We start from the raw sequence: 230,686 nt of genomic DNA, 5'->3' as shown, positions 1-230,686 counted from the left end.
GGCCTGGCGCGAGGGCGCTGGCGCGAGGGCGCCGGCGCTCCACGCCGGGTCCTCTCATGGCGGGGCGCACACCGGAGGCCCCGTATGGATGGCCGGCGCGGGCTCGTCGCGAGCACAACGTCGGCGACGGCGGGTTGGCGGGTCGCGAGCAGCACGCGGTCAGCGCGCGCGTGGACTGGCCGCGGAGCAGGGCGCTTCGCTCACGGATCGTCGCGCCCGAGGCGAGATGGTCGCACGAGCTTCAGGTGCGTCGGCTTGCCGCGGTGGGAGTCCTTGCGCCGCTGTTCATCCGCCGAGGAGGTGTCCTTCGCCCGGTCGAGGCCGAGCAGGAACCTGGGGCGTACCCCGGAGGGCGGCGCGAGCTCTTCCACCGCCTCACCGCGGGCGGTGCGCCCGGCCATGCACTGCTCGCAACACCGCTCCGGGTCCCAGTCGATGTCCTCGAGGCCAAACTCCCGTACCCAGGCCCGCTCCCACTTTCCCATCTGGCTGAGACAGGGGCGCACGCGAGAGGGAGGGCTCTCATCTCGGCGGGATTTCCGGCGCATCGGCGAGTGTACTCCTTGGCAGCGGATATCGCTGATTCTGCCAATCAAGGAGGAGCTCGCCAAGCGCTTTCTAGCGGCCCGTCTAGCGAGCGTCGCGCCGCCTTCACACCTTACGTCTACCAGAGTCAGATTATCACCAAATCATCGGAGCCCTCGCTGTCCGCAACGTGCGACGCCGCACGCGCGTGCGGCGGTGGCGCTGCCCCCGGCGCGCGCCAGCACGCATGTCACGAGCTGGGGTTCGCCGCTCTCCCGGGCGCAGTCCGTCAGCAGACTCGCGGCGAGGCGCAGATCACGATGGGCGGCGAGGATCCCTGCCATGCGGTGCTCCGGGACAGCACGCCAGAGCTCCTCCGAGCACACGAGGAAGAGATCACCTGGCGCGGTGCTTTCGATCTGGGTCTTCATCCCCACGGCGGCCTCGCAGCCGAGCGCACGCGCCGCCGTTGTCGCATGCTGCGCGAACGCGGCCTGCGCATCCGCCGAGCAGCCTCGGGCGCGCGCGAGCTCGTCGAGCGGCCCGACGTCCCGCGCTCGTCGCTCCAGCTTTCCGCCTCGCAACCTGTACACGCGCCAACCGGCAGCGTACGCGACGTAGACCGCGCCGGGCGCGAGCAGCACGCCAGCGAAGCTCGGAGATCCGCTGGGGTGTCCTGCACCTCTGGCGACCCCGTCGTGGCGGCCAGGGTCCGCCCGCCGTACGCTCGTGAGCAGCCGTACCTCATCATGGCCTCGCGGCGGAGGCGCTTGGTCAGGTCGCCCGTCCCTTGCATTCACCACGTCGATGCACGCGGACACCGTCTCGATGGCCGTGCGGCACGCGGCCTCTCCGGCGACACCACAGGTCACCAGGAACAGCCCCAGACAAGGCAACGGACCAAAGCTCTCCTCGCTGCACGTACGACGCCTCGACACAGGCGCTTCCGCTCCTGCCTCGATGGCGAGCGTTGGCCAAACCATCATCCACCTCGCGCGCTCGTCCCAGGGACGAGCCGAGTCAGGGCGCACCACGCCGGCGGTGCGCCGAATCCCAATTCGTGGCCCAGCGCACGGCGCGGCCGCCGTGCTTGCTCAGCGCGCCTGGGCCGCCGACGTCTGCTCGCTCGATCCGGCCCCGTCGAGACGGGTCCTTCCGCTCAAGGATGCTCGTGCTCGGGGCACGGCGAGCGCACGATCTTCCGCGACGTCAGCTTGCCGCCTTCCGCAACGTCAGCTTGCCGCCTTCCGCAACGTCAGCTTGCCGCCTTCCGCAACGTCAGCTTGCCGCCTTCCGCAACGTCAGCTTGCCGCGGCGCTTGGTCCACCCGCCCTCGGCGGGGTCTTCGCCCAGCCAGGGCTCAGCGTCGGTAACCCACGACGGACCGAGCTCCTCGCACCACGCAGCTCGCGCTGGGGTGCGGAGGAGAAGAGAGAGCAATACAAGGCTGCCCACCCCCGGCCCGTGCTCGGCCCTGCGGGCCTGCGCGCGGTCTGCCCCTCCCAAGTCCCGCGCTACGCGCGGGACGGGAGGGGTCCCCGGGGCGCCGGTGGCTATCGAGCCAGCGAGGCCGCGTATCCGCGCGTTCGCGGCCACCGCTCGCCGGCTCCTCGCCGCGTAAAAGCGATCTGCTGCCGGGCTGCCTTCAGCAACCGTCGGATGACATCCGTGCTCGCGGCCCGACGCAGAAGGGTGCAGCAGATCTCCGGTCCGTCCGCCCGCGCTCTGGGCATGCCACTCGGTGGTGGCAAAGTTGTAAGCGCCGGGCCGCCCACCGTGCCGCGTCTCCGCGACAAAGGAGTCCCTACCACCCCGGCGCGGGGTGCGTCCAACCATTTCTTGTCTTCTCCTTCAGCTCAGCTGCTCGCGGAGCACTGCATACGTCAGTTGCTCATGCGCGTTGTGCTCAGCTCACGAAAATTCTCAATCATCCTCAACGCGCTGCGCTCTTCACTCGCCGCAGCTCGCATTGCCAACGAAGTCCCAACATTCTCCGCTCACGCCTGCCTCGCCGGCGTTTCCCCCCGGCGCCGTGCCTCCCCCGTCGCCCGCTGTCCCTGCCATGAAGTTCGCCAGCGTTAACGCAGCGCCCGGTGACACCGCGTACGCGAGTCCCACAGCGTGCCCACCTCGGCCGCCTGCACCGGGACCGCCGGCCCCGCCTGCGCCACCTCTCCCGCCGTCGCAGCCACGAATCGAGGGGGAGGTTCCCGAAGCGGCTCCGCCGGCGGCACCGACGCCGCCGTCCGCACCGCTCTGCCCCGCCACTCCATCTCCTGCCTTCCCCGCCTTGCCCACCGTGACGCTCACCTCCCTCAGCACCAGCTTCGTCCCCAGGCTCACGATCCCGAAGCTCGACCCCCCGGCCTTCCCGCCTCCGCCTCCCTTGCCGCCGCAACCGCCGGCGCCACCTCCGCCGCCGCTCGCGCCAACGCCATCGACGAGAGTTGGACCGAGCGAACAGAACGTTCCCGCCTTGGCCCCACCGCCGCCACCGCCCCCCTGACCCTTCTTCCCCGCTGTGCCTGTTCCACCGTCGCCGCCCGTGACGCCGGCCAGCGTCAGCGTCGTGTCGCTGCCGGCGATTCCGGCGTCGCCTGAAGCTCCAGGCGCACCGGGCTCTCCCTGCCGGCAATTGCCACCGGTCTGTCCAATTCCTCCGATCCCGTACCCATCGGGGTTCGGCTCCGGCAACGGCGCACCGTCCTCCCCGCGCGCCCCGTTGCCCTCCCCCGTCCCCGTGATCCCCCCGGTCCCGCCGTCTCCCCCGCGCGTCTCGCCGTCCTCACATGTCGTCGTGCCTGCGGTCCCGCCGATGACCAGGTTCGGCGCCGCGCACGCATTCGACGGCCGCGTCTGCTCCGTGTCTGGTGCACTGGCTCCCGCCTGCGGCGCCTGCGTCGGTGTCTCGCCACTTGCACCGTCCATCGCATCGCCAGCCGTCACGTCCACCTGCGCAAGCTCCGCCTCGACGTCCGCCACCGCTACGCCGATTGACGACCCGCCAGGCTCCGTCGCGCTCACCGCGCGGATCGAAAAGCTCCTCAGCTTCGCCCCGCTCGCGCCTTCCGTCATCGTAAGCGCCACCGCGCCCGCCGGTCCCTCGATGGCGCTACGCGCCTCTTCGCTCCACGTCCACTCCGCCTCGCAGTCGAAGCCCCCAATCACCTCGACTCCAGCCGCGATCGTCACACTCTCCCCGAACGCCCCGCTCGCGCACGCCAGCACCCGCTTGCCGTTCGCCTCCGCAACCGCCTCCGCGAGCGACGCGTACGGCTTCGCCTTCGTACCGTCTCCCCCCGCTTCCGCCATCGCGCTCGCGAACACCGCGCACTCGTCCGTCACTGTGCTCGCGTCCTCCGTCGGATCAGCCTCGCACGAGGGGTTCGGTACATTGCCGCCTGTGCCTGACGGATAGAAATGACCGCAGGTAACCAAGAGCTCGCAGTCATCCGACAGGTGGCTCCAGAAGCTGTCGCACCCTCCTACTACCAGGAGGAATGTCAACCCGCCGAGCGCTTTGGGCATGGTCCGCACGTGGTTTACCTTTCGAGAATCCATCACCAAGCCCCCATCATGGCCAAGCCCGCGCCATCCGAGTGCACCACCGGCAGAGCAACGATCGACTCCGTCCGCTTCGACTTCGGCCAAAGCGCATACGTCGCCGCTCCAATCGCGAGCACGCCTGCCCCGATGAACGCGACCCGAGCAACGTTCCCCAGCGTGTCCGCGCGCGATGCATTGCTCCGCACCTGTTCGCATGGCCCGACCCACGACGCTTCAGGTCTCACGCACTGCGCACCCGCCTGAATGATCGCGGCGCTCTGCGTGTGGGCATCCCCGCTCGCGTTGCTTCCTGCCACCGTCATCCCGATCCCCACGCCGAGCCCCACCGCGCTCGCCGCTCCCAGCGCGATCACCGGCACCCAGCTCCTCTTCTCCGGCACCGGCTGCGGCCCCACCGGCCCCGCAGGCGGCTGCCCCGCCACCGGCCCTCCGGCCCCCGCCCCCGTCCCGCTCCCGCCCCCCACCGGCGTCCTTCCCGCCGCCGTTGGCCCCTCGCTCTTCGCCAGCGCCAGCGCCAGCTTCACCTCCACCGCCCCGCCCTTCGCCACCGTCACCTTCTGGCTCGCCGGTGCATACCCCGCCTGCCGCGCCTCCACCTCGTGCTCGCCTGGCTCCACGAACACCTCTCCTCCCAGCGGCGCCCGGCCCACCGCCTTGCCGTCCACCAGCACCTCCGCGCCAGCGACACCCACCGTCACCGCAACGGCGCCCACCTGCGCTCGCGACTCCGCGAATCGCTGCTCCGCTGTCGGCTTCAGCTTCGCCACCGTCTTCACGAGCGGCCAGTTCCTCAGCGCGAACGAGAGGTACGTCGCTGCTTCACGGTGCTTCTTCAGCTGGTACTTCGTGTTCCCAAGGTTGTACGCCACGTCGAACGTCGGGTTCAGCTCCCACGCAGACTCCAGCTCCTTCTCCGCCTCGACGTACTTCTTGTCCGAGTAGAGGCGCAGCCCTCGTCGATAGAACGCATCGGCGCGCGTCACCTCGTCGCCGGCGCTGGCGGGCGCTTCCTGCGGCGCGGCCGTCTGCGCGCTGGCGACGTCTGCGGCGGCCATCACGGTCGCGGCAGTGAACAACACAGCAAGGCTTCGGCAGTTCATCATCATGGCTCCACGCGGTTTCACTCCATCACGTCATCGGCGAGCTGATTCTGGTGGGTGGGCGCAGGCGCCGCCGGCGTCTGCGGTCGATGCGGCGCAGGGCGCACCGGCCGCGCGGGCGCCTGCGGCGCCGGGGCATGCGGCGCCGTGGCCTCGGGCGCGGGCGCGAGCGGCTCTCTCTCGGCCGCGGTGTCGTCGAGGCTTGGCTCGACCGCCTCCGGCGGCGCTGGCGCCGCTGGCGGCAACCGCTCCGAGGCCTCCGGCGGCGCCAGCGTGCTCCCTGTGGGCATCCCGCTCGACGGCGGCGCCGGCGCCGGCTCTTTCGGCGGCGTCTCTCGCCGCAGGATCGTCGACAGCACGAACGGGCTGCTCACCGCGACGAGCGCGAGCAGCACGATCAGCCACGTCGGCATCCACGGCCGGCGCCGTCCAGTCGCCGGCGTGGCTGCGGGCGCCTTCGGCACGGCGACCGGCGGCGGCGTCACGGGTAGCAACGACGAGGGCAGCAGCGATTTATCGATCGGCGGCAGCGCGCGGTCCGCCCACTGGCTCGGCACCATCGCCCCCTGCTGCACCGGCGCGCCCTGCTGCTGCACCGGCGCGCCCTGCTGCTGCACCGGCGCGCCCTGCTGCTGCACCGGCGCGCCCTGCTGCTGCACCGGCGCGCTGCGGCGCCGCCGCGCCCGCGTACACCGGCACACGCTGCGTCGCCATCGCGCCCGGATGCACCGGCGCGGCTGGATGCCGCGGCGCGCCCTGCTGCTGCACCGGCGCGCGCTGCGGCGCCGCCGCGCCCGCGTACACCGGCACACGCTGCGTCACCATCGCGCCGTGTTGCTGCGCCGCCGCCCCCGGCGGCGGCACCGCCTGCGCCGGCACCGCCGTCCCCGGAAACGGCGGCGGTCCCGTTCGCTCCTTGGCCAGCGCAGGCACCACCGGGAACTGGAACAGCGGCTGCCCCGTCGGCTTCTGCTGCTGCATCTCCGACAGCGCACGGTCCAGCTCCGGGTTGTTCTGCGCCTGCCGCAGCTTCCGCTCCGCCACCTCCGGGTCGGCCTCGCGCCGGATGCTCTCAAGGTCCGGCAGGTACTGCCGGATGTCGTCGCTGTCCTTGTTGCTGCCCATCGGAAGACCTCTCTCCTCAGCGACTAGAACGGCCTGCATCCCGCCGCAGGGCACGGCTTGGCTGGCTTCGCGGCCCCTTGTTGCGCTGGCGCTGCCGTCCTCGCCGGCGCCGCCTTCTTCCGCTCCTCGAGCACCCTCAGAAACGACGGCTTCTGCCGCTTCGGCGTCGCGTAGATATCCTCGTCGTCCTCCGCCGCGGCCGGCGCCGCCTTCACCGGCGCTGCCTTCGCCGGCGCCGCCTTCGCCGGCGCTGCCTTCGCCGCTGCCGGCGCCTTCACCGGCGCTGCCGGCGCCTTCGCCGCCTGCTCCTTCGCCGCCGCCGGTTGCTCCTTGGGAGCAGGCGCCTCGGCCTCCGCATTGGGAGCAGGCGCCTCGGCCTCCGCAGCCGCCGCCCCCTTCTCCGCTGCTCCGGCCTCCGCCGCCGCCTCGGCCGTGCCCGCCGCCGCTGCGCTCGCCGTCGTCGCCGGCGCGGGCGCCGCCGGGATCGCCTCGGGCGGCGGTGCCGGCGCGACCGCTGCCGGCACCGCGCTCGCCGCCGCGCCCTCGGCCGGCGCCGCCGTTGCTACCGGCTCTCCGCTCACCGCCGCCGGCGCCGTCTCCCGCGCCACGCGGAGCCCCAGCACCGCGCCCACGCCCCCCAGCGTCAGCGCCAGCGCCACCAGCGGCGCCAGCACATACGCTCTCGGCGCGCGCCGCGGCTGCGTCAGCAGCGCCGCCGGCGCCGGCGTCTCGTTCCGCAACGACGCCACCGGCCCGGCGCTCGGTGCCGTCACCGAGCTCGGCGCCGCTGGCCGCGCCGCGACCGGCGGCGCCGATCCCGCTGGCTGCGTTTCCATCAACGCCAGCGGCGGCGTCACGTACGGCGCCGAAACCTCCGGCCGCGTCGGCGGCGGCGCTGCTGGCGGCAGCGCCATCAACGGCCACGGCGGCGGTGCCGCTGGCCGTGGCGGCGCTTCGGCAAACGGCGGCGTCACGTAGGGCGGCTCGACCTCTGGCCGCGACGGCGCCGCGCGCTGCGCCTCTCTCCACGACGGCTGCGGCGCCGCGACGTACTGCGACTCCATCGGCCGCTCCGGCGGCGGCACCGCGTAGCTCTCCGCCCTCACCTCCGCCGGCACCGGAGGCAGCCCCGCAACCCCCTGCGCCCTCACCTCTACCGGCGGCAGTGGCCCCGCAACCCCCTGCGGCCCCGCGTACGCCCCCGCCTGCTGCATCGCCGGCGGCCCCGTCCGCTGCGCCATCTTCTCCGCCCACTTCCCCGACAGCTTCGCGGTCGACTCCAGCGGCCTCAGCGCCGGCAGCGGCTCCGTGTACCCCACCCCCCGCCCCCGCGGCACACGCGACGCCGGCGCGAACGGCAGCGCGCTCGCCGGCGCCACGAACTGCTCCAGCGGCGCCGTCTCCCCGTGCACCACCCGCCGCGCCCGCTCCTCGCCCCCCGCGCCGCCTCGCTCCATCCCGCCCTCCGGCCGCGCCTCCTCCGTCTCCTCCTCCCCCGCCACCGGCGCGCTGTCCTCCAGCTCCACCCCCGCGAACGCCGCCTGACGCTCCGCCTTCATCCGCTCCTGCGCCAGCCGCCGCGCCAGCACGTGCCCCGCTGGCACCGTGTCCCTCAGCAGCCCGCGCAGGTCCCGCGCCACATCGTCGAACCTCGGATACCGCTCCTCACGGTCGATCGCGATGCAACGCGACACAACAGGCCACACGAACTCGGGGCAATCCGGCACGATCTCGTGCACAGGCTCCGGCGCCGCAACAAGGTGCCCTGTCAGCGTCTCCTCTGCCGTCGCAGCCTCGCTGTCGTCCAGGAACAGGTGCTTCCCCGTCAGCACCTCGTAGAAGATCGCACCGAACGCGTAGATGTCCGTCCGCCCGTCCGGCCTCGCCCCCTCCGCGCGCTCCGCCTTCCTCGAGCTCGCGTACAGCATCTTCACCTGCTCCGGCGAGATGTACCGCACCGTCCCCACGGCCGGCAGATCATCGGTGTTCATCCCCCCGTCCGCGAACTTCGCTATCCCGAAGTCCAGGAGCCACACATGCCCCTTCGCGTCCGCCTTCGTCCCCACCATGATGTTCTCGGGCTTCAGGTCACGGTGCCATATCCCCTTCGAGTGCACGAACGTCATCGCGTCCGCGACCTGCAGCATCACGTGCATCGCGCTCAGGAAGTCCAGCCGATACGCCTTGTTCAAGAGCTTCCTCAGCGTCCGGCCCTCGAGGTAGTCCATCACGATGTACGCCACGTGCTCCGGCGACACTCCGGCCTTCCTCATCCTCACGATGTTCGGGTGCTTCAGCTTCGGATAGAACTTGCACTCCTGACGGAACCGCCTCGCGAAGTCCTCTCTCCTCAAATGCCGCGGCAGCATGCACTTGATCGCCACCACGTCTTCCGAGTAGTCCTCCACCGCCTTGTACACTTCCCCCATCCCACCCGCGTCGATCACCTCCGTCACGCGGTAGTCGAGGAACACGTCCCCGGCCTTCAGCGCCTCCCGCCCCATCACCACGCCCCCAGAATGAGATAGACAGAGAGAAAAAGAATAAGAGAAAGAATAAGAGACGAGAGAGGATGCCCACCCCCGGTCGGTGCTCGGCGCTTCGCGCCTGCGCGCCGCCCGCCCCTCCCAAGTCCCGCGCTACGCGCGGGACGGGAGGGGTCCCCTCGCCACAGCCTCGCGGCACTCCCGTGCTTGCGCACCGCTCCTCCTCGTGAATTTCAACCCTCAGGTGTCGCCGACACGTGCCAGGACGCACATCACGTCCTCGGTCTCGCCATGCTCATGAGCGCAGTCCATCAGCAGGCTCGCCGCGAGGCGCAGCTCCCGGTGCGCATCAAGGATGCCGGTAATACGGCTCTCGGGTACAGCACCCAAGAGGCCGCGCGAGCACACAAGAAAGATGTCGCCTGGCTCGGTGCGCTCGACCTGCGTCTTCATCTCCACCGCAGCCTCCCAGCCAAGCGCGCGCGTCGCCGCGTTCGCGTGTTGCACCACGATGGCCAGTGCATCCGGCGAGATGGATTCGTCCGACACCCCACCGTCGAGCACAGCGTCATCACGCGTCCGCTCCTCCAGCTTCCCGCCACGAAATCGGTAGACGCGCAACTCGCCGACATAGGCCACGTACGCCGCCCCCGGCGCGAGCAGCACACCGGCGAAGCTCACCTGAACGCCGTGCCTTTCCGGCGCCGAACAATCGTCCATGGGCCGGCCGTGGTTTGTTCGACGCGGGCCCATCATGAGCCGCACTTCGTCACGGCACCGCGGCGCAGTCATCTCACCTGCACGAATATCGCCCGAGCAGTCCCTATCGAGACATGCGTGCACCATCTCGATCGCTGTACGGGAGACGACCTCTCCGCCGACCCCGCCGGCGACCAGGAACAGCCCCAGACACGGCAACGCACCAAGGCTCTCCTCGTTGCTCAAACGACGCATCGATGCAGGGGCTTCCGCTCCTGCATCGATGGCGAGCGTTGGGCACACCATTATCCACCTCGCGCGCCCGTCGCAAGGACGGGCCGAGTCACGGCGCACCACGCCCGCGATGCGCCCGGTCCTAGTTTGTCGCCCAGCGCACGGCGCCGCCGCCGTGCGTCCTCAGCGCGCCCGGGCCGTCAACGTCGGCTCGCTCGAGCCGGCACCTTCGAGACGGCGCCCTCCGCTCAAGAGTCCTTGCGCTCGCGGTGCGGCGAGCGACCGAGCTTCAGCAGCGTCAGCTTGCCCCGGCGCTTGCTCCACCCTGTTCGACCACCCGCCCTGGGTGGCGTCTTCGCCCAGCCGAGCTTCGGTCGGCTCCCCGACGGCGGTGCAACCTCCTCCAGCGCCTCTCCGCGTGCCGCTCGCTTCGCGACGCAGCGCTCGCAGCACCGCTCTGGATCCCATGGAATGTCATCGAGGCCGAGCTTCCGTACCCACTTCCGCTCCCACTCACCCAGCCCACTCAGGCTCGGGCGCCGGCGAGAGGGAGGTAGGTCGTCTCGGCGGAATTTCCTTCGTGTCAGCATGGCTGCTTCTTCGGCTCGGGCAACGCAGATCCTGCCCATCTCGGAAGAGGCCGCCAAGGAGTTTCTTCCAGAAATCGATGTCCTTTCGCTGGCCGACTCACAGCCTTGTGGATTTGTTACAGAATCGTACGGTGAGTCTTCCTTTGCCGCGCTTCTCGCCGGGCTCGAAGTTCGCTCCTGCGGCCCCACGGTCGGTGCCTCGCACACACGCCTCGAGCACCCTCGGGGTGCTCCGCTTCCTCCTGCGCTCGCACCTCACGCGATCGCCAACACCTACTCCCGTCTCACTCCGCGGCGGCGCGGGGCGGCGGTCTCGACGACGCCGCCCGCGACCTCACCGCTCGCTCACGGAAACTCTTGCTCCGCCGCCATTACGCCTTCGGCCCCTGCATTCTCCTCAACGTTGCTGCTTCCGCCGGGCCCCCCCGCGCCCGCCGTGCCAGGCATCAGCATCGTCTGCCCTTGCTGCTTCACCGCATCGCCCCGGTACGCGATCGCAAACGACGGCCCGCCGAGCCCCCCTCCTCCGGGGCCGCCGTTGCCTCCCTGGCCTCCCTGCCCCCCTGCGCACGCGGCCTTGGAGCCGCCCATCCCGGTGCCTCCGACCCCACCGAGCCCACCGAGCCCGCCCGGCTGCAGGTCGCCGCCGACGCCTCCCTTGCCTCCGCTGCCCGCCTTCAGCACGCAGTCCGTCAGCGTCACCTTCGCGTCCACGCTCGCCAGCGCGATGCTCGCTCCGCCGGCTCCACCGCCCTGCCCGGGCAGCCCGCCGCAGCCGCCAGGTCCGCCGCTGCCTCCGCTCGCTCCGGCTCCTGGCACGCCGCCCTGGCAGATCGCCGCGCCGCCCTTCGCGCCTCCGCCTCCGCCTCCACCTTGCCCGGGCTTGCCCGCTCCACCGGCCCCGCCGCTCACGCCCACATAGCCGGATGAATTCAGCGCGCCGACGCCGCTCGCGGCGACGCCGGCATCGCCGGGAGCACCGTTGTCGCCGCCCTGGCCGGTACCACCAGCGGCACAGCTCCAGTCGCCCGCCGCGGGCTCTCCAGAGCCTGCTGCTCCGAGAGCGCCAGGCTCGCCGAGCTGCCCACTGCCCCCGTTGTTCACCCTGCCAGCGCCGCCCTCACCACCAATGGACAGCGCGCCGCCACACGCGTTCTCGACCTGCGCTCCTCCTGGCAGCGTCTCATCGGGCGCTCCCGATGCATCCAGATCGCTACACGCATCGGTGCCGGCGTTCCCAGGCGCCGCCTGCGCCGGCACCTCGCTCGGCGCATCCTCTCCCTCCGCGCCGTCCGCCCCGTTGCCGGCGATCAGCTCGCACCGCACCAGCTCCGCCTCCGCGCCGTCCACCAGCACCGCGATCGACGACGCTCCCGGCGCCTGCGCATCCGCCGCATGTACCGACACGTCCTCGATCCTCGCCGTCCCCTCGCCCCGCGTCACCTTCAGCGCGATCGGCTCCTCGCCCGGCGCCACGACCGTCTTCGCCGTCTCGCCGATCCAGCGCCACCCGTTCGCGCAGTCGAGCCCGCCGAAGAGCTCGATGCCGACTGGCACTTCGACCGCCTCCTTGAACGTTTCGGCGCATGCGTAGGCCCCCGTCCCCTTGTCCGCGGCGCGCCGGAGCGCCTCGGCAAGCGTCGCGACCGGCTCGGCCCGGGTACCTGCATTGTCGTCATTGCCAGTCGACGCCACGAACACGCCGCACGTGTCATCGACAGCGCCGTCGATCTCGCTCGGCACGCACCCAGAAGGCACGACCTCGCTGCCTCTTCCCCGGTATTTCTCGCACGTGAGCATGATCTCGCAGTCGTTCTCGATGTGGTACCAAAGCCCGTCGCAGCCGCTGGCGATCAACGCGACAACGACAGTTGACCCCAGCAGCATCCGCCTGAACGTTCTCATGGGTCGGTTTCCGGCTCGGCTCACCATGCGCTCACCATCACAAAGCCGACGCCGTCGACGCGCGGCTCCGGAACCACAAATACTGCTGTAGCCTTCTCCGCGTTTCTCGCTGGCCACAGGGCATACGTCAGGGCGGCCGTCGCGAGCACACCCGACGCGATGTAGCTGCCCAACGCGATGTCCCCCAGGCGCCCGGCGCGCTCCCCTGTGCGACGGAGCTCAGCGCATTGTCCTGCGAACGACGGCGACGCCAAGCACCCCCCGCCTGCGGCGAAGATCTTGCCCTTTTGAGCGCGCGCCTCCGAGTTCGCGTTGTTCGACCCAACCGTCATCCCGATCCCCACCCCGAGCCCCACCGCGCTCGCCGCCCCCAGCGCGATCACCGGCACCCAGTTCCTCTTCTCCGGCGGCGGCGGCGGCTCCACCGACCCCGCAGGCGGCCCCGCCACGGGCCCGACCACCCCCGCTCCCGTCGCGCTCCCGCCCCCCTCCGTCTTCACACCCGCCGACGCCTGCGCCTCGATCTTCGCCAGCGCGATCGCTAGCTTCACCTCCGCCGTCCCGCCCTTCGCCACGCTCACCGTCTGGCTTGCCGGCTCGTAGTCCATATGACTCGCCTCCACCCGGTGCTCGCCGGGGTCCACAAACACCTCCCCTTCCAGCGGTGCCCGGCCGACGATCTTGCCGTCCACCAGCACTTCCGCTCCCGCCACGGTGACCGACACCTTGAGCGCGCCCACCTGTGCTCGTGACTCCGCGAGCCACTGCTCGGCCCTCGGCTTCAGCTTCGCCACCGTCTTCAGCAGCGGCCAGTTTCTAAGCGCGAACGAAAGGTACTGCGCTGCTTCTCGGTGTTTCTGCAGCTTGTATTCCGTGTTCCCGAGGTTATACGCCACGTCGAACGTCGGGTTCAGCGCCCAGGCCACGAGCAGCGCCTCCTCGGCCTCTTGGTACTTGCCAGCCAAGTAGAGGGACTTTGCTTTATCGACGAGCGCTTCGGCGCGCTTCGCCGCATCGGCGGCGCTGGCGGGCGTCGTCCCCGGCGCTGCTGGCGGCGCGGCTGGCTGCGCGGCAGCAATGTCAGGGTCGGCGACCAAGGTCGCAACGGTCAGCAATACAGCAAGCGATCGGCTGGTCATCATCATGGCTCCACGCGGTCTCACTCCATCCATCCTTCGTCTTGTGGCCGCTCCGTGGGTGCTGGCGCGGCCGGAGTCTGCGGTCGATGCGGCGCGGGATGCACCGGCCGCGCGGGCGCCGGCAGCGCTGGCGGCTCGCTCGCCGTCGCGGTATCGTCGAGACTTGGCTCGATCGCCTCCGGCGGTGCCGGCGCTGCCGGTGGCAACAGCTCCGAGGCCGCCGGCGGCGCCTGCGTGCTCGGCGCCGGCGCCCCGCTCGACGGCGGCGCCGGCTCCGGCTCTTGCGGCGGCTCCTCTTGCCCCAGGAGCCTCGCCAGCACGAATGGGCTGCTCACCGCGATCACCGCGAGCAACACCATCAGCCAGGTCGGCATCCACTGCCGGCGCTTTCCCGTCGACTCCGTGGCGGCCGGCGCCTTCGGCACCGCGACCGGCGGCGGCGTCACCGGCAGCAACGACGACGGCAGCAGCGCCTTGTCGATCGGCGGCAGCGCTCGGTCCGCCCACTGGCTCTGCGCCGGCGCCCCCTGCTGCTGCACCGGCACGCCCTGCTGCTGCACCGGCGCGCGTGGCGGCGCAGCTTCGCCCCCGAACACCGGCACCCGCTGCGTCACCAGCGCGCCGTGGTGTTGTACCGGCGCGCCCTGCTGCACCGGCGCGCCGTACGCCGCCGTGCGCTGCGGCGCCGTCGCGCCTTGCTGCTGCACCGGCACGTGCTGCGTCACCAGCGCCCCGTGCTGCTGCACCGCCGCCCCGTGCTGCTGCGTCACCAGCGCCCCGTGATGCTGCGTCACCAGCGCCCCGTGATGCTGCGTCACCAGCGCCCCGTGCGGCGCTCCCTGCTGCGGCCCCGTCACCGGATACGGCGGCGGCACCGCGCGCACCGGCAGCGGCAGCGGCACCGCGGGTTGCCCCTTGCCCAGCGCAGGCACCACCGGGAACTGGAACAGCGGCTGCCCCGTCGGCTTCTGCTGCTGCATCTCCGACAGCGCGCGGTCAAGCTCCGGGTTGTTCTGCGCCTGCCGCAGCTTCTGCTCCGCCACCTCAGGATCCGCCTCGCGCCGGATGCTCTCCAGGTCGGGCAGGTACTGCCGGATGTCGTCGCTGTCCTTGTTGCTGCCCATCTCGAACGACCTCTCTCCTCAGCGACTAGAACGGCCTGCACCCCGCCGTGGTGCATGCCCCGCCTGACTGCGCCCCCTGTTGCTTCGCAGGCGTCGACGGCTTCGCGGGCGCCGACGACTTCAGGGGCGCCGCCTTCTTCCGCTCCTCGATCACCCTCAGAAACGACGGCTTCTGCCGCTTCGGCATCGAGTAGATGTCCTCGTCGTCGTCGTAGGTCTCCGCCGCGGCCTTCGCGGCCGCAGCTTTCGCCGCCTCTGCCTTCGCCGGCGGCAGCTCCTTCGCCGCCTCCGCTTGCGCCTTCGGAGAGGGTGCCTCGGCCTCCGCTGCCGCCCCCTTCGCCGCCGCGTCGGCTGCTGCCGCCTCCGCTGCGCTCGCCTCCGCCTCCGGCGCGGGCGCCGCCACAATTGCTTCGGCCGGCGGCGCCGCCACCGGCGCCACCGCGGCCGGCGGCGCCGCGCTCGTCGTCGCGCTCTCCACCGGCGCCGCCGTCGCCGCCGGCTCTCCCGTCACCGCCGCAGGCCCGGCGTTGCGCGCCGAGCGCAGCCCCAGCACCACCCCAACGCCCCCGAGCGTCAGCGCCAGCGCCACCAGAGGCGCCAGCACGTACGCTCTCGACCTGCGCCGCGGCTGCGCCAGCAGCGCCGCCGGCGCCGCCGTGGTCGGCGTCTCTCTCCGCAGCGCCTTCACCGTTCCCGCGCTCGGCGCCGTCACCGCGCTCGGCGCCGTCACCACGCTGGGCGCCGTCACCGCGCTCGGCGCCGCTGGCCGCCCCGCGACCGGCAGCGGTCCCGATACCGCTCGTTGCGTTTCCATCAGCGCCAGCGGCGGCGTCGCCACCGGCGGCTGCACCGTCACCGGATACGGCGGCGACGTCACCGGCGGCTGCACCGTCACCGGATACGGTGGCGACGTCACCGGCGGCTGCACCGTCACCGGATACGGTGGCGGCGTCACCGGCGGCTGCACCGTCACCGGATACGGTGGCGACGTCACCGGCGGCTGCACCGTCACCGGATACGGCGACGCCGCCGCCGGCTGCGGCACCGTCACCGAATATGGTGACGCCGCCACCGGCTGCGGCACCGTCACCGGATACGGCGGCGGCGCGACGTACAGCGGCGTCACGTACGGCGGCTCGACCTCCGACCGCGACGGCGCCGCCGCGCGGTGCGCTTCTCTCCACGACGGCTGCGGCGGCGGCACCGCGTAGCTCTCCGCCCGCACCTCCGCCGGCCTTCGCGGCGGCACACCACCCCCCTGCGCTCCAGCCTGCGGCAGTGACGGCGGCGCCCCCACGCGCTGCGCCATCTTCTCCGCCCACTTCCCCGACAGCTTCGCGGTCGACTCCAGCGGCTTCAGCACCGGCAGCGGCACCGTGTACCCCACACCCCGCCCCCGCGGCACACGCGACGCCGGCGCGAACGGCAGCGCGCTCGCCGGCGCCACGAACTGCTCCAGCGGCGCCGTCTCCCCGTGCACCACCCGCCGCGCCCGCTCCTCGCCCCCCGCGCCGCCTCGCTCCATCCCGCCCTCCGGCCGCGCCTCCTCCGTCTCCTCCTCCCCCGCCACCGGCGCGCTGTCCTCCAGCTCCACCCCCGCGAACGCCGCCTGACGCTCCGCCTTCATCCGCTCCTGCGCCAGCCGCCGCGCCAGCACGTGCCCCGCTGGCACCGTGTCCCTCAGCAGCCCGCGCAGGTCCCGCGCCACATCGTCGAACCTCGGATACCGCTCCTCACGGTCGATCGCGATGCAACGCGACACAACAGGCCACACGAACTCGGGGCAATCCGGCACGATCTCGTGCACAGGCTCCGGCGCCGCAACGAGGTGCCCTGTCAGCGTCTCCTCTGCCGTCGCAGCCTCGCTGTCGTCCAGGAACAGGTGCTTCCCCGTCAGCACCTCGTAGAAGATCGCACCGAACGCGTAGATGTCCGTCCGCCCGTCCGGCCTCGCCCCCTCCGCGCGCTCCGCCTTCCTCGAGCTCGCGTACAGCATCTTCACCTGCTCCGGCGAGATGTACCGCACCGTCCCCACGGCCGGCAGATCATCGGTGTTCATCCCCCCGTCCGCGAACTTCGCTATCCCGAAGTCCAGGAGCCACACATGCCCCTTCGCGTCCGCCTTCGTCCCCACCATGATGTTCTCGGGCTTCAGGTCACGGTGCCATATCCCCTTCGAGTGCACGAACGTCATCGCGTCCGCGACCTGCAGCATCACGTGCATCGCGCTCAGGAAGTCCAGCCGATACGCCTTGTTCAAGAGCTTCCTCAGCGTCCGGCCCTCGAGGTAGTCCATCACGATGTACGCCACGTGCTCCGGCGACACTCCGGCCTTCCTCATCCTCACGATGTTCGGGTGCTTCAGCTTCGGATAGAACTTGCACTCCTGACGGAACCGCCTCGCGAAGTCCTCTCTCCTCAAATGCCGCGGCAGCATGCACTTGATCGCCACCACGTCTTCCGAGTAGTCCTCCACCGCCTTGTACACTTCCCCCATCCCACCCGCGTCGATCACCTCCGTCACGCGGTAGTCGAGGAACACGTCCCCGGCCTTCAGCGCCTCCCGCCCCATCACCACGCCCCCAGCCCGCGCAGCACGAGCGCCGCGATCGCCGAGAACACCACCGTGCTCGCAAGCGTCAGCCCCGCGAACAGCCGCGCGTCCACCGGCACCGCCCCCGCCTCCGCCCTCTCGCCCCCGCCGGCCCCCGCCCCGCTGCTCCCCTCCGGCCTCGCCTCGAACCACGCCCTGCTCTGCGGCCCCCACCCCGCCTCCGTCTCCGGCACCCGCGCCGTTCCCCACGCCCCCGCGCCGCCCGGCCCTTCCGCAACCGCCAGCTCCGCCCCGATCCGCCCGAGCTCCTCCCCGAACGCCTCCGCGCTCTGGAACCGCTCCTCCGGCCGTTTCGCCAGCGCCTTCAACACCGCGCGGTCCAGCGCTGCCGGGATCCGCTGCGCCGCGCACCGCGACGGCAGGGCCGGCGTCTCCATGACGTGCGCCCGCAGCACCCCCAGCGCGTCCTCGATATGGGCGAACGGGCCGTGCCCCACGACCAGCGTATACATCAGCAGCCCCACCGCATACACATCCGCCCGCGCGTCCACCGGCTGGCACCGCGCCTGCTCCGGCGAGGCCGTCCGAGGAGTCCCGACGAGCAAGCCGGCCTCGGTCGGATACGCTGGCCCGGCCAAGGGAAGGGGCGTCGACGCCCCCGGCGCCCCCGCGGCGGCGCCGCCATCGAGCACCTTCGCGACCCCGAAGTCGAGCAGCTTCACGACGCGGCCGCCGCCCGGCGCCGCCCCCGGCGCGCACAGGAACACGTTGTCGAGCTTCACGTCGCGGTGAACGAGCCCGAGCCGGTGCGCCGCCGACAGCCCGGCCAGCACCTGCCGCACCACATCGATCGCCTCGGCCACCGGCAACGCGCCGCGCCGCCCGAGCTCCTCCCCCAGCGTCGTCCCCTCGAGCCGCTCCATCACGAAGTAGGGGCGGCCCGCCGGCGTCTGCCCCAGGTCGAGGACCGCCACCACGTGCGGCGACGACACCGCCGCCAGCGCCTGCGCCTCGACCCGCAGCCGGTCGGCGAACCGCGGATCGTGCGCGAACGCGCGGCGGACCAGCTTCACCACGACCCGCTTCCGGAGCGCGCGGTGCTCCGCCTCGACGACCTCCCCCATGCCCCCGCGCCCGAGCGCCCGGAGCGCCCGGTACGGCGTTCCTTCCAGCGCGTCCCCGGCGACGGCGGAGGGCCCTGAGCTGTCTGACGTGCGGCGTGCCACCGGCGCTGTCTCCTGAAGTGGAAATCACGAGCGCGGGGCCGGTTCGGACAGAGAAAATGCACCGGCGCTGTCGATTGTTGAAAAGCGGCGTCGATTCACGTAGTTGCCTGGCCACGAAGGCCGGGATCTCCGCCCCGGCCCGCGCCCGCGCCCGCCGACGCCGCGCCCGCCCGGGCGGCGCAGAAAACGGCGGGGGCGTCGCTTTCCCTGTCCGAACCGGTCCGCCGATGGTGATTTGAGAAGAGGAAGGACGAAGGGCGCCGCACAGCACGCGGGGCCCGCCGCGCGAGGCCCCATGACGCACGAAGCTCCCGAGCACGACGACCTGGACAGGACGGCCGACGTCGATCCCCTCGTCGATGCCTGTGTCGCCGACGCGCTGAGCCCCTACCTCGGGGCGCTCTCGCCCGAGGAGATCGAGGACTATCGCAGGCTGCTCGCGGTCTTCATCACGACGCACCCAACAGCGGCGCCGCTCCACGATCGCTTGCGGGCGAGGCCCGTTATCCTGTCCGAGAGCGGCGAGGTGGCCCGTGAGGGGGCGGGCTCGGAAGGGGCGATGGGCCCGCTGGACGCGCCGGAGCGCGGCGACGGGACCTCCGGTGGGCGCCGGTGACAGGCAGCCGGCGTCCGCCCCCACCTCCTCCGGACCACGAGCGCGTGCTCGAGGCGCTGCCCATGGCCCGCCACGTCGCGCGGACGACAGCGCGGGTCTACGGCGTGCGGACGCGGCAGGGCCTGGAGGACTGCGAGCAGGCGGCCTACCAGGCGCTCCTCGAGGCGAACCCCGGATACGACGCGGCGCGCGGCGTCCCGTTCGGCGCCTATGCCTGGAAGAGGGTCGCCGGCGCCGTCATCCGGCTGCTCACCCGCGAGGCGTCGTTCCGGCGCTCTGGACTCGACGCCGCGCTCGATGCTGCCGAGTCGATGCGCGACGCGAGCGACCCGTTCGGCGACGACGACGCCGACGCCTTGAACCAGCTCAAGGACCAGTGTCGCGCGCTCGTCTTCGCGCGCTTCGTCGCCGATACCGGCGAGCGGCTCAGAGCGCACCCCGAGGACGCGATGGCGCGCACCCAGGCCCTCGAGGCGCTGAGGACGGCGCTCCGCGGCCTCGACGAGCGGGAGGCGCGCCTCATCGAGCTCCGGTACTGGCAGGAGCTCTCCTGGGCCAAGGTCGCCGCGGCGCTCGGCGTGCACGAGAAGTACGCGCTGCGCATGGACGAGCAGCTGCGGAGGCGGCTCCGGTGCGATCTGCGGGGCAGCGATGTCGATGAGCCGCCGCCGAGCGAAGGGCCTTAGGGTGACGGCGCGACGGGCAGGCTGCACGGTCGACGCGAAACGAGGACAAGAGCCGGCCAGCGAGGCGTGGCGACGGCCGGGGGCCGCCGGTTCATGCCGGCCGAAAAACTGCCGCGGACATGGTGAAAAGGGCACATTCCCGTCGAGCGAGCCGCCTTCACAGACAGCCCTCGACCTGAGAGCCTGCCCGGTGGTGCATTCCCCGGCGACCGTCGCCGGAGGACAACCAAGGAGACACCATGGCGCTCAAAGACCTCTCTCCTCGTCAGATGGTTCAGATCACGGCCGCGTGGCTCGACCCGGAGCGCGAAAGGCCGCGCCTCGCGTCGCTGAAGCGGTGCGCCCCGCTCCTCGACGATATCGAGGCCGCGCACGACGGTATCCTGAAGTCGCACCGGAGACAGAAGAAGGCGAACGACGAGCTCTCCGAGATCCAGCAAAAGCAGGTCGCGATCGACCAGATCCACGACCGCAAGGCGCGCGGCGCCCACGCGGTGCTCACCGCGTTCGCCGATCTGGCCGACGATCCCGAGGACGCGGCGATCTACCTCGAGATCCGCGATCAGCTCTTCGCGGATGGACTCAAGTTCATCTCGGCGAGCTACAGCGATGAGGCGGGCGAGGTGAAGCTCGCGCGCGACCGGCTGACGCCGGAGTCGAAGGCGGCGCTCAAGGCGCTGCCGACGCCGGGGGGCAACCTGCTCAAGGCCGTGCAGGCATGGTTCGCCGCGGGCGACGAGCTCGGCAAGCTCGACGCGCAGCGCGTCCACCTCGAGGCGCAGGACAGGCCGGATGCCGGCGACTCGCGCGGCGGGCAGCTCCGGGCGCGCAACCGCTGGATCAAGGTGGTGCGCAGCGTCCTCCAGATGCTGGAGCTCGAGGCGGCCGACGCGGAGACGACGCGCCGGTTGCTCGCGCCGCTGCAGAGGGAGGCAGGCAAGGCCGAGCGCCGGCGCTCCAGCGGCAAGGAAGAGGCCGAGACGGAAGGCAGCGCGCCGCCGGCCGCCGGCGACGCGGGCGCCCCCGCGATCGAGGAGGAAGCGCCGGAGGTCGGCGTGGATTGACGTGACAGCCTCCGCCGCCAGGCCCTCGTGACGGACTCGATCCGTTGCCCCCTCCCCGTCGGCAGCCCTCGTGACGGACTCGATCCGTCACCCCCTCCCGCCGGCAGCCCGCGTGGCGGACTCGATCCGTTACCCCCTCCCCGCCGGCAGCCCTCGTAACGGACTCGATCCGTTACACCCCCCGTCGCCAGTCCCCCTCTCAACGGTTCGCATCCGTTACGGACCCCCGCCGCCAGCCCCCTCTCAACGGTTCGCATCCGTCACGCCCCCCCGCCGCCACCCCCCTCTCAACGGTTCGCATCCGTCACGCCCCCCCGCCGCCACCCCCCTCTCAACGGTTCGCATCCGTCACGCCCCCGCCGCCATCCCTCTCACACCAGATCCCCCCTATCCCTCCCCTCCCGCGAGCCCCCTCACAACGCCTCGCATCTATCCCAGCAGACCCGCCGCGCCCGCTTGACGCACCACGTCGGGGCTGCCATGACCGCTTCCCTCCGCCTCGGGCGTGCTATTCCAGTCGGGCTCGCCGGGCCCCCGCTTGGGTCCGCCGGCCCGTCTGTCGCGTAGCGCGCACCCGCCTGGGCGGACTACGCTCTGCGTTACCACACAGCAACAGGAGCCAGCCGAGCCGTGAAGATCCTCGTTCCGCTCAAGCGCGTCGCCGATCCGGATAACGCGAACAAGGTGAAGATCCCCGCGTCAGGGGACAAAATCGAGACGACCGGGCTCGAGTGGAAGCCGAACCCGTTCGACGAGTACGCCCTGGAAGCAGCGCTGCGGCTGACCGAGGACGGCAAGGCGCCGAAGACGCGGGCGGGCGAGGTCGTCGTGGTCACCTTCGGGCCGAAGGAGACCGAGCAGACCCTCCGCGCCGCGCTCGCGACCGGCGCCGACCGCGCGATCCGCGTCGACGTCACCGACGACAAGCTCGACGGCGACCTCGTGGCGCGCGCGCTCAAGACGCTCGTCGAGCGCGAGAAGCCGGACGTCGTGGTCATGGGCAAGCAGGCCGTCGACGGCGACTCGAACCAGGTCGGCCAGATCCTCGCCGAGCTGCTCGCGTGGCCGCTCGCCACGTTCGCCGCGACCATCAAGGAAGAGAACGGCGCGCTGCTCGTCGGCCGCGAGGTCGACGGCGGCGTCGCCACGCTCCGCGTGCGCCTGCCGGCCGTCGTCACGGTCGACCTCCGCATCGTCGCGCCGACAAGCGTCTACTCGCTGAAGACCGCGCCCACGTTCAAGTACAACGACGGCGTGCGCTTCGCGGCGCTCCCCGCGATCATGGCCGCCAAGAAGAAGCCGCTCGTCGAGGTGAAGCTCGCCGATCTCGCCGCGGACCAGGCGCTCAAGGTCCAGTACCACGCGTTCCAGCCGCCCCCGGCGCGCAAGGCGGGCATCAAGGTGAAGGACGTCGGTGAGCTCGTCACCCGCCTCAAGAACGAGGCGAAGGTCCTCTGACGGGACCGCAAGGGCAGGTCGAAAAGACATCGAGGGGCCGCGGACGCGGACCCCGACACATGTCGACAGGTTAGAGGTCCAGGAGGGATCATGGCTGACGTTCTCGTGGTGGCCGAGGCCGCCGAAGGAAAGCTGAAGAAGACGACCCACTCCGCCGTGACGTTCGCCAGGCAGGCGGCGGCGGCGCTCGGCGGGACGTACTCGATCCTCGTGATCGGCGAGGGGCTCGGCGAGGCGGCCGCCGAGGCGGCGGCGCTCGGCGCGGCCAAGGTGCTCGTCGCCGACTCGAGCGCGCTGAAGGACTACGTCGCGGAGCGCTACGTGCCGACCGTCGCCGCCGCCGCGAAGGGCTATGCGGTCGTCGTGGGCACCGCGAGCGCCTACGGCAAGGACCTGCTCCCGCGCGTCGCGGCGCGGCTCTCGGCAGGGTTCGCGAGCGACATCTCGGAGCTGATCGCCGAGGGCTCCACGCTCAAGTACAAGCGCCCGATGTACGCCGGCAACGCGTACGGGATCTGCACCGTCTCGACCCCCGTCCAGGTCGTGAGCGTCCGGCAGAGCGCGTTCGCCGCCGCGGAGCCCGCCGGCGGGAAGGCGGCGATCGAGCAGGTCGCCGTCGTGCCGCCGAGCGCCGCCGCGGAGCGCGTGGAGTTCGTCTCGTTCGACCAGGTGAAGAGCGAGCGCCCGGAGCTCGCCGAGGCGAAGGTCGTCGTCTCCGGCGGCCGCGCCCTGAAGGAGCGCTTCAACGAGATCCTCGACCCGCTCGCCGACGTCCTCGGCGCCGCCGTCGGCGCGAGCCGCGCCGCGTGCGACGCCGGCTACGCCGCCAGCGACCTGCAGGTCGGCCAGACCGGCAAGGTCGTCGCGCCGTCGCTCTACGTCGCCGTCGGCATCTCGGGCGCGATCCAGCACCTCGCCGGCATGAAGGGGTCGAAGGTCATCGTCGCCATCAACAAGGACGCCGACGCGCCGATCTTCCAGGTCGCCGACTACGGCCTGGTCGCGGACCTCTTCACGACCGTGCCCGAGCTCGTGAAGCAGATCCAGGCGGCCCGGAGCTGATCGCCCGCGATCTTCCCCCCGGGGCGCGCCCACGGCGCCCCAGGGGACGCGGGTACCCGGGCGACCCGGGGTACCCCGGCCCACTGGAAGAGTCCGTCCAACGAGAAGTCCACGTCGTTCGACGTAATTTCCGTGTCAGATCGCTCGCATAGCATCTTGTTCGCGTCCGGCGGCCGTGGGATCCCTTGAGGGCCATGCCCGAACGTTCGGACATCCCGATCGTCACGGCGCTCGCTCAGGCCCGGGCATTGCTGTACGAGGCGGCCAGCACCGCCGAGCAGCGACGGCTCATCGGCCCGGCGGTCGTCGAGATCGATCGCGTCATCGCGAGCCTCGATCCGACCGCGAGCGCCTCCTTCGAGCTCACGCCGCTCGCGGCGTCGGTGCCTCCCATCGACACCGAGGTCGAGGCGCTGCGCCGCGAGGTCGAGCGGCTGCGCGCGATCACGCGGCACGAGCGCGGGCTGCTCGACGCGCTCCTCAGCGAGAGCCCGCACGGCATCATCGTCTCCGACACCCAGGGCAAGCTGATCCTCCAGAACCGCGCGTCCGAGCGGATCTGGGCCGGCAGCTCCACCGCCGAGAACGTCGAGGGCTGGGGGCGCTACCGCGCGTTCCACCCCGACGGGCGGCCGTTCGCCGCCGAGGACTGGTCGATGGCGCGGTGCCTCACGCGCAGGGAGACCGTGCCCGCGGAGGAGCTCCACTTCCAGCGGTTCGACGGCACCCACGGGATGATGCTCGGGAGCTGCGCGCCGCTCCTCTCGCCGGAGGGCGAGCTGCTCGGCGCGGTCTCCATCTTCGCCGACATCACCCAGTTCAAGCAGCTCGAGGCGGACCTGCGGGTCAGCAGGACGAAGTTCTCCACGACGCTGAAGAGCATCGGCGACGCGGTGATCTCGACCGACGGCTCGGGGCGGATCGACTTCATGAACGCCGTGGCCGAGAAGCTGACCGGCTGGGCGCTCGAGGAGGCGCGGGACCGCCGGCTGTCGGAGGTGTTCCGGGTCATCTCCGAGCAGACGCGCGACGACCTCGACAACCCGGTCACCGAGGTGCTGCGCCACGGCGGCATCATCGGGCTCGACGACACCACGCTGCTGCTGCGCCGCGACGGCTCGGAGCTCGCGATCGACTCGAGCGGCGCTCCGATCCGGAGCGACGAGGGCGATCTCGTCGGGCTCGTGCTCGTCTTCCGCGACGTCACCGAGAAGCGGCTCGCCGACAAGCGGCGGTACTTCATCGGCGAGGCGAGCCGGCAGCTCGCGCTGTCGGGCCTCGAGTACGACACCACCCTGGCCAACGTCGCGCGCCTCGCGGTGCCGCACATCGCCGACGCGACCGTGGTGGACATCGTCGAGCCCGACGGCTCGCTGACGCGGCTCGCCGCGGTGCACGCGAGCAACGCGAAGCAGACGCTGGGGAAGGACCTGTCGGCCCGCTACCCGACCGACCCGGAGGTGCCGCGCGCGGTGCACGCGGTGCTCCGGCGCGGCGAGTCGCTCCTCGTCTCGGAGGTCGAGAGCATGGCGTGGCAGCGCGCCTCGTCGCCGGAGCCCGACAGCGAGAGCTGGTCCGGCGCGCACGACCCGGCCTACCTCGCGCTGCTGCGCGAGCTCGGCGTCCGCTCGGCCATGATCGTGCCGCTGCGCGCCCGCGGCCGGACGCGCGGCGCGATCACGCTGCTCACGACCGAGTCGGGCCGGCGCTACGGCGTCGACGATCTCGCGCTCGCCGAGGAGCTCTGCAACTTCGCCGCGCTCGCGCTCGACAACGCCCAGCTCTACCGCGAGTCGCAGCAGGTGAACCGCGCGAAGGACGAGTTCCTCGCGACGCTCTCCCACGAGCTCAGGACGCCGCTCACCGCGATCCTCGGCTGGGCGCGCATGCTCCGGCAGGGCTCGCTGAAGCCGGACACGCACGTCCGCGCGCTCGAGGCGATCGAGCGCAACGGCACGCTCCAGGCGCAGCTCGTCGAGGATCTGCTCGACGCGTCGCGCATCATCACGGGCAAGCTGCGGCTCGACGTGATGCTGATCGACCTGCCGCCGATCATCAACGCCGCGATCGACGCGGTCCGCCACGGCGCGGACGCGAAGGGGATCGAGCTCGCGGTGCAGCTCGACGCGGGCGCGGGGCCGATCTCGGGCGACCAGACGCGGCTGCAGCAGGTCGTGTGGAACCTCCTGTCGAACGCGATCAAGTTCACGCCGCGCGGCGGCAAGGTGGCGATCCAGCTCAGCCGGGTCGAGGGCGTGGCCCGCATCCAGGTGACCGACAACGGCCAGGGCATCGTGCAGGAGTTCCTGCCGTACGTGTTCGATCGCTTCCGGCAGGCCGACAGCACGAGCACGCGGCCGCACAGCGGGCTCGGGCTCGGCCTCGCGATCGCGCGCCACCTCGTCGAGCTCCACGGGGGCACGGTGAGGGCGGAGAGCGCGGGGGAGGGCAAGGGCGCGACCTTCACGGTGGACATCCCGCTGGCGCCGCGCGGCGCGATCGCGGCGCTGCGGAAGGTCGACGGGATGAGCAACCTGGCGGCCGACTCGGAGCCCACGCTGCAGGGCGTGCGCGTTCTGATGGTCGACGACGAGCCGGACGCGCGGGAGCTCGTGACGACGGTGCTGGAGCGCAAGGGGGCGACCATCACCGCGGTCGCCACGGTCGAGGAGGCGCTGTCGGCGATCGCGCGCGAGAAGCCCGACGTGATCCTGAGCGATCTCGGGATGCCCGGAGAGGACGGCTACAGCCTGATCCGGCGGCTGCGCGCGCAGAGCCCGGAGCACGGGGGGCGGATCCCGGCGGCGGCGCTGACGGCGTACGCGAGCGCGCAGGACCGGACGCGCGCGCTCCTGGCGGGGTTCCAGTCGCACGTGCCCAAGCCGATCGAGGCGTCGGAGCTCGCGGCGGTGATCGCCAACCTGGCGGGGCGCACGGGGTAATTCCCGGGCCGGCCAGGCTCGTCCCAGGTGGCGCGGGAGGCGGTGCCGAGCTGCACAGCCCCCGCGCTCGCGTGGGTCCTGCCGAGCTGCACGGTCCTCTCCGCGCGAGCGTTCCAGCGCGAATGCGTACCGGGCAGGCCACGGCGCGCCAGCGCCAGCGAGCAGGCGCCTACGCCTTGGCAGCCGGCAGTCTCCGAGCAGGTCATGGCGCGTGCGCCAGAGGCCTGCAGGGGCAGCGAGGCGGCCGTTCCTTGCGGCGCCTGTCCACGGCGTGGCGTGGCCGAGGTGTTGTTCGGGTGACCAGGAGGCCACCGAGGACGGCAGGGGCCGTCCTGCGACGGCTCGACCTGCCTGCGTGTCGAAAAAGTAGTCGGGGCGAGAGGATTTGAACCTCCGACTCCTCGGTCCCGAACCGAGTGCGCTACCAGGCTGCGCTACGCCCCGTACGCTGCTGCGAAAGCAACGCCCGCCGAACAGCGGGCGCGCAACATCGCCAAGAGTGAGCCTCTTGTCAATACGAATTTGCGAACGGTGCGCCGGGACACCCCGCGCTCGCCCCGCACCTACACGCCCTCCAGGTCACCGCACGTCGATAAACCACGGGAATTCGACGACATCTGCCCCCGGCTGACCCCGGCGCCCCGGACGTTTCACGAAGCCAAGAATCGGTGGAGCGCAAGAAAAAACTCCCGCGACTACCTTGCCCGAGCCGTGTTAAAGTGTCACTGGAATCCCGATGTTGCCGAGACATTGCAGAGAGCGAGGCCCCTGTGGCGCCGGTGAGGACCTCGCCCCCTGCTCGCGCAACGTTGAGCCAGGGACCGCCCGTGCGGCCCCTTCCAGAACGGATCAGGACGAACCGGCTTTGCCGGTCGTGAGAGGAGGAACAGGTGGCAATTGAGCTTCCCGCTGTACGCATCCTGATCGTCGACGACGACCGGGCGATCTGTGACTACATGCAGACGCTGCTCGAGCGCGACGGCTACCAGGTCAAGACGCTGGGCGACCCAACGACGGTCGAGGAGGAGGTACGCGCGGGCGGCTACCACCTCATCATCCTCGACCTGATGATGCCGAAGCTCGACGGCATCGAGGTCCTCAAGCGCATCCGCAAGGTCGACAACGACATCGCGGTCGTCATCTTCACCGGCTTCCCCAACCTCGAGAGCGCCGTCGCGTCCATGAAGCTCGACGCGGTCGACTACATCAAGAAGCCGTTCAACGTCGACGAGTTCCGCGAGGTGCTCGCCCGCGTGATGCGCAAGAAGGGCCTCGCGCGGACGCCGGAGGAGCAGCTCCACCGCGTCATCGGCGACACGATCCGGAACCTCCGCAAGGACAAGGACCTCACCCTCAAGCAGATGGCGCGCCGCACCGGGCTCAGCGTGTCGCTGCTCTCGCAGATCGAGCGCGCCGAGTCCTCGGCGTCCATCTCGTCGCTCTACAAGATCGCGGTCGCGCTCGAGTCGCGCATCCAGGATCTCTTCGGCCACTACTGACCCGATCGGCGCGTCGCTCGATCGGCGCGTCGTCCGATCGGCGCGTCGATCGAGCGCGCGAGCCGACGGGCTCAGCGGCGCGCGCCGCGCTCGATCGCCGCGTCGAGCCGCTCGGTCTCGAGGCCCGCGAACGCGTCCACCTGCGCGCCGCTCGTGTCGTAGACGATCACGTAAGGCAGCTTCGAGACCTGCTTCAGGTAACGCCGGGCGAGCGGCGTGTCCCAGTCGCCGACGTCGAGCCTGCGGTACGCGACGTCCCGCCGGGCCTCGAGCACCCCGGCCATGTGCGCGTCCATCTTGCGGCACGGCAGGCACCAGCTCGCGGCGAAATCGAGCACCGTGACCTTGCCGGGGACGACGTGCGCGCGGAGATCGGGGATGTCCGCGCCGCCCTCCGCGATCGTCCGGGCGTCCGCGCCCTCGGGGAACGTGGCCCAGCCGAGGTACTGCCCCTTGCCGCCGCCGAGCACCGCCTCGAACCCCTCGTCGGCGGCGAGCTGCTTGACCGTCCCGGTGACGTCGAACGACGGCGACGCGGTCACGGCGAGCTCGGCGCGGCGCCTGTCGAACGACGCCGCGTAGACGCCGGGGCGCTCGCGAAGATCGGTGACGAGCTCGGCGCCGCACTCCTCGCAGTCGATGTTCCGCAGCGAGATGACGGTGGTGCGCGCGCCCTCCGGGACAGGCTCGGCGCCGCCGCAGGCGGCCAGGCACAGGAGAGATGAGAGAGCGAGCGCGCTTCGCATCGTGATCTCCCGCGTACCTTGGCCTCCTTCGCCGGGGGGCGCAACGTCGTGTAGGCTGGGCCGCGATGAGCCCCCTCGTGATCCGTACCCTCCCGGCCGATCACATCACGCCGGTCCGCGCGTACGCGGCGCTCCGCGCCCAGTCGCCGGGCCGCTCGTCGTTCATGTTCGAGTCCGCCGTCTCCGGCGAGCGCTGGGGTCGCTACGCGATCCTCGGCTACCGGGCGCGCTCCGAGAGCATCCTCCCGAGCGGGTTCGACCCGTTCGCGACGCTGAACGAGGGGCTCGGGCAGCCAGCGCCGGCGGACACATCGAGAGAGCTGGCGGCCCGCGTCTGCGCGTCGTGGGTCGGCTTCCTCTCCTACGATACGGTGCACCAGCTCATGGGCATCGAGCCATGGCCCGAGGAGATGTACCTCGGGCGCGTCATGAAGGACGCGACGGTGGTCGTGTTCGACAGCGCGGCGCAGACGATGACCATCGCCGGACGGTCGCAGGGCGCCGTGAACCGCTGCGCCTGGGAGCTGTCGCACGGGCCGGAGCAGCAGAGCCTGCCCGCGCTCGATCCGGAGGCGCTGCCGGAGCACCTCGAGACGCCGGTGAGCGACGAGGACTACGCCGCGAAGGTGGCCGCGGCGCGCCAGCGCATCGCCGCCGGCGAGGCGGAGGAGGTCGTGCTCGCGCGCAGGTTCAGGGCCCCGCTGCGGGGCGCGGATCCCTTCGACGTGTACCGCGCGCTGCGGCTGCTCGCGCCGTCGACGCACCTCTACTTCCTCGACTTCGCGGAGTCGCCGTTCGCGCCGGGGCTCGCGATCGCGGGCGCGTCGGGCGAGACGCTCGTCCGCGTCGAGCAGGATCCGTCGGCAGCGCCGCGCGCCGGCGGCGCGTCGCCGGTCGAGGCGCTGCGCGCCGCCTTCTCGATCGGCAGCGCCGTCGGCGCGCCCGCGGCGCGCGCGAGCGAGATCAGCCGCGCGCTCGAGGTCGGACCGCGGCGCGTCTACGGCGGCGCTATCGGGTACTTCGGGCCGCAGGACGCGGAGATCGCGCACACGCTCGGCGCCGTGTGGATCGAGTCGGGGCACTTCGAGCTGATGACCGGCGCGCGCGTCGGGAACGGAAGCGAGCCCCACGCCGAGGCCGCACGGACGCACCGCGATGCGCGCGGCCCGCTGTCGGCGATCCGGGCGGCGCAGGAGGCGCGCAAGGCGCACGACCTCGCCGAGGAGAAGAGGGCGGCCGCCGAGAAGGCCGCCGCCGAGAAGGCCGCCGCCGAGGACGACGCGTCCCGAGGAGCGTAGAGCGGCCGGCCGCCGGGCAGGACGACGGACACGCGAGCGCGCGCCGCGCTCGATCGATCGATCGATCGAGCGAGCGATCGCGCGCGAGGAGCTCGCGCGCCGCGCCCTCTCAGTCGCGCACGAGGCCGTGGCGCACGCGGCCGCTCGCGGCGGCGGGCTCCGCGGGAGCGCCCGCGCGCACAGGACGAGGCTGCACCGCGGACCCCGGGGAGGAGCCCGGCGGCGCGGCCACCGTCGCGCGCGCGCTGCGCTGGGGAGGCGCGAGGGGCGCTCGCCGGAACGGCGCCGAGGACGCAGCGCCGGGCGCGGGCTGCGGCGCCTCGACGCGGCCGGCAACGACGGCGGCCGAGAGCACGGCCGCGCGGGCGCCGGTCGCGGCCGTCGCCGCGAGCGTCGGGCGCTCGATCCGCGAGGTCGTCACGAGCATCGCCAGGCCGAGCACCGCGAGCAGGGCGGCCGGGATGGTCCACCGCCCGCGCGCGGCCGGCGCGTCGCTCCCGGGCGGAAAGGCGGAGCTCGCCGCGCTGAGCAGCGTGTCGGGCGGCATCCTGCGGTCCGCGCCCGGCGGATCGAAGACGGGCTCGGTCGGAGGAGGAGGGCCGGCAGCCGCGGCCTTTGCGCGCGCGAACGCCGCGACCAGCGCGCGCGCCGGAGCAGCGCGCGCCACGCGCGCAGCGGCGGGCGGGCGCAGCAGACCGGACGACGGCGGCGGCGCGAGATCCGCGATGCAGACGAACGACTCGACGAGCTCCTCCACCGACCGGAAGCGCCGGGCACGATCGCGCGCGAACGCCTTCTCGAAGAAGCCGTCGAGCGCGGGCGGCAGGCTCGGCACGAGCTGCGTCGCCGCGGGGGCCGGAGCGAGCAGGATCTTCGAGGCGACGACGCTGGCGATGTCGCCAGGGAACGGGAGGTGGCCGGTCACCGCGTGGAAGAGCACCGCGGCCAGCGACCAGAGATCGGTCTGCGCATCGAGTGTCCGTTCCGACCGGATCTGCTCGGGGCTGAGGTAGTGGAGCGAGCTCGCGCTCGTCTCGGCCGTGATCTCGCAGACGAGCCGCGGCGTGACCGTCCTCGGCAGCGCGAAGTCGAGCACCTTCACGATCTCCTCGCCGCCTTCCTGCGCGAGGAAGAAGCTCTCCGGACGGAGGCACTGGTGGAGGAGGCCCGCGGCGTGGGCGCGCCGCAGCGCCTCTCCGCCGTGCGCGGCGATGCGCGCGGCTTCCTGGAGCGACAGCCGGCTGCGCCGCTGCAGGCGCGCCGCGAGATCCTCGCCGGAGAGCAGGTCCATCGCCAGGTAGACCGCGCCGTCCTCGACGCCGTGATCGCGCACGCGCACGACGTGCCGCGACGAGAGCCCGGCGGCGGCGCGGAGCCAACGCTCGATGCGGAGGAGATCCCCCGTGGCGCTCACCTGGTCGGGGCAGAAGAGCTTGAGCGCGACGCGCGCGCCGAGCTGCCGATCACGCGCGACCCAGACCGAACCTCGGTCGCGCGTGACCCGCGCGCCAGGACGCACGAGCTGCCGCTCCAGCAGATAATTCCCCCCAATGATGGTGCCCGGTGAGAGATCCATGTACCTGAGCCTCCTCCCCCATAGAAAAGTTGCACATACACCCGGGCGCGCAATTTCTCGCTGCACAGTTCGCTTGCGCGGCCGCCTTGGCCATGCTTGCGCTGTGAGCGTTCGCACGGGGGGAGCGCGCCGGACGCGCGGGGCCTGTGAGGCAGCTAGCGTCCAGGGCTCTGCGGGTCGGGCGAGAGCCGGAGCGGCACGACGATCCGCAGGTCGCCGCCCTCCGGCGCCGGGAACGTGAGCGCGCGCGCGCGCCGGAGCACGCAGCGCGTGAGCCGTTCGTCCGGGAAGCGCGACTCGACCTCGAAGGCCTCATCGACGGCGCCGGTGTCCGTCACGTGGAAGCGGATCGCGAGGCGGCCCCAGAGCGCCGGCGCGCCCGCGAGCGCCGCCTCGTAGCAGCTCCGCCACGCGGGCAACGCCTCGGCTGCAGCGGCCGCGATCGCCTCGGGCTGGAGCTCGCCGGTGCCGGGAGCGAGGACGGACGGCGGGGGCTCGACCGGGTCGTCGCCGGGATAGACCTGCAGCGTGGCCACCACCGTGGAGCCCGCCTTGGCCCTGGGCAGCGAGAGCGCTCGCGCGCGCTCGGCGAGGCACGAGACGACGTCCGGCGCGGAGAGCGTGGAGGCCGTCGCGCGCGCGCCCGTCACCTTGCCGCTGCGGCTCACCGTGAGCCGCACGGTCGTCTTGCCGTGCAGCGAGGGATCCCGGTACGCGCGCAGCCGGTAGCACGAGTACACGTGGATCCAGAGCTGCCGCCGCGCGGCGCGCTCCACCTCGCGCGCCTTGAGCGGCCCCTTCACCTTGTCGATGTCCACGATGATCCGCGGCAGCGGGTGCCCCTCGGCCGGAGGCGGCGGCGCCGGAGGATCTCCCCTGCCCCCGGCGTTCCAGCGATCGCGCTCGGCAGCCTCGGCCTGGCCGCGAGGCACGGGGTGCTGGCCGAGCTTGTAGGGCGGCTCGATCTCGATCGAGGGCCCGTCAGGCACGCCGGCCGCGGCGGGCGAGGGCTCGGCGGGCGCGTCGGGCGCGGACGCTGAAGCCGCGGCCGGTGCGCGCGGATCGAGGGGAGCGACGGCGGGCGCCGGTGCGGTCGCCGGGACGGGCGCAGGCCGGACGACGGCAGGCGCCGGGAGGCCGGACGCAGGCGGGGCCGGGCGCGGCGGGGCCGCGGCGGTGCACGCGGAGAGCGCGACGGCCGCCGCGAGGAGAGGCCGGGGATCGATCGCGAAGGGCGGCTTCATGGACGCTCTACCCGAGGGGCGCGCGCGCCGAGGAGGACGCGCGGCCGCGGGCTCAGAACCTGAGGTCGCCGCGCGGCGCCTCGACCTTGCCGTCGAGCACCTCGATCGCCTTCGCCACCTCGGGGTCGTCGACCGTCGGGACGTGCACGAGGAACTTCACGTAGAGATCCCCCGGCTCCTTTCCCTTGCGGGCGATGCCCTTGCCGCGCAGCCGGATCACCTGGCCGGTCTGGGTGCGCGGCGGGATCTTGAGCGTGACCTCGCCGTCGGGCGTGGGGATGCGGATCTTCTCCCCCCGGTACGCCTCTCCGAGGGTGACGGGCACGTCGAGGTGGAGGTCGTCGCCCTCGCGCTTGAAGAACGGGTGCGGCGTGACGTGGATGTTGAGCAGCAGATCGCCGGGCTCGCCGCCGCCCACGCCCGGTCCGCCCTGACCGCGGATGCGCAGGCGGCTCCCCTCGGCGGCGCCGGGCGGGACGCGCACCGTCACGGGCTCCGGGTCGTCGGCGCGCTGGAGCTGGAGCGTCGTGCCCCGCACCGCGGAGACGAAATCGATGGTGAGGTCCTGCTCGACGTCGCCGCCGCGGCTGCGCATCGGGTGGGCGCGGCGGCCCGCGCCGCCGCCGCCGGCGCGGGCGCGGCCGAAGAGGTCGCCGAGGATGTCGCTGAAATCGCCGCCGCCGGCGCCGGGGTTGTTGCCGAAGATCTCCTGCACATCGAAGCCGCCGGGGCCGCCGCGCCCGCCGCCCGCCGCCCGGGCGTTGGCGTAGCGGCGGTAGGCGCGGGCGCGCTCGGGATCGAAGTTCTGCGAGAGGCTCTCCTCGCCGAACTCGTCGTAGAGCGCGCGCTTCGCCTTGTCGCTCAGCACCTCGTGCGCCTGGTTGATCTCCTTGAACTTCTGCTCGTTGGCCTTCCCCGGGCTCTTGTCCGGGTGGTACTTCATCGCGAGCTTGCGGAACGCCTTCTTGATGGTGTCCTCGTCCGCATCGCGCGAGACGCCGAGCACGGAGTAGAGATCACGAGCCATGGTCGTCCGTCATCGTTCCTGGCTGCAGGAGCTGCAGGGGACGCGGGCCGCAGCCGGCCCGCATCGGGCGGAAACCTAGATCCCCCTGCCGTTTTCGTCCACTGGTGCAGAGGCCAGCGGCGGCCGGGGAGCGCGTCGCGGCAGGGCGCCTCAAACGCCCACCCGGAATGTCGTACCGGTAGGAGAGTCGGCAACCTCGATGCCGTCGCACTCGAGCTCCCGCCGGAGGGCGTCGCTCCGCGCGAAGTCCTTCGCGGCGCGCGCCTCGGCGCGCTCGGCGAGCTTCGCCTCGATCGCCTGCCGGGTCTTGCCGAGGAGCCCGAGGCGCCGCTCCTGCGTGCGGGCCTGGTAGACCGACGGCGGCGTCTGCAGCAGGCCGAGGGCGTCGAGCGACGACCGCAGCGCCGCGTGGAGGCGGCGCGCGAGCGGCGGCGCGGCGTGGGCGACGTCCTGGTCCTTCCGCCGCCGCTGCGCGATGTCGGCGAGCTCGTTGGCCGCCTTGGCGACCTCGGCGATGACCGAGAGCGCGACGGGGGTGTTGAGGTCGTCGTCCAGCGCCGCAGCGGCGCGGCCCGGGGCGCTGTCCGCGAGCGCAAGGAGCGCCGCGAAGCCCTTGGGGAGCCTCTCCGGGACTGCCGGCGGGGCGCCCTCGCCGGACGGGCCGATGAGCGCGGAGAGTCGATCGAGCGTCGCGTAGAGGTAGTCGACGCGGCGCTCGGCCTCGACCACGCCGGGGAAGACGACGCGGCCGTCGTCGCGCCGCTCGGTGTCGAACTCGATCGGGCCCCGGTAGTGGACCGTGAGCAGGAAGTAGCGGAGCGCCTCCGGGTCGTTGCGGGCGTAGACGTCGCGGAGCTTGACGAAGTTGCCGAGCGACTTCGCCATCTTCTCCTTGTCGACGTTGACGAAGCCGTTGTGGATCCAGATCGAGGCGAGCGGCGCCTCGTCCGGATGGGCGGCCTCGCTCTGGGCGATCTCGTTCTCGTGGTGGGGAAAGACGAGATCCATGCCGCCGCAGTGGACGTCGAAGCCGGCCCCGAGGTAGCGGCTCGACATGGCGGAGCACTCGATGTGCCACCCGGGCCGCCCCTTGCCCCACGGGCTGTCCCAGCCCCACCCGCCGGAGGCGACCCCCTTCCAGAGCGCGAAGTCGAGCGGGTCGCGCTTGTCCTCGCACGGCCCGACGCGGGCGCCGACCCGGAGATCATCGAGGTTGCGCTTCGAGAGCTTGCCGTACGAGGGGAAGCTGCGGACGGCGTAGTACACGTCGCGCACGTCCCCGGGCCGCTCGACCACGTAGGCCGCGCCCCGCTCGATCAGCCGCTCGATGAGCGCGACGACCTCCGGGATGTGCTCCGAGACCTTCGGCTCGACGTCGGGCTCGAGGCAGCCGAGGGCGGCGACGTCGTCGCGGTAGAGGCACGCCATGCGGGCCGACAGATCCATCGGGGGCTCGCCGGACTCGGCCGCTCGCTGGAGGATCTTGTCGTCGACGTCCGTGATATTGCGGACGTAGACGACGCGGAGGCCGCGGGCCCTCAGGTGGCGGACGAGGACGTCCGGGGTGAGCGCGGCGCGGCCGTGCCCCACGTGCGCGACGTCGTAGGTCGTCGGGCCGCAGCAGTACATGCGGACCTCGCCGGGCCGCCGCGGGACGAGCGGGGCGAGCTTCTGGGTCAGCGTGTCGTGGAGGCGCAGCTCGGACATCGCCCCGGGTCTATCAAGGCAGACGGATGCTGTCACGGGCCCGCGTGCTTAAGTAAAACGCGATGCTGCCCGTCCGAGACCAACTGCCGACCCGCAAGGTGCCGATCGTCAACTACCTGCTGATCGCGCTCAACCTCCTCGGCTTCTTCTGGATGCGGTCGATGATCTCGGCCGGGCTCTCGCCCGAGCGGGTGCTCTCCGCGTGGGGCCTCGTGCCGCTGCACCTGCTCCGGGAGCCGACCGACACGTGGTGGACGGTCTTCAGCAGCATGTTCATGCACGATCCGACGGGGTGGGCGCACCTCGGGGGGAACATGCTGTTCCTCTGGATCTTCGGCGACAACGTCGAGGACGCGCTCGGCAGCCTCCGCTACGCGGCGTTCTATGTGCTGTCGGGCATCGCCGCCGCGGGCGCGCAGATCTGGATCGACCCCGGCTCGCTGATCCCGATGGTGGGCGCCTCGGGCGCCATCTCGGGCGTGCTGGCGGCGTACGCGTCGCTGTACCCGCGCTCGCCGATCACGGTGCTGAACCCGATCTTCCTCCTGTGGTTCATCTTCGGCCTGTTCCTGGAGCTCCCGGCGTGGCTGGTCATCCTCGAGTACTTCGTGGTGAACCTGCTGAACGGGCTCGGCTCGATCGGCGTGCGCAGCGGCGGCGTGGCGTTCTTCGCGCACCTCGGGGGGTTCGTCGCCGGGCTCTTCCTCGTGCGCCTCTTCATGGTGGGGCGCACCCCGCGCCAGCACGAGCGCTGGCAGCAATGGCGCGCGACACCGCGCCGCGCCGCGCCGCGACGCGACGCGCCGTGGGACGCGCCGCGACGGCGAGATCCCTGGGGCTGGTAAGGGGCGCGCCGACACGGCGCGCGGCGGGCGCCGGACGGCCGGGCATGGGCGAGCGATCCGGAGGACCGCGCCCGGAACGGCCAGGGCGCTCGTGGTTCGCCCATGATGCAAAAGCGTGATAGCGTCGGCCCGCAGCGATGCGACGACCCCTCCGAAGGCGCCCCACCGCCGCCGGCTCTGCGACCGCGACAGCGGCCGCCGGGGCCATGCTCCTCGCGCTCGCGCTCGCCGGCTGCGGAGGCCCGTCGTTCGACGGGACGATCTACCGCGGCCCGGACGTGGCGTTCCGCGTGCCGCCGGCGCCGGCGAGCTGGCGGCAGATCTCGGTGTCGGACGCGGCGGTGGCGTACCGCGACGACGCGAACGGGGCGACGATCGCGCTGAACGGGCGCTGCAAGAACGAGGAGGACGTCCCGCTCATCTCGCTGACCAACCACCTGTTCCTGCACTTCACCGAGCGCGAGGTGCTGAAGCAGGAGCTCGTCCCGTTCGACGGGCGCGAGGCGCTGCACACCGTGATCTCGGCGAAGCTCGACGGGGTGCCGAAGGTGTTCGACGTCTGGGTGCTCAAGAAGAACGGGTGCGTGTACGACATGCTCCTCATTGCAGATCCCGCCCGCTACGCCGCCGGCGAACCTGCGTTCACGCGGATGGTCCGCGGCTTCTCGACCCTGCCCGCCGATGACGACTGAGCCCAAACGGACCACGGAGGCGCCGCCCTCCTCGATCAACCCGGCTCCCGCCAGCGTGGGCCCAAGCAGCCTGCCGCCGAACAGCCTGGCTCCGCCGCCCCTCCCTCCCCTGCTGGCCAAGATCAACGATACGGCCGTCGGGTTCGTGGAGCACCTCGGGCAGTTCGGGCGGATGACCTGGGGGGCGATCAAGGCCATCTTCGATCGGCCGCTCGAGATCCGCTCGACCATCTATCAGATGGAGTCGCTGGGCGTACGCTCGGCCGCCATCGCGTCCGTGACGGCGCTGTTCGTCGGGATGGTCATGGCGGTCCAGTTCGCCATCGGCCTCCAGAAGTTCGGCGGCATGGAGTACACGGGGCGCATCATCGGCCTGTCCTTCTCGCGCGAGCTGGCGCCGACGCTGACGGCCGTCATCGTCGGCGGCCGCATCGGCGCCGGCATCGCGGCCGAGGTCGGGTCGATGGCCGTCACCGAGCAGATCGACGCCATCCGGGCCCTCGGCGCCGACCCGCTGAAGAAGCTCGTGCTGCCCCGGCTCCTCGCGAGCATCGTGGTGATGCCCGTGCTCGGCGCGTTCGCGCTCGTGATGGGCTTCGGCGGCGCGATGCTGATCTCGGCGACCGAGTTCGGCATCCCCGCCGGGTTCTTCCTGAGGACGGCGCTCAGCTCCGTCACGTTCATGGATTACTTCAGCGGGATGTACAAGACGCCCTTCTTCGGGGCGATCATCGCGCTCGTCGGGTGCCACTTCGGGCTGATCACGCGGGGTGGGACCGAGGGCGTCGGCCACTCGACGACCCGCACGGTCGTGGTGACGTCGATCACCATCCTGATCGCCGACTTCTTCCTCACGAAAATGGCCATCATGTTCTTCCCGAGCCGCTGATCGCGGCCGGTCCGGAGGGCGCTCCCATGCCGCCGCCGACATCGCAGCGCCGACCGGGCCGGATGCTCGTGGCCGCGCTCCTCGCCGGGACCGCGGCGTGCCAGGGCGACGCGGGGAGCCAGGGCGCGGGGGCGCCGAGCAGCGATGCGGGCGCGGCGCTCGCGGCAGAAGGCACGCCCGCGCCGCGGCGGCCGACGCGGTACTACCACCTGCGGCGGACGGACGACGGGTGCGAGCTGTTCTGGATCGACGGCGACCTCGTCTCGGCCTCCCAGGCGATCGTGTGCCCGCCCGACCTCCAGGTGGGCGAGCGCGTCCGCCTGACGGGCAAGACGTGCATGCGCGAGTCGGCGCAGACGCCCGCGCGCGCCGTGCCGGTCGTGTGCCCGCTGCCGCTCATGAACATGGAGAAGGCGGACAGGACCCCGCCGGACGCCGGGGCGCCGACGGACGCCGGCAAGTGAGCTGAACCGCGGGCGCAGCTGGACAGGAGTCCTGGCGGCGCGGGGGATGGATGCCATGGCGCGCAGCCGGGATCCTCCCCGGAGCATCGGAGTCCCAGGGGGGACGCAGGATGCACGCGGATACCGTCGTGATCGGATCAGGCCCCGGCGGGCTCACCGCCGCGCTCGCGCTCGCGCGTGCGGGGCAGAAGGTGATCGTCGTCGAGCAACATTACCTCCCCGGGGGGTGGACCCACAGCTTCTCGCTGAATGGATATCTGTTCAGCCCGGGCGTGCACTACATCGGCGAGCTGGGGCCCGGAGGCGCCGTGAGGCGGCTCTACGAGGGGCTCGGCCTCTCGCGAGATCTGGAGTTCTGCGAGCTCAACCCGGACGGGCTCGATCACCTGATCATCGGCGACGAGCGGTTCGACGTGCCCAAGGGGTTCGAGCGGCTGCTCGCCCGGCTCACGGCGCGGTTCCCCCACGAGGCCGCCGGGCTGGAGAGGTACTTCCGCGTCGTCCGCGGGCTGAGCGGCGACCTCGCGCGGCTCGACACGATGCTCGAGTTCCCGAAGGCGCTGCTCCTGCCGTTCAAGGCGCCGAACCTGGTGCGCTGGGGGCTCCGCACCCAGGAGGACCTGCTGGACGCGACGATCCGCGATCCGCTGCTGCGCGCGATCCTGGCCGCGCAGGGGGGCGACCACGGCCTCGCGCCGTCGCGCGTGGCGCTGCCGATCCACGCGAGCATCGTTTGCCACTATCTCAACGGTGGGTATTACCCGCGCGGCGGCGCCAAGCGCATCCCGCTCGCGATGGTCAGGGCGCTGCGGCGGCTCGGAGGGCAGGTCCGGATGCACGCGCGGGTGAGGCGAATCCTCGTCGAGCGGGGGCGCGCGGCGGGCGTGGAGCTGGAAGGCGGCGAGATCCTCCGAGCGGCGAGCGTCGTCTCGAACGCGGACCCGGCGATCACCTACGGGGAGCTGCTCCCGCCGGAGCTGACCGCCCGAGAGCGCCGCAAGATCCGGCGGATGGAGTACTCCACCAGCCTGCTCAGCGTGTTCTGCGCCGTGGACATGGACCTCCGGGGCATGGGCTACGACTCAGGCAACTACTGGTGGTACCGCGGAAAGGACGTGGGCCGGATCTACGAGCGGATGGAGTACCAGCTCCCGCGCGGCGAGGTGGACGGCCTGTTCCTGACCATCACGACGCTGAAGGACCCGGGCCACCCGACGCGGGGAGATCACCACACGGTCGAGATGTTCACGTTCGTGCCCCACGGCCCCTTCACGCGCTGGAAGGAGACGCGCACGGGCGAGCGGGGGGCAGACTACGAGGCGCTGAAGGAGTCGCTCGGAGATCAGGTGATCGCCGCGGCGGAGAACATCATCCCCGGCATCTCCCGCGCGATCGTGTTTCGCTCGGTGGCGACGCCGCTGACGAACGACTTCTACTGCGCCTCGCATCGGGGCGCCGCCTACGGCACCGCCAAGACGCCGTGGCAGCTCGGGCCGCTGTCGTTCTCCATCGGGACGAGGATCCCGGGGCTGTACCAGTGCGGCGCGAGCACGCTGAGCCACGGGGTGGCCGGCGCCTCGATCTCTGGCCTGATGGCGGCGCAGCGGATCACGGGCGTCGCGCGCATGGACGATCTGCTCGGCCCGGCGGACGGGTCGCTGCGGGTCTACCCCGCCGACCGACCGGAAGAGTGGCTGCACGAGCGAGCGAAGGCGAGCGCCGCGGCGCAAGCAGACGTAACGGACGCGGCCGACGTGGCCGACGAGCTCAGCGAGATGGCGTGAAGCCCGCGTCCTGAACGAGCTAGCCCGCCGGGGTCCTCGATCGGAACGTGATCTGCACGAGCGGCATCACGTTGGGATCGTCCTGCGTCTCCCGTTCGAACTGGAGCATGTCGTAGTAGCCGCACCGCGGTCTGCCGGGGTAATCGCGGCAGACCTCGGGGCGCGCCTCGTAGATCGTGCAGCCACGCGTCGTGAGGTCGAGGAAACGGCAGACACGGCCGAGCAGCGGATCGGACTGCCGCCGGAGAATACGCTCATCGTTGTAGCGCTTCGTGAAGCGCTTCTCGGCGGCCTCGACCGTGAGGCCGAAATGGCGGGCGAGCCGCCGCAGGTCGCGGGGCGTCACCTCGACCCGCTCGTAGATGGAGCAGCAGTAGGCCGGGCACTTCGAGCAGTCGTAGGAGACGCGGCGCTTGGCCTTGAGGGTCGTGGTCATGGCTCGTGAGGAGTGGACAGCCGACGCTGGATGAGAGCGGCGAAGCGCTCGCTGGCGGGCGGCGGAGCATACGCGGCCAAGCGAGCCCCCGCGATGGCGAAGTGATCGCGAGACGCGCGCTCAACATAGCGCGACGGCGCCCGGCGAGGAGCGCCCGCGCCGCGTCACTCGTTGAACCCGAGATGCTCCCGCGCCTCGGCCAGGCCGTCGCTCACGGCGAAGACGATGAGGTCGCGCGCCTCGGCGTTGCGGCCGATCCAGGTGATGCGGTCCTTGCCCGCGGCGGGCGGGGCGTTCGTGTGGCCGCCCGCCCAGGCGATGCCCGTGAGCGCAATGCTGAGATCGCCCACCGCGAGGAAGGCGGCTCGGTTGCCCCAGCCGTTGATCGCCGTGTTGAGGGTCGAGGCGCGGTTGCCGATCGAGCCGATGACGTCCGCGGCGAGGATGCCCAGCTTCGGATCCGCGCCGCCCGACATCGCGCGATCGATGCGGCCCTGGTACTCGCGGAGGCGCCCGGCGTCCGCGCCCTGCGGCGACCACGACGGGGAGAAGGCCTTCAGGTAGGCCGCGAGCAGCGGCCAGAGATCGATCGGCGCCGTCCGCGAGAAGGCCGAGGCGTTGGTCTGGAGGATCTTGACCGCGCGGTGGATGAGGAAGAGCCGGACGTCCTCGCGCGGCGAGGTGACGAGCGACTGGCCGAGGACGATCCTGGGCGGGCTCGTGGACGCCGGCACGCAGACGGCGCCGAGCGCGGCCGTCATGTAGACCTGCAGGTTGGGGAGGCCGTACGCCGCCCCGACGCTGCGGGCCAGGTCGGTGATGTCGGCGTGCTGCGGCGGCAGCGGCGTCGCGCGGATCGAGTCGAGATCGAACGCCACCGCGGTGTCGAGCAGCGGGCCCGTCTTCAGCAGGAGCTCGCGGAACGCCGGGGTCATGAGCTCCGGCGCGAGGTGGGCGTCGAGGCGGGCGGCGCCGGCGGCGTTGCCCGCGCCGCCCATCGCGGCGTCGCGGCCGTCGAGCGCGGCGACCGTCGCGCGCGCGATCCGGGACGCGCCGGCGCGGCCGCGGAGCTCGGCGACCGTGGCGACCGTCGAGAACAGGTACGGCTCGAAGCGGCCGGTGTTGAGCGCGCGCCGCGCGTCGGCGAGGGCGCGGTCGAGCAGGACGTTCGCCGCGGCGGTCTGCTCGGTGCGCTGGTAGAAGCGGGCCAGCGCGCCGAGCGCGAAGTCGTCCTTCGGCCACGTCTTGCGCGCGGTGAGCAGCGTGGCCTCGGCCTTCTTCATCTCGCCCATCGACTCGTGGATCTCGGCGAGCTCCGCGGTGCGGCGGCACTTCAGCTCGGGCGCCTCCGCGGCGTTGATGAGGAGGTTCTGCTGCTCCAGCGCGCGGGCGCCGTCGCCGGCGCGCTTGTAGAGCGCGACGAGGCGCTCGCGCGCGCCCACGTCGCCCGGCGCGCGCTTCAGGATCTCCTGGTACGCGAGCTCGGCGCGCTCGGCGTTCGGGAGGTGCTCGTCGTAGAGCTCGCCGAGGCGGAGGTAGATCGCGGCCTGCTTCTCGGGATCGGGGACGAGGCGCGCGAGGCGGATCCACGCCTGCTCGGCGCCGGTCCAGTCGCCCTCGCCGGCGCAGACGTCGGCGAACGCGGACAGGGCCTCGACGTGGTCGGGGTTCGCGTCGAGCGCGGCGGCGAGCGCCCGCTTGGCGGCGGCCGCGTCGCCCACGTCGGCGAGCGCCCGGCCGCGGAGGACCTCCATCTCGACGCGCTCCGTCGGATCGGTCACCGCGTCGAGGCGGCGCTCGAGCAGCGCGGCCAGCTCGGCGCGCGCGCCCTCGGCGACGTAGATCGCCTTGAGCCGCGAGAAGACGTCGGCGTACGACGGGTCGACCGTGGCGACCGCCTCGAGGACGTCGCGAGCCCGCGCGGCGTTCTGGACCTTGTCCTGCCAGAGCACGGCCGCGGCGTAGAGCGAGTGCGCGCGCCCCTCGGAGCCGACGCTGGCGCCCGCCGCGGACTCGAGCGCCGCGGCGGCGGCCGCCGCGTCGCCGCCGCGCTCGAGCGCGTCGGCGAGATCGAGGTGCGCGACGAGGTAATGCGGGACGAGCGTGATCGCGTGCCGGAAGAAGGCGACGGCGTCCTCGATCGAGCCGGCGAGGAGCGCGTCCTTGGCGGCGCGCACCGACAGGGCGGCGGCCTCGGACGGGCGATCGGTGCGCTCGATGAGCTGGCGCTCCGCCTCGATCGCGAGGGCGTGATCCGCCTTCGCGCGGGCGTGGGCGGCCATCTGGCGCAGCGCCCAGATGCCCCGCGGCTCGTTCCGGTACGCGATCTGGACCGGCTCGAACGTCTCCTCCCACGGGAGCACGCGCATGCGCAGCCGCGCCGACAGGAGCGCGTGCGCGATCGCCTCCGGGCCGTCGAGGACGCGCGCGACCTCGAGGGCGATCGGCTCGAGCTCCTCGTCGCGCCCCTCGCCGATGAGGTAGGAGGCGACCTTGCGGAGCGTCGGGAGGTGGTGCGGCGTCTCCTCGAGGATCGAGCGGCGCCAGAGGAGCGCGCTGCCGGCGTCCCTGCGCCCGAGCTCGTCGAGCTCCGCGAGCCGCTCGTAGATCTCGAGGCGCTCGACGACGTCCGTCGCCTCGCGGGCGCGCGGGATCAACGCGTCGACGAGCTCGCCGGTGCCGTGGCCGGCGACGGCGGCGCGGTGGAGGGCGATCGGCCCGAGCGCCTCGTCGCCCGCGGTGATCGCCTGGCGGGCGCACGCGGCGGCCTGGCCGAGATCGCCGGCGCGCTCGTACTCGAGGGCGGCCTCGAGCGCGAGGCGGGCGGCCTCGATGCCGGCCGCGGCGATGTCGTCGCCGCCGGCGTGGAGCGCGCGCAGCAGCTCGGTCGCGCGCTCGGCGCGCCAGGCGGCGCGGTCGGCCGGGGGCTCCGGCGCGAGCCGCTCGAAGAGCTCGCGCAGGCCGATGTCCTGCGGGCGCGAGCGGTGTGCCGACTCGAGGAGCGACGCGGCCGACGCGGGATCCGCCTCGGCGACGAGGAGCGCCTCGCGGACGAGGTCATGAGACCGCTCCAGCGGATCGGCCGCGCTCTCGCGGCGGGTCCTGAGCCACTCGAGGAGGCCGTCGCGATCGACGCGGGCGCGCGCGCTGCGCTCGCCGAGGTGGAGCGCGATGGGGAGCTTCGCGTCGATCTGCGCGGCGCGCGAGAGCAGGCGCTCGCCCTCCTCGTTGTCGCCGCCGTCGAGCAGGCGGATCGCGGCCTCGGTGACGAGCACCGCGGCCCGCGGGCCCTCCTCGAGCGTGAGCGCGTGCTCCGCGAGGATGCGCGCCGCGCCGACGCCGCTCTCCTGCGCGGCGCGGGCGCGCGCGGCGCCCTCGTGCTGCGGATCCGCGGCGCGGGCGCGATCGAGATCGCTCATCGCGGCGCGCTGATCCCCCGCGATCTCGGCGATGACGGCGGCGGCGAGCGCGCTGTCGCGATCGGACGCGACCTCGCGGAACGCGGCCACGCTCCTGGCGACGCGGGCGCCCCGGTCGCCGTCGAGGTCGAGCTCGAGCGCGAGGGCGCGGAACAGCGGGCTCTCGGGCGCGTTGTCGCCGTAGGTGAGCACCGCGCGGGAGAAGGCGTCGCTCGCGTCGATGCCCTCGGAGGTGATCGCCTCGCGCGAGAGCGCGCGGCCGAGGATCGCGGCGGCGCGGGCGCTCGCGCCGCCGATGGCGCGCACGCCGTTCGGCGCGGGGGCGCCGTCCGCGAGCGCGCCGTCGGCCGCGGCGCCCGGGTCGCTCAGGGCGGCGCTCGCGGCGGCGCAGAGCGGCGCGAACTCGGGATCGCCGGCGAGGGCGTCGAGCCACGGCTCGATCTCGCCGGCGGATCCGCCGGCGAGCGCCGCGAGGACGACGTGATCGGCCGGCGAGAACGCGCCGCCGGCGCCGCCGTCCTCGAGCGTGGCGCCGCGGGCCGCGGCGGTGTCGCCGAGCTCGATCGCCTGCGCGGCGAGGGCGCGGCGCGCCTGGCCGCCGTGGGAGCCGGACGTGACGCTGCGGAGCGCGGCGAGCGCCGCCGGGCGGGTCTCCCTGCGCGCGGCGCCCAGCGCGGCGGTGAGCCAGGCGGCCGCGGGCGCGAGCGAGGTGTCTCCGAGGGGCTCGAGGCTCGCGAGGCCCTCGGCGAGATCGCCGGCGCGCAGCAGGGCGCGGGCGCGGAGCAGCGCCTCGTACGGGGTGGCCGGCGCGGTGCGGGCGCGGCGCGGCGCGCCCCGGTGCGCGGCGACCTGGGCGCACGCCGCGGCGAGCGGAGCGAGCTCGGGCGCGTCGGGGAGGCGGAACTTGGCGATGGTGGCGGAGGCCGCCGCGTCCGCGTCCGGCGCCGCGAGCGCCTCGCAGAAGCGCTGCACGTGCGCGCGCGGGTCGACGGGGTGGATCCGGGCCGCGAGCTCCAGGCGCTTGTGCGCGCCCTCGGGGTCGGCGAGCGAGATGCGGGAGAGCTCGGCGCCGAGCACCAGGTTGTGGCAGCGCGCGGCCGGCGTGCCGAGGATGCGGGTCTCGGCCTCGAGCGCGTCGAGCGCGCCGGGCAGATCCCCCTCGCGCATCAGGAGCCCTCGGTGCTGCCGGTGCGCGAAGACGAGGCCCGGGGAGAGATCGCGCGCCTCGGCGGCGACGGCGCGGGCGGTCGCGTCCTCGCCGGCCATCACGTAGAGCTCGGCGACGGGCAGGAGGGCGCGCGACCTGGCGGTCGGGTCCTCGATGAGCTCGGCCTCGGCGCGGAGCCACGCGGCGCGCGCCGCCCAGACGTCGCGCTGCTGCGACTGGACGAGGATGGCGCTCGCGTCCTGCTCGCCAGGGAACACGGACGCGGGCGGCGGGATGGAGGGCAGCGGCGGCAGGCTCTCGGGCTCGCGGGCAGGCGCGACCGAGCGCGGCGGCTCGAACGCCGAGCGGACCGACGGCCGCCGGTCCGCGACGCGCGTCTTCGCGAGATCGTCGTCGGCGTCGGCGTCGACATGCCCGTGGATCAGGCTCGACTCGTCGATGAGCTCGCCGGGATCGCTCTCGATCGCGGCCTTTCCCCAGAGGTCGGCGGGGGCAGACGGCTCGCCGGCGTACGGCCGGGTCGTGGGCCCGGGCTCGTCGAGGGCCTTGGTCTCCTCGTCGTCGAAGCCCGTCGTGTCCTCGTCCTCGATGCCGCCCGCGAGATCGTCCCCGAAGCCCCTCGTCGGGGCGGGGCGCCTGCTGCTGACGACGCTGGGGGGCGCGAACTCGAACGGAGGGTCGCCGCCGTCGGGGATCGGCGTCGCGCGGTCGCCCGGCTCGGCGGTGTCCTCGTCCTGCACGGGCTCCGATCGCCTGGACGGCGGAGGCAGCGGAGGCGGCGCGACGGCGGCGGACGGCGGACGCGGCGCCGTGAACCTCGCGGACGCGGCGGGCGGCGGGATCCTCGGCGTGCGATCGCTGGGCGTGAGATCGCCGCCGAGCGACGCCTTCACGTCGCCCGGCCTGCCCGAGCGGGGTGGGACCGCGGGGCGGGGCAGCGACGCGGGGCGCGGCGGCGCGGACGACGTCGGCCGCGGCGGCGTGGGCGTCGACACGGGCGGCCGCGGCGGCGCCGGCGGCGCGGGCGGCGGCGCGGCGTTGCGGCGCGCGCCGGTCAGGGCGGGCGCCGAGGTCACGACGCCGTCGTCGGCGTCGTCCACGCGCTGGTCCTCGAAGAGCATGTCGATCAGCGCGTCGCTCTCTCCGGCGCTCTGCGCGGGCCGCGCGGGCACCGGCACCGGCTCGCGGGAGAAGAGCTGCTTCAGGCCGCCCTCGCCGACGCGCTCCCCCTCCTCGGCGGCGCGGATCGACTTGATGAGCTCGTCGGGGATCTTGGCGAGGAGCGTGGCCTCCTCGACGTCGCCCTCGGACACCGCCGCGCCGTACATCGCCGGCGGCGGGACGGTGATCTTCTCCTGCGACGGGGTGCCCTCCTCGCCGCCGTTGCCAGAGGAGCTCTTGGATTGCGGATTCTTGCTCACCGGACCCCCATCCCGAGCTTCTTCCGGAGCTCGAGGTAGCTCTGCGACAGGACGAACGCGACGAGCTGGCGCGCCCGTTCGCTCTCGGCGACGACGCCGCCGAGCTGCTCGCGCGGGGTACCGAGGATGTCCGAGAGCACCAGCGAGACGTCGCCGGCGGCGATGACGGCCATGCGATCGATGCTCCTGCGGGCGGCCTGCGCCCAGCGGTGCGGGTCCTGCTGGCTCGAGACGATGCGCTGGCACACCTCGGCGATGGCCTTCCGGGTCGCGCGCGACATCTCCCTGTGGATGGCCCGCGAGACCTCGCCGAAGACGGCGTAGGGCGGGTGCGGGACCGCGAGGCCCGACTCGATGCAGGCGGCCGCGACGAGCGAGGCGACGGTGTTGTCGTCCCGGGTCCTGAGCGACGTGATGCCCCGGCGCAGCGCGAACGCCTCGCGCGCGATCGCCGAGCGCGAGGCGGCGTCGAGCGGCGTCGTGATCTCGGGGCCGAGCACGAGCGCGGGGAGCTGGCCATAGACGCCGGTGGCGCCGCGCGGGCTCGGGCCGCCGACGTAGAGCTCGAAGTCGGTCTCGAAGCTCAGCGCGCCCATCCACTCGGCGACCGCGACGCGCAGCGGATGGCCGCCGCGCGAGTCGATGCGGTCCTTCTTGCCCACGCCGAGCGACACGAGCGAGGGGCCGAGCGCCATGGTGATCGTCTCGGCCATCTTCGCGAACAGCTCGCCGACCGGCCCGGTGTCGAGCGGATCGGCGATCTCGGCCATGGCCTTGGCGTCGAGGGCGATCTGCGGGCGCGCCGGGACGCGGGCGTCGATCTTCCTGAGCTCCGCGCTGATTCCCTCGTCGACCCGGCCGAGCGCGACGAGCGCGCCCAGCGTGGCCTGCCGGAGCGCCGCGTCCTGGCCGGCGCCCGCGATCTTCGCGAGGAGCGCGACCCGGTCGGCGTCGATCGGGTCGGACGCGAGCGCGTGGATCAGCGTCGACTTGGCGCGGCCGAGCACGCGGGTGCGGAACGCGGGCTCGTAGTCCGTCGTGAGGACGAGATCGATCGCCTCGCCGTCGTCCGGCGCCTCCTCGAGGAGCTTCGCGGCCGCCTTCTCGGCGCGGCGCGGGGCGCGGAGCTGGTCGCGGTAGATCGCCATCGCGAGCCGCGCCGCCTCGACGCGGCCGGCGGGGGTGTCGCGCTCGACCATGAGCTCCTCGAGCAGGCGCGTGGCCTCGTCCCAGGAGCCGACCCGGGCGGCGACCCGGACGAGGCGCTCGCGGACGGGGAGCGTCGACAGGCCGGCCCGGTGCAGGCCGACCAGCACCTCGAGCGCCCTGTCGTGCTCGCCCAGCTTCTCGTACGCGTCGACCGCGGTGATCCCGGACATGAGGCGCTGCTCCCCCGGCGCCTTCGCGACGCGCGAGAGCTCGGCGTAGAAGGCCGCCGCCTGGCCGAGGTCGCCCTGCGCCTTGGAGATGTCGGCCGAGAGCGCCAGCGCGCCGATGTGGTCCGGCTCGAGCAGCGTCACGTTCTCGAGCGCGGCGAGCGCCTCGTCGAGCTTGCCCTTCTTGCGGAGCACGCGCGCGCGCTCCCAGAACAGCTTGCAGATCTCGAGGTCGCTCTCCGCCACGCCGAGCCGCCGCTCGATGATGTCGAGCAGCCGGTCGTCCTCGTTGCGCGCGCGGACCCGGCGGAACAGCCGGTCGAAGGCGACGCCGCGCCGCGGGTCGCGCCCGAACGCGCGATCGAACGCGATCTCCGCGTCGTCGTGGGCGTCGGTGTGCTCGAGGAGCAGGAGCCCGGCGCTCTCCCAGAACTCCGCGCCGCGCGCGTCGTCCTTGCAGAGCGCCCCGAGCTGCGCCGCGGCGAGCGCGGTCGACACGGGGTCGCGGAGCGCCTCCGACGTGGCGCGGACGCCCTCCCAGGCGGCGATGTCGTCGGGCCGCCGCTCGACCACGGTGCGGAACGCGGCGAGCGCCCGCTCGTGATCGCCGGCGGCGAAGTCCGACCAGCCCGCGAGGCCGAGCGCGGTGAGCTGCGCGTCCTCGCCGAGCGCGTCGCCGAGCCCGTGAAGCGCCGCCGCGCGGCGCCGCGGATCGCAGCCGGGGAGCGCGAGCTCGAGGTTGGCGAGCTGCGCCGGCGCGTGCTCGCCCGAGAGGAACGGCCGCGGCAGGTTCGGCTGGTCGAGCGCGCCGACGATCGCGGCCGAGGCCTCCATCGCGGCGCGGGCCTCGCCCTCCAGGTGCCGCGCGAGGGCGCTGCGCGCGGCGACCTCCGCATCGCGGTCCTCGGCGCCGAGCGCCGCGCCGAGCCACTCGAGGTCGGCGTGCGGGCTCGGGTCGGCCGCGGCCCACGCGGCGGCGCGCGACGCGGTGCGCGCGCGGTCCTGGTCGAGGGTGCGCGTCAGGCGGAAGCGCTCGGCGTGCGCGATGGACGCGGCGCCGTCGCCCCGCTCCTCGATGTAGTCGAGCGCGCGCTCGACGGCGCTCCGCTGCTCGAGGGCGGGCTGCCAGAGGAGCCTCCCGAGCGCGGCCGCCAGGGCGAGATCGTCGCTCGCCTGCGACTCCAGCGCCTCGAGCGTCGCGAGCGCCTCGTCCGGGTCGCCGCCCTCGGCGGCGCCGACCTCGAGGCCGAACCGCGAGAGCGCGAGCGCCGCCGGGTCCTCGCCCGCCTCGCCCGCCACCTCGAGGGCGCGGCGCCGGCTCTGGAGGTCGTTCGCCTCGTGGCCGCGGAGCGCCCAGGTGAGCATCGTCGCGCCCGCCCGCGCCGCCTTGCCGCGCGCCGCCTCGAGCTCGTCGACGGCGCGGCCGCGCTCGCCGGCGCGCCAGAGGAGGATGGCCGCCTCGATGTGGAGCGCCGCGGAGAGATCGGCGTCGTCGATCGCCGCGGCGCAGGTGGAGAGCGTGGCGGCCGCGGAGGTGGGGCTGCCGGCGCGCCGGTCCAGCTCGGCCAGGAACACCGCGACGACCTGGTCGTCCGCGGAGCGCTCGAAGAGCGCGCGGAGCCGGGTGCGCGCGCGATCCAGCTCGCCGTCGCGGGCGCTGCGCAGGGCCGCGACGAGCCAGAGCCCGCGCGCGGTGTCCTCGCCCTCGACCTCGGCGAGCGCCTCGATCACCGTCGGCGAGCGCCGCGGGGCGGCGCCGGCCTCGTCGCCGGGCTCGCGCCGGCTGCGCACGAGGTCGACGGCGAAGGCGCCGAGCGCCCTCCCGAGCCACGCGTTGGGGGCGGCGCCGTCGTCCGCGCCGGCGGCGGCGAGCTCGGCGAAGGCGCCCTCGGCGCCGTCCGCGTCGCCCCGGAGCAGGCGGCTCCGGCCGATCTCGAACCACAGGCTCGCCTTCTCGGCCGGGTCGACGCCGGTCGAGAGCAGCCGCTTCGTCGACTCCTCGTACCAGGCCGCGTCGCCGCGCAGCGCCGCGAACGACCGCCCGAAGCGCGCGAGCACGCCCGGGTGGACGCCGGCCATGCCGGCCTGCGACAGCGCCGCCTTCGCCGCGCCGACGTCGTCGGTCCGCACCGCCCAGACGTACGCCGCGAGGAGCAGCGCGCGCCCGCGCGCCTCGTCGCTGCCGTACGACGCCGCGGTCGCCTCGAGCGACGCGGCGAACGCGGACGGATCCTGGCCGTCGCCGAGCAGGTCGATCTCCAGCGCGCGCGCCGGGATGCACTGCGGGTCGGCCGCGAGCGCGCTCCGGAGCGCCGCGAGCGCGGCCTCGCGATCGCTCGCGAGCGCCGCCGCCTCGGCGATGCGCAGCCACAGCGCCGCGGCGCCGGGCCCGCTCGCGCCGCGCGCGATCTCCTGCTTCGCCAGGCCGGCGGCGGCCTCCGCCTCGCCGGCGGCCTCGAGCGCGGCGATGCGCGCCCGCCCGAGCAGCGCCGACTGGGGCAGCCGTTCGGCGGCGCGCTCGAGGAGCGACGCGAAGCCGCCCGTCCCCGCGCGCTGCGTCAGCTCGGCGGCGCGGAGCCACGCGTCGGCCGCGTACTCCGGCCTGCGCATGTGCCGCGGGACGCCGTTGGCCTCGCCGCTCGCCTCGTCGTCGAGCGCGTCGGCGATGAGCTCGGCCTGCCCCTCGAGGGCGCGCGCGAGCGCGCCGAGGTCCTCCTCGCGGCGCGCGATGGCCTCCAGCGCGAGCTGCGACCTGAAGCGGGCCCGGCCCTCGAGCGCCGCGGCCGCGTCGAGCAGCTCGTAGGCGCGCTCGACGTTCTCGGTCGCCGCGGCGAGGTCGGCGAGCTCGATGAAGAGCAGCCCCTTCCACGTCGGGTCGGTCGCGAGCTCGGCGCGGGCCTCGATCGCGCGCATCCGGCCGGCGAGGTCGCCCTCCTTGGCCGCGATGAGCTCGAGCTCGAGCCACGGCGTCGCGTCCTCCGGGTTGCTGAGCGCCGCCTCCTCGAGCGCCTCCTTGGCCGCCGAGAGGTTCTGCTCGTGATCCTGGAGGTACGCGGCGCGCTCCCAGAACGCGCGCGCCCGCTCCTCGGGCGTGGCCGCGGCGCGCGTGAGCGCGTCGAGCAGCTTGCCGAGGTTCTTGATCGATTTGCGCCGCGTGAGGATGCGGACGAGCGCCTCGAGCGGCTCGCGGAACTGCGGATCCGCGTTGAACGCGGCGAGGTAGTCGCGCGCCGCCGTGGGCTCCTCGCCGAGCGCCTCCTCGAGCGCGCCGAGCTCATGCAGCAGCAGCGCCTGGAGCTGTCGCTCCGGTTGGTCGCCTTGCTCCGCGCGAAGACGCGCGATCAGGGCCGTCATGCTTTCCACCTGCCCCTCGGGTGCCTGAACCGTCATCTCGCCTGCGACGCCTCCGAAGGGGGTCTCATCTGTGCGCAACGCATGACGATGGCGGAGAGTAGCGAACCGAAGCGCGCGGAGTAAAGCGCGCCGGGCAGGGGGTGGGCTCGGGCAGCGCCGCGCGGCGCTCGCGCTCCGGCGGTCAAGGCGCGGCCGGCGCGCGCGTCCTCGGAACCTTCGGAAGACGAGGAACGCGGTGCGCTGCCGCGCGCTGGTGCGCGGGGCGAACGAGGGTGGAGGTCGGTCGCTGGCGAGCGGAGGGCGTCGAGACGAGGAGGAGGGAGCGCGGGACGACGGTGCGCGGCGAGCGGCCAGGCGGCACGCCGCCGGAGACGCCGGTCGCTCGAGGCGCCCGGCGCGCCCGGTACGCGAGGCCGGCTGTCCTCGCTAGGCTTTGCCGAGGACGGCCTCGAGCTTCTCGTTGACCTTCGACTCGATCGTGCCCTTCATCGCCTTCAACAGGAACGGGAGATCGATCTCGACCTGCACCGCCGACGCCTCGACGCGCACGAGGCCCTTCGTTCCCTTGGCGGCGCCGCCCGGGGCCTCGAAGCGGATGAGATCGCCATCCCATCGCCACTGGAGGCCGAGCTTGTCCTCCATGCCCCGCGCGAGCACCTCCGCGCGCTGCCGGGCCTCTTCCTTGGTGAGCGAGTGCTGCCGGCGGATGTCGATCGTCGCCATACGGTATCTCCCCTCGTTCGCGCCTGCGGCGACGCGCCGCGCGCGGTACGCCTTCTTACTCGATCCGCCGCGTGATCCAAAAGCCGCGCGGCGTGTCGACCGGGCCGCTCACCCCCCCCTTGGGGAGGCTGAAGAGCTCGTACTCGGGCGCGGGCTCGAGCACGCCGCGCGGGATGAAGCCGAGGTCGTCGGTCGATCCCTTGTCGCCCTTGTCGACGGCGGCCTTGAAGTCCGTCTTGGCGACCTCGGCGAGCTCCCTGGCGAGCGCCAGCGCCGCGTCCTTGGAGCGCGCGTTCGGCGTCGCGCCCTGCGCGCCGCGGTACTGGACCAGCACGACGCCGAAGCGCACCTTCTTCGGGGCCTCGGTGGGCAGCCCGGGCGGAGCCTCTCCCGAGAGGAGCGTGATGCCCGCGTCGGATCGCGCCGTCTGCTCCGGACCGCTCGCCGGGGCGCCCTCGACGCCAGCGTCGGCGCCTGCGTCGCCGTCGTCCGCCGTCGGCGGCGTCGCCGTGGGCGAGCCGGCGTCGACGGTCGCGCCGGCGTCGGCGGGCGCGCTGGCCGCTCCGCGGCCCTTGGGGCCGCTCTGCGCGATGACGAACGCCACGGCGCCCGCGAAGAAGAGCGTGTAGATGACCGCCGTCGACCGCTGCATGGGCGGCAGCGCGTTAGCACAGGTGGAGGACGCTTGGCGAGGCCGCGTTGTCGGCGCGCCCCGCGTCGCCGGCTCCCCGCGCCCCCTCCGGCGTCCTCTTGTCGCGGCCGCCTCGCCGCCGCCGGCGTTCCGGCTCTGCTCCGGGCGTAGGGCGCGCGGCCTGCCGCGCGACGCGGGGCGAGGTGTGGACGAGGTGTGGACGAGGCGCGGGCGAGACGTGCGCGGGATCCGCGCGGGACGCGGACGCCGGGACCGATTTGAGGAGGGCCGGTAGAAGAGGCGATCCAAGGACCACAAGCCCTGCTAGTAAGGAGAGCGGATGTCGGGGCATCCCGGCCTGTCGCAGGCCGAACGAGCGTGACGGGGCCTGCGGAGGCAGTCGCAGCGCCCGCATCGGGTCGGGGAGCATGATCAAGGTCGAGTGCGACGGATGTAAATCGCCGTACCAGGTCGACGAGAAGCGCGTTCCCCCAGCGGGGCTCAAAATGCGCTGTCCGAAGTGCGGCACGAGCCTGCTGGTAACGAAGGGGGGCGCTGCGCCCGCGGCGACACCTGCGCCGACGCCCACGCCCGCGCCGCGGGCTGGTGCGGGGGGCCTTCAGCTCTCGGAGCGGAGCGCACCGGCGATGCACGACGACGCCGATCTGCCCGTGGCAGCGCCGGACGACGTCGCGTTCCCCGCGGTCGCGCCGCCCCGGCGCCCCGGGCCAGCGCCGGTGCCGATCCCGCCGCGCCGCGGGGCGCAGACGGCGCCCGCCGCGCCGGCGCCGATCGCCGCGGCAGCGCCCGCGCCGCGCGCCGAGCCGCCGGGACCGGAGGTCTTCGGCGAGATCGGCCTGCCCGACGTGCCGGATCGCCCGGCGCCCTCCGATCGCCGCAACGCCAAGACGGTGCCGCAGCGCCGCGGCTTCGGCGAGATCGACCTGATGGTCGAGCTCCCGAGCCCGGCGGACGTCGAGGCGCAAGGGCTCGATCCCGACGACCTGCCGGTCGTGTACGGCAACATGCCCGCCGCGCCGGCGCCGCTCTCGGCGCGATCGCGCGCGGAGTCGCGCACCGCCCCGGCGACGCCCACGGCGTTCGCCGACACCGATCTGCCAGCGCGGGTCGATCCGCTTCCCCCGAGCAGCCGGCGGACCCTCGGGTTCGGCCCGCGCGACTCGGCGTTCGGCGCGCGCGACTCGGCGCCCGGCTCCCGCGACCCGGCGTTCGGCGCGCGCGACTCGGCGCCCGGCTCCCGCGACCCGGCGCCCGGCGGGCGCGACTCGGGTCCCGGCGGCCGCGCCGGGGCCGCCACGCAGCCGCTCGGCCGCGGGCGCACCCGTGGCATGGGAGAGGCCGCGCCGCCGCGCGTGGCTCCGGAGTACGACTTCGGGGACCTCGACGACGACGTGCCCCCGGCTCCGCCGGCGCGCTCCAGCAGCGGCTCGATGTCGTTCGGCTTCGGCGAGCTCGAGCTGCCCCTCGAGGGCGACAGCGACCCCGAGCTGCCCTCGCCGGCGTCGGGCGATCTGCCGATCGTCTCCGGCGATCTGCCCAGCTCGGTCCCCGGCGTCATCGGCATGCCCGCGCCGTTCCCGGGCGCGGGCCTGCCCGTGCCGGCCTCCGCGCCGCTCCCGTCGCCGGTCCGCGCCGGGCTCCCGGCCCCGACCGCGGCAGGCCTCCCCGCCCCCGCCTCCGCGGGCTTCCCCGCCACGGCGCCCGCGGGCTACCCCGTCGCCGCGTCCGCGGGCTTCCCCGCCACCGCACCCGCAGGCTACCCCGCGCCGGCGCCCGCAGGCTTCCCCGCGCCGGCCACCGCGGGCTTCCCCGCCCATGCGCCCGTCGGCGTCCCCGCGAAGGCCACCGGCCCCGCGCTCCCCACGAAGGCCACCGGACCCGGCTTGCCCGCCGGACCGGGCACCATCGTCGGCGCCGAGCTCTTCGATGAGGCCCCGCCGGACTACGACGACTCGCGCGTCGGCGCCGCGTTCCAGGCGCCCGGGCCGCGCCCGCTCCCGCCGACGGCGCCCGAGCCCCCCAGCGGCGGCGGGATGCCGCCGGCGGACTTCGGCGACGAGATCGCGCTCGGCGAGAGCGTCGCGAGCCTCGCCACCGGCGCCGCGCCCGCCGCGTACGATCCGTCCGACCGCTCCGCGAACTTCACGCAGACCCCGGTGGACGCCGACGATCGCGGCATCGAGCTCAGCGAGCCGCACCCCAGCGTCGGCGACGAGGTCGATCTCACGGGCGCCGGCACGGAGATCGGCGACCTGAGCGCCGGGCCGGAGGCGCAGGTCGACAAGGCCGCACCCGCCCAGGAAGCCCCGCAGCAGAAGACCAAGATCAAGCGCTACGTCGTCGCGGCCCTCGCCGTCGCCGCCGTCGGCGGCGGCGCGCTCGCGCTCGTGCCGGACGTCGGCGCCTTCGGCGTGAACCTGATCAGCGACCGGCTCAACGCCTCCGCGCACGAGGCGGCGCTCGCCGACCTGAGGAAGCGCACCCAGGCCGCCCTCGCCCAGGACACCGCCTCGGCCGCGAACGGCGCGCTGAACGACGCGAAGGCCGTGCGCGGCGGCGCGCCGCGGCACCGGGCGACCATGGCCTACGCCGGGTACGTCGCCTTCGCGCGCAGCGTCCGCTTCGGGCACCGGACCGTCGACGACGCCTTCGGCAAGGAGATGGTCGCGCTCGCGAGCTCCGAGCCGAGCGACCTGCTCGCGCTCGCCGTCGCGGCGCAGGACGCGGCCACCGGGCAACTACAGCGCGCGCGGGAGGGCGCGCAGGCGCTCGGCGCCCGGCTCAAGGACGACATCGACGTCGCCGTCCTCGCCGCCGAGATCGAGATCCTCGCGGGCGACGCGCCCAGGGCCGTCGCGGCGTGGCAGCGCGCGAACGATCTCCAGAAGAGCGCGCGCACGCTGTTCGGCCTGGCGCGGGCGCAGCGCCTCGCGGGCGACGCCGCGGCCGCGGAGGCGAGCGCCAGGGCCGCGCTGGAGGCCTCGCCGAACCACGTCGGGGCCCGCACCCTGATCGCGTCGCTCCTCTGGCAGGCGCCGGGGCGCGAGCAGGAGGCGCTCGATCTGCTGGGCAAGGTCACCGGCGACGGCCCGGTCCGGGCCGCCGCGAGCGACCCCGAGATCGTCGAGGCGTACACGCTGCTCGGCACCGTCCACCTCACGAAGTCCCGCATGAGCGCGGCCGAGCAGGCGTTCGCCGCCGCGGTGAAGATCGATCCGCAGGCGGTGCGCGCGCTGATCGGCAACGGCGAGGTCCTCTACCGGTCGGGCCGCTACTCCGAGGCGCAGGCGCGCTTCGAGGCCGCGGCCCGCGCCGACGCGCAGAACATCGCCGCGCACATCGGCAAGGCGAAGACGTGGCTGGCCCAGGAGCGCATGAAGGAGGCGAAGGACCTCCTCAAGGGGCTGCAGAAGACCCACGCGGCCGACCCGCAGGTCGCCTACTGGCTCGGGCGCACCGAGCTCGCGCTCGGCAACAAGAAGGAAGCGGAGCAGGCGTACCTCGACGCCGTGAAGTCGAGCGAGAACCGCCCCGAGGTCGTCGACGCCTACGTCGCGCTGGCCTCGCTGCTCTCGAGCCTGGGCCGCAACGAGGAGGCGGCGGCGAGGCTGTCGGAGGCGACCGCGAAGTTCCCGGACCTGCCCGCGCTCCACAAGGCCAAGGCCGAGGTCGCGCTCCAGACCGGGCGGTACGACGAGGCGCGGCAGGAGCTCGAGCTGGCGCTCGCCAAGGAGGACGATCTCGGCAGCCAGTTCAAGCTGGGCGAGGCCTACCGCCGCCTGCGCCGCTTCGACGACGCGGCGAGGGTCTTCGACAAGGTCACGGCGGCCGACAAGGACTACCCGGGCCTCGCCCTGGAGCGCGGGCTCCTGTTCGAGGAGACGGGCCAGAGCGAGCGCGCGCTGGAGATGTACGCGGACGCGCTCCGCAAGGCGCCGAACGACATCGATCTGAAGCTGCGCGTCGGCTCGACGCAGGTCATGGCGGGCCACGCGAGCCAGGCCGAGCCGATGCTGCGCGACGTGCTCAAGGATCGCCCGAACTCCGCCGAGGCGCACCACTTCCTCGGCCGCGCGCTCCTCGTGCGCGGCACGAACATGGCCGAGGCGCTGCGCTTGCTGGAGCGCGCCGCGGAGCTCGACCCGAACCGCGCGGAGTACCACCTCTACGTCGGCTGGGGCGCCAACGAGACGGGCCAGACGGCGCGCGCGGAGGTGGCGTTGCGGCGCGCGCTGGAGCTCGACGCGGAGCTCGGCGACGCGTACTGGCAGCGCGGCGTGCTCCTGCAGAAGCAGGGGGCGAGCCGCGACGCGCTGGCGGATCTGCAGATCGCGCTGGAGAAGCGGCCGTCCCGCTACGAGGCCTACGCCACGATGGCGCTCTGCTACCAGGACCAGGGCAACTGGGCGGCCGCGGAGGAGGCCTGGCGCAAGGCGATCGCGTCGAACGACAAGGTCCCCGAGTGGCACTACCGCCTCGGCAAGATCTACGCGTCGCGCGGCAACCGCGCCGGGGCCGCGGCCGAGCTGGAGCAGGCGGTCGCCCTCGGCGAGGCGCCGGACCGCTCGGCGCCCCCGTGGCTGTTCGACGCGCACTTCCTCCTGGCCGAGGCGCTCCGCGCGACGAACGACCGCGAGAAGGCGATCCGCCACTACCAGCGCTTCCTGGAGACGGCGCCGACCGACAACGCCTACCGGCGCGACGCGCAGCAGGCGCTGGAGAGCCTGGGGGCGGGCAAGGGGCGGTGAGCGCCGAGGCCGAGCGCTGAGCACAGAGGCCGAGCGCGGAGCGCCGCGGCCGGGCGAGCGCCGTTCGCTCGGCTATCCTGGCGGATGACCCCCACCCTCAAGGCCCGCCCGGCGGAGCGCGCCGACATGCCCGCGGTGGCGCGCTTCGCGGCGCAGCTCGTCCGCCTGCACCACGCCCTGGATCCGCACCGCTTCCTGTGCCTGGAGCCGATCGAGCCCGGGTACGAGCGGTGGCTCACCAGCGAGCTCGCCAACCCCGACGCGGCGATCGTCGTCGTCGAGCGGGGCGGCGCCGAGCCGGCGCTGGTCGGCTACGCCTACGGGCGCCGGGAGCCGCGCGACTGGAACAGCCTGCTCGACGCATGCGGCGTGCTCCACGACGTCTATGTGGCCGAGCCCGCGCGCCGGCTCGGCGCGGGCGCCGTCCTGCTCGACGCCGTGATCGCGCGCCTCCGCGCCCTCGGGGCGCCGCGCGTCGTGCTCCACACCGCGACGCAGAACGCCGCCGCGCAGCGCCTGTTCGAGCGGTACGGCTTCCGCCGCACGATGATCGAGATGACGCGCGAGCTCTGATCCAGGCGCCTCGATATCCCTGGATCACGGCGTGCTGACGACGCGCGAGCCGTCCTCATGGACTGGCCCTCATCGAGGCGCGTTCGCGTCTTCCGCGGCCTTCCGCTCCCATACCATCGTGTCGCGCGGCTCGCCGACCGGGGTGAGCGCGTTCGCCTCGAGCGTCGTCACGTATCGATACCCGAGCCGCCGGGGCACGGCGGCGCTCGCGCTGTTCCGGGGATCGCAGCGGATCTCGACGCGGCTCAGCCCGAGATCCTCGAACGCGACCCGGGTCAGCGCCTCTGCTGCCTCCGTGGCGTACCCGCGTCGCGTCGCCGTCTCCCGGAGCCAGTATCCGATCTCGATCGCGTCCGGGCCGATCCGCGGGTGCAGCCCCGTGCCCCCGAGCACCTCGCGCTCGTCGCGCGTGAAGATGCCGTAATGAAAGTCGCGTCCTGCCGCGAAATCGTCCCGGAACCTCTCCAGCAGCGCGATCGTGGCCTCCAGCGCCAACGGCTCGTTCACGGCCCACGGCATCCAGGGGCGCAGGTGGGCAAGGCTTTCGTCGATCGCCTCCCTCATCAAAGAGGCATCCTCGGGCTGCCACGCGCGCAGAACCAGCCGAGCGGTCAAGAGCTGGGCGGGAGGGCGCTCACCCGCCATGGCCCCGCTCCATGCCTGCCGCCCTCGTGCATCGGACAACGATGTCAATCCCCTGTCGAGCGCAGCAGACCACGCGCTCGCGACGTCCGGAGCCACCGATATCTCCGCAACAGACGCGAGCGAGCAACACGCTGCCGAGCTTACGACGAACGCCTCTCCTGAACATCCTTGCTCCTCCGTCGCGATACCCTCCCGGCAGCGCTATCCCGCCGCAGATGGGTTTGCACACCCCCGATCGAGCTCATCGCCCACCCGAGGAGCGGCTTGACATGTCCACTATAACAGACTAACGTCCGCCATAGAAGAGTAAGACAGGGAACAGCGACGGTCCCCCGATGCGTCGGGAGGAGACCCGCGTGTGGACGATCCGCTCGCGCAGAGGTGCCGCTCGACGGGGTGGCGGACTGCGGCTCTGTCTGTCGCATCCGCGACCAGCAATCCACGAGGAGGAAGTCAGGATGAAGATCTGAACGACCCCATCCCGCGAGGCGCGACGTCTCCCGGGTATTTGCCTTCATTGACCGTCCCATCAGCAGCGCTCCCTCCCGGCGCCCGGCGCTCAGCGGAGCGCCGGTCGAGCAAACCGACCCCCAAACACCTCCACGACGCGCCCACCGGGCCATCCAGCGAGCCCGCGCAGCATCGCCGGCCTCCGACACGATCACCACCGCACGCCGGATTGACTGCTGCCGCAGCAGCACATCGCCAGCAATCGCTGCTCCCGCCGCAGCAAGTCCATGTCCGCCATGACGGATCGCGATCCGTTCCCGCGACAGCGCTCTGGCACGTTATCTGCTCGACCGGCGGCGCGTGAGATGACGCGAACGCGATCGACGACCGCCGCCGACGCCGGCGCGCGCTCCGAGCCTGGACCAGCGCGGCACGGCCTGGAGGGTATCCGATGGATCCGGATGCTCGTCCTTCTGCTCCGCGCGGCAGGAGAGCATCTGGCGTGGCCGGAGCCACGAAGGAGAACAGGATGACGAAGCTGCGACTCTACAGCGCGAAGGCGTGCCCCTTCGCTCACCGCACCCGGCTCGTGCTTCAGGAGAAGGCGATCGACCACGAGCTGACCGAGGTCGATCTTCAGAACAAGCCGCGGGCGTTCGTCGACGCCTCGCTCTACGGCAAGGTCCCGGCGATCGAGCACGACGGCCACCGCATCTGGGAGTCGGCGATCATCAACGAGTACCTGGAGGAGGTCTTCCCCGATCCCCCGCTCCTGCCCCGGGAGCCCGGCAGGCGCGCCCTCGCGAGGATCTGGATCGACCACGCGAACACGCGGCTCGTGCCCGCGTTCGGTCAGCTCCTCAGGGCCGAGACGCCGGAACAGGAGGCGGAGGGGCGCAAGGCGCTCGGCGACGTGCTCGCGTTCATCGAGCGCGAGGCGCTGGCGAAGTCGAGCGGGCCTTACTGGCTGGGCGCCGAGGTCAGCCTCGTCGATCTCGCCTTCTATCCGTGGTTCGAGCGGCTGCCGGCGGTGGGCCGCCTGCGCGGGTTCTCCATCCCGGCGGAGCTCACGCGGCTCCAGGCGTGGCTCGACGCCGTGCAGGCGCGCGACGCGGTCCGCGCCCACCTGAACCCGGTCGATTTCTACGTGGAGCGTTACGCGAAGTTCGTGAAGCCGGCGGCGGCGACGGCCGCCTGAGCGGCGCCGAAGACGAGGACATCATGCTGAAGCTCTGGGGTCACAAGAACTCTTCCAACGTACAGAAGGTCCTCTGGGCGCTCGACGAGCTCAGGCTCGATTTCGAGCGCGTCGACGCCGGCGGGCCGTTCGGCCGCGTCAAGGACGCGGACTATCTCACCCTCAACCCGAACGGGCTGGTCCCGACGCTCGAGGACGGGCCACTGGTGCTCTGGGAGTCGCACGCGATCGTGCGGTATCTGTTCACCCGCTACGGCTCGCCGCCCCTCCAGCCGAGCGACCTCGCGGAGAGGGCGCGCGCCGACGCCTGGACAGACTGGCAGTTCGGGACGCTGTGGCCCCCGGTGCGGACGCTCCTGGTCCAGCTCCTGCGCACGCCGGAGGAGCGCCGCGATCAGGGCGCGATCGACGGCGCGCGCAAGTCGGCGCTCGCCGCCCTGGGGATCCTCGACAAGGAGCTGTCACGGCACCCGTGGACCGCAGGGGAGTACTTCACGCTCGCCGACATCCCCCTCGGGGTGGCGGCGCAGCGGTGGTACAACCTCCCGATCGAGCGGCCCGCGCTCCAGCACGTGGACGCATGGTACGGCCGCGTCAGGCGCCGACCGGGCTTCGAGCGCTGGGTGGACCTCCCGCTGAAATGAGGCGCGCGCCCCGCGCGGGCTCATGACGGATGGCCGGTATTGCCGGCCGTCTCCTTCTCTCCGCTCGCGGTCCGCTCGCGGACGGCCCTTCAAAACATCGGCAGCTCGGTGTCCAGCCCGAGCAGCACGCGGCCCTGGACCTCGCGCGTCTGCGGGGCGACGAGGGCGTGCTGCGTGACGGCGTGAACGTCGCGGAAGCAGCGCTGAAGAGGGCTCTCCGCGTAGAGCGCCGTGGCGCCGCCCGCCGTGAAGGCCAGATCGACGGCGCGGGCCGCGCCGAGCGCGGCGTTCGTCGCGGCGAGGCGGACGCGCGCCCGCTCCCGTAGCGAGATCGGCTCGCCCGCCAGCGCGGCATCCCAGACGGCGTCGACCGCCTCGACGAGGTACGCCCTGGCCGCGCCCAGCGTGGCCTCGGCCTCGGCCACGACGAGCGCCGTCGACGGCCGCGCGGCGAGCGACGTCATCGCGCCGGCCGGCCTCTTGGTCGCCGCGAGCCGGATGAGCTCATCGAGGGCTTCACGCGCGATCCCGAGCGCGGTCGACGCGACCGCGCTCGCGAGGAAGCCGAAGAGAGGGAACATGAAGCGAGGCCCCGGATGGGTCGGCGCGGTCATCGGGAGACGGATGCACCGGCGACTCGGCACGAAGACGTCCGCGACCTCGAAATCGTGGCTCCCGGTGCCGGCGAGGCCGGACACGCGCCACGTATCCAGGATCTTGCACTCGGAGGCGCGGAACATCGGCACGACGGCCTCGGGCGCGCCCGCCGGCGACATGCGCGGGGCTGCCCCGTCGAACACCACCGCGGTGCCGCCCAGCCAGTCGCAATGCTGACAGGCGCTCGCCATCGCCCACCTCCCCGTGATGCGATACCCTCCCTCGACCTCGACGGCGCGCCCGCTCGGCGCGAAGACGCCCGCGGTGACGGCATCGGGGAGCGCATACATCTCTTGACCCCCCTCCGCGGGGAGGTACGCCTCGAACGCGCCGGTCGTACCGCAGATCATCGCACACCACCCCGCCGCGCCGTCGGCGCGCGAGAGCTCCTCGATCACGCGCAGGGTCGTGAGGGGGTCGGCCTCGAGGCCGCCGAACGCGCGTGGACGACACATGCGGAAGATCCCAGACTCCCTGAACGCCTTCGCGACGGGATCGGGCAGACGGCGCTCGCGCTCTCCCTGCTGCGCGTGCTGCTTGACGAGCGGAACGAGGCTGCGCGCCACGTCGAGGAGCGACGCGGGCTCGGCGGAGGACATCGTGGCCATGTGAACTCACCCCTTCTCGGGCGGCGGCTGCGCGTACCGCGCCTCTTCCGCGTAGTAGTCAGGGAAGCCGACGACCTCCTGGAGCGCCCCGAAGCTCATGCGAGGGTCCGGGTGCCGGCCGGCGCGCAAAGCCGCGAGCGCCTCGCGCATGGCGGCGGCGGCGACCGAGAGCAGGGTGAGCGGATAGGCCGCGATCTTGTAGCCGATCGCCTCGAGCTCCGCCGGCGGCAGCACCGGCGTCCTGCCGTGATCCACCATGTTCGCCATCGTCGGCGCGCGCACCTCGCGGCAGAACGCGCGCATCTCTTCCACGCTCTCGGGCGCCTCGAGGAACACGATGTCTGCCCCGAGGTCGGCGAACGCCCGTGCCCGCGACAGCGCCTCGTCGAAGCCGTGCGTCTGCCGGGCGTCCGTGCGGGCCATGACGAGCACGCCGGCCCCCTCGTCGCGCGCGTCCACCGCGGCGCGGACGCGGGTGAGCGCCTCGTCGCGGGGCACCACCTGCTTGCCGCGCGTGTGGCCGCAGCGCTTCGGGGCCACCTGGTCCTCGATCATCACGCAGGCGAGCCCGGCCTTCGCATAGCCGCGCACCGTGCGCTTCACGTTCATCGCGTTGCCGTAGCCGGTGTCGCCATCGCCGATCACCGGGATCGACACAGCGCCGCAGATCGCGCGCGCCTGGTCGACCATCTCTCCATACGAGATGAGACCCGTGTCCGGGGCGCCGAGGCGCGCGGCGGAGACAGCGAAGCCGCTCATGAACGTCAGCGGGAAGCCGGCCTGCTCGATCAGGCGCGCCGACAGCGCGTCGAAGCAGCAAGGCATCACCAGGAGGCCGGGCGTCGCGAGGAGCTCTCGGAGCTGCTGAGCAGAGGACACGGCCGCGACGATACCCCGACCGGCCGCCCCCCGCGCAAGCGGAAGGCGCGCAGCGCGGCGTTCGTCGCGGGCGCTCCCGCGGCCTTCCATCGGCGCGCCGGGAGGCCCCGGCAGCGCGGCGCTCCCTGGGTTTCTGTTGCCGGGTCCGGCGCTCGAGAGGCAGGATGCGGCCGCGATGGATCCGCACAGGAGAGGCGCATGAGCACGGTTTCATTGAGGGAAATCGCGATCGACGGCCAGCCCGCCAGCGTCCACGTCGGCGGCCGGGGAGAGCCGCTGCTGCTGGTGCACGGCGCCTGGGGCGGCGCGTCGATGTACTGGTCGTCCGTCTGGGAGCGGTTCGCGGAGCGCTTCCAGGTGATCGCGCCCGACCTGCCGGGCGTTGGCCGCACGGACACCCCGGCGCTCGGCTCGCTCGGCGCCTACGCGCGCTGGCTCGAGCGGCTCCTCGACGACCTCGGCGTCGCCAGCGCGTGGTGCGTCGGCAACTCGTTCGGCGCCGGGGTGGCGTCGTGCTTCGCGGCGCAGCACGCGGCCCGCTGCCGGGGGCTCGTGCTGGTCAACGGCACGCCCGTCCCCGCGCTGCCGCGGGCCGTCGGCTGGCTGCTGGCGCGGCCGCTGCCCCGGCAGATGCTGCGCGCGCTCGCGCTGAAGCACGGGTACAACCCGTCGATCCTGACCCGCGCCTTCGCCGACCCCGGCCGCGCCCCCGCCGCGCTGCGGGACGACCTGGAGCGCGGCAGCTCGCCGCAGATGGATGCGGTGCTCGACGCCGTGCTCCAAGGGGGCCCCAGGGCGCCGCTCGGCGTGACCCCGCTGATCGTCTGGGGCGAGGCGGACCGGCTCGCGGGCAGCTCCGCGCGCGCCGCGATGAAGCTCCACGCCTCGCTGCCGGGCTCGCAGCTCACGTTCATCCCGGCGACAGGGCACATGCCGCAGCTCGAGAACCCCGAGGCGTTCGTCGACGCGGTGTCGCGCTTCATCGAGGCGCGCTCGGCCGCCGCGCGCCCCCGCGGCCTCGGCGGGCGGGTCGACGCCGGCGCGTAGGCCCGAGCGCGGGCCCGGCGCGCGGCCGGATCGCTCCGCTCTCTGCCAGCCCCTCCCTGCCAGCGCGCCTGATCCCGGCGCTCACACCCCCGTCGGGTACGTCTCCGCCTCTGGCTCGCGCCGCTCGGCCGTCCACTCCAGCGGCCTCACCGCGCTCGTCTCGTCGATGTGGATGACCGCGTCGAACTGGTCGCTGAGCCGCGCGTGGAAGTAGTGGCTCGCCCGCTCGGTCTCCGGCAGGTAGAGGACGCCGATGGCGCGCTCGAGGGAGCGCTCGCGCAGCGCCTCCACGAGCTCGCGCCGCGCGCCCGCCGCCGGCCGCAGGTCGAGCCAGAAGCGCGGCAGCCCCGTGTCGTGGAAGAGCCGCTCGTAGCTGTTCGGCAGCGACGGCCGGACGCGCTTGATCTCGGCGGGACCGCCCCAGGCCGAGGCGGCCATCACCGTCCCTGTGTGCGTGGAGAAGCCGACGAGGAACGCGTCGTCGCCGAAGCGCGCGCGCATGAGCTGGCCGACGTTCCACTCGCCGCCCTCGCCCATCTGCGTCGCGCGCGCGTCGCCCAGGTGCGAGTTGTGGGCCCAGAGGACGGCCCTCGTCGGCGCGTGGAACCGGTCGAGGTGCGCGACAAGCGCCGCGACGGTATCGACCATGTACCGGTCGCGGAGGTTCCACGACGACACCGCGCCGCGGAACATCGTGCGGTAGTACTCCTCGGCGCTCTGCACGAGCCGCGCGTTCTGCTCGACCTGGAAGTACTCGTCCTCGGCGACGCGCCCGTCGCGCTTCGCGTACTCGGTCTGCTTCTTCATCAGCTCCATGAGCTGCTCGACGACCTCGCGCTCGCACGACCCGCTCAGCTCGAAGCCGGCCGCATAGCCGTACACCTGCGGGTCGTCGCTGAACCGGTCGAAGCACCCGTAGCGGCGCCGCGCCCGCCGGGCGGCCTCCGGATCGACGCGGTCGAGGTAGGCGAGGACCGCCTCCATGGAGGCGTGCAAGCTGTACAGATCCATGCCGTAGAAGCCCGCCTTCGGGCGCCCGCGCGCGACGCCGGCGTTGTGCTCGCGGAGCCACCGGACGAGCCCGAGGACGTCTTGGTTGCGCCACATCCACTGCGGGAACCGCTTGAAGCCGCCGAGCGCCTCGTCGGCGCTGCGGTCGTCGTCCGTCCCGCGGACATAGCGGTTCACGCGGTACGCGTCCGGCCAGTCGGCCTCGACGATGACGGCGGTGAAGCCCTTCTCGGCGATGAGCCGCCGCGTGATCTGGGCGCGGGCCTCGTAGAACTCGTGCGTGCCGTGCGTGGCCTCTCCGAGCAGGACGAACCGGCGGTCGCCGATGGCGTCGAGCAGGGCGTCGTGGTCGCGCGCGGCGCCCCGCAGCGGGCGGGCGGCGTCGCGGACGAGGGCTATCGCGGGTTCTCGAGAGCTCGGCATGGTGTCACTCCTTGCGACCGTCGCGGCTGCGGCCTCCTCCACGGCATTGCCACCGTGACTGGACACGTCGCGTCCGCCGGAGATCGACGCCTCTGGCGAACGGCGAACACCCTCGTTGGCCGCTGAGCTCGCTGTTCCATGGTTACGGATCGGGTCTCTGGACAGGCGCCAGGAGTTGCAAGACCCGCGCCGGAATACACCACGACCTCGGGAGCTGCCCTGTTCTCAGGGGCTCCGGATCGCGTGCTCCGGATCGCCTCGGCGCGCCCGCTGCGCGCGCCGGGCGCCGCGTCGAGCGATGTCGGGCACGGCATCACGGCATCGTGGTGACCCGCGTACGCTTGCTGAGCTGGGCCGTTGCGTAGAGGAGATAGAGCCCGGCGAGCCCGACGAGCACGTAGACGATGCGGCTGATCGCACTGTCCCGGCCAAAGATGGCGGCCACCACGTTGAACTCGAACAGCCCAACGAGCCCCCAGTTGATGGCGCCGATCACGACGAGCGCGATCGCGGCCCACGTTAGCCCTGAAATCCCACGGTTGACCTGTTCCATACCCCCCGCGGAAGCACGCGCCGCGCCGCGCGATGCGTGCACCGCGCGCCCGCTGCGGCGCACCGCCGACGCCGCCGGCCCGCGCCGGAAGAGGCCGCTCGACGGCGCGCGCTCTCTCGTTCTACGGCGCCGGTTCCGGCGCGACGTCGAGCAGCGACGGCAAGATCTCCCCCGCGCCGCCGGTGAACACGACGTCGCAGAGGCTGGTGATCGCGCTGGGTTCGACGTTGACCTCGGCGATGAGGGCGCCGTGGCGCCTCGCCATCGGGACGAAGCCGGCGGCCGGGTACACGACGGCCGAAGTGCCGACCACGAGCAGGAGATCGCAGCCGTCGACGCCGGCGGCCGCCGCGGCGAGATCGCGCTCCTGGAGCGCCTCGCCGAACCAGACCACGTGCGGGCGCTGCACGCCGCCGCAGCGGCAGTGAGGCAGCTCTGCGGCCGTGAAGCGCCGGGCGCGGGTGTCCGGATCGGGGGAGCCGCTGCCCGCGAAGGCGGGCGTGATGGGCACGTCGCGGTTCTCTGTCACGCTCCCGCACGAGAGGCAGCGCACCTGCCACAGCGAGCCGTGGAGCCGCACCGGATCCCGGGAGCCGGCCTGCTCGTGCAGCCCGTCGATGTTCTGGGTGATGAGGGTGAACGTGCGGCCGGCGCCCCGCCACCGCGCCTCCAGCCGCGCCAGCGCGCGATGGCCCGGGTTCGGCGCGCAGCCGAGGGCGCGCTCGCGGCGGTGGTTGTAGAACTCCCACACGAGGCCGGGATCGCGCTGCCACGCCTCGGGCGAGGCGAGGCTCGTCGCCTCGTAGCGCCGCCACAGCCCGCCGGCGCCGCGGAACGTGGGGATCCCCGACTCCGCCGAGACGCCGGCGCCGGTCAGGACGGCGATCTTCCTGGAGCGGCGTAGACTGGACTGGAACCGCTCGCGGCTGGCTGCGCTCATCGCGGACCTCCTGAGGAGAGAGGGAGCAGACGGCGGGAGAGCGGAGGACGGTCGTCCCTGCGCCGTCGTCCCCACCTCCTGCGCAACGTAGCGCACCGCGCAGGGCGGCGCCTGCTGCAGGCGCCCCGCGGTCCCGCATTTCGGGTGTAAGCCCGCCGCGGCGACCACGTTTCCCTGACACCTGGACGCGCCGGGCCCGCCACCGCGAGCCCCGGCCGCGAGCGTCCCATCGCCTGATCGCCGGAGGACCGGCGACATGCGGCCTTCGATCCGCGAGGGCGGCGAGGGGACGTGTCCTGTCCTGGAGATGCCCTGTGGGGCCGCGCGTGCGGCCCTCCCGAAGACCTGCCCGGGGCCCGGCGATCAGGGCCCCTCGAGAACGCACTGCGGGGATCCGCGCTCGCGATCCCCATCAAGGAGGACACCTCATGCGCACCCTGCCGTTCGCCGTCGTCGCCCCGTCTCTCGTCGCTGCGCTGCTCCTCGGCTGCGGCGCGTCGGCCCCTGCCCCCGCCGCGTCGGAACCGTCGACGTCGATGCGCGCCGCGGCCGCGCAGCCCATGCAGCCGGAGTACGACGCGTCAGAGGGCAAAGGCCACGCGTCGGCCGCGCACGAGAGAGCCGAGGACGCCGCGCCCGGGGCCTCGCCCGCCGCGCCCGAGGCGGCTGCCCCTGCCCCGCCCGCCGCGCCCCCGCCGGCGGCCGCGGTCGCGCCGTCCAGGGCCGCGCTGACGAGCAAGCCGGAAGCGCGCCGCGTCCAGGCGGGCGCCGCGCCCAAGAAAGCGCCCCCCCAGCCGGTGGTCGCGGCGCCGCGCCCCGCGCCCGCGCCGGTCGCCGTCGCCGCGCCCGAGCCCCAGGGCAGCGAGACGTACCGCGACTACGGCGTGAACCCGGTGGAGGACCCCGCGAAGGACCGGCTCTCCACGTTCGCGATCGACGTGGACACGGCCTCTTACGCCATCGCGCGCCGCAAGATCCTCGAGGGCGCGCTGCCGCCGTACCAGGCCGTCCGCGCCGAGGAGTTCCTCAACTACTTCGACTATGGCTATGCGCCCCCCGCGACGGGCCCGTTCGCCGTGCACCTCGCGGCCGCGCCCTCGCCGTTCACGGTGGGCCACCACCTCGTCCGCGTCGCCGTCCAGGGCAAGCGCGTGCCGGTCAAGGACCGGACGCCGGTGCACCTCGTGTACCTCGTCGACACGAGCGGTTCCATGCAGTCGCCGGACAAGATCGAGCTCGCGAAGAAGAGCCTCCGGATGCTCACCGAGTCGCTCAAGCCCGGGGACACCGTCGCCCTCTGCACCTACGCGGGCAGCGTGCGCGAGGTGCTCGCGCCGACCGGCGTCGAGAGCAAGGGGAAGATCCTCGCCGCCCTCGCGGACCTCGCCGCGGGCGGCTCCACCGCCATGGCGAGCGGGATCGACCTCGCCTACGAGCTGGCCGAACGGACGCTCGTGAAGGGGCACGTCAACCGCGTCGTCGTGCTCTCCGACGGCGACGCGAACGTCGGCCCGACCTCTCACGACGAGATCCTGAAGACGATCAAGCGCGCGAAGGACAAGGGCATCACGCTGTCCACCATCGGGTTCGGCCAGGGCAACTACAAGGATCTGATGATGGAGCAGCTCGCCAACCAGGGCGACGGGAACTACGCCTACATCGACAGCGAGGCGCAGGCGCGGCGCGTCTTCTCCGAGCAGGTCGGCGGGATGCTCCAGGTCATCGCCCGCGACGTGAAGATCCAGGTCGAGTTCGATCCGGAGCTCGTCAAGACCTACCGGCTCATCGGCTACGAGAACCGCAATGTCGCCGACCGGGACTTCCGGAACGACAAGGTCGACGCCGGCGAGATCGGCGCGGGGCACAGCGTGACGGCCCTCTACGACGTCGAGCTCAAGCCCTCCGCGCTGCGGGGCGGCGGCGCGACGCCGGTCGTCGTGCGCCTCCGCCACAAGGCGCCGCTCGGCGCGAACGCGGCCGAAGAGACGGTGGTCCGGATGGCCCCGGGCGCCATCGCGCCCACCTTCGACGCGGCGCCGGCCGACCTCCGCTTCGCGTCCGCCGTGGCCGGCTTCTCCGAGATCCTGCGCCACAGCCCGCACGCGCGCTCGTGGAGGCTCTCCGACGTCGAGAAGATCGCGCGGGGCGCCGCGTCCAGCAAGGGCGATCAGCAGGAGTTCATCGGCGTCGTCCGCCGCGCCGGCGCGCTCGCCGGCGGCAGGACAGACGCCGTGGTCGCGAAGGCCGCCGACTGACCCGCGCGCGCCCCCGGGTCTCCGTCGCGCGCACCGCTCCGCACACGCCGGCTCCGGCGTGCGCGGAGCAGGCGGCTCCCGCGCGACGCCCCTGTTCACGTCGACGCGTTCCAAGTCGATCCGGGATCCGCGGGACCGTGTATAAGCTCTCTCACGGCAGGTCGTCATGGACAGCCTTCGAGGAGCCACGTCAATCCCATGCACATGAAGCGCGGCCGCTGGGCCGCTTCGCTGCTCGCGCTCTCCGGCGCGCTCGCGTCCACCCCGGCGTTCGCGGCCGGCTCCGCCGTCCTCACGGGGACGGTCATCGACGCGGCGACGAACAAGCCGGCTCCGGACGTCGTGGTCACGGTCACGTCCCCCGCCCTCCAGGGGGAGCAGATCGTGGTGACCGATGCCGCCGGTCAATACCGCATCCCGAACCTCCCGCCAGGCACGTACACCCTGCGGCTCGACAAGGAGGCCTACAGGCCTTATTCGCGCGGCGGCGTCGAGCTGCGGCTCGACAGCACGATCCGGGTGAACACCCAGCTCCTCCCCGAGGCCCTGCAGGCCCAGGAGATCGTCGTCGTCGGCGCCCCGCCGACGGTCGATGTCGGCTCGAGCGCGACGGGCGTCAACGTGAGCTCCGAGTTCGTGAGCCGCGTCCCGCTCAACCGTCCGAGCGCGAAGGGGGCGGCCACCCGATCGTTCGAGTCCCTCGCCGAGGTCGCGCCGGGCGCGTTCGCCGACCGCTACGGCGTCTCGATCAGCGGGACGACCTCGCCGGAGAACCAGTTCGTGATCGACGGCCTCTCGGTGAACAACCCGGGGTTCGGCATCCTCGGGACGCCGCTCTCGGTCGAGTTCGTCGACGAGCTCAACGTGATCACCGGCGGCTACATGCCGGAATACGGCCGCTCGACAGGCGGCTACTACAACGTCGCCACCAAGTCCGGATCCAACGAGTACCACGGCTCGGTCTTCTTCAGCATCACGCCCGGCCTCTTCGAGGGGGAGCGCGCCGCCGTGGTCACGCAGGAGAGCGCGATCACCACCGACGTCACGCTGTCCTCGCTGCGCGACTTCGGCGCCGAGATCGGCGGCCCGATCCTGAAGGACAGGCTGTGGTTCTACGCCGGCCTCTCGCCCTCGTTCGCGACCTACCGCCTGGAGCGCAACCTGAACATCCTCCAGCCGGGCGACCAGCCCGGCGGCGTCGCGCGGAGCCGCCTGCCGGGGTCGACGGACGTCTACTACGCCACGCAGCAGAGCCTGCAGTACATCGGCAAGCTGACGCTGCTCATCGATCCGGACAACACCCTGGCGCTCTCCGTCTACGGCACCCCGACCCTGTCGGGCGGGGACGGCGCCTTCGGGTTGAACCCGCGCGACGGCAGGATCGAGTTCGACAACCCCTACAACGGCGGGATCATCAACGGCAGCTACGGCGCGATCGCGCACCAGTACGTGACCACCGCGACCGACGCCTCGCTCAAGTGGTCCTCTGCGTTCCAGAACAAGACCCACCTGCTCGACGTGACGCTCGGCATCCACCACGAGCTCAACGCCATCCGCGCCTCGGACGGGGAGAAGATCGGGAGCGGAAAGGGGCTGTCCGACGTCGTCCAGGTGCTCTGGCAGAGGTCCCCGCCGCGCTCCATCGGCGAGTTCGAGCCGGGGGACGCCACGCGGCGGTGCGCGCAGGAGGACGCCGCGGGCGGCGAGCCGTGCCCGGTGCCCGGCTACTACTACACGGGCGGCCCCGGCGTGCTGAGCGAGTCGGTCTTCGACCGCTACCAGGGCAAGGCCATGCTGACGAGCCTGTTCTCGGCCCTGGGCCATCACGTCGTCAAGGCCGGCGTCGATGTCGAGGTGATGCGCTACAGCAGCCAGCGCGGCGAGTCGGGCGGCACGATCCTGACCGAGTTCCCCGACGGATCGGTGGTCTACGATTACCGCCGCCACGGGTTCCTGAACGGCCCCGACGACCCGGTTCATCTCACGAACTACGAGGCGGTGTCGACGTCGCTCACGCTCGGCGGCTTCGTGCAGGACAGCTGGAGCATCGCCGACCGCGTCACCCTGAACGCCGGCGTGCGCTACGACGCGCAGCTCCTCTACGGCTACGACGGCGCGCTCGGCCTGAGCCTGCCGAACCAGTGGTCGCCGCGCGCCGGCGTCATCTACGACATCACGCAGGCCGGCAGGTCCAAGCTCTACGCGAACTATGGCCGGTACTACGAGAGCGTCCCGCTCAACATCGCCGATCGCCTGCTCCCCGGCGAGCGCATGCTCTACTCCTTCCGCGACCCGTCGACGTGCGACCCGAGGAACGAGGAGGAGACCCAGGGCGCGTGCGAGGACGACGACGGGCGCCTCACGGCCGACGGCCCCCACGCGCCGAACCAGAAATGGGGCGTCATCGGGAGCGACAAGACGCCGGTCGATCCGGACCTCGAGCCGCAGTCGTCCGACGAGATCGTCCTCGGCGGTGAGTACGAGATCGCGCCCAAGGTGCGGGTCGGCGCCGAGTACACGAAGCGCTGGCAGAACCGGATCATCGAGGACCTGAGCCGCGACGAGGCGAAGTCCTATTTCATCGCCAACCCCGGCTACGGCGCGGCCAGGGACTTCACGAAGGCGAAGCGCGATTACGACGCGTTCACCGTGTATGCAGAGAAGGTGTTCGCGGGCGGCTGGCTCGCGCAGGCGAGCTACCGCATCGCGTACCTGCGCGGCAACTGGTCCGGGCTGTTCAAGCCGGAGACGACGCAGATCGATCCCAACATGAACACGGACTTCGATCTGCAGTCGCTGCTCCCGAACCGGGAAGGCGCCTTGCCGGGGGACCACCGGCATCAGATCAAGCTCTACGGCGCGAAGGATTTCGTCTTCAAGAACGGGCTCGTGGTGAACCTCGGCGGCGCCTACCGCGCCCGCTCCGGCGCGGCGACGTCGTACCTCGGGGCCCACCTCCTCTACGGCCCCGACGAGGTCTTCATCCTGCCGCGCGGGAGCGGCGAGCGCCTGCCCTGGGTGCACGACGTCGACGTCCACGTCGGCGTCGGCGTGCAGCTCGCGAAGGACAGCGCGCTGCTCGTGGCGGTCGACTCGTTCAACCTCTTCAACTTCCAGGCCGTGACCGCGGTCGACGAGCGGTACACGTCGGCGCAGGTGCTGCCCATCTCCGGGGGCACGGAGGCGAGCCTCGCCGGGCTGCAGAACGCCGACGGGAGCGCGTTCGACCCGGTGAACAAGAACCCGAACTTCGGCAATCCGGTGGCGTACCAGGCGCCGCGCACGTTCCGGATCAGCGCCAAGGTGACCTTCTAGGGCTGCGCCGCGCGCGGCAGAGACGCCATGAAACGAACCCACGGAATGCAAGCCGGTCTGATGGTCGTCCTCGCATCGCTGGTCTCCTCCTGCGAGCAGCCGAGGATGCAGTGCATGACCGGTCACGGCGGCTTCGCCGCGACCTACACGCTGAAGCCCGGCTCGAAGCAGGGCGAAGGCGACTGCGACGCGCTGCGGGGCGAGACCATCGGCCTCGAGAAGTACAACCCCTCCCGGCCGGACAACGAGAAAGAGCAGGATCTGTCGAGGGCGCTGCTCGCCATCCGCGCGACCGAGCTCGGCGCGCTCGCCGCCGAGGCCGAGGGCGCCGGTGTCTCGATCGACGGCGGCGCGGTCACCTCGATGGGCGAGTTCGCCTCGGCGGAGCCGGACGAGAGCGACGTCTGCACGGTCGCGTCGCTCAGCGTCGCGGAGCTGGATCTCCCCGCCTTCGGCGAACGCCCCGCGACGCGGCTCCGCTACGAGTGGAGCAACGTCCGTGTCCATGTCACGCCGACGTTCCCTGGAACGCTGATGACGGCGGATCTGACCTACACGAAGGACGGTTGCACCGCGTCCTACAGCGTCGTGGGCCTGTGGCCGTCGGTCTCGTGCGCCGCGCCGGCCATGGAAGGCTCGGAGGAGATCGCGACGGACCCGGGCCTCTGCGACCCGCAGGCAGACATCGCGGCCGGCCGGCTCACCGGGTCCGGGATCAACCCCGATCTCGAGGAGCAGGTCACCTGCGATCCCGAGCTCGCGCTCTGCGTGCTCAAGGAGCCGCCGCAAGCGCTCCGCTGAGGCCGCTCAGCGGCACGCCACCCCGGCGGCCGCCGCGCTTCGTACATCCAGCGTCAACACCGCGTCACCCGGCTGGATCCCTGGTTCCACGACCACGGATGATTTCGCCGCGGCAGGAAACACCGCGCCTCGGTGCATGGATGACCCGTTCGTGACCGCATCATCACGCGGCGGACGAGCGCACAGGCGGAGAAGCTCCTGATCAAATAATCTGAAGGGCTGGTCCCCGTCGCGCCATCAAGTCCACGAGCTGCCCGGATCCGGGGGGCGAGCTGTCACGTGCGCTCTTAACCGATGTGCGAAGAGGGTCCTACCATGCTTTATAATTCTATCTTCACTGCTGCCAGGACGTCGTTTCTCCTTGTCGCCATCGCCGCGGGCGGAACCGGATGCCTCGATTCCGGTGCGTCGCAGGGCGAGGCCGATATCGGGCACAACGAATCTGCCGCGTGCGCCGGCGCTCCGGAATGGCAGGAAGGCCAATGGTACGCCGAGGGTACCATCGTGAACTACCAGGGCTCGGCCTACATCGCCGAGCACGACAATCCCGGCTACATCCCGACGGTCAGCACGTACTACTGGGAGCCTTACTCCGCCTGCGCCGATACCCCTGCTCCCCCCGGGGACGAGTGCAGCTATCCGCAGTGGCAGGAGGGCCAGTGGTACAACGAGGGCGCCGTCGTGATCTACGAGGGGTCGGCCTACGTCGCCGAGCACGACAACCCCGGCTACATCCCGACGGTCAGCACGTACTACTGGGACCCGCACCCCGGCTGCGCCGACACCCCCGAGCCCGGCCCGGTCGGCGCGCTCCCCGCGAAGGTCGTCGCCGGCTACTACCCCAACTGGACGCCGTCGCCCGTCCGCATCCGCGACATCGACAGCAATTACAACCTCATCTACCTCTTCGCCGCGCATCCCGTGGGCGGGCCGCCCGGCACCACCGGCGCGGTCACCTGGACGCCGCCTGGCGACGGCAGGGGAGCGGCGACGCACCTCAGGGAAGACATCCAGTACGCCCGGACGACCCAGGATCGCAGGATCATCCTCTCCATCGGCGGCGCCGGCCAGGGCATGAGCTTCCCGGACCGCGGGAAGTCGCAGACGTTCGTCGACAGCGTTGTCGATATCTACAACGACCTCGGCGGGTTCGACGGCATCGACTGGAACACCTTCGAGGCCAACCAGAACCCCGACACCGAGGAGATGATCTGGATCAGCCTGGAGCTGAAGCGGCGCTTCCCCGGCTTCATCATCACCGCGCCCCCGGCGCCATGGAACCCGCGCGACAAGGATTTCTGCAAGGCGATGGTGGACGCCGGCGCCATGGACTACGCCGCCCCGCAGTACTACGACGGCCCCGACCTCGACCAGCAGTCCTACATCGTGGACAACGTGGGTCAGTGGGTCGACCTGCTCGGTCCCACGCACGTCGTCCTGGGCTTCGGGATCGCGGACGACCAGTACTACATGTCGATCGACGAGGCGATCCCCACGTGGAACGAGGTCGAGGGCAAGCACCCGGCGCTCCGCGGGGTGTTCGACTGGCAGATCCATACCGACGAGAGCCAGGGGTGGCCGTTCGCCGACCGCATCGGGCCGCTGGTCACGGACTGAAGCGACGCCGCGCGGCCCTCCCCCGCGGGGGGCCGCATCGCCGCTACTGGATCGAGCCAATCGAGACGAGGAAGTCGTTGTAGGCGTCGATCTTGTCCGACGGGACCACGTCGATGCCGATGTTGATCTTGCTCACGTCGTCTTCGATCAGCGGGGTGAGGATCTCCCGGGTCGCATCGAGGCCGATGCTCTTCATGCCGTAGAGGATGTACGGCACGAGGTACCCCTCGTAATACTGCCGCTGGGTGTGCGTGGCCTTGATGCGCCCCTGGCGCATGAAGTCGACGGTCCTCGGATCGAAGTCGAACGCGACGATGGGGAGCTCCGGCATGCCCGCGGCGTCCGCGGCCAGCACCAACCGGTACGAGATGTTGAACAGGCCGAGCATCCCCACGATGGGCGGGTCCGCGGCCACCATCTGGCTTCGCATCCACTCGACGTCGAACGCCTCGTTGGTGTCGCCGAACACGGCCTGGCTCGCCAGGGGCGTGTAGCCGGCTCCCGCGAGCGCCGCCTGGGCGCCCTGCGTTCGATCGTATCCGTCGGCCCAATCTGCTGTGACGTTGCCGTGAATCAGCACCGTACCTGGCGGCGGCGGCAGCATCGCGATCAGGGTCTTCGCTGCCGTGGCGCCGGCAGGATTGTTGAGCGCTCCGACGTACAGCGAGCGCTTCGAGGCTGGCAGGTCGCTGTCGAGCGTCACCACGGGGACACCGTTCGCGACGGCATCGTCGACGGCGGCGGCGTTGCCGATGTCGAACGGCGAGACGCCGATCCCGTCGGCGCCGTCCGCGACCGCCTGCGCGATCTGTTCATTCTGCAGATCCTGCGATGTGGGGCCATCCATCGACGCGTTGCTTGGCCCGATCACGTTGCCGATGACCCCGAGCTCACCCATGGCGCGGTTCGCGCCCGTGGCGATCGGCGCGAAGAAGTCGTCGAGGTTCTTCAGTAGAACCACCACCTGCGCCTCATCGAGCGGACTCTCGTTCATCACGGCGACGAGGGCGTCGACCGTCGCCTCCAGCTGCAGGGGAGTGAACTCGTTCTGCGGGGTCTCCGCTCGCTTGATGGGCGTGACCTGCTCGCCCGACTCGGAGGTCTCGCTCGAGCCGCAGGCCGCCGTCATCAGCGTGAGCCCGAAGGCTGCCATCCAACATCGCCCCGTCCTCGTCATGAGACACCTCCTCCATGATCAGCTCGGTCGCGGGCCGTCTGCGATGGTCGAACCGGATGGCGGTCCGACGAGAGCAATGCGCGGCGGCAGGCATCCAACAGGTCCATGCTCGATCGTCCACGGTACGCGGCCGCAGATCGCGCTGTCAAGAATCGCTGAGGGGAACGATCAGAACTGGAATGGAGGACCCAGGTGCTGCTCACGCTGTATTCTGCAATGCACAGCGCAACAACCGGCGTCTGCGCTCCGTCCGCCGTGCGTCTTCTCCGTTCGCTGTTCTCTGTTACCATTTCCGCGTCGTCCCGCGTCGCTCTCGTATCGTGCCCGGGCGCCGGGATTGATGTCCGCAGATCGCGGTCTTCAGGCGGAGAAGTGGGTATCCGCGCGACAGTGGAGGCAGCCCTGCGCAGAGCGCCGCGCCGCCGACTCAACCCCAGGCGACGGCGCGATGGCGCGGCGCTAGGCGAGCGGATCCCTCGGGTTGAGCGGCAGGCCGAGCTCCATCCGCCCGAAGTTCTCGGCCGCCGCATCGAAGTTGATCCCCGCGTGCGACGCCATGGCGTGCACGTCGCGCCAGTCGCGCTGGAGCGGGTTCGACTCGTAGTTGGCGCCGCCGCCGCTCGCGGTGTAGATGCGCTCCACGGCGCGGACGCACAGCACCGCGCTGTACGCGAAGTCCCTGCGGATCCGGACGCGCTGCTCCATCGAGAGCCGCTCCGCCTGCCGGATCGTGTCGAGCGTCCGCCGGAAGAGGAGCTCCGCCGTCTCGATCTCGGCCGATATCTCGGCGAGCCGGATCTGCTGGTGCGACAGCGACGCCACCTGCTCGCGGCTGTACATCGTCGTGCGATCCCGCGTCGCCGCGCGCCACCGCCGATAAGCGCCCTGGGAAGCGCCCACGATCGTCGCGATCAGCGACGGGGCGAGCGCCGTGATGATCGGCAGCCGATAAAGGGGGTTCGCGTGGTAAGCGCCGCCCGGCGTCTGTCCGCTGCTCAGCTCCGCCATCGAGACCGTCCGGTGCTGCGGCACGAACCTGTCCTTGACGACAACGTTATGGCTGCCCGTACCGCGCTGCCCGGTGACGTGCCAGGTGTCCCGGACCTCCCAGTCCTCCCGTGGGACGAGGAACAGGCGCACGTCCGGCGGGCCGCCCTCGGCGCCGCGCGCCGGCGGGACGATCCCGGCCAGGAGCGCCCAGTCGCAATGCGTGATGCCGCTCGCGAACGGCCAGTCGCCCGAGAGCCGATAGCCGCCCTCCACCGGCGAGACCTGCCCCGCCGGGATATTCACGTTGGCGAGCCGGGCGTCGGGGCGCTCCCGCCAGACGTCCTGCTGCGCCTCCACCGGGAACGTCGCGAGCAGCCACGAGTGCACGTTGAGGAACGAGAAGCACCATCCCGCCGAGCCGTCGGCGCGCGCGATCTCGATCGTCACGTCCGCGAACGCGTCGAACGTGAGCTCGTGCCCGCCGAACACGCGCGGCGTCAGCAGACGCACGAGGCCGGCATCGACGAACCGCTGGACGGTCGCCTCCGGCATGCGCCGCAGCGCCTCGGCCTCGGCGGACCGAGACCGGATGGCGTCCGCCATGCCGCGGGCCCGCTCGACGGCCTCCGCGTGGGTGATCGTCGCCGGGCTCCGGCCCGTCGAACTCATCTCGTTCGCCTCGCTGGTCGCAGCCATCGTGCGTGCTCCCCTTTGGAAATAAGCCTTCAATAGCCCTTTCAAACTGCTGTCCGCCTGTCAAGGGCCCCTGCGAGCGCGGCGCAGGAGCGCGGCGCTCGTTTCCCCGCGTCCCGGCGCGACGTGCCGCGCGCTCACGCGACCGCCGCGGCGCCGCCCGTGGTATGCGGCGGACATGGGTTTGCTCGCGATCTGCGGCTCGATCACCGCCGATCTCATCGGCTACGGCCCGCGGCTGCCGCGCCCGGGCGAGTCGGTGCTGGGCCGCGCGTTCCTCGTCGCGCCGGGCGGCAAGGGCGCGAACCAGGCGGTCGCCGCGGCGCGCGCCGGCGCGCGCGTGCGGCTCGCGGGCGCGCGCGGCGACGACGCCCACGGCGAGCTCTGCGCCGCGGCGCTCGCCGCCGACGGGGTGGAGCTCTCCGCCGTCGTGGTCCACCGCGGCGCGACGACGGGCGTCGCCCTGATCTGCGTCGACGCCTCCGGAGAGAACCAGATCCTCGCGATCCCCGGCGCCAACGCGCTCGTCGCGCCGCCCGCGCCGTGCGGGGCCGCGGTCTGGCTCTGTCAGGGCGAGATCCCGACCGAGGCGATCGACGGCGTGCTGTCGGCCGCGCGGGCCGACGGCGCGCTGGCGATCTGCAATCCATCGCCCGTCAACGCCATCGATCCTGCGCTCGTCGGCCGGTTCGATCTCGCGGTCGTCAACGAGCTCGAGCACGAGGCGCTGCGCGGCCACCTGCCGGAGCGCGTGGTGCTCACGCGGGGCGCGCGCGGCGCGGTCCTGCTGCCCTCGGGCGAGGAGCTCCCCGCCCTGCCCGCGCGCGCCGTCGACACGACGGGCGCGGGGGACGCCCTCGCGGGCGTGCTCGCCGGGGGCCTCGCCTCCGGGATGGCGATCGAGGACGCGCTCCGGCTCGCGATCGCGGCGGCGGGCATCTCGGTCGAGCGCGAGGGGTGTCAGCCCTCGTATCCGACGCGCGCCGAGATCGAGCGCCGCCTCAGCTCGCCGCCGCCCGCGCCGGGTGCTCCGCGATCCATCGATTGAGGAACGCCGCGCTGTCGTCCCACCCCGCGCGCATCTCCTTCTCCATCATGCCCTCGAGCATCTTGCCGAAGCCGAAGATCCTCACCTCGATGGTCGCGCTGGCCACCCGCGTCACCTGCCCCGGGCCCGACGGCTCCACCCGCAGCGCCCCCGCGTTGCGCAGCCGGTCGCCCAGCAGGCTCGGCGCCATCGTGAAGCTCCATCGCCGCGTGGCCTTGTCGAAGACGCTGTCCTCGACGTAACGGAAGTTCGGCCCGAGCATCGACTGGATGGCGGCGGGGAGCGCGTGGACGCGCGGCTGAACCGACGCCTTGCGCACCCTGGTGCGCTCGTCCTCTCGCTGCTCCAGCACCTCGAACGAGGGGAACTTGAGGACGTCGCGGTAGATCTGCTCGTTGACCTCGGGGCTGAAGAAGAGCGCCCAGAAGGTGTCCTCGTCGCAGTGAATCAGGTGCCTCGCCTCGATCTGAATCATGCGCTTGCCTTCTCCTGCGCGAACCTTGCAGCGGGACGCGCCGCCTGACAACCGTCGAGGCGGCGCGGCGGTCGGATCCGCTCCGTCGCTGCTGGAGATCGGCTGCCGGGCTGAGCCGTTGTGGGCCCGCGCCCGGCGCGGAGGATGCCTATTGCGCGACGACGTCGAGGTTGTCGATTCCCCAGCTCTCGTCGCCGATCCACTGGAGCCCGCTGCCGGAGAAGCGGAGCTCGATGTCGGAGGCGCTGTGAGGGAGCTCGTACGAGAGCCGGTAGACCGCGTCGCCGTAGAAGTCGTATCCGAGCGAGTTCGACTCGGCCGCGCCGGTGCGCGGCGGGTGGCTGCCCGCGCCGCGCAGGTCGGGGAACGACTGGGGCGCCCAGGTCGTGTTCGTGAACGTCATCTGGAGCGTGCGCGGGCTCCCCGACGCGCCGAGCGAGAAGACGTCCCCATCTTCGCCGTCCCACGAGCGGATCACGTAGAGATCGAACGAGACCTTCACCCGAGAGTGGGGCGCGAGCCCGGCGAGCCGGAGCGTCACCGTCTCGTTGTTGAACTCGCCCAGGAACCGCCGCCCGCCGATCGGGGTCACGCTCGTCGTGCTCGACGACCACTCGGGGCCGACCGGCCCTTCGAAGTCGCTCCGGTAGAGCTCGCGCAGGCCTTCTGCCGGCGGCACGGCGCCCGCGGCGGAGTCGGCGAACGCCGGATCGCCCGAGTGGCCGACGTCGAGCACGCACGCCTCGAAAAGGAAAGGATCGGTGACCCCGGCCGCGGCGCACGCCGCGGAGGCCGCCGCGTGCGCTGCCTCGGAGAGATCCGAGACCGACGCCGATCGCGCGGGGAAGCCGGGGACGGTGAACGTGTCGACGCTCTCCCCGGGCGCGTAGTCGAAGAGCGACTCGGCGGCGGAGACCCGGTAGCTGTCGCCGAAGACGTCGTAGAGCGCGTCCCGCGAGAGCGGCGGCGCGAGGGCGACGCCCGCGCGCGGGGTGAAGTCGTCCTCCGTCGCGCCGTTGCCGTTCCCGAGCAGCCCGCGGAGCAGCCCCGCGCGCCCGGGCGCCGGATAGACGAGCACGTCCACGTGCGCGGCGCGCACGGAGACCTCCACGTGATCGCCGGCCGCCGAGGTGATCACATAGCGGCCCTCCGCGGCAGGCGCGTGGTAGACGGCGTACCCGCCCGGCAGATCGAGCTTGCCCGCGACCTCGACCGGCGCCCCGTCGACGCGCAAGGCGGGCGAGGCGCCCGCGTAGAACGCGAGCCGCGACGCGCCGACGCGCACCGCCACCGCGGTGTTCACCGCGATCGCGTCGCTCGCGCCGAGCGGCTGCTCGCGCACCTGGACGGCGAAGTCGCTCCCGCCGTCCACGAGCACGTACTCGCCCGCGCCCTGGAAGTCGTAGAAGACGCCGTCGAACGTCCGGAGGTGCGGATCGCCGTGCGAGCCCCCGGGCGGCGTCCCCGGCGGGGCCGGCGGCGCGGCGGCGCGGCAATCGAGGCGCACCGGCAGGCTCCTCTCGCGGACACGGTAGCGGTCCTTGAACGAGATCGTGAGGGCGCCCGTGGCCGTCGACGGCTCGGCGCCGCACCTGGCGCGCACCGCGAGCGCGACCGACTCGCTCGGCGCGAGCGCCCCCTCCGCGCCCGACTCGATCGTGAGCCACGGGACGCTCGACGCGATCGCATAGCTGATCTCGCTGCCGCGGTTGATCAGCTTGATCGCGCGCAGCACCTCCTCGCCCGCCTGCCCGCCGAGCTCCGCGCCTTCCAGCGCCGGATCGCCCGGCGGGGCCCTCGTCACCGCGAGGCAGTTCGTGCCGTACTCCTGGTAGAGCGCTGTGTCCCGGAGGTCATCGAACGCCTGCTTCAGATTGCACGGCTGCGGCTGCGGCTCGGGCTCCCCGGGGAGGGGCACTTTTCCGTCTCTCGGCGGCGCCATGCACTCCCAGTCGGTCAGGTTGAGACCTGCGAACGTCGGGTTCTGGTAAGCGAACCAGATGAGCGACTGGATACGGCAGTTGTTCTTGTCGTTGTAGGCCGCGACGTCCTGGTAGGCCTTCTGGATGAAGCCGCTCTGGTACGGCTGCTCCGCGTAATGCTCTCCCTCGTGCTCGTAGAGGTCTCCGGCGTGATTGAACTCGGTGATGTAGATCGGCAGCGCCGCCCCGCCGGCGGCGTCGACGATGTCGAGCTGCAGCTTGTAGTTCTGGAAGCCGTCACGCCGATCGTCGCTGCGCGGATCGGGGTCCCCGCCGCGCCCTCCGTAGGCGTGGAGCGCGAGGCCGTCGGCGTGGTCCTTCGTCTCGCCGACCAGGCAGTGCAGGTACTTCTTGTAGTCCATGTCGTAGGCCTCGGCGCCCGGGCAGCTCGCGGTCGTGTCGGCGTTGAGCGGGCCGACCGCGCCGACGAGCAGCTTGGCCGACACGCCCTCTTCCTTCATGCGGCGGCGGACGTCGCGGAAGCAGCTCGCGTACTGGGCGACCGTGATCCCGCCCTCCTCGTCCGGATCCTCGCGGTTCTCGAACTCCGCGTTCATCTCGTTGCCGAGGATGAACGTCGTGGAGCAAGGGCCCTTGCAGACCTCGTTGTCGACGATCCGCTTCATCGTGTCGACCACCTCCCCGGGCCAGGCGGGGTCGCAGGCGTCGCTGCTCGCCGGAGGGAGGGTCTGACCGTAGTTGTAGTCGAACCGCACGATCGGGCTGAACCCGGCGTCGATCATGCGCTTGTACCGCTGGTAGTCGATCTCGCCGCGGCTCGGCTTCGTGTAGTGGACGAAGACGGTCCAGCTGCTCCGCGCCGAGCCCTCGGGTGGCGTGATGAGGTTCGCGGCCGCCCGCTCGTCCGTCCTGTCCTCGATGCTGTGGACGCCGAAGAGGTAGCTGGCCTCGACCTGCGCGGTCGCCTCTTCCGCCGGCGGCAGCCGCGGTATCCGCATCGCGAGGTCCGCCGCCGAGGTCTCGTCCGGCGCCGGCGCGTCGGCGCCGCACCGCGGGAGAGCGAGGAGCGTCATGAGGAGGACCGAGCCGTTCACGAGTCGAGATCTCAAGGGGACTCCTTTTGCCTGAGGACCCCCGCGCTCACGCAACCTGCGTGCCCTCGCGCCGCGCCGCGATGTCGCGAGTCGCCTTGCCGGCGGCCGCGGCGAACGCGGGCTTCCAGGGCAGCGCCGTCCGGGCCCGGCAAAGCAACGATTGCCGACCCGGCAAAAGCTGCCTTCACGGGCGGGGCGGGTACGCAACCGTTGCTCGGCGGCAGCGCTGCTTGACCGACGTCGCCCGCCAGCCAATGATGGCCAGGTGAAGCTTCTTCGTGCGATCGCGGCCGGCGCGCTCGCGGCGACCGGCTGCGCCGAGCCCGCCGCGGTCCGCCCCGCGCCGGCCTCGCCGCGCGCGGCGCCGGCCGTCGCCGCCCCCGACGCGCCCTCGCCCGCCGGGATCGCGGGCGCTGGCCCGGCGGCTCCCGCGAAGCCCGCCGAGCGCCGGGCAAGCCTCCAGTTCCACGTCGGCGACCGGCCGTTCCCCTCGCCGCTCCTCGACGCCGTTGTCGCAGGCCAGCCCACCGTGCTGCTCGTCGACACAGGCGCCTCGCACCACGTCCTCGCCCGCTGGCTCGCCGACGAGCTCGCGCTTCCCCTGTCGACGGCCGGCGACGTCGCCGTCGACCACGCGGGCAGGCCGCTGCCGGTCTCCCGGATCGAGGACGCGAGCCTCGCCCTCTCCGGGTGGGGCCGCGTCGAGGCCCCCACGCTGCTCGTCGTCCCCGTGCCCGACGTCCTCCAGCGCCTCGGCATCGGCGGCGTCATCGCGCCGCAGGCGCTCGCGGCGCCGGGCCGCGCCGTCGTGCTCGACCTGCGCGACGGCCGGATGACCGAGGCGCCCAGCGGCGAGGCCGCCCGCGCGGTCCGGGCGCGGTTCGGCGACGCCGCCGTCGCGGAGCTCGCCCGCTGCGGCGGACCGAACCAGGGCAGCGAGCTCACCGCGAAGGCGAGCGTCGAGGGCATCGCCGTCACGCTGAAGATCGACTCGGGTGCGTCGCAGAGCTCGCTCTTCGCCGTCTCCCCCGCGGGGAAGCGGCTGTCGCGCCGGGCGACCGGCGACAGGAGCGCCTACGCCGCCTCAGGCAAGCACACCGTTCCCGTCCTTTCCGGCGCTCGCCTCCGGCTGGCGGGGTTCGACGCCGCCGCCGATATCGATTTCCTGCCCGGCGCGCGGCGGGCGGCCTGTCCGTCGGACGGATTTGCCGGCATGGATGTGCTCCGCACCTGTGTGCTGGTGCTCTCCGAGGACAGCGGCCTCGCCGGCTGCGCCCCGCGGTGACGCCGTCGACGCGCCGCGCGCCGCCGCGTTGAGCGGCGCGGCGCGCGGCACCGCCGAGCGGAGCGCCATGCGCCAGCGGGGGCGCGAGGCGTCGTGGTAGAAGGGGCGCACGCGTGGACGTCCCCCGTCGCCGCGCCGGGGGAGGGACCCGGTTCCCCGCGACGTCGACGCGCCCGCGTGGGGTCGGAGGCATCATGACGACAGGTTTCGAGTTCTTGACCCAGGATGACGAGCGCTTGCTGCTGGAGAAGTCGACCTGCGTCACCTACCGGCCAGGCGAGCAGATCCTCGAGGAGGGCTCGCGCCGGCAGGGCATCTTCATCGTGCGCAGCGGCCTCGTCGGCGTCGAGGTCGCCCACCTCGGGCGCGGCGTCGCGCTCCGCCAGCTCGGCCCCGGCGCCATCTTCGGCGAGATGTCGTTCCTCGAGAGCGCCGCCGCGAGCGCCTCCGTCGTCGCCCGCGAGGAGTGCACCCTCGACGTCATCGAGGGCCCCTATGTGCACTCCCTCCTTGCCTCCGTCCCCGGCCTCGCCGCGCGCTTCTACCAGTCGCTCGCGATCATGCTCGCCCAGCGCCTCCGCGAGAACACCGCGATGCTCCCGCCGCTCCTCGTCGAGGACGTGCCGCAGGTCAACCGCTTTCACGCGGCGAGGACGGGTCAAGCCGGCACCAACAACATCCCTCCCAAGCTCATCGACACCGTCGAACAGTTCAAGTTCGAGATGATGATCGCCGACAGGATGGTGAAGGAGGGCAAGCACCCCGAGGCGGAGATCCAGGAGAAGGTGAGCGCCGCGTGCCAGACCATCGTGTCCGCGCTCCGCGAGCACATCGAGCGCGAGCGCCACCTCGAGAAGGGCATCGGCGCCTACGTGTTCCGCGAGACCTTCTCGCTCTTCATGCTGAGCCGCACCGTCGACCGCTGCTACACGAAGCCGCGCGGCTACGCGGGCGATTTCTACACCATCGAGATGATGTACAACGACGAGCCCGCCGGCGACGGCCGACTCGGCCGCTTCATCGACCAGTGGGGGCTCGCGCTCGAGGCCTGCCGCGCCGTCAAGAACCGGAGAGGCGTGCTGAGCCGCGCCATCCGCGACGCCTGCCGCGTGCACTCGTCCGGCCCTGTCCTCATCACGAGCCTCGCGAGCGGCCCCGCCCGGGAGCTCTTCGACCTGTTCGCGGACGGGAGCGAGCCGCCCGACGTCAAGGCGACGTGCATCGATATCGACAACCAGGCCCTCGCCTACGCCGCCGGCATCGCCGACCAGCTCGGCGTCATGGACCGATTCAGCTTCGCCCAGGACAACGTCGTGCGGCTCGCCCACGGCCGCGGCAGGACGGTGCTCAAGCCCCAGCACATGATCTACAGCATCGGGCTCACCGACTACCTGCGCGACGACCTCGTCGTGAGCCTCCTCAACTGCATGTACGACAAGCTCCTCCCCGGGGGCATCGGGCTCATCGGGAATTTCGGGGCGAACAACCCGAGCAAGGCCTTCATGGACCACGTGCTCGAGTGGGAGTTGATCCACCGCAGCGCCGACGACCTCAGGACCCTGTTCGCCCGATCCAAGTTCGGGAGCACCCCCGTGGAGGTGCGCGCCGAGGAGGCCCAGGTCAACCTGTTCGCGTTCTGCACCAGGTCGTGACGCGCGCGCTCGACGCGGCCGCCGCCCGGGTCAGCGGAGCCAGCGCACCTCGTACTCGCACGTGGGGTGTCCCTCGAAGCGGCACCTCGTGTGCAGGCTCTGGCCGCCGCGCGCGCCCGAGAGCCGGAGCGCGTTCTCCTGCCAGGCCGGCACCGCGTCCCTGCAGGTCTGGCGCCCCGGGTCGGCCTGCGGGTCGACGCCGAGATAGAGTATCAGGCGGAAGAACCGCTCGCCCTCCGCGAAGGGGGCGAGCCGGCCTCCGTTGAAATACATGCCCCACATCACGCCGGCCTGCCGCATGACGAGCGCGGGCGTGCCGAGCTTGAGGAGCACCTTGTGCGCGAGCGTCAGGTCCTGCTCGGCCACGTAGGCCGCGAGATCACGGATGACCCCCGACCTGTTGGGCCAGCGCGAGATCTCGTCCGCGATCGCGTTCCAGATCGAGACGGGATACCAGCTATGCGCCACGAGATCGGGCGACGAGAAGACCGCGCGGACGCTGGCGGGCAGCTTCGCGTCGAGGACCGAGATCGCCTGGCTCCCCCACCGCGTCAGCAGGTAGGCCCTCGTGTGCATGAGCGCTGAGCCCCGGATCTTCATCGCGAAAGCCGCTCGTCCAGGATAGAGGCTCCCCCGCCGCCGGGGCCAGCGTCGAGCGCGGCGGCCGACCGCGGCCGCCGCGCGCGTCGAGCGCTCACCCCGGCGCCGCCGCTGCCACGCGCGCGCCGTCGCCCCCACACGAGCGCGCTCACTGCAGGCGCTCGGCGGCCGCGGCCGGCGGGGGCGCGTCGCCGGAGCCCTGCGCCCGCCGCGCCTGCGTGGACGCGTCGAGCACGGCGCGCACCGCCTGCGCGAGCTGCGTCGGCGTGTACGGCTTCGAGAGGAAGTGCACGGCGCCCTCGACGAGCTCGCCCGGCACGGCGGAGTCCTCGATGTAGCCCGAGGTGTAGAGCACGGGCAGCGCGGCGCGCGCGCGGGCGAGCGCCGCCGCGACCTCGGGGCCGCGCGCGTCCGGGAGCACCATGTCGCTCACGAGCAGGTGGATGGCGCCGGGGTAGGCGGCCGCGAGCGCGACCGCCTCCTTGCCGCTGCGCGCCGCGAGGACCGAGTAGCCGAACGAGCGCAGCGCCGCGACGCAGAGCTCGCGCACCTGCGCCTCGTCCTCCATCACGAGCACCGTCTCCGCGCCGCCGACCACGGCGGAGGTCGCGCGCGCGGGCTGCTCGCACGGCGCGCCGCGCACGCGCGGGAACCAGATCGTGAAGCGCGTCCCCTGGCCGGAGGCGCTGGAGAACCAGATGTGGCCGCCGTGCTGCTTGACGATGCCGTGGCACGTCGCGAGCCCGAGCCCCGACCCCTTGCCGGGCTCCTTCGTCGTGAAGAACGGCTCGAACACGTACTGCTGGATCGCGTCCTCCATGCCCTGCCCGGTGTCGGTGACCGTCAGCGCCACGTAGTCGCCGGGCTCGATCTCGGGCCTCTGCTCCGCGTCGTCCGGGCTGACGTGCGTGTTCGCTGTCTCGATCGTCAGCCGCCCCCCGCCGGGCATCGCGTCGCGCGCGTTCACGGCGAGGTTCATGAGGAGCTGCTCGAACTGCCCCCGATCGATGCGGATGGGCCAGATCTGGCTGCCCGGCAGCACGTCGAGCTCCACGTCCTCGCCGACGAGCGGGCGCAGGAGCGACTCCACCCCGAGGATGAGCGCGTTCGGGTCGACCACGGTCGGCTGGATGATCTGCTTGCGCGCGAAGGCGAGGAGCTGCCGCGTGAGCGCCGCGGCGCGCTCCGCGGCGGTGCCGATCTGCGCGAGGTGCTCGACGACGGGCGACGGCGGCGGCGACTTGCGCGCCGCGAGCTCCTTGTGGCCGAAGATCGCGGTGAGCATGTTGTTGAAGTCGTGCGCGACGCCCCCGGCGAGGCGGCCGATCGCCTCGAGCTTCTGGCTGTGCAGGAGCTGCTCCTCGAGGCGCCGGCGCTCGGTGATGTCGAGGCTCGTGCCGACCAGCCCGGTGATCGCCCCGGACTCGTCGGTGAGGAGCTGCGCCGCCATCTGCACGTGGCGCAGCTCGCCGGTCGACGGGCGCACGACGCGGCACTCGACGGGGCCCGCGATGCCGAGCGGCGACGCGCTCTCCGCGCCGCCGAAGACCCGGTGGCGGTCCTCGGGGTGGATGACGCTCGCGAGGAGCTCGAACGTCGGGCGCGTCGAGGGGGCGACGCCGAGGATCTGGTAGAGCTGCTCGGACCAGCGGACGGCGCGCGACGCGAGGTCGTAGGACCAGCTCCCCACGTGCGCGATGCGCTGCGCCTCGTTCAGCATGCGCTCGCTGCGGCGGAGCTCCTGCTCGGCGCGGCGGCGCTCGGTGAGATCGACGACCACGCCGAAGAAGCGGGACGGCGGGCCCGCTCCGTCGACGATGGGCAGGCTGCTCAGCAGGCACTCCCGCACCGCGCCGTCCCGGCGGAGCACGCGGAACGCCGTCGCGCCCGACCCCTCTCGGGTCTCGATCGCCCGCTGCAGGAGGGTCGTCATCCGCTCCCGGTCGTCGGGGTGGACGGCCGCGAGGAAGATCTCCGTCGACGGCGTGTCCTTCGCGGGATCGAAGCCCAGGATCCGGAAGAGCTGCCGCGACCAGGTGAGGTGGTTCTGGTCGCGGTCCCAGATCCAGTTGCCCATCTGGGCCACCTCCTCGGCCTCGTCGAGCTGCGCCTCCCATCCGGCGGTGCCGGACGTCAGCGCCGGGCCGCCCGGGCCCGACGCCGGCGCGCCCGGGCTCCGCGTGGAGGCGGGCTGCCCCGACGCGCGGACGCGGGCCAGCTCCCGCTCCAGCTCGGCGACGCGCGCGCGCAGGGCGTCCAGCTCACGGCTCGCCGCCGCGCTCATGGCCGTCCTGCTCCTCGACGTCGCGCGGCGGTGCTCATGGGGGCGCATTGTATGCTGCGGCGGCCCCCGCGGGGGCTCCTCTTCTGCGGCGCCGGCCGCGGTCGCGCCTAGCCCCGCCGGCGCACGAGCAGCGTTCGCGTGATCTCCACGACCTTTTCCTTGACCCTGCCGTCGGCCTTGCCGAGCTCCGGGGTGAACAGGTCGGCCCCCTGATCGAGCAGCGCGCGCGGCGGGGTGTTCTTCACGCCGACGACGCGGAAGGTGACGCTCCCCGCGCCCGCGCCTGCCTCCTCGCGGGCGATCACCTTCGACGCCGCGAAGAGCGTGTCGCCCGCGAGCACGCCGCTCGGGTGCGCGCCGTCGTCGAGGCCGAGGTCCCAGACGGCGCACCCGGCCGTGTCCCTGCTCGAGAGCGCGAGCACCCAGGACAGCACGAGCCCCCCGTGGACGACGCGCGTCTTCGCGAAGGAGCTCGACCGGCAGTACTGCTCGTCGAGGTGGAGCGGGTGGGAGTTGCGCAGCAGGGTCGAGAGCTGCATGTGCTCGCTGTTGCCGACGGTCCTGCCGACCTCGTGGGTGATCACGTCGCCCACCTCGAAGTCGTCCCAGAAGCAGGAGAAGCCGCCGTGGCGCGGCGCCGCCGGCAGCGGCCCCTCGAGCTCCTTCGGCAGGCGCGCCGGCGGCGCGGCGGGCTGCACGACCGCGTGCGGCGCGTCCGCGGAGCGCTCCGCGACGCTGCCGCAGGGCACGAGCGCCTTGCGCTCGAACGAGCAGACGAGGAGCCCGTCCTGGTTCACCACCTGCGTCCGGACGTGCACGACGCCCTTGTCGCCCGTGGAGACGGGCTTCTTGCCGATCACCATCGAGCTCGCGCGCAGCGTGTCGCCCGGATAGCACGCGTCCGGGAACCGCACGTCGATGTACGCGAGGTGCGCGATCGCCTGCTCGCTGACGTCGTGGACGCTGAACGAGATCCCGAGGTTGAGGAGCAGCAGCGGGTTCACCGGCCTGTCCTTGAGCCCCGCCGAGCGGGCCGCGACGCGGCTCGCGTACGTCGGGATCGCGTCCTGGAAGGAGGCCGCGAAGAGCGCGAGCATCCCCTCGTCGACGGTGACGTCCCAGGGGTGCGCGTACACCGCGCCGACCGTGAAATCATCGAGCTTGCGGCCGTAGCGAGGGGAGCGGACGCGGACCATCGGTCCGCGCGATCATGTCACAGGCGCGCTCCCCTGACGACAGCGCCCGGCGGCAGCGCCGCCCGCGCTCGCCCGCCCGCGATCGCTCAGGGGAGCGCCCCCTCGAGCAGGGCGCGCGCGACGCCCTGCGCCAGCACCTCGCGCGTGCCCAGGTGGAAGGAGAGGCTGCGGGCGTCGAGCAGGAGCCTCGCCGGGACCGACCCCTCGGCGTAGCCGTTCGCCCCGTGGATCTGCACGCAGGCGTCGGCGGCGTCCCAGGCCGCGCGGCTCGCGAACAGCATCGCCATCGCCGAGGTGACCTCGCACGGCTTGCCGCTGTCGGCCGCCTGCGCGGCGGCGCGCGCGAGCTGGCGCGCGGCCGCGACGCGGGTGATGAGCCCGCCGATCCGGTGCGCCACGCGCGGGAAGGAGAGGAGCTGCGACCCGAACTGCACGCGCGTCTTCGCCCGCTCGAGCGCGAGCTCCAGGGCGGCCTGGGCCACGCCGACGCTGCACGCGGCCGCGTAGATGCGGCCGACCACGAGCGCCCGGTGGATCTGGCTGATCCCCTCGCCCTCGCGCTCGCCGAGGAGCGCCTCGCGGCCGACGTGAAGCCCCTCGATCCGGAGCTCGTAGTGCCCCATGCCCCGCTGTCCGAGCGCCCGCACCTCGGCCCCGGCGATCCCCGCGTCCGGGAAGTCGGCGCCCGGCGCGCCGCGCCGCTTGGCGATCGCGAACAGGCTCGGCCCGAGCGGCTGCTGCCCCTGTCCGCCCGGCGTCGTCGTCCTCGCCAGCGTGAGCACGAGGTCGGCGCGCGACGCGCCGGTGACCCACGCCTTCTTGCCGGTGATGACGTAGCTCCCGTCGGTCTGGCGCTCGGCGCGCGTGGCGATGCGGGCCAGGTCCGAGCCGTAGGCGGGCTCCGAGAGCGCGAGGGCGCAGCGCGCCTCGCCGGCCGCGATGCGCGGCAGCCAGGTCCGTCGCTGCGGCTCGGTGCCGGATCGGGCGAGGAGGTCTGCGGCGATCGAGGCGGTCGTGGTGAGCACGCCGAACCCGAGCGAGCCGCGCGCGAGCTCCTCGATCGCGGCGACCATGGCGGCCACGCCGAGCCCGTCGCCCCCGTTCTCGGGCGCGATGGCCAGCCGGAACACGCCGAACTCGCCCATGCGGCGGATGATCGACTCCGGGATGAGCCCGTTGCGCCGGTGGATCTCGGGGGCGAGCGGCTCGACGAGCCGCTCGACGAAGTCGCGCATGTTGTGCCGTATCCACCCGACGCGCTCGTCCTCTGCGCCCCCGACGCCCTGGATCCCCTGCTCCGCCGCCGCGCGCGCGAGCGACGCGACGGCCGCGCCCGATCCCGCGTCGCGCGCCCACGCCGCCACGGCGGGGTGCCCGATCGCCTTCGCGACCTCGTCCTCGCGGAGCTCGAGCTCCCCGAGCGGCGCGACCTCTCCGCCGCCCAGGTCGACGCCCCCGCGCAGCGCGAGCAGCAGCGCCCCCGTGTGCGCCTCCGCGACGGCCCTCGCCTCTCCGCCGCCCACCTCGCACGCCCACCCGGCGAGCGCGCGGCACGCCTCGATCTCCGCGTAGAGGTGGGCGAGCGCGTGGGCCGCGATCTGGTGTCGATCGAGCAGCATCCGCGACACGTGCAGCGGCACGGCGCTGCTCGCCCGGGCGAGGCTCGCGCTCCTCGGCGCGCTCCGGAGCCCCGTCGTCGCCGGCCCTCCCACGTCCACGACGCGGTCCCGCAGCCGTCCTCGCGCCACCCGCGCGAGCTGCTCGACGGAGCTCAACGCCTCGCGCATCCCCCCCGGGCTATCGGCCTCGAGCTTGCGAGAAACGATGGTGGAGTGCTGCTCCCGTATCGCCCTCATCCCCAGTCCCCCCGATCGGACGAAAAGCCATTCTGGCGGATGCAGGGCATAGCACCTCTGCGCTCCACGGCGTCGCGCCCGCAGGCGCATCAAGCCCCGCCGAGGATGTCACCCTGAAGTGCGTTCGTCGAGCCAGGGCGCAGCCCCGCTGCCCCCGATTGACGCGCTTTTAAGGCCCTTCCCGAATCCCCTTCTCCGTTCCGTCCGACGACACATCAACCAGCGTGTCCCCCCGGGAACCCCCGAGTCTCGGACGGACCATCAACCCGTTCCCAGCAAACTCACCCCCACCCCCGCCCCGCGCCCCCTGCAGACCCGGAGCAGCCGCTCCCCCAGCTCGACGGCCCACGCCCGCACGTCGTCGGCCCGCGGGCATTGCGGCACCGCGTCGATCGCGTCCTGGATGAGCCGCTGCAGCAGCCGGGTCGTCCCCGAGAGCCCGAGCTCCAGCGCCGTGTTGGGCCGCCCGAGCGCCCCGTCGCGTCCCGCCGGCTTGCCCATGTCCTCCGGCTGGCCGATCAGGTCCAGCACGTCGTCCGCCACCTGGTACGCCTCGCCGATGCGCTGCCCGAGGTCGCCCCAGGCGGCCCCGTCCTGCCCCGCCGAGAGCGCGCCGAGCGCCGCCGCCGCCTCGAACAGCGCGCCCGTCTTCGCGCGCCGGTAAGTCGACAGCGGCACCTTCCCTTCCGACTCCCACGCCTGCCCGGCGATGATCCCCTGCGGCATCCCGACGCCGGCCGCGAGCACCTCGAAGAACCGCACCCCCCGCCGGGCGTCGGTCACGCCGCTCGCCACCGCGTGGAAGGCGCCGCGCGCGAGCGCCTCGAACGCGAGCACGATGAGCTGGTCGCCGGTGAGCACCGCGACCGGCTCGCCGAAGGCCCGGTGGACCGACGGCTGGCCGCGCCGGATCGGCGCGTCGTCGAAGCAGGGGAGGTCGTCGTGGACGAGCGAGGCGCAGTGGATGAGCTCCACCGCCGCCGCCGCCGCGTCGGCGACCTCCGGCGCAGGATCGCCGTACGCGGAGGCGACCGCCAGGCAGAGCCGCGGCCTCACGCGGGCGCCCCCGGGGAAGACGGCGTGGTGCGTCGCTGCCAGGAGCCCGGGCGGCGACGCAGAGGAAGAGAGCGACTCGATCGCAACGAGGAGGACCCGCTCGATCCGGCGGTCGAAATCCATGAAGAGCAGTGTTGAGGACGTCCGAGGGATTGTCAATGGTTTGCACAACACTTCAACAAAGCATGGACAAAGCGGGCGCGACGAGTACACTCCGGAGCCATGGCGGACACGAGAGATCGCGTCGTGGTGATCGGCGGGGGCATCGGCGGGCTGACCGCGGCGGCGCTCCTTGCATCGAGCGGGCTCGACGTCGTGTTACTCGAGCGGGCGGCGCGCGTCGGCGGAAAGATGCGCGAGGTGGTCCTCGAGGGCCGCCGCGTCGACGTGGGCCCCACGGTGCTCACGATGCGGTGGGTCTTCGACGAGATCTTCGCGTCGGTCGGGCTCCGCTTCGAGGACCACGTGCGGCTCCGCCCGGCCGAGACGCTCGCGCGCCACGCGTGGCCGGACGGCGCGACGCTCGACCTCTTCGCCGACGTCGAGCGCACCGCCGACGCCATCGGCGCGCTCGCGGGGCCGCGGGAGGCGGACGGCTACCGCCGGTTCTGCCGGTACGCGCGCGAGATCTTCGACGTGGTGGAGGCGCCCTTCCTGCGCGCGGAGCGGCCCACCCTGAGGACGATCCTCAGCACGGCGGGCAGCCTGGGCGTCGGCGGGCTCATGAAGATCGACGGGCACCGCACCCTCTACCGCGCGCTCTCCGACTTCTTCGCGGACGAGCGGCTGCGGCAGCTCTTCGGCCGCTACGCCACCTACTGCGGCTCGTCCCCGTACCAGGCGCCGGCGACGCTGAGCGTGATCGCGCACGTGGAGCGCGAGGGCGTGTGGTTCCCCGAGGGCGGGATGTACCAGGTGGCCGAGGCGCTCGCCGCGGCCGCGACCCGCGCCGGCGCCACCCTGCGCTGCGGCGCGCACGTCGCCGCCATCGAGGACGGCCGCGGCCGCGCCCGGGGGGTGGTGCTCGAGGGGGGCGAGCGCATCGAGGCCGACGCGGTCGTGATGAACGCCGACCCGGCGGCGCTGCGGAGCGGCCTCTTCGGCCAGCGCGCCGCCCGCAAGGCGCCCGCGAGCGCGCCGCGGTCGCTCTCGGCCGTCACCTGGGCGCTCGTGGCCGAGGCGAGCGGCTTCCCGCTCCTCCGGCACAACGTCTTCTTCTCCGGCGACTACGAGGCCGAGTTCCGCGACCTCTTCGAGCGCGGCGCCCTCCCGCGCGACGCCACCGTCTATGTCTGCGCCGAGGACCGCTGGAACGCGCCCTCGCCCGAGCTCGGCGGCGCCGGGCCCGGCGCGCCCCCGGAGGCGCCCGCGCCCGCGCCCGTCGGAGAGCGCCTGTTCTTCATCGTCAACGCCCCTGCCACCGGTGATACCCACCCCCCCTCATCCTCGGAGATCCATGCATGCGAGCAGCGCGTCTTCCATCAACTGCAGCGGTTCGGGCTCTCGCTGAAGAGCCTCGGCCCCTCTCCGGTGGTGACCACGCCGGCGGACTTCGAGCGCCTGTTCCCGGCGACCGGGGGGGCGCTCTACGGGCCGGCGTCTCACGGATGGAACTCCCCCTTCGCGCGGGCGGCCTCGCGCTCGAAGCTCCGGGGCCTGTACTTCGCGGGCGGGAGCGTGCACCCGGGGGCGGGCGTGCCGATGGCGGCGCTGAGCGGCCGGCTCGCGGCGCAGAGCGTGATGGAGGACCTCGCTTCGACCTCGAGATCCCGCACGGCGGCTATGCCTGGTGGTACCTGGATGCGGTGAGCGACGATCGCCGGTGCGCGATCACGATCATCGCGCTGCTCGGCAGCGTCTTCTCGCCGTACTACGCCCGCGCGCGCGCGCGCGGCGCCGCGGACCCGCTCATGCACTGCTCGATGAACGTCGCGCTGTACGGGCCGCGCGCCGATCGGTGGGCCCTGACCGAGCGGCCGCGGGACGCCGTCTTCCGGTCGCCGCGCTCGCTCGCCATCGGCCCGAGCCTGATGGAGTGGTCCGGGGGCGAGCTCCGCGTCGCGTTCGACGAGATCACCGCGCCGATCCCCTCGCGGCTCTCCGGGACGGTGCGCCTCCGCCCGGCCGCGCCGGCGCCGTGCGCGCGCGGCGCGCGGGCCGGGGTCGCGCTCGATCGGTCGGGGCGGCACCGGTGGGCGCCGATCGCGCCGATCGCGCGCGCCGAGGTCGAGCTCGAGCACCCGTCGCTGCGCTTCACCGGCAGCGCTTACCTCGACACGAACTCCGGCGACGAGCCGCTCGACCGCGCCTTCGAGCGCTGGACCTGGTCGCGCGCGCTCGGGGCGGACGGGGTCGCCCTCACCTACGACGTCCAGCGCCGCGACGGCACGCGGCTGCTCGTCGGGCGGGCGTTCGACGCGGCCGGCGGCGCGCGCGAGCTCCCGGCGCTCTTCCCGCGGCCGCTCGGCGGGACGCGCTGGGGCATGGAGCGGAGCATCGCGGCCGACCTGGGCTCGTCGCCGCGGGTCCTGCGCACCTACGAGGACACGCCGTTCTACGCGCGCTCGCTCGCGGCGGCGACGTTCGCCGGCAAGCCGGCGACCGTCGTCCACGAGGCGCTCTCGCTCGACCGGTTCGTCAGCCCCTGGGTGCAGTTCCTCCTGCCCTTCCGCATGCGGAGGGAGGCGTGAGCGCGCTGCTCCACGCGGCCGCCTGCCTGCCCCTCGCCTGGGCGTTCGCGGTCGCGAGCGTCTCCGCCGAGGCGATCCGGCGCGCGGCGCGGCGGCGCGCGCCGGCCGCGTCGCCCTCCGGCGAGGCGCCCGCGGCCGCGTCGCCCTCCGGCGAGGCGCCCGCGGCCGCGTCGCCCTCCGGCGAGGCGCCCGTGGCCGCGTCGCCCTCCGGCGAAACGCCCGCGGCCGCGCCGGGCGCGCCGCGCGTCCTCGTCGTCCGCCCCTGCGCCGGCCCGGAGCCGCACCTTGAACGAACCCTCGGCTCGCTCGCCGGCGCGCGCCTGTCCGCGGCGGCGCGCTGCGTCTTCGCGGTGGCGGACGCGGGCGACGGCGCGTTCCCCGTGGCGTCGGCCGCGGCCGCGGCGCTCCGCGCGGCCGGGATCCCCGCCGAGGTCGCGCTCACCGCGGCCGCCGGACCGAACCGGAAGGCGGCCCAGCTCGCCGCGGTCGTCGCCCGGGAGACCGCCCCGTTCGATGTCGTCCTCGTCGCGGACAGCGACGTCGACCTCGCCGGCGTCGACCTCGACGCCCTCGTTCATCCCCTCTGCGACGGCGCGCGCCCCGCGCCGCTCGACGCGGTGTGGGCGCCCCCCGTCGAGGTCGCGCCGGCGGCCTCGCTCGGCGACCGCGCCTCGGCCGCGGTCCTCGGCGGGTCGCTCCACGCCTTCCCGCTGCTCGCGGGGCTCGATCCGCGCGGGCTCGTCGGCAAGCTCTTCGCCGTCCGCGCCCCCTCGCTCGCCGCCGCGGGCGGGTTCGCGGCGCTCACCGCGCACCTCGGCGAGGACATGGAGCTCTCGCGCCGCCTCCTCGCGCGGCGCGGCGCGCGCGGGTCGATCGCCGCGGCGCCGTTCGTCGCCCCCTCGCTCGCCGCGGGCCGGGCGCTCCGCGACGTCATCGCCCGCTACGCGCGCTGGATCACCGTCATCCGCGCGCAGCGCCCCGCGCTCCTCGCGAGCTACCCGGCGCTCTTCTTCGCGACGCCGCTCATCGCCGCGCTCGCCCTGCTCGCCGCCCCGATCGCGCCGGCGCCGGCGGCGGCCGCGATCGCGATCGCCGTCGCGAGCCGCGTCGCGGTCGCCGCGTTCGCCGCGCGGATGGCCGGCCGGCGCGCGTCGCTCCTCGCCGCGGCCGTCGACGCGTGCCTCGCCGATCTCGTCCTCGGCGCCGCGTTCCTCCGGGCGCTGTCGACCCGCACCGTCGTCTGGCGGAGCGGCCGGTTCACGATCGATCGCCGCGGCCTCCTCCGGGAAGCCGAGGCGTGAGCGGTTCGCGGGGGCGCGTCCAGTGAGCGAGCAGCCGCTCCGCCGCCTGCCCGACGACCGAGGGCTTCGCCCGGTGGATGTACTGGAAGCCGTCGACGTCGAGGGGCAGGTCCTTCGCCCCGGCCACCTTGCGGATCGCCCGGTGGATGCGGTCGAGCTCCGCGGTGACGGCGACCTCCTGGGCCGCGCACGCCGCCTCGGTGTCGCGCGCCCCGCGCCCCGCCTCGCCCGGCCCGCGCTCCGCCTCGCCCGGCCCGCGCTCCGCCTCGCCCGGCCCGAGCGGCGCGGCCACGGGCTCGCCGATCGCCAGGTAGAGCCGCGGCCGCTCCTCGCCGGCGAACTCGTACCGCAGCGCCACGGGCAGCACCCTGGCCCGCCGCGCGACGCGCGCGATCTGGGCCGCGCCGGCGCGGAACCCGAGCGGCCGCTCGTCCGAGGGCCGCTCCCGCCCCTGGGCGAAGATCCACACGGCGCGGCCGGGGCGATCGAGCAGCCGCGCCGCGTACCGGATCGCGGCCGTGCCGTCCGAGGGCAGGTCGAGGTCGACCCCGAACGCCCCGACCAGCGCGAAGAACGGCAGCCGGCGGAGGTTGTCCGCGTCCATCATCGCGTGGCCGTCGACGCCGAGCAGGTGCTGCGACGCGTGCAGGACGACCAGCGGATCCCACCACGAGCAGTGGTTCACGACGAGCAGGAGCGGCGCCTCGGCCGCGAGGGCGCTCGCCGCGTCGACCCCCCGCGCGAGGACCGCGCCGAACGTGCCGTGGATCCGCGCGCGCGCGTGCGCCGCGAACCAGGCGTTGAACCACCGATGTTTGCGCGCTGGAATCATCCGGGCTCCCGGCGCGGAGCCTACACCGCCCCTGCCCGCGTTTTCGCTTCTTGAGGAGACCGCGCGATGACGCTTTCGCTCGCCATCTGGATCGTCACGGCCCTCGCCGCCTTCGCTGCCATGGAGGGGTGGGCCGCTTTCCTCCACGGCAAGGTCTGGCACCACGCCCTCTGGAGCGTCCACCGCTCCCACCACGCGAAGCGGCGCGGGCTGTTCGAGCGGAACGACGCGCTCTCGTTCCTCCACGCCCCGGTCGCCACCGGGCTCATCCTGTACGGCTGCATGGGCGCGCCGGGCCCGCTGCGCGAGGCCGCCTTCGGCTTCGGCCTCGGCATGACCGCCTTCGGCGTCGCCTACGTCCTCGTCCACGACGGGCTCGTCCACCGGCGGCTCCCGGTCTCGGGCCTCGCGCGCATCCCCTACCTCGCGCGCGTCCGCGACACGCACCGCGTCCACCACAGCACCGGCGGCCCGCCGTACGGCCTGTTCCTCGGCCCCCTCGTCCTCGCGCGCCGGGCAGCGGCGGGCGGGCACGCCACGCGCACTGCGAACGCTGTGGACACCACGGGCGCCAAGAGCGACATCCGGATTGGCAACGCCTGAGAAGAAGAATTCAACGCAAAGGCGCAAAGGCGCAAAGGCGCAAAGGCGCAAAGGCGCAAGGAAGAAAAGGGGAAACCTCATCCCTTTCTCTTCACGAGAAGAAAAGGAAAACCTATTTCCTTTCTCTTCTTTTTTGCGTCTTTGCGCCTTTGCACCTTTGCGTTGAGTTCCCCCTTGAACCACCTATTCGTCGCTCGAGACCGTCGCGGCCACCCCCACCTGTCACCCGGGTCAGCGGGCCCGGTAGAGCTCCCGCGCGAGCCCCGCTCCCCAGCGGCCGATGGCCCGGAGCGGCAGCGCGCTCACGACCTCGCGGTACACCTCGGGCCGCCGCGCCGCCGTCTCCCTCAGGAACCTCACGAAATCGGCCGGCTGCATCTCGTCGCGCAGCAGCGCCGCGTAGGCGTCGTTGCCCATCGCGTGGAGCACGGCGAACGCCGTGTTGAGCAGCGCGTTCATCTCCCCTGCCCTCGCCCCGCCCGCGGGCCTCGCCATGAGCGCCGCGAGCGCGCCCGTACCCGAGTGCACCGGCGCGTCGTGCGCCGCGCTCGGCGCGCCCGGGTCCTCCACCGCCCGCGCCAGGTCCGCGGCCGTCGCCGCGAGCTCGCGCACGCTCGCGCCGAAGCCGCAGAACGTCAGCGGCGAGTGCCGCGCCGCCGCGTCCCCCACGAGCCGCACCCGCCGCCCCGGCGCGCGCGGCGCCGCCGACAGCCGCGACCAGCCCGGGATGAACCCGAACGTCGGCCGGACGAGCCGCGCGTCCCCCTCCTTGTACCGCGAGAGCAGCCGGAAGAACCGCGCGTAGAGCGACAGGAGCGCGCCCGGCCCGACGTCCCCGGAGCGCGCGTAATAGAAGAGGTAGACCGTCGTCTCGCCCCGCCGCCCCGGGAACGCCTCCCAGAGGTGCTGCCTGCCCTCCTCGACGTCCTCCGTGGTCGCGAGGATCTCGCCCACGTCCGGCCGGATCTGCCGCTCGCCGTCGCCCTCCTCGAGCCCCGTGAGCACGCCGCCGACCGTGGGGCAGACGAGGTCCGCTGTCGCGTACGGGCTCGCCGCGCCCCGCGCGTCGACGAGGATCCGCGCGGACAGCGCGCGCGGCGCGGCGCCCGGCCGCGCCTCGGCCACGGCGAGCCCGACCGCGTCCGGCCCCTCCGCGTGCCCGACGAGCGCGTGCCCGTCGAGCAGCGCGACCCCGAGCGCCTCGGCCCGGGCCCGCGCCGCCGCGAGCAGCGCGCCCGCGTCGAGCGCGTGATCGAGCACGCCGCGCACCGGGTACGTCCCGCCGCCGTGCCAGCGGCACAGCCCCTCGGTATAGCGGGCGACGACGAGCCGCTCGACCTCGTCCCGCGCGAAGAGCCCCGACGCCGACAGCGCGTCCACCTCGGCCGTCCCGGCGTTCCACTCGCGGTGCGCCGCGCCGATCCGCGCCCTGTCGAGCACAGCGACCCGCAGCCCCGCCGACGCGAGCAGCGGCGCGAGCAGCAGCGACAGCCCGCCGCCCGCGATCACCACGTCGTGGTCGACGGCCGCGCCGCGATCGGGCGCCCGCGCCGCCGCGCCCTGCGGCGGCGCGCTCGGCCCGGGCGGCGCGGCCCGCGCCGCGTCGAGGTGCTCCAGCCGCGCGAGCAGCGCCTCGCCGCCCGCCTCGCGCACGCGCGCCCGCGCCGCGTCGAGCTCCCGCGCCGAGGCGGCCTGCGGGCTGACGGCCCCGGCCCTCATCGCGCCGCCTCCAGGAGGAAGCGGACCTCGTCGAGCGGCGGCGCCGCGCCGTGCTCGCGCTCCTCCGCCGGCGCCGCGGGCCTGCCGACGAGCGCTCGCAGCACGAGCCACGCCTTGCGGCCGGGCGACACCACCGCGCGCGTCGACACGGAGTCGAAGCCGCGGCGCGCGATCATGCGCCCGATGTCCGCATAGATGAGCCGCGCCGCCTGGATCGCGGCGCGGCAGTCGCGCGGCAGCATCGGGATGCCGGCGCCCGCGCGGCGGTAGAGCACCTCCGCCTCGGCGAGTAGCCGCGCCACGATCCGCCCCAGCCGGTCGTCGAACACCGGCCGCTCGAGCCAGCGGTCCGGATCGATCCCCGCCTCGCGCATCCACGCGAGCGGCAGGTAGACCCGCCCGCGCCGCGCGTCCTCCCCGATGTCGCGCGCGATGTTCGTGAGCTGCATGGCGACGCCCAGGTCGCACGCCCGCGCGAGCGCCTCGGGCCCTCGCGCGCCCATGAGCGCCGACATCGTCGCGCCCACCGCGCCCGCGACGCGCGCCGCGTAGGCGTTCAGCTCCGCGAGCGTCTCGTAGCGGCGCCCCTCTGCGTCCCACGCGAACCCCTCGAGCAGCGCCTCGATGAACGCGCGCGGCAGCGCGTGCTCCGCCATGACGTGCGCGAGCGCGCGGTCGACGGGGCTGTCGTCCGGGGTGCCCGCCGCCGCGCGCGCGAGCCGCTCGCGCAGCGCCGCGACCGCCGCCGCGGCCGCGGCCGGCGGGGCGTGCTCGCCGAGCTCGTCGACCGCGTCGTCGGCGACCCGGCAGAACGCGTAGAACGCCGACGCCGGCTCCCGCACGCGCGCCGGCAGGAGGAGCGCCGCGGCGGCGAAGCTCTTCGACCCCTTGCGCAGCAGCGCCTTGCACGCGGCGATGTCCGCCGCCGACACCTCAGAGGAACTTCGATGCATCCGGGACCACCTGATCCAGCACGCGGGCCGACGAGAGCACGCCGGGCAGACCGGCCCCCGGGTGCGTCCCGGCCCCCACGAGGTAGAGGTGCTCGACGTCCTCGCTCGCGTTGTGCGGCCGGAAGAAGGCGCTCTGCGTGAGCACCGGCTCCGGCCCGAACGCCGCGCCGCGGAACGACAGCAGCCGGTCCTGGAAGTCCTGCGGCGTGAGCAGCCGCGAGCTCGCCAGCGCGCCCTCGAGCCCCGGCAGGAGCGTCGCCTCGAGCAGCGCCGAGATCGAGCGCCGGTAGCGCTCCTGGGTCGCGGGCCAGTCCGTGCCGCTGAGCAGGTTCGGCACCGGCGACAGCACGTAGAACGCGTCGCAGCCGGGCGGCGCGAGGGCCGGATCGGTCGCGGTCGGGCGGTGCAGGTACAGGCTGAAGTCGTCCGCGAGCACGTGCCTCTGGAAGATGTCCTCGAGCAGCGCCTTGTACCGCGGGCCGAGGAGGATCGTGTGGTGCGCGACGTCCGGGTACTGACGGCGCGTCCCGAAGTACCACACGAAGAGGCTCATCGAGTAGCGCTGCCGCTCGATGCGCCTGTCGGTCCAGCGCTTGCGCGCCTCCGGCGGCACGAGGTGCCGGTACGTCCACGCCGAGTCCGCGTTCGACACGACGACGTCCGCCGCGAGCCGCTCCCCCGACGCGAGCTCCACGCCGCGGGCGCGGCCGCCCTCGACGGCGATGCGCCGCACCTCGGCGCCGCACCGGACCGATCCCCCGAGCCCCTCGATGAGCGACACGAGCCCGCGCACCAGGGCGCCCGTGCCGCCGATCGGGAAGTGCACGCCCCAGTTGCGCTCGAGGAACGCGATCAGGCTGTAGATCGAGGTGGTCGAGAACGGGTTCCCGCCCACGAGCAGCGGGTGGAAGCTCAGCACCTGGCGCAGGCGGTCGTCCTTCACGTGCTTCGCGACGAGCCCGTACACGGTCCGGTAGCTCTCGAGCCGCACCATGTCCGGCACGATGCGCGCCATGTCCGTCCACGACCCGAACGGCACGTGCGCGAGCTCCTCGAACCCCACGCGGAAGATCGCCTCGCTCGTCTTGACGAAGCGCTCGTAGCCCTCGACGTCGCCGGGTGACAGGCGCGCGACCTCGGCGCGCATCGCGGCGGCGTCCCCCGTGTAGTCGAAGGTCGCGCCGTCGTGGAAGCGGATCCGGTAGAACGGCGTCACCGGCCGCAGGTCGATGTCGTCGGCCAGGCTGCGCCCGCAGAGCTGCCAGAGCTCCTCGAAGAGGAACGGCGCCGTGATCACGGTCGGCCCCGCGTCGAAGGTGAAGCCGTCCTGGCGGTGCACGTACGCGCGCCCGCCCGGCTCATCGAGCTTCTCGACGACGGTGACCTCGTAGCCCCGCACCCCGAGCCGCACGGCCGCCGCGAGCCCCCCGAAGCCGCTGCCGATCACGACGGCGCGCGGCCTCCCCTGGCGACCGCCCGCCGCCCGCCGCGCGGGCGCGGGCAGGGAACCGGCCCCGTCGCCTCCCGCCGGAGATCCGGGCCGCTCTGGATGCGCCGAAGAAGCGCTGGTGTTCTGCATGGCGCCGAGTATAATGTTTGTCCCAGCCTTTGACAAAGGCGAAAATGTCATCCCAAGCTGGTCTACCTGGGCCTCGCTGCCCGTCGGTTCGGCGCTTCGAGCCGGCGGGGTCGGTTGGGGTTCGGCGACCTCTACCAAGGTTGTCCAGTTGAGCCGCTACAGAATCCATGCCGTCTCGAAGATGTGTGGCGTGTCGTCGGCGACGCTGCGCGCGTGGGAGCGCCGTTACGGCGTGCCGTCCCCGGCGCGCACGGCGTCGGCGTACCGCCTCTACAGCGAGGAGGACGTCGCGCTGATCAAGAAGATGCGCGACTACGTGAACGGCGGCATGGCGGCCGCCGAGGCGGCGCGCATGGTGATCGAGACGGCGGCGCCTCAGCCGCCGGTGTACACGAACGGGGGCGACGCCTTCGCGGGCGCGAGCGAGCGCATCGTCGACGCCGCGCTCCGGTTCGATCCGGACGGCCTCGAGGCCGAGGTGAACCGCGCGCTCTCGCTGGGCCCTGCGGTGACGATCTTCGAGCGCACGCTCGGCCCGGCGCTCGAGCGCATCGGCGATCTCTGGCACGAGGGGAAGATCACGGTCGCGCAGGAGCACCTCGCGTCGCAGGTGCTCGGCGCCACGCTGCTGCACCTGCTGCGGCTGGCGCAGCCGGGCGAGAGCGGGCGGCGGGTCCTGCTCGCCGCCTTCGCCGACGAGGATCACGTGCTCGGGCTGTTCGGCATCGGCCTGCGCTTCTGCGCGTGGGGTTTCCGCTCGGTCGTGCTCGGCCCGCGGACCCCGCCCGCCGCGATCGCGCGCGCGGTCGAGTCGCTCTCGCCGGACATCGTCGCGCTGACGGTGGCGATCCCGCCGTCGCCGCCGACCGCGCGCGAGCTGGTCGACGCGTACGCGGACGCGTGCCGGGACGCCGCGTGGATCGTGGGCGGCGCGGGCGCGGAGGCGCTCCGGCCGTTCATCGAGGCGCGCGGCGGCCTGGTGGCGTCCACCGACGTCTCCGAGGTGCGCGCGCAGGTCGAGTCCGCGCTGCTCTCGCGCCGGCGCCGCAAGGACGCGAGCTGAGCGAGGGCGCGCGTGGCCGCGGGCGCGCGTGGCCGCGGGCGCGTGTGGCGTCGACCGCGCGCGCCCGCGGTCACCCGCGCCCGGCGCCGTCAGGCCGCGCGCGTCGCGGTCAGCCCTCGACTTCCTTGCGGAGCAGCTCGAGCACCCGGCTCTGCGCCTCGGGCTTGAGCTTGCCCTCGGCCGCGAAGAGCACCTGGCCGTTCTTGCCGACGAGGATGACGTTGCTGATGCCGCGGCGGAGCCGGTAGGCCTGGCGGAAGGCGCCGTCCCAGTCGCAGTAGATGGTCGCGCCGACCTTCCTCGACTCCTCGCGGATGGCGTCCTTCACGAACCCCTTCACCGGCCAGAAGTCGTACGAGCTCACGTCGGCGACCGCCGCGAGGGCGATGGTCTTGCGGTAGCGGTCGCCCTTCGCGAGCTTGGCGAGCGCGTCCTTGAACGCCTGGTTCTGCGTCGCCGAGTCCTTGTCCTCGTACACGATGAGGATCGGCTTGCCCCGCAGCGTCTTGAGCTGGAGCTCGCGGCCGTCGGCGTCCTCGAGGCGCGCGTTCGGCGCCCGGTCGCCCTCGGACGGCAGCGCCAGCGCGGCCCCCGAGATCAGCGCCAGGGACAGCGCTGCGGCGGAGGCGGCCGAGAGGAGGCGGGCGGGCCACGAGCGGCCGGAGAAGGACGGACGGTTCTTCATGTCCATGGTTTGTACCATTTTTCAGAAAATCATCCCAGGGTTGTTCAATGTGGATCGTACCATCCGGCGGGCGCGGCTGTAGAGCTCGTTGGGCGCTCTCGTCGCCGGGGGTGTCGCTGGAGCTCTCGAGGTGTCCTCGGGGGTCGTCCGGATGAGGTCGTCGGGGCTTCCTTGGCGGCGTTCCGGGGGCTGTTTCCGGCCGGTCTGCCACGGGGGGGAGAGCGGCTGGCCCGGCTCTTGACACCCCGGGCGCCGTGCAAAGATTGGGCGGTGCGAAGAGACCGGCTCTCGGAGCCAAGGTCCCGTAACGCTACAACAAATCGGCCGTCGCGAGCAGGGTGACGGCGCCGTGGGCGAGGCCCCGGCGCGCGCCGCGCGCGGGGGTCACGGAGGAGTCGCCATGCTGAACCGTTACACGGATTTCGATCGCACGTTCGCCATGATGGATGAGCTTCGCCGGCGCATGGACCGGGTGTTCGAGGACTACGACGCCCCGCGCGCGTCGCTCCGCGGCGAGTTCGACCAGTCGCCCCGGTACACGCCTGGCCCGCGGATTCACCTGTACGACACGGGCAGCGCCCTTGTCGTCAAGGCCGATCTCCCTGGCCTGACGGAGAAGGATGTCCAGATCTCGCTCAACCAGGACGTCCTGACCGTGAGCGGCGAGCGCAGGTCGGACGCGCCGGAGGGTTACCTCGTTCACCGCAAGGAGCGGGGCGCGGTGCGCTTCAGCCGGAGCTTCACGTTGCCGAGCAAGGTCGACCCCGAGAAGACCTCTGCGGTCCTCAAGAATGGCGTGCTGACGCTCACGCTGAGCAAGGCCGCCGAGGCGCAGCCGCGGCAGATCACGGTGACCGCTCGCTGAGGGGTCGAGGGTTCGACGGAGTCGAAGGAGAGAAGAAGAGAAGCAGAGCGATACCGCGAGAAGCGGATCTGGAGTGTACCGAGGAAGGAGCGATGAAGATGAGCACCGATCGCAACTTGACCAACCGTGCAGAGAGCAACCCTGAGAAGATCCAGCAGCGCCCTGCGGTGCCCCCGGCGGTCGACATTTACGAGAACGCCGAGGAGCTCCTGGTCGTGGCGGATCTCCCGGGTGTGACGCAGGATCGCCTGGCGATCCGGCTGGAGAAGGGTGAGCTGAGCTTCGAGGGCCGGCGCGCCGATGCGGCCGAGCGCGAGCAGAGCGCGGACAACCTGCCTGACTTTCGTCGGAGCTTCGTTGTCCCGCAGGGCATCGACTCGGACAAGATCTCCGCGGAGCTCCAGGCCGGCGTCCTGCGGATCCACCTGCCGAAGAGCGCCTCGCTCAAGCCCCGTCAGATCCCGATCAGCGCGGGCTGATGTGGCGGGCCAAACACCGAGGCACCGCGTCGCGGGCGACCGACGGCCCTCCGGAGGGGCCCGGCGCAGCGCGCGGTGCCTGACGCGCGATCGACGAGCCCTCTGGGCTGGAGGGGGCGGCATCGGCTACCGTTGCCGCGTGCCTCTCCTGCGTCACCCACTCCGATCCATCCCATCCATCGCCATCCCTGCGCTGCTCGTCTCCGGCTGCGGCACGCTGCTCGGCCTCGACGAGTTCACCGACGCCCGGCCCACAGGCTCCGGGGGGACCGGAGGCGGCGACGCGGCCCCTTGCGAGCGGGGGGACACGCGGCCGTGTTACGAGGGCGAGAGCGAGACCGAAGGCGTCGGCCTCTGCGCGCCCGGCACGCAGACCTGCGGCGGAGACGGGACGTGGGGGGCCTGCGAGGAGCAGGTGCTCCCGGGGGAGGAGGACTGCAACGAGAGGGGCGACGAGGACTGCGACGGCGTGGGCTGCAGCGACGTTCTGTGGGCGAGGATGTCCAGCGCGGGGCCCTTCCGATTGGCGACATCGGTGGCGATCAGCCCAAGGGGCGATCGCATCGCGGTGGCAGGTCTCTACAGGGGCACGCTCAACTTCGGGCCGGACGCCACCACCGCCCTGCCGGAGCATCCTCGTGGTGGCGCGTTCCTCGCCGTGTTCGACGGCGAGGGGAACTATGTGTACAGCATCGCGCTGCCGCTCAGCGGGGACAGCGCTGCTGCCGTGGCGCTGGATGCCGAGAGCAACGTGCTATTCGCGACCAAATACACGGGAACCGTGAACCTCGGCGGCGACGATCTCCCGGCCAGCGGGACCACCGACATGCTGGTCGCCAAGCTCGACGCGAAGGGAGGACACGTGTGGAGCAGGCAGTTCGGCGATCCGGAAGGCCAGCTCACGCCGATCGACATCGCCGTGACGTCGGACGGCGACGCCGTGATTACCGGGATGTTCAGCAGGACCGTGAACTTCGGGGGCTCGACGCTCGAGAACGCGGAGGGCTCGTCCGGAGACGCCTTCCTGGTGCGATTGAGCGGTGAGGACGGCGGCCATGTCTATAGCGTCCGGATCGGGGACCGCACGGGCGACCCCGCGGGCTACCAAGGCGCGAAAGGCGTCGGGGTCGATGCGATGGGCCGTGCTGTGGTCGCCGGCACGTTCGAGAACTCGGTCGACTTCGGTACTGGTCACACCCAAGGGTCCGCCTGGATGGGACAATCCGGTTGGGTGGCCATGTTCGACGCAGAGGGGATGCTGCTATGGAATACGGTTTTCCGCCACGGCGACGGCAGCACGGTCGATATCGCCGGCGTCGACGTTGACGCTGAGGGGAACTCCGGCATTGCCGGGAGCTTCTCCGGTGCGGTCACCTTCCAGGGCACGAACGATTCGGTGCACGTGACACGCAGGACAACCGGGGCAGACGACAACGATCTGTTCGTCGTGCGCCTGTCGTCGACCGGCACCCACTCGTGGTCGAAGCAGCTCGGAGATGCGAGCTCGCAAGTAGGCGGCGAACCAATTTGGGGCGTCGCGCTCGACAGCGAGAGCGCGCTCGTCTTCGCGGGGGGGTTCCGTGGAAAGGTGGATTTCGGCGGCGGGGAGCTCACGTCCAGCGACTACGACTGGTTCGTCGCGAAGTTCGACGCTTCGGGAGCTCACCGGTGGAGTCATCGCTATGGCAGCGCCGCGGCGACCCAGACAGCGACCGCCGCAGCCGTCCATGAGCAGACGCGCGAGATCGTCGTAACGGGCATAAGCGACGGCGCGATCGACCTGGCGGATCCACCGCTGATGATGGACAATCTCAGCGTGGTGTTGGCACGGATATCACCCTGAGCACGTCGCTCAAGGCCATCCGATTTCAATCGGACGGGCTGACGTGGCCCTCCAAGGCTTAGTCGTCCCCGTCTGCGTTGCCTTCGACCTTCAGCTCCCACCTCGCGTCCTCGCCGCACGCGGTGCCCTCCACGTGACGCACCTCGAGGACGAACCAGGTGCGGTCTTCCGCACCCCCCACATCTTCCCAGATGGTCATGAACGACTCGGGTGTACCTTGCGCTCTCACACCGGACACGAAGCAGTCCGGTGCATCGACTCCGAGCATACCTCGGTAGACGATGAGGTCGAAGTTCATCCCCGGCGGGGAGGTGAGCGTTGCCCTGAAGCTCTCGGTGCCGGGGAAAAATAGTATCTGTTCGTCATCGACGACCTTGATCTTGAACCACTCCGACGTGGTTCCCGTCACCGTCCACGAATCGGCGCCCTCGTCGCCCGAGACCGAACCGAGATCCTCTGCGCCAGCGCAGGTGTTCGGCGCTGCATAGTCGCATTCGGCCACCGCTCCCCCGCCGCCGCCCTCGCCGCCAAGGCCTTCGCCGCCCCCGTCCTCGCCACCCTCACCCCCGGCGCCCCCGGCCGCGGCGGAGCTCACGCTCGAGCTGGAACTCGAGCTCGCGCTGGAGCTCGAGCTCGCCGATGCGTCCCTCCCTCCGGCGCCCCCCTCTCCCCCGCCGCCGCTTCGTCCTCCGCCGGCCTGCTCCTCGTACCCGGGCAGCAGATCGTCGGTGCCGTTGGCGCACGCAGCGAGCGTGAGCAGGAGCGCGGGAACGAGGAGGTGCCGTCCGGGCGTGTGCATTGAGAGGATTCTATCTGGTCTCGAGAGAGCGGTCCAAGGAAGCCACGTGGCCGGCGTGAGATGTCGTGGCGATCTACATCACGACCACGTAATGCCCAGGCCAGCCGAGTTTTGCCCATTACGATAAGCCTGGATTTCCGAGGCAGCGACCGGACACAGCGCTGCCCAGCGCGACCGACGGCAACGTCATCGACACACGCCTGGAACTCGGTACCTCCCCGCTCCCGGCGATCGACATGCCGTCTCGCCTCCAGGCTCACGTCAGCCCGTCCAGCGAGCACCGGCCCTGCCGCGGCCCATCCTGCACCGCGTCGCCGCCCCGCCCGCCGCGCGTCGTCTCGCCCGCCGCACCAGCCCGCTCCGGCGCTTCCGCGCCGTCCGGCATTCCGATAGGCTCGCCGTCGCTGACGCTCAAGCCCGCCCTCGACGCCCTGCTCTCGCTGCGCGCGAAGACGCTGCTGGCGATCGCCGCCACGCTGCTCGGGCTCAGCTTTGCCCTGTACGGCGTGTCCTCGCGGGCGCTCCTCGCCAACTCGATGGCCGCCGAGGCCCAGGACACGCGCCGCACCGCGCAGGTCGCGCTCAACCTCTTCCACCAGGCCAGCCGCGACTTCAACGCCCGCTGGACCGACTGGAGCCAGTGGGACGACGCGTACGCGTTCGTGCAGGACGGTAATCGGGACTTCGTCCGCTCGAACCTCGTCGCCGAGCTCTTCGACATCACCCGGCTCGACCTCGCCATCTTCGCGGACGCGGACGGAACGCCCGTCTACAGCACGGGGTACGATCACGCCCAGAAGCGCTGGGCGCCGGTCCCACGGGGTATCGCCGAGCGCCTCCGCATCGGCGATCTCCTGTTCGCCCGGGACGCGCCGACCAGCGCCGTCCGAGGCGGCATCGTCCTCCTGCCGGACGGGCCGATGCTCCTCTGCTCCCAGCCGAGCGTCGGCAGCGCCGGGCGCGGGCCGGTCGCCGGCACGGTCACGTTCGGTCGCTTCCTGACCGACGCCGAGATCCAGCGGCTCGCCGAGCCGGCCGGACTCTCGCTCGCCGTGCGCCGCCTCGACGACCCCGACCTGCCCGCCGACTTCCGCGAGGCGCGCGCCGCCCTGTCCGGCAGCGATCCCACGGTCGTCCGGCCCCTCAGCGAGGACCGGATCGCCGGCTATACCCTCCTTGACGATCTCGACGGCCAGCCGGCGTTGATCGTGCGCGTCGACAACGACCGGGCGATCCTCAGGATGGGCAACGACACGCTGCGCTATCTCGTGCTCGTGACGGTGCTCGTCGGCCTGGTCTTCGGCGGCGTCACGCTGCTGCTCCTCGAGAAGCTGGTCCTCTACCGGCTCGCCCGCCTCAGCAGGGAGGTCACGGCGATCGGCGGGGTCGGCGACCTCTCCGCGCGGGTCGCGATGCCGGGGAACGACGAGCTGTCGCGCCTCACCGGGTCGATCAACGGCATGCTCACCGCGCTCGAGGCGAACGCCCGCCGGCAGAGCCAGCAGAAGGCGGCGCTCGAGCAGGCGAAGGCGGCGGCGGAGCAGGCCCACGAGCGCTCGGACCGGCTCCTCCTCAACATCCTGCCGAGGTCGATCGCCGAGCAGCTCAAGGAGCACGAGCGGCTCATCGCCGAGCACTTCGAGGACGTCACCATCCTCTTCGCGGACATCGCGAACTTCACCCCGCTCGCCGCGCGGCTCAACCCGACGGAGCTCGTCGGCCTGCTCAACCGGATGTTCTCGTCGTTCGATCAGCTCGCGGAGCAGCACGGCCTCGAGAAGATCAAGACCATCGGAGACGCCTACATGGTCGTCGGCGGGCTGCCGGTGCAGCGCCCCGACCACGCGCGGGCGATCGCGCAGATGGCCCTCGCGATGACGGACACCGTGCGCCGGTTCCTGGCCGACGACGGCGCGCCATTCCGGCTCAGGATCGGCATCAACACCGGGCCTGTCATCGCCGGCGTGATCGGCAAGAAGAAGTTCAGCTACGATCTCTGGGGCGACGCGGTGAACGTGGCGAGCCGCATGGAGTCGAGCGGAGAGCCGGGGCGCATCCAGGTGAGCGAGGCGAGCTATGCCCTGCTCGAGCGGGACTTCGTCCTCGAGGAGCGAGGCCTCGTGGCGATCAAGGGCAAGGGCGCGATGAAGACCTATTGGCTCATCGGCGAGAAGACACCGCAGTAGCGCGGCGTCAGCGCGGCGTCAGCGCGGCGAGGCGAGGCGCCCGGCCCGCGCCCGAGGCCATGATTGACAAGGCCAGGCGGGCGTGCAATGGCTGCGCCCCCGCCCGATGTCAGACCAGGAGCGACGCGCCCTCATGGACAAGCAGGCCTCGACCGAGACGACGCTTCTTCCCGTCACCGTCCGCGAACCGGGGCCCGGAGAGGACCGCGACGAGCTCGTGCGCCTCCTGTTCGGCGACGCCGCCGCGTCCGCCAGGCGGCCCGAGGAGTACGAGGCGCGCTATCCCCGGCGCGCGCTGCCCAAGGGCGCGATGGTCACCCGGTTCGCGCCGAGCCCCACCGGGTTCATGCACATCGGCGGCGTCTTCGTGTCGCTCATCAACAAGCGGCTCTCCGTCCAGAGCGAGGGCGTCTTCTTCCTCCGCCTCGAGGACACCGACGTGAAGCGCGCCATCCCCGGCGCGATCGACACCATCGTCGACTCGCTCGCTCGCTACGACCTCTCCCCGCACGAGGGCGTGCTCCGCGCCCCGGCGAAGGGTGGAGAGCGCGGAGACGGGTCGCGGGGCGAGTTCGTGCAGCAGGGCGACTACGGCCCTTATATCCAGACGGAGCGGGTCGCCATCTACCGGGATTACGCGATCGACCTCATCCGCCGCGGCTTCGCCTACCCCTGCTTCTGCACGGTCGAGGAGCTCGACGCCATCCGGCAGGAGCAGGAGGCGCTCCAGAAGAAGGCCGTCCAGGAGCAGAAGGCGCTCCAGGAGAAGGGTGTACAGGACCAGAGGGCAGTCGCGATCAAGACCGGTTACTACGGCCGCTGGGCGAAGTGGCGCGACGCGCCGCTCGCCCGGGTGAAGGAGGCGCTCGCGGGCGGCACCCCGTTCGTGCTCCGGCTGCGCGCCCCGGACGACGTCTCCGGCCGGGTCGAGTGGAAGGACGGCGTGAAGGGCGTCATCTCGATGCCCGTCAACGATCTCGACACCATCCTCCTCAAGTCGGACGGCATCCCGACCTACCACTTCGCCCACGCCGTCGACGATCACCTGATGCGGACGACGCACGTCATCCGCGGCGACGAGTGGATCTCGTCGATGCCCCTCCACCTGCAGCTCTTCCGCGTGCTCGGCTTCAGGCCGGTCGAGTACGCCCACGTCCCGCCGATCCAGAAGATCGACCGCGTGGAGGAGGCGGACCCGGAGACGGGCGAGACGAAGGTCTCGGACGCGCGGCGCAAGCTGAGCAAGCGCAAGGACCCCGAGGCGAACATCGAGTATTACCGGGAGATCGGCGTCCCGGAGACGGCCACGATCGAGTACCTGCTCAACATCGCCAACTCCGCGTTCGAGGACTGGCGCAAGGCGAACCCCGACAAGCCCTATACCGCCTTCCCCCTCAAGCTGAACAAGCTCGCCCCCGGCGGCGCCCTGAGCGACCTGGTCAAGCTGAAGAGCGTCAGCCAGGCGGTCGTGAGCCGGATGAGCGCCGAGGACGTCTACGCCCAGGGCCTCGAGTGGGCGAGGGTGTACGACGCCGAGCTCGCCGCGCTGATGGAGCGAGATCCGGAGTACACGAAGCGCGCGCTCGGCATCGAGCGAGGCGGCAAGAAGTCGAACAAGCGCATCGTCACGTGGCCCGACCTGCGCCCCCAGCTCTTCTTCTTCTTCGACGAGCTCTACGGCCGCGTCGAGACGTTCGATTTCCCCGAGAACGTCCCCGAGGGCGACCGCAAGCCGCTGCTCCGGCAGATGCTGGACACCTTCGATCCGGCCGACGCGAAGGAGGCGTGGTTCGAGAAGATCCGGCAGGTCGCCGTGGCCTCCGGCTACGCCGGCGAGGTGAAGCAGTACAAGGCGTCTCCCGAGGCCTTCAAGGGCCATGTCGGCGACGTCTCGATGCTGCTCCGGGTCGCTGTCTGCGGGACGCGCAACAGCCCCGATCTGACCGAGGTCATGGCGGTGCTCGGTGAGCCGCGCGTGCGGGCGCGCATCGCGCGCTTCCTCTGAGCCGGGGCGCGGCGTGACGGGCCCGGGGGTCACGCGCCCACGGCGTTGGCCGCGGCGGCTTCCCGGCCCGCCGGAGCGGCGGCAGGAGGCGCGATGACCGAGGTGTGCCGGTTCGCGCCCTCGACCACGGGGCCTGCCCACCTCGGCACGCTGGCCGCGGCGCTGCTCTGCTGGCTCGACGCGCGGTCGCGCGGCGCGCGGCTCGTCCTGCGGCTGGAGGACCTCGACCCCGACCGTTGCCGGCCCGAGTTCGCGCGCGCCATCGAGGAGGATCTCGCGTGGCTGGGGCTCGATTTCGACGAGCGCGTCGAGCAGCACGCCCGGCGGGCGCACCACGAGGCGGCCATGGACCGGCTGGAGGCGCTCGGCGCGCTATACCCTTGCGCCGCGACGCGCGAGGAGGTGCGCGCGATCGGCCGGCGCGCGCCCGACGGCGGCTGGGCGTACGACAACCGCGGCCGCGGCCGCGCGCTGCCGCCCGGCGGGTGGCGCGCGAGCGTCGAGCCGATCCGGGCGCGGCTGCCCGGCGGCGTGTTCCGGCCCGTGGACGAGGGCGGGCTCGACCTCTCGCAGGATCCGGCGCTCGCGATGGGCGACCCCGTGGTGCGCCGGCGCGACGGGGCGTTCTCGTACCAGCTCGCGGTCGTGGTCGACGACGGCGCGGCCGGCGTCACGCGCGTCGTCCGGGGGCGCGACATCGCGCCGAGCACCGCGACGCAGGCGGCGCTCCAGGCGCTGCTCGGGCTGCCTGCGCCGGTCTACCGGCACCACCTGCTCCTCCTGGAAGAGCGCGGCGGCAAGCTCGCGAAGACGCACGGGGCGGCGCGCGGGGCGGCGCTCACCCGGAGCGCGGAGGCGCTCTGCGGGGCGCTCGCGTGCTGCGTCGGCCTGCGGGATCGGCCGGAGCCGTGCACGCCGCCGGAGCTGCTCCGGGAGTTCGGCTGGGCGAAGGTCGCGACGGCGGACCGGGTCGTGGGGTGGAGCGACGGGGCGCTCGCGGTGACGCCGGTCCCCTGAGCCGAGGAACCGAAGAGGAACAGCGAGGAACCGAGACGCGAGCTCCGCCCCGCGCGGGGCGCGGCTCAGGCGAGGAGCGGCGAGGTGCCGAGTCCCAGCAGCGGAAACAGCGTCACGATCGCGCTCGGCCGCGGCAGATCGTCGTCATCGTCGTCGTCGTCGCGCCGACCGTCACGCCCGCGGCGGGAGCGGGCTCCGAACATCGTCCAGGCGCGCCGCGCCTGCTCGGCGAGCTCGCGCGCTCGTCCCGGAGTGGTGTCGCTTCCAAGGGGCATCATGTGGGGCCGCCGCTTACCACGAGAGCGGGCCGGCGCGCCAGCATTCTGCGCGAGGCCGCGCAAACATCACGGCTCGGAAGCACCGGTTGCCGCGAAACGCGCTTCCCATGGATCGAAACAGTCCCACTGATTTCAAACACACCAGATGAAACTGTGTCCCTGGCGGCCCGCGCTGGAATGCGCCATGAACGGTCCCCGGACTTGTTCATGGTGAACGCCCCCAGCGCTCTGGAACCGTCGTCGCCCATCGTCGCCTTCAAGTCCCGCGACTTTCGCGTCTACGCAGCGGCCCGCCTGCTCGCCACGACGGCGTACCAGATGCAGTCGGTCGCGGTGGGGTTCCAGGTCTACGACCTCACGCGCGATCCGCTCGCGCTCGGCTACGTGGGGCTCGCGCAGTTCCTCCCGATCGCGGGGCTGTCCCTCGCCGCGGGGCACACGGCCGATCGCTTCGATCGGCGCGGGATCCTCGCCATTTGCTATCTCACCTCGTCCCTCGCGGCGCTGGCGCTCTTCCTCCTCGCGCGCTCGCCGACCCCGGACCTGACGGCCATCTATGCCGTCCTCGTGCTCCTCGGCACGGTGCGCGCCTTCCAGGGGCCCGCGGGCTCGTCGCTCCTGCCCGCGCTCGTGCCGGCGGCGCACTTCCAGAACGCGGCGACGTGGCAGTCGACGCTCTGGCAGGTCGGGGCGATCGGCGGGCCGAGCCTGGGCGGGCTGCTCTACGGCGTCTGGCGGGCGCCCGCGCCCGTCTACCTGGCCGCGAGCCTCGCGCTCGCCGCCGCGTGCGCCAGCCTCCTGGCCGTGCAGGCGCGCACCGGCCGCATGGAGAAGCGGCCGCCGTCGCTCTCCACGGCGCTCGCCGGGCTGCGCTACGTCTACCGGAAGAAGATCCTCCTCGCGTCCATCTCGCTCGATTTCGTGGCCGTCTTCCTGGGCGGCGCGGTCGCCCTGCTGCCCGTCTACGCGACCGACGTGCTGCGCGTCGGCCCGCAGGGGTTCGGCCTGCTGCGCGCCGCGCCCGCCGCGGGGGCGGGGCTCATGGCCGTGCTCCTCGCGTTCCGGCCGATCCGGCGCCGCGCCGGGCGGAAGATGCTCTTCTGCGTCGGGCTGTTCGGGCTCGCCACGGTCGTGTTCGGCCTCTCCCACAGCTTCCCGCTCTCGCTCATCGCGCTCACCGTCATCGGCGCGACCGACATGGTGAGCGTCGTCGTGCGAATGACCCTGGAGCAGCTCGCCACCCCGCCCGAGATGCGCGGCCGCGTGAGCGCCGTCAACATGGTCTTCGTCGGCGCCTCGAACGAGCTCGGAGAGCTCGAGTCAGGCACCCTCGCAAGGCTCGTCGGGACGGTCCCTACCGTGGTCATCGGCGGCCTGGGGACGATGGCCGTCGTGCTGCTCTGGGGGTGGCTGTTCCCCGAGCTGCGCGAGGTGGACCGGCTCGAGGACACGCGCGCGACCACCGAGGAAGACGCCGCCGAGAAGGCGTGATGAGCGCGGCGCCGGGGCGGCCCGCCCGCCCGGAGCGCGCAGCGACCTCCGCCCCGGGCTCGATGACCGCGAGTCGCCCCGGGAGCCCCGAGGCAATGAATCCATGTGCGATCCCTCGCAAAGAGCGCGCGAGACGACTCGAGCGCGAACTCGAGTGCGAAAATGATTGCGCACCGCGTACCATCGTCCGCACGATTGGCAGTTTGACGAGGACGTTATAATGCACGCTGGGCGTGCGCACATCGCACAATGCACGACGATAATCCAGTCAAGCTGTCTGAATCGCTTGACGCAGGGAGAGACCGGGACCTTCCATAAGCCATGGATTCACTCATCGCGTGGGCTGTCGGCATCATGGTTACATGGGCCCCGCCCGGAACGAGCCTAATCAAGGACGCGATCGAGACGCCCGAAGCCGGCCGCGCGCGCTATCAGGAGATCGCGAGCGCGGCGGCGAAGGTGGCGTATGATCCCGAGTCGAAGCCGCTCTTCGGCGGCCCGCGCGGGCGAGCAGAGACGATGGCGCTGCTCCTGTCGATCGCCTATTACGAGAGCGGCTACCGGCGCGACGTCGATCTCGGCCTCGGCAAGCTCTCGCGCGGCTCGGGGGTCGACTCCTGCCTGCTCCAGGTGCGCGTCGGCGCCGGCAAGACCCGGGAGGGGTGGTCGCACGAGGATCTCGTCGGGGACCGCGAGAAATGCTTCCGCGCCGGGCTCGCGCTGATCAGGAGATCGTTCGGGGCGTGCCGCAAGCAGGACGCGCGCGACCGGCTCAGCGCCTACACGCGCGGCAGGTGTATCGTCAACGACAAGCACTCGAGAGCACGCATCGGACGCGCGCTGAACGTCCCCCGCGCGCCGATGACGGACGAGGAGGTGCTCGCCTCGATGGTCAAGCGCGCCCCCGCCCCCGCCGCTCCGCAGCGCGCGCCCTCGCCAGCAGGAAACGACAGCTAGGGCATCAGACAGGCTGAAACCCCGAGAAGACGAACCACAGAGGCACAGAGGGCACAGAGTTTTTTGTTGTTCCTCTGTGCCCTCTGTGCCTCTGTGGTTCAAATCTCTTCATTCCTGGGTGTTTCAAGCTGGTCGGCGCTCTAGCACTGCTGCGGGAAGTCGCCCCGGAACAGCAGAAGAACCGCCAACGCGCCAGGTCCGCCAGGAGGATCGTCGGTTGGACATGGAGGCGAGTTGCTGTAGAGTCCGCGCGACCACCGGAGGACGAGGATGAAGCTCATCTACTTTGCAGTGCGCGGGAGAGCGGAGATCGCCAGGCTCATGATGGAGCTCTGCGGCGTGCCCTACGAGGACGAGCGCGTGGCTCTGGAGAGCTGGGTTCGGCCGGACACCCAGGAGCGCTTCCTGCACTGTACGCCGTTCGGGCAGCTCCCCGTGCTGCATGACGGGAAGTTCACCCTCTGCCAGTCGCAGGCGATCAACCGCTACCTGGCGCGCAAGCTGAAGCTCGACGGCGACACGCCCGAGGAGGCCGCGCGCATCGACGAGGTCGTCGAGACCGCGTCCGAGCTGATCATGGATGTCGGCGCGCTCTTCTGGAACCCGCGTTTCCACGAGATCCGCGCCGACCACCGCGCCGCCAGCGTGAAGAAGCTGGACCGGCTGGAGGCCTATTTCGTCCGGACGCGCGCCGACGCCGAGCACTGGATCGCCCCGGGACGCTACACCCTGGCCGACGTCGCCATGGCCTTCGCCCTCGAGACCCTCCTGCCCGTGCACACCGGCCTCGTGAAGGAGTACCCGGAGCTCCACCGCGCGATGACGGCGTTCTTCGGGGCCGGCGGCGTGCGCGAGTACGCGCGCAGCGCCCGGCGCCCCCCCACGTGGACCATCGCCATGGCCACGTTCGGCGGGAAGCCGGAAGAGACGCACCAGTGGACCGACTGACGACCGGCGAGCCGCCGCGCAGGAGAGCGCGCAGGAGAGCCCCCGGGCGCGTGCCCGGGGCTCACCGCCTGCCCGACAGACCGGCTGGCGAAGGGGCGTGGCTCAGCCGCGGATGAGGTTCATGGCCGCCTCGGCGGTGAGATAGCTCTTGCTCTTCATCCCGAGGCGGATGGATGAAAGGCTCACCTCGCTCTCGCCCTGGATCGCGGCGATCGTCAGCGCGTTGTGGCAGAAGATGTTGATGCGCTTCGGGCTACCGCCGCTCCTCGCGTGCAGGAGCTGCTGTGACGCGATGTCGAGGTTGATCCCCCGCCCGCTCCCCCCGACCGAACGCATCCTGAAGTCGATGTACTCGATCATCTCCTGCTGCGTCATGCCGGGGAGCAGGAGAGATTGCGCGCCCGAGTAGAGCTCGCGCGGCACGCCGTTCGACGCGAGCGTCGCCGGGAGATCGGGGGCGCCCACCAGGATCATCGACAGCCTGCCCGGGGGGGCGGTGCGCAGGATGTCATGGAGCTCCATCAGGAGATCGTGGTCGTCCGGATCGACGCCGTCGACGACGAGGACGGCGATCGCGTCCAGCCCGGCGCGCTGGAGCACCTGCCCGAGGAACGTGTCGAGGAGCTGCTGCTGGGTCATGGTGGGCGACACGTTCCCCACCCCGAGCTGCCGGCACAGCGCCACGAGCGGCCGCGTCCCGAAGAGGAGCTGCGGCTCGATCGAGGAGACCTGGATGCGAGGCACCTTGTTCTTGATCATCTCGCAAACGAACGTCCGGCCGCTCCCCGGCTCGCCCACGAGGATCGCCGGGCGCTGCCCGGCCACGATCTGCGACGCCAGCGTCCGGAGCACCCAGGCATACGGGCCCGCGTCCCAGAAGAAGCTCGGCTGCCGGATGTCGCTGAACGGATACCCGGTCAGCCCGAAGTGGTTGCGGTAGCTGTACTGGCCGGTGAAGTGCCCGATCGCGGTCGAGCTGCTCACCAGGATCGTGCCCGTCGGCGTGGCGGCCGCGCTCCGGGTCGGCAGCGAGACGTGGCTTATCCGCGTCTCGGAGAGATCCATCGTGGAGGAGCCCAGGCTCGGTCGGTGCGCCTCCGGCAGCTCCCGCGGCCGGACGCTGCTGCGCCGGAGCATGAGCATGTCCTCGAGGAACGCCACGATGTGGGCGGCGGACGGCCGCTCCTGGGGCCGCTTCGACATGCAGCGGCGCAGGAGCTCCGCGAGGAGCGGATCGATGTCCGGCATCGCCAGCTTCGGATCCGGGACGGGCGAGTGGCAGTGCGCCTGGAAGCAGCCGGCGAGGTCCCTCGCCGAGAACGGCGTCCTGCCCACGAGCAGGTGGTAGAAGGTGCAGCCGAGGCTGTAGATGTCGGACGGGGGCGCGATCTCCTGCCCGGTCCACTGCTCCGGGCTCATGTAGAACGGGGTGCCCTCCAGCGTGCGGGCGGCGGCGCTGCTCCCGAGCGGGCCGCTCCCCGTCCCCGGGTGGGACGCCAGGCCGAAGTCGGCGATCTTGAGCGTCCCCGAGGCGTTGAGCAGGAGGTTCGCGGGCTTGATGTCGCGGTGGGAGATGCCGAACGACGCCGCGAGCTCCAGCGCCGCCGCGGCCTCGCGCATCTTCTCGATCCCGAACTGCTCCGGCAGGCGGCCGCCGTGCTGCTTGGCCGCCTGGGCCATGGTCAGGCCGTGGACGTACTCCATGGCGATGTAGCGGACGTCCTCGTCCTCGCCGACCTGGAAGATCTGCACCACGTTCGGGTGGAGCAGGCGCGCCGCCGCGCGCGCCTCGCGCAGAAAGCGGTCGCGCCGCTCGGGGTCGGTGTCCGCGCTCCCCTTCGCGATCAGCTTCACGGCGACGTCGCGCTGGAGGACGCTGTCCCTGGCGAGGTACACGGCGCCCATCGCGCCGATCCCGAGCAGCTGCACGAGCTGGAATGGTCCCAGCCACTGTCCCGCCAGGTGGGTCAGGGTCGGCGCAGGATCCGCGATCATCGGACTTTCATTCCCATGGTGCCATCAAACCCTTGCGCTCGCCGGGCGCATCTGTCCACCCGAGGTCACGTCACGCGCGTCACCCGCGTCACCGCATTCCGCCGTCGCCCCGCGCCCGACCCCGCCCCAGGATGTGGCCCATGGTGAAGGCGGAGAGGACGAGGACCGTGACGATGATCGGCACGGCGTAGGTGGCGAGGGACGCGACGTCGCGCGAGGCCCTGTCCGCCGCGGCGCCTGCCCCGGCCGCGGCGCGGTCCGGCCCGCCCACCGTGAGCAGGATGGCCGTGGCCATCGAGGCGGCGATGGAGAGCAGGGCGATCGCGAGCCCCGCGACGAGGCCGCTCGGCCCGGTCGGCTCCGTCGCCGCCGGCGCGGCGAGCGCCGGGGCGGCGGGCGCCGCGGCCGGGACCGTCACGAGCGGGCCGTCCAGCTTGACGTGCACGTTGACGACCATGTCCTGCCCCGCCCACGGGATGACGATCCCTTGCGGGCTCGCCGCCGGCGCCGGGGCGCCGGCCGCGGGCCGGGGCGCGTCGAGGCTCGATCCGCTGACCTCATGCGCCGGGTTCGTCTGGTAGTGCAGCGTGTCGGCGTCCTCGTCGAGCGGGCTCTTCTGCCGCTTCTTCGGCGGCATCACCTCCGTGACGCTCTGAGGCGCCGGCGCCCGCGGCTCGGACATGGGCGGCCGGTGCGGGCGCTCGCGCGCGGGCGGCGGTGCGTCGGCCGCGGGGCCCCCGCGGCCGACGTGCTCGGCGGCCGCCTTCTTCATGACGTCGGCGACGAGCCCGTAGACCTCTTTCCACGCGGTCTCCACGTCGCGCGTGAAGCCGTCGCCCAGCCCTTCGCGCAGCGTCCAGAGCAGCGCCTCGCCCACCACGTCGTAGTGGCGATCCTCGACCATGTAGCCGTGGTGGCGCACGCCGAGCGCCTGGAGCACGGGCACGAGCTTCTGCAGGTTGCTCAGCCCGTCGACGGCCACGGAGAGCGTCTGCATGAGCTTCCGCTTCTGCTCGTTCATGTCGTTCTTGAAGAGCGGCCGCGTCGACGGATCGATCTCGAAGAGGCGGTCGTAGAAGAGCGCCGACGCGGCGTCCGAGATGGGCATCACCTTCGCCCACGAGCGCTGCACGAGCTCGATGGTGCGCGGGCTGATCGGCGCGCCCGCGTTCGCGGGCGCCGGCGGCGGAGGCGGCTCGTTCTGCTGCCAGGGGGGAACGACCCCGACGAGCGTCCGCGCGGCGACCTGGTGGGCGGAGGACGGGGGCGGCACCGACTTGGGCCGCTCGGCGGCGCCCGGCCGCGCGGCGGGGCCATGCGCCGGCTGCGGGGGGCTCGACCGGGCGCCGAGCGCCGGCTGCATCGCGGCCGGGGGGAGCGCCTGCGTGGTGCCCACGGCCGCGTGCGACGCGGCGGCCTTCTTCATCACGTCGGCGATGACGCCGTAGACCTCTTTCCACGCGGCCTCGACGTCGCTCGAGAACGCGTCGCCGAGCCCCTCGCGCAGCGTCCAGAGCAGCGCCTCGCCCACGAGATCGTAATGGTGCTCGGCCACCATATAGCCCTGGTGTCGCACGCCCAGCGACTGGAGCACGGGCACGAGCTTGGGCAGGTTGCTCAGCCCGTCGACGGCGACGGAGAGCGTCTGCATGAGCTTCTTCTTCTGCTCGGTGATATCGTTCTTGAAGAGCGGCCGCACCGACGGGTCGAGCGTGAACAGCCGCTCATAGAACAGCGCCGACGCGGCGTCCGAGATGGGCATCACCTTGGCCCAGGACGACTGGACGAGCTCGATCGTCCGCGGGCTCACGAGGTCGGACGGCTGCGCGCGCGCGGCCTTGCTCAGGAAGTCGGGCGCGCCGTACGCCCCCGGCCCCCGCTGGGTGGCGGGCCCCGCCGTGGCCGGCACCGCGCGCGCGGGCGCAGGCGCGCTGACGCCGCGTTGCGGCCGCGCCCCGTCCCCCGGGGTCGCGGAGCTGCGCGTATTGGTGGGGGGCGCAAAGGGATCGTTCGGTTTGGCCATCGTGGGTTGTCCGCTGGAGGTTTCCGGGATTGCTTCGGTGAGGTGCGCGCCGTGAGGCGCGTGTTCAGAGCACAGGAGCCGCCGCTACATCCATCCTACATCAGGGAGCCGGCGTCTGCCTACGGCACGGCGAGAGGGTCGCGGCGGCACGACGCCCGGCGGAAGCGAGCACACCGCGGCGGACCTGACCGGTGCGCGGCGGCAGGGCGAGCGTCGGCGCGCCAGGGATGTCGTGCGTCCCGAAGCGGCCCGGCGCGCGCTCCCGGGCGGCGCTGCCCTGGCAGCCTCACTTATGCAACCGTCACCGGCGCGGCGGCTCCGACCGCGGAGCCCGCGGCGGCGGGTGGCACGTCCGCCGAGGGTTCCGTGGGGCTGGATTCCCGGGGGTCCCCGGCGCGACGCCGCTCCAGAGAGCGCGAGCCACGACCCCTATCGAGGCGAGCCGCCGCATTCCCGTCGCGGTGATTGGCCTGCTCTGCAGCGAGCTCGCCCTCACCCAGGTGAGCGCGCCACGCCCACGCAGCAGGCGTGTTCAATGACAGAGAGGGGGTGACCTCTCCTCTTCTTCCTATCTCCGCAGAGGATGACTTCCCGCGCGGAGGCCCCCGGCGGCTCGCCCGCTCGTGGGTGAGGATACCGACGGAGGAGCAGCGGCCGGCGCCGCGCTCGAGCATCCCTGCACAGGACCTCGCGCCCGCTGCCATGGTGGAGCAACAGGCCGGTTTCCTTGACCATGCCCCCGGCGCCGGCGCCTGGTCCACCCTCGTGGACCATGGCCCACGGAAGCGTCATCGAGGCCAGAGGTGCTCCGAGCTCACGATACCTGCCGGCGCAGCCCGGCAAGGTCAGCCTTCCGCACCGTGGTCCGCAGCTCCGGAGCCCTCGTGCGCCGGCCAGGAGACCAGAGACCAGAGACCAGAGACCAGGGACCAGAGACCAGAGACCAGAAACGAAAAACGCGAGGTGGCCAGATTCGGCCAATCCTCGCGTCCTCATTGCTGCTTGTTGCTTGGGTCGTGGTTGCGCGGGCGGGATTTGAACCCACGACCTTCGGGTTATGAGCCCGACGAGCTACCAGGCTGCTCCACCGCGCGAGAGGGAATCTACTCACGGCCCCCCGTTGGTCAAGGATTCTCTCACGGCCCCCTGTCGATTGTGTCCATCTCCCCTGCCGAGCGCCGCGGGCCTCGGTTCAGCCCGGCCGCCGCCCTCCCCCGGAGCCTTCAGCCCAGCCAGTCCGGCACGAGCGGCGACGGCGCCGACGTGGAGATCACCCAGAGCTGGTGCGCGGCGCGCGTCGCGCCGATGTGCAGCAGGTGCCGCGACTCGTCGTCCGCCGAGTAGGTCGACGCGTTCACATCGACGAGCACCACGTAGTCGTACTCCAGGCCCTTCACCTGCCGGATCTCCGTCACCTCGACGCCGGGGCGGAACGCGAACTCGTAGGCGCGGATGCGCCGGAGGTTCGGGATCTCCGCCATCTTCAGGGCGTCGTAGTACACGTCCGCCTGCTCGGGGTGGCGCGCCAGGATCGCCAGCGTGGCGCGGGGCTCGCGGGCGAACAGCGGGCGGATCGCGTCGGCCAGGAACGCGACCGCGGCGCCGGCGCTCGGGAAATGGTGGTGCTCGACCGGCGCGCCGCTGCGCGGCGCGAGCGGCGGCGTCGGATCGGCCAGCGGACCCAGCACCGCGCGGGCGAACGCGAGCACCTCGCGCGTCGAGCGGTACGCGATGCGCAGCGGCTCGACGTCGACCCGCGACAGGCCGAGGTCGTCGAGCGTCGCGCGCCAGTCGCGGAAGCCGGAGTCCATGAAGAGCCGCTGCGCCGTGTCGCCCGCCAGCGTCACGCTGCGCGGCTCGGCCACCACGCCGAGCAGCACCGCGAGGTCGATCGGCGCGAGATCCTGCGCCTCGTCCACGAAGAGGTGCTCGTAGACGAGCACGTTCTTCCCCTTGCGGAGCTCGCCCCGGAGGAGCTGGTACGCCCGCAGGAGGAGCGCGTCGTCCTCGGGGTCGAGCACGGCGCGGTCGTCGTTCGAGACCTCGCCCCTGTCCGCGCCGCGCTCGTCGTCGTCCGTGGGCTCGTCGCCCATCGCCGCCCTGCGCTCGGCGCGATCGCCCGGGTCGAGATCGAGCACCGCCGGGCAGCGGTCCGCGCACCAGCGCCACGCCCGCTTCACCTGCTCGGGGCCGAACTCGGGGTCGCCCGCGGCCTCGAAGGCGGCCGTCACCCGGTCGAGGTCGGTGAGCACGTCGGCCCAGAAGGCGAGCGTGCCGCGCGAGTCGCGCCGCGCCCGCGCGTCGTCCTTGAGCTCCGCCGCGCGCTGCTCGAGCAGGTGGAGCATCGCCGGGTGGGTCTTGTAGCGGGTCACCACCGAGGGCGTGTTCTCCTCGACCGGCGCCTCGAGCCACGGGAACGCGCGCTTGCGGGCCGCGCGCGCCCACTCGGAGAACGTCTCCACCGCGATGCCGGCCAGGCCGAGCGCGGGCAGCGCCTCGCTGATGTACGCGCGGAGCGCGGGGCTGCCGACGATGACGAGCATCTTGTCGGCCGTGAAGCGGCGGCCGCCGTTGTAGGCGAGGAAGGCGAGCCGGTGGACGCCGATCGTCGTCTTGCCGCTGCCGGCGCCGCCCTGGATGACCACGATGCCCGAGTCCGGCTTCGAGATCAGCTCGAACTGCCGCGGGTCGAGCAGCGCGGCGATCTCGGGCAGGTGCCGGTCCTCGCGCGCGTGGAACGTCGCCCCGGTCCCGAGCCCGCCGCGCGCGGCCGCCGCGCCGGCGAGCGCGATGTCGCGCATGTCCTCGGGGCGGACGGCGCTTCCCTGGCCTCCGGAGAGCTCGGTCGCCCGCGTCGCGATCTCGCGGAAGCTCCCCGAGGGCGCGCGCACGAACGTCCCCTGCGGCGCCGAGATGCGGTAGAGCTCGGCGTTGTCGATGGTGACGGTGCGCCGCACGAGCACAGTGCCCTCGACCTCGCGCTCGCCGAAGGTCTCCTCGTACTCCGCGCCTTCCTCGTAGCGGTAGTAGATCTGGCTGACGGGCGCGTGGCGCCAGTCGACGATGCGCACGCCGGCGCTCGCGTCGACGAGCGTCGTGCGGCCGATGAGCACGTCGCGCTCTGGACGGCCCTTCTCCCGCAGGCGCAGGTGGCCGAAGTAGGGCGACTTCGGATCGACGGGCTCGACGACGTTCTCGTTCCGGCGCGCTGCGATCCCCTGCAGGCGCTCCATCTGCTGCACCAGCGCCGGCACGTCCTCGAGCCGCGCCGCCGCGATCTGATCGCGCAGCGAGAGGAGCTGCTCCTCGTAGTTCTCGACGGGCGGCGGCCGCGACGGCTTGTTCGCCGAGGCGGCGAGGTGCGCGGACACGCGGGCGAGCACGGCCTCCTCCTCGCGCACGATCGCCTCGCCTCGCTCGCTCAGCCCGGCGCCGGGCGCGCCGTCCTTGGGCGCAGGGGGGCTGACCTGGCTGATCGCGGCGGCGCTCGCGACGGTGGCCGAGGTCGGCTCGGTGGACTGCTCTTCGGTGGGCGTGGGGCTCGTGGGACGATTCGCGGTCACGGGAATGCCGATGCGATGATCAGGTGACAGGCCGATCGGGGAGCGCCGGCGCGCGCGACATCCGTCGCGGCCCGCCGGCGCAGGAGGGTCGGACCTATTGACCGATCCCGCACAGCTCCGCAACCGTCGCGTGGGGTCCCCCACCTCGCCGGCGCCTCGGCGGGGCGAGGCGCCACGCCCGCGCCCTCGATGCGTAACGCACCCCGCGCTCGCCGGTCGATCCGCCGCGGGCGGTGGCGTTCTGGATTGAGGTCCCGTGGGGGAACGCCGTAAAAGGCGGCGATGCAAAATTGCGCGACCCGGTCCGACCGGCTCCTCGAGCTGATCCTCTTCTCGCTGCGTGATCGCGGGGCGCTCTGCGCGCTGGTGCTCGCGACCTACCGCGTGGAGCTCACCAGCCTGCTCGACCGCGTCTCTTCGGGATCGATCGGCGACGGTGACGACGAGCGCGAGGTCGCCGCGCTCGTCCGTGAGGACGGCGCGGGCGGCTCCCCGGCGCGCGCCGGGTCGCGCCGCGCGCGCCGCGCGGAGCCCCGGATCAGCGAGGAGGACGCGTTCCTCGTCTACGATCTCGCCGGGTGCATCGCCGAGGCGGCGGCCGCCGCCCGGCTCCCGGTCGTCCGCCGCGACGCGCTCACCCTGCGCGAGAAGGCGGCCGAGGTGCACGCGGGGGGCGAGCGCGCCGAGCGGGAGATGCTCGCGGCCGGGCTCAGGGTGATCGACAGGATCCTCGACGCGGCGCGCGCGCAGCCCGCGCCGCGGAACGAGCCGGCGAGCAAGGACCTGAACTGAGCGCGGCCCGCGGGCGGCGCGGAGCGCGCGGCGGGCGCGAGCGCGTGATCTCCGTCCGCAACTCAATTGCAAGGAAGGACGCGCGGCGCGCGTGCACCTGCGGAGAACGGCGCTGCGGAGCCGCGGAGGGGGCGCTGTTCGGGGGGCGGGCGTGCGTGCACGCCGGGCGCTCCATGACTGGCTCGCTCCCTGCACGAGGTGCCGCCGCGGGCGCTCCGCGTCGATCCCTGGGACTCCTCCTGTGCCGGCGGGTCGCGCCCGCGCGGAAGCGCTGAGGCGTTGAAGACGACATGAGCACCCCCTGCGCCGGCTCCCTCCTCGCGTCGCGGACGCTGCGAAGCCCGCTCTGGCGCGCGGCCGCGAGCGCCCCGATGCGCGTCTCCTTCGCCGGAGGAGGCAGCGACCTGCCCGGCGTCGCCCGGCAGGACGGCGGGCGCGTCGTGGGCGCGGCGATCGATCTGCGCGTCCGCGTGGTCGTGGAGCCGTTCGATCGGGGCTGGGTGCGGCTGGAGCTCGCCTCGCGCGGGCGCGGTCGGGAGCAGCCGGGCGGGAGCGCCGAGGCCACCGAGGTCAGCGCGCCGCGCGTGCTCACGCGGCGCCGCGGGGATCCGCCGCGCGACGACCTCGCGTTCCGGCTGCTCGAGGCGACGCTCGCCGCGGCGGGCGTGGGCGACGGGGTCGCGCTCCGGGTCGAGGCCGAGACGTCGCCCGGCGCTGGCCTCGGCGGCAGCGCGTCGGCGGCGGTGGCGGCGCTGTTCGCGCTGCGCGCCTCGGTGGGCGAGGTCGCGTCGCCGGAGGAGCTCTCGCGCGAGGCGGTCGCGATCGAGCGCGAGCGCCTGGGCAACGCGTGCGGCGCGCAGGATCAGGTGTTCGCGGCGTTCGGCGGGCTGCTCGATCTCGCCTTCGACGCCCGCGGCTGCTCGGGGGTGCGGCCGCTCGCGATCGGCAGCCCGGAGCTCGTGCCGGCGCTCTCGGCGGGGCTCTTGCTGGTGGACACGGCGGTGCGGCGCGTGTCCGGCGACGTGCTGGACCGGGTGGACGCCGGCGCGGCACGCGAGGCGAAGGGCGAGCTCGTGGCGGCGGCCGGCGACGTGGCGCGCGGGTTCGAGATCGGCTCGCTCGCGCTGGTGCTCTCGGGCATGCGCCGCGGGGCGGCCGCCAAGGTGCGGCTCTCGGAGGCGGCGAGCGCGATCGCTGTCTCCATGGAGCAGCGGCTCGACGGGCTCGGGGTCGAGGTGCTCCGGATGTGCGGCGCGGGCGGGGGCGGGCACATCCTCGTGTGGGCGCCTCCCGAGCGCCACGCGCGCCTCCTCGACGCGCTCGGCCCCTGCGTCGTGCGGCGGCCACCGCTCGGCGCTCCCGGGGTGCGGCGCGAGCCCGCGTGAGGGCGGAAGGGGCCTGCCTCGCCGCGTGAGCCGTACCGGGCGCGACGGCCCCGGGGTGGCGGCTCTCGCGCCGCCTGGCGGCCGCCAGGTCTCGGAGCGCGGGGAGGGTCATAAAACCCGGCAGAAACGCCGCGGCACACCGCTCGCAAAGCGTGCCCACCGGAGCGCCGCGAGGTCCGACCTCGCGCTGGCCTCGCCGTTGCGGGGCAGCGCGGGGACCCGGACGCGGCGCGCTAGCTCGAGCCGGCGCCGCGCGCCGCGCTCGGATGGAGGCACCTATGTTGGCTCATCATTCCATGTCCATGCTCCTCCCTGTCCTCGCGCTCGCCTGCTCTGCCGCGCAAGGCGCCGCCTCGGAGCGACCGGAGAGCGCCGCTCCGCAGCACGACGACGCAGCGGCCCCGGTCGGCTCGGCCAGCGCCAGGAGCTTCGTCGACGCCGGGTCGTACTTCACGGGCTCGGACGCGATCGACGCCTGGTACGGGCTGCTTCGCGCGCTGGACGACGACTTCGACGCCGTGTGCGGCGACACGTTCTGCGAAGGCGATTACAGCAACTACGAGCCGCTTCGATTCCGTTGCTCCGTCGAGGAGCACACCGGGACGATAGGCCGCTGCGTCTGGGTCTTCGCCGCGAGCAGCGAGGAGATCCTGCCCTCCACGGGCGCCGTGGAGGTGGACGCCAGGACCTTCGTTTGCGAGATGCCGATCGCTCCGGGCACCGCCGTGGTCGACCTCGTCGAGGCGCTCTCGGCGCCGGCAGATCGGGCGATCGACGCCGCGCTCCCCGGAACGGACAGATCGCTCTACGACGGCCTCGTCGATTGCTTATGAGAGCCCGCCGGCCCTGACCCGCAGGCTCGTCGCGCCGCGCTGGCGCCAGTAGACCCCGCTGCGCGCCGGCGCGGAGGACGAGGCCGGCGACGTGCGCGCGGCGCGGGTCGCCCCTGGACGACGCGGCGCTAGGCGCTGGTCCGGAGGCGGGCCTTCCGCGCGCCCCGCTCGAGCGCGAGATCGAGCAGCCGCGCGATGAGCTCGCGCGCGGGGATGCCGCTCGCCTCCCAGAGCTTCGGGTACATCGAGATCGCGGTGAAGCCCGGGATGGTGTTGATCTCGTTCACGTAGAGCGAGCGGTCCGGGGCGAGGAAGAGGTCGACGCGGGACATCCCCGACGCCTCCAGCGCGCGGAAGGTGCGGAGGGCGAGGAGCTGCACGGCGTTCGCCTCGGCCGGGGAGAGGTCGGCCGGGATGCGGATCGTGGCGCCGTCTGCGTCGATGTACTTCGCGGCGTAGGAGTAGAAGCCGTCGGCGTGCCCGACCACGATCTCGCCGGGAACGGAGGCGATGGGGTCGTCGTCGCCGAGCACGGAACACTCGATCTCGCGCACGCCCTCGATGCCCTGCTCACAGACGATCTTCAGGTCGAACTCGAACGCGTGCTCGACGGCCGCCTCGATCTCGGAGCGCGCCGCCACGCGCCGGACGCCGACGGACGATCCGAGGTTCGCGGGCTTGACGAAGATCGGGCCGAAGCCGCTCCCTGCGGGGGACAGGGCGGCGATCTGCTCGAGGCACGCGCCGCGGTCGCGATCCCACGCGGCCCGGCGGAGCGAGACGTGGGGCACGATGGGGATCTCCGCCTCGCGGAGCAGGCGCTTCATGACGTCCTTGTCCATCCCCACGGCGGAGCCGAGGACGCCGGAGCCGACGTACGGGACGCCGGCGAGCTCGAGCAGGCCCTGGACGCACCCGTCCTCGCCCGTGGGCCCGTGCAGGACGGGGAAGACGACATCGATCGGGGAGCGCGCGCCGCCGGGCACGGTCAGCGTGGCCTCGCCGGCGAGGCCCGGGTGGGCGTTGAGCGCGATCTCCGGCATCGCGTCGTTGAGCCGGGCGAGGCGGGGGTCGCGGGCGGCGCCGAGGAGCAGCGCCTCGTCCTGGAGCAGCCAGCGGCCGGACTTGTCGATGCCGATGAGCACCGGCTCGAAGCGATCGCGGTCGAGCGCCTCGACGACGAAGCGCGCGGAGAGGAGGGAGATCTCGTGCTCGGCCGAGCGCCCGCCGAACAGCACGGCGACGCGCACCTTCGCGGAGTTCCGCATGGGGCGGTACCGTAGTCGCGATCGGGCGCGGGGGCGAAGAAGCGGCGATCGGCGATCGTGCGCGGGGGCGAGGAAGCGGCGTTCGGCTATTCGGAGAGGACGCGGAACGACGCGCGGACGGTCGCCATGGCCACGCGCGCGATGTGGCCGTCGGCGAGCTCGACGTCGACGGCGGTGACCCGGCCCTGCCGCTCGATGACCCTGGCGACGCTCACCGTGGAGCCCCGGGCGAGCTCGGCCCGCGCGACCTTGACGTCCGCGACCGCCTCCAGCCGAACGCCGACGGCGATGTCGGTCGCCACCTTGGCGGGCGCCTCGTCGGACGCCGGCGTCTCGTCGGCCGCCTCCGCCGCTCCGCCGGGGACGACGGCGGCGAGGGCCGCGACGACCGCAACGATGAGGCTGCCAGCCATGCTCCTTCGACAGCGGATGAGCATCGGGGGGTGATTCTACGCGGAATGTGGGCGCTGTCACCCGCGTTGTCGCGCGATCCGGCGCTCCGTCCAGGAGGCGCGTCGGGACGACATCGAGCGCGGCTGTCCGCAGAGGGGCGCGTCGCTCCCCTCCACGGAGCGGGCAGAGCGGGGCCTCGACGCGGGAGGCTGGAGAGGGGCGATCCGATCGCAGCGACCACGCAGGCGCGCGCCGGGCTCCGTCATCGAGGTCAGCGAAAGAGGCCCAATGCGCGGTCCTCGTACGTGTCCGATGAATGCTAGGAGGCTTGATGAAATCGCGATCGCTCTTCTCGGCCAAAGCCGCGCTGCTGGTCCTCTGCGTCTCGATCCCGGAGGCCGCTGCGCAGGACAGGACCTCGACCAAGGACGAGAATTACAGCTATACCTTCGTGGACGACCTCCTCGATGCGTCGAATCGCGACGCCGGGGGCGCCGTGCTCCAGGTCCGTCAGCCCGGGCGTCGCGACAGGCTGCTCCGGCCGAGGCTCCACTTCGTCCCGGAAATGCTCAAGTCGGTCGAATCGATGTGACGGGCCGTCTCGCCCCCTTGGTGCCCGTGCAAGCCGCGTCCCTTTCGACGCCGGGCATCCTTCACAACCTGAGGAATCCCCCTCATTTAGCAGCCATTCTCAGCTGAGAAATTGAACAGGGAGGCAGGGACACAGGAAGTAACTGAAGATTTCCTCCCCGCCTCACTGTGAATTTCCCGAAGAAGTTGAGGCGACTCCTCAGCTTCACAGCGGAACGACCCCCTGCATGGAGTGGCGCTGCGAGCCCGAACACAACCGTGGCGCGACGGACGCCCCCGACGCGCTCTGGACTGTGGTGTCGCTCGTCAAGCGCAGCGTTGACAATCTCACCATATTTTGAGAATGTAGCCTATCGTGAGCGACACGAGCTCCACGGACAGGCCCGCCCATGCACATCGCATCTACGCTGCTCGTTATCCTGGTTGCCATCGAGCACGTCTACTTCCTCATCCTCGAGATGTTCCTCTGGACCACGCCGCGCGGCCTGCGTACCTTCGGAATGACGCCGGAACTCGCCGACGCCACGGCGACGCTGGCGAAGAACCAGGGGCTCTATAACGGCTTCCTCGCCGCCGGGCTCTTCTGGTCGCTGCTCTCGCACGACGCGGGCGACGCGCTCGAGCGGAAGACGTTCTTCCTCGGCTGCGTCATCGTCGCCGGCATCTACGGGGGCATCACCGTGGGGCGCCGGCTCTTCTTCGTGCAGGGCGTGCCCGCGCTGCTCGCGCTCGCGCTCGTGTGGCTCTCACGGGGCGCCTGACGCGGCGGGACAGAGTCGCGACCCCCGCGGCGGTGCTCCTACGCATGAAGTCGATGAACGGGGCCAGGAGGTCCATGACCGCCTCACGGCTGCCCCCAACCGCCTCACGGCTGCCCTGAACCGCCTCACGGCTGCCCCCAACCGCCTCACGGCCGCCCTGAACCGCCTCACGGCTGCCCTGAACCGCCTCACGGCTGCCCCCAACCGCCTCACGGCTGCCGATTTCGCCTCAGACCCCGGGGGGCCCCCACCCTTGGAGCCCCAGGCGCAGCTCGGCGCCGGGGCGGAACCATGCACCGCCTCCACCGACAGCCCGGGCAATGAACGAGCACGGCTACACGCGGGCCCGCCGCATCGCCGACATGGAGCAGGCCCGCGCGATGTACGAGGCCGGCGGCAAGCTCGGTCACCTCTGGATGGAGGGGTACTTCGACGTCGGCGATCCGCTGGTCCGCGCCGGCGGCTCCGTCGATCCCCGCGCCAGGGTGCCCTGTCCGTGAGCTCCACGCCGCTTCGCGGCTCTTCCGCGTCGCCCGAGCTCTCCGCCGACCGGCGCGAGGCTCTCAATCGCAGCAGCAAGCGTTCCAGGTACGCCACGAGAAACAACGAACGACCGCCTCATGCCCGCGGTACCATCCCTCCGGCGCGGCGGCGCCCCCTGCGCCGAACCCTGATGGCCGTACCCGACGCGGCCATCGACCTCGTCATCGCCCGACGCGGACGCAGCCCCAACGAGTTCACTCGGCCGCGTGGCATTGTCTACACCACGCTGGCTCATAACGGCCAGCGCTCGGGGCTCGTCTGCGCGTGTTGTCTCGAGGGGCGCAAGACGGCCGGGGCGGGCTTCCTGGACGCAGGCGCCGGGAGCTCGCGTGCAGCTTGAACCGACGGGAACCACGTCTTCACCACGGACCTCGGGCCGAAGAAATACGAGTCGCACTGGGGCCCTCCCGCGTAGCGGGCGTTGTTGAGCAGGATCCGGTGCGCCTTGGACAGGTTCACCATCGGGACCTTGGGGATGAGATGGTGAACCAGGTGGTAGTTGTCGTTGAACGGGTGCAGGAGCCAGGAGAGAGCGTTCTTGGGCATGTTGCGCGTGTAAGCGATGATGGACGTGGTCGGGAGCCGCGCGTGGTCGCAGAGCTCGCAGAACGCCTGGACGCAATGGTAGGTGGTGGCCTTCGACAGCATCCAGAGCCCGAGGAAGCAACCGACCGCCGCAGCGCTGGTCAGGACCCCGAGGACGGCGGAGAACGTGGCCCACCAGCCCACGATGTAGAGCCGCTGCTTGCCGTTCAGCCTGGGAAGGCTCTCGCCGACGGAGAACTTCCACATCGACCAGCTGAGCAGCATCTTGAGGTACAGGCGCCACGCGCTGCCGTTGGTGCCTCGGTCGTCCGGCGGCATGAAGTCCGGATCCTTCGCCGAGCCAAGGTGGGCGTGGTGGAGCATGTGCTTCTCGCGGTAGACGTCGAAATCCTCGAAGGTCAGCGGCGCAAGCAGGTACCTCGCGAGCAGGTCGTTCCACCTCGCGCTGCGGGAAAGGTTCCGGTGAGAGGCGTCATGAACGAAGTTCTTCAGCGCTCGCTGCTGCGACGCCACGACGATGATGCTGACCGGGATGAACCACCACGACACGTACAGCACGACGGCCGTGGCGCCGGCGACGAGCGCCCCGATCAGGGACAGATTCATCAGCAAGATCCCGTCGCGCGGGCGGTACAGGCGCGTGATCGCCTCGAGCAGCCCATCCCGACTCAGCTCGCTGCGGAAATCCTGGCACTCCTTTGCAGGGCGAATGGTGCTCACCTTCATGTCTCCCATGTGTAAGAATTCCGAGAACAACGCGCGGCTTGGTCCGCTCGGGTCGCCTTCGCGGTCAGGGCCGCTGCCTGCTGCCGTTGCGGATCAGCCGATCATGTGGAGCGCGCAACCCGGCGCGTCCCTCGACGTTCAGGTGTCCTGGGTGTCAGCGTGAAACGGCCGTCGAGCACGCAGCGCGCGTCCGCCGCGCGTGCCATCAGGAAGGCTGTCGAAGCTCCTCTGGCGACACGCGTCCGTCATGAACCGTGTTGGCGGGCTCAGCCGTTTCTCGATTCCCCCATGTCCGTGACCCCAGCACCCCTCCGTCGACGGGCGCCCTGATAGCAAACGATGTGCCGAACGTACCAGACCTGACAACTGGAGATTCTCGTACTCACCGTCAGGCAAGGGATGGCGTGCCCACGCAACCTGTTGCGCACCAACCCCCGTGGCTGCCCTACCAGCGCGCTGTTGCGCAGCCTGGATTCACCTGTCACGGCGGCGTAGATGCCTGGATCTCACGGTGTCACGACACCGAGGTCATGGCGGCGTGACGTCGAATTCTTGGCGTCACGCCGCCAGGGTCACGGTGCCACCGTGCCAGGGTCACGGTGGCACCGTGCCAGGGTCACGGTGGCACCGTGCCAGGGTCACGCCTCGAAGGTGAGACCGGCGGAAGTTGCCTTGCTTTGAGTCGCGCGATGCGGGTTGCAGGGGCGGCTGCGACCGGGTACGACGCTCCTCTTACTGTTACTGGAGAGACAGGTATGGGATCGCAAATTATCGTCGCTCTGCTGGAAGGACTGGCCCTCGGCGCGAGCCTGATCATCGCCATCGGACCGCAGAACGCCTTCGTGCTGCGCCAGGGGCTTGTGCGGCGGCACGTCGGTCCGCTCGTCGCCATCTGCGCCCTCAGCGATGCTGCCCTGATCCTGGCCGGCGTGGCGGGCGTCGGCTCGCTCGTGAACTCCTCGTCGAGCCTCTTCACCGCGCTCGCCTTGGGCGGAGCGGCCTTCCTCGCGTGGTACGGAGTCTCCGCGGTGCGCCGGGCGCTCTCGCCGTCGAGCCTCGGCACGGAGCGAGGCGAGGGAGGGTCGCTGCGCCAGGCGATCACGACGGTCCTGGCGCTCACGTGGCTCAATCCCCACGTCTACCTCGACACGGTGGTGCTCCTCGGCGGCATCTCCGGTCGCTATTCGGTCGAGACCCGCGCCTTCTTTGCGGGCGGCGCGATGCTCGCCTCCGTCCTCTGGTTCACGGCGCTCGGGTACGGCGCGCGGCTCCTGGCGCCCGTCTTTCGGCGGCCTTTCGCCTGGAGAGTCCTCGACAGCATCATCGCCCTCGTCATGTTCGCGATCTCCGCGCGTCTGTTCGTCGAGGGCATCACGCTGCTCAGCGCGAGGCTGAACGCCTGACCGCGGAGGGGCGCGGCGCTCGTCGAGGCCCTGAGCTCGACGCCGCGCGCCGCGCTGGTCGTGAGTGCCCGACGCGCGTCGCCAGCACGAAGCCCGCGAGGGCGACAGGGAGCATCGCCCGCGGCGATTGCACCCAGTTTCCCGGGCGAGGATTGCCCGCGCAAAGCCATCAGTCGAATCGGTGTAACAAAACGCCTCGCCTCCTCGGCCGCGAACGGGCCAAGGAGGCGCGAAACGCGCGGCGGGATCCCCCGCCCTCTCCGAGGCTACGCTTCGCCAGCGACGGCGTCCTGGCTCGGGGTCGGCGCCGCCTTGCGGCTCTTCCGCGTCGCGGCCCCCGCGGAGGTGTTCTTCCGCATGAAGTCGATGACCGGCGCCAGGACATCCATGACCTTCCGATCCGTCTGCGCGTGCGCCTTGGCGATGCGGTAGGCCGCATAGAGCGTCTCGCGGAACTTGATGGCCGTGTAGAGCGCCGAGTCGCCGAGCTCCCCGCCGACAGGCGCGAGGCTCTCCGCGACCTTGCTGAAGAGCAGGTGCTTCTCGATCCGCTCCCGGAGCAGCGCTGCCTCGAAGCGATTCGGATCCATGCCCTCGTCCTGGTCCGCGAGCGACTCGAACAGAACCGGCTTCATCTCCACCACGTCGAGCACCTTGTGCAGCATCGCGTGCTCGCCGTCACGCAGCCGCGGCGCGGTCTGCCGCTGCTCCTTCGTCAGCGTCACGAGCCCCGGGAAGAGGCCGTCGAGCTTCTCGACGAGCTCCGCGGCCATCGCCTTCGCCTTCTCGGCGCGCGACCGGAACTCGTCGATCGGCATGTCTTCCCAGGTGGTCCAATTCGAATCCTTCTTCTTCGAGGGCATTGATTTCTCCTCCCGTGCTGCGGTTGCAAGCGCACACCGTAAGATGGCGTGTCTGCACTGGCAAGCATGGCAGGTCGCCAGAGCACGAACTCCGCGCCGCGGGGAAGGCGACCTGAAGCACAGGGGCTCGCGAGCGCCGCGACGTCAGGCGGGCGGCCGGCAGCAATAACTCACAGAGCCCACCGGACGGAGCTCGCCGCTCTGCTCGCCGCCTTTGGGCTCGCACTCGGCGATGCTCTCGAGGGTGTACGTCGCGCTGACGCTCCGCGGAGAAGCGCCGGGCGGCAGGTCATAGCATTGACCGGAACCCCAGGTATCGGTGCTTGGCATCGGCTCCGTACAGTGCTCGTCGGCGACGCAGCGGGGGCAGCGGTCGATGGACTTCGGCTCTTGATAGTAGTCTCTCGAAGGGAAGTAGTTGGACGATTCACAGCTCGGCGCGTCGCGCGGCCTCCCCACCCAGACGGCGAAGACCGCGCTGTTGCGGAAGCCGTCGACGGAGTAGCTGGTGCCGTCCCACACGGGCTCTGCGCAATGCCAGGGACAGGTGCCGGTGAGGGGCTGAGGGCAACCCGGGCCGCGACACTGGCCGTAGTGGCACGACGCCCCGAGCAGCGCCGCTCCGGCGCCGAGCGCGAGGATCGCCGCCGCCATCGATGTCGCCCGGTTCCTCGTCGTCTCGATCGCGCGCTTCATGTTCCCTCCGGCAAACAGCAGGCTGTCACCTGGCCGCTCAAGCTCAGCTCGCCCACGAGCTCCCCGCCGCTCGGCGCGCAGCTCCCCGGCGCGTCGACTCGCCATTCAGCGCGCAGGCTCCCGAGCGTCGAGCCCGGCTCGGCGTCGATGCAGACGCCGTTCCCGGCGACGACAGCGGAGGCCACGAGATCGCCGCACGCCTCGTCCTCGAACGTCGACACGAGCGCCTCGCACGTGCTCGGCGCGGTCTCGGTGCACGCGCACGGCGTGCATGCGCGGCTGTCGTCGACCTCCTTCCAGAAGGTGAGCTTCTCCGAGAAGTGGAGCCCCGCTGTCCTGTCGCTGGAGGGACACTCGACGTCCTTGTCCTCCGCGAGGAGGCACCGGCGCCAGCCTGGGCGGAGCTCCGCCGCGCCGAAGACACAGGCGTGCCCGGGGGCTGGGCATTTGTCTCCTCCGCTCGCGTCGCAGGTGGCCACGGCCTGTCCTCCTGCGTGCGCATCGCCGTCGCGCGGCACCGCGGATGGCACGACCTCGCAGGCGCGCGCGGTGACGGGCGCGATCCGGAACGAGCCGAACGCCTCGGCCCCGACCGCGCCGGGCGCGACGCACGAGCCGTCCCAGCCGGCCGGCGCCTCGAACGGGGTCAGCGTCACGCCGGGGCTGTCGTCGCACATCCAGCCGGAGCTCACCGTGAGCCCGGCCGGGAAGGCGCACGCGGGCGCGGTGCACGCGCACGGCGCGCACCCCGGATGCGCTCCCGGCGAGACGAAGAAGTCGCCGTGGGGCGGCGGGCTCATCTCCTTGCGCTCCTCCAGATCCAGCCCCTGGGTCCGCAGCAGCGCGTCGGCGCACCCCGGGTCGTCGAGCCCTGCCTTCCTGCCGACGAGGTACACGCCCGATCGAAAACCATAGATCTCGGTGGGGACACAGGTCCCCTCGCAGCCGCCGTTGCTGGAGCCATCGGCGTTGATGACCTCGCACGCCAGGTACTCGTCGCAGTCGTACCCGTCGACCGCCCCGCAGCCGCTCGCCGCCGCGACCGCCGCGCCGCCCAGCCCGCTCAGCGTTGCCAGGACCCGCCCGGCCGTCCACCGCCTCATCGCCGCTCCTCCTTCTGCCCGCCGGGTGCTCACCACGCCCCCTCGATCCGGACGCCGCCGCCGTGCGCCGTCACCCGCGGGACCACGTGGACGCCGCCCTGCTCCGGCGAAGGCGCCCACCAGAACGACGAGAGCGCCGCCGCGCCGATCACGCCGCTCGCCACGAAGCTCGCGACCGCGATCAGACCCAGGGCATCGCGGGCCTCGATCGCGTCCCGCAGATGGGCGCATCGCGTGTCGGGGACCGCCTTGCCCGGGCTGCACGCATGCCCCCCCTCGCGCCGGGCGCGAGCGCGTCCGCCGCGTCGAGCGCCCGGCGCAGGTGCTCCGCGGCGTCGCGGGACCGGCGCAGCGAGAGCTCCGCCAGCCCGAGCTCCCCGGCCCAGCGAGGGTCGCCTGTCGACGCCCACACCGCTCGATACGCGGCCGCCGCGTCCTCCCATCGCCCGGCGCGCCGCGCCTGCTCCGCGCGGCGGAGCGCCTCCGCGATCGCCGCGGACGAGCCGCCCGGCGGCGACGCTGTCGCGCGCGCGTCCCCTGACGACGAGCCCGCCGAGGGCGAGCCCCCCACCCCCGCTCCAGGCAATGGCAGCGCCTCGGCCAGCGCGCCGCGGCTCCAGCCTGAAGCGCACAACACGAGCGCAAGCCCCAGGACCCTCGTCCAGCGCATGGGCGGCGAGCCCATTCAGCTCACCAATCGCCCGCAAGCGCGCATCCCGGGCGCCGCGCGTGCCTGATTTTTCATGGCGAATCAGAAGACGTCCAGGTAACGCAGCGAGAAACCGCCCTCCGCTCACGGCTCGCCCCATCGATTCAGCGCCAGGCGTGGATCCGGAATCCACCAGGAACGCAACCTCGGCAGCCCGGCGGCGTGGGAACGATTTCGAGCACCATCGAATAACCGGCGGCTAAGGAAACGGGCATGGATGCAAAGGATCCGCGCGGCGTGCCCGCCGGAGCGCCGCCCACCTGGGAGACCGTCGTCCGCGAGCACCTCCGGTATCTGCGCGGCTGCGTGGCATCGGAGAGGATCCCGGAGGCCGACAGGGAGGATGTGCTTCAGGAGGTGCTGCACAGCATCTCGCGGGCCCTCACCACCTTCGATCCGGCGCGCGGCGAGCTGCGCGCCTGGCTGAAGGCGATCGCCCGCAACCATGCCTCGATGTACCGGCGCCGGGCCCATCGGCGGCGCGAGCAGCCGTGGCCGGAGGGGCCGCTGGAGGTCGTCGACGAGGCGCCGAGCTCGGAGGAGCGCCAGATGGAGCACGAGCGGCGGCAGCTCCTGTCGGCGCTGCTGCTCGAGCTGACGCCGGAGCGGCGCCAGGCGGTGATTGCCCACGAGCTGGACGAGGCGGGCATCGGTCACGTCGCGGAGCTGCTCTCGATTCCTGCCACCACCGCGAAGAGCCGGCTCCGTCACGGCCGCGAGGAGCTCAAGGCGGCCGCGCGACGCTGGCAGGCGCGCCATCACCGCCGCCTCGGCGCCCTGCTGCCGCTCCGCGCGGCCGGTTGCGGGGGGGAGCGCTCCCGCCGCGCCGCATCGCGGGAGCACCTGCTGCTGCGCGCCCGGCGCGCGCTTCGCGACGCTGTATCCGGCGCGAGGCCGCCGCGGATACGAGCTGTCGCTCACGCCTGCGCATCGCTCGCGGTGACCGCCTGGAGCGTCGTCGTGACGGCTGGGCTCCTGCTGGCTGGGCACGGAGGCTTTCGCTCCGGGGACCTTGCACTCTCGGCCACCGCTCTCGCGGCCCGTGCGCATGCCCCGTCGGCCGCGGCGCCGGCGGGGGGAGCGAGCGAGCTCTCGTATTCATACGCGAGCGACACGACGTCTTCGCCAGCAGCCATGGCGGCCTCGAAGGGCAACCACAGCGCGCATCCTCGCTCTCGGGAGAGGTCCCACCCGCCGCGGCGCGGGCAAGCGGCACAAGGCGATGCGCTGGAGCACCTGAGAATGGCCGCAGCCGCGCGCGCCATCGGGAAGGATGCGCTGGCGCGTGCGCTGCTGGAGCGGCGCCGCCACGACCTGCCAGGCGTCGCTCCCGCGGTCGACCGCGACGTGCCCCTGGCTTTCTCGACGCCCGCAGCGCGCGGTCGCTGAAGAAAAGCGCATCCACGACGAGGAATCACGACCTCGGCGCCCGACGGCCGCGACGCGGACGGCCGCCTCGACCGGCGAGCTGCGATGTCGGCCTGCGCGCGCGGCCGGCGCGTGGTTGTCGCGGGCGCGCGATGGCGTCGAGGGCTCCTCGACAGACACCTCTTGCCGGGGTTCAATATGCAGACTCGACGCCGCACGACCACCGCTGTCCACGAGCGCGGCGCGCGCCGACGCAAACGTCCGTTGTTCGCCAGGCACCCCGCGATCCGCGTTCCTGTGGAGCGCATCATCGCCGAGCGGCCGAGCGCCGCTGGATCCGCGCGCTCGTCACCGCCGGCGGCGTACCGCCCCGCGACCGTGAGGATGTGGTGCAGGCCGTGATCATGGCCGCATGGATGGCTGTCGAGGAGGGCCGCTACCGCCCGGACGCGTCGGTCGACCCGCGGCGAGCGCTCCTCGGCTGGCTCTACGGCATCATCTGGCGCAAGGTCGGGCACCACTGCAACCGCGCCTGCGTTCGCCGGGAGCTCCTGGTGGCGGATCCGTGGAGCGTGCAGCCGGAGCCGCCTCGGGACGACGAGTTCGTCGTCGAGGCGCGCGAGCGCCTCCTCGCCGTGCGTCTCGCCCTGCCGAGGCTGCCGCAACCCGACCAGGAGATCCTCGCCCTCCGCGCGGTTGGCCACGGCATCCGCGACATCGCACGCGCACTCGGAATACCCAGCTCGACGGCGGTGCGGCAGATCAACCGAGCTCGAACGAAGCTTCGGATCTTGCTTCGTCGCTGAGGCTCAACGACTGGCGATCATCAAGAGGCCGCTCCACCGCTGCCCCGAACCGCTCCACCGCTGCCCCGAACCGCTTCACCGCTGCCCCGAACCGCTTCACCGCTGCCCCGAACCGCTTCACCGCTGCCCCGAACCGCTTCACCGCTGCCCCGAACCGCCTCACGGCTGCCCCGAACCGCCTCACGGCTGCCCCGAACCGCCTCACGGCTGCCCCGAACCGCCTCACGGCTGCCCCGAACCGCCTCACGGTCGCCCATTTCGCCTCAGACCCCGGGTGGCCCCCCACCTTGGAGCCGCCAGCGCATCATGACCCCTCGCGCGAGCCACCGCGCGAGCGCGCCACGAGTCCGTCACGACCGCGGACAACAGCCCGCGATGGAGATGCTCAAGGAGGCGAGCTGCAATCACTGCACGAGCTGTTCCTCGGATTCCTCGGATGCGGTGGAGCGAGGACGGCCGGAGCACGTGAAGCGAGCGCTGTGGCTCGAGTACCTGACGGTCGGCTGGAGCGGCAGCTCGGCAGCCGGGCCATGGAAGCGGACGCCTTCCACACCACCGCCTGCGTCTGGCTCTCGCTCGCAACGCTCGTCGGGATCGGGCTCAACGGGGCGCTCGGCTGGTGGTGGGCGGACCCGATCGCTGCCCTGGTCATCGCCGTGCTCGTCGTGAAGGAGGGCGTCGCCACGTGGCGCGGCGAGCACCCTTGTTGCTGAGGGCGCTTCCTGGCCTGCTCAGGCTCTCCGGATGCCGACGGACGAGAACGCGGAGCTGCTCCCTCGTGCAGGTGACCCACCGAGATCCTGTGTCGTGCCCGGTCACCCGGCGTCGGCCATCGCGCGGCCCGGCGACTGCCGGCGAGCGTTGGCGCTCGCGCCCCTCGGTCCACATGGTAGGCTCTGTTGGCTCGTGACCCGGCAGCGGAGACAACCTTCCCGATCCTGGTGGACGCGGCGGCTCGTCCGGCTGCTCTCCCTGATCGTGCTCGCCCTGGTCATGAGCCAGTTGAGCGCGGCGTACGCCTTCGTGGACGTCGCCGTCGACGACTGCGGCGAGTCGTGTCCCGACGATGACGACAAGGGGGACTGCCCTTGTCCCCTGGATTGCGCCTCGGGGTGCTGCGCGGCGAGAATCCCGGCGGTCCCGCCCTCGCCCAGCATTCCGGTCTTGCTCGCGCCCTCCTCCCCGGAGCTGCTGCTGCTCCTGCCCGAGCGCGCGCCGCCGTCGCCCGAGGCGCGCGAAGTGCTCCACGTCCCAAGGCACCTCGCCTAGCAAGGCGCTTATGGCCGCTCCGCGGCCCGAACCCTCGATCGCGCTCCAGCGAGCTCCACGTGGGCCTTGTCCGCCCTCGATGGCCTCCGGGGCCCTCGATGGCCTCCGGGGATCGCGGCGAGGTGCAGCGCCCTGCCTGCTCCGAGCGGAGGGCGTGGTCGCGACACGTCGTCGCGCGCCCGCTCCAGCACGCCCGTTCAGCTCTGCTCGACCCAGCTTGCGCCTCACGCGCGCGGGCAGGTCGGCGGTGGGGGGTGGCGGCGCTGCTGAGCGGCGATGCGCTGGCGCGCGGGAGCGACAGCATGCCCGAGGCTCGTCCGTCACGTGACGTGCAAACAACAAGGAGAAAAGGCCCATGACGTTTCGTTCCATCTCGCTCGTGCTCTGTGTCCTCGCCCTCGGTGCTGCGTCGTGCTCGAAGGAAGCGCCGAGCCCCGATAAGCCCGCGCCCGAGCAGACGCAGGCCAAGGCGGCGCACGCCCCCGCCGACGTGAAGCCCGGCTCCCACGAGGACTGGTGCGGAGAGCACGCGGTGCCCGAGTCGCAGTGCACCCGCTGCAACTCGGATCTGATCCCGGCCTTCAAGGCCACGGGCGACTGGTGCGCGGAGCACGGGCTGCCCGAGTCGCAGTGCCTCAAGTGCAACCCCGACCTGAAGATCGTCAGGCCGCCGAAGGGGAGCTGACATGCCCGGCCGCGTTCACATCGTGTTGCTCGTGCTCCTCGCCGCTCTCTCGGGCTGCAAGGCCAGAGGGACCGACAACGCCGCGCAGGAGAAGGCCGAGGCGAAGCCCAGGGCCGCAGCGGCCGTCGAGGGCGCCATGTGCAAGGAGCACGGCGTGCTGGAAGCGCTCTGCACGAAGTGCAATCCGAAGCTCGCCCCGATCTTCCAGGCGAAGGGGGACTGGTGCAAAGAGCACGAGCTCCCGGAGTCGATCTGCCCCATCTGCCACCCCGAGCGCGGCGGCAAGCCGGCGGCCGACGTGGCGAACGACGGCGCGCCGGCGGACGGGACGAAGGTCAAGTTCAAGACCAAGGACACCGCCCGGCTCGCCGGCATCCATACGGCGAAGGCCGTCGAGCGGCAGGGCGGCGGCGGCATCCCCGTGACCACCAGGATCGTCTACGACGCGCTCAAGGTGGCGGAGATCAACGCCCGCGCCGCGGGGGTCGTCCGGCAGCTTCACGTGGACGTGGGCGCGGAGGTCAAGAAGGGCGCGCCGCTCGCGGTCATCGACAGCGCCGAGGTGGGGGCCGATCGATCGCGGCTGGCCAGCGCGCTGTCACGCCTCAAGGTCGCCGAGGAGAACCTGAAGCGCGAGGAGCAGCTCGAGCAGGAAGGGCTCGCCTCGCGCAAGAGCGTCCTCGCCGCGCAGCAGGAGCTCGACGCCGCCCGCGCCGAGCGCGCCTCGTTCGCGGCCTCCCTGGCCGTCGTGGGCGCGAGCGCGGGCGGGAGCGGGGGCTACACGCTCACCACCCCGCTCGCCGGCATCGTGACCCAGCGGAAGGCGACCGTCGGCAGGCTCGTCGGCGTCGAGGAGACCCTGTTCGAGGTGGTCGACGTCTCGAGCATGTGGGCCGAGCTCGACGTCCCCGAGACCGACCTTCCGGCCGTCTCGCTGAAGCAGCCGGTGGTCGTCGAGGTCGACGGCATCGAGGGACGCGCGCTCAAGGGGGAGATCACGTACGTGGCGCCGGCCATCGACCCGGCCACGCGCACCGCCAAGGCGCGCGTCCCGCTCGCGAACCCGGACGGCGCGCTGCGGGCCAACATGTTCGGCCGGGCGCGCATCCTCGCCCCGGCGCGCGCCGCGGTCATGGTGCCCCGCTCCGCGGTGCAGCGCGCGAAGACGGTGAAGCTCGTGTTCGTGCGGCTCGCGGAGGACCAGTTCGAGGCGCGGCGGGTCGAGATCGCGGCGACCGAGGGCGACCTCGTCGAGGTGACGAAGGGCGTGCGCCCGGGCGAGGAGGTCGCGACCGAAGGGAGCTTCTTGCTCAAGACCGAGACCCTCAAGGAGAGCATCGGCGCCGGCTGCTGCGCCGAGGACTGAGGCGCGGGTGATGCTGAACGCCGTCATCACCTGGTCGCTCCGCCACCGGCTCCTCGTGATCCTCGCCTCGATCGGCCTCTCTCTGGCGGGCGTCCTCGCGTTCCGCCGCCTGCCGATCGACGCCTTCCCGGACACGACGCCGGTGCAGGTGCAGATCAACACGGTCGCCCCTGCCCTCTCGCCCGTCGAGATCGAGCGCCAGATCACGGCGCCCGTCGAGCAGGCGATCTCGGGGCTGCCCAGGCTCGAGGAGGTCCGCTCGCTCTCGCGCTTCGGCCTCTCGCAGGTGACTGCCCGCTTCGAGGACGACACGGACATCTACCTGGCCCGCCAGGTCGTCATGGAGCGGCTCCAGACCGTGACGCTGCCGCCGGGCATCGACCGCCCGGAGCTCGGCCCGGTCGCCACCGGGCTCGGCGAGGTGTTCCACTACGTGGTCACGGGCAAGGGCAAGTCGCTGAGCGAGCTGCGCACGGTCCACGACTGGGTCATCGCGCCGCAGCTCCGCTCGGTGCGCGGCGTGGCCGAGGTCAACGCCTGGGGCGGCGACGAGCGCCAGGTCCAGGTCCTGGTCGACCCCGCGGAGCTCACGGCGCGGGGGCTCTCGCTCCACGATCTCTCCGAGGCGCTGGAGCGCAACAACGCCAACGTGGGCGGGGGCACCCTGGACCAGGCCGGCGAGTCCAGCCTGATCCAGGGCATCGGCATCGCCACCCGGGTGAGCGACATCGAGGACATCGTGGTCGCCGCCAAGGGCGGAGCGCCCATCCGGGTGCGCGACGTCGCCCGGGTGGTCGAGGGGCGCGAGATCCGGCGGGGCGCGGTCACCGCGGACGGCCAGGGGGAGGTCGTGCTCGGCCTCGGCTTCATGCTGATGGGCGAGAACAGCCACGACGTCACGACGCGGCTCAAGGCGCGCCTGGAGGAGGTCAAGAAGAGCCTGCCGGAAGGGGTGGACGTCGCCGTCGTCTACGATCGCACCGAGCTCATCGACAGGGTGCTCGGCACCGTGGAGAAGAACCTGCTCGAGGGCGCGCTGCTCGTCGTGGCGGTGCTCTTCGCCTTCCTCGGCAACCTCCGCGCCGGGCTCATCGTGGCCTCGGCGATCCCCCTGTCGATGCTCTTCGCCTTCGATCTGATGCTCCGCGCCGGCGTGGCGGGGAGCCTGATGAGCCTCGGCGCGATCGACTTCGGCCTCGTCGTCGACAGCTCGGTGATCATGGTCGAGAACTCGGTCCGGCGGCTCTCGGAGGACTCGAGCGAACGGAGCACGACGGACGTGGTGCTGGATGCGTCCATCGAGGTCCGCAAGCCGACGATGTTCGGCGAGCTCATCATCATGATCGTCTACCTGCCGATCCTCGCCCTCGAGGGGGCGGAGGGGAAGCTGTTCCGGCCGATGGCGCTCACCGTGATCTTCGCGCTCATCGGCTCGATGATCCTGTCGCTCACGCTCATGCCGGTGCTCGCGAGCCTGCTCCTGCCGCGCCGCATGACGGAGCGCGAGAACGTGCTCGTTCGCCTGCTCAAGCGGGCCTACCGGCCCGTGCTGCAGCTCGCGCTGCGCTGGCGCTGGGCGGTGCTCGCCGGCGCCGTGCTGCTGCTCGGCAACGCGGTCTTCCTCGCGACGCGGCTCGGCGCCGAGTTCGTGCCGCGGCTCCGCGAGGGCACCATCGTCGCCAACACCGTGCGGCTCTCGGGGGTCTCGGCGGGCGAGTCGATCCGCTACGGCACCCAGCTCGAGCGGGTGCTGCTCGAGAGATTCCCTGACGAGATCGAGCGCGTCTGGACCCGCACGGGCACCGCGGAGGTGGCGACGGACCCGATGGGGCTGGAGCTGTCGGACATGTTCATCACGCTCAAGCCGCGGGAGGCGTGGAAGCGCGCCGCGACGCAGGACGAGCTCGTCCAGGCGATGGAGTCGGAGCTCTCAGGGATGCCGGGCATGCGGGTCATCTACACGCAGCCGATCGAGATGCGCGTCAACGAGATGGTCGCCGGGATCCGGGCGGATCTGGGGGTGAAGCTGTTCGGCGACGACTTCGACACGCTGAAGCAGAAGGCGCGCGAGATCGAGGCCGTCCTCAAGCAGATCCCTGGCGCCGCGGACGTGGTGACAGAGCAGGTCACAGGCCAGCCTGTGCTCGAGATCGAGGTCGACCGCGCCGCCATCGCCCGGCACGGCATCGCCGCCGCCGACGTCCTGGATGTCGTCGAGGCCCTCGGCGCGCGGGAGGTGGGGCAGCTCCAGGAGGGCGAGCGCCGCTTCCCCGTGATGCTGCGCATCGACGATCGCTACCGCGAGGACCCTGCGTCCATCGGCCGCATCCTGGTCACCGCGGCAGGCGGGGAGCGCATCCCGCTCTCGCGGCTCGCGAAGATCCGCACGGCCGAGGGGCCGACCGCGATCAACCGCGAGTGGGCGAAGCGCCGGATCGTGGTGCAGGCGAACGTCCGGGGCCGCGACGTGGGCACCTACGTCGAGGAGGCGAGGGCGAGGCTCGATCGGGAGGTCGAGCTCCCGCCCGGCTACTACCTCCGCTTCGGCGGGCAGTTCGAGCACCTCGAGCGGGCGCAGGCGCGCCTGCTCGTCGTGGTGCCCGTCGCGCTCGGGCTGATCCTGCTCCTGCTCTACTTCACGTACGGGCGGCTGCTCGACGCGGTCCGCGTCTTCACGGGCGTCCCGTTCGCCGCGATCGGCGGCGTCGTCGCGCTCTGGCTTCGCGACCTGCCCTTCAGCATCTCCGCGGGCGTCGGGTTCGTGGCGCTGTCGGGCGTCGCGGTGCTCGGGGACATGGTGCTCGTCTCCACCATCCGCCAGCTCACCGCGGCCGGGACGCCGGTGCGGGCCGCCATCGAGCTCGCGGCCGAGCGGCGCCTCCGTCCGGTCCTCATGACGGCGCTGGTCGCTGCCCTGGGCTTCGTGCCGATGGCGCTGAACACCGGCATCGGCGCCGAGGTGCAGCGCCCGCTCGCGACGGTCGTGATCGGCGGCGTGATCTCGTCGACGCTGCTCACGCTGCTCGTCCTGCCGGTGCTCTACAGCGTGGTGGGCGGACGGCTCCGCTCGGACGCCGCTGGCGAGACGGACGCCCCCGATCCCCCGCCGCGCTCCGGCCCTGTCCTGTCGCCCGCCGCGGAGTAGGCGATGAGCGTACGCGCTCGCCATGGTAAGTGAGAGACGTCATGACAGCCAACCCAACGCCCGGACTATCGTGAGCTTCGGCGCCATCTTGCTCCTCGCTCTCGGCCTGGCCATGGATGCGACGGCGGTCTCGGCCGCGCGGGGGCTGGCAGTCCCCGTGATCCGCGCCCGGCACGTCGCGCTCGTCGCGGGTTTCTTCGGCGGGTTCCAGGCGCTCATGCCCTTGATCGGGTGGCTCCTCGGCGCGCGTGTCGGGCCCCTCGTGCAGGCGTGGGATCACTGGATCGCCTTCGGGCTCCTCGGGGCCATCGGCGGCAAGATGCTGTGGGAAGCGCGGGCCAACGCTGATGACGATGAGGATGACACCCCGAAGGACCTGTTCGCCCTCAAGGTCATGTTCGTCCTGGCCATCGCGACAAGCATCGACGCGCTCGCGATCGGCTTCACCCTTCCGATGTTGAATGCACCGCTCGCGCTCTCCCTCGTCACCATCGGTATCACGACAGCGGTCCTGAGCGCGATCGGCCTCTACGCCGGCAGGCGCTTCGGAGCCATGCTCGGCAAGCGGCTCGACGCGGCTGGCGGCGTCGTGCTCATCGGCCTTGGCGTGAAGATCCTGATCGAGCACCTGCAGGCGACTTGAGCGCTGTCCGCTGGCTTCGGCGTGGCGGCCTCGCAACGGGCGGGCAAGCCCTCCCTCCTCGAGGCGCTCGCAGGCCGCGCCGGTAGCAGAAAAATCCAGCAATTCCAGCCACTTGCACGCCGACGCAAGCAGCTGTCCCGATCGCCCGCCGGGCCGCCTAGAGGGGGAAAGGAGCTCGACATGTCCACCGTCCCCCAGAAGCGCTGGTCGTTCCCCCTGATCCCGCTGGGCCTCGGCGCCGCCGCGTGCGCCGCCTGCTGCGCGGTCCCCTTGCTGGGCCTGGGCCTCGGCGCTGGCGGGCTCGGCGCCGTCGTCGGCCTCATGGAACCGATGGCCCTCGGCCTGGTCGGCGTCGGCCTGGTGCTGGCGGTGGTCGCCGTCCGCCGCCGCCCGGACAACCACCAGGCTTCCTGCGCCAAGACGGGCGCGTGCTCCATCGACGGGGCGTGCGGCTGTCGCCCGCCGGACGCGCGTACCCGGAATCGACACGATCCCGCGATCGCCTGCACCCTTCCTGACGAGCAGATGTCGGAGCGCCTCGATGAGTTCCGCGCCCTCCTCGCGCGCGCCCTCGTCCGGCGCCAGCGCGTTGACGGCGGTTTCGTCTGGACCCTGCGGGCGGATCCAGGCATCGAGGAGGAGGCGCGGGCGCTCGCTGCCAGGGAGCAAGGCTGCTGCTCGTTCTTCCGGTTCGACATCTCGTCCGATGGCCAGGCAGTTCGATGGAAGGCCACGGCGCCCGAGGCGGGCTGGCCCATGCTGGAGCTGCTCTACGAGACGTCCGAAGGCCTGACGCCCCCCTCCGCCTCGCCGCCCAGGCCCGCCGCCTAGGGCCGGGATCCTGCGCACAGGCTGGTCTGGTTCTGCATGGAGGCTGAACGGCGCCGCGAGCTCACCGCGCTCATGATCCGCTTCGCGGACGGCGATCGCTCGGCCTTCAAGCGCCTGTTCGATGGGCTCTGGCCCGTGCTGCTCGCCTTCACGACGCGCACGCTGCCCTCGCGCGCCGACGCAGAGGACGCGGCCCAGCAGGCGCTCCTGAAGGTGTTCTCGCGCAGCGTCGACTTCGATCGCGAGCGCGACGCGCTGAGCTGGGCGCTGGCGATCACCGGATATGAAGTGATGACCGTCCGCAAGCAGCGGCAGCGTCGCCGCGAAGCGGACGGCGATGAGCTGGGGTCCGTTCAGGATCCGGCGCCGACCCAGGAGGAGCAGGTCATGGCCGACGACCTGCGCGCGGCCGTCCGCGCCGTCCTGGGCGAGCTGCCAGAGCGCGATCGGGCCGCGCTGGCGTTCGCGTTCACCGGCGACGCGGCCCCCACGGACGACACCTCGCGGAAACGACGCCTGAGGGCGCTCGAGAGGCTCCGGGCCGCCTGGAGGAAGCTGCATGGTTGATCTCGATGCCCTGGCCAGCAAGGCACGCCGCGCCAGCGAGGTCGGGCGCGTGCGCGCGGCCCTCCGTATCGCGCCGCCGGTCGCGGCAGCGGCCCTCATCACCATCGCCGCGGGGGTCGGCGCCGCGAGCTGCCTTGTCTTCGCGGCAGCCCTGCTGGTGACGTCGGTCGCGCTCCGGTGGTGGAGCCGCCCGGGAGCGCTGGCCGTCCAGACGGGCATGACCGTGGGGGCGCTCCCGCTCGCAGCGGGCGCCCTCACCGCGCTGCTCGGCGCGGCCTGCGACCTCGACGATCCCTTCCGCGCATGCGCCTCGGTTTGCCTGGCCGCCGGGTTCATCGCGGGCATTGGCATCACCTGGCTCGCGGGCAAGCAGCAGGTGGAACATCCGGTGCGCCAGGCGCTCCTGGCCGGCGTGATCGCGAACCTGACCGCGGGCATGGGCTGCGCCGGGTTCGGCGCAGGGAGCCTGCTCGCGGTGCTCGGCGCGCTGGCGGCAGGCGCCGTCGTGGCCGTGCCGCTGCGGTGGCGGTATGCCTGATCCGGCGCCTCGGAGCGGACTTGCTCCACGCTGCGGGGAGGCGCCTCTCTCGCGGCGCACGCTCACGCCTCGCCGATCACGGCGTCCGCGCCGTGATTGGCGTGCTACGTCGCCCAGAGCACGGAGAGGTCGAGCTCGATGGCCTCGAAGGGCGCGAGGCGGACGCGCGCGGCGTCGCGGTGGACCGGGCCGCGCTCCCACCCCGGGCCAGGGACGAGAGAGAAGGTCTCGAGCGTACGCTTGACCGGATCAACGAGCCAGGCGTGCCGCACGCCTTCGCGTGCGTACACCGGCATCTTCTCCTCGCGATCGACCCGCTCCGTCGACGGGCTCAGGACCTCGCAGATCCAATCCGGGGCGAGTGGGAAGTAGGCCGTCTCGGGCAGCTCGGGCATCCTCTCGCGCCGCCAGCCGGCGATGTCCGGCACGACCACATCCACCTCACCCCTCGCGGCCGGGTCAGGGAATTGCAGCTCGGGCTCGTCGAGGATCCACCAGCCGCCAGGGCCGCCCCGACCACGCTGGAAAGGGCCGCCGATCTCGATACCCAGGACCGAGCTCGTGTTCGCGTGTCGCGGGGCGGGCCGGGGCATGACGTGCAGCACGCCCCCGATGAGCTCCGCCACCTTGTTCGGCGGGACGGCCTCGAGGTCGGCGTAGGTAGCGCGGCAGGTCTTCACGGCACCCTGGCCCATGGTCCAAGCCTGCCCGGGAGCACGCAGCGAGGCAAGACCACCCGTGCTCGCGCCCGACGCAATGCAGCCCCCCGCTCCGAAGCGAGAGGCTCAGTCCGTCCATCAACGAAGGTCAACCAGATCAGCACCGAAGCCGTCGGCCTCGAGCTCACACCTTCCATCAAGGCCAGCCTCCGTGCCGCGCGACGCGGAGAGCGATGCCTTCCATCAAAGAAGCATACGTTTCCAGATACCAATCATCCTGTTCTCTGCCGGTCTTCCATCACTCCCCCTGCCACGCCCACCGCTGCCGCCGGATCCCCCCAATTCATCTCTTCAACGGACGTCCAGGCGTGAGCGCCGGGGTGGGGCTGTGCGCGGCAGCGCGCGGGGGGCGCGGTGGAGCACCGAACGAGGTGCCATAAGGTCTCCGCGGGCTCCACGTCTCAGGCGCGCCTTGTGTGGCGCGCAACGAAACGTCTCAGATGGCGTGGCCCGAAGTGAGACATGCCGGGCGGTGTTCCCATGCGCAAGCTCTCCCGCCGCCCGTCTTGGCGGATGGCCGAGCGCCCCCCGCGCGCTGCCGCGCACAGCCCCACCCCGGCGCGTGCCCCCTGGAACCTCCGTCACTCCTCCCGGGACCACGGCAGGAGCCCCGTCGCGAGGCTCTTCACCGCCGCCGCCAGCTCGATCGGCTCGATCGGCTTGGGTACGTGCATCTGGTAGCCCGCCGCGAGCGCCCGCACCCGGTCCTCGGTCCGCGCGTACGGCGTCAGCGCCAGGGCCGGCGTGCGCCCCACCTTGCGCGGCAGCAGGTCCCGCACCTTCCGGATCAGCGAGTACCCGTCCTCCCCGGGCATCCCGATGTCGACCACGAGCAGCGCCGGCTCCGACGTCTCCAGCAGCTTCAGCGCCTCGGTGCTCGACGTCGCCGTGCTGACCTCGGCCCCGCAGCGCCGCAGCACCGACGAGAGCATCGCCAGCGTGTCGGGATCGTCGTCCGCGATGAGCACGCGCACGCCGGTGAGCCGCGGGAACGGGTTGCGCGGGTCGGGCGCGATGCCGGCGCTCGTCAGCGCCGTCGCCGTCGCGCCCGTCGACAGCGGGAGCTGCACCGTGCACGTCGTCCCGCGCCCGGGGCCGGCGCTCGTCATGCGCACCGTGCCGCCGTGCAGCCCGATGACGTGCCGCACGATCGACAGGCCCAGCCCGAGACCGCCGTGCCGGCGCCCGCTGGGGTTGTCCTCGTGACGGAAGCGCTCGAAGACGTGCGGGAGCTGATCCGCCGAGATGCCCTCCCCGTCGTCGATCACCTTGACCTCGGCGAAGCGCTCGTCCTGCGAGAGCTGCACCTGAACCAGGCCGCCCGGCCGCGCGAACTTCACCGCGTTCGAGAGCAGGTGCCACACCACCTGCTGGAGCCGCGCGGGATCGCCCTCCACGAACACGCCCTCCGGGTCGAGCCGCGTCTCGATCGCCACCCCCTTGCCCGCCGCGGAGGGCAGGATCGACTCGACCGCGGTCTGCACCGGCAACGTCAGCTCCACCGCCAGCCGCTCGATCTTCAGCGTGCCCGTCACCACCTGCGAGGCGTCGAGCAGCTCGTCGATGAGCGTCACCTGGTGCTCGGCGTTGCGCTCGATCGCCGACAGCGCCCGCGTCTCCGCCACCCGGTCGAGCGAGCCCGCCTGCATCATCCTCGCCCAGCCGAGGATCGCGTTGAGCGGCGTGCGCAGCTCGTGCGACACGGTCCCGAGGAACTCGTCCTTCAGCCGGTTGGCGTCCTGCACCTCGCGGTAAAGACGCGCGTTGTCGAGCGCGAGCGCGGCGCGGTGCGCGACCTCCTCCGCGAACGCGACGTCCGCCCGCTCGAAGAACCGGCCGGACTCGGACGACACGAGCGAGATCGCCCCGAGGATGCGCCCGCGCGCCCGGAGCGCCACCACGAGGTACGAGAGCGGCGCGAGCGCGCGGTTCGCCGCGGCCTCCTCCGTCGTCAGCGCCTCGTGCAGCAGCACGTCGCCGCGCACGTCCGCGTAGAGCTCCGACCGGCCCGTGCGCAGCACGCGCGCCACCGGGCCGGGCTCGCCGTCGACGCGGCTCGGGTGGAAGTAACGGAGCAGCGGCTCCTTCAGCGGGCTCACGTGCGCGACCGCGACGTGGCGCAGGCCGAGGCCGTCGTCGATGTCGACAAGGCAGAAGTCGGCCAGCATCGGGAGCACGAGCCGCGCGAGCGACTGGAGCGTGGCCGTGAAGTCCAGCGACGCGGCGAGCGCCGTGCTGACCTCCGCGAGGAACGCGAAGCGGCGCGCCGCCTCCTCGGCCTCGGCCCGCGCCGCCTGCACGCGGATGAGCCGCGCGCGCTCCTCCTCGGCCCGCTTGCGATCGGTGATGTCGCGGTGGATGCCGACCAGGAACAGCGGCCGGCCCTCCTGATCGTGCACCGCGTAGGCCGTGACCTCGACCGGCACCTCGGAGCCGTCCCGCCGCACGCACGGGACCTCGCCGACGAACGTGCGCGAGTCCTCGATCTGCTGGAGGATCCGGCCCGTGGTCTCCTCCCGGACGTCGTCGCGGTGGAGGAGCGCCATGCTCTTGCCGACGATCTCCTCGGAGAGGTAGCCGAAGATCGACTCGGCCTCGCCCATCCAGTAGCGGATGTTGCCCTCGACGTCCGTCACCAGGATCGCCTCGGGCATCTGCTTGAGCACCTCGTGCGAGAGGTGCATCGCCTCCTCCGTCTGCAGCGCGGAGAGGCGCGCCCGCTCGAGCGCCTGCGCGCTCTGCTGGACCAGCGCGAGCATGAACGCCCGGTCGTCCTCGGTGAACGACTGCGGCGTCGGGAAGCCGAAGCCCACCGCGCCGAGCACGCGCCCCTCGAGGAAGAGCGGGATCGCGGCGTACGCGTGCTCGCCCGTCGTGGCGCAGCACGCCGCGAAGCCGGGATCGAACTCGCCGAAGCGCTCGTCCGAGCCGAGGAAGATCGGCTGCCGCTCGCGGACGGCGCGCGCGAGCGGCAGCTCCGCGTTGAGATCGTAGCTCTTGAAGCGCGCGACCTGCGCCTCGAGGTAGCCCGTCGAGCGCACCGTCTCGAGCTCGCCGCCGAGCCCGGCGCGCAGCGCCACCATGCCCGTCATCGCGCCGGCCGCCGCGACGACGTCGCTCGCGAGCACGCGGAGCACCGCGGGCGGCGTGATCGCGTCGGACAGCGCGGCCGTGACCGCGAAGAGCCACGCGGCCCGGTCGGCGCTCCGCTCCGCGGACTGCCGCGCCTCCTCCGCCTTCCGGTAGAGGTAGGCGTTGTCGAGCGCCAGCGCCACGCGGTGCGCGAGCTCGGCCGCGAGCACGAGGTCGTCGGCGGAGTAGACGCGGTTCGACTCGGAGACGCCGAACGAGAGCACGCCGAGCTTGCGGCCGCGCGCGATGAGCGGCACCGCCATCGCGGAGCGCGTGCCGAGCTGCTCGAGCGCGGCGGCGCGCTCGGCGGCCTCCTCGCTCTTTCCGCCGTCGAGCTCGTGGAGCAGCTCGGACTCGCCGCTGTGCAGCACCTTCGCGATGCCGAGGCGCTCCTCGGCGTCGGGCGCGATCGCGCGCAGGAGCCCCTCGCGCTCGGGGTTCACGTGCTTCGCCGCGACCCGGCAGAACCGGCTCCTCGACGCGCCCGGCGGGCCCGGGCGATCGGACCCCGCGGCCTCGGCCACGGCGCGCTGGCGCCGCGCGGCGTAGATGCCCTGCGGGGGCGCCGCGTCGCTCGAGTGCGCCCCGGGCGCGAACGGCAGCGCGTCGCCGTCCGACGGCGGCGGCACGGAGCCGACGAGGCCCATGGTGTCCGCGGCGCCGCGTTCGATCAGATCGACCGTGCACCAGTCCGCGAGGAACGGCACCGACAGGCGCGCGAGCCGCTCGAGGATCGTGTGCGGATCGAGGGATCCGGTGAGCTGCTCGCTCGCGTCCGCCAGGAACATCAGCTCATTATGGATCGCTCCACCGCGGGGCTGCTTCAGGACCTGCCACACCGTGGCGGCCTCGCTGGGGTTGCCTTCACGCTCCATGATGGTCGACGGCCGGCCGCATGGTAGCGAGGCGCGATCGCAGAAGCCAGCGGCGCAGGCGCGCGATCGGCGCGCGGCGCGCTTATGCGTCGGACGCGTCGGAGCCGAGCCGCGCGCGGGCACGCCGGACCAGCGCCTGGACGGTCCGATGCGCTTCGTCGCGGACCGCGTCGACGTCCTGGCCCGCCGTGGCGATGGGCTCGCCGACCTCGAGCGCGACGGGGATACGTCGCGCACGGCTCACCCGGGCCATGTGCGCCGCGAACGACTCGTCCACATAGGAAGATTCGGCGCCGCCGTACACGAGACCGACGGGGACGATCTCCGCGCCGACGCGGCACGCCGCGGTGAACGCGCCCGCGCGGAACGGCCGCACCTCGTCCCCCGAGAACGTGGTCCCCTCGGGGTAGACCATCACACCACGGCCGCGCTTGAGCGCCGCGCACATCGCCTGCACGACGGCGGAGCCGCTGCGCTTGCTCGATCGGTCGACGAAGAGCGTGCCGACGCGGCGCGCCGCCATGCCGACCACCGGCCAGCCGGCGAGGTCGGCGCGGCTCACGACCGTCGCCTCGAAAAATGCGAGCGTCACCATGATGTCGAGCGCGGAGCGGTGGTTCATCACGAACACGCGCCCGACGCCGGAGGGAGCGCGGCCGGGGTAGTACGCCGCGCCGGGTCGATCGCGGCCGCCTGCGCCGGGACCTGGCGCGCGCTCGCCGTGGACGAGGCCGCCCACGCGCGCGTCGAGGCCGTACAGCTTGAGGAGCGCGCGACCGTAGCGGCGCATCCATGTATGCAGGACCACCTCGCGATCGGCCGCGCTGGAGATCGCTGTGTCGACCTCGAGCAGGCCGTACATGCCGAAGGTGAGGCCGACGAAGCCGGCGGTGCGAAGGGGGAAGCGGAGGACGTCGAGGGGGTGAGCGCTGGCCATGCTCCGGGTGTCCTGGCGGGATTTCTGACCCGCGGTCGCAGCCGCCGGAGGGCCGGGACCGCGCGGGCCGCCGAAGAGCGGCTACCCTATTTCACGCCCGGGCGCGGAGAAAGGTCCTTCACGCGCCCGCGACAGGAGCGCCCTCGAGCAGCCGCTTGAGCACCTCGTTCACGACCGCCGGGTTCGCGCTGCCCCCCGTCTGCTTCATGATCTGCCCGACGAAGTAGCCGAGCAGCGCGGTCTTGCCGGCGCGGTACGCCGCGGCCTGCTTCGCGTTCGCGGCGATGACCGACGCGGCGATCGCCTCGATCGCGGACGCGTCGCTCATCACGGCCATCCCCTTGTCGCGGACGATGTCGCCGGGCGCCCGGTCGGTGCCGGCCATCTCCGTGTACACCTCCTTGGCCTGCTTGCCGCTGATCGCGCCCTCGTCGACGAGGCGCAGCAGCGCGGCCACCTGCACCGGGGAGACCGGGAACGTCGCCGACAGGCCCGTCGTGCGGGTGTCGCGCAGCACCTCGCCCTGGACGAAGTTCGCGACCTTCACCGCGTCGCCGTGCAGGCGCGCCGCCTCCTCGAAGAAGGCCGCGATCTGCGGGTGGCCCGTCAGGACCGACGCCGCGTACGGCGTGAGCCCGAGCGACTCGGTGAGGCGGCGCCGCTTGTCGACCGGCGGCTCCGGGAGCGCGGCGCGCACCTCGGCGAGGAACGCCTCGTCCACGACGAGCGGCGGGAGATCCGGCTCGGGGAAGTAGCGGTAGCCGGACTCGTTCTCCTTGTCGCGGAGGAGGTACGTCTCCTTCTTCTCCGCGTTGTACCCGCGCGTCTGCTGGCGCACCCGGCCGCCCTGCTCGATGAGCGCGATCTGCCGCCGGATCTCGAGGTCGATCGCCTCGGCGACGAAGCGGAACGAGTTGATGTTCTTGAGCTCCGTCCGCGTGCCGAGCTTCGTCTCCCCCACCCTGCGGACCGAGACGTTGGCGTCGCAGCGGAAGCTGCCCTGCTCGAGGTTGCCGTCGTTCACGCCGATGAACATCAGGATCTCGCGCAGCCGCTTCAGGTACTCGGCCGCCTCGACGCCCGAGCTCAGGTCGGGCTCGCCGACGATCTCGATGAGCGGGGTGCCGGCGCGGTTGAGATCGACGACCGACAGGCCCCCGATGCCGTGGAGGTTCTTGCCGGCGTCCTCCTCCATGTGGACGCGCGTGATCCCCGCCCGCTTCTTCCCCGCCTCGGTCTCGATCTCGAGCGCGCCCTTCAGCGCGAGCGGCCGGTCGTACTGGCTGAGCTGGAAGCCCTTCGGCAGGTCCGGATAGAAGTAGTTCTTCCGCGCGAAGATGCTGCTCTCCTGGATGGCGCAGCCGAGCGCGAGCGCGGCGCTCACCGCCATCCGGACCGCCTCGCGGTTCAGTACCGGGAGCGACCCCGGGAGCCCGAGGCACACCGGGCACGTGTGCGTGTTCGGCGGGTCGCCGAAGCTGGTCGCGCAGCCGCAGAACGCCTTGGTGCGGGTGAGGAGCTGCGCGTGGACCTCGAGCCCGATGACCGCCTCGAAGGAGCCGTACGTCGTCGCCATGGCAGGCTCTTCTAGCAGAACCTCGCCCGGGCGAGGGGCCCCCGGCTCCGCCGGCGGCGGGCCAGGGGGCGCGCCGGGCGAGCCGGCTCAGTGATCGGCGTGGTCGCGGGTCAGGCCGGGGTGCGTCGGGTCCCCCGGCTCGTGGCGCTTGTTCGCGGTCAGGCGCGAGCCCGTGCGATCCGCGAGGCTCATGAGGAGGTCGCGCCGGTAGATGAACTGCTCGCGGGAGTCGTAGGGCACCGCGTGCAGGCCCGTGTCCATCCGGATGGCGTCGACGGGGCACGCCTCGACGCAGTAACCGCAGAACACGCAGCGGAGCTCGTCGATGACGAAGCTGCTCGGGTACCGCTCGTACCCGTGCCGGCGATCGCCCTCGGGGTACTCGGCCGGATCGATCGCGATGCACTGCGCCGGGCACGCCGTCGAGCAGCAGAGGCACGCGACGCAGCGGGGCGAGCCGTCCTCGCGCAGCGTGAGCCGGTGGATGCCCCGGAAGCGCTCCGGGTAGGGGCGCTTCTCCTCCGGATAGCTGATCGTCGTGACGCCGGGCCCGAGCGAGTCGAGCACCGGGTCCGGCTTCTGGCCGAGCACCATCTCCTTCGTGTTCTTGAAGAAGTGCTTCATCGTGATGCCCAGCCCCTTGACCACCTCGGGGATGTAGGCCTGCACGTCGGCGCTCCGGGAAGGGCGCGGGATCGGCTTGCCGGCGATGGGCCGGCCGGCCGGCTTCGTCCAGGGGTTGCTGGGGGTCGCTCTCGCCATGGGACTCTCTCCTCTTCGCCTGATCACGCCTGCTGCGGCGCGGCCTTGGTGCCCCCCGCCGCAGCGGCGAAGCGGGCCGAGGTGGAATTGAGGATGCGGTGCCGCTCGACCGGCTCGAGGAGCCCCGCGATCATCGCCACGACCGCGGCGAACCCGCCGAGGGCGACGATGCCGTGGGTGATGTCGGCCGCGACCTGGAGGCCGCCGCGGACCCCCGCGGGCGCCGAGTCGACCGCCAGGATCACCACGCCGGTCACCATCATGTTCACGAGCGTGAGCGGCAGGAGCTTCGTCCACCCGAGCCGCATGACCTGGTCGTACCGGAAGCGCGGCAGCGTCCAGCGGAAGAAGACCTGCACCCACGTCATGAGGATCGTCTTCCCGAAGAACGCGAGGAAGTACGTCAGGCTCACGGCGAAGTGGGTCATCTTGTACTGGAACAGCGTCGTGTCGCCGAACGCGATGTTGATGCCGTCGCGATCCAGGAACGGCAGGTGGTAGCCGCCGAAGAAGAGCGTCACGAGGAGCGCGCTCGACGTGATGAGCTCCACGTACTCGCCCGTCATGAACATGCCGAACTTCATCCCGGAGTACTCGACGAAGTAGCCGGCGACGATCTCGCTCTCCCCCTCGGGCTGATCGAACGGGATGCGCTTCGTCTCGGCCGCGAGCGCCGCGAGGAACAGGAAGAACGCGACCGGCTGGACGAAGATCCCCCACGCGTGATCGGCCTGCCACTGCACCATCTCGCCGAGCCGGACGCTGCTGTAGATCATGAAGAGCCCGACGACGCTGAGGCCCATCGCGACCTCGTAGCTGACCATCTGGCTCGCGGCGCGCAGGCCGCCGAGCAGCGAGAACTTGTTGTCGCTCGCCCAGCCCGCGAGCGCGGCGCCGATGATGCCCGTGCCGGCCATCGCGAAGATGTAAAGGATGCCGACGTTGAGGTCGGCGACCTGCAGGTTCACGACGTGGCCGTTGCACGTGAACGCCTGGTCCATCGTGCGCTTGAGGAGCGGGAGGTCGCCGAAGCCGAAGACCCGGTCGCCATTGTCCTCGAAGCAGAGCTTGTCGCCGAAGGGGATGACCGCGAACGTCACCAGCGCCGGGAACATCGCGAGCAGCGGCGCGAGCGAGTGGAGGAGCCGGTCGGCGTTCTTCGGGATGAAGTCCTCCTTCCAGATCATCTTGATCGCGTCCGCGGCCGCGTGGAGCGTGCCGAGGAGGCGCAGCGGCACCTTGCCCTCGGGCACGCGCAGCGCCGTGTAGCCGCCCGCCAGGACGAGCAGCGCGCCGAGCAGCACGCACGCGACCCGCGCGGCGGTGGGCGCCGCCGAGAGCGGGACCGCCTGCGTGACGAAGAAGGCGAGCACGTGGGCGATGACGCCGGCGTAGAAGACGTTGCGGGGGTCGAACCTGGCGAGCAGCTCGTCGAACGCGTTGCTCGGGCCGCCGCGGCGGGCCGACGCGCAGATCACGAGCAGGCTGAGCCAGGCCACGAACACGGCGAACTGCGCGCCGATCACCAGCGTCTCGACGGCGCCCGGCCCGGACATCGGGCGGGTCGCCGTGAACACGGCGAGCGCGCCGAGCGCCGCCGGGGGCAGGAACACGACGCCGCGCGCGAGCATCGACGGCAGGTAGACGACCGCGCGGTTCGGGCCGACGCGGTCCTGCACCATCGCGCCCTGGCGCCGGTCGGCCCAGGTCGCGATCGCCGCCATGTTCAGCAGGAACATGACGACGATAAGGATCTTCACGATCGCGAGAACGAGCTCGACGAGTGTCATGCCGTGGCCTCCGTCTTCTTCGGCTCAACCCGCGACCCGTCAGCGATGGCGGTCGCCGCCGCGGCGTGCGCGGGCGGCGCGGCCCCGAGCACCGCCTCGGGCGCGGCTGCCCCGCCGGCGACCGCGCCGGGCGGCATCGCGCGGCGGAGCTCGGCGAGGGTCTTCCACCCGGTCGCGTACCCGAGCGTGCGCCCGAGCCGACCGATGAGCTCCCAGGCCGGGCGCGCGTCGCCGTGCGGGAGCAGCGCCCGCTCGCTCCGCTGCGCCAGGCCCTTCCGGTTCACGTACGTCCCCTCGGCCTCGGCCCACGAGCACGCCGGCAGGGACACGCGCGCCGCCTTCGCCAGCGGCCCCTCGTGGGCGGCGATCGTCACCACCCCCTTGAGCCGCGACAGCGCCCGCTGCGCCTCGACCGCGTCGACCTCGAGGTCCGACCCGAGCGCGACCACGTACGCGTACTGCCCCGACGCGATCCCCTGGAGCAGCTCCGCGACCGGGCGCGGCGGGGTCGCCGCCGCGATCTGCACGGCGCCGCGGGTGTTCGGGTTCTTGTCCTCGCTGATCAGGATGTCGTCGCCCTGGCCGAGCGGCTTGCCCGACACGAAGAAGTCGGTCGCGCCGAGGTACGTCGTCGCGAGGTGGTAGAGCGCGAAGTTGTCCTCGTTCGAGTGCTGGGCCGACAGGACGATCGCCACCTTCGACGGGTCGTCGGCGTGGCCGCCGAGCTGCTCCTTGGCCGCGGCGAGCGCGTCCTCGACGCTCGCGTCGTCGTTGCCGACGAGCGCCGTGAGCAGCCGCCCCTCGACCGCATGCCGGTACGAGAGCATCCCCTCGTCGCACATCCAGTACGTGTTGACCGCCATGTTCTCGCGCGGGCGGTGCCGGTACGGCGTGTTGTTGCGCGGATCGTAGTCGAGGTACGCGTTGCACCCCGTCGCGCAGCCCTGGCAGACGGTGCGGGCGCTGCGGAGGAACCAGACGCGCGCCTTGAACCGGAAGTCGCGCGAGGTGAGCGCGCCGACCGGGCAGACGTGCTCGGTCATCAGCGTGTAGTTGTGGTCGAGCTCGCGCCCCGGCGAGACCGTGATCTCCCCGAGGTTGCCGCGCTCGCGGACGGAGAGCACCGGGTCGCGGGCGAGCTCGTTGCAGACGCGGATGCAGCGCGTGCAGACGATGCAGCGCTCGGCGTCGTAGACGATGGTCGGCCCGAAGGTGACCGCCTTCGGCTTGTGCACCGGCTCCTGCCGCATGCGCTTGCCCTTGCGCTGGTGCTCGAGCCAGTAGTCCTGGAGGCGGCACTCGCCGGCCTGGTCGCAGATCGGGCAGTCGACCGGGTGGTTCAGGAGCAGGAGCTCCTGCACCGCCGAGCGCGCCTCGGACACGTGGTCGCTGCTCTCGGACAGCACCTCCATGCCGCTCGCGCACGCCATCTGGCAGGCCGGCTGGAGCTTCGGCTTGGCCGCCGGCACGTAGTCCTGCTTGGCCTCGTCCCAGCGGAGGATGTCGAGGCTCATCGCCGGGCGACCCGGCGGCGGGAGCACCTCGACCAGGCACATCCGGCAGTTGGCGGCGACGCTGAGGCCGGGGTGCCAGCAGTAGTGGGGGATGTCGATCCCGGCGCGGTGCGCCGCCCGGATGATCGTGTCACCGCTCTCGAAGGGGATCTCCCTTCCGTCGATCTTGATCGTAGGCATCGTGATCTCGATTCCAGGCGGGGCCGCGCAGGGCCCCCGCTTCCTTAGCTCGATGACGGGAGCGCTCCGCTCGTCGTCGCTAGTGGTCGCACTCCCCGCCGATCATGTTGAGGGAGCCGAACGTCGGCACGACGTCCGGGATCATCAGCCCGGTGATGAGCTGGGAGAGCCCCTGCGTGGTGGCGAAGCACGGCGGGCGGATGCGGACGCGGTAGGGCGTGCCGCTGCCGTCGGACACCAGGTAGAAGCCGAGCTCGCCGTTGCCGGCCTCGGTGTACGAGTAGCACTCGCCGGCGGGCACCTTGATGCCCTCCATGACGATCTTGAAGTGCTGGATGGTCGCCTCGATGGTCGTGTAGACCTCCTCCTTCGGCGGCAGCACGATGCGCGGATCGTCGATGTTGATCGGCCCCTCGTCGGGCATCTGGTCGAGCGCCTGCTCGATGATCCTCGCCGCCTGGCGGATCTCCTCCTGGCGGCACATGAACCGATCGTAGTTGTCGCCCCGCGTGCCGACCGGCACGTCGAACTCGAACCGGTCGTAGACCATGTACGGGTTCGCGCGGCGCACGTCGTACGCCACGCCGGTGGCCCGGAGGACGACGCCGGTCCAGCCGAGCGCGAGCGCGTCGTCCTTCGAGATCACGCCGACCCCGTCGAGGCGATCGAGGAAGATGCGGTTCTTGAGGATGAGCTTCTCGGAGTCGTTCACGAGCGCGAGCACGCGCGCGAGGCCCGAGCGCACCATCGACTTGAAGTCGGGCGTGGGCGGCCGCGCCATGCCGCCGACGCGGCCGAAGCTGTGCGTCAGGCGCGCGCCGGTCTCCTCCTCGAAGATCTCCCAGAAGATCTCGCGCGCGCGGCACAGGTAGAGGAACGGCGTGAACGCGCCGAGCTCCATGCTCATGGCGCCGCTGCAGATCATGTGATCGCAGATGCGCGCCATCTCGCCGAGGATCACGCGGTAGTACTGGCAGCGCTCGGGCACCGTGACGCCGAGCATCTTCTCGACCGCCAGCGCGAAGCCGACGTTGTTGAGCATCGGCGAGACGTAGTTGAGCCGGTCGACGTACGGGAACACCTGCGTCCACGTGCCGCGCTCGCACATCTTCTCGAAGCCGCGGTGCAGGTAGCCGATCTGCACGTCGGCCTTGTTGATCGTCTCGCCCGAGAGCTCGAGCACGATCCTCACCGTGCCGTGCATCGCCGGGTGCGAGGGCCCCATGTTGAGGAGCATCGGCTCGCTCGGCAGATCGAGGTGGGCCTCGTCGAGATCGCGATCCAGGGGTTCCATCGTTCAGCTTCGCTCCTGCAGCGCACCCACGCCGATGCCCTGCGGTTTGCCCTTGTCGGAGGCCTCGTCCCCGCCGGTCGACTCGAGCGACGTCCCCGTGCCGGCGTTGAGCAGCGCGAAGTCGTGGGTCTGGCGGCCGAAGCTCATGCCCTCGTCGGGGCCGAACGGCGGCAGCTTGCCGATGTTCGGCACCTCCCGGAACGGGATGAGCGGCTGGATCCGGTTGGCCGGGTAGTCCTTGCGCAGCGGGTGCCCCTCGAACTCCGGGTACATCAGGATGCGCCGGAGATCGGGGTGCCCACGGAAGACGATGCCGAGCAGGTCGTAGCACTCGCGCTCGAACCAGTTCGCGCCCTTCCACACCGGGACGATCGAGTCGATCTCGGCGCCGTTGCCCTCCTCGTCGCCCACGCGCGCCTTGATGCGGATGCGGTGGTTCTTCTCGAACGAGCGCAGGTGGCAGACGACCTCGAAGCGGGGCACGTCGCCGCGCCAGAGGTAGTCGACCGCCGTGAGGTCGACGAACATGTTCATCAGCGTCCGCGGGTCGTTGCGGAGGAACAGGGCGACGTCGCGCCACGCGGCCGGGTCGATCACCGCCGTGTCGTCGCCGAACTGCGAGTGCGTCTCCAGGACGGCGCCCGGGAACTGCGCCGTGAGGATCTCGAGGACCTTCTTGCTCATGGCTGGCTCCGCTCCTTGCGCTGGAGGGTGACGAGGCGCTCCGCGGTCTGCGCGGGGTCCTCGCGCGGCTTGACGATCGCCGGCGTGCGGTCGCCGCGCGCGATCTTGTCCTGGAGCAGCATGAGGCCGTCGAGCACCGCCTCGGGGCGCGGCGGACAGCCGGGCACGTAGACGTCGCAGGGGATGATCTTGTCGATGCCGGCGACGGTCGTGTAGTTGTCGTAGAAGCCGCCGCACGAGGCGCACGTGCCGAAGGCGAGCACCCACTTCGGGTCCGCCATCTGCTCGTAGATGCGCCGGAGCGCGGGCGCCTGGCGCTGGCTGATCGTCCCCACGACCCAGAGCAGGTCGGCCTGGCGCGGCGAGAAGCGCGGCACCTCGGCGCCGAACCGCGCCATGTCGTAGCGCGGGCTCGCCATGGCCATGTATTCCATGCCGCAGCAGGCCGTCACGAACGGGTACTGGAACAGGGAGTACTTCTTCGCCCAGTTGAGCAGCGCGTCGAAGCGCGTGGTCGCGAACCCGTGCTCGGAGCCCTCCATCACCCGCGTCGAGGGGCCTCCGCCCATCATTTCTCCCATTCCAGAGCTCCCTTCTTCCACACGTACACGAGCACGACGACGAGCATCGCGATGAACGAGCTCATCGTGGCGAGGCCCGTCCACCCGAGGGAGCGGAACTGGACCGTCCACGGGTAGATGAGGACCGCCTCGATGTCGAACACGACAAAGAGGATCGCCGTCAGGTAGAACTTCACGCTCGGCTTGACGAACCGCCCGCCCGTGGAGTCGCTGCCGCACTCGTACGGCATCATCTTCTCGGGCGTCGGGTTCCTCGGGCCGAGCAGCGACGTCAGCGTGAACATGGCGAGCGCGATGACCGCGGCCACGAGAAACAGCAGGAACAAGGGGATGTAGGTGGCCATCGAGAGAGCACTCCTACGGGTCGGACCCCTGGAGGGTCGACCGTCTCGCCGCAGCGCGCGGCTTCTCGGGCGAGACCTCAGGGCCCGCGGCCCCGAACCATGCAGTCCAAAAAGGTGAGAGCGACGCGGCGATGCTGGGTTGAAACAGCAAAAATCCGAGCGATCCCGGCTTAATCCGCGCCGGATCTAGTCGGCCGCCGCGGGGGTGTCAATGGAGGCGGTCGGTCAACCGGCGGGCATCCAGCGGGCCGCAATCCTAGGAGCGGTTCGCCACGAGGACCAGCCCTCGCCACGCGGTGAGCGCCGTCCCCAGGGTGGCCTCGATCTCCCGGATCTCCTCCACCATCTCGGCGTCCGGCACGCCGGCGCTCCGCGCCTCGCGGATGCAGGCGAGCGCGGCGACGAACTTCTTGCGGTGCACGAACGCCCGCGCGAGGAGCGGCCAGATCTGCTTCGGCGGGGCGCCGAGGTTGGCGGCGCGCCGGAGGGGGCCGATGGCCTCGCCCGCCCGCCCGTCCTCGAGCATGGCCTCGCCCAGCCGGCGGAAGATGTCGCCGGCCGCGGCCCCGTCGTGCGCGTACTGGACCGCGAGGCGCATGACCTCCTCGCCCTGGTGCTCCTCGCCGAGCTTGACGCACGCGGTGCCGAGCAGGCCGAGCCCCTTGGCGATGAGGCTGCGGGCGTCCGGGGTGAGCATCTGCCCCTCGGGCGTGCGCAGGAAGATCGCGAGCGGCGCCGGCCAGGTGCCGAGGAGCTGGATCACCTTGGGGTAGTCGCCGCGCTGCGAGGCGACCTCGGCCTCGGCGACCTTGGTGAGGTCGATGGCGGAGCGCGCGCCGGCGGAGGCGCGCTCGAGCTCGTCGCGCACGTGCGAGCGGATGCGGGCGCGGAACTCGTTGAGCTCGTGGGTCTCCTCGATGCCGTCGCGCAGGAGCAGGAGGCGCGAGGTCTTCCCCTCGACGGAGAGCTTGCGGAGGCTGTAGCCGTAGAGCGGGGCGAGCAGCAGGTAGCGGACGCCGATGTGGAGCTGGATGCCCTCGAGATCGGTGTCGCGCTCGGGGGCCGCGGGCGTCGTGTCCTCGGTGAGGAGCGCGCCGACGAGCCGGTGGCGGAAGTCCGCGAGCGTGAGGCGCTGGACGTCGCCGTCGATCTCCTCCTCGCCCGGCGGCGCGATAACGAAGTCGACCAGCGTGTTGTCCGGGTTGCGGCGGTCGACGGTGAGCGCCGTGATGCGGGCGCCCGTAATCATCGAGAAGGCGAAGAACGCCTCGCCCACGATCTCGCAGAGCGCCTGGAAGCTGCCGATGCCGTCGCCTATGCGCTCGAACCAGCCGTCGGTACGAACGGCATCGAGGGAGAACACGCGTTCCTTTGGCATGGTTCGACCCGGATCACAGGGCTGCGTCCCGGAGGAAGGACGCGTAGCCCAGGGGGTGCGAGACTCGCACGGGCGCGCGCCGCCCTCAAGAAAACTCCTAGCCAGCGCGCGTCGAAGCTCGAGCGCGCCGGCCCGTCCCGTCCCCTGGCGCCGCCCGCCATCCATCGCTCCACGCTCGTCCACCTGCCCCCACGCACCCCCCGCGCCCTGGCCGAGGCCGCAGCGGCCGACCCGACACAGCCCGGCGCGTCGCGCGCCCAAGACCGAGCCGCCGGCCCGCTGGCGCCGTCGCGACATGCGCAGCAGCGCCGCACTTCTACACGCGCACCAGGCCGAGCGGGCACCAGAGCGCCCCCCCTCTCTGCGCGCAGCGGCGGGCCCTCCCGCACAGGAGACGGGCCCAGATCGGCGTTTTCGGCGCGGAGGCGTACTCCAGTACGCCGAGCACCGAAAACGTCGAGGTGGGCCCGTATCCGAAGCGGGAGGGCCCGCCGCTAGGGGGCGGCGGTGATGTGGAGGGTCAGATTCCCGGAGGAGGACGGCTTGCTGTCGCCGACGATCGTGATCACCTGCCCTGCGGTCAGGGTCACGCTCACCCGCGAGCTGACGCCGCTCGCGTTGTCGTTGCACGCGAGCTCGGCGCCGGCGCAGCTCTCGCCGTCGTGCACGTGGAGGACCGTGTCGAAGGTGGAGGACAGCGTGTCGATGATGTAGGTCCCGTCCGCCGGCGCGGTGAAGCGATAGACCCTGTCGTTGCCGCTCGACGCCGTGCAGCTCGGCGCGCCCGAGTTCGGCTGGAGCAGCGTGGGGCCCGTCGCCGTCTGCGGGACCGTCGAGCCGAGGTCGATGGGGTTGTCGCAGGTGGCGTTGCCCTCGAACAGGGTGATGTTGAGGTGGAACGCGCCCGAGGCGGCGGCCCCGGCGCCGTCGACCACGGCGACGACCGCCTGCCCCGCGACGAGCGGCACAGCGACCCGCGACTGGAGGCCGGTGGTGTTGTCGTTGCAGCCGAGCGACGCGCCGCCGCAGGTGCCGTCGTGCACGTGGACCACCGTGTCGAAGCTCGATCCGAACGTGTCGAAGATGTACACGCCGTCGGACGGCGCCGTGAAGCTGTAGGTCTGCTCCGCGCCGCCGGCGGCGCCGCACGGCGCGTTCACGAAGTCGCCGAGGCCGGCCGTCGTCCCCGTCACCGCCTGCGGGACGGCCGACTCGAGGGCGTTCGCCGGGCAGGCGGGCGCGGCGATGCCGCTCACGTTGAGCGTGTAGGCGCCCGAGGACGAGTACGCGCCGTCCACGGCCACGTACACCGTCTGCCCCTCGGCGAGCGGCGTGACGACCCGCGACTTGGACGAGGGCGCCCCGTTGTCGTCGCAGGCCAGCGACGGGCCGTCGCAGCTCCCCTCGTGGACGTGGAGCACCGTGTCGAAGGTCGAGCCGATCGTGTCGAAGGTGTAGCGGCCGGCGACGGGCGCCGTGAAGCTGTAGGTGACCTCGGGGGCGTTGTCCGTGGCGCAGGGCGCCACGAGGTAGTTGTCGAGGCCCGACGTGTTGCCCGTCACCGTCTGCGGGTAGGTGGAGCCGAGATCCACCGTGGGGCACTCGGGCGGGGCCCACTCGGAGACGTGCAGCGTGTAGGGCCCGCCCGCGCCCTCGAAGCCGTCGACGATGACGACGACCGTTTGTCCGGCGCTGAGCTCCGCCGTGATGCGCGACTGCGCTCCTCCGCGCGAGTCGTCGTTGCACGCGATCACGTCGCCGCTGCAGTCGCCGTCCCGCAGCTCCAGGACGGTGTTGTACCCGGAGTCGAACGTATCGAAGACATACTTCCCGTCCGCCGGGGCCGTGAAGGTATAGCTCACGTCGGGCGCGCCCGCCTGACCGCAGCTCGGCGTGATCGCGTCGCCGAGCAGCGCGGTGTCGCCGGTGAAGATCTGCGGGAGCGTGTCGCCCACGTCGCCCGAGGGGCAGATGGGCGGGCCGGCCTTCGCCAGGTTGAGCGTGAAGTCGCCTTCCGCGCCGTCGAAGCCGGTCACGACGATGAGGACCGACTGGCCCGCATCGATGACCGCGCGGACCTTGGACTGCGCGGTGTCGGTGTCGATGTCGTCATTGCAAGCGAGCTGATCGCAGGTGGCCGCCCCCACCACGCCAAGGGCCGTATCGAACATCGATCCGGAGGTGTCCATCGTGTAGGTCCCCGCCTCCGAGGGCGTGAAGAGATAGACCCGCTCCGACGCGCCGGCGGCCACGCACGCGAGACCGTAGTTCGACTCGCCCGCGACCGTGGTCCCTGTCACGACCTGCGGGAACGTGTCGCCGAGCTCCTCGTGGGTGCCGACGACGCAGGTGCACGCGCCCGCCTGGCAGAACGCCCCCCGCCCGCACGCATTCCCGCAGCTACCGCAGTGGAGCTCGCTGGTCTGCAGGTTGGCGCACGCGCCGTCGCAGTCCGTGAGCTCGGCGGAGCAGGAGCAGGCCCCCTCGACGCAGAGCTGCGTGGGCGCGCAGGAAGACCCGCAGCCGCCGCAGTTCGCCCGGTCGCTCTGCACGTCGACGCACGCGCCCTCGCACTCCATCAGCCCGTCGGCGCAGGCGCAGTCCCCCTCCACGCAGACCTTGCCCGCATCGCACTGGACGTCGCAGTCGCCGCAGTTCCGCGCGTCGGTCTGGACGTTCACGCAGCGCTCGCCGCAGGCGGTCTCCTCCTCGCTGCACTCCTCGGGCCCGCCCATATCGACGCCGCCCTCGCCGCCGCCGTCGTCCCCCCCCGCGCCGCCGCTGCCGCCCTCGCCGCCACCCCCCTCGCAGCGGCCGTCCGTGCATTGCTCCCCCTCCGCGCAGGCGTCGCCGCACGCGCCGCAGTGCTCGGCGTTCGTCTGGGTATCGACGCACTGGCCATCGCACGGCGACTGCCCGTCCGTGCACGCGCTCGGCTGGCTGTCGCCCTCGGCGCAGGACGTCGCGAGGACAACCCCTGCGACGAGGAGCAGCGCGGCGGACGAGAGGGTGGGCCTGAGGCGCAATCCGGATTTGTTCATAGCCATCCTTGGGGGTACCTGGCCGTTTGAGGCGGAGCGGATAACGAGTCGCGCGCCAGGATACGCGCACGTCCGAGGGTATCGCAACCGGCGGGGGCGCTGGAGGTGTGCCGCGTTCGCCCCGGGAGCGCGCGCCGCGCCGCAGCCAGGACGGCGCCGGCGGCGCCTCGCGAGGGCGTCGCCGGCGCCCTCGGCAGAGCGGATCGCAGCATCGTCGGCCGGACTTCAGGGCGCACGCGGCGCGGGCTCAGGGAGCGGCGATGTTCAGGGTGAAGTTGCCCGACGCGCTACCGTAACCGTCGACAACGATGGTGATGACCTGACCGGCGGTGAGCGTCACCGTCGCCCGCGACGTCGAGCCGACCGAATCGTCGTTGCAAGCGACCGAGGTGCCGCTGCAGCCGCCGGTGTGGACGTGAAGGACGGTATCGTAAGACGAGCCGACCGTGTCGATGACGTAGCGGCCTTCGGCCGGGGCCGTGTAGGTGAACACCATCTCCGAGGCGGTCGACGCGGCGGAGCAGCTCGGTGTGACGGAGTTGGGTTGCCCCGCCGTGGAGCCGGTCCTGGTGAGCGGCAGCTCCGAGCCGAGATCGATCGCCGTCGAGCAGGTCCCCTCGCCGTCGAACTTGTCGACCTGGAGCACGTAGTCGCCGCGGCTCGTGTTGCGGCCGTCGATGGCGACGAGGGCGGTCTGACCGGCCACCAGGTCGACGGTGAGGCGCGACTGCGGGCCGCCCGCATCATCGTTGCACCGGAGCGCCGTCCCCGCGCAGCTCCCATCGAAGACCTGGAGGATCGTGTCGAAGCTCGATCCGAGCGTGTTGAAGATGTAGGTCCCGTTCTCCGGCGCGGTGAAGCTGTAGATCATGTCGGGAGCGTTGGAGGACCCGCACGTCGGGGTGATGGACTCGGGCTGATCGGCGGTGCTCCCGGTGACGACCTGCGGGACGGTGGAGCCGAGATCGATCGGAGTCGAGCAGGTCCCGCCGCCTTCGTACTGCTGGACGTTGAGCGTGAACTCGCCCGACGCGGTCGCGGAGCTGCCGTCCACGACGAGGAGGATCGTCTGGCCCTCGTCGAGGTCCATCGTCAGCCGCGAGTGCACGCCTCCGGCCGCGTCGCCGTTGCATTTGAGCACGGCCCCGGAGCAGTCGCCGTCGCGCGCGTAGAGGACCGTGTTGAAGCTCGATCCGAACGTATCGAAGATGTACGTACCGACGGCGGGCGCGGTGAAGCTGTAGGTCGCCTCGTTGCCGCCGATGCCGCCGCACGTCGAGCTCATGATGTCGACCGCGCCCGCGGTCGTCCCGGTCACCGTCTGGGGCACCGTCGATCCGAGATCGATCTCCGGGCACGGGGGGAGGATGGTCTCCTTGACATTGAGCGTGTAGGCGCCGGAGCTCGACGTGGTGTAGCCGTCCACGACGACGACGACGGTCTGCCCCCGCTGGAGCCGCACCTTCACCTGCGATTGCACGCCAGACGTGTCGTCGTTGCACCCCAGGTTCGGTCCGCTGCACGTCGCGTCGTGGACATGGAGGACCGTGTCGAACCCGGTGCCGAAGGTGTCGAAGGTATAGAGCGCGTCCGCGGGCGCTGTGAACGCATAGGTGGCCTCAGGGCCGCTGCCACCCGCGCAGGGCGCCGAGATCGCGCTCACGCGATCCATGATCGCGGTCGTGCCCGTCACCGTCTGCGGGAAGGTCGAGCCGAGCGTGTGCTCCGGGCACGGCGGCGGCACGTACTCGGTGACGTTGAGCGTGAATGGCCCGGAGTCGCCGTCGAAGCCGTCGACGATGGCGACCACCGTCTGGCCCGCCGAGAGGCTCGTGATGACGCGGGACTGCTCAGTATCCGCGGTGTTGTCGCTGCAGGCGATCACCGAGCCAGCGCACGTGCCGCTGCGCAGCTCGAGGATGGTATTGTACGAGGAGCCGGCCGTATCGAAGATGTACCTGCCGGCGCGCGGCGCGGTGAACGTGTAGCTCGCGTCGGGGGTATCGACCGACCCGCAGCTCGGCGCCACGGCGTCGCCGAGGAGCGTCGTGTCGCCGGTGATGCGCTGCGGGAGCGTCGGCTCGATGTTGCCGGCCGGGCACACCGGCGGCACCGTCTTGTCGATGCTCAGGGCGAAGTCGCCTTGCGCGCCGTTGTAGCCCGACACGACGACGAGGATCGCCTCGCCCTCCTCGAGGAGCACCGAGGCGCTCGCCTCGGGCCCGCCGCGATCGTCATTGCACGCGCGCTCGTCGCACAGGTCGAAGCTGAGCAGGCCGATGGCGGTGTCGTAGCTCGATCCCGCGGTATCGAACCTGTAGCTGCCGGCCTCGTCCGCCGTGAACCTGTAGACGACCTCGGTCGATCCGATCGCCACGCAGGCGAGCCCGAAATACGTCTCTGCGCCGAGCGTGGTGCCCGTCACGACCTGCGGGACCGACCCGCCGATGTCCTCGTAGTCGCCGACGATGCAGGCGCACGTGCCCTCCTGGCAGACCAGCCCCGGGCCGCACGCCGCGCCGCATTCGCCGCAATGCTCCGGGCTGTGCATCAGATCGGCGCACTTTCCGCCGCAGTCGGTGAGGCCCTCGTTGCAGACGCACGCCCCGTCCGTGCACGTCTGGTTGTGGGCGCACCGGGCCTCGCAGCTCCCGCAGTGCTGTGGATCGCTCGCGAGGTCGACGCAGGCGCCGTCGCACGCCTCGAGGCCGGCGTCGCAGACGCAGGCGCCGTCCTCGCAGCGCTCCTCGGCCGCGCACACGTTGCCGCAGCGCCCGCAATGGCGGCCGTTGACGTCGAGATCGACGCAGCCGCCATCGCACGTCTCGAGGCCGGGGGCGCAGGCCGCGCCGCCGGTGCCGCTGGCGGCGTCGGTGTCGTCCTCCCCTTGGCTCGCGCCGTCGCCGCCGCTGCCGCCGACGCCACGGTCGCTGACGCACTCGCCCGCCTCGCAGCGCTCCCCGCTCGCGCAGACGCTGCCGCACTCGCCGCAGTGGTCGGGGTCGGCCTGCGTGTCGACGCACGCGCCGGCGCACAGCGCCAGGCCTTCACCGCACGTCACGCCGGAGTCGTCACCGTGCGCGCAGGACGCGGACGAGACGAGGAGGGCGGCCGCCGTCAGCCAGCGCGCCCTCGATGACAGAGGGGACGACAGGTCGAATCGGGAGCGCAATCCGGGTTGACTCATGAACATCCTTTGGCGGACACGCCGGCCACCGTGTGGCGCGAGAAACCCGTCCGCGAGAGTACGCCTGTTCGCTTTCGCTCTGCAATCGCAGACCCGCGCGCCGCGACGCGCGATCGTCCGATTTCGTTGCGGCTTTCACTTCCACGTCCACTTCCACGTACGCGAGAGTCTGGATGATATGGAAGACGCGGACCCGAGCGCCGCCGGGGCGGCCCGGACGAAGCACCGGTGAGCCGAGCGCGCGAGCGTCGGTCAGGCGGCGGGGAGATCCGGCAGCGGATCGGCCTCCTCGGAGGTGGGCTGACGCGCCTGGATGGACTCCAGCGCCGGTGCGCCGGTCTCCGGCCCCGGCGCGCCCTCGGGCTGCGGATCCGGGCCGAGGAAGCGCGCGATCGGCTCGAAGAGCTCGGCGCCGGTATACGCGCCGACCGCCAGGTCGCCGTGGCCGTAATCTTCGCGCGCCCCGAAGTCGCGCCCGAGGACGAGAAAGCGCTTCGGGGTCTCGGGGTGATCGCGCCCCCACGCGTCGAACGCCGCGCGCACCGACGAGACGGGGGCTATCCGGTCGGCGCTGCCCGCGATGAACAGGGCCGGCGCCGAGATGGACGCGAGGCCGTCGAGGACCCTCTCTCCGTCCACACGGATCTCGCCGTCGCCCGTCATCCACGCGGCGAAGTCGGCGTTGAGCGCAGCGGGGATGTCCTCGATGCAGTTGACCAGCGCGAGCCGCGTGACGCCCGGAGGCACGTTGCGCGGGTTGGCCACGGCGTGATGGAGCGGCGTGGGCAGCCACTCCGAGGCGAACGCGACGCTGCGCGCCATGAGGCGCAACGGCACGCCCGGGAGCAGCCGGCCCGGCAGGAACCGCATGAGGCGCGCCGGCGTGGTGAAGCGGCCGGGGGAGCCGACGATGACGACGCGGCGAACCTGATGCTCCGGCACGCTCCGCCCCAGCGCCGCATAGAGGAGCATGCCGCCCATGGAGAAGCCGACGTAATCGAGCGATCGGGCGCCGGTGCGCTTCAGGATCGCCCCGAAGGCGCAGGGGAGATCGTACCGGACCATGGCCGAGAAGCGGACGCTGCGCCGCTCCAGCCGGGTGAGGAGGCGGCCGCTCCGCAACGTCAGCAGCCACACGTCGCGTCCGAGCGCGGCGAGGTGGCGCGCCAGCGAGTAATCGGGGTGGATGTCCTGGTTTCTGTGGTTCGCGGCGATCCCATGGACCAGGACGATCGGCGGCAAGTCCAGCTGCGCGGACGCTCCGGGCGGGCACGGGACGCGGCGGATCTCGATCTGCGCGCCGTCCTCGGTCCGCAGCGCCTCTTCCACGCTGTACTCGAGCGGCAGGGTCAGCCGTTTGACCCAGTAAAAGAGGTGCGCCCACAGCCCGATCGCGCCCAGCACCGCGAGCGCCAGCGCGACCAGGAGGTAAGCCCCGAATGTCCAGACCATACGCCCAATCTACCCGCCGGAGCCGTTTCCGCATGCGAGCAGTCTCGACATCATGGCGCAGGGACGGAGCGAGAGCCAGTTACCGCTGAGGTCGCTTCTCGGCTCGCTCGCCCGGATGATCATCAATGATGCGAAGAATGCAAACAGCGCGTTTCGCGATCATTTCCACGAGCGCGCGAGAAAGGCACACAGCGCCCGGGAAGGACATGGCCCTCACGCATCGGACTGCGCGCCTCGGGAACTGCCGTTGACGGACACGCATGTCGGCGCTGGCTCGTTTTCACCCGCGCCGCGTCTGGCCGCGACACTGCCGTGTGACCAGGCCCACTGCGATGCGATGCGGGAAGCCTCCAGCAGGGGCGTGCACAAAGGTTCCACCGCGCGGCGCGAGCGACGTGGCATGCGGGTCGCAACGAGGTCGTCGAGAGAAGCGGTGAGGATCCCGCAAGAACCCCGGTGACCCCGGGGTACGCACACCAGGGCGCCGCGGCGGAGCTCGGGGGGGCTCCGCTGCGGCGCTCTTCTTGCGCCGTCCCCGTTGCACCGTACCGGACGGACGCGCACAGGCGCGCTCGCCGGAGACAACGGCGACAAAATGAAAAAAGCGCCTCGCGGACCTGGGGGGGGAAGGTCTCCGCGACGGCGCTCGATGGCCAGTAGAGCAGGCTCTGTGCCGACCTATCTGAAACAAGATTTCAGATAGTTATCGACCGGGGACGCAGCGCCTGTTGCATCCTTGAAAATCAGATTTGAAATCGGGTGCAGATCCGAAGGGAGTTTCGTTCCGGTCGAACAAGCACGACGGCTGTTCTGGACGGACGAAGCCGGACACGACGTGCTCACCCTTCCCAGTAGCGGCAGACGGCCTTCACGCCACAGCCCTCGCAGCGGACCGGATCGCGCCGCGACGGGCACTGCTGGAGCATGCCGAGGTGGCAGAGGGCGAAGTCGTACTTGACCGGGTCCGCCGGATCGAAGCCGCGGAGCGCGGCGGTGATCTCCTCGGCGGTCTTCCAGGTGGCTCCCCTGCGGTCGGTGAGGCCGATGTTGTAGCCGAGCTTCTCGATGTGGGTGTCGACCGGGATCAGGAGGGCGGACGGGGGTACCGGCCACAGGCCGAGATCCACGCCGTCGGCGGGGCGGATCATCCAGCGCAGCAGGAGCATGAGCCGCTTGGCGGCGCTGCCCTTCTCGGGGTCCGGGAGGATGTGCGCTGCCCCGCGGTCGCCCGGGCGGCGGTCGAGGCCGCCCGCGCGCCGGATCGCCCTCACCCACGCGCCCAGCGCCTGGCGCAGGTCGCCGGTGCGCGCGAGCTCGGCCGCGAACGCGGCGCCGAGCGAGCCCGAGGCGCGCTGCACCCGCCGCGCGCCGACGAGGAGCGCGGCGACGTCGCGATCGCGGTAGACCCGGTGCCGGAAGCCGCGCAGCCGCGCCGAGACGGCCCGGGGGTCGTCCGCCGTGAGGGCGATGTCCGGCCCGAGCCGATCGAGCGCCTCGGCGATCTTGGCGCGCAGCGCCTTCACGTTGCCGAAGGCGAGCGACGCGGCGATGACCGCCACGAGCTCCTGGTCGGCCGGGTTCGTGTAGCGATGGACGAACGAGACCGGGTCCTGCGCGCGGCGCTCCGCGACGGCGCACCGCGCGCGCACCTCGTCGAGCGCGGCCAGCAGGGCGGCGCGCCGCGACGCGTCGCGCCGGGGCGCCGCCTCACCAGCGCCGCGCCGGGGCGCCGCCTCACCAGCGCCGCACCGGGGCGCCGCCTCACCAGCGCCGCGCCGGGGCGCCGCCTCACCAGCGCTGCGCCGGGGCGCCGTCACGTCGCCCCCGCGCCCGGCGCTTCGTCGGCCGCGCTCGAGGCGAGCTGCGCCTCGCGCTCCGGCGCCTCCCGGCCGTGCTCCAGCGCGGGGAGCGACACCACGAAGGCGCTGCCGTGCCCGTCCTCCGTGAGCGGGCTCTCGACCCGCACGGAGCCGCCGTGGCTCTCGGCGATGTGCTTCACCAGCGCGAGCCCGATCCCGCTGCCGCGCACCTGCCGCTCGCTCGCCCGCCGCCCGCGCGCGAAGCGCTCGAAGATGTGCTTCTGCTCGTCCGGGTCGATGCCCGGCCCCCGGTCGCTCACCCGGATGGCGACGCGCCTCGCCGGGCGCGTCAGCGCCGAGAGGCGCCCGCTGCCGCCGCCCTCCGCCACCACCGCGACCTCGACGCGCCCGCCCTCCTTCGCGTACTTGAGCGCGTTGTCGAGCAGGTTCACGATCGCGAGCTCGAGCGCGCGCGCGTCGATGAGCGCCTCCGGCAGCCCCTCGGCGATCGTGAGCTCGACGCTCATCTCCTCGCGCTCGGCGCGGTAGCGGTACATGTCGACGGCGCGCGTCGCCACCTCGGCCAGGCTCCCGCGCGCGAACTCGTAGGCGGCCTTGCCCCGCTCGACCCGGGCGAAATCGAGGACGTTCTCGATCAGCGCGGTGAGCCGCTCGCTCTCGCTCACGATGATCTGCAGGTACTGGCGGCGCTTCTCGTCGTTGGGGACGCGGTCGCCGAGGAGGAGCTCGCCGAACATGCGGACCAGCGAGAGCGGCGTCTTGAGCTCGTGGGACACGTTGGCGACGAAGTCGCTCTTCAGCGCCGCGAGCCGCCGCTCGTTCACGGAGGCGACCACCACGATCGCCAGCCCGGCCAGGGCGACCAGGGCGGAGAAGCCGACCATCAGCAGCTCGATCAGCCGCTGCCGCTCCACCTTCTCCCCGAGCTCCTCGGCCGTGGTGAGCGCCATCTGGAGGCGCCAGTTGTAGAGCGTGGTCGGGAACGGGCGCCCGACGGTGAACTCGCCGCCGATGATGGGCGGGCCGAACACGATGCGGCCCTCCTCGTCGATGACGTTCATGCGGCTCTTCTCTCGATCGAGGTCGCGGAAGAGGCGGGGCATCACCTCGTGCACCAGGCGCGGGACCTCGTGCCACGCGATCACCAGGAACCGGCGGCCCATGTGCTCGCGCTGCCAGTAGCTCACGAGCAGGCTCTGCTGGTCGATCACGTGGTGGAGGTGGCGGAGCTCGCTCGCGTCCCCCGAGAAGTTCATCTGCGGCAGCAGGCGCGCGAGCAGGAGCTTGCGGAACGCGTCGTCCTCCCGCCCGGACGCGCCGCGCGAGGCGAACGCGAGCACGTCGTGCGCCTCGTGGTCCATGTCGAGGACGAGGATGGCGCGCACGGTCGGCGTCTCGCGGGCCGCGGTGGGGAGCCACCGGCGCGCGATGACCGAGAGGTTCGCGACGTCGACGTGCGCGGCGACGACGTTGTCCTGCGCGATGATCAGCTTGTCGAGCCGGTCGACGCGCTCGTCGGCGAGGGTGAGCGTCGCGTCGAAGACGGTCTGCTGGCGGGCCTTCTCGATCTGCAGCGTCGTGCGCAGGGCGATCCCGCCGAGCACGAGCACGGCCACGACGATGGCCGGCACGAGGGCGAAGTACGGGACGCGATGGCGCTGCCCGACCGGGGGGAGGAGGTCCATCGCTGCGCGCCGCTAGCGGGCGGCCCTCCTGGTGGCCGCGGTGACGAGGCCTGGCTCGGTGACCACGCCGCGCGCCCCGACGAACTCGGCGAACTGCTGGCCGATGTAGGTGAGCGCGTTGCCGTCGCTCTCGGAGAAGGGCTTGCCGTCGAGCGGGTTGGCGATCTCGAGGAGGCCGAGGTAGCGGCCCGCGAGCTCCACCGGCGCGCAGACGACGCTGCGGAGCTCGACGCCGGTGGCCTTCCAGCGTTCGTCCATGACGCGCTCGTCGCTGGACACGTCGGGCACCACGACGGCGCGCCTCGACCGCATCGCGGCCAGCGCGAGCGGCGCCCGCTCGGACAGCCTGGTGAGGAGCGCGGTCTTGCCGCCTTGTTGCCGGACGACGACGAACTCGCCCCGGTTGATGTCGAACAGCGACACGAGCCCGAGGGCGCACGGGATCTTCTCGAGCGTGAGCGAGAGGATGAAGTCCGCGCCGGCGAGGGTGTCCTGGAGGAAGTGCAGCTCGCTGCACGCCTCGAACAGCTCGGCGATCAGGTCGTCGCCGGAGAGGCGCCCGTTCCTGGGAGGGTAGGACGACCGCCTCCGCGGCGGGGGGCTCGGCGCGGGGGGAGCGGCCTCGGCCGGCGGTGGCGCGGCCGGCAGCGGCGTCGCGGTGGCGGCGGGCGGCGGCGCGGCGCCCGGCAGCGGCGTCGCGGTGACGGCAGGGAGCGGCGCGGCGCCCGGCAGCGGCGTCGCGGTGGCGGACGGCCCCGCGGCGGGCGGCGGCGTGGTGCCGCTGGTGCGCGGACGAAACTGGATCTCGGGCTCCCCTGAGCGCCAGTCCTTCCAGGCCAGGGTCGCGAGCGGGCTGCGCTGAGGTCGGCCCTGGAAGACGTGGTCGAACACGGCGATGTGAATGAACTTGCCCGGACGGGCCTCGTCGATGAGCTTCCGTGCCACATCGAGCCGGTCGAGCAGCAGCGCATTGACGAGCTCGCGCGGGGTGCCGGTCGCGACCGCATAGACGAGCTCTCGGTACGTGAGCGGCGAGCGCTCGGACGGGTCGTCCGCGCGCTGCGACACGAGCTCGAACGCCGGCAGCGCGCCGGGCGCTGACGCCGGCGCGGCCGCCCCCTGCGCAGCGCTCGCGGGTTGCGCCGCGCCGTCCGCCGGTTGCGCCGCGCCGCTCGACGGCTGCGCCGCGCTGTCCGCCGGCTGCGCCGCGCCGTCCGCCGGCTGCGCCGCGCCGTCCGCCGGCGGCGCCGCGCCGTCCGCCGGCGGCGCCGCGCCGTCCGACGACGGCTGCGTCACCACGAGCGCGGTTCCCATCGAGATGAACGGGACCGTGGGCGCCGGCGCGCGCCTCGCCGGAGGGCGCGCCTCCGGGGACGCCGCCGCGGCCGGCGGCGCGCCCGCGTCGTCCGTCAGCGCCGCGTCGTCCGGCGCGCGCTGCACGACGTACCGCACGCGCGTCGCCGGATCGATCGCCCGGTAGCCGGTCTCCAGCAGATCCACGGAGAAATTGTTGAGCGGCCCGTCGTCTCCGCGGAGCGCCCGGGCCTTCTGCAGCGCGGGCTGCCACTGCGCGGCCTCGACGCACACCTTCCTGCTCGGCGGTGCGTTCTGGCCTAACGACGAGATCTCGACGAACCAACGCATCGTTTGCGGTTCCCATCCGCGCTGGCGCTGACCGGGTCGCGCGCTCTGGCGCGAGGATCTTTCTACTCGACGCGCGCGAGATGGGTCAACGCGCAGGCCGCACGGAGAGAGCGCGCGGACGCGCGGGCACACTTGCGAGGAAGGCCTGAAATATTCTCAGAGCAAGGCCGGCAAGGAGAATCGGGCCTGTCCTGAGATCGCGCCGCCCGCGCGGCAAGACGCCGCAGCCGCTCGGCCACTGAACGGCCGCCGGGTACTCCCTGCCGCCGACGGCGAGACGAGCAGACCGGCGAATACGCAATCCAGGCCGATCAGGGGGTGGTCGGCGCGCGCGGCCCGGGGAACGATCCGTGAGCCGCGACTCTGCATCATGTCCACTCGTGCGCCGATCCACCCCTGTCGGGTCCGGCGACGAGCGCTATTGCGTCCGCAGGATGACGTGGAAGCCGAACGGCGTCTCCACGACCCCGCTCAATGCGCCGACAGCGACGTTCTCCAGCGCCTGCTCGAACTCGCGCACCATCGCCCCCTTCGGGAACTTGCCGAGATCGCCCCCGCGCGCGGTGGCCCCCGGCTCGTCGCTGTACCGGGCCACGAGGTCCTCGAACCTCGCCCCCTGCTGCGCTGCCTTGAGCGCCTGCTCGGCGAGCGCGCGCGCCTCGTCCCGGCTCCGGGACACGTGCGGCGGAGCACGACGTGAGCCAGCATACATCACGAGCAGGTGCTTGGCCCCCATGAGCCCGGGGTTCGCGGGCGGCTGCGCCGCGGCCGGCTGCGGCGGCGCAGCCGGATGCGCTGCGGGCGGCTTCGCGCCGTGCAGCGACTCCATCGTGGGGGGATCGGGCGGGCCGAGCGCCTTGTCCACGAGCCGCTTGAAGCGCGCGGTCGCCTGCGCGCCGCTGAGGAAGTAGTCGTTGATCGCGAAGGCCGGCGTGCCGGTGATGTGGAGGCTCGCGGCGAGCTTGCTGTCCGCCTCGACCGCCGCGCGGTGCGCGCCCGAGTCGAGCGCGGCGCGCAGCTTCGCCGCGTCGAGGCCGATCGCGGCCGCGTGACGCTCGACGGCCTCGCGGCTGAGCCCGGTCTCGGACTGGTCCTCCCACAGGCGCTGCGCCATCGCCCAGAAGCCGGCGTCGCCCTTCTGCCGGAACGCCTCGATCGACGCCTCGGCCGCGAGGGGCGCCTGCTTGTGGAAGGGGAGCGGCAGGTGCCGGAAGACGACGCGGACCTTGCCCGGATAGGCGGCGATGATCTCGTCGAGCGTGGGCTGGACGCGCTTGCAGAACGGGCACTGGAAGTCGGCGAACATCTGGATCGTCACCTTCGCGCCGGGCTTCGCCCCCTTGCCGGGGTTGTCCCGGGTCGGCGCGGGGGCGAGGACCCGCTCGAAGGGCGCGCCGGCCTTCGCGTCCTTCTGCAGCGCGTCGTAGACCTTCGCGGGCGGCGTGCCCGCGGCGACGAGCTTCGCGGCGCGCGCGAGCTGCTCGTCGATGAGGGCCTCGAACTTCTCCGCCGGCTGGGCCCCGAGCAGCCGCCTGCCGTTGATGAAGAAGTGGGGCGTGCCTTGCGCGTTGAGGGCTTCGGCGAGGTTCTGATCGCGCTCGATGCGCGCCGCGTGGCGGCGGGCGGCGATCGCCTTCTGCGCGCGCGCCACGTCGAGGCCCAGGGTCTTCGCGTGCGCCGCGAGGTCCGCGTCCTCGAGGGTGCCTTGCCGCAGGAGCTCGTACGCCTGCCAGAACGCCGCGTCGCCCTTCTGCGCCCTGGCCTCGAGCGCGAGCTCCGCGGCGGGCTCGGCCCGGCGGTGGAAGGGCAGCGGGTTGTGCTTGAAGACGAGCCGGAGCTGCTGGCCGTACTTCTTTTCGAGGCCGTCGATGGTCGGGGCGACCTTGCGACAGAACGGACACTCGAGGTCCGAGAACATGACCAGCGTGACCGGAGCGCTCGGGTTACCCCGGGTCGGCGAGCCGTCGACAGGCACCTTCCACACGGTCGGGTCGTCCTCGGCTTCGGGCGAGGACCGCGCCGGGGCCGGCGCGCGCGCCCGGTTCTGCGCGGACAGGGCGGCGTAGAGGCGCTCCCGCGGGACGCCGGATCGCTGGAGCGCCTCGGCCGCCCGGAGCTGCTCGTCGATGACGTCCCGGAACCTGTCGATGGGTTGCGCGCCGCTGACGAGCACGCCGTTGATGAGCGACGCGGGCGTCCCCGTGACCCCCGCGGCCTTGCCCGCCTGGAGGTCCTTGTCGATCTTCGGCGCGTGCTGCTGCCCCGCGAACGACGCGCGGAACGCCGCCCGGTCGACGCCCGCCTCGGCGGCCCACGCCTCGAGCGACTCCGGCGTGAGCGCGCGCTGGTTGGCGAACGCGAGCCCATGGAACCTCCAGAACGCCTCGGCCCCGCCGAGCCGGAACACCGTCTCTGCAGCGAGGTGCGCGGGGCGCGCGTTCTTGTGGAACGGCAGCGGGTTGTGCTTCCAGACGACGCGCAGCCGGTCGGGCCCGTAGGCCTGCTTGAGCTGCTCCAGCGTCCCCATGTACCTGCTCGTGAAGGGACACTCGTAATCCCCCCACACCACGACGGTCACCGGCGCGAGCGGGTCGCCCCACCACGGATCGGCGCGGGTGACGGGCACGGCCGTGCCCGGGTCCGGCTCGGGCTCGGCCGCCGCGGCGGCGGCCGGCGCGGGAGGAGGCGGAAGCTCGACCGTCTTCGCGGGCTCGACCGCCGGCGGCGTCGTCGCGCTCGGCGCGCACGCGGCGAGCAAGATCCAGAGGAACAGCAGGAAAGATGGGCGATATAGCGGAGCAGGCGCTGGCATGGTCCCCTCGTGTGGCGTGGTCCCGCCAGCGAATCCTACACGGACAGCGGATGCTCAGGCCGCCTGGCTGCGCGCCGCGCTCGCCGGCCCGGCGGCTTCCCCTCGGACGGGGTTCCACGGGCTCGGATCGCGCGAAAGTCGTGTAAAAGAGCCGCGTGTCACCGTCCAGCGCCGACCCCGTGCCCTCCGCGCCGCCAGGAGGAGCTGCGCCCCCATCCCGGCCGAGCAGCGCCTCTCCGGGCGAGCCAGAGGGCGCGGCCGCCGGCGACCCGAGCCCCGAAGCGCGCGCCGGCCGGCTCGACCGCCTGGTGGCCGCCTGGCCACGCGTCGATCCAGTCCTGTTCGCCGTCTATGCGGGGGCCTGCGTGCTCTACGCCGCCGTCGCGTTCTACGGGGCGATGCACCGGCAGACGGGCGGCATGTGGTCGGCGCCGCTCGACGACGTCTTCATTCACTTCGATTACGCCCGCGCCACCGCGCGCGGGTACCCGTTCGAGTGGTCCGAGGGCAACGGGTTCTCGAGCGGGAACACCAGCCTGAGCTACCCCTTCGTCCTCGCGCTCGGCTACCTCATCGGGTTCCGCGGCCTGCTGCTGATGCAGTGGGCCGCGATCGTCGCGTGCGCCTCGACGCTCGGCTTCCTGCTCGTGGGCGCGCGGCTCCTCGAGCCGATCGGGCGCTGGGCCAAGTACCTGCTGCCGCCCGTGGCGCTCTGCATCGGCGCGCTCGACTGGTCGCTGTTCAGCGGGATGGAGAACGCCTTCCACCTCGGCGTCTGGGCCCTCGCCACGCTCGCCGCGCTCGAGGTCGCCCGCGCCGCCAGCGTCCCGAGCGCGCCGCGCGATCCGGGCGGCGCAGGGGACCGCGCCGCGGCGCCAGCGAAGCGCCTCGCCCGCATGGGCTGGCTCGCCGGCCTCGCGGGCGCGCTCCTCTACGCCACCCGGCCCGAGTCGGTCGTCTGCGTCGCGGCGCTGGGCGTGTACGCCGCGATCGCCGTGGGGCGCGCCCACGGCGGGCGCGCCGCGATCGCGACCCTGCTGCGGACGTCGGTGCCGGGCGCGATCGCGTGCGTCGCCCAGGCGGTCGTCAACCGCGTGTTCACCGGCGAGTGGTCGGCGAGCGGCGCCATCGCCAAGCTCGCGCTGAACAACCCGTACATGACGTCCGAGGAGAAGTGGAGCACCTACGAGTTCCTCGCGACCTACGTCATCGCCCGCAACACCAACCACCACTTCTCGGACGCTCTCCCCTGGGGCTGGCTCGTCCCCGCCCTCGCGCTCGTCCCCCTCGCCTCGCGCAAGACCCGCGGGATCGCGGCGCTGCTCTGGATCCAGGTCGTCGGCTGGCTCGCGCTCGTCGCGCTGAACGGCCAGGTGCGCTGGCAGAACGAGCGCTACACGATGCCCGCGGTCGCCTGGCTGCTGGTCCTCGCGGCGCTGGGGCTCGCCCTGCTCGTCGCGCGGGCCGCATGGAGGGCGCCGGACAGCACCGACGGCCGCCCCGCGCAGCGCGAGGGCGGCCCGGCCGCGCTCTGGGCGCGGCTCGCCGCCGTGCCGGCGCGCGCCCTGGGCGCCCGCGGCGGCCTCGCCGGAAAGGGTGGCCTGGCCGCCAGCGGCCTCTGGGTCGCGCGCGTCGCGCTCGCGCTCGCCCTCGCCGCGGTCTTCTGGGCCCACCAGCTCCCGAGGATGCGCGACCAGATCTGGTTCTTCGGCCGCGCCAGCCGGAACATCCGCGACCAGCACCTCGTCGCCGGCAAGGTGCTCGCCCAGCTCGACGTGCGCCGCGTCCTCGTCGGCGACGCGGGCGCGCTCCTCTACGCGTCGGACCGGCCCGGGCTCGACCTCATCGGGCTCGGCGGCTACCACGACCTCCCGTTCGCGCGCGCGGGCGTCCACGGCCTGGGCGCCTCGCTGGAGCTCGTCGAGCGCATCCCGCCCGACGACCGCCCCGACGCGATGGCCATCTACCCGGGCTGGTGGGGCGAGCTCCCGGCCATCTTCGGCAAGCAGATCGTCTCGGTCCCCGTCGTCGGGAACGTGATCTGCGGCGGCGCCGAGAAGGTCATCTACAGGGCCGACTGGAGCCCGTTCGCGCACGGCGAGGCGCCCGCGTCGATGCGCGCCGACGAGCAGGTCCTCGACGAGCTCGACGTCGCCGACCTCGTGAGCGAGCGGGAGCACGGCTACACGTTCCCGAGGCCGCAGGCCGGCTTCGTCGGCTTCAGCGTCCTGCCCGACCCGCGCGGGTCCGGGCGCGATCGGTTCGACGCGGGCCGCGTCATCCCGGGCGGCAGGAGCGAGACCGCCCGCCTGCGCGCCCCGCGCAACGGCCCGGGCAGGCTCGTGCTCCGCACCGCCGCGACCCGCCCCGCCGTGATCCGCGCGACCGCGGACGGCCGGGAGCTCGGCCAGGTCGCCCTCCGCGCGAGCGACGGCTGGACCGAGGCGTCGATCGCGCTGCCCGAGGGCCTGGCCGAGACGTTCACGCTCACGCTCACGCCGGTCGAGGGGGAGTGGATCGACCACCACGTCTGGGTCCTCGAGCGCGCCGCGCGCCCCGAGGCGCGCCCGCTCGCCGGGCCGTGACGTGCGCGCCGGCCTGCCCCGCGACCCGGCGCAGTGGGTCGCGCTCGCGCTCTCCCTGGCCGCGCTGCTCGCGGGCGCCTGGCTCCTCCGCCGCGGCCGCTCGCCCGCGGCCTCGCGCCCGGGCCCGGCGCCCCGCGCGGGCGCGGCCCCGGGCCTCGCGATCGCCGCGGCGCTCGCGGTCGTCGCGGCGCTGATCTCGGCCGCGTACGTCGCGGTCTACCTCCGGGGCGGCCCCCGGATCATCGACGCGACGAGCTACTGGCTCGAGGCGCGCGCGATGGCGGCGGGGCACCTCGCGTGGCCGCTCGACGAGCCCGCGGCCTCGGTGCTCGGCCGCTTCCTCGTCCGCAGCGACGCGGCGGCCCACGGCGCGGCGGCCCTGAGCGCCGCGTCTCCGGTCGGCGCCGCCCCGAGCGACGTCGACCACGTCGCGGTCATCTTCCCCCCGGGCTACCCGGCCCTCCTCGCGCTGGGCTTCCTCGCGGGAGCGCCGCTCGCGGTCGGCCCCCTGCTCGCCGCCGCGCTCGCGATCGCGACCTACGACCTCGCCGCGCGGTTCGCGCCGGAGGACCCGGCCGCCGCCGGGGGCGCCGCGCGGATCCCCTTCGTGCCGGTCGTCGCCGCGCTCTTCTCGGCGCTCTGCGCCGCGCTCCGCTACCACACGGCCGACACGATGTCGCACGGGCTCGCGGCCCTCTGCTTCACGGTCGCGCTATCGTCGGCGCGGCGCGCGCTCGACGAGGCCCGCGGCGCGGCGACGCGCGCGCCGACGGGGCGCCTCGATCCGGCCGTGCGCGCGGCCGCCCTCGCCGGGCTCGCGGCGGGCTGGCTCGCGGCGACGCGCCCGCCGAGCGCGCTCGCCCTCGCCGCGGCGCTGCTCCTCGTGCTGCTGCCGGGGAGCGCGCGCGGGCCCGCGGCGGCCGGTCCTCGCGAGGGCGGCCCGGCGCCCCGCCCTGCGCCGCGGCTCGGCGGGCTCGCCGCGGCGATGGTGATCGGCGCGCTCCCCGGCCTCGCCCTGCTCGCGGCGCACCAGCGCGCGGCGACGGGCGGCCTCGCCTCGTCGCAGGCCGCCTACTACGCCGTCTCCGACGGCCCGCCCGGCTGCTTCCGCTACGGCTTCGGCGCCGGGGTCGGCTGCCTCGGCGAGCACGGCGACTTCGTCCGCCACAACCTCGCGGAAGGATACGGATTTCTGGCGGTCGCCGGCACGACGCTGCGCCGCCTGAAGCTCCACCTCGTCGACGCGCTCAACGCCGAGCCGCTCGCGCTCCTCGTGATCGTCGGCGCCGCGATCGCGCTCCGGCGCCCGCGCTCGCGCCCCCTCGCGATCGCCCCGCTCCTCCAGATCGCCGCCTACGCCCCGTTCTATTTCGACGGCAACTACCCCGGCGGCGGCGCGCGCTTCTTCGCCGATGTCCTGCCGATCGAGCACGTCCTCGCGGCGATGGCCGCCCTCGCCCTCGTGGAGCGCGGCGTGGTCGAACCCCCCGCGCGCGAGGGCCGCGGCCCCGCGGGCCGGCCGCGCGCGCAGCTCGCGGCGGCGCTCGTCGCTGCGGCGCTCGCGCTCGCGGGCTTCGCCTTCCGCGCGGGGTTCGATCACGCCGCGCTGCGCGATCGCGAGGGCGGCCTGCCGATGTTCGACCCCGCCGCTGCCGCGCGCGCGGGCGTCGCGCGCGGCCTCGTGTTCGTCGACACGGACCACGGGTTCAACCTCGGCTTCGACCCCGCCCCGGGCGACGTCGCGGTGCTGCGCTACCGCGGCGACGCGCTCGACCGCATGGCCTGGGAGGCCCGCGGCCGTCCGCCCGCCTACCGCTATCGCTTCGCGATCCCGGACGACGGCGGCCTCGCCGCCGTCTCGATCGCGCCGCTCGTCTTCGACGGCTTCGACGGCCCCGGCGACGCTGTGCCCGGCAAAGCCCAGCGCGACGCCGTCATCGAGGGCGAGTCGCTGTGGCCGCCGCGCGCCCAGCGCGACGCCTGGGCGCTGCCCGAGCACGCCGGCGGCACCTGCGCTTCCGGAGGGCGCATCCTCGCCGTGCACGCGGCGGCGGGCGGCGCCGCCACGGCGAGCGACGCCGCTTCCGCGGCGAGCGGCGCCGCTTCCGCGGCGAGCGACGCCTCCGTCGTGCGCGTCGGCCTGCCCGCCCCGTGGCTCCGCGGCGCCCGGATCAGCCCGCGCGTGGCGGTCTCGGGCGACGGCGCGGGCGAGGTGCGCCTCCTCGTCGACGGCGCCCTGCTCCACGTCTGGCGGGTCGAGCCCGCCGCGCCGGACTCCGCCGCGCCGCTCACCTGCGCCGAGCTCCCGCCGCATCCGATCCCCGAGCGCGCCGTCGAAATCGAGCTCTCTCTTGCGCGCAGGAGCGCCGCCGGCGCCGGCGCCGCGAGCCCGCAGGAAAGCTCAGAAAGCCCACGCCGCCGCGCCGGAACCGAGGGAACCGAAGGCCGAGCCGAGGGCCTCTTCGCGCTCGACGCGGTCCGGGTCGCGGGCGGGAATTCGGTTGACCGCTAGTCCCGTAACATGCGAGCTTTTCTTAGGATTCTGTTGTCATGCGGCCCCTGGACCGGCGCATCCTCCGGGGCCCTGCGGTGAAGGCGGTAAGCCGAGCGCCGGCGGTGGTCCGCTCGGGTGGGGGAGGTGGACCATGACGAAAAGCGAGCTCATCGACGCGATCGCGGGACGGGGGGAGCTCACCAAAGCTCGCGCCGAGCTCGTGGTGAACTGCGTCTTCGACGCGATGACGCAGGCGCTCCAGCGCAACGAGGGCATCGAGATCCGCGGGTTCGGCAGCTTCACGGTCAGGCCGTACAAGCCCTACAGCGGCAGGAACCCGCGCACGGGCCAGCCGGTGCCCGTGCCGGCCAAGCGGCTCCCGTTCTTCAAGGTCGGCAAGGAGCTCAAGGAGCTCGTCAACGCCAGCCGCGCCTACGCCATCTCGGGCGACGACGACGACGAGGATGACGACGACGAGGACACCGACGACGAATGAGGTGACGCGCCCCCTACCCCGCCGGCGCGCGCGCGACGTCGGGGACGTCGCGCGCGGCGTGGGGGCCATCGCCCCTCTGGCGGGCAGTTGCGCTGCGCGGTAGAAGCGGGCCCCCATGGTCCCCGCCGAACGTCAGCTCGAGATTCTCTGCAAGGGTGCCGTCGACCTCCACGTCCGCGCCGAGCTCGAGGAGCGGCTCCGCGAGGGCAAGCCGCTGCGCGTGAAGGCCGGCTTCGACCCGACCCGCCCCGATCTCCACCTCGGCCACACGGTCGTGATGCAGAAGATGAGGGAGTTCCAGGACTTCGGGCACACCGTCATCTTCGTTGTGGGCGACTTCACGGCCATGGTCGGCGACCCGACCGGCAAGAACGAGCTGCGCCCGCGGCTCTCGCGCGAGGAGGTCGTCGCCGCGGCGGAGACCTACCAGGCGCAGGCGTTCAAGGTCCTCGACCGCAACAGGACCGAGGTCCGCTACAACTCCGAGTGGCTGAACAAGCTCGATCCGACGCAGATGATCGAGCTCTGCGCGAAGTACACGGTCGCCCGGATGCTCGAGCGCGACGACTTCAAGAAGCGCTACGAGGAGGCGCGGCCCATCTACGTGCACGAGTTCATGTACCCGCTCCTCCAGGCCTACGACTCGGTCGAGCTCGAGGCCGACATCGAGCTCGGCGGCACCGACCAGCTCTTCAACCTGCTCGTGGCGCGCGATCTGATGCCCCGCTACGGCAAGCGCGCCCAGATGGTGATGACGATGCCGCTGCTGGAGGGCACGAACGCGCGCATCGAGGACGGCAAGGTGGTCGGCGCCAAGATGTCGAAGAGCGCGGACAACTACGTCGGCATCACCGAGCCGCCGTTCGACATGCTGCAGAAGCTCATGCTCGTCGATGACGGCGTGATCTGGCGGTACATGGAGCTCCTGTCGTCGCGCCCCCCCGAGGAGGTCGCCCGCCTGCGGGAGGCCGTCGTCCGCGGCGAGCAGAGCGTCATCGCGGTGAAGGAGCTCTTCGCGCAGGAGATCGTCACCCGCTTCCACTCGGCCGAGGACGCGCGCGCGGCCCTCGAGCGGCGCCGCAGCGTCGCGGCCGGCGGCCTGCCGGACGTCATCGAGGAGATCCGCGTGGCGAGCGACCGCGACACGATCCCGATCGGCAACGCGCTCGCGCTGGCGGGGCTCGCCGAGTCGACCTCCGCGGCGCGGCGCCTCGTGAAGGGCGGCGCGGTGCACCTCGACGGCGAGGTGGTGAAGGACGAGCAGCTCAAGCTCGAGCGTGGGAAGCGATTCCTGGTCCGCGTCGGCTCGAAGAACCGCCGCTTCGCCTACCTCGTCGTTGACTGACGCGCCCGGGCGGGGGCTGCGCCGGCGCAGCGTGATCGGCGGCGTCCTGGGCTGCGTCTTCGGCCTCGCGCTGCCCGCGTGCGGCGGCGCGCCGAGGCCGCCCGCCCGCCCTGTCCCCCCGCTGCCGCCGCTCGCCACGGCGGACCTGACGCGCCTCCTGCCGCAGGCGGGGCTCCGTTGGCTGGTCCTCGCCCGGCCCCGCGAGATCGCGGCGGTGCCGTGGCTCATCCCGTCGATCGCGATCGTGGCGCCCGAGGAGAACCTCGCCCGGCACGCCGGCGCGACCGGCGTCGATTTGCGGCAGGTGCGCGAGGCGGCGATCGCGTCGTACGTGTCGGACGAGGGCGAGGCCCGGCTCTACGTGGCGCGCCACAGCGGCGACCCGCGGACCATCGAGCGCCTGTTCCGGCGGCGGCTGACGGGCAAGGAGCGGCGCGCGCTCGATCGACCGGACGTCGTGCGCGTGACGGGCGACATCGGCAGGGCGCCGCACGCGCTGGTGCTCCTCGGCCCGGACGTTGTCGGCGTGCAGGACGGCGGCAGCCCGCTGCGCGGGCCGGCGCGCGTGGCGTCGCTGTACGCGCTCGGGCGCCTCAAGCGCTCGCCCACGGCCCTCTCGGAGGGGCCGCTGGCCGCGCTGGCGGCCCGGTTCGGCCCGGCGCCCGTGCGCGCGTTCGCGCCGGGGCCGTTCGACGGGGAGCTGGCCCGCGGCGCGCGGGGGCTGCTCGCGGCGGCGACCGCGGTGGGCGCGGCCGCGAGGCCGAGCGCGCGCGAGGGGATCGCGCTCGCGATCGCGGTGGCGGGCGATTTCTCGACGAGCGGGGAGGCCGCCTCGGAGGAGCTGCTGCTCGCGTGGAACGAGCTCGCGCACGGGTCGTTCGGCCACCTGCTCGGGCTGGACGCGCCGGTCGAGCCGCCGCTCGCCACGCACGCGCCGGACGCCGTGGCCATCGCGGTCGAGCTGAACCCGCGGGCGCTCGCCCGGGGGCTCGCGGCGGCGACGGGCGAGCGGATCGAGGAGATGCTGCGGTAGGCGCGGCCGCCCGGCGCGCACGCCAGCTCAGGACGATGGGCGGCGTGCTATGTACGGGCCTATGGCAGGGATGCACGCGCTGCTCGAAAAGCTCCGCAAGGAGGCTCCTGGCGTCAAGACGGTGGAGGAGCACCTGGAGGAGAAGAAAGCGGAGTGGCTCGCGGACCTGAATGAGCTGATGGACAGGATCGCGGGCTGGCTCGCCGATGGACAGGCCGAGGGGCTCCTCCACGTCGAGCGGCGCACCGTCGATCTGGCCGAAGAGGATCTCGGCCCGTACGAGGCGCCGGCGCTCTGGCTCCATGTCCGCACCACGCGCCCGCGCACGGTGAAGGTCGAGCCCAAGGGGATGCGCATCGTCGGCGTCATCGCGGCAGCCGACCGGCGGATCGTCGGGGCGCGCGGTCGCGTGGACGTCACCTGCGGCGCCGCGCGCGCGATCCTCCTCCGCATGGGCGCCGGGGACTGGAAGCTCGTCGCGCAGGGCGGTGAGGCGGTCGATCTCACCGAGGACGCGTTCTCCGATGCGCTCGGCGAGCTGATTGAATGAGCGTCTCGGCGTGGCCGCGCCCGACGGAGATCCTCGACCACGATGACAGGCTCCGGGAGGCGCTCAGGGCGCTCGATCGGCAGTTCAGCGTCGCGACCACAGACCCCAGGAGCACGCTCTTCGGCCTGTCGCGCGACGAGTTCGACGATCGCCTCACGCGAACGCTCGAAGAGCTCGACGCTCAGACAGTCCTGACGTTGACGGCGAGCGCCGAGGCCACGATCCGGAGGGATTTCGAGGCTCGCCTGCATCGCAGGACGAAGGACGCGATGAGGCGGCGCTTCAAGCAGCTCCGGGAGCGCTATGCGGAGCGCGTCGCGCTCGATGACATCCTCGAGGCCTGGAAGGACGAGCACGGTAATGCCGAACGGATTGGCCGATTCGAGCAGCTCGTCCTCCACCGGCACTGGCTCGCGCACGGCCGTTACTGGTCGAACAAGAGCGGCATCGCGCCGGATCCGCTCCAGGCGCACCTCGTGATTGACGATCTGTTCCGGTCTTTGACCGATCATTTGACCGATTTTCCCCTGGCGTAGCGCTCGGTAAGCACAGCCATGCCCACCACGATCAGCGGCTCCTTCCTGCAATGCGCCTCGAGCGGCGCGCTCGAGCTCGTCCTGCCGGCCGCCGGTGCGCCGTTCGGCGTCGAGCACCACCGCCGCGAGGACGCCGCCGGGCCGTGGCGCCATGTGGCGACGTTCGCCAGGGAGCTCGGCCAGGTCGGCGCGGTGTCGATGATCCAGAGCAATTTCGGGGACCTGGGAAACCTCGAGGCGGTGGCGCGCGCGGGGGATCGGCTGGCCGCGTTCTGGTGCGCGCCCGCGGGCGAGCCGTCGTGGAGCGAGCCGCGCTTCTTCGCGGAGGGCGCGGCCGGCGACCCGGCGCTGATCCAGGGCGCCTCCGGGGGCCGCGGCAACTTCGAGCTCGTGGTCCCTCACGCGAGCGGCGGGATCGCGCACTACCACCGCGACAACGACACCGCGGAGCTCGGCTGGCGCGGGCTGACGATCTTCGGCGCCGACGTCGGGCGGTTCGAGGCGGCCGCGATGATCCAGCGCGCGGGCGACCTCGAGGTCGTCGCGCGGGCCGGCGATCGCCTGCTGATGTTCTGGCGCTCTCCCGGGGCCGCGTGGCAGGGCCCCGAGGAGGTGGTCTCCGGGGTCCGGGGGACGCCGGCGCTCTTCCGGAGCGGGTCCGGCGCAGAGGGCGCGCTCGAGCTGTTCTCGCCGCTCGCGGGCGTGGGGCTCGCGCGGTGGTGCCGCAGCGACGGCGCCCGCGGGGCGCGCTTCCGCGGACCTACGGTGTTCGCCACCGAGCTGGGCCGGTGCGAGGCGGTGTCCGCGATCGAGAGCCGTCCGCTCGGGCGGCTCGAGCTCGCCGTGCGCGCAGAGGGGCAGATCGCCCATCTCGTGCGCGACGGGGTCATCTGGTCGCGGCGCGCGGTGCTCGGCGGCGGGTCATCATCGCGGTCGGCCGCTCCCTCTCCGGAGACGCCGCGCCCGCCCTCACCTTCGCCGCCTTCTGCCGCGCCGCCTCCGCCTTCTGCCGCGCCGACCTCGCCTTCTGCCGCGCCGCCTCCGCCGTCCTCGCCATCGCGCCCGCCGTCCTCGCCATCGCGCCCGCCGTCCTCGCCATCGCGCCCGCCGTCCTCGCCATCGCGCCCGCCCTCCTCGCCATCGCGCCCGCCCTCCTCGCCATCGCGCCCGCCCTCCTCGCCATCGCGCCCGCCTGCGCCGCTCCCCACCAGCGCGGCGCCACGGCTGCGCCTCGGGCCGCACCGGGCAGGGTTCCGCCGCATCGGCGCGCTCTCGCTGTCGGCAGACGCCTGTTACCCGGAGATCTGGGCGTTCCACGGCGCGATCTACCGCTCTCCCGCGCGCGGCGCCGCGCTGCTCTACTACCCTGCGTCGGCGGACGGCGAGGAGGCGCCGCTCTCGCCGGGAGGCCCGTTCCCCGTCATCGCGATCGCCCACGAGCGGCGCCTCGCCGCGAGCGCGGCCGCCGCCGGGTCGCCTGCGGGTCTCGGCCAGGACTACCGCCAGCTCGCCGGCGTCATGGCGCACCTCGCGCGCTGGGGCTTCGTCGTCATCGCGCCGGACCTCTCGTGGCTCACGCCCGACGACGCGCCCCAGCGCCGCGCCGCGGTGCTCCGGGACGCCCTCTCGCACCTCCGGGCCGGCTCGCGGGGCCCGCTCCTCGCCGACTTCGATCGGGTGGGGCTCCTCGGCCACGGGCTCGGCGCGCAGGCCGCGCTCGCGCTCGCGCTCGACGCGGCGTGCCCGTTCGACATCCGCGCCCTCGCGCTGCTCGCGCCGGCGGGCGAGCCCGAGCGCGCTCCGCCCATCGACGCGCTCGTGCCGCGACCGGTGCTCCTCGTCCGCGGCACCGCCGACCCTGTCGCCGCCGCCGTCCCGGCGGCGCTCTACCAGCGCGCGCGCGCGCCCAAGCACCTCGTGACCCTCCCCGGCGCAAACCACTTCGGTTACACGACCTCGCTCGGCCCCGCCGAGCCGCACGACGGCCCCGCCGAGCTCCCGCGGCGCGAGCAGCAGGCGATCGCGATGGGCTACATCGCCGCGTTCTTCAATGGCTACCTCCGGGACGCGCGCGGGTGCCTCGACGCGCTCTCGGGCAAGGAGTCGCTCGAGGGGCTCGAGGCGAGGGAGATCCCGGTCCGCGCGGAGCTGCCTGGCGGCGACGCTTGACCTGGCGCTGGCCGCACGACACGCGGCCGGCGCAGCGGGTCTCCTCGATGGGACGTGCACCGGAGGCGCGGTGTTCGGAGGGGCCGACGCGGCCGGACGAGCGAGCGACGCGATGCTACTTTCCGGCGGGTGTTCCAGCTCGGCGGCCTGGTCGTCACGCTCGTCAACGGGCTCCTCGGTCTCCTCCTCTGGCGGCGGCTCCGCGCGGCGTTCCCGCGGCACGGAGCGCTGATCAACGGGGCGTGCGCCGCGGCGCTGCTGCTGCTCGGGCACCCGGCGCTGCTCTTTGCTGTGGCGAGCTTCTCGGGGCTGCGGGCGGCCCATCGCTACCTGCCCGATCCGCTGTCGATGATCGCGCTGGGCGCCCAGGTGGGCCTGCTCCTGTACGGGGTGCTCCTCGGTGTGGCCGCGGTCGCGCGCGCCGTCTTGCGGGCGCTTCGCAGGGCACGACGAGCCACGGACGCCAGGGCCATGACGCACGCCCAGGCCGGCATCGACTCCCGGGCTGGCGCGGACGGCCAGGCCGCTGCCACGGACGCTCAGGCCGCCTCGGATGCCGGGATCGTCGACGCTCCAGGCGGCGGCGTCATCCGGCCGGAGGCCGTCGATGAGACCCGCCGCCGGCTCGTCGTCGGCGCGACCTGGGCGCTGCCCGCGGCGGCTGTCGCGGTGTCGATGGGCGGCGTGCTCGCCTCGCGACAGCGCCCGGTCGTGGTGAAGGTCGCGCTGCCCGTGCGGCGCGAGCTGACGAGCCTGCACGGCATCACCATCGCGCAGCTCAGCGACGTGCACGTCGGCAGCTTCATGGACGCGGAGCGGCTCGACGAGCTCCGCGACGCCATCAACGCGGTCCGCGCGGACATCCACGTGATCACGGGCGATCTGCTCGATCACCACGTCTCCCAGCTCGAGCTCTCCACGCGACTGCTCCGGGGCCTGCGCCCCGCCCGCGGGCAGATCTTCTTCTGCATGGGCAACCACGAGTACATCGCCGCGCGGTCGGCCAGCATCCCGGCGATCATGAAGGGCCTTGAAGAAGCGGGCGCCCAGGTGCTCGTCGACGAGGCGCGCGAGGTCCGCCTCGGCGGCGATCGCCTCTGGATGGGCGCGATCGACTACCCCAGCCGCGCGCGTCCGGGCGAGCCAGCCCGGCGCCCGACGGTCGACGGGCTGGCTCGAGCGCTCGGCCAGATGCGGGACGACGGCGCGCCGCGCGTCCTGCTCAGCCACCACCCGGGCACGTTCCGCGCGGCGCGCGAGCTGCCGTTCGATCTGATGCTGTCCGGCCACACGCACGGCGGGCAGATCTCGCTGGGCCGGATCGGCGATTACGCGCTCACGCCGATGTTGCCCGCCGGCCTCTACCACAACGGACATTACGAGCACCGCGGCCGGCGACTCCACGTCAACGCCGGCGCCGGCGGCTGGCTGCCCGTGCGCATCAACTGTCCGCCGGAGATCACGCTGGTCGAGCTCGTGCCCGCCTGACGCCCCCCGCGCCCGGCCGCCCCGGCTACAGCGTCACCTCGAACGGCGCGCGCGCGAGCTCCTCGCCCGTCTCCGACCGCACCACCGCCGTCCACTCCCCTGCCCTGCGCGCCCCGCGCGTGAACGCCCACGTGCGCCACCGCGGCGACGGGCCGACCCCGAGCGTGACGTTGCCGACCGGCGCCCCGCCGTCCGGCGGGACGAACGACACGGTCACCTCGCCTTCCACGTCGCTCCGGTTCTCGAGCTCCACGAACGCATAGAGCCGCTCCGTCTCCGGCGCGCGAAACGTCGTCCCCGGCGCCACCGGCTCGCGGTCCTTCACGCCCTCCGCGATCACGAGCCGCTTCACCTTGAGCTCCGCTGCTGCCCCTGTCGCCTTCTCCTTGCGCTCCTTGCCCCCTGCGACGCTCGGCGCCGGCGCCGGCACGGGCGCCGTCATCGTCGCGGCCGGCGGGCTCGCGGGCGCCGCCGCCGCGGCGACCGGCTCGGGGCACTGCGTCGCCGCGGGGGTCGCGGCGGCGGACGGCGCAGGAGGGCGCGCGTCGTGCCGCTCGCCGCAGCCAGCGAGCGAAACCGCGCCGAGCGCCAGAAACATCATCCGTCGAGCCATCTTCGTCGCCATGGAAGTACTCCTCCGTGTTCCGGGGCGTCCCCGTCTCGGCGCTCGATATGGCAAGGCGCGGACCGCTCCTGGGTCCTTGAAATCATTGAGGATTCCTGGTGGACGTGTGGTCGCCCGACCGCGCCCTGTGTGTCCAGCGCGACGGCCGACCCGCGCCGGCGTCATCGGCATCCCGGCGGGTCGCGGGAGCAGGTCCGGGAAGACGCCAGGGAGGCCGCGAGCGCCCCGTTCATGCGGCGTCGTCCAGGCTCATCCCTGACGCCGTGATGAGGGAAGAGATTGAACCACAGAGGCACAGAGGGGAGAACAGGGAGACGCGTGTTCCCCGTGCCTCTCTGCCGCTATGCCGCTGGGGTTTCTCCCATCACGAACCAGGGGCGAACTTGGGAGATGCGGCGGTCGGCTTGTACGTGGCAATCCACCAGATGTTGCCGAATGAGTCCTTCACCCCGGCGGCGCGCTCGTCATAGGGCTTGTCCTCGGGCGCCGAGATCGACACCGCGCCGAGCTCGAGGGCCCGGCCGTAGGCAGCGTCGACGTCCTCCACATAGACATAGACCGAGGCCACCGTCGCGTCCGCCGGGCGCGGCTCGCCCATCTCCAGCACCACGACCGAGTCGGCGATCTGGAGCTCGACGTGGAAGGACTCGGGACCCATCTGCTGACGCTCGAGCTCCACGGCGCCAAAAGCCTTCTTGACGAGATCCGTGAGATCGAGATGGCCGAACACATAGGGTCTGACAGCCCCTATGCCATGACGGATGTGGCCGCGATGAGTCATCCTGCGCTCCCTCGGCGTCGCTGCCCGACCAGCCATCAACCGTCATGAGACTGCCGCTGGTGAGCGATGAGTCCGGTCCGAGTATCCGACCGAACTGCACCTCGGTCAACCCGATTCCCTGCCATCCTTCACAGGACAAGCTCAGGAAACACCCGATATCAGGAGCGGACCACGTCGAGAAACGCACCCACGAGCACCGGTGCTCTGCACCTCCGTCAACCCGATTCCCTACCATCTTCAACGGGATCGACTGGACATGTTCAGGAAACACCCGATTGCCAGGTTCCGCCCCCGTCGAGAAACTCATCCGCCCGGTTTGGTAGAATTCCCCCCTGCGGCCGGGTCGATCCCGTCCGCGCGCATCCGATCCGCGCTCGCCGGTCCGGCCACGGTGCCGGCCGGGTGCGTGTACCAGCCGTTCGGGTCGGCCTTGTCCGGCTCGTCGCGGACCTTGAGGATCGTGAACATTCCGCCCATGTCGATGTACGAGAACGGCCCGGCGCCGCCGCGCATCGGCAGGCTGTTCGCGGGCATCGGCATCTGCATCTCGCCCATGCCGCCCATCCCCGTGGTCCCCATCGTCATGTAGCCGGGCATCACGCGGCTCATCCGCCGATCGAGCGTGCGGGTGTCGGCGCCGACCATGTTCGGCAGGCCATGGCCCATCTGCATCATCGTGTGGTGTGTCATGTGGCAATGCACCGCCCAGTCGCCCGGCTCCTCGGGGACGAACTCGATCACCCGCGTGCTGCCGACCGGCACGAGGACCGTCGTCTCCGGGTACTGCGCCGACTCGGGGACATACCCGCCGTCCGTCGCCGTGACGTTGAACGCCAGGCCGTGCAGGTGGATCGGGTGGTGATCCATCGGGCCGAGGTTCCCGAGGCGGATGCGCACGCGCTCGCCGCGGCCGACGAGCAGCGGCGCCGTCGCGGGGAACGCCTTGCCGTTGAACGTGAGGACGTTGAAGTCGCTCATCGCGTTCGGGTCCGGCCGGCGCGCCCCCGCGTTGATCTTCCACTCGTGCGTCATCAGCACGAAATCCCGGTCCACGCGCGGGCCGCGAGGCCGCTTCGGGTGCACGACGAACATGCCCACCGCGCCCAGCGCGATCTGGGTCATCTCGTCGAAATGCGAGTGATACATGTACGTCCCCGGATACCGGACGACGAACTCGTAAACATACGTCTCGCCGGGCGCGATCGGGCGCTGGTTGAGCCCGGAGACTCCATCCATGCCGTTCGGCAGCACGAGGCCGTGCCAGTGGACCGTCGTGGCCTCGGGCAGGGAGTTCGTCACGTAGATGCGCAGGCGATCGCCCTCGACCGCCTCGATGGTCGGCCCCGGGGAGCCGCCGTTGTAGCCCCACACCTCGCACTTCAGGCCGGGCGCGAACTCGTGCTCGAGCGGGCCCGCGACGAGGTGGCCGACCTTCACGCCGTCCACGACCCGGAGCGGGAGCGTGCTGCCGTTCGGCGTCACCACGGCGGGCTGCGCCCCGGGCGCCGCGGTCCGGCGCGTCGGCGCGCCCGGGCGCTCCTGCGCGTGCGCGACGCCGCGCGAGATCAGGGCAGCGCCGGCCGCCAGGCCGCCCACGTGAATGAACGAACGTCGATCCATGTCAGTGCCCTCCTTCGCCGGCGCCCGAGGCCCTCGGCATCGCAGCGGGGGCGTCCGCCCCCCCAGAGTCGACGAGGCGCCCCGCGAGGAGCGCGTCGAACGCGGCCTTCGCCGTCCAGTACTCGCGCAGCGCCTCGACCGCCGCGAGCTCGGCGTCGAGCTGCCCGCGCTGCGCGTCGAGGAGCTGGAAGACCCCGACCTGCATCGCGTTGTACTGGAGCAGCGTCTGCTCCAGCACCCGCTTGCGCGCGGGGACGACGACCCCCTCCTGGTGCCGCGCCCGCGCGTGCGCGGACACGAGCCGGTTGCGCGCCTCGCGCAGCGCCGATCGGAGGTCGATCGCGCGCCCGTGGTAACGCTCGAGCAGGCTGTCGAACTCCGCCGCCTGCGCCGCCTGGGCGCCGCTCCGCCGGTCGAAGAGCGGGAGCGCGACGCGGAGCCCGGCGCCGATGACCCACGGGTGGGCGTCCGCCTCGCCGCTCTCGGGGAGCTCCCGCTCGCCGCGCACGCCGACCGACATGTCCGGCACCCAGCCCTCGGCGCGCAGGGCGCCGGCGCGGCCGGCCGCCGCGTCGAGCCGGCTGCGCAGCTCCGCGAGCTCGAGGCTCGCCCGCACGGCCTGCGTCTCCGCGCGCGGCGGCGTCGTGACCGCCGCGGGCGCCTTCGGGATCGCGCCGGCGAGCGTCCAGGTGGTCGCCGCGCCGGAGAGGCCGAGCAGCCGGTGCAGCCGCTCGCGCCGCGAGAGGAGCTCCAGCTCGAGCTGCGCGGCCGTGACGCGGGCCTCCTCGTAGCCCGCCTCCTGCGTGGCCACGTCGAGCTCCGGGATGTTGCCCGCCGCGAACAGCGCGCGGGCGGCGTCGCGGGCGGCGGCGAGCGCGTCGAGCGCGCGGTTCGCGACGCCGAGGCGCTGCTCCGCGGCCTGCGCGGCGTAGAACGCGGCGCGCACCTGGTAGCCGAGCTCGACGACCGCGCCGGCGGCGCGGAAGCGCGCGGCCAGGTGCTCCGACCGCGCCGCCCGCGCGCGGAGCGGCGCCAGCAGCGCGGCGGTCAGGTCGATCTCCACCGCGAGCTCGACGTGCGTGTGCTCGTTCCCCTCCTGCCGCGGCGTCACCTCGACCTCGAACTCCGGGTTCGGCAGCGCGCCCGCCTGATCGAGGTTGCCGCGCGCGACGCCGACCTCCTTGAGCGCGGCGCGCAGCTCGCGGTTGTTGAGCAGCGCGATGCGCACCGCGGCGTCCGCGGTGAGCGGCCGCCCCTCGAGCGCCCGCGCGTCGCCGGCCGGCTCGGGGTCGACCTCGTCCGACGCGGCGCTCGGCGGGAGCGCCGCGCCGGAGAGCTCGCGGATCCGCGTCATGTCGGCGGTCGACGAGGGGGCGGCGCAGCCGGCGGCAGAGAGCAGCGCGAGGCCCGCCGCGAGCGGCAGGAGGCGCGCGGCGAGCGAGCGCGCGCGCGGGCGCTCGCCGCGCGGGGGACGGCTCGGATCAGTGCGCATGGGACGGCTCCGGGGTCGAGGGCGGCGCGCTGGTAGGCGGCGCGCCGGCGGGCGGCGCGCTGGGAGGCGGCGCGCTGCCGTGCTGATGGTGGTGGTGATGCTGGTGAGGATCGGCGCCGGCGCCCGGCGCCCTCGCCGGCTCGAGGCCGACCCAGCCCGTGGTGGGCGCGCCCGGCAGAGGGGGGTCCTCCGCGAGGGCGACGCCGATCCGCGGCGAGGGAGCCTCCGCGGCCTGCGGCGACGCGGCGGACGAGGCGGGGAAGCTCGCGGGGCGGCTGCGCGGGGCGCAGCCGGCGAGCGCGGCGACGAGGATCAGCAGGGCGTTCAGCCCGGCGCGATGAGGTGCATTCATGGAAGCCGCTCCAGCATGGGCGAGTGCGATCACTTGCGAGGCTCGACGACGATCACGCCCCGCAGCATGTTCATGCCGCATTTGAACTCGATCTCTCCAGGGCTCAGCGCGGGCAGGTCGATCACCACCGGCACGTCGGTCGGCAGCTCGCGCCGGATGCCGAGCGAGGCGAACACGATCTCGCGCGTGCAGGGCGAGTAGTCCCGCCGGACCAGCTTCAGGCGGATCCGCTCGCCCTCCGTCACGACGATGCGGCTCGGCTTGTAACCGCCGTCCACCACGATCTCGATCTCCCGGACGGCCTGCGGCGAAGGGGCGGGCGCCTGCTCGGCCGCGGCGCGCGCGACGAGCAGCGAGGGGGCGAGCAGCGAGGCAGCGAAGAGACCGGAGACGACGAAGAGGCGCTTCATGAGCATCGGACACCTTCCAGTGGGGGTTCTGCACGGCCGACGCGCGCGGTCCGGCGGCATTACAGGCCCTCGCGGGGCGCCGGGCGGCTCGCCGGGCGATGGCGAAGGCTCGGTTCGCTCGGCGGCTCGGCCTGACCCCTGTTCGAGCCGGTCAGCGCCGCTCGCCGTGCGAGCAGCTGCCGGCGGGCCCGGGCGCCGCGGCCGGCGGGCGCGCGCCGCAGGAGCAGTCGAGGCACCCCTCGGCGGCGCAGGCCCCGCACGTGGCGGCCACGCGCTTGCGGAGCGCCTCGCGCGCGCGGAAGAGCCGCACCGCCGCGTTGTTCGGGGTGATCGACGCCTCCTCGGCGAACGCCTGGACCGAGAGCCCGTCGATCTCCACGCGCTGCAGGGCGACGGCGTACTCGGGCTTCAGCACGCCGGCGATCCCCCGGACGCACTGACACACGGCGCGGTGCATCTCGACGTCGGGCTCGACAGCCTCGTCGAGCTCGGCCGCCAGGGCGGCCATCGCGCGCTCCGACGCCCCGCGGCGCCGGTAGTGGTCGACCACGGCGTTGCGGAGCGTGCGGTAGAACCAGGCCGTGACGGACTCGTCGCTGCGCAGCTCGCCGATGCGGTCGATACCGCGCGCGAACGCCTCCTGGAGGATGTCCTCGGCGACGGCCTCGCTGCCCACCCGGCGCTCCAGGAAGCGGCGAAAGTCGCGGTACCCCCCGACGAGGGTCGCGATGGCCTCGTCCGACGTCGCGCGCTCGACGTCGCTGCCGGGACGCTCCGGATCGCTCATGGCCCGAAGCTAACCTCGCTCCCCGCCCGGCGCTACACGTCCCGGGCCGCGACGTCGGCCACCTCTCGGGCTCCACGGACGCGCACCGCGCCTCGGCCCCGCCGGCGTGGCGCGAGGCCGCGCGAGGCCGCCGGTGGAGCTCCACGAGCGGACGGATCGGTCAGGCGTGGATGAAGACGAGCGTCCCGCCCTTGTCGTTGAACGCGGCGTGCCAGCCGTCAGGGACCGGGGGATCGGTCCACTCGAACAGCCACGCGGCGTCCGCGGGCGCGAGGTTGACGCAGCCGCTGCTCCGCACCTTGCCGAACGCGTCGTGCCAGTAGACGCCGTGCAGCGCGTAGCTGTTGTGGAAGTACTGGACGTAGGGCACGTCGCGCAGGTCGACTGACGTCTCGCTGAGATCGTCGCCGTCCATCGTCGCGGTGACGTGCTTCTCGCGGACGAAGAACGTGCCCTGCACGGTGGCGCTCGTGGTCGCGGGGTCGCCGAGCTCGCCGCGGCCCGTCGAGACGAGGGTCGCGAACACGGGGCGCGTGCCCTCGTAGGCGACCAGCATCTGGAGCTCGATCGAGATGTCGATCCACTTCCTGCCGCGCGCCGCGTGCCCCCAGAAGTCGCGGCCCAGCCGCGCGACGCGCAGCGCGGACGCGGGGATCCACGCGCCCGCGTCCGTCTCGACGTAGGCCCCGCCGGCCGCCGTCTTGCCGGTGAGCACCCAGCCGGAGCGGTGCGCGGCCCAGCCGTCCGGCTTGAGCTCGCCCGAGGCGTCCGGCTTCAGCGTGCGCACGCCGTGGTGCATGACGAACGCGGGCGTCCCCTCGGTCTTCACCTCCACGCCGCGCATCGCGGTGGGGACGACGGCCGAGGTGCGATCGATCGGGATGAGGTCGAGCTCGGTCGTCAGGCCGAAGCGCCGGCCGTTCCACGCGAACGTGGAGATGAGCCCGAACGCCGAGTCGGCCCGCGCGCGGCCGCGGTGCGCGGGGAAGCGGACCTTCTCGGCGGCGCCGAACGGCTTCGGCAGGTCGCGGCGGCTCTCGAAGAAGGGCGTGAGCGGATCGGGCTCGCCGAGGAGCGCCTCGTCGCGGCGGGACCAGGCCGGGGTGCCCTGGCTGCGCGAGCGCCCCTCGACGCGCCGCTGCTCCGCCTCGCTCGGCAGGTGGACATAGAGGTGCGGCGGCGGCTTGCGCGAGACGACGTAGCGGTACGGGTACGGCTCGCCGCGGCGGGGGCCGGCCGGCGTGGCGGCGACCACGTCGTGGCCGAGCTCGAGCGAGGCGCCCCGGCCGACGCACACGAAGCCGCGCGGGTGCACGGCGTACCAGCCGCCGGGGCACCCGTCGTCGCCCGACGGCGTCGCGGCGCGCTCGACGATCGCGCCGGCCCGCAGGTAGCCGAGCTTGGCCGCGCGGCGCTCGGGCGCGGCGTACACGAGCGTGCGCATCGCGATGCTCGCGAGCTTGTCGCCGCGCCCGGGTCGCAGCGCCTCCCGCGTCGCCGCCGGATCGGCCTCGCCGGCGGTCCCGCCGTCCGGCGCGGGCAGCGTATCGGCGGCGCCGGCTGCGGCCAGCGCTGGCTCGGCGACGGCGGTCTGCGCGGCGGTGGAGCGCCCGGGCGGCTCCTCACCGGGGCCGCACGACGCCGCGAGCGCGGAGGCCGCGAGCGCCAGCGCGCCGAGCGAGCGGCCCGTGCCGCCGCGACGCCGCGCGCGCGCTTCCGGGAAAGGACAAGCCATCATCGACAAGGGCCCTCGTCTAGCTCAGAGGCCGCCCGCCGGCCAGACCGCCCGCGCGCCGTGACGTGCCGCCCCGCCTAGCAGACCCGGCAGTTCATCGCGCGCCCCCTACGCCTGGCGTCGCCGAGCGGCGCTCACCAGCGAGCGTCGGCATCGAGCACCCAGCCGAGCGCGCGCCGGGTCTCCTCGGCGACCGGCCCGTCGTACCGGTGGCCGGCCTCCTTGCCGCGCACCACGCGCGTGAGCACCCCCGCCTTCTCGAGGCGCGCGGCGGCCGCGGCCGCGGCGGCGCCGCAGCCTGCCTGCGCGCAGACGAAGAGGACGCGCTGCCCGCCGCCGTCCGCGAACGCCTTCGCCGCCGCCGGGGTCCACTTGTCGTGTCCGCCCTCGACCAGCACGAGGCGCGGGAAGAGCGACGCCCGGCGCGCGGCGATCGCAGAGCCCATGATCGCGCCCAGCGAGAAGCCGGTGTAGAGCGCCGGCCCGGGGTCCACGTGCTCGGGGAAGCGCGCCCGCAGCGCCGCGAGGCCCGCGTCGATCTCCTGCTCGAGGCGCGCGTTGCTCTCGTACGTGAAGCGCACGTCGCTCGTCGACGGCGAGTCGGATCGCGCGACGCCGCGCGGGCACAGGATGAAGGCGTCGCCCCCCGCGATGCCGCGCCACACCTCGCACTGCCACTCGGGCCGATCGTAGTTGCCGTGCGACGCGATGAGCACCGGGCGCCGCGCCGTGGCGCCGATCGGCACCGACACCACCGCGCTCGGGAACCCCGCGACGGCGAGCTCCACGAGCGGCGCCTCCGCGTGGAGCGGCGCGATCTGCGCCGCGTGGGCCGCGGGCGCCGCGGCATCCGCGCCGGCCGCCGGCGTCGCGCCGCCGCCGTCGGCCTGCTCCGCGCCGCTCGCGGCCGGCGCGGGCGCGACGCCGGCCGGCGCGGGCGCCGCGCCGGCCGCGCGGCCCGGGCGATCGCAGCCGAGCGCCGCCGCCGCGAGGAGCGAGATGCATGCGATGGATCGAGAGAGGATCGCGGCGGGGAGCGTCATCGAGCGCAGGATGACGTATCCGCGCCGCAGAGACGACGATCAGGCCGCGGCGCCTCGCCCGGCGCTCCCCGGCGCTCCTACGGGAGCGCCTCCGCGAGCTTGTCCGCGAGCGGCGCGCCCCAGCCGGTCGGGTAGTCCCATCCGGGCCCCGCGCTGAACCCCTGGGTGTACTCGTCGCCGGTGGTCTTCCCCTCGGTGATGTCGCGGAACGCGGCCTGCACCTCTTTCCGCTCGTAGAGGGTCTTGTTCAGCCATCCCGCGACCGGCTTGCCCTGGGCGAGCCGGTAGCTGTTCACCGACGCCATGATCCCGGCGAACACCGGCGCGGCGAACGACGTGCCGCCGCGCCGCTCCCACTCGCCGAGGTAGTAGAGCCAGTACGTGGCGTCCGGCGAGGCGTTCAGCGCCACATCGGAGACGGCGCGGGTGCCCTGCGCGTCGGTGACCACGCCCTCCTGCCAGGAGGGCGTCTTGAAGGTGCGCGATCGGCCCGAGCCCGAGCGGCTCCACGCCACCTCGCGCGCGACCTCGCCGTCCGCGCCGAGCTCGAGCAAGGTCCCTCCGACGCTCGTCACGTACGGGCTCGACGACGGCACGTCGGGCCTGCCCGAGTCGCCGCCCGCGACGACGATCGTCATCCCGAGCGCCGCGCCCATCCGCGACGCCGCGTGGTACTGCTGCTGGATCGGCCCCGCCTCCGTCTCCTCGCGGTGCGCGAACGACGTCGAGAGCACCGACACCTCGCCGGCGCCGATCGCCTCGTTCCACGCGTAGAGGATGGAGATGGTGCGCGCGTCCGGCCCCTCGTACGCGATCAACTCGGACTCGGGCGCCATCACGCCCGACCACTGCGTGTCCAGCGTCGTCTCGACGTAGCGCGTCGAGATCGGATCCGCCGTGACCACGACCTCGGGGTTGTCGCGCGAGACGCCGAACGTCCGCCAGAACGACTGGAGATCCCTGGTCTTGAACGTCGCCCCGACCACGACGCCGAGCTTGACGCCCTGCCCGAGGTGCCCGCCCTCGTGCAGCTTGTCGAGCCCGTACGCGTGCGCGATCTGCGCGGGCGTGAACCCCTGCTCCTGCTGCTCCGGCGGCGCCGTCTCGATCGAGCCGCCCTCCGCCGCGAGCGGCTGGGTGTCCGCCGGGACGTCGACCGCGATCACGCCCGACGTCAGATCGATGATGTTCTGCGGCGGCCTCAGCGGGTCGAGCGCGCCGAAGGTGCGGAGCGGCCTGCCGCCGGCCGACGGGTTCTCGCGCTCGAAGTCACGGAGCTCGACGTCGAAGGCGGTGTTGAACTGCTCGACCGTGCCCGCGAACTCGATCAGGAGCCGGTTCAGGGACCGGCGCCTGATCTCCATCTTGTGCCCGGTGAGCCACGCCTCGACGACGGCGATGTCGCTCTCGGATGGAGCGTGCCGCTCCATCCAGGTCTCCACCGACATGTACTTCCGGAACGTGTCCGGGTTGCCGGGATCGTACATGGCGTCGATCGCGGCCTCGAGCCCGGGGACATCCCGGGTCGGGAACCCGATCAGCGCGCGGAAACGATCTTCCTCCGGCGCCGGGCCGAAGTCCATGTAGACCCCCGCCATCGGCCCCGGGAGGCCGCTCGGGAGCACCGGTCCATCGTCTCCGCACGCCGCGCTCGCCAGGGCGAGCGACGCAACGCACCAAACCGAGAGCGATCGCATCAGAGATGCCTTGCGGGGAGGAGGTGAGCTTCAGGCCAGGCTCAGCACCACACGTGCTCGATGTAGTAGCAGGTGTACGTCCCCGGATACCAGGTCTCGGGCCACCCGCCGGTCTCGTTGTCGACGCAGATCTCGCAGTACGCGTGGATGCACTCGGGATCGGTGGTCTGCGGGCCGGCGTTCGGGGCCTTCACCGGCACCTCGGAGTAGAAGAACCCGTCGGTCCGGAGCTGGTCGAGCTCGCTGTCCGAGAGCTTGCCGAAGGCGGCCTCATCCGAGGCGACGCTGAACCTCTGGTCCGAGGCGTCGGTCAGCTTCGGCGCCGGGAGATCGCCGTAATCGGCGTTCTCGATGGCGGTCATCTGGTCCGCGAGCAAGACCTCCTTGCCGTTGGGGGTGGAGAGCTTGATACGGCTGTAGTCGATGGGCGCCGCCGAGTAGTCGAGGGCGTACACCGTGTCCCGGCTCATGTCGAGGCTGAGGAGCTCGCCGGCCGGGAGGGCGGAGACCTCGGCCTGGGTGATCCGCTCGTGCTCCACCACCGGTTCCTGGTCAACGGGCTCCGACGCGGTGCATCCGGTGAAACCGGCCGCTGCGATGACGCCGAGCGCAACACTGAGAACGAGCGACTTGGATGAACGGATCATGTTGGCATTCCTTTCTATGGGCTCACTGACGGAGGTCATCTGGCCTCGGGCTGGCCAGAGGGAGCTCCACCCCTTTCGGTCCTTCGAGCGATCGCTGCTTGTTGGACCCCACGACTCCCGCGAGTTGAGTGGAATGAGGGGAGATGATTTCATTTCAAACGGTGCCCCAACCCCCCCATATCTGGCAAGTAAATTCCCGGCGGGGAAGAGAATTCCATCGTTCTTTCTGCGGCGCAGTGGTCTGGACGGTGCGCTGTGCGGGTGCCGCTCACATGCGACGATACAGCGGGGCCAGGGTCTCAATCAGGGGTTGCCTTGAGCGCCGCTCACGGACATACCGGAGCCTACATGGAGGACGTGCCGAGACCGCCGTCCGGGCCAGTCGCCGTGGCCGCGGGGGCTGACATCGTGATCCTCGACGGCCCGCTCGGGACCGAGCTCGCCGCGCGGGGGATCGAGACGCCGGCGCCGCTCTGGAGCGCCGCGGCGCTGCTCGACGCGCGCGGCTGCGACGTCGTCCGCGCGATCCACCGGGATCACGCGCGCGCGGGCGCGACGGTGCACACGGCGAACACGTTCCGCACCAGGCGGCGTCAGGCGGGCGCCGCGTGGGCCGAGCTCGCGGCGCGCGCTGTGTCGCTCGCGCGCGAGGCCGTCCCCCCGGGGCACCGGGTCGCCGGGAGCATCGCGCCGCTCGAGGACTGCTACCGGCCGGATCTGAGCCCGGCCGACGCGCGGGAGGAGCACCGCGAGCTCGCGCGGGCGCTCGCGGCGGCGGGCGTCGACGTCCTCCTCTGCGAGACGTTCCCGCACGTCGGCGAGGCGCTCGTGGCGCTCGAGGAGGCGGTCGCCACGGGCGTCGAGGCGTGGGCGTCGTTCACGGCGGGTCCGGAGGCGGATCTCCTCTCGCCGGAGGACGTCGAGGTCGCCGCGCGGGAGGCCGCCGCGCGCGGCGCGCGCGCGGTGCTCGTCAACTGCACCCCTGCCGCGCGCACGCTCGCGTACGTCGAGCGGCTCGCGGCGTGCGGCGCGCCGTTCGGCGCCTACGCGAACGCGGGCGCGCCCGGCGAGGGGCTCGGCTGGCGCGCGGCGCCGGGCAGCTCGGCGGCCGCGCGCTACGCGGACCTCGCGCGCAGCTGGATCGAGGCGGGCGCCACGATCGTGGGCGGGTGCTGCGGGACGGGGCCCGAGCACGTCGCGGCGCTGCGCGCGCTCGTCGACGACGACGCGCGGGCGCCCGCGCGTCGTCGTCGACGAGCGGCGGGCTCGCCGCGCTGAGGCGTCGATCGCCGGTTGCTCTCCACGGGGCGACGTGCCACCGATGCTCCCGGAGCAGGGCGACGCCGCGCGGCAGCGCCACGACCCCTGCCGGACGATCCCGAGAGACAGCACGCCGTCGCGATCGGCGAGCCATCACTGGAACCCCTGGAGGCGGAGCGCACGATGATCGATCTCTATTACTGGCCCACCCCGAACGGCTGGAAGATCAGCATAATGCTCGAGGAGACGGGCCTCCCGTACAAGCTCATCCCGGTCAACATCGGGCGGGGCGATCAGTTCAAGCCGGAGTTCCTCGCGATCAGCCCCAACAACCGGATGCCCGCGATCGTGGATCACGATCCGCCGGGCGGCGGCGCGCCGATCTCGGTGTTCGAGTCGGGCGCGATCCTGCTTTACCTCGCGGAGAAGACGGGCCAGCTCATGCCCTCGGATCTCCGCGGTCGTCACGAGGTGACGCAATGGCTCATGTGGCAGATGGGCGGCCTTGGCCCGATGAGCGGCCAGGCGGGCCACTTCGGCCAGTACGCGCCCGAGAAGATCCCTTATGCGATCGAGCGCTACACGAACGAGGTGCGCCGGCTCTACGGCGTGATGGACAAGCGCCTCGCGGACCGGGCCTACCTCGCGGGCGAGTACTCGATCGCCGACGTCGCGAGCTTCCCCTGGGTGACGCTGTACGATCGGTACGGTATCGCGCTCGACGCGCTCCCGAACCTCAAGCGGTGGATCGACGCGCTGCGCGCGAGGCCGGCAGTCCAGCGCGGGCTCGCGGCCGGGAGCGAGCTGCGGAATCAGAGCCAGCCGATGGACGACGAGGCGAAGAAGTGGCTCTTCGGGAAGAAGCCCGAGGCGTGAGCCGTCCGTCCACGAAGCGCGCGCGGCGCACCGCCCCGGCGCCCACACCGGATCGCCCTTGCGCCCCGGGCAACCGATGAAGCGTTGACCGCGCTACGCTGCGGACGGGCGGAGGTCGTCCGCATGAGAACCGTCCGTTCCGGCGCTCCGGCGGCGCACACACGATGCGACACGCGGCGTCCTGAGCAGGGCGGGACCATCAGGTCGATGCGCCCTGCGGGCAGGGCTTTGCCCGGCGCCTCGGGTCCGCGGGGTGCGCCCACGCCGGACCCGAGACACCTTGTTCCGTCTGCCGTGCAGAGCGCCCCGTCCGTTCCGGTCGTGTGATGCGCGCGGAGCGCGGCGGCCGCGGGCGGAACGGAGCGCCTTGGCGCGATGAGACGCCGGCTCCGGCCAGGCGCGGAGACGGTCGCGGGGGGCGTGAACGCTGCCCGGAAGGAGCGCCCTTCGGAGGTCCGCTTTCCCCGGATCGGGAGAACTCCCGCGCGGGTTCGGATCGAGCAAGCACGCTCGATCGTCGCCTGCGCGGGCGTCAAGGACCCTGGGAGCGGAAACGTATGCACACGCCTACCAGGCACACAGTCTGCTCTGCGGTGAGCCCGAGATGTCCGGGCCTCGTGGGCCCTCGCGGACATCAGGGGGACCAATCATGTCGATGCATAGCAAGATGCTGGTGCCTGCGTTTCTCTTTGCCGCGCTGGCCGCCGGTTGCGCGGTGGGCGCGGACGAGGCGGACTTCGATCAAACCGAGCTTGATGACGATGCGGTCGAGTCGGCCGACCAGGCGCTCGAGGAGGCGAGGGGCGGATACAGTCAGCTCGGCCCCAGCAAGGGCGCTTTCACCCCCAGCAAGGGCGAGTTCGGCCCCAGCAAGCTCGGGTATGGCCCCAGCAAGGGTCAGCTCGGCCCGAGCAAGGGTGCTTTCGGCCCGAGCAAGGGCGAGTTCGGCCCCAGCAAGCTTGGCCCCAGCAAGGGCTCTTTCGGCCCCAGCAAGGGTGAGTTCCCGTCGAAGGCCGGGGTGGGCGGTTACGCCGGCCAGCACTCGGGCCAACAGGCCGGCTATGGCCAGTCGGCCGTCGGTCAGCAGACCGCCGCCATCGGCCAGCTCGGCGTCGGCCAGCAGGGCGCCATGGTCGGCCAGTCGACCGTGAGCCAGAGCGCCGCCATCGGCCAGCTGGGCGTCGGCCAGCAGGGCGCCATGGTCGGCCAGTCGACCGTGGGCCAGAGCGCCGCCATCGGCCAGCTCGGCGTAGGGCAGGCGGGGGCCTTCGGCCCCGGCCAGACCGCGGCGCTCGGCCAGCAGGACCACCCGTAACCCCCGCGCGCGTACTCTCCTCGGCTCCCGGGGAGAGCGCGCCCCGCGGCCTCAGACCGCCGCTGACACGGGCGATCCATCACAGAGCGGCGATCACCCGCACAGGAGACGGGTCCAGATCGGCGTTTTCGGCGCGGAAGCGCACTCCAGTGCGCTGAGCACCGAAAACGTCGAGATGGGCCCGTATCCGAAGCGGGTGACCGCCGCTCTAGAAAACGATCGTCCGGCGGCCTTCGACGATGACCCGCCGCTCGAGGTGCGCCCGCACGGCGCGCGAGAGGACGATTCGCTCCACGTCGCGCCCCACCCGCGTCATCTCCTCGGGTCCCATCTGGTGGCTCACGCGCGCGACATCCTGCTCGATGATCGGGCCCTGATCCAGATCCCGGGTGGCATAGTGCGCCGTCGCGCCGATGAGCTTCACGCCGCGCGCGTGCGCCTGATGGTAGGGCTTCGCCCCCTGGAAGGCGGGGAGGAACCCGTGGTGGATGTTGATGACCGGCGGGCCGTCATCGAGCATCTGCTCGGAGAGGATCTGCATGTAACGCGCGAGCACCACGAGATCGACATGGTGCTTCTTCAGCAGGTGCAGCACCTGGCCCTCCTGCTCGCGCTTCGTGTCCGGGGTGATCGGGAGACAGAAGAACGGGATCCTGAAGCTCTCGGCCACCGCCTCGAGCGTGGGATGATTGGAGATGACGAGCGGTATCTCGCAGCGGAGCTCGCCCGCGCGCTGCCGGAGCACGAGGTCGTAAAGGCACGCAGGATCCCTCGTGACCAGGATCGCCATCTTGGGGACGTGATCGCTGTAGTCCACCGACCATCGCGCCGAGAGCGACGTGGCGAGCTCGCGAAACGCAGCCTCGATCGCGCTGCGGGTGGCCGACCCGCCCAGGGCGGTGACCGCGGCCGGCGAGGAGAGGCCCGCCAGATCGACGACGAGGCGCATGAAGAAGCGGGGTCCCTCGTCCGTGAACGCATCCGTGTGGTTGCTCGCGTCGATGATGTTCAGGCCGATGTCGTAGAAGAACCCCGCGAGCCGCGCCACGAGACCGGGCTGATCGGGAGCGGCGATGAGGAAGGTTGCGTGAACGGGACCCATCATGCGGGTCATGTAGCTCGCCCGGCGGCGGCGGTGCAAGCCGCGCAAGGCGACGGGCCGCCGCCGACCGTCGCGGGCGCGCGCCGGTGCGCCTCAGACGCAGGGCCCAGCCGCCGCGCGGGAGCTCGCGCGCGGCGCCGGGGACGCGGCGAGACGGAGGCCCCCTCGCGTCCCCGGTGCGCGCTAGACGCCTTCGCCGCTCTCCGAGGACGGCGGCCCAGCGTCATCGACCATCCTGGGAGCCAGCGTGGAGAGCTCCGCCCAGGGGATGCGCACCGTCCGCTCGACGTCGCGCAGGTGAGCGCTGTCGTTGTAATAGACGAGGTGCCAGGCCTCGTTTCGACCCCAGCGCCGCCGGCGCTGCCAGTGGGTGAGCGAGGTGTGGCGCGTCGCGAAATGCGCGACCGGGAAAGCGAGCGCGTTCATCTTGAAAAAATGGAGGAACGCGACGTCGATGAAGCCGCCGTGCGTCACGACCGCGATCGTCCGGCCCTCGTGCTCGCGGGTGATGCGGTCGAGGGCGACGGAGACCCGGAGCATGAACTGAGCCCAGCTCTCTCCGCCGGGGCTGGCCGGGCGGTACGGCTCGCGCTCGAAATCGATCGCGTAGCGCACCATCGCCTCTCCGACCGGCATGCCGTCCGCCTCGCCGGGGCGGAGCTCCTGCACGTCGTCGTCGAGCGTGAGGGGCAGGCCCAGGGCGGGCGCGACGATCTCGGCGGTCTGCTGCGCCCGGCGGAAGGTGCTGGCGATCAGGACATCGGCGGAGATCTCGCGCGTCGCGGCCAGCCGGTCGCGCAGCCGCTCCGCCTGGAGCACGCCGAGCTGCGTCAGCCCGGTGTCCCCCCGCATCCCGCCCACGATATGGTTCACGTTGACGAGCGCTTCTCCGTGCCGGATGAGATAGAGGTTCGTCACGATGGAAGCCTCCGAGGCGCGCAACCTGGCGAAAGGGAGGGCCGCGAGGGCGGTCCGCGCACGCTAGGAAGAGCAAGGCGCCTCTCGGATGTCAAGCCTTTGTACCCTCGCCGCGCAGGCCCGCTCAGGGACACCCCTGGAGCAACGCGACCAACGCCGCGCTCTCGGAGCAAACTTGCTCGCCGCGCAGGGCGCTGCAGTACTCGTCCTCCGTGCTGAAGGCCTTCCTCCCCGTGCTGCCCTCGATGCACGAGATCGAATAAATGTACCGCGAAGCGCTCTCGCCGGCGCTCCCCGGATCGGCGGCGCTGCCCTCTTGAGGGCCGCTGCCGGCGTGCCCCGGCGGATCGACCTCGAGCACGGGAACCACGACGAACGGCCAGAGGCCGAAGAGACCAGCCACGAAATGCGGGATCATGTGCTCACCTCCACCATCGATGGAACACCCATCGATCGTCCGAGATGACCATTGCATCTCACAGGCCAGCTCGGGTCATGTCCGCCCATTGCACAGGGCCGCGCCGGCACGCGCCGCGCTCCCGCCGTCCCGTGAAGCGCCGCCCCGTCCGGGTCGGAGCGCGCCCGCGCGGCTGCCGGCCCGCCTGCGGCCGCGCCGCGCGCCGGGCGGCCCTTGCCAGGGCGCGCGGACATGGCCTACAAGGCGGGCCCCCTGAAGGAGCCCCTCATGCACCGTCGCAGCTTCATCGCGGCCACGCTGGTCGGCGCCGCGACCCTCGCCGGGTGCGCGCCGCGCTGGCGCGTCGTGACCCAGGCCAACCCCGATCCGTTCGTGGGCCAGCGGTATTTCGCCCTGATGCCCATCGACTTCGTGAACCTCCGCATCCTCGACGAGCCCGAGGACAGGTTCCTCGCCAGCAAGGACGCGGACGAGCACCGGAGCTTCGTGAGCGACAAGGCGTCCATCGACGAGGAGTTCGCGAAGGAGCTGATCGCCGGCGCCAGGGACCACGGCATCGAGGTCGCGCAGGTCAGCAACCCCACGTCGGGTCCGTTCGTGCTGAGGCCCTATGTCAGCTACATGAACCCCGGCTATTACGCGGTCGTCTCCTCGTCCCCCAGCCAGATCATCCTGACGCTCCGGATCACGACGCTGGACGGCAAGGTGCTCGATGAGGTCGAGCTCTCGAGCCGCACGGCGTCGCCCAACCCGAAGACGTCCCTGAGCCGGGCCGACGCGGACAAGCTGACGAGCGGCGGCCGCTGGCGCGAGGACGCGCGCATCATCGGCGAGGCCGCGTCCAATTACCTCGCGTCGCGCGTGAGCCCGTAGCGCGGCGGCGCGCCCGCCTCACAGCAGCACGCCCCGGAGCAGCAGCTCGGCCGCGCTGAAGTAGATCACGAGGCCGGAGACGTCGACGAGGGTCGCGACGAACGGGGCCGAGGCGCTCGCCGGGTCGAAGCGGAGCGCCCGGAGCACGAACGGCAGGAGCGCGCCCGAGAGCGTGCCCCACGTCACGACGCCGATCAGGCTGATCGCGACCGTCAGCGCGATCAGCCGGTAGTGCTGGCCATAGGACCCGAACAGCTTCTCCCACGCCACGACGCGCGCGAAGCCGATTGCGCCGAGGATCCCGCCGAGCGCCAGGCCCGACGCGAGCTCCCGGCGGCAGACGCGCCAGAAATCGGCCAGCCGGATCTCGCCGAGCGCCATCGCGCGGATGACCAGCGTCGTCGCCTGAGAGCCCGAGTTGCCCCCGCTCGAGATGATGAGCGGCACGAACAGGGCCAGCACGACGGCGCGGGCGATCTCGTCCTCGTAATGCCCCATCGCGGTGGCGGTGAGCAGCTCGCCCACGAAGAGCGCCGAGAGCCAGCCGGCGCGCTTGCCGAGCATCCTCAGCAGCGGTGTCCGCAGGTACGGCGCGTCGAGCGCCTGCATGCCGCCGAGCTTCTGGATGTCCTCGGTCGCCTCCTCCTCCACGACGTCCACGATGTCGTCGGCGGTGACGATGCCCTTCATGCGCCCCTCGCCGTCGACGACGGGTATCGCCACGAGGTCGTGCTCCGCGAAGCGCCGCGCGACGGCCTCCTGGTCGACGTCCTCGGTCACCGACACGACGTCGGTCTTCATGACGTCGCTCACGCGCCGGTGGCCCGGCGCGATCATGAGCTGCCGCAGCGACACCACCCCGAGCAGCCGCTGCTCGGCGTCGAGCACGTAGCCGTAATAGATGGTCTCCAGGTGATCCCGCGCCTGCCGCTTGAGGTAGGAGATCGCCTCGTCGACGGTGGCCTCCGGCCGCACGCGCGCGAACCACGGGCTCATGAGCCCGCCGGCCTCGTCCTCCGCGTACGCGAGGAGCGCGCTCACCTCCCGCCTCGTCGGCTCGTCGAGCAGCGAGAGGAGCTCTTCCTGCTCCCCCGGCGGCGCCTCGTGGAGCATGTCGGCCACGTCGTCGGGCGCGAGCAGGCGGAGCCACAGCCTGCGCTCGCCCTTCGTGAGCGTGGCGAGGAGCGCGGCCTGGTCGGCGGACGAGAGACCCTGGAAGAAGTCCTCCGCGTCCTCGCGCCGGAGGCGGCGATAGGCCTGCGCGCGCTCCTCGCTCCCGAGGTCCGGCCACGACATGGACAGCTCGGCCGCCGTCATCGTCTCGGCCCCCTTGGAGGGCGGGCGTTCCACCATCGCCTCACCTCATCGAGCGCCTGGCCCGCCGCGTGGGCGTCGCCCGGCAGAAGGTGCTCAGTCGAAAGGGCCTCGTGTCAGGCTCGAACGACGATCCACAGCGGTAGCAACGCGCGCGCCACCGCGTTACTCGAACTTTTCCCTGACAGCCGAACTGTACCGACGTGCCGTGAACCGGTTTGACAGGAATCGGCCGCGCGCCCTAGGATGCAAGCGCTTGCCTTCAGGTTGGCTTGTTGATGTACATGAAATCTTCGTCTGAGGCGGTCACGACGAGCGCCGGCCCACGGCCGTCGGTGCGCATGGAGGACGTGGCCCGTCACGCCGGGGTCTCTCCGGCGACGGTCAGCAGGGTCCTCAACGATCGTGGCAAGTGCAGCGCGGAGACCCGCGAGCGGGTGCTCGCGGCGATACGCGATCTCGGCTACGTGGTGAACGCGGCGGCGCGGAGCCTCGCGCAGGGCAAGACAGGGGCTCTCGGCCTGCTCCTGCCCGCCGTGAGCACCGATTTCATGTCGAGCTTCCTCCAGATCGTCGCGGGCGCGGCGACGGACGAGGGATACGATCTCCTGATCGCGCTGCGGTCGGAGGGCTCGCAGCGGCGGATGCTCGGGCGGCACAACACCGATGGCGTCCTGATCTTCGGCGGCGCCATGGGGGATCCGAGCCTGAGGAGGCTCTCGTCCGAGGGGTTCCCGGCGCTGCTGCTGTATCGATCCTCGCCGCAGGGCCTGTCGCTGCCGAGCGTCGTCATCGACAACGAGGCCGGCGTGCGGGCGGCGGTCGATCACCTGATCGAGGCGCACGGCCGGCGGCGCATCGCGTTCCTGCGGGGCCGGCCCGGCAGCGAGGACGCGGCGCGGCGCGAGGAGGCCTACCGGGAGTCGCTCGCGCGCCACGGCGTCCCGGTCGACCCGCAGCTCTGCCGCGGCGGGCTCAGCGCCGAGGAGGCGCGCGCCTCGACGGTCGCGCTCCTCCGCGAGCGGGCGGCGTTCGACGCCGTCGTCGGCTGGTGCGACGGCGCCGCGATCGGCGCCATCGACGCGCTGCGGAGCGAGGGCATGCGCGTGCCCGCCGACGTGTCCGTCGTGGGGTTCGACGACATCAGCCCCGCGCGGCACCTCGATCCGGCGCTCACGACCGTCCGCGCGCCGACGGAGCTCGTCGGGCGCCTCGCCGTCCGGGCGCTCGTGCAGCTCATCCAGCGCGGCGTCGCGGAGCCGCAGGCGCGGCTGCCGGTCGAGCTCATCGTCCGCCGCTCCTGCGGCTGCGCGCGCTGAGGGGGCGCGCCGCTCCTGCGGCTGCGCGCGCTCACGCGTCGAGCGGGTCGACCCCGAAGCGGCGCAGCAGGCGGCAGAGCGGGACGAGCGGCAGCCCCACGATGGCCGTCTCGTCGGCGTGGCGCACGTCGTCGAACAGCCACGGCCCGCGCTTCTCGAAGAGGTACCCGCCGGCGCTGCCGATCGGCCGATCCAGCTCGACGTAGCGCCGGATCTGCGCGCGGCCGAGCGGGCGCACGCGCAGCTCCACGGTCGCGATCTCGGTCAACGTCCGCTCGTCGCCGGGCGCGGGCGGCACGCCCGGCGGCGCGTGCACCGCGACGGCGGTGTGGAGCGCGTGGACGCGCCCCGCGAGCCGCCCGAGCTGGTCGGCCGCCTCGTCGAGCGTGGCCGGCTTGCGCAGCAGCTCGCCGTCGAGCTCGAGCGCCTGATCGGCGCCGATGATCAGGGCGTCGGGGCGCGCCGGCGCGAGGCTCAGCGCCTTCCCCTCCGCGAACAGGCGGGCGCACGCGGCGGGCGGCAGCCCCTCGGGCGCGATCTCGTCGAACGCCGGCGCGACCGCCTCGTACGCGAGCCCGAGGCGATCGAGGAGCGCCCGCCGGAAGGGAGACGTGGAGGCGAGGACAATCCGGGACATGCCCGGCTCCATGGCACGAAACGACGCGCGTGCCGAGGAGAACCGCCGGCGCCGCGCGGCGCTCTTCCACGCTCTTCCACGACCTTCCAATTACCGTGCCGAGCGCCGCTCGAATGCGATTGGCGCTCTTCGTGCTACTGCGGCGATTCGCTTCGTTTTACCCGCATTCCCTCGACAATCGCCGCGCACAGGGAGAGTCGGCAATGGGGAGAACGCCGGGCGACATCGAAGGACCGGCAGAGACTCCTGTCGTCAGGCGTATCCCTAATTACCCATCGTGCATTTCATTAAAAAGCTGCTTGCGCCATGACTCCACAGCACGCGAGATTGGGGCGATGCAGCAACTCAACACAAGGCACCTCCTCACCCTCTCTCTCGTCGCGCCGGCCCTCGGGCTCTCGGCGCTGCTCACCGCCTCCCCGGCGAGCGCGGCGACGTACGAGGTGGGCCGAGGTAAGCCTTATTCGAGCCTCGCGGAGGTCGCCCCCCGCCTCGCTGCCGGTGACGTGGTCGAGGTCGAGGGTAACGCGACCTACCCAGGTGACCTGATCTTCAAGAAATCGGGCACCGAGTCGCAGAAGATCACGATCCGCGGCGTCCGCGTGAACGGCCGCCGTCCCGTGCTATCCGGGGGGACGAACACGGTGGTGTTCGGCGGCAATCATTATGTCTTCGAGGGCTTCGAGATCACCGGGGGCTCTGGCCGCTGCGTGTTCAACCGGGCGCACGACGTCACGATCCGCGACGCGGTGGTGCACGATTGCCCCGGGCACGGCATCCTCGGCGCCGACTCCGAGTCGGGCTCGTTCACGCTGGAGTACGTCGAGGTCTACGCCTCCGGCTCCGGCGACACCCGACACCCGATCTACATCGCGACCGACGAGGAGACGCGCCTCGGCTCGGTGTTCCGCATGCGGCATTGCTATGTGCACGACAGCAACGGCGGCAACAACGTGAAGAGCCGCGCCGAGCGGAACGAGATCTATTACAACTGGATCGAGGGCGCGAAGTACCACGAGATCGAGCTGATCGGGCCCGACGGCCAGGACGAGGGGCTCGCGCGCGAGGACTCCGACGTGGTCGGCAACGTCTTCCGCAAGACCGGCAAGCACTTCGTCGCGCGCGTCGGCGGCGACGGGACGGGGCAGACGTTCGGCCGCTTCCGGTTCGTCAACAACACGTTCCTGCTCGCCCCCGGCTCCAACGCGGCGATCCGGATGTTCGACGGCATCGAGAGCGTCGAGATGAGCAACAACGTGTTCTATCGGTCCGGCGGCGGCGGCGTGGAGGTCTACGTGGACCGGTCGGCGAGCTGGGCGACGGGCAAGGCCCTGATCGCGGGCGCGAACAACTGGGTTCCTAGCGGCTCCTCGTCGATCCCCGCCGGGTGGACAGGCACGCTCCAGGGCGCCGACCCCGGCTTCGCGAACGTCGGCGCGCTCGACCTCCGCCCGTCGGCGAACAGCCCGCTCGTCAACGCCGGCGCCGGATGGACGCCGAGCCCGGCCGGGCACCCCTTCCCGCGTCCGCTCGCCGCGCCGCAGTTCGCGCCGACGCGCTCGGCGCGCGCCGCCAGCGGCGCGCTGTCGCGGCCGGCCGCGGGCGCCATCGACATCGGCGCCTACGAGCACGGGGTCGGCCCCGCGGCGCTCATGAGCGCGATGCGCGCCGACGCGCGCGAGCTCGGCCTCGACGACGTCGACCTCGAGCGCGACGCGGCCGAGGGCGACGCGGACCTCGCCGGCTGCGACGCGGCCGCGGAGGAGCACGCCGGCGCCGACGCGGCGGACGCGGACGCCCCCTGCGCCGCCCGCGCGGGCTCGTGCAGCGTCGGCGGGGCGCTCGCCGGCGGCGCCGGCGCCGGCGGCGCGGGCGCCGCCCTCGCCGCAGCGACGGCGCTCCTCGGGGCCGCCCTCCGGCGCGGCCGCCGCCCGAGGGCGTGAGCTCCGGCGCACGCGCGCGCGCTCACCAACGCGCGCGCGCTCACGCGACGAGCGCGCGCAGCAGGCGCCGCGCCGAGGCCGGATCCGGCAGCTGAAACGCCGCGGAGCTCTCCCCGCCGCCCACGTGCACCGTGAGCGCCGTCGGCGGGAGCGCCGCGAACAGATCCTCGTCGGTCCTGTCGTCGCCGAGCGCGACCACCATCGCGTCGGGCGGCACCGTCGACAGCGCGCGCGGCACGATCACCCCCTTGTTGACCCCGCGCAGCCGCACCTCCAGCACCTTCCGCCCAGGGATCAGCTCGAGATCGTGCTCGCGCAGCAGCTCCGCGAGCTGCGCGGGCACCTCGCGGGCCATCTGGCTGGCGAGCTCCGGATCCGCGCTCCGGTAGTGCCACGCGATCGACACCACCTTCTCCTCGATGAAGCTGCCCGCCGTGCGTTCGACGAAGCTCTGCAGGACGTCGCGGACCTTCGGCTTCCAGTCGAGCGACGCCTCGCGGAGCGCGACCCACGGCTCGCCGGGCGCGGCGCGCGAGAAGAACCCGTGCTCCGCGTGGAGGCTGATCGGCAGCTCGCCCAGCCACCGCTCGAGGTCCTCGCGCGGCCGGCCGCTCACCACGTGCACCTGCGTCCGCGGGCGCGCCGCGAGGGCGCGCAGATCGGCGATGAGCTCCTCGTCCGGCGGCGCGAGCTCGGGCATCGCCGCGAGCGGGACGAGCGTGCCGTCGTAGTCAAGCATCACGACCAGCGACGGCGCGCTGCGCGCGCTCGCGATCGTGTTGAGCTGCGGCGCGTCCGTGCGCCGCCGCGCCGCGCCCACCGCGGGCGCCGCGGCGCTCGCGCGCTCGAGATCGTTCAGGAAGCAGTGCGACCAGCGGTGCGCGTCGTGCGTCACCACGCGGCGCCGGAGCGCCTGCATCCGGACGCGCTGCTCGGACCGCGGCATGACGAGCGCCCGCTTGATCGTCGCGGCCACCGAGTCGATGTCGTACGGGTTGACCGGGAGCGCCTCGATCAGCTCGGCGGCCGCGCCCGCGAACTCGCTCAGCACGAGCGCGCCGGTGTCGTCGATGCGCGAGGCCACGTACTCCTTGCAGACGAGGTTCATCCCGTCGCGGAGGGGCGTCACCATCATCACGTCGGCCGCGAGGTAGAGCGCGACCACCTCGGCCATCGGCATCGACCGGTGCAGGAAGTGGATCGGGACGTCGTCGAGCGTCGCGTAGGCGCCGTTGATCTGGCCGACGAGCTCGTTCACGACCCGCCGGAAGTCGGCGTACGCGTCGACCTTCTCGCGCGTGGGCACCGCGAGCTGGATGAACCGGACCTTGCTCCGCAGCTCGGGCTCGCGCTCCAGGAACCGCTCGATGGCGAGCATGCGCCGCGGGATCCCCTTCGTGTAGTCGAGCCGGTCGATACCGAGCACGATCTTCCGCCCCTGGGCGCGCTCGCGGAGGCGCTGCGCCTCGGCGCGGACGTCCTCGTCCCGGGCGAGCCGCACGAACTCGTCGACGTCGATGCTGACCGGATAGACGCCGAGCCGCACCTTCCGCCCCTCGTACGCGAGCGTCTCGAGGTCGGGATCGAGGCCGAGCACGCGCGCGGCGGAGTAGACGAAATGGTACCGATACGACGTCGTGTGAAACCCGACGACGTCGGCGCCGAGCATGCCGCGCAGCACCTGCTCCCGCCACGGCAGGATCCGGAAGACCTCGGCCGCGGGGAACGGGATGTGCAAAAAGAAGCCGATCCGCGCGTCGGGGATGCGCTGGCGCAGCATCGCCGGCACCAGCGTGAGCTGGTAGTCGTGGATCCAGACCCTGTCGCCCGGCCTGTACCGGGCGGCGACAGCGTCGGCGAAGCGCTCGTTCACCGCGCGGTAGCTCTCCCAGTCGCGCCGCGCGTCGAGGTGCACCTTCTCGACCAGGTAGTGGAACAGCGGCCACAGGACGCCGTTCGAGAAGCCGTCGTAGTAGTGGCTGATCTCGGTCGGCGTGAGGTGGACCGGGACGGTGCCGAGCTGCTCGAGCTGCGCCTCGAGCTCCTGGCGCTGCTCCGCGCCGAGGCGCGAGACGTCGCCCGGCCAGCCGAGCCAGAGCCCGCCGTGCCGCTCGTGCGGGCCCCGGATCGCCGTGACGAGGCCGCCCGTCGAGGGCACGACGGACACGTCGCCCTGCTCGGCGCGGACGGTCACGGGGAGGCGGTTCGAGACGATGAGCAGGCGGGACATGCGCAGCCACGAAGCTAGCGCATCGCCCCTTCGCCGCGCCGTCCGGCACGGCGAAATCAGGGGCGCGCCGCGCTGCTCGGCGCGGCGCGATCAGGACGCGCCGTTGCTGCGTGTCGGGCGCGTCCTGATCGTTACCGGTCGATCCGGATCGACGGCGCCGAGGGCTCGGTCGCGGTCGGCTTCGACGTGGGCGGGGGCGGCGTCGGCGCGCGGGGGCGTCCCCAGTTCCGCTTGCTGCCGCCCGAGCCCTGCGACGGCTGCTCCTCGACCTTCGCCGGCGCCGACGCCTGCGCGAGGCGCGCGACGGTCTGCACCGACATCTCGGACGGCCCCTGCACGATGGAGTAGGGCTGGAAGCCCTCCTTCTGCAGCGTCAGCCGGCGAGGCGCCGCGCGCACCTGCTCGTTCTCGATCGAGAGCTGGAGCGGCGTCTGCCCGAGCGACTTGCCGTCCTCGAGCACCTCGGCGCCCGGCGGGATCGACTCGATGATGAGCATGAACGAGGGCGCGCCCTTCTGCTCGTTGGCCGCGGCGGTCGGCGCCGGCCCCGGCGCGGGCGTGGGCGGCGTCGTCGTCGCCTCGCTCTGCGCGGGGTTGCGGGTGAGCACGAAGATGACCGCGGCGACGATGATGGCGCCGATCGCGGCGAGGATCGCCGCCTTGCGCCCGCCGCCGGGTCGCGCGTCCTGCGCGCCCACGCCGCTCTTCCCCGGGTCCGTCGCCGCCGCCGCCACGCCGCCCGGGCCCGTGCCGACGCCCGAGGTGCGGCCGCTCGCGTCGTCGTCCGGCGCCGGGAGCGTGACCGCCTCCTTGAGCGCTTGCACCGTGGACGAACGCGACGAGATCTGCACGCCGGGCAGCGACTCGAACGAGGTGATCTGCGTGCCGCCGAACGCGGTGGTCACGCCCATGCCGCGCGCGCACTCGCCGAGGCCCTGGATGAGCGCGTCCATCGTCGCGGGCCGGCCGTCCGGATCCTTCGCGAGGCAGCGCATCACCAGCGCCTCGAGCGGCTCCGGGATGTCGACGTCCGGGTTCCGCTCCTTCATGCGCGGCACCGGCTGCTGCAGGTGCGCCATCAGGATCTGGATCGACTTCTCGGACTCGAACGGGACCTTGCCGCAGAGCATCTGGTAGAGGATCACGCCCAGCGAGTAGATGTCGGTCCTGAGATCGACCTTGCCGTGCGAGATCTGCTCGGGCGACATGAAGCGCGGCGAGCCGAGGAACGCGCCCTGCTGCGTGAGCTCCTCCGAGTCGTCGCCGAGCTGCTTCACGAGGCCGAAGTCGAGGATCTTGACCGCCTCCTCCGCGTCCTCGTTGGAGACGAGCATGACGTTCGACGGCTTGAGGTCGCGGTGGACGACGCCGTGCTTGTGCGCCTCGCGCAGCCCGCGCGCGATCTGCCGCGCGATGCGCATCGCCTCGGGCGGCGGGAGGCGCCCCTGCCGGCGCACGCGCCGGAAGAGCGTCTCGCCCTCGAGGAACTCCATCGCCATGAAGTACCGCTCTTGATCGTCGGCCTCGATCTTGCCGTAGTCGAAGACGGTGACGATGTTCGGGTGCTGGAGGCGCGCGAGGATGCTCGCCTCCAGGAAGAAGCGCTTGTGGAAGTTCGGGTCGAGCTGCCGCGAGGCCTGGTTCGGGATCAAGACCTTGATCGCCACCGGGCGCCCGAGCGGGATCTGCTCGCCGCGATAGATCGTGCCCATGCCGCCGGTCGCGAGCTGGGACAGGATCTTGAACTTGCCGTTGAGCACCTTTCCGAGCAACGGATCGATCGGCTCGCTGCGCGCTACTTCATCGACGACGTTTTCGTTGGCACTCATATGAACTCCGTCGCCTTCCCCGTGCGGGCGCGGGCGAGCCCTCCCCTCGGTATCGATGCCTCGCGATGCGTGAGCCTGGACCTCATGATCGTGGGGGACGTCGACGCGTGGGGCCGTCGAGGCAGTCTAAACGGAAGAAAAGTCCTTGGCGACCTTTCCTCGATCGCCCCGTTCGCGAGGCCGGTTCCCCCCTCCGACAGGCCCTGCGGCACGCCGTGCGGGGGGCGCTGCACCATGCGTCGTGCGCCATAGCCCCGATCCACGGGAGCCGCCAGTTGCTGGCATCGAGCGTCCGCATCCCACCTTCGTGCCACGAGATCCTGCGAGCAGATTACACCGCTCCGCGTCCGCGCGATGCCCTTCTCCGACCGTCCGTGCATCGTCCCGCCGCCGCGGTCGCCGGACGTCCCCGCCCCCACAGCGCGCGCTCGCCCCGACGGTCGGGGGCGAGGTAGTAGAGGGGGCATGCGACCCGATCGCGCCCTGCGGCGCTGGTGGAGGGGGAGAGAGTACCGGAGCCTACTCGACGCGGCGGCGTCGGCGCTGGCCGCCTCCCGCCACGCCGAGGCGGAGGCGACGTGCGCGCGGGCGCTCCAGATCGCCGAGGAGATCTACGGCCCCGAGGACGCCGAGCTCGCAGGGCCGCTCTACGCGCTGAGCTCGGCGCAGCTCGCGCAGGGCCGGCTCGACGAGGCGCGGGCGAGCTCCGCGCGCGCGATCTCCATCGCGGAGGCGGCCGGGGCGAGCGCCGACCCGCCGCTGCCGAGGCTGCTCGAGCAGCTCGCCGCCATCCTCGAGCGGCAGGGCAAGGCCGAGGACGTGGAGGCGCTGTTCCGCCGGATGCTCGCGGGGTACGACCGGATGCGCGACCCGGATCCGGTCGAGCTGTCGGCGCTGCTCAACCGGCTCGGCCTGCTGCTCGGCCGGCGGGGGGCGCGCGCCGAGGCGGCGCCGCTCTTCCAGCGGGCGCTCTCGCTGCGCGAGGGGGCGCTCGGCGACCGCCACCCGCTCGTCGCGGAGGCGCTCTACAACGCGGCGACGTTCCTCGAGGAGGATCGCCCGGCCGCCGAGCGGGAGGCGATGCTCCGGCGGGCGCTCGGCATCGCCGAGGCGAACCCGGCCGTCGAGGGCGCCCTCCTCGCGTCGATCCTCCACAACCTCGGGGCCGCGCGGGAGGCGCTCGGCGATCCGGCCGAGGCGGAGGCGCTGTACGAGCGCGCGCTCGCCGCGCGGGAGGCGCTCGGCGGGGCCTCCCACCCGTCGCTCCGGCCGACCCTGGTCCGGCTCGCGCAGGTGCACCACGCCGCCGGGCGGGTGTCCGCGGCGCTGCCGCTGTACGAGCGGGCGCTCGCGCTGGCCGAGGCGGATCTCGGGGCGGATCACCCGGTGACGGCGGCGATCAAGGCCTGGATCGACGAGGCGCGGAGCCGGAGCTGACGCGCGGCGGACGGCTGGCCGGCGGGCGCGCGCTCGTACGGCGCCGACGGTCCGCGGTGCGGCGGCCTCAGGGGTCGAGGGGGCGGGGGTCGCCGCCCTCGCTCCAGCGCTCGACGAGCTCGGGGAGCACTGTCGACGCCATCTGGAGCAGGTGCGCCATGTGGTGCTCGGGGGTGTTGCCCCGGAACCCGCGGACGTGGAGCTCGCCCACGTGCGCTTCCGTGGTCGGGATCATCTGCTTCTCGAGCTTCCGCGAGACGGCGCCCTCGGCCGCGCGCAGCCGGAGGTGCGGCGGCGCGTCGAGCGCGATCGCGCGCTCGACGGGGTGCCCCGCGGCCGCGTCGAGCAGGTAGCTGGCCGTCGCGCTGGAGCTCGCGTACGCGATCGGGTCGATCTCCGAGTGCGTGATCGTGAACAGCAGCTGCCCCTCGGCGGCGCGCTGCGCCGCGCGCGCGAACGAGGCGAGCTGCAGCGTGTTGAGCCCGCTCGGCTGGTCGGGGACGAAGCCGCAATGGATGCCGTCGGTGACGAGGATCGCGTCGAGCGTCTCGGTGCCGCGGCGGAGCTCCAGGATCTTGGCGACGGCGCCGTAGCCCGCGCTCCACGAGGAGAGCGCGACCCGGCGGAGCCGCGGGGTCGGCAGCCCGCGCTGCGCGAGCGCCCTGTCGATGTCCGCGAGCAGGCTCTCGTACGCGCCCCACTGCGCGTAGAGGTCCTCGTAGGCCCCGGAGCCGATGCCGAGGTTGATGACGGCGACCGCGGCGTTCAGCCCGGCGACCTCGGCGCTCTCGCGGACGAGCTGGGTGTTGCCGTGGAAGTGCACCAGGAGGTCGTAGCTCGACCCGGCGGGCCTGAACGACTCGGGCGTGAACAGCACGCCGCCGCGGATCGACGCGTACCCGTCGTGCCGGATCGCGGGCGGCGGGGTCGCGCCCTGCCAGCGGGCGAACACCTCGGGCGCGACGAGCACCCTGGCCGCGGCGCCGTCGCGCGCGGCGCGCGACGCGACGAGGAGCGCGCGGCTGACGGGCGTCATGCCGCGGAAGGCCTCGGCGGAGACGCCCGGCATCCGCGCGGCGATCCCGCGCGCGGTGAGCACGACGACGAAGATCACGGTCGCCGCGGCCAGGACGAACGCCCCGAGGGCGCGCCACCGGCGGGCGCGGCGCTCGTCCGGGGAGGGCGCGGACCAGCTCCCGTACGGCGCGACCCCGGCCAGGTGGAGCGGCGAGGGGCCCAGCGCCGGGTCGAGGCCCGGGGGAAACCCCTGGTCCTGCAGCGCAGGCGCCGCGTCGAGGGGCAGCGGATCGAAGAGGAACCCTGGCTCGTCCGGAGCGGGCGTCGCGCCGAGGGGCGGCGGTTCGAGGGGGGGACCGCCCTCCAGGGGCTCCTGGATCACGGTCACGGGCGGCGGCGTGGGCGTCATCGAGAGGTCCGCAGGCGACCTGTCAGCGCGCACGTTTCCCTTCATGCGATACCCCCTCCTCAACAACGGGGACGTAGCGCTCGGTCTTCTCCGGCCGGGCGCTGGTTCGTGTGCTGGAGCGCGTTGCACTGACGGCGCCGCGCTGCGTCTCTGCTCCTGCCGCCGAGCCCGGAAGGCGCCGTGGCAGCGGGAGCATCGACCAGCACGGTAATAAGCTCAAGCGGCAACCGTGCCGTGCGCGCATATTCAAGGGAGATCGGAATACTGTGTGCCCTGCTGGATCACGCGTAGGCGAGCGCGTCCGCCCGGCGAAGCGGGGGAGCGCGCGGGATCTGCGCGCGGCGTGCAGGTGAGGTGCGAGCGCCTGGGCGAGCACGGCGGCGATGAAACGCGCACTTGCACCCCCCTCGCGCCCCCACCAAGGTGCTCCGCGCTTGCTCCCCCGTGAGGTCCGCTTCCTGCTCGCAGCGACGCTGCTCCACGCTGCCATCCCCGGGCTGGCGCGCATCGCGGGCGGCGCGGCGTCGGCGCTCGTGGCCCGCTCGAGCGGCGCGGGCCGCGAGGTGGAGATCGAGGTGCAGCAGGTCGAGCCGCTGCGGCCGACGCAGGACGAGGCGCGCGCCGCGCCGCCGGACGCGCCACGGCCGCGCGAGGAGGCGGAGCCGCCGGTGCTCGGGCGGACGGCGCGCCGCGATCGGCGCGACCTCCCGTCGCCGGAGGCCGCGGCGCCGCCGCCGGAAGGCCCCGCGGCGCCGCCTGTCACGGCGCCGCCCGTCACGGCGCCGTCCACCGAGTACGGCGGTCCGCCGAGCGCGGAAGGTCCGCCGCGCGTGGCGGGGCTCGACGGCGTGCCGGTGTGGCAGCTCCGCGGCGTGCTGCCGGATCAGGCGCCCCCGGCCGCGGCGCCGACCGCGCCGCCCGCGCGGCGCGAGACCTCGATGGACAGGGCCGGCGAGGTGCTGCGCGAGACGATGCGCGATCGGGACAAGACGCTCGGGCTGGATCTGCCCGCCGCCGGCACGATCGCGTCCGTGATCGCGGAGGCGGTGCGCTCCTCCGAGACGCCCGGGACGGCGCGCGCGGTGTTCGAGGTGCAGCTCAGCGGCGCCGGCCTGGTGCTCGGGGTGCGCGCGCTGTCGTCGACGGCCGGGGCCACCGCGCTCTGGGCGCTGGTGGCGCGCGAGGCCGCGGCGCGGCTCGCCGGGCGCGCGCTCGCGATGACCGCCGCGTTCGCCAAGGGCGCGAAGGTCTACGTCACGGTGAGCTCGTCGGTGAAGATGCCGAGCGGCGCGACGTCGGGCGGGATTCACCAGCAGGGCGCGGGCTTCGGGTTCGACGTCGCCGACCTCGGCGCCCGGCCGCACCGCCTGGTCCAGTCGAGCTTCCGCGTCGAGGCGCTCGACTGAGGCGCGCGAGCGCGGGTGCTCGGTCGCGGCGCGCCGGCGCGGCGCGAGCGCCCGCGCGCGCCCTGTCGATCAGCGGCCCCGGCGCTCCGTCCAGCGCCGGTAGCGCGCGGCGCTCGCGGCGAGGCCGAGGCCGAGCAGCGCGAGCAGGCTCAGCGCGGCGGGGACGCCGGTGAGCCACACGAGGAGCGGCGGCCACGGGCGCGTCGGGCAGGAGCGCCGCAAGGCGAAACGGCAGGCGTGGCGCAGCTCGAGCTCCTCGGCGGCGGCGCGGACCTCGGGCGCGTCCTGGGGCATGCCGCGCAGGGCCGCGGAGGCCATCATGTAGGCCGCGGAGGCCGCGCGGTCGTGCGCCGGGTCCGCCGGCACGCGGTCGCGCACGAGCTCGACCAGCCGGGCGGCGCGCGGCGCCGTCTCCTGCTCGGCCAGCGCGCCGGCGAGGTGGCGCGCGAGCGGCTCGTCGAACTGGAGCGCGCAGGCGACGGCGCGGTCTTCGCCGAGCGTGAGGTAGACCGTCTCGCCCGACGCCGTCTGGCGGGGCTCGGTGCCGGACACCGCGACCGGCCTGCGCAGCGCGACCCGCGCCCCGCGGACGCAGCTCGGCACCTTCGGCAGCGCGCGCAGGTGCACCGCGGCGTAGCGCTGGAACGCGATCCCGGCGACCGCGCCGAGCGAGAGCGCGAGCGCGAGGAGCGCGAGGGCTGCGCGCGCCCTGACGCCGGAGCGCGCGGCGACGCTGGCGCGCGCGGCGCGGCCCTCGGGCGCGCTGGCGCTGGCGCGCGCGGCGCGGTCCTCGGGCGCGCTGGCGCTGGCGCGCGCGGCGCGGTCCTCGCCGGCCTCCGCGTCGGGGGCCGGCTCGCCGGAGGGCGCTCGGGACGACATGGCCGCGGGTATGGACAGCCGCGGCGATGCTGTCAATGCGCCGTCACGAGGGGGGCGCCGCCCCGGCGAGGCGCGCCACGCGCGCCCACGTGCGGGCCGCGTCCTCGTGCCCGGTCGCGGCCGCGAGGCGCGCCAGGAACTGCGCGCAGGCCTGCTCGCCGCGGCGATCGTCGGCCTCGCGGGCGCGCGCGAGGGCGCTCAGCCCCTCGAGCAGGGCGCCCTCCGTCCGGCCCGCGGCCGCCAGCGCGACGCCATAGGCGAGCAGCGCCCGCGCCCGATGCGCCGGCGGCGCCTCGGCCTCGGCGGCGATCCGGAAGCGACGGAGCGCCTCGTCCTTCGCGCCGCGCCCGAGCGAGATGAGGCCGCTCATGCGCTCGACGAGCTCGGCGTGCTCGCCGGTGCGGCGGAGCTCGCCCACGAGCCGCTCCAGCGTCCGGAGATCGCCCTGCACGAGCGCCTGCCTGGCGAGCTCGGCGAGGCGGACCGCGATGTCATTCATCGACAGGACGGGCGACTCCGAGGTCTTCGCGAGCGGATCCCCCGAGGCGTCGCCGGGCGGGAGCTCCATTTCCAGGGCGGTCACGTCGGCGAAGTCCGCGGGCGCCTCGTCCAGGAGCCCGGCGCGGCGGTCGTCCAGCCACGGCGCCCGGGGCACGGCGCTCCCCGACGAGGCGTCCGCGCTGTCGGCCCCCGCGGGGAGCGTGGAGCCCCGCCGGCGCGCGGCGCTGTCCGCGGCCTCGCGGCGCGCCTCGAGGTCGGCGAGCTCCCCGGCGGAGAGCGCGCGCTGCGGATCCGGCGCGTCGCCGACCACCTCGATCGGCGTGCGGAAGGTGGGCGGCTGGCTCGAGGTGCTGTCCGGCGCCTCGTCGAGCCGGTGGTCCCGAGCGGTCTCCTGCTCGTCGGCGAACGCGAGCAGCTCGGCGGCCGAGGACTCGAGCAGCGCCTCGCCGGCGGCGCGCGCGGCGCGCGCGGCGAGATCGGCCGCGGAGCGCCTGTCGCCCGCCCTCGCGGCGTGCCACGCGGCGTCCGCGAGGCCGAGCACGCCGGCGTGATCCTCGACGACGCGCGCCGCGGCGAGGTGCCACGCGGCGCGCTCGCCGGGCGGGACGGCCGCGAGCACGGCGTCGCGCAGCGTGCGCGAGGAGAGCTTCAGCCACCCGGGCTCCGGGCGGAGCGCCCAGCCGGCGCCGAGCAGCGCCGCCTCGATCGAGGCGACCTTCGGGGCGCCGGTGCCGTCGCACAGCGCGTCGATCGCCGCGTCCGACGCGTCGCCGCCGAGCGTCGCGAGCGCGGTGAGGATCGTGCGATGCCCGACCGCGAGCAGGCGCAGCCGGCCCTCGATCGGCCGGACCGCGGGCGGCGCCGCGAGCTCGGCCCCGGTCATCGTGCGCGCGGGCTGGCCCCGCCCGGCGCTGCGCCGGCGCGGCCCGACGCTCCTGCCGATCCAGCGCAGCGCGCCGCTCTCCAGGGCCTCGCAGAGGAGCTCGCGCAGGGCCAGCGGGAAGGCCGGCACGCGCGCGGCCCACCGGCGCGCGGCCGCCTCGTCGATGCAGCCGTCGAGGAGGCGGCGGACGAGGTCCTGGGCGATCGGGGCGGAGAGCGGGCCGAGCGTGACGGTGGCGGCGGGGGTGATCGCGGCGAGCGGCGCGGGGAGCGGATCCGCGCGCCCGAGCCGGACGACGGCGCGCAGGCCGCTGCCCATCTCCATGGCGATCGCGATCGCGTCGAGGCTCGCGGCGTCGACCTCGGCCGCGTCGTCGACGGCGAGCAGGCCGAAGCGGGCGTCGGACGGCGCGAGCCAGGCGGCGAGCACCTCGGCGGCCGTCCACGGCTCGACGCCCTCGCCGGCGAGGATCCGCGCGAGCGCGGGCGTCAGCCGGTCCGGGAGCGCCGGCGCGCGGGCGCGCGCCTTCTCGGTGCGGGGCGCCGAGCGCGCGAGCGCGCGCCGGAGCGCGCCGAACGGCTCGCGCGAGGCCCCGATGGGCGCGACGAAGAGGCTCCGCGACGGGGACAGGAGCCGGAGCAGCTCGAGGAGCAGCCGCGAGCCGCCGGCGCCGGCGTCGGCGCGGACGATCGCGAGGGCGCCGGGGGGCACGGCGAGCTCGGCGAGCTCGCCTTCGCGGCCGAGCAGCGGCGGGTCGCACACGCGCGCCACGCTCTCGACGACCTGCCTGCGCAGCGGCTGCTGCGCGTCGAGGCGCAGGCCGCGCACGCGGCGCGCGCCGTCGATGCCGCGGTGGAGGCCGAGGGTCATGAGCTCGCCCGACAGCACGGCGGGGAGCGCTGGATCGAGGAGCACGTCGCCCGGGAGCGCGACGCGGGCGAGCGTGACGGCGACGAGCAGCGGCTGCCCCCAGGAGAGCGCGGTGAAGCGCCCCGCCTCGCCGACGTACGTCATCTCCCCCTGCGCGATGCCCGCGGCGAAGCGCGCGTCGGGGTGCACGGACGCGTCCTCGGCGGCGAGCGCGGCGAGCAGCACGGCCTCCTCGATGTCGTCGGCGGTGAACTCGAACGAGAAGGTCTGCGCGCTCCAGGCGCACAGCGTCGCGCCGAGCGCCTCGGCGCGCTTCTTCAGCGCGAGCGCCCTCGCGAGGTAGCTCTCCTCGCCGCGCGCCGCCCCGGCCGCGTCGTGCGGCGCGCTCCGGTGGCGCGACGGCGGCCCCGCCGCGCGCGGCCGGGACGCCGCCGCGCGGCCGGGCCCCGGCACGACCGCGTCCGTGCTGCCCGGCTGCGAGAGGGCCGCGGTACCTCGAAAGGACACGACGATGCGCTCCGGCATTGCGGCGAGTCTAGCGGGGCGCCGAGGGCGCGTGGGCGCTTCTTGGCGTGCGCGTGGCGCGGGTCGGCGGGCGCGAGCGCGCGGCGCGGGTCGGCGGGCCGCGAGCGCGTGGCGCGGGTCGGCGGGCGCGAGCGCGGCGCGGGTCGGCGGGCGCGAGCGCGCGGCGCGGGTGGCGCGCGATAGGATGGATCCTCGATGCCGTTTGCTTCCGTGTCCGCCCCCGTGTCTGCTCCTGCGTCAGCCTCCGTTCCTGCTTCCGCGCCTGTCCGCCGGCCGAGGTCTCGCCCGGCGCGCGCCGCGCTGCTGCTCGCTGCGGCGCTCGCGGCGCTGCCCTCCCCTGCTGCCGCGAACGGCGTCTTTCCGTCCGCGGACCAGATCGTCTTCGACCCGGCGGACCCGACGCGCGCCGTGGCCCGGATGACGTACGGCCTGCTCACGACGCGGGACGGCGGCGCGAGCTGGCGCTGGATCTGCGAGGGCGCGGTCGGATACGACGACACGGGCGGCCAGGCTCCCCCGATCGCGGCTGCGGCGGGCGGCAGGGTGCTCGCCGCGCTGGGCGACGGGCTCGCGGTCGGCGCCGAGGGCGGCTGCGCCTGGACGGGCGCGGCAGAGCTCGCCGGGCGAGCGATGGTCGATCTCTCGGTCCGGCAGGGCGACCCGTCGCACGCCGTCGCGGTCGCCGCGGGCGACAGATCCGGGCTCTGGGCGTCGCGCGACGGCGGCGCGCGCTGGGAGAGCGCGGGGACGCCGCTCCCGGCCGGCTTTCAGGCGCGCACGGTCGACGTCGCCCCGTCGGATCCGCGGCGCGTCTACGTGAGCGGCCTCTCGAGCGGCGGCGGATCGGTCAAGGGGGTGCTCGTGCGGTCGGTCGACGGCGGGGAGACGTGGGAGACCGCGGCCGTCCCGGGGAGCACGACCGCGCGCGAGCCGTACATCGCGGGGGTCGATCCGCGCGACGCCGACGTGCTCTACGTGCGCATCGCGAGCGCGCCGGGGCGGCTGTTCGTATCGAGGGACGGCGGCGCGACGTTCGAGCCGGTGTTCGAGACGGAGGGCTTCGTGCGCGCGTTCGCGATCTCGCCCGACGGCGCCACGGTGGCGGTGGGCAGCGACATCGACGGGGTCTTCCGCGCGCCGTCATCGACGCTCGCCTTCGAGCGGGTCTCGACGATCGCGCCGCGCTGCTTCACCTGGACCGAGACGGGCCTGTACGCGTGCGCGAGCGAGTTCCTGGACGGCTTCACGATCGGCCTCTCGCTCGACGGCGGCGCGACGTTCGAGCCGCTGCTCCACCAGGCGTGCCTCCTCGGCCCGCTCGAGTGCGGCGCGAGCACGCCGGTCGGGGCCCTCTGCCCGGCGGACTGGCCGCGCATCGCGCTGATGACGGGCCACAAGGACTGCACGCCGGACGCCGGCTCGCCCGACGCTGGCAGCGGCGCAGGCGGCGCCGGCGCGAGCGGGGCCGGCGGAACGACGGCGGCGGGCGGAGGAGGCGCAAGCGCAGGGATCGGCGCAGGCACGGGCGGAGCCGTGCCCGGAGGAGACGCCGGGCCGGGCGCCGACAGCGGTTGCGGGTGCCGCGCCGGCGGCGCGGGCGCGAGCTGGGCCGGCGTGATGGCCGTGGCGGGCCTCGCGGCGACCACGATCGCGCGACGGCGCAAGCGGGACTCCGCCGAGGGGGGTCGGCTTCGACCTTGATGACCGCGGCGGGCGGCCAAGCTGGATGAGGTGCCCGGTCGTCCAGGGTCGCTCCGCGATCGCGACCTGCCGGCGCCGCCTCGCGAGGGGGGTCGCGTCGATCCGCGATCGACCCCGGCAGCCTCGGAAGGCCGCTCCGGCAGGTCGCGACCTGCCCGCCCCGCCTCGCGAGGGGGGTCGGGTCGATCCGCGATCGAAACCGGCGCCGCCGAAGGCCGCTCCGGCAGGTCGCGACCTGCCCGCCCCGCCTCGCGAGGGAGGTCGGGTCGATCCGCGATCGAAACCGGCGCCGCCGAAGGCCGCTCCGGCAGGTCGCGACCTGCCCGCCCCGCCTCGCGAGGGGGGTCGGGTCGATCCGCGATCGAAACCGGCGCCGCCGGAGGCCGCTCCCGGAGGTCGCGACCTGCCCGCCCCGCCTCGCGAGGGCGTGGCTTCCGTCACGGCGCGATGACGATCCGCTGCGCCGCGGTCGCGACGTCGCCGTTCGGGTCCTCCAGGACGATCTCGGCGTCGAGCGCTCGACCCCGCACGGACTCCACCGGGAGGCCCCGGTCCACCTGAAAGCGGATTCCGTAGATCTCGCAGCCGGCGTCCCCTGTCCTGCGCAGCGTGACCAGCGAGGTGAAGGAAGGCAGCTCGAACGCGAGATCGGGGTAGCGCCCGCCCACCGTCAGGCGCGAGCCCATCTGACGGAGTCCCGTGACGCGCAGCGCGAGCCACACGTGGTGGCCCCCTTGAGGTCCCGGTTCGATCATCACCACATCTCCGTGCTCCAGCGGGGCGAACGCGCGCTCTCCCCGCCCGATCACGACCGCCGGGTCGCCCGATGAAGGCGTCTTGCACGCATCCCTCGCCGACGCGATCCACGCCGGATCGTGGTCCGCGAGCGTCGACGGCTCGACGAAAGGATCGACGCACGCCCCCGCCGCGCACGTCGCGCCGGCCGCGCAGGAGATCGCGGAGCACGCCGCGTCGAGCGACACCGGCAGGAACAGCGCTCGCCCGCCGACCGCGCGGGTCGCGGCCGTCCGCGTCACGACGGGCGACCCCTCGTCGTCGCGGAACGCCGCGACGGACACCGCGACCTCCGCGCCGTCATGCGCTGGCTCGATCGCGAGCTCCGACGGCAGCGACAGCTCGCCCCTCCCATACGAGAGGCTCTCGGCGCGCGTGATGACGCCATCCACCTGGGTGGTGCGCTCGACGCGGTCGATCTCGAAGCCGACCGCCATGTCCGTCGTGAGGCCGACCACCACGAGCGCGTCGGCGTCCTCGCTCCCGCACCCCGCGGAGCACAGGAAGAGCAGCGCGATCAGCGCCCGGGGGGTCGGCCGCACGAGCATCGGGAGACGGTCAGCGCGAGGAGCGACGGCGGCGCCGCGCGAGCCAGCCGGCCGCCGCGGCGAGCGCGGCGAACGGCGCGCCCAGGGAGACCTTGCTTCCCGCGGGGCTGAAGGCGCACATGCCGGCGGCGATGTCTCCGCTGATGCCGTCTGGACCGATGGTGACCTCGGCCTTGGCCTCCACCTCGATGCCCTGCTCGAGCAGCGCGTTCACGCAGGCCGGGATCTGAGAGCCGGAGATGATGTACTTGCCGTCGCAGAAGAGCGCGCCGTCACCGCTGCAGGAAGCGTCGCAGTTGGCGCGGAACTCGTGCTCGCACTCCTCGAAGATCTCGTCCTGGCAGGTGGTCTGACAGTCCATGTTCGCGTCCGCCGTGCACGAGCCCCCGCAGCACTCGACGCAATGCTGATAGCAGCCGCCGTCCACCGTCACGCACTGGGCGTCGCACTCGGCGTCGCAGTTCGCGTCCCACGTCGCGGCGCACTGCGAGGCGTCGGTCGCGCCGGCGCACTCGACGTCCCGCGTCGTTGTGCACTCGGCGAAGCAGTT

Annotated in this window: 172 protein-coding genes and 2 tRNA genes (1 of these 174 running past the window's edge); 75 read left to right on the top strand and 99 right to left on the bottom strand. The window is 72.8% G+C overall.

Annotated features, from left to right (window positions below; translation table 11 throughout):
- Positions 1 to 200: 200 nt before the first annotated feature.
- The 11 genes from WME96_RS03850 to WME96_RS03800 form a co-directional block, all read right to left on the bottom strand.
- Positions 201 to 485 (bottom strand): hypothetical protein, encoded by a 285-nt coding sequence (locus tag WME96_RS03850; RefSeq protein ID WP_437288824.1) that lies wholly within the window; start codon positions 483 to 485, stop codon positions 201 to 203.
- Between the two features lie 1,990 nt (positions 486 to 2,475).
- Positions 2,476 to 4,053, bottom strand: coding sequence for a hypothetical protein (locus WME96_RS03845; RefSeq protein ID WP_437288823.1), 1,578 nt, complete (start codon positions 4,051 to 4,053; stop codon positions 2,476 to 2,478).
- 32 nt (positions 4,054 to 4,085) lie between these two features.
- A complete protein-coding gene (locus WME96_RS03840; RefSeq protein WP_437292269.1) occupies positions 4,086 to 5,147 on the bottom strand; it encodes a PEGA domain-containing protein in 1,062 nt (353 codons plus the stop codon).
- Positions 5,148 to 5,212: 65 nt separating this feature from the next.
- Complete coding sequence (locus WME96_RS03835) at positions 5,213 to 5,830, bottom strand: hypothetical protein (RefSeq protein WP_437288822.1); 618 nt, start codon at positions 5,828 to 5,830, stop codon at positions 5,213 to 5,215.
- 510 nt (positions 5,831 to 6,340) lie between these two features.
- Entirely contained in the window at positions 6,341 to 8,821 is a 2,481-nt protein-coding gene (locus WME96_RS03830) for a protein kinase domain-containing protein (RefSeq protein ID WP_437292268.1), read from the bottom strand.
- 222 nt (positions 8,822 to 9,043) lie between these two features.
- Positions 9,044 to 9,757 (bottom strand): PP2C family protein-serine/threonine phosphatase, encoded by a 714-nt coding sequence (locus WME96_RS03825; protein WP_437288821.1) that lies wholly within the window; start codon positions 9,755 to 9,757, stop codon positions 9,044 to 9,046.
- Between the two features lie 914 nt (positions 9,758 to 10,671).
- On the bottom strand, positions 10,672 to 12,231 hold the full coding sequence (locus tag WME96_RS03820) for a PGRS family protein (protein ID WP_437288820.1): 1,560 nt from the start codon (positions 12,229 to 12,231) through the stop codon (positions 10,672 to 10,674).
- Positions 12,232 to 12,251: 20 nt separating this feature from the next.
- Positions 12,252 to 13,376 carry a PEGA domain-containing protein gene (locus WME96_RS03815; protein ID WP_437288819.1) on the bottom strand — a complete coding sequence of 375 codons (1,125 nt, stop codon included), beginning with the start codon at positions 13,374 to 13,376 and terminating at the stop codon, positions 12,252 to 12,254.
- A gap of 14 nt (positions 13,377 to 13,390) precedes the next feature.
- Entirely contained in the window at positions 13,391 to 14,494 is a 1,104-nt protein-coding gene (locus tag WME96_RS03810) for a hypothetical protein (RefSeq protein ID WP_437288818.1), read from the bottom strand.
- Between the two features lie 25 nt (positions 14,495 to 14,519).
- Positions 14,520 to 17,036 (bottom strand): protein kinase domain-containing protein, encoded by a 2,517-nt coding sequence (locus WME96_RS03805; RefSeq protein ID WP_437288817.1) that lies wholly within the window; start codon positions 17,034 to 17,036, stop codon positions 14,520 to 14,522.
- Positions 17,037 to 17,065: 29 nt separating this feature from the next.
- Positions 17,066 to 18,274 carry a serine/threonine-protein kinase gene (locus WME96_RS03800; protein ID WP_437288816.1) on the bottom strand — a complete coding sequence of 403 codons (1,209 nt, stop codon included), beginning with the start codon at positions 18,272 to 18,274 and terminating at the stop codon, positions 17,066 to 17,068.
- A gap of 295 nt (positions 18,275 to 18,569) precedes the next feature.
- Between WME96_RS03800 and WME96_RS03795 the strand changes: the two genes are divergently transcribed.
- The 6 genes from WME96_RS03795 to WME96_RS03770 all read left to right on the top strand — a co-directional run bounded on the left by WME96_RS03795 (position 18,570) and on the right by WME96_RS03770 (position 26,102).
- On the top strand, positions 18,570 to 18,890 hold the full coding sequence (locus WME96_RS03795; RefSeq protein ID WP_437288815.1) for a hypothetical protein: 321 nt from the start codon (positions 18,570 to 18,572) through the stop codon (positions 18,888 to 18,890).
- A 62-nt stretch (positions 18,891 to 18,952) separates the two neighbouring features.
- Complete coding sequence (locus WME96_RS03790; protein ID WP_437288814.1) at positions 18,953 to 19,576, top strand: sigma-70 family RNA polymerase sigma factor; 624 nt, start codon at positions 18,953 to 18,955, stop codon at positions 19,574 to 19,576.
- Between the two features lie 239 nt (positions 19,577 to 19,815).
- Entirely contained in the window at positions 19,816 to 20,640 is an 825-nt protein-coding gene (locus tag WME96_RS03785; protein ID WP_437288813.1) for a hypothetical protein, read from the top strand.
- Between the two features lie 630 nt (positions 20,641 to 21,270).
- Positions 21,271 to 22,098, top strand: a complete 828-nt coding sequence (locus WME96_RS03780) for an electron transfer flavoprotein subunit beta/FixA family protein (RefSeq protein ID WP_437288812.1) — start codon at positions 21,271 to 21,273, stop codon at positions 22,096 to 22,098.
- 90 nt (positions 22,099 to 22,188) lie between these two features.
- Positions 22,189 to 23,160 (top strand): electron transfer flavoprotein subunit alpha/FixB family protein, encoded by a 972-nt coding sequence (locus WME96_RS03775; protein WP_437288811.1) that lies wholly within the window; start codon positions 22,189 to 22,191, stop codon positions 23,158 to 23,160.
- 194 nt (positions 23,161 to 23,354) lie between these two features.
- Positions 23,355 to 26,102, top strand: coding sequence for an ATP-binding protein (locus WME96_RS03770; protein ID WP_437288810.1), 2,748 nt, complete (start codon positions 23,355 to 23,357; stop codon positions 26,100 to 26,102).
- A gap of 370 nt (positions 26,103 to 26,472) precedes the next feature.
- Here WME96_RS03770 and WME96_RS03765 read toward each other — a convergent pair.
- Positions 26,473 to 26,546 (bottom strand) — tRNA-Pro (locus tag WME96_RS03765).
- A 446-nt stretch (positions 26,547 to 26,992) separates the two neighbouring features.
- On the opposite strand from WME96_RS03765, the gene WME96_RS03760 reads away from it, so the two are divergent.
- The gene (locus WME96_RS03760) at positions 26,993 to 27,601 is read left to right on the top strand and encodes a response regulator (RefSeq protein WP_020732843.1); all 609 of its coding nucleotides are present in this window, start codon (positions 26,993 to 26,995) and stop codon (positions 27,599 to 27,601) included.
- A 71-nt stretch (positions 27,602 to 27,672) separates the two neighbouring features.
- Here WME96_RS03760 and WME96_RS03755 read toward each other — a convergent pair whose 3' ends face one another.
- Positions 27,673 to 28,347: a TlpA family protein disulfide reductase gene (locus WME96_RS03755; RefSeq protein WP_437288809.1), complete on the bottom strand. Its 675-nt coding sequence runs from the start codon at positions 28,345 to 28,347 to the stop codon at positions 27,673 to 27,675.
- 65 nt (positions 28,348 to 28,412) lie between these two features.
- Here WME96_RS03755 and WME96_RS03750 point away from each other — a divergent pair, with 65 nt between their 5' ends.
- The gene (locus WME96_RS03750; protein WP_437288808.1) at positions 28,413 to 29,645 is read left to right on the top strand and encodes a chorismate-binding protein; all 1,233 of its coding nucleotides are present in this window, start codon (positions 28,413 to 28,415) and stop codon (positions 29,643 to 29,645) included.
- A 109-nt stretch (positions 29,646 to 29,754) separates the two neighbouring features.
- Here WME96_RS03750 and WME96_RS03745 read toward each other — a convergent pair whose 3' ends face one another.
- The 4 genes from WME96_RS03745 to cysS form a co-directional block, all read right to left on the bottom strand.
- A complete protein-coding gene (locus WME96_RS03745; RefSeq protein WP_437288807.1) occupies positions 29,755 to 31,221 on the bottom strand; it encodes a serine/threonine-protein kinase in 1,467 nt (488 codons plus the stop codon).
- Positions 31,222 to 31,376: 155 nt separating this feature from the next.
- Positions 31,377 to 32,465, bottom strand: a complete 1,089-nt coding sequence (locus tag WME96_RS03740) for an AgmX/PglI C-terminal domain-containing protein (RefSeq protein WP_437288806.1) — start codon at positions 32,463 to 32,465, stop codon at positions 31,377 to 31,379.
- A 52-nt stretch (positions 32,466 to 32,517) separates the two neighbouring features.
- The gene (locus tag WME96_RS03735; RefSeq protein ID WP_437288805.1) at positions 32,518 to 33,492 is read right to left on the bottom strand and encodes a DnaJ C-terminal domain-containing protein; all 975 of its coding nucleotides are present in this window, start codon (positions 33,490 to 33,492) and stop codon (positions 32,518 to 32,520) included.
- Between the two features lie 150 nt (positions 33,493 to 33,642).
- A complete protein-coding gene (gene cysS / locus WME96_RS03730; protein ID WP_437288804.1) occupies positions 33,643 to 35,199 on the bottom strand; it encodes a cysteine--tRNA ligase in 1,557 nt (518 codons plus the stop codon).
- Between the two features lie 62 nt (positions 35,200 to 35,261).
- On the opposite strand from cysS, the gene WME96_RS03725 reads away from it, so the two are divergent.
- From WME96_RS03725 to WME96_RS03705, 5 genes are all read left to right on the top strand, one after another.
- Positions 35,262 to 36,044: a rhomboid family intramembrane serine protease gene (locus WME96_RS03725; protein ID WP_437288803.1), complete on the top strand. Its 783-nt coding sequence runs from the start codon at positions 35,262 to 35,264 to the stop codon at positions 36,042 to 36,044.
- A 137-nt stretch (positions 36,045 to 36,181) separates the two neighbouring features.
- Entirely contained in the window at positions 36,182 to 36,736 is a 555-nt protein-coding gene (locus WME96_RS03720) for a hypothetical protein (RefSeq protein ID WP_437288802.1), read from the top strand.
- Entirely contained in the window at positions 36,726 to 37,625 is a 900-nt protein-coding gene (locus WME96_RS03715; protein WP_437288801.1) for an MlaE family ABC transporter permease, read from the top strand. The genes WME96_RS03720 and WME96_RS03715 overlap by 11 nt, the downstream gene beginning before the upstream one ends.
- Before the next feature lie 26 nt (positions 37,626 to 37,651).
- Entirely contained in the window at positions 37,652 to 38,089 is a 438-nt protein-coding gene (locus WME96_RS03710; RefSeq protein ID WP_437288800.1) for a hypothetical protein, read from the top strand.
- A 128-nt stretch (positions 38,090 to 38,217) separates the two neighbouring features.
- On the top strand, positions 38,218 to 39,873 hold the full coding sequence (locus tag WME96_RS03705) for a phytoene desaturase family protein (RefSeq protein ID WP_437288799.1): 1,656 nt from the start codon (positions 38,218 to 38,220) through the stop codon (positions 39,871 to 39,873).
- A 19-nt stretch (positions 39,874 to 39,892) separates the two neighbouring features.
- On the opposite strand, the gene WME96_RS03700 is transcribed toward WME96_RS03705, so the two are convergent.
- From WME96_RS03700 to WME96_RS03680, 5 genes are all read right to left on the bottom strand, one after another.
- Positions 39,893 to 40,309 carry a YkgJ family cysteine cluster protein gene (locus WME96_RS03700; protein WP_061613990.1) on the bottom strand — a complete coding sequence of 139 codons (417 nt, stop codon included), beginning with the start codon at positions 40,307 to 40,309 and terminating at the stop codon, positions 39,893 to 39,895.
- Positions 40,310 to 40,473: 164 nt separating this feature from the next.
- A complete protein-coding gene (locus WME96_RS03695; protein ID WP_437288798.1) occupies positions 40,474 to 46,317 on the bottom strand; it encodes a hypothetical protein in 5,844 nt (1,947 codons plus the stop codon).
- Positions 46,314 to 51,047 carry a hypothetical protein gene (locus WME96_RS03690; RefSeq protein WP_437288797.1) on the bottom strand — a complete coding sequence of 1,578 codons (4,734 nt, stop codon included), beginning with the start codon at positions 51,045 to 51,047 and terminating at the stop codon, positions 46,314 to 46,316. Before WME96_RS03690 ends, WME96_RS03695 begins: the two co-directional genes overlap by 4 nt.
- A 426-nt stretch (positions 51,048 to 51,473) precedes the next feature.
- On the bottom strand, positions 51,474 to 51,770 hold the full coding sequence (locus tag WME96_RS03685; RefSeq protein ID WP_061616980.1) for a polyhydroxyalkanoic acid system family protein: 297 nt from the start codon (positions 51,768 to 51,770) through the stop codon (positions 51,474 to 51,476).
- A gap of 55 nt (positions 51,771 to 51,825) precedes the next feature.
- Entirely contained in the window at positions 51,826 to 52,422 is a 597-nt protein-coding gene (locus tag WME96_RS03680) for a peptidyl-prolyl cis-trans isomerase (RefSeq protein WP_437288796.1), read from the bottom strand.
- A gap of 407 nt (positions 52,423 to 52,829) precedes the next feature.
- Between WME96_RS03680 and WME96_RS03675 the strand changes: the two genes are divergently transcribed.
- Together WME96_RS03675 and WME96_RS03670 are read left to right on the top strand one after the other, a co-directional pair.
- The gene (locus WME96_RS03675) at positions 52,830 to 57,170 is read left to right on the top strand and encodes a tetratricopeptide repeat protein (RefSeq protein ID WP_437288795.1); all 4,341 of its coding nucleotides are present in this window, start codon (positions 52,830 to 52,832) and stop codon (positions 57,168 to 57,170) included.
- Between the two features lie 84 nt (positions 57,171 to 57,254).
- Positions 57,255 to 57,743, top strand: coding sequence for an N-acetyltransferase family protein (locus WME96_RS03670; protein WP_437288794.1), 489 nt, complete (start codon positions 57,255 to 57,257; stop codon positions 57,741 to 57,743).
- A 69-nt stretch (positions 57,744 to 57,812) separates the two neighbouring features.
- On the opposite strand, the gene WME96_RS03665 is transcribed toward WME96_RS03670, so the two are convergent.
- Positions 57,813 to 58,388: a GNAT family N-acetyltransferase gene (locus WME96_RS03665; RefSeq protein ID WP_437288793.1), complete on the bottom strand. Its 576-nt coding sequence runs from the start codon at positions 58,386 to 58,388 to the stop codon at positions 57,813 to 57,815.
- Between the two features lie 979 nt (positions 58,389 to 59,367).
- Here WME96_RS03665 and WME96_RS03660 point away from each other — a divergent pair.
- Together WME96_RS03660 and WME96_RS03655 are read left to right on the top strand one after the other, a co-directional pair.
- Positions 59,368 to 60,036, top strand: coding sequence for a glutathione S-transferase family protein (locus tag WME96_RS03660; protein ID WP_437288792.1), 669 nt, complete (start codon positions 59,368 to 59,370; stop codon positions 60,034 to 60,036).
- Between the two features lie 23 nt (positions 60,037 to 60,059).
- Entirely contained in the window at positions 60,060 to 60,680 is a 621-nt protein-coding gene (locus tag WME96_RS03655) for a glutathione S-transferase family protein (RefSeq protein WP_437288791.1), read from the top strand.
- Positions 60,681 to 60,769: 89 nt separating this feature from the next.
- On the opposite strand, the gene WME96_RS03650 is transcribed toward WME96_RS03655, so the two are convergent.
- Positions 60,770 to 61,945: an acyl-CoA dehydrogenase family protein gene (locus tag WME96_RS03650; RefSeq protein ID WP_437288790.1), complete on the bottom strand. Its 1,176-nt coding sequence runs from the start codon at positions 61,943 to 61,945 to the stop codon at positions 60,770 to 60,772.
- Positions 61,946 to 61,951: 6 nt separating this feature from the next.
- On the bottom strand, positions 61,952 to 62,824 hold the full coding sequence (locus WME96_RS03645; protein WP_437288789.1) for an isocitrate lyase/PEP mutase family protein: 873 nt from the start codon (positions 62,822 to 62,824) through the stop codon (positions 61,952 to 61,954).
- Between the two features lie 198 nt (positions 62,825 to 63,022).
- Between WME96_RS03645 and WME96_RS03640 the strand changes: the two genes are divergently transcribed.
- The gene (locus WME96_RS03640) at positions 63,023 to 63,871 is read left to right on the top strand and encodes an alpha/beta fold hydrolase (protein ID WP_437288788.1); all 849 of its coding nucleotides are present in this window, start codon (positions 63,023 to 63,025) and stop codon (positions 63,869 to 63,871) included.
- 81 nt (positions 63,872 to 63,952) lie between these two features.
- Here WME96_RS03640 and WME96_RS03635 read toward each other — a convergent pair whose 3' ends face one another.
- The 3 genes from WME96_RS03635 to WME96_RS03625 form a co-directional block, all read right to left on the bottom strand.
- Complete coding sequence (locus tag WME96_RS03635) at positions 63,953 to 65,305, bottom strand: erythromycin esterase family protein (protein WP_437288787.1); 1,353 nt, start codon at positions 65,303 to 65,305, stop codon at positions 63,953 to 63,955.
- Between the two features lie 313 nt (positions 65,306 to 65,618).
- Entirely contained in the window at positions 65,619 to 65,858 is a 240-nt protein-coding gene (locus WME96_RS03630; protein ID WP_433933336.1) for a DUF378 domain-containing protein, read from the bottom strand.
- 121 nt (positions 65,859 to 65,979) lie between these two features.
- Complete coding sequence (locus tag WME96_RS03625) at positions 65,980 to 66,798, bottom strand: SIR2 family NAD-dependent protein deacylase (RefSeq protein ID WP_437288786.1); 819 nt, start codon at positions 66,796 to 66,798, stop codon at positions 65,980 to 65,982.
- A 428-nt stretch (positions 66,799 to 67,226) separates the two neighbouring features.
- Here WME96_RS03625 and WME96_RS03620 point away from each other — a divergent pair, with 428 nt between their 5' ends.
- From WME96_RS03620 to WME96_RS03605, 4 genes are all read left to right on the top strand, one after another.
- Positions 67,227 to 69,053 (top strand): vWA domain-containing protein, encoded by a 1,827-nt coding sequence (locus tag WME96_RS03620; RefSeq protein ID WP_437288785.1) that lies wholly within the window; start codon positions 67,227 to 67,229, stop codon positions 69,051 to 69,053.
- 198 nt (positions 69,054 to 69,251) lie between these two features.
- Positions 69,252 to 72,368: a TonB-dependent receptor gene (locus WME96_RS03615; RefSeq protein ID WP_437288784.1), complete on the top strand. Its 3,117-nt coding sequence runs from the start codon at positions 69,252 to 69,254 to the stop codon at positions 72,366 to 72,368.
- 45 nt (positions 72,369 to 72,413) lie between these two features.
- The gene (locus tag WME96_RS03610; protein ID WP_437288783.1) at positions 72,414 to 73,169 is read left to right on the top strand and encodes a hypothetical protein; all 756 of its coding nucleotides are present in this window, start codon (positions 72,414 to 72,416) and stop codon (positions 73,167 to 73,169) included.
- Between the two features lie 315 nt (positions 73,170 to 73,484).
- Complete coding sequence (locus WME96_RS03605) at positions 73,485 to 74,786, top strand: glycosyl hydrolase family 18 protein (RefSeq protein WP_437288782.1); 1,302 nt, start codon at positions 73,485 to 73,487, stop codon at positions 74,784 to 74,786.
- A 43-nt stretch (positions 74,787 to 74,829) separates the two neighbouring features.
- Here WME96_RS03605 and WME96_RS03600 read toward each other — a convergent pair whose 3' ends face one another.
- Positions 74,830 to 75,963 carry a substrate-binding domain-containing protein gene (locus WME96_RS03600; RefSeq protein ID WP_437288781.1) on the bottom strand — a complete coding sequence of 378 codons (1,134 nt, stop codon included), beginning with the start codon at positions 75,961 to 75,963 and terminating at the stop codon, positions 74,830 to 74,832.
- Between the two features lie 459 nt (positions 75,964 to 76,422).
- Positions 76,423 to 77,649: an acyl-CoA dehydrogenase family protein gene (locus WME96_RS03595; protein ID WP_437288780.1), complete on the bottom strand. Its 1,227-nt coding sequence runs from the start codon at positions 77,647 to 77,649 to the stop codon at positions 76,423 to 76,425.
- Between the two features lie 175 nt (positions 77,650 to 77,824).
- On the opposite strand from WME96_RS03595, the gene WME96_RS03590 reads away from it, so the two are divergent.
- Positions 77,825 to 78,694: a PfkB family carbohydrate kinase gene (locus WME96_RS03590; RefSeq protein WP_437288779.1), complete on the top strand. Its 870-nt coding sequence runs from the start codon at positions 77,825 to 77,827 to the stop codon at positions 78,692 to 78,694.
- On the opposite strand, the gene WME96_RS03585 is transcribed toward WME96_RS03590, so the two are convergent.
- Together WME96_RS03585 and WME96_RS03580 are read right to left on the bottom strand one after the other, a co-directional pair.
- Positions 78,648 to 79,169: a DUF2505 domain-containing protein gene (locus tag WME96_RS03585; protein ID WP_437288778.1), complete on the bottom strand. Its 522-nt coding sequence runs from the start codon at positions 79,167 to 79,169 to the stop codon at positions 78,648 to 78,650. The two genes, WME96_RS03590 and WME96_RS03585, sit on opposite strands and share 47 nt — an antisense overlap.
- Before the next feature lie 148 nt (positions 79,170 to 79,317).
- A complete protein-coding gene (locus tag WME96_RS03580; protein WP_437288777.1) occupies positions 79,318 to 82,221 on the bottom strand; it encodes a VWD domain-containing protein in 2,904 nt (967 codons plus the stop codon).
- Positions 82,222 to 82,471: 250 nt separating this feature from the next.
- Here WME96_RS03580 and WME96_RS03575 point away from each other — a divergent pair, with 250 nt between their 5' ends.
- Positions 82,472 to 83,491, top strand: coding sequence for a retropepsin-like aspartic protease (locus WME96_RS03575; RefSeq protein ID WP_437288776.1), 1,020 nt, complete (start codon positions 82,472 to 82,474; stop codon positions 83,489 to 83,491).
- A 194-nt stretch (positions 83,492 to 83,685) separates the two neighbouring features.
- Positions 83,686 to 85,143, top strand: coding sequence for a cyclic nucleotide-binding domain-containing protein (locus WME96_RS03570; RefSeq protein WP_437288775.1), 1,458 nt, complete (start codon positions 83,686 to 83,688; stop codon positions 85,141 to 85,143).
- A 30-nt stretch (positions 85,144 to 85,173) separates the two neighbouring features.
- Here WME96_RS03570 and WME96_RS03565 read toward each other — a convergent pair whose 3' ends face one another.
- The 5 genes from WME96_RS03565 to WME96_RS03545 form a co-directional block, all read right to left on the bottom strand.
- On the bottom strand, positions 85,174 to 85,743 hold the full coding sequence (locus WME96_RS03565) for a hypothetical protein (RefSeq protein ID WP_437288774.1): 570 nt from the start codon (positions 85,741 to 85,743) through the stop codon (positions 85,174 to 85,176).
- A gap of 148 nt (positions 85,744 to 85,891) precedes the next feature.
- Positions 85,892 to 88,027: an ATP-binding protein gene (locus WME96_RS03560; protein WP_437288773.1), complete on the bottom strand. Its 2,136-nt coding sequence runs from the start codon at positions 88,025 to 88,027 to the stop codon at positions 85,892 to 85,894.
- 107 nt (positions 88,028 to 88,134) lie between these two features.
- Positions 88,135 to 89,223 carry a MaoC family dehydratase gene (locus WME96_RS03555; RefSeq protein WP_437288772.1) on the bottom strand — a complete coding sequence of 363 codons (1,089 nt, stop codon included), beginning with the start codon at positions 89,221 to 89,223 and terminating at the stop codon, positions 88,135 to 88,137.
- Between the two features lie 86 nt (positions 89,224 to 89,309).
- The gene (locus WME96_RS03550) at positions 89,310 to 91,079 is read right to left on the bottom strand and encodes an acyl-CoA dehydrogenase family protein (protein WP_437288771.1); all 1,770 of its coding nucleotides are present in this window, start codon (positions 91,077 to 91,079) and stop codon (positions 89,310 to 89,312) included.
- A 261-nt stretch (positions 91,080 to 91,340) separates the two neighbouring features.
- Entirely contained in the window at positions 91,341 to 92,258 is a 918-nt protein-coding gene (locus WME96_RS03545; protein WP_437288770.1) for a polyprenyl synthetase family protein, read from the bottom strand.
- Between the two features lie 99 nt (positions 92,259 to 92,357).
- On the opposite strand from WME96_RS03545, the gene crtD reads away from it, so the two are divergent.
- Genes crtD through WME96_RS03530 form a run of 3 tightly spaced genes read left to right on the top strand, consistent with a single transcriptional unit; the run spans position 92,358 to position 96,126 of the window.
- Positions 92,358 to 93,944, top strand: a complete 1,587-nt coding sequence (crtD, locus tag WME96_RS03540; protein ID WP_437288769.1) for a 1-hydroxycarotenoid 3,4-desaturase CrtD — start codon at positions 92,358 to 92,360, stop codon at positions 93,942 to 93,944.
- Positions 93,941 to 94,825 carry a carotenoid 1,2-hydratase gene (locus WME96_RS03535; RefSeq protein WP_437288768.1) on the top strand — a complete coding sequence of 295 codons (885 nt, stop codon included), beginning with the start codon at positions 93,941 to 93,943 and terminating at the stop codon, positions 94,823 to 94,825. Before crtD ends, WME96_RS03535 begins: the two co-directional genes overlap by 4 nt.
- Complete coding sequence (locus tag WME96_RS03530; RefSeq protein ID WP_437288767.1) at positions 94,822 to 96,126, top strand: glycosyltransferase; 1,305 nt, start codon at positions 94,822 to 94,824, stop codon at positions 96,124 to 96,126. Before WME96_RS03535 ends, WME96_RS03530 begins: the two co-directional genes overlap by 4 nt.
- Here WME96_RS03530 and WME96_RS03525 read toward each other — a convergent pair.
- The gene (locus tag WME96_RS03525) at positions 96,083 to 96,958 is read right to left on the bottom strand and encodes a lysophospholipid acyltransferase family protein (RefSeq protein ID WP_437288766.1); all 876 of its coding nucleotides are present in this window, start codon (positions 96,956 to 96,958) and stop codon (positions 96,083 to 96,085) included. The two genes, WME96_RS03530 and WME96_RS03525, sit on opposite strands and share 44 nt — an antisense overlap.
- Before the next feature lie 66 nt (positions 96,959 to 97,024).
- Between WME96_RS03525 and WME96_RS03520 the strand changes: the two genes are divergently transcribed.
- A complete protein-coding gene (locus tag WME96_RS03520) occupies positions 97,025 to 97,561 on the top strand; it encodes a beta-carotene hydroxylase (RefSeq protein ID WP_437288765.1) in 537 nt (178 codons plus the stop codon).
- A gap of 231 nt (positions 97,562 to 97,792) precedes the next feature.
- Here WME96_RS03520 and WME96_RS03515 read toward each other — a convergent pair whose 3' ends face one another.
- Genes WME96_RS03515 through WME96_RS03505 form a run of 3 tightly spaced genes read right to left on the bottom strand, consistent with a single transcriptional unit; the run spans position 97,793 to position 101,812 of the window.
- Positions 97,793 to 99,280, bottom strand: a complete 1,488-nt coding sequence (locus WME96_RS03515; protein ID WP_437288764.1) for a lycopene cyclase — start codon at positions 99,278 to 99,280, stop codon at positions 97,793 to 97,795.
- Positions 99,277 to 100,212: a phytoene/squalene synthase family protein gene (locus WME96_RS03510; RefSeq protein ID WP_437288763.1), complete on the bottom strand. Its 936-nt coding sequence runs from the start codon at positions 100,210 to 100,212 to the stop codon at positions 99,277 to 99,279. The genes WME96_RS03515 and WME96_RS03510 overlap by 4 nt, the downstream gene beginning before the upstream one ends.
- Before the next feature lies 1 nt (position 100,213).
- Positions 100,214 to 101,812, bottom strand: a complete 1,599-nt coding sequence (locus WME96_RS03505; RefSeq protein ID WP_437288762.1) for a phytoene desaturase — start codon at positions 101,810 to 101,812, stop codon at positions 100,214 to 100,216.
- 148 nt (positions 101,813 to 101,960) lie between these two features.
- Between WME96_RS03505 and WME96_RS03500 the strand changes: the two genes are divergently transcribed.
- A complete protein-coding gene (locus tag WME96_RS03500) occupies positions 101,961 to 102,875 on the top strand; it encodes a MerR family transcriptional regulator (protein WP_437288761.1) in 915 nt (304 codons plus the stop codon).
- Positions 102,876 to 102,984: 109 nt separating this feature from the next.
- On the opposite strand, the gene WME96_RS03495 is transcribed toward WME96_RS03500, so the two are convergent.
- Complete coding sequence (locus WME96_RS03495) at positions 102,985 to 103,560, bottom strand: YtfJ family protein (RefSeq protein WP_437288760.1); 576 nt, start codon at positions 103,558 to 103,560, stop codon at positions 102,985 to 102,987.
- 400 nt (positions 103,561 to 103,960) lie between these two features.
- Between WME96_RS03495 and WME96_RS03490 the strand changes: the two genes are divergently transcribed.
- From WME96_RS03490 to WME96_RS03480, 3 genes are all read left to right on the top strand, one after another.
- Positions 103,961 to 104,425 carry an Hsp20/alpha crystallin family protein gene (locus tag WME96_RS03490; RefSeq protein ID WP_437288759.1) on the top strand — a complete coding sequence of 155 codons (465 nt, stop codon included), beginning with the start codon at positions 103,961 to 103,963 and terminating at the stop codon, positions 104,423 to 104,425.
- A gap of 92 nt (positions 104,426 to 104,517) precedes the next feature.
- Complete coding sequence (locus tag WME96_RS03485; protein ID WP_437288758.1) at positions 104,518 to 104,904, top strand: Hsp20/alpha crystallin family protein; 387 nt, start codon at positions 104,518 to 104,520, stop codon at positions 104,902 to 104,904.
- 139 nt (positions 104,905 to 105,043) lie between these two features.
- Complete coding sequence (locus WME96_RS03480) at positions 105,044 to 106,747, top strand: hypothetical protein (RefSeq protein WP_437288757.1); 1,704 nt, start codon at positions 105,044 to 105,046, stop codon at positions 106,745 to 106,747.
- 58 nt (positions 106,748 to 106,805) lie between these two features.
- Here WME96_RS03480 and WME96_RS03475 read toward each other — a convergent pair whose 3' ends face one another.
- Positions 106,806 to 107,546 (bottom strand): hypothetical protein, encoded by a 741-nt coding sequence (locus WME96_RS03475; protein WP_437288756.1) that lies wholly within the window; start codon positions 107,544 to 107,546, stop codon positions 106,806 to 106,808.
- A gap of 236 nt (positions 107,547 to 107,782) precedes the next feature.
- Here WME96_RS03475 and WME96_RS03470 point away from each other — a divergent pair, with 236 nt between their 5' ends.
- The 3 genes from WME96_RS03470 to WME96_RS03460 all read left to right on the top strand — a co-directional run bounded on the left by WME96_RS03470 (position 107,783) and on the right by WME96_RS03460 (position 112,754).
- Entirely contained in the window at positions 107,783 to 109,732 is a 1,950-nt protein-coding gene (locus WME96_RS03470) for an adenylate/guanylate cyclase domain-containing protein (RefSeq protein WP_437288755.1), read from the top strand.
- 133 nt (positions 109,733 to 109,865) lie between these two features.
- Positions 109,866 to 111,737: a glutamate--tRNA ligase gene (locus WME96_RS03465; protein ID WP_437288754.1), complete on the top strand. Its 1,872-nt coding sequence runs from the start codon at positions 109,866 to 109,868 to the stop codon at positions 111,735 to 111,737.
- Between the two features lie 93 nt (positions 111,738 to 111,830).
- Positions 111,831 to 112,754, top strand: coding sequence for a glutamate--tRNA ligase family protein (locus WME96_RS03460; protein ID WP_437288753.1), 924 nt, complete (start codon positions 111,831 to 111,833; stop codon positions 112,752 to 112,754).
- Positions 112,755 to 112,819: 65 nt separating this feature from the next.
- Here WME96_RS03460 and WME96_RS03455 read toward each other — a convergent pair whose 3' ends face one another.
- Positions 112,820 to 113,032: a hypothetical protein gene (locus WME96_RS03455; RefSeq protein WP_437288752.1), complete on the bottom strand. Its 213-nt coding sequence runs from the start codon at positions 113,030 to 113,032 to the stop codon at positions 112,820 to 112,822.
- A gap of 207 nt (positions 113,033 to 113,239) precedes the next feature.
- Here WME96_RS03455 and WME96_RS03450 point away from each other — a divergent pair, with 207 nt between their 5' ends.
- The 3 genes from WME96_RS03450 to WME96_RS03440 all read left to right on the top strand — a co-directional run bounded on the left by WME96_RS03450 (position 113,240) and on the right by WME96_RS03440 (position 116,428).
- Positions 113,240 to 114,523, top strand: coding sequence for an MFS transporter (locus WME96_RS03450; protein ID WP_437288751.1), 1,284 nt, complete (start codon positions 113,240 to 113,242; stop codon positions 114,521 to 114,523).
- 321 nt (positions 114,524 to 114,844) lie between these two features.
- Entirely contained in the window at positions 114,845 to 115,480 is a 636-nt protein-coding gene (locus WME96_RS03445; RefSeq protein WP_437288750.1) for a hypothetical protein, read from the top strand.
- 270 nt (positions 115,481 to 115,750) lie between these two features.
- Positions 115,751 to 116,428 (top strand): glutathione S-transferase family protein, encoded by a 678-nt coding sequence (locus WME96_RS03440; RefSeq protein WP_437288749.1) that lies wholly within the window; start codon positions 115,751 to 115,753, stop codon positions 116,426 to 116,428.
- Between the two features lie 102 nt (positions 116,429 to 116,530).
- Here the strand turns inward: WME96_RS03440 and WME96_RS03435 are convergent, their stop codons facing one another.
- From WME96_RS03435 to WME96_RS03420, 4 genes are all read right to left on the bottom strand, one after another.
- A complete protein-coding gene (locus tag WME96_RS03435; protein WP_437288748.1) occupies positions 116,531 to 118,423 on the bottom strand; it encodes a protein kinase domain-containing protein in 1,893 nt (630 codons plus the stop codon).
- A gap of 88 nt (positions 118,424 to 118,511) precedes the next feature.
- Entirely contained in the window at positions 118,512 to 120,446 is a 1,935-nt protein-coding gene (locus WME96_RS03430) for a globin family protein (protein WP_437288747.1), read from the bottom strand.
- A 1,017-nt stretch (positions 120,447 to 121,463) separates the two neighbouring features.
- Positions 121,464 to 121,540 (bottom strand) — tRNA-Met (locus tag WME96_RS03425).
- Between the two features lie 129 nt (positions 121,541 to 121,669).
- Entirely contained in the window at positions 121,670 to 124,009 is a 2,340-nt protein-coding gene (locus tag WME96_RS03420) for an ATP-binding domain-containing protein (protein ID WP_437288746.1), read from the bottom strand.
- Positions 124,010 to 124,291: 282 nt separating this feature from the next.
- Between WME96_RS03420 and WME96_RS03415 the strand changes: the two genes are divergently transcribed.
- The 3 genes from WME96_RS03415 to WME96_RS03405 all read left to right on the top strand — a co-directional run bounded on the left by WME96_RS03415 (position 124,292) and on the right by WME96_RS03405 (position 127,019).
- Complete coding sequence (locus WME96_RS03415) at positions 124,292 to 124,801, top strand: hypothetical protein (protein WP_437288745.1); 510 nt, start codon at positions 124,292 to 124,294, stop codon at positions 124,799 to 124,801.
- Positions 124,802 to 125,091: 290 nt separating this feature from the next.
- Complete coding sequence (locus tag WME96_RS03410; protein WP_437288744.1) at positions 125,092 to 126,186, top strand: GHMP family kinase ATP-binding protein; 1,095 nt, start codon at positions 125,092 to 125,094, stop codon at positions 126,184 to 126,186.
- Between the two features lie 302 nt (positions 126,187 to 126,488).
- A complete protein-coding gene (locus tag WME96_RS03405) occupies positions 126,489 to 127,019 on the top strand; it encodes a hypothetical protein (RefSeq protein ID WP_437288743.1) in 531 nt (176 codons plus the stop codon).
- Between the two features lie 128 nt (positions 127,020 to 127,147).
- Here WME96_RS03405 and WME96_RS03400 read toward each other — a convergent pair whose 3' ends face one another.
- Positions 127,148 to 128,287 carry a D-alanine--D-alanine ligase family protein gene (locus WME96_RS03400; protein WP_437288742.1) on the bottom strand — a complete coding sequence of 380 codons (1,140 nt, stop codon included), beginning with the start codon at positions 128,285 to 128,287 and terminating at the stop codon, positions 127,148 to 127,150.
- Positions 128,288 to 128,373: 86 nt separating this feature from the next.
- Positions 128,374 to 128,700 (bottom strand): hypothetical protein, encoded by a 327-nt coding sequence (locus WME96_RS03395; protein ID WP_437288741.1) that lies wholly within the window; start codon positions 128,698 to 128,700, stop codon positions 128,374 to 128,376.
- A gap of 311 nt (positions 128,701 to 129,011) precedes the next feature.
- On the opposite strand from WME96_RS03395, the gene WME96_RS03390 reads away from it, so the two are divergent.
- The 3 genes from WME96_RS03390 (at position 129,012) to WME96_RS03380 (ending at position 130,532) form a co-directional block, all read left to right on the top strand.
- Entirely contained in the window at positions 129,012 to 129,272 is a 261-nt protein-coding gene (locus WME96_RS03390) for a hypothetical protein (protein WP_437288740.1), read from the top strand.
- 388 nt (positions 129,273 to 129,660) lie between these two features.
- Positions 129,661 to 130,032 (top strand): DUF1304 domain-containing protein, encoded by a 372-nt coding sequence (locus tag WME96_RS03385; RefSeq protein WP_437288739.1) that lies wholly within the window; start codon positions 129,661 to 129,663, stop codon positions 130,030 to 130,032.
- A gap of 320 nt (positions 130,033 to 130,352) precedes the next feature.
- Positions 130,353 to 130,532, top strand: coding sequence for a hypothetical protein (locus WME96_RS03380; RefSeq protein WP_437288738.1), 180 nt, complete (start codon positions 130,353 to 130,355; stop codon positions 130,530 to 130,532).
- A 274-nt stretch (positions 130,533 to 130,806) separates the two neighbouring features.
- Here WME96_RS03380 and WME96_RS03375 read toward each other — a convergent pair whose 3' ends face one another.
- Positions 130,807 to 131,841: a fatty acid desaturase family protein gene (locus tag WME96_RS03375; RefSeq protein ID WP_437288737.1), complete on the bottom strand. Its 1,035-nt coding sequence runs from the start codon at positions 131,839 to 131,841 to the stop codon at positions 130,807 to 130,809.
- Between the two features lie 761 nt (positions 131,842 to 132,602).
- On the opposite strand from WME96_RS03375, the gene WME96_RS03370 reads away from it, so the two are divergent.
- Positions 132,603 to 133,250 (top strand): LysE/ArgO family amino acid transporter, encoded by a 648-nt coding sequence (locus WME96_RS03370; RefSeq protein ID WP_437292267.1) that lies wholly within the window; start codon positions 132,603 to 132,605, stop codon positions 133,248 to 133,250.
- 266 nt (positions 133,251 to 133,516) lie between these two features.
- Here the strand turns inward: WME96_RS03370 and WME96_RS03365 are convergent, their stop codons facing one another.
- The 5 genes from WME96_RS03365 to WME96_RS03345 all read right to left on the bottom strand — a co-directional run bounded on the left by WME96_RS03365 (position 133,517) and on the right by WME96_RS03345 (position 136,582).
- A complete protein-coding gene (locus WME96_RS03365; protein ID WP_437288736.1) occupies positions 133,517 to 134,113 on the bottom strand; it encodes a hypothetical protein in 597 nt (198 codons plus the stop codon).
- A gap of 144 nt (positions 134,114 to 134,257) precedes the next feature.
- Positions 134,258 to 134,809 (bottom strand): hypothetical protein, encoded by a 552-nt coding sequence (locus WME96_RS03360; protein ID WP_437288735.1) that lies wholly within the window; start codon positions 134,807 to 134,809, stop codon positions 134,258 to 134,260.
- Complete coding sequence (locus WME96_RS03355; RefSeq protein WP_437288734.1) at positions 134,806 to 135,912, bottom strand: hypothetical protein; 1,107 nt, start codon at positions 135,910 to 135,912, stop codon at positions 134,806 to 134,808. The genes WME96_RS03360 and WME96_RS03355 overlap by 4 nt, the downstream gene beginning before the upstream one ends.
- A gap of 29 nt (positions 135,913 to 135,941) precedes the next feature.
- Positions 135,942 to 136,076, bottom strand: a complete 135-nt coding sequence (locus WME96_RS03350) for a hypothetical protein (RefSeq protein WP_437288733.1) — start codon at positions 136,074 to 136,076, stop codon at positions 135,942 to 135,944.
- Positions 136,077 to 136,093: 17 nt separating this feature from the next.
- Positions 136,094 to 136,582, bottom strand: coding sequence for a hypothetical protein (locus tag WME96_RS03345; RefSeq protein ID WP_437288732.1), 489 nt, complete (start codon positions 136,580 to 136,582; stop codon positions 136,094 to 136,096).
- A 252-nt stretch (positions 136,583 to 136,834) separates the two neighbouring features.
- On the opposite strand from WME96_RS03345, the gene WME96_RS03340 reads away from it, so the two are divergent.
- Both WME96_RS03340 and WME96_RS03335 read left to right on the top strand, forming a co-directional pair.
- On the top strand, positions 136,835 to 138,010 hold the full coding sequence (locus tag WME96_RS03340) for an RNA polymerase sigma factor (RefSeq protein WP_437288731.1): 1,176 nt from the start codon (positions 136,835 to 136,837) through the stop codon (positions 138,008 to 138,010).
- 383 nt (positions 138,011 to 138,393) lie between these two features.
- Complete coding sequence (locus WME96_RS03335; protein WP_437292266.1) at positions 138,394 to 138,795, top strand: RNA polymerase sigma factor; 402 nt, start codon at positions 138,394 to 138,396, stop codon at positions 138,793 to 138,795.
- A gap of 20 nt (positions 138,796 to 138,815) precedes the next feature.
- Here WME96_RS03335 and WME96_RS03330 read toward each other — a convergent pair whose 3' ends face one another.
- Complete coding sequence (locus tag WME96_RS03330; RefSeq protein ID WP_437288730.1) at positions 138,816 to 139,052, bottom strand: hypothetical protein; 237 nt, start codon at positions 139,050 to 139,052, stop codon at positions 138,816 to 138,818.
- 222 nt (positions 139,053 to 139,274) lie between these two features.
- Here WME96_RS03330 and WME96_RS03325 point away from each other — a divergent pair, with 222 nt between their 5' ends.
- The 9 genes from WME96_RS03325 (at position 139,275) to WME96_RS03285 (ending at position 147,839) form a co-directional block, all read left to right on the top strand.
- Entirely contained in the window at positions 139,275 to 139,508 is a 234-nt protein-coding gene (locus WME96_RS03325; RefSeq protein WP_437288729.1) for a cation transporter, read from the top strand.
- A 193-nt stretch (positions 139,509 to 139,701) separates the two neighbouring features.
- On the top strand, positions 139,702 to 140,064 hold the full coding sequence (locus WME96_RS03320; RefSeq protein ID WP_437288728.1) for a hypothetical protein: 363 nt from the start codon (positions 139,702 to 139,704) through the stop codon (positions 140,062 to 140,064).
- Between the two features lie 355 nt (positions 140,065 to 140,419).
- Positions 140,420 to 140,749, top strand: coding sequence for a hypothetical protein (locus WME96_RS03315; protein WP_437288727.1), 330 nt, complete (start codon positions 140,420 to 140,422; stop codon positions 140,747 to 140,749).
- Position 140,750: 1 nt separating this feature from the next.
- Positions 140,751 to 142,115: an efflux RND transporter periplasmic adaptor subunit gene (locus tag WME96_RS03310; protein WP_437288726.1), complete on the top strand. Its 1,365-nt coding sequence runs from the start codon at positions 140,751 to 140,753 to the stop codon at positions 142,113 to 142,115.
- A 10-nt stretch (positions 142,116 to 142,125) separates the two neighbouring features.
- A complete protein-coding gene (locus WME96_RS03305) occupies positions 142,126 to 145,260 on the top strand; it encodes an efflux RND transporter permease subunit (protein ID WP_437288725.1) in 3,135 nt (1,044 codons plus the stop codon).
- Between the two features lie 22 nt (positions 145,261 to 145,282).
- Positions 145,283 to 145,903, top strand: a complete 621-nt coding sequence (locus tag WME96_RS03300; protein WP_437288724.1) for a manganese efflux pump MntP — start codon at positions 145,283 to 145,285, stop codon at positions 145,901 to 145,903.
- A gap of 180 nt (positions 145,904 to 146,083) precedes the next feature.
- Positions 146,084 to 146,734: a hypothetical protein gene (locus WME96_RS03295; protein WP_437288723.1), complete on the top strand. Its 651-nt coding sequence runs from the start codon at positions 146,084 to 146,086 to the stop codon at positions 146,732 to 146,734.
- Positions 146,735 to 146,770: 36 nt separating this feature from the next.
- Positions 146,771 to 147,301, top strand: coding sequence for an RNA polymerase sigma factor (locus tag WME96_RS03290; protein WP_437288722.1), 531 nt, complete (start codon positions 146,771 to 146,773; stop codon positions 147,299 to 147,301).
- On the top strand, positions 147,294 to 147,839 hold the full coding sequence (locus WME96_RS03285) for a hypothetical protein (protein WP_437288721.1): 546 nt from the start codon (positions 147,294 to 147,296) through the stop codon (positions 147,837 to 147,839). Before WME96_RS03290 ends, WME96_RS03285 begins: the two co-directional genes overlap by 8 nt.
- Before the next feature lie 104 nt (positions 147,840 to 147,943).
- On the opposite strand, the gene WME96_RS03280 is transcribed toward WME96_RS03285, so the two are convergent.
- The 19 genes from WME96_RS03280 to WME96_RS03190 form a co-directional block, all read right to left on the bottom strand.
- Complete coding sequence (locus tag WME96_RS03280; RefSeq protein WP_437288720.1) at positions 147,944 to 148,534, bottom strand: Uma2 family endonuclease; 591 nt, start codon at positions 148,532 to 148,534, stop codon at positions 147,944 to 147,946.
- Positions 148,535 to 149,139: 605 nt separating this feature from the next.
- Positions 149,140 to 152,565 carry a GAF domain-containing protein gene (locus tag WME96_RS03275; RefSeq protein WP_437288719.1) on the bottom strand — a complete coding sequence of 1,142 codons (3,426 nt, stop codon included), beginning with the start codon at positions 152,563 to 152,565 and terminating at the stop codon, positions 149,140 to 149,142.
- 82 nt (positions 152,566 to 152,647) lie between these two features.
- A complete protein-coding gene (locus WME96_RS03270; protein WP_437288718.1) occupies positions 152,648 to 153,502 on the bottom strand; it encodes a lysophospholipid acyltransferase family protein in 855 nt (284 codons plus the stop codon).
- Positions 153,503 to 153,620: 118 nt separating this feature from the next.
- Complete coding sequence (gene gatB / locus WME96_RS03265; RefSeq protein ID WP_437288717.1) at positions 153,621 to 155,078, bottom strand: Asp-tRNA(Asn)/Glu-tRNA(Gln) amidotransferase subunit GatB; 1,458 nt, start codon at positions 155,076 to 155,078, stop codon at positions 153,621 to 153,623.
- Between the two features lie 87 nt (positions 155,079 to 155,165).
- Positions 155,166 to 155,840, bottom strand: coding sequence for a NuoI/complex I 23 kDa subunit family protein (locus tag WME96_RS03260; protein ID WP_437288716.1), 675 nt, complete (start codon positions 155,838 to 155,840; stop codon positions 155,166 to 155,168).
- 23 nt (positions 155,841 to 155,863) lie between these two features.
- The gene (locus WME96_RS03255) at positions 155,864 to 157,630 is read right to left on the bottom strand and encodes a complex I subunit 1/NuoH family protein (RefSeq protein WP_437288715.1); all 1,767 of its coding nucleotides are present in this window, start codon (positions 157,628 to 157,630) and stop codon (positions 155,864 to 155,866) included.
- Positions 157,627 to 159,324, bottom strand: a complete 1,698-nt coding sequence (locus WME96_RS03250) for a 2Fe-2S iron-sulfur cluster-binding protein (protein ID WP_437288714.1) — start codon at positions 159,322 to 159,324, stop codon at positions 157,627 to 157,629. The genes WME96_RS03255 and WME96_RS03250 overlap by 4 nt, the downstream gene beginning before the upstream one ends.
- A gap of 79 nt (positions 159,325 to 159,403) precedes the next feature.
- The gene (locus WME96_RS03245) at positions 159,404 to 160,618 is read right to left on the bottom strand and encodes an NADH-quinone oxidoreductase subunit D (RefSeq protein ID WP_437288713.1); all 1,215 of its coding nucleotides are present in this window, start codon (positions 160,616 to 160,618) and stop codon (positions 159,404 to 159,406) included.
- 3 nt (positions 160,619 to 160,621) lie between these two features.
- Complete coding sequence (locus WME96_RS03240) at positions 160,622 to 161,302, bottom strand: NADH-quinone oxidoreductase subunit C (RefSeq protein WP_437288712.1); 681 nt, start codon at positions 161,300 to 161,302, stop codon at positions 160,622 to 160,624.
- Positions 161,299 to 161,844, bottom strand: a complete 546-nt coding sequence (locus WME96_RS03235) for an NADH-quinone oxidoreductase subunit B (RefSeq protein WP_061610860.1) — start codon at positions 161,842 to 161,844, stop codon at positions 161,299 to 161,301. The genes WME96_RS03240 and WME96_RS03235 overlap by 4 nt, the downstream gene beginning before the upstream one ends.
- Before the next feature lie 26 nt (positions 161,845 to 161,870).
- Positions 161,871 to 162,227, bottom strand: a complete 357-nt coding sequence (locus WME96_RS03230; RefSeq protein ID WP_433933186.1) for an NADH-quinone oxidoreductase subunit A — start codon at positions 162,225 to 162,227, stop codon at positions 161,871 to 161,873.
- 256 nt (positions 162,228 to 162,483) lie between these two features.
- Positions 162,484 to 163,605 carry a hypothetical protein gene (locus tag WME96_RS03225; protein WP_437288711.1) on the bottom strand — a complete coding sequence of 374 codons (1,122 nt, stop codon included), beginning with the start codon at positions 163,603 to 163,605 and terminating at the stop codon, positions 162,484 to 162,486.
- Positions 163,606 to 164,099: 494 nt separating this feature from the next.
- On the bottom strand, positions 164,100 to 166,646 hold the full coding sequence (locus WME96_RS03220; RefSeq protein WP_437288710.1) for an MXAN_6577-like cysteine-rich protein: 2,547 nt from the start codon (positions 166,644 to 166,646) through the stop codon (positions 164,100 to 164,102).
- 247 nt (positions 166,647 to 166,893) lie between these two features.
- Positions 166,894 to 169,833 (bottom strand): MXAN_6577-like cysteine-rich protein, encoded by a 2,940-nt coding sequence (locus WME96_RS03215; protein WP_437288709.1) that lies wholly within the window; start codon positions 169,831 to 169,833, stop codon positions 166,894 to 166,896.
- A gap of 252 nt (positions 169,834 to 170,085) precedes the next feature.
- Positions 170,086 to 171,285 (bottom strand): alpha/beta fold hydrolase, encoded by a 1,200-nt coding sequence (locus tag WME96_RS03210; RefSeq protein ID WP_437288708.1) that lies wholly within the window; start codon positions 171,283 to 171,285, stop codon positions 170,086 to 170,088.
- A gap of 839 nt (positions 171,286 to 172,124) precedes the next feature.
- On the bottom strand, positions 172,125 to 173,102 hold the full coding sequence (locus WME96_RS03205; protein ID WP_437288707.1) for a TIGR02757 family protein: 978 nt from the start codon (positions 173,100 to 173,102) through the stop codon (positions 172,125 to 172,127).
- A complete protein-coding gene (locus tag WME96_RS03200) occupies positions 173,099 to 174,790 on the bottom strand; it encodes a sensor histidine kinase (protein WP_437288706.1) in 1,692 nt (563 codons plus the stop codon). The genes WME96_RS03205 and WME96_RS03200 overlap by 4 nt, the downstream gene beginning before the upstream one ends.
- A 12-nt stretch (positions 174,791 to 174,802) precedes the next feature.
- The gene (locus tag WME96_RS03195) at positions 174,803 to 176,377 is read right to left on the bottom strand and encodes a GAF domain-containing protein (RefSeq protein ID WP_437288705.1); all 1,575 of its coding nucleotides are present in this window, start codon (positions 176,375 to 176,377) and stop codon (positions 174,803 to 174,805) included.
- A gap of 475 nt (positions 176,378 to 176,852) precedes the next feature.
- Positions 176,853 to 179,246 carry a thioredoxin domain-containing protein gene (locus WME96_RS03190; RefSeq protein WP_437288704.1) on the bottom strand — a complete coding sequence of 798 codons (2,394 nt, stop codon included), beginning with the start codon at positions 179,244 to 179,246 and terminating at the stop codon, positions 176,853 to 176,855.
- A 155-nt stretch (positions 179,247 to 179,401) separates the two neighbouring features.
- Here WME96_RS03190 and WME96_RS03185 point away from each other — a divergent pair, with 155 nt between their 5' ends.
- The 9 genes from WME96_RS03185 to WME96_RS03145 all read left to right on the top strand — a co-directional run bounded on the left by WME96_RS03185 (position 179,402) and on the right by WME96_RS03145 (position 191,942).
- Entirely contained in the window at positions 179,402 to 181,831 is a 2,430-nt protein-coding gene (locus tag WME96_RS03185) for a hypothetical protein (protein ID WP_437288703.1), read from the top strand.
- A gap of 1 nt (position 181,832) precedes the next feature.
- Positions 181,833 to 184,343, top strand: coding sequence for a hypothetical protein (locus WME96_RS03180; RefSeq protein WP_437288702.1), 2,511 nt, complete (start codon positions 181,833 to 181,835; stop codon positions 184,341 to 184,343).
- Between the two features lie 133 nt (positions 184,344 to 184,476).
- Positions 184,477 to 184,821: an HU family DNA-binding protein gene (locus WME96_RS03175; protein ID WP_061618911.1), complete on the top strand. Its 345-nt coding sequence runs from the start codon at positions 184,477 to 184,479 to the stop codon at positions 184,819 to 184,821.
- A 115-nt stretch (positions 184,822 to 184,936) separates the two neighbouring features.
- Positions 184,937 to 186,166: a tyrosine--tRNA ligase gene (gene tyrS, locus WME96_RS03170; RefSeq protein ID WP_437288701.1), complete on the top strand. Its 1,230-nt coding sequence runs from the start codon at positions 184,937 to 184,939 to the stop codon at positions 186,164 to 186,166.
- The gene (locus WME96_RS03165; protein ID WP_437288700.1) at positions 186,159 to 187,199 is read left to right on the top strand and encodes a hypothetical protein; all 1,041 of its coding nucleotides are present in this window, start codon (positions 186,159 to 186,161) and stop codon (positions 187,197 to 187,199) included. Before tyrS ends, WME96_RS03165 begins: the two co-directional genes overlap by 8 nt.
- Before the next feature lie 61 nt (positions 187,200 to 187,260).
- Positions 187,261 to 187,749, top strand: a complete 489-nt coding sequence (locus WME96_RS03160) for a hypothetical protein (RefSeq protein ID WP_437288699.1) — start codon at positions 187,261 to 187,263, stop codon at positions 187,747 to 187,749.
- Complete coding sequence (locus WME96_RS03155) at positions 187,746 to 188,285, top strand: hypothetical protein (protein ID WP_437288698.1); 540 nt, start codon at positions 187,746 to 187,748, stop codon at positions 188,283 to 188,285. Before WME96_RS03160 ends, WME96_RS03155 begins: the two co-directional genes overlap by 4 nt.
- A gap of 18 nt (positions 188,286 to 188,303) precedes the next feature.
- On the top strand, positions 188,304 to 190,454 hold the full coding sequence (locus WME96_RS03150; protein ID WP_437288697.1) for an alpha/beta hydrolase: 2,151 nt from the start codon (positions 188,304 to 188,306) through the stop codon (positions 190,452 to 190,454).
- Positions 190,455 to 190,583: 129 nt separating this feature from the next.
- Positions 190,584 to 191,942, top strand: a complete 1,359-nt coding sequence (locus WME96_RS03145; protein ID WP_437288696.1) for a metallophosphoesterase — start codon at positions 190,584 to 190,586, stop codon at positions 191,940 to 191,942.
- 25 nt (positions 191,943 to 191,967) lie between these two features.
- Here the strand turns inward: WME96_RS03145 and WME96_RS03140 are convergent, their stop codons facing one another.
- The 11 genes from WME96_RS03140 to WME96_RS03090 all read right to left on the bottom strand — a co-directional run bounded on the left by WME96_RS03140 (position 191,968) and on the right by WME96_RS03090 (position 203,131).
- On the bottom strand, positions 191,968 to 192,567 hold the full coding sequence (locus WME96_RS03140; RefSeq protein ID WP_437288695.1) for a DUF2914 domain-containing protein: 600 nt from the start codon (positions 192,565 to 192,567) through the stop codon (positions 191,968 to 191,970).
- A gap of 364 nt (positions 192,568 to 192,931) precedes the next feature.
- Positions 192,932 to 193,348 (bottom strand): VOC family protein, encoded by a 417-nt coding sequence (locus tag WME96_RS03135; protein ID WP_437288694.1) that lies wholly within the window; start codon positions 193,346 to 193,348, stop codon positions 192,932 to 192,934.
- Between the two features lie 303 nt (positions 193,349 to 193,651).
- Complete coding sequence (locus tag WME96_RS03130) at positions 193,652 to 194,968, bottom strand: multicopper oxidase family protein (RefSeq protein ID WP_437288693.1); 1,317 nt, start codon at positions 194,966 to 194,968, stop codon at positions 193,652 to 193,654.
- 1 nt (position 194,969) lies between these two features.
- Positions 194,970 to 196,460, bottom strand: a complete 1,491-nt coding sequence (locus WME96_RS03125) for a TolC family protein (RefSeq protein WP_437288692.1) — start codon at positions 196,458 to 196,460, stop codon at positions 194,970 to 194,972.
- Positions 196,450 to 196,812, bottom strand: coding sequence for a hypothetical protein (locus WME96_RS03120; RefSeq protein WP_437288691.1), 363 nt, complete (start codon positions 196,810 to 196,812; stop codon positions 196,450 to 196,452). The genes WME96_RS03125 and WME96_RS03120 overlap by 11 nt, the downstream gene beginning before the upstream one ends.
- 29 nt (positions 196,813 to 196,841) lie before the next feature.
- Positions 196,842 to 197,228 carry a cupredoxin domain-containing protein gene (locus WME96_RS03115; protein WP_437288690.1) on the bottom strand — a complete coding sequence of 129 codons (387 nt, stop codon included), beginning with the start codon at positions 197,226 to 197,228 and terminating at the stop codon, positions 196,842 to 196,844.
- 145 nt (positions 197,229 to 197,373) lie between these two features.
- A complete protein-coding gene (locus WME96_RS03110) occupies positions 197,374 to 198,009 on the bottom strand; it encodes an RNA polymerase sigma factor (protein WP_437288689.1) in 636 nt (211 codons plus the stop codon).
- A gap of 160 nt (positions 198,010 to 198,169) precedes the next feature.
- Positions 198,170 to 199,747 (bottom strand): L,D-transpeptidase, encoded by a 1,578-nt coding sequence (locus tag WME96_RS03105; protein ID WP_437292265.1) that lies wholly within the window; start codon positions 199,745 to 199,747, stop codon positions 198,170 to 198,172.
- 131 nt (positions 199,748 to 199,878) lie between these two features.
- Positions 199,879 to 200,787 (bottom strand): hypothetical protein, encoded by a 909-nt coding sequence (locus WME96_RS03100; protein ID WP_437288688.1) that lies wholly within the window; start codon positions 200,785 to 200,787, stop codon positions 199,879 to 199,881.
- Between the two features lie 77 nt (positions 200,788 to 200,864).
- Positions 200,865 to 202,484, bottom strand: a complete 1,620-nt coding sequence (locus tag WME96_RS03095; protein ID WP_437288687.1) for a S53 family peptidase — start codon at positions 202,482 to 202,484, stop codon at positions 200,865 to 200,867.
- 41 nt (positions 202,485 to 202,525) lie between these two features.
- Positions 202,526 to 203,131 (bottom strand): hypothetical protein, encoded by a 606-nt coding sequence (locus WME96_RS03090; RefSeq protein WP_437288686.1) that lies wholly within the window; start codon positions 203,129 to 203,131, stop codon positions 202,526 to 202,528.
- A gap of 387 nt (positions 203,132 to 203,518) precedes the next feature.
- On the opposite strand from WME96_RS03090, the gene WME96_RS03085 reads away from it, so the two are divergent.
- The 3 genes from WME96_RS03085 (at position 203,519) to WME96_RS03075 (ending at position 206,582) form a co-directional block, all read left to right on the top strand.
- Positions 203,519 to 204,409, top strand: a complete 891-nt coding sequence (locus tag WME96_RS03085; protein WP_437288685.1) for a homocysteine S-methyltransferase family protein — start codon at positions 203,519 to 203,521, stop codon at positions 204,407 to 204,409.
- A gap of 165 nt (positions 204,410 to 204,574) precedes the next feature.
- A complete protein-coding gene (locus tag WME96_RS03080) occupies positions 204,575 to 205,267 on the top strand; it encodes a glutathione S-transferase N-terminal domain-containing protein (protein ID WP_433933151.1) in 693 nt (230 codons plus the stop codon).
- A 655-nt stretch (positions 205,268 to 205,922) separates the two neighbouring features.
- Entirely contained in the window at positions 205,923 to 206,582 is a 660-nt protein-coding gene (locus tag WME96_RS03075) for a hypothetical protein (protein ID WP_437288684.1), read from the top strand.
- A gap of 208 nt (positions 206,583 to 206,790) precedes the next feature.
- On the opposite strand, the gene purU is transcribed toward WME96_RS03075, so the two are convergent.
- From purU to WME96_RS03060, 3 genes are all read right to left on the bottom strand, one after another.
- Complete coding sequence (purU, locus tag WME96_RS03070; protein WP_437292264.1) at positions 206,791 to 207,684, bottom strand: formyltetrahydrofolate deformylase; 894 nt, start codon at positions 207,682 to 207,684, stop codon at positions 206,791 to 206,793.
- Between the two features lie 183 nt (positions 207,685 to 207,867).
- Positions 207,868 to 208,602, bottom strand: coding sequence for a histidine phosphatase family protein (locus WME96_RS03065; protein ID WP_437288683.1), 735 nt, complete (start codon positions 208,600 to 208,602; stop codon positions 207,868 to 207,870).
- A gap of 124 nt (positions 208,603 to 208,726) precedes the next feature.
- Positions 208,727 to 209,020, bottom strand: a complete 294-nt coding sequence (locus WME96_RS03060; RefSeq protein ID WP_437288682.1) for a hypothetical protein — start codon at positions 209,018 to 209,020, stop codon at positions 208,727 to 208,729.
- A 267-nt stretch (positions 209,021 to 209,287) separates the two neighbouring features.
- Here WME96_RS03060 and WME96_RS03055 point away from each other — a divergent pair, with 267 nt between their 5' ends.
- Entirely contained in the window at positions 209,288 to 209,893 is a 606-nt protein-coding gene (locus WME96_RS03055) for a hypothetical protein (protein WP_437288681.1), read from the top strand.
- 18 nt (positions 209,894 to 209,911) lie between these two features.
- Here WME96_RS03055 and mgtE read toward each other — a convergent pair whose 3' ends face one another.
- On the bottom strand, positions 209,912 to 211,246 hold the full coding sequence (gene mgtE, locus WME96_RS03050) for a magnesium transporter (protein WP_437288680.1): 1,335 nt from the start codon (positions 211,244 to 211,246) through the stop codon (positions 209,912 to 209,914).
- Positions 211,247 to 211,491: 245 nt separating this feature from the next.
- Between mgtE and WME96_RS03045 the strand changes: the two genes are divergently transcribed.
- Complete coding sequence (locus WME96_RS03045; RefSeq protein WP_437288679.1) at positions 211,492 to 212,526, top strand: LacI family DNA-binding transcriptional regulator; 1,035 nt, start codon at positions 211,492 to 211,494, stop codon at positions 212,524 to 212,526.
- Positions 212,527 to 212,557: 31 nt separating this feature from the next.
- Here the strand turns inward: WME96_RS03045 and WME96_RS03040 are convergent, their stop codons facing one another.
- Complete coding sequence (locus WME96_RS03040; protein ID WP_437288678.1) at positions 212,558 to 213,163, bottom strand: Maf family protein; 606 nt, start codon at positions 213,161 to 213,163, stop codon at positions 212,558 to 212,560.
- Between the two features lie 335 nt (positions 213,164 to 213,498).
- On the opposite strand from WME96_RS03040, the gene WME96_RS03035 reads away from it, so the two are divergent.
- Positions 213,499 to 215,106 (top strand): right-handed parallel beta-helix repeat-containing protein, encoded by a 1,608-nt coding sequence (locus WME96_RS03035; RefSeq protein WP_437288677.1) that lies wholly within the window; start codon positions 213,499 to 213,501, stop codon positions 215,104 to 215,106.
- 40 nt (positions 215,107 to 215,146) lie between these two features.
- On the opposite strand, the gene WME96_RS03030 is transcribed toward WME96_RS03035, so the two are convergent.
- Positions 215,147 to 217,336: a bifunctional alpha,alpha-trehalose-phosphate synthase (UDP-forming)/trehalose-phosphatase gene (locus tag WME96_RS03030; protein ID WP_437288676.1), complete on the bottom strand. Its 2,190-nt coding sequence runs from the start codon at positions 217,334 to 217,336 to the stop codon at positions 215,147 to 215,149.
- A 131-nt stretch (positions 217,337 to 217,467) separates the two neighbouring features.
- Complete coding sequence (locus tag WME96_RS03025) at positions 217,468 to 219,165, bottom strand: serine/threonine protein kinase (RefSeq protein WP_437288675.1); 1,698 nt, start codon at positions 219,163 to 219,165, stop codon at positions 217,468 to 217,470.
- A gap of 465 nt (positions 219,166 to 219,630) precedes the next feature.
- Here WME96_RS03025 and WME96_RS03020 point away from each other — a divergent pair, with 465 nt between their 5' ends.
- Complete coding sequence (locus WME96_RS03020; RefSeq protein WP_437288674.1) at positions 219,631 to 220,602, top strand: tetratricopeptide repeat protein; 972 nt, start codon at positions 219,631 to 219,633, stop codon at positions 220,600 to 220,602.
- 67 nt (positions 220,603 to 220,669) lie between these two features.
- Here the strand turns inward: WME96_RS03020 and WME96_RS03015 are convergent, their stop codons facing one another.
- Positions 220,670 to 222,073, bottom strand: a complete 1,404-nt coding sequence (locus WME96_RS03015) for a hypothetical protein (protein WP_437288673.1) — start codon at positions 222,071 to 222,073, stop codon at positions 220,670 to 220,672.
- Between the two features lie 389 nt (positions 222,074 to 222,462).
- On the opposite strand from WME96_RS03015, the gene WME96_RS03010 reads away from it, so the two are divergent.
- The gene (locus tag WME96_RS03010) at positions 222,463 to 223,434 is read left to right on the top strand and encodes a hypothetical protein (protein WP_437288672.1); all 972 of its coding nucleotides are present in this window, start codon (positions 222,463 to 222,465) and stop codon (positions 223,432 to 223,434) included.
- Between the two features lie 69 nt (positions 223,435 to 223,503).
- On the opposite strand, the gene WME96_RS03005 is transcribed toward WME96_RS03010, so the two are convergent.
- Both WME96_RS03005 and WME96_RS03000 read right to left on the bottom strand, forming a co-directional pair.
- The gene (locus tag WME96_RS03005) at positions 223,504 to 224,313 is read right to left on the bottom strand and encodes a hypothetical protein (RefSeq protein WP_437288671.1); all 810 of its coding nucleotides are present in this window, start codon (positions 224,311 to 224,313) and stop codon (positions 223,504 to 223,506) included.
- A gap of 43 nt (positions 224,314 to 224,356) precedes the next feature.
- Positions 224,357 to 227,092 carry a hypothetical protein gene (locus WME96_RS03000; RefSeq protein ID WP_437288670.1) on the bottom strand — a complete coding sequence of 912 codons (2,736 nt, stop codon included), beginning with the start codon at positions 227,090 to 227,092 and terminating at the stop codon, positions 224,357 to 224,359.
- Between the two features lie 195 nt (positions 227,093 to 227,287).
- Between WME96_RS03000 and WME96_RS02995 the strand changes: the two genes are divergently transcribed.
- Positions 227,288 to 228,793 (top strand): WD40/YVTN/BNR-like repeat-containing protein, encoded by a 1,506-nt coding sequence (locus tag WME96_RS02995; RefSeq protein WP_437288669.1) that lies wholly within the window; start codon positions 227,288 to 227,290, stop codon positions 228,791 to 228,793.
- A 437-nt stretch (positions 228,794 to 229,230) separates the two neighbouring features.
- Here the strand turns inward: WME96_RS02995 and WME96_RS02990 are convergent, their stop codons facing one another.
- Both WME96_RS02990 and WME96_RS02985 read right to left on the bottom strand, forming a co-directional pair.
- On the bottom strand, positions 229,231 to 230,136 hold the full coding sequence (locus WME96_RS02990; protein ID WP_437288668.1) for a hypothetical protein: 906 nt from the start codon (positions 230,134 to 230,136) through the stop codon (positions 229,231 to 229,233).
- 10 nt (positions 230,137 to 230,146) lie between these two features.
- Positions 230,147 to 230,686, bottom strand: the 3' portion of a protein-coding gene (locus tag WME96_RS02985) for a hypothetical protein (protein WP_437288667.1). Its footprint extends 312 nt past the window's final position; the window shows 540 of its 852 coding nt (coding positions 313-852); its start codon lies beyond the right edge, outside the window; it ends in the stop codon at positions 230,147 to 230,149.

It is taken from the genome of Sorangium sp. So ce406, from assembly GCF_051474675.1.
Lineage (GTDB): Bacteria > Myxococcota_A > Polyangia > Polyangiales > Polyangiaceae > Sorangium > Sorangium cellulosum_G.
The sequence above is the reverse complement of the archived record's forward strand: the minus strand, read 5'-3'. Positions and strand labels throughout refer to the sequence as shown.

What these genes read in the sequence shown, in the direction of transcription:
- WME96_RS03495 (WP_437288760.1), bottom strand. Translation starts at nt 103,560, where the DNA reads ATGAAGAACCGTCCGTCCTTCTCCGGCCGCTCGTGGCCCGCCCGCCTC.
- WME96_RS03675 (WP_437288795.1), top strand. Translation starts at nt 52,830, where the DNA reads ATGATCAAGGTCGAGTGCGACGGATGTAAATCGCCGTACCAGGTCGAC.
- WME96_RS03340 (WP_437288731.1), top strand. Translation starts at nt 136,835, where the DNA reads ATGGATGCAAAGGATCCGCGCGGCGTGCCCGCCGGAGCGCCGCCCACC.
- WME96_RS03060 (WP_437288682.1), bottom strand. Translation starts at nt 209,020, where the DNA reads ATGATCCCGCATTTCGTGGCTGGTCTCTTCGGCCTCTGGCCGTTCGTC.
- WME96_RS03570 (WP_437288775.1), top strand. Translation starts at nt 83,686, where the DNA reads ATGACGACAGGTTTCGAGTTCTTGACCCAGGATGACGAGCGCTTGCTG.
- WME96_RS03080 (WP_433933151.1), top strand. Translation starts at nt 204,575, where the DNA reads ATGATCGATCTCTATTACTGGCCCACCCCGAACGGCTGGAAGATCAGC.
- WME96_RS03175 (WP_061618911.1), top strand. Translation starts at nt 184,477, where the DNA reads ATGACGAAAAGCGAGCTCATCGACGCGATCGCGGGACGGGGGGAGCTC.
- WME96_RS03190 (WP_437288704.1), bottom strand. Translation starts at nt 179,246, where the DNA reads ATGCCAGCGCCTGCTCCGCTATATCGCCCATCTTTCCTGCTGTTCCTC.
- WME96_RS03000 (WP_437288670.1), bottom strand. Translation starts at nt 227,092, where the DNA reads ATGCCGGAGCGCATCGTCGTGTCCTTTCGAGGTACCGCGGCCCTCTCG.
- WME96_RS03775 (WP_437288811.1), top strand. Translation starts at nt 22,189, where the DNA reads ATGGCTGACGTTCTCGTGGTGGCCGAGGCCGCCGAAGGAAAGCTGAAG.
- WME96_RS03840 (WP_437292269.1), bottom strand. Translation starts at nt 5,147, where the DNA reads ATGGCCGCCGCAGACGTCGCCAGCGCGCAGACGGCCGCGCCGCAGGAA.
- WME96_RS03255 (WP_437288715.1), bottom strand. Translation starts at nt 157,630, where the DNA reads ATGACACTCGTCGAGCTCGTTCTCGCGATCGTGAAGATCCTTATCGTC.
- WME96_RS03670 (WP_437288794.1), top strand. Translation starts at nt 57,255, where the DNA reads ATGACCCCCACCCTCAAGGCCCGCCCGGCGGAGCGCGCCGACATGCCC.
- mgtE (WP_437288680.1), bottom strand. Translation starts at nt 211,246, where the DNA reads ATGGTGGAACGCCCGCCCTCCAAGGGGGCCGAGACGATGACGGCGGCC.
- WME96_RS03620 (WP_437288785.1), top strand. Translation starts at nt 67,227, where the DNA reads ATGCGCACCCTGCCGTTCGCCGTCGTCGCCCCGTCTCTCGTCGCTGCG.
- WME96_RS03630 (WP_433933336.1), bottom strand. Translation starts at nt 65,858, where the DNA reads ATGGAACAGGTCAACCGTGGGATTTCAGGGCTAACGTGGGCCGCGATC.
- WME96_RS03315 (WP_437288727.1), top strand. Translation starts at nt 140,420, where the DNA reads ATGACGTTTCGTTCCATCTCGCTCGTGCTCTGTGTCCTCGCCCTCGGT.
- WME96_RS02995 (WP_437288669.1), top strand. Translation starts at nt 227,288, where the DNA reads ATGCCGTTTGCTTCCGTGTCCGCCCCCGTGTCTGCTCCTGCGTCAGCC.
- crtD (WP_437288769.1), top strand. Translation starts at nt 92,358, where the DNA reads ATGGCGGACACGAGAGATCGCGTCGTGGTGATCGGCGGGGGCATCGGC.
- WME96_RS03105 (WP_437292265.1), bottom strand. Translation starts at nt 199,747, where the DNA reads ATGATGGCTTGTCCTTTCCCGGAAGCGCGCGCGCGGCGTCGCGGCGGC.
- WME96_RS03810 (WP_437288818.1), bottom strand. Translation starts at nt 14,494, where the DNA reads ATGGGCAGCAACAAGGACAGCGACGACATCCGGCAGTACCTGCCCGAC.
- WME96_RS03785 (WP_437288813.1), top strand. Translation starts at nt 19,816, where the DNA reads ATGGCGCTCAAAGACCTCTCTCCTCGTCAGATGGTTCAGATCACGGCC.
- WME96_RS03640 (WP_437288788.1), top strand. Translation starts at nt 63,023, where the DNA reads ATGAGCACGGTTTCATTGAGGGAAATCGCGATCGACGGCCAGCCCGCC.
- WME96_RS03285 (WP_437288721.1), top strand. Translation starts at nt 147,294, where the DNA reads ATGGTTGATCTCGATGCCCTGGCCAGCAAGGCACGCCGCGCCAGCGAG.
- WME96_RS03750 (WP_437288808.1), top strand. Translation starts at nt 28,413, where the DNA reads ATGAGCCCCCTCGTGATCCGTACCCTCCCGGCCGATCACATCACGCCG.
- WME96_RS03625 (WP_437288786.1), bottom strand. Translation starts at nt 66,798, where the DNA reads ATGAGCGCAGCCAGCCGCGAGCGGTTCCAGTCCAGTCTACGCCGCTCC.
- WME96_RS03545 (WP_437288770.1), bottom strand. Translation starts at nt 92,258, where the DNA reads ATGGATTTCGACCGCCGGATCGAGCGGGTCCTCCTCGTTGCGATCGAG.
- WME96_RS03605 (WP_437288782.1), top strand. Translation starts at nt 73,485, where the DNA reads ATGCTTTATAATTCTATCTTCACTGCTGCCAGGACGTCGTTTCTCCTT.
- WME96_RS03160 (WP_437288699.1), top strand. Translation starts at nt 187,261, where the DNA reads ATGGCAGGGATGCACGCGCTGCTCGAAAAGCTCCGCAAGGAGGCTCCT.
- WME96_RS03655 (WP_437288791.1), top strand. Translation starts at nt 60,060, where the DNA reads ATGCTGAAGCTCTGGGGTCACAAGAACTCTTCCAACGTACAGAAGGTC.
- WME96_RS03590 (WP_437288779.1), top strand. Translation starts at nt 77,825, where the DNA reads ATGGGTTTGCTCGCGATCTGCGGCTCGATCACCGCCGATCTCATCGGC.
- WME96_RS03845 (WP_437288823.1), bottom strand. Translation starts at nt 4,053, where the DNA reads ATGCCCAAAGCGCTCGGCGGGTTGACATTCCTCCTGGTAGTAGGAGGG.
- WME96_RS03120 (WP_437288691.1), bottom strand. Translation starts at nt 196,812, where the DNA reads ATGAATGCACCTCATCGCGCCGGGCTGAACGCCCTGCTGATCCTCGTC.
- tyrS (WP_437288701.1), top strand. Translation starts at nt 184,937, where the DNA reads ATGGTCCCCGCCGAACGTCAGCTCGAGATTCTCTGCAAGGGTGCCGTC.
- WME96_RS03310 (WP_437288726.1), top strand. Translation starts at nt 140,751, where the DNA reads ATGCCCGGCCGCGTTCACATCGTGTTGCTCGTGCTCCTCGCCGCTCTC.
- WME96_RS03305 (WP_437288725.1), top strand. Translation starts at nt 142,126, where the DNA reads ATGCTGAACGCCGTCATCACCTGGTCGCTCCGCCACCGGCTCCTCGTG.
- WME96_RS03040 (WP_437288678.1), bottom strand. Translation starts at nt 213,163, where the DNA reads ATGTCCCGGATTGTCCTCGCCTCCACGTCTCCCTTCCGGCGGGCGCTC.
- WME96_RS03465 (WP_437288754.1), top strand. Translation starts at nt 109,866, where the DNA reads ATGGACAAGCAGGCCTCGACCGAGACGACGCTTCTTCCCGTCACCGTC.
- WME96_RS03755 (WP_437288809.1), bottom strand. Translation starts at nt 28,347, where the DNA reads ATGCGAAGCGCGCTCGCTCTCTCATCTCTCCTGTGCCTGGCCGCCTGC.
- WME96_RS03770 (WP_437288810.1), top strand. Translation starts at nt 23,355, where the DNA reads ATGCCCGAACGTTCGGACATCCCGATCGTCACGGCGCTCGCTCAGGCC.
- WME96_RS03045 (WP_437288679.1), top strand. Translation starts at nt 211,492, where the DNA reads ATGAAATCTTCGTCTGAGGCGGTCACGACGAGCGCCGGCCCACGGCCG.
- WME96_RS03485 (WP_437288758.1), top strand. Translation starts at nt 104,518, where the DNA reads ATGAAGATGAGCACCGATCGCAACTTGACCAACCGTGCAGAGAGCAAC.
- WME96_RS03330 (WP_437288730.1), bottom strand. Translation starts at nt 139,052, where the DNA reads ATGGGCGACCGTGAGGCGGTTCGGGGCAGCCGTGAGGCGGTTCGGGGC.
- WME96_RS03720 (WP_437288802.1), top strand. Translation starts at nt 36,182, where the DNA reads ATGCGACGACCCCTCCGAAGGCGCCCCACCGCCGCCGGCTCTGCGACC.
- WME96_RS03790 (WP_437288814.1), top strand. Translation starts at nt 18,953, where the DNA reads ATGGCCCGCCACGTCGCGCGGACGACAGCGCGGGTCTACGGCGTGCGG.
- WME96_RS03825 (WP_437288821.1), bottom strand. Translation starts at nt 9,757, where the DNA reads ATGCGTCGTTTGAGCAACGAGGAGAGCCTTGGTGCGTTGCCGTGTCTG.
- WME96_RS03270 (WP_437288718.1), bottom strand. Translation starts at nt 153,502, where the DNA reads ATGGCCAGCGCTCACCCCCTCGACGTCCTCCGCTTCCCCCTTCGCACC.
- WME96_RS03395 (WP_437288741.1), bottom strand. Translation starts at nt 128,700, where the DNA reads ATGGCTGGCAGCCTCATCGTTGCGGTCGTCGCGGCCCTCGCCGCCGTC.
- WME96_RS03100 (WP_437288688.1), bottom strand. Translation starts at nt 200,787, where the DNA reads ATGACGCTCCCCGCCGCGATCCTCTCTCGATCCATCGCATGCATCTCG.
- WME96_RS03245 (WP_437288713.1), bottom strand. Translation starts at nt 160,618, where the DNA reads ATGGAACCCCTGGATCGCGATCTCGACGAGGCCCACCTCGATCTGCCG.
- WME96_RS03450 (WP_437288751.1), top strand. Translation starts at nt 113,240, where the DNA reads ATGGTGAACGCCCCCAGCGCTCTGGAACCGTCGTCGCCCATCGTCGCC.
- WME96_RS03745 (WP_437288807.1), bottom strand. Translation starts at nt 31,221, where the DNA reads ATGGATCTCTCACCGGGCACCATCATTGGGGGGAATTATCTGCTGGAG.
- WME96_RS03275 (WP_437288719.1), bottom strand. Translation starts at nt 152,565, where the DNA reads ATGGAGCGTGAAGGCAACCCCAGCGAGGCCGCCACGGTGTGGCAGGTC.
- WME96_RS03015 (WP_437288673.1), bottom strand. Translation starts at nt 222,073, where the DNA reads ATGAAGGGAAACGTGCGCGCTGACAGGTCGCCTGCGGACCTCTCGATG.
- WME96_RS03090 (WP_437288686.1), bottom strand. Translation starts at nt 203,131, where the DNA reads ATGATCCGTTCATCCAAGTCGCTCGTTCTCAGTGTTGCGCTCGGCGTC.
- WME96_RS03600 (WP_437288781.1), bottom strand. Translation starts at nt 75,963, where the DNA reads ATGACGAGGACGGGGCGATGTTGGATGGCAGCCTTCGGGCTCACGCTG.
- WME96_RS02990 (WP_437288668.1), bottom strand. Translation starts at nt 230,136, where the DNA reads ATGCTCGTGCGGCCGACCCCCCGGGCGCTGATCGCGCTGCTCTTCCTG.
- WME96_RS03650 (WP_437288790.1), bottom strand. Translation starts at nt 61,945, where the DNA reads ATGGCCACGATGTCCTCCGCCGAGCCCGCGTCGCTCCTCGACGTGGCG.
- WME96_RS03610 (WP_437288783.1), top strand. Translation starts at nt 72,414, where the DNA reads ATGCAAGCCGGTCTGATGGTCGTCCTCGCATCGCTGGTCTCCTCCTGC.
- WME96_RS03155 (WP_437288698.1), top strand. Translation starts at nt 187,746, where the DNA reads ATGAGCGTCTCGGCGTGGCCGCGCCCGACGGAGATCCTCGACCACGAT.
- WME96_RS03850 (WP_437288824.1), bottom strand. Translation starts at nt 485, where the DNA reads ATGGGAAAGTGGGAGCGGGCCTGGGTACGGGAGTTTGGCCTCGAGGAC.
- WME96_RS03230 (WP_433933186.1), bottom strand. Translation starts at nt 162,227, where the DNA reads ATGGCCACCTACATCCCCTTGTTCCTGCTGTTTCTCGTGGCCGCGGTC.
- WME96_RS03365 (WP_437288736.1), bottom strand. Translation starts at nt 134,113, where the DNA reads ATGCCCTCGAAGAAGAAGGATTCGAATTGGACCACCTGGGAAGACATG.
- WME96_RS03555 (WP_437288772.1), bottom strand. Translation starts at nt 89,223, where the DNA reads ATGGTCCGCGTCCGCTCCCCTCGCTACGGCCGCAAGCTCGATGATTTC.
- WME96_RS03660 (WP_437288792.1), top strand. Translation starts at nt 59,368, where the DNA reads ATGACGAAGCTGCGACTCTACAGCGCGAAGGCGTGCCCCTTCGCTCAC.
- gatB (WP_437288717.1), bottom strand. Translation starts at nt 155,078, where the DNA reads ATGGCGACGACGTACGGCTCCTTCGAGGCGGTCATCGGGCTCGAGGTC.
- WME96_RS03035 (WP_437288677.1), top strand. Translation starts at nt 213,499, where the DNA reads ATGCAGCAACTCAACACAAGGCACCTCCTCACCCTCTCTCTCGTCGCG.
- WME96_RS03380 (WP_437288738.1), top strand. Translation starts at nt 130,353, where the DNA reads ATGAACGAGCACGGCTACACGCGGGCCCGCCGCATCGCCGACATGGAG.
- WME96_RS03550 (WP_437288771.1), bottom strand. Translation starts at nt 91,079, where the DNA reads ATGAGGGCGATACGGGAGCAGCACTCCACCATCGTTTCTCGCAAGCTC.
- WME96_RS03260 (WP_437288716.1), bottom strand. Translation starts at nt 155,840, where the DNA reads ATGGCGAGAGCGACCCCCAGCAACCCCTGGACGAAGCCGGCCGGCCGG.
- cysS (WP_437288804.1), bottom strand. Translation starts at nt 35,199, where the DNA reads ATGTCCGAGCTGCGCCTCCACGACACGCTGACCCAGAAGCTCGCCCCG.
- WME96_RS03385 (WP_437288739.1), top strand. Translation starts at nt 129,661, where the DNA reads ATGCACATCGCATCTACGCTGCTCGTTATCCTGGTTGCCATCGAGCAC.
- WME96_RS03735 (WP_437288805.1), bottom strand. Translation starts at nt 33,492, where the DNA reads ATGGCTCGTGATCTCTACTCCGTGCTCGGCGTCTCGCGCGATGCGGAC.
- WME96_RS03560 (WP_437288773.1), bottom strand. Translation starts at nt 88,027, where the DNA reads ATGAGCGCGGCGGCGAGCCGTGAGCTGGACGCCCTGCGCGCGCGCGTC.
- WME96_RS03830 (WP_437292268.1), bottom strand. Translation starts at nt 8,821, where the DNA reads ATGGGGCGGGAGGCGCTGAAGGCCGGGGACGTGTTCCTCGACTACCGC.
- WME96_RS03595 (WP_437288780.1), bottom strand. Translation starts at nt 77,649, where the DNA reads ATGGCTGCGACCAGCGAGGCGAACGAGATGAGTTCGACGGGCCGGAGC.
- WME96_RS03055 (WP_437288681.1), top strand. Translation starts at nt 209,288, where the DNA reads ATGCACCGTCGCAGCTTCATCGCGGCCACGCTGGTCGGCGCCGCGACC.
- WME96_RS03215 (WP_437288709.1), bottom strand. Translation starts at nt 169,833, where the DNA reads ATGAGTCAACCCGGATTGCGCTCCCGATTCGACCTGTCGTCCCCTCTG.
- WME96_RS03520 (WP_437288765.1), top strand. Translation starts at nt 97,025, where the DNA reads ATGACGCTTTCGCTCGCCATCTGGATCGTCACGGCCCTCGCCGCCTTC.
- purU (WP_437292264.1), bottom strand. Translation starts at nt 207,684, where the DNA reads ATGGGTCCCGTTCACGCAACCTTCCTCATCGCCGCTCCCGATCAGCCC.
- WME96_RS03135 (WP_437288694.1), bottom strand. Translation starts at nt 193,348, where the DNA reads ATGACTCATCGCGGCCACATCCGTCATGGCATAGGGGCTGTCAGACCC.
- WME96_RS03505 (WP_437288762.1), bottom strand. Translation starts at nt 101,812, where the DNA reads ATGCAGAACACCAGCGCTTCTTCGGCGCATCCAGAGCGGCCCGGATCT.
- WME96_RS03295 (WP_437288723.1), top strand. Translation starts at nt 146,084, where the DNA reads ATGTCCACCGTCCCCCAGAAGCGCTGGTCGTTCCCCCTGATCCCGCTG.
- WME96_RS03335 (WP_437292266.1), top strand. Translation starts at nt 138,394, where the DNA reads ATGGCCGCATGGATGGCTGTCGAGGAGGGCCGCTACCGCCCGGACGCG.
- WME96_RS03400 (WP_437288742.1), bottom strand. Translation starts at nt 128,287, where the DNA reads ATGCGGAACTCCGCGAAGGTGCGCGTCGCCGTGCTGTTCGGCGGGCGC.
- WME96_RS03690 (WP_437288797.1), bottom strand. Translation starts at nt 51,047, where the DNA reads ATGACGGCCCTGATCGCGCGTCTTCGCGCGGAGCAAGGCGACCAACCG.
- WME96_RS03225 (WP_437288711.1), bottom strand. Translation starts at nt 163,605, where the DNA reads ATGCCAAAGGAACGCGTGTTCTCCCTCGATGCCGTTCGTACCGACGGC.
- WME96_RS03700 (WP_061613990.1), bottom strand. Translation starts at nt 40,309, where the DNA reads ATGACCACGACCCTCAAGGCCAAGCGCCGCGTCTCCTACGACTGCTCG.
- WME96_RS03440 (WP_437288749.1), top strand. Translation starts at nt 115,751, where the DNA reads ATGAAGCTCATCTACTTTGCAGTGCGCGGGAGAGCGGAGATCGCCAGG.
- WME96_RS03250 (WP_437288714.1), bottom strand. Translation starts at nt 159,324, where the DNA reads ATGCCTACGATCAAGATCGACGGAAGGGAGATCCCCTTCGAGAGCGGT.
- WME96_RS03290 (WP_437288722.1), top strand. Translation starts at nt 146,771, where the DNA reads ATGGAGGCTGAACGGCGCCGCGAGCTCACCGCGCTCATGATCCGCTTC.
- WME96_RS03815 (WP_437288819.1), bottom strand. Translation starts at nt 13,376, where the DNA reads ATGATGATGACCAGCCGATCGCTTGCTGTATTGCTGACCGTTGCGACC.
- WME96_RS03110 (WP_437288689.1), bottom strand. Translation starts at nt 198,009, where the DNA reads ATGAGCGATCCGGAGCGTCCCGGCAGCGACGTCGAGCGCGCGACGTCG.
- WME96_RS03490 (WP_437288759.1), top strand. Translation starts at nt 103,961, where the DNA reads ATGCTGAACCGTTACACGGATTTCGATCGCACGTTCGCCATGATGGAT.
- WME96_RS03355 (WP_437288734.1), bottom strand. Translation starts at nt 135,912, where the DNA reads ATGAGGCGGTGGACGGCCGGGCGGGTCCTGGCAACGCTGAGCGGGCTG.
- WME96_RS03565 (WP_437288774.1), bottom strand. Translation starts at nt 85,743, where the DNA reads ATGAAGATCCGGGGCTCAGCGCTCATGCACACGAGGGCCTACCTGCTG.
- WME96_RS03025 (WP_437288675.1), bottom strand. Translation starts at nt 219,165, where the DNA reads ATGAGTGCCAACGAAAACGTCGTCGATGAAGTAGCGCGCAGCGAGCCG.
- WME96_RS03740 (WP_437288806.1), bottom strand. Translation starts at nt 32,465, where the DNA reads ATGAAGCCGCCCTTCGCGATCGATCCCCGGCCTCTCCTCGCGGCGGCC.
- WME96_RS03415 (WP_437288745.1), top strand. Translation starts at nt 124,292, where the DNA reads ATGCAAAATTGCGCGACCCGGTCCGACCGGCTCCTCGAGCTGATCCTC.
- WME96_RS03710 (WP_437288800.1), top strand. Translation starts at nt 37,652, where the DNA reads ATGCCGCCGCCGACATCGCAGCGCCGACCGGGCCGGATGCTCGTGGCC.
- WME96_RS03435 (WP_437288748.1), bottom strand. Translation starts at nt 118,423, where the DNA reads ATGATCGCGGATCCTGCGCCGACCCTGACCCACCTGGCGGGACAGTGG.
- WME96_RS03410 (WP_437288744.1), top strand. Translation starts at nt 125,092, where the DNA reads ATGAGCACCCCCTGCGCCGGCTCCCTCCTCGCGTCGCGGACGCTGCGA.
- WME96_RS03095 (WP_437288687.1), bottom strand. Translation starts at nt 202,484, where the DNA reads ATGCGATCGCTCTCGGTTTGGTGCGTTGCGTCGCTCGCCCTGGCGAGC.
- WME96_RS03405 (WP_437288743.1), top strand. Translation starts at nt 126,489, where the DNA reads ATGCTCCTCCCTGTCCTCGCGCTCGCCTGCTCTGCCGCGCAAGGCGCC.
- WME96_RS03345 (WP_437288732.1), bottom strand. Translation starts at nt 136,582, where the DNA reads ATGCGCTGGACGAGGGTCCTGGGGCTTGCGCTCGTGTTGTGCGCTTCA.
- WME96_RS03125 (WP_437288692.1), bottom strand. Translation starts at nt 196,460, where the DNA reads ATGCGCACTGATCCGAGCCGTCCCCCGCGCGGCGAGCGCCCGCGCGCG.
- WME96_RS03150 (WP_437288697.1), top strand. Translation starts at nt 188,304, where the DNA reads ATGCCCACCACGATCAGCGGCTCCTTCCTGCAATGCGCCTCGAGCGGC.
- WME96_RS03115 (WP_437288690.1), bottom strand. Translation starts at nt 197,228, where the DNA reads ATGCTCATGAAGCGCCTCTTCGTCGTCTCCGGTCTCTTCGCTGCCTCG.
- WME96_RS03005 (WP_437288671.1), bottom strand. Translation starts at nt 224,313, where the DNA reads ATGTCGTCCCGAGCGCCCTCCGGCGAGCCGGCCCCCGACGCGGAGGCC.
- WME96_RS03030 (WP_437288676.1), bottom strand. Translation starts at nt 217,336, where the DNA reads ATGTCCCGCCTGCTCATCGTCTCGAACCGCCTCCCCGTGACCGTCCGC.
- WME96_RS03280 (WP_437288720.1), bottom strand. Translation starts at nt 148,534, where the DNA reads ATGGGCCAGGGTGCCGTGAAGACCTGCCGCGCTACCTACGCCGACCTC.
- WME96_RS03445 (WP_437288750.1), top strand. Translation starts at nt 114,845, where the DNA reads ATGGATTCACTCATCGCGTGGGCTGTCGGCATCATGGTTACATGGGCC.
- WME96_RS03370 (WP_437292267.1), top strand. Translation starts at nt 132,603, where the DNA reads ATGGGATCGCAAATTATCGTCGCTCTGCTGGAAGGACTGGCCCTCGGC.
- WME96_RS03240 (WP_437288712.1), bottom strand. Translation starts at nt 161,302, where the DNA reads ATGAGCAAGAAGGTCCTCGAGATCCTCACGGCGCAGTTCCCGGGCGCC.
- WME96_RS03140 (WP_437288695.1), bottom strand. Translation starts at nt 192,567, where the DNA reads ATGGCGACGAAGATGGCTCGACGGATGATGTTTCTGGCGCTCGGCGCG.
- WME96_RS03020 (WP_437288674.1), top strand. Translation starts at nt 219,631, where the DNA reads ATGCGACCCGATCGCGCCCTGCGGCGCTGGTGGAGGGGGAGAGAGTAC.
- WME96_RS03390 (WP_437288740.1), top strand. Translation starts at nt 129,012, where the DNA reads ATGAAATCGCGATCGCTCTTCTCGGCCAAAGCCGCGCTGCTGGTCCTC.
- WME96_RS03300 (WP_437288724.1), top strand. Translation starts at nt 145,283, where the DNA reads ATGGTAAGTGAGAGACGTCATGACAGCCAACCCAACGCCCGGACTATC.
- WME96_RS03715 (WP_437288801.1), top strand. Translation starts at nt 36,726, where the DNA reads ATGACGACTGAGCCCAAACGGACCACGGAGGCGCCGCCCTCCTCGATC.
- WME96_RS03725 (WP_437288803.1), top strand. Translation starts at nt 35,262, where the DNA reads ATGCTGCCCGTCCGAGACCAACTGCCGACCCGCAAGGTGCCGATCGTC.
- WME96_RS03585 (WP_437288778.1), bottom strand. Translation starts at nt 79,169, where the DNA reads ATGATTCAGATCGAGGCGAGGCACCTGATTCACTGCGACGAGGACACC.
- WME96_RS03075 (WP_437288684.1), top strand. Translation starts at nt 205,923, where the DNA reads ATGCATAGCAAGATGCTGGTGCCTGCGTTTCTCTTTGCCGCGCTGGCC.
- WME96_RS03615 (WP_437288784.1), top strand. Translation starts at nt 69,252, where the DNA reads ATGCACATGAAGCGCGGCCGCTGGGCCGCTTCGCTGCTCGCGCTCTCC.
- WME96_RS03515 (WP_437288764.1), bottom strand. Translation starts at nt 99,280, where the DNA reads ATGAGGGCCGGGGCCGTCAGCCCGCAGGCCGCCTCGGCGCGGGAGCTC.
- WME96_RS03820 (WP_437288820.1), bottom strand. Translation starts at nt 12,231, where the DNA reads ATGAGAACGTTCAGGCGGATGCTGCTGGGGTCAACTGTCGTTGTCGCG.
- WME96_RS03200 (WP_437288706.1), bottom strand. Translation starts at nt 174,790, where the DNA reads ATGGACCTCCTCCCCCCGGTCGGGCAGCGCCATCGCGTCCCGTACTTC.
- WME96_RS03210 (WP_437288708.1), bottom strand. Translation starts at nt 171,285, where the DNA reads ATGGTCTGGACATTCGGGGCTTACCTCCTGGTCGCGCTGGCGCTCGCG.
- WME96_RS03635 (WP_437288787.1), bottom strand. Translation starts at nt 65,305, where the DNA reads ATGCCGAGCTCTCGAGAACCCGCGATAGCCCTCGTCCGCGACGCCGCC.
- WME96_RS03470 (WP_437288755.1), top strand. Translation starts at nt 107,783, where the DNA reads ATGCCGTCTCGCCTCCAGGCTCACGTCAGCCCGTCCAGCGAGCACCGG.
- WME96_RS03130 (WP_437288693.1), bottom strand. Translation starts at nt 194,968, where the DNA reads ATGGATCGACGTTCGTTCATTCACGTGGGCGGCCTGGCGGCCGGCGCT.
- WME96_RS03220 (WP_437288710.1), bottom strand. Translation starts at nt 166,646, where the DNA reads ATGAACAAATCCGGATTGCGCCTCAGGCCCACCCTCTCGTCCGCCGCG.
- WME96_RS03455 (WP_437288752.1), bottom strand. Translation starts at nt 113,032, where the DNA reads ATGATGCCCCTTGGAAGCGACACCACTCCGGGACGAGCGCGCGAGCTC.
- WME96_RS03795 (WP_437288815.1), top strand. Translation starts at nt 18,570, where the DNA reads ATGACGCACGAAGCTCCCGAGCACGACGACCTGGACAGGACGGCCGAC.
- WME96_RS03475 (WP_437288756.1), bottom strand. Translation starts at nt 107,546, where the DNA reads ATGCACACGCCCGGACGGCACCTCCTCGTTCCCGCGCTCCTGCTCACG.
- WME96_RS03430 (WP_437288747.1), bottom strand. Translation starts at nt 120,446, where the DNA reads ATGGCCAAACCGAACGATCCCTTTGCGCCCCCCACCAATACGCGCAGC.
- WME96_RS03665 (WP_437288793.1), bottom strand. Translation starts at nt 58,388, where the DNA reads ATGGCGGGTGAGCGCCCTCCCGCCCAGCTCTTGACCGCTCGGCTGGTT.
- WME96_RS03235 (WP_061610860.1), bottom strand. Translation starts at nt 161,844, where the DNA reads ATGGAGGGCTCCGAGCACGGGTTCGCGACCACGCGCTTCGACGCGCTG.
- WME96_RS03680 (WP_437288796.1), bottom strand. Translation starts at nt 52,422, where the DNA reads ATGCAGCGGTCGACGGCGGTCATCTACACGCTCTTCTTCGCGGGCGCC.
- WME96_RS03360 (WP_437288735.1), bottom strand. Translation starts at nt 134,809, where the DNA reads ATGAAGCGCGCGATCGAGACGACGAGGAACCGGGCGACATCGATGGCG.
- WME96_RS03460 (WP_437288753.1), top strand. Translation starts at nt 111,831, where the DNA reads ATGACCGAGGTGTGCCGGTTCGCGCCCTCGACCACGGGGCCTGCCCAC.
- WME96_RS03525 (WP_437288766.1), bottom strand. Translation starts at nt 96,958, where the DNA reads ATGATTCCAGCGCGCAAACATCGGTGGTTCAACGCCTGGTTCGCGGCG.
- WME96_RS03685 (WP_061616980.1), bottom strand. Translation starts at nt 51,770, where the DNA reads ATGGCGACGATCGACATCCGCCGGCAGCACTCGCTCACCAAGGAAGAG.